We start from the raw sequence: 227487 nt of genomic DNA, 5'->3' as shown, positions 1-227487 counted from the left end.
TGCATAGGCCGCCATGCCGGGCAGACCCAGGGTATGGCCGACGAAGGTGGAGGTAAAGATAAGCGAGCCGCCGCCACGCACCTGCATGGCAGGGATCTGGTACTTGGCCCCCACAAAGGCGCTGGTGAGGTTGGTATCCAGAGTCTCCTGCCACTGCGCCAGCTCAAGCTCCTGTACGTTGCCCGGCGTTCCCGTGCTGCCGGCGTTGTTGAAGGCGATATCGAGCCCGCCGAAACGGGTCAGCGCGAGATCCACCAGATCGCGGGCGTAAGTCTCGCTTTTCACATCTCCCGCCAGACTTACCGCCTGACCACCCTCATGGCGGATCTCCTCCACCAGCAGATCCAGCTCTGGCTGGCGGCGGGCACCAACGACGACGCTGGCTCCTTCGCGGGCAAACAGGATGGCACTGGCGCGGCCGATGCCGGAGCTGGCTCCGGTGATGATGGCGACCTTGTTGGACAGTAATGACATGGCAGTTCCCTCGCTGAGGGTGTTGTGCGCCGGATTGAGTGGCGCTCAGGGTTGGCAGTGGGTTGGAACCTCAACGGGTTCGAACCACTCTGGTTTGACCCTACTATGGCAACCGGCCCTCGCTGACACGACCCGGATCTTGCTCTCTTTGCCCCCATATCACTGCACCGTGGGTCGATGCAGGCTCTTGCGGCAACAAAACAGGGGATCTTCGGCCGTCATTCTCTATAATGCCCCCTCTTTTTTGACTGCCGGTTTGACTGCTGGGCCAACCACCGGCGGCGCCGTTGGCCGCGAGCCGGCCACCCCGATAGAGACGATGTCATGCATACCCTGGAACAGCTGCGCGCGGGTGAACTGTGCGGCGCCCGCCATCTGAAGCTTTGTGAAAACCTGACGGAGTTCCCGCCCGAGATCCTCAGCCTTAAAGAGACGTTGGAGGTGCTGGATCTCACCGGCAACCAGTTAAGCATGCTGCCGGACGAGCTAGCCGGGTTCACCAAGCTGCGCATCATCTTCTGCTCCGAGAATCGCTTTACCGAGTTGCCCGAGGTGCTGGGGCGCTGTCCGGCACTCACCATGGTGGGCTTCAAGGCCAACAAGATCGCCACGGTTTCCGCCGCGTCGCTGCCGGCGGGGCTGCGCTGGCTGATCCTGACCGACAACCTTATCGAGCAGTTGCCCGATGAGTTGGGTCAGTGCGCCGCCCTGCAAAAGCTGATGCTGGCGGGCAATCGCCTGCGCGAACTGCCGGCCAGCCTTGCCAACTGCCGTAATCTGGAGCTGCTGCGCATCGCCGCCAACCGGCTCGAGGCATTCCCCGACTGGCTGCTCACGTTGCCACGCCTTTCCTGGCTTGCCTATTCCGGCAACCCCTTTAGCGAGGGGGAGGAGGCACGGGCCATCGATGTGGAGCATGTGGCTCATATCGCCACTGTGCCGTGGCTGGCGCTTGAGTTGGGTGAGCTGCTGGGGCAGGGGGCCTCTGGCGTGATCCACAGTGCCACCCGCATCACTTGCGACGGATTGCAGGGTGATGAACCGCAGGCGGTGGCGGTCAAGCTGTTCAAGGGGGCCGTGACCAGCGATGGCTTGCCTCACTGCGAGATGGCGGCGTCGCTGGCGGCTGGCACCCATCCCAACCTGATCAGGGTGTTGGGGCGGGTGGTGGATCACCCCTCCGGCATGCCGGCGCTGGTGATGGCGCTGATAGACCCAACGTTTGCCAATCTGGCGGGGCCGCCGAGCCTGGACTCCTGCACCCGAGACGTCTATCCGGCAGGGTTGTCGTTCACTCCGACCACCCTGATTGCCATGGCGCAGGGCATAGCGGCTGCCGCGGGGCATCTGCATGAGCGGGGCATCATGCACGGCGATCTCTATGGCCATAACATACTGCACTCCTTGCAAGGGAAGAGCCGGGTGCTGCTCGGCGATTTTGGCGCGGCCTCTTGTTACGACCGCACGGAATGTGTGCTGGCCGAGGGGCTGGAGCGGATAGAGGTGAGGGCCTTTGGCTGCCTGCTGGACGAGTTGCTGGCACGCTGCCAGCCACAGAGCGAGGCGCTGCAGGATCTTGCCCTGCTGGCCCGGGCGTGCCTCTGCGAGCAGGTGTCGCAGCGTCCCTCGTTCGCGCAGATCTCGGCCAGGATAATGGCGGTGGCGGCCATGATGGCGGTCGAGCCCGTCTGTGCCTGAGCCTGTGCGATGAGCGGGCATCTGACTGACGGCGAGCAGGGGCTGCACAGCACGCAGCACATCCTCATGACACAAAGATGTCAAAAAGACGCCTTGGCGCGTCTTTTCATGTTGCAATCGTTTTTCTGGCAAAAATCACCCATAGGCCCGGTGCAAGGCTTGCGTGCGCCGGGTTAAGTTGTGATATTGAGGCATCTTCAGATAACAGGGGTATTAGGATGGAAGCTGCGTTTTGGCATCAGCGTTGGGAAGAGAACCGGATTGGCTTTCATCAGGCAGACTTCAATCGCTGGCTGCAATCCTGGTGGTCTGCCCAGCAACAGGATGAACCCGTGCTGGTGCCCCTGTGCGGCAAATCCCGCGATATGCTCTGGCTCAATGGCCTGGGCCACCCCATCGATGGCTTCGAGCTCTCGGCGCTCGCCATCGAGCAGTTTTTCAGTGAAAACCAGCTCACCGATACTCTCAGCGAGCTGGGCCCCTATCAGTGTCATCAGCACGGCTCCCTGCGCATCCATCAGGGGGACTTTTTTGCCGCCCCCGAGCTGGGGCGTCGCTATCGGCTGGCCTATGACAGGGCCGCCCTGATCGCCTTGCCGACGCAGATGCGCCGCCAGTATGCGGAGCTGATGAGCCGTCTGATGGAAACCGGTGGCCAGATCCTGCTGGTGACCCTGGAATATCAGCCGGAGCAGCAGAAACAGCCGCCCTTCTCGGTGGGGGAGATGGAAGTGCGCACCCTGTTTGAGCGCGATTTTCGGGTGGAGGTGCTGGGCAGGGCGGCAGAGGTGGATCACCCCAGGGTGCTCTCCGGTCAGCTCTCCTATTTCGATGAAGTGGCCTATCGCCTGATCCGCCGGGGCTGAGGGGCGGCTGAAAGTGTGATCCCGCGCGACAAAGCCGCAGGTCACGGACTCTTTGCTACCTCCTTTGACATAGATCAACGTGGCAAGGGAGGCTAATCCCTAAGATGAGCCTGTTTCTCAATCACTGTTGGCATCGGCAGATGAGCTCTGGTTTGAACCATATGGCCGATCATCAACTCAGTGTCTGATTTTCACGCTCATGTTCACTTTTGGCGGCTTAGGTCGCAATTGATTATGGTTTTTCCAGCCGACCCCCAGGGGTCGGCTTTTTATTGGGCGGGATAGGCCGATGGGCAAGCTGCCTGCTCAGGCCTCGAAGGTGCTGGCGTTGAGCCGAAACGCTCTGGGATCATCGATAAACTGGCCCGTGATGCGCTCGTCGTGTTCGTGACCCTGGCCATAGCTGCAGAGGATCAGCCGATCCGAGGTGCGTGAGCGCAGCTGTATGATGAAGCGCACCAGATCGGCGCGACTCAGCATGCCTACCTCCTCGCACACCCTTTCGCGCTGATCGAAGCCCAGATCCTTGTTGCCTATGCTGACCCAGAGCCGCTGGCCGCGACTGCGCAGGTTGGCATCCCGCTCGCTCAGCTGGGCCTGCAGGCCCACCTTGCTGTCTTGCCATTGCTGCTCGGTGAGCTCCAGCATGGCCAGCGGGAAGAGGTCGATGAACTCTTCCACCGCATCCAGCAGGTGTTGGGGACCTGCCACCGGCGACTGGATATAGAAGATGAGGCCGGGGTGGCGGTTGAGGGGCAGGTTGCCGGCTCCCACCACGTAGCCGAGCTGCTGGCGGGTGCGCAGCTCGTGAAAGAAGGTGGATGACATTATGTGGTTGGCCAGGGTGAAGCAGGCGAGATCCCGTGCCCGGGTGGTGCGGGACTGGTAGTAGACCAGCAGCGCCGAGTCTTCGTGTTCACAACCCTGCTCGCGAATGAGCGTCCCCCTGTCCTGGATGGCGATGAGCGGGCGGCGGGTTTCGGCACTGGGCTGGCTGTTGGCACCGAGATGGCGTTCCAGCAGGGCGGCCAGTTCGAGCGCCTCGGCGGCGTCCCAGTCACCGTGTACCAGAGCTTCTATGTGCACCTCGCCAAACAGCTGGGCGACAAACGCCGGCATCTCGCCAAGCTCCACTGTGCGCAGATGGCGCAGCAACTGCTCGAACGGCGGGTTGTTCGGCTGCAACAGGCTGGTGAGCTGGTTGAACAGCTGGGAGATGGGCCGCGCCTTGGACTGGTTGTCCCAGTTGCGGATGAGCTGCTCTTTTATCTCGGCGAAGCGGCCCGGATCCGGATAACCCAGGGTGCGGTTGCCGAGGATCATGTCCAGCAGCAGCGGCTGCTTGTCGGCAAAACCGCTCAGGTTGATGGTAAAACCGCCCTGGTGGGCATAGATCTGGTAGCCGAGCCCCGCCAGCTCAGCCGGGTAGGTGAGGGCGTTGAGGTGATCGGTAAGCAGCTCCACCGCGAGCCGTGCCATGGCGATGTGGCGCGGGCTTTTGACCGCGTGCTCGCTGTCGATGGAGATGTAGAGGTTGCCCTTGGGCACGCTGAACTGATGCTCGTGCAGATGCCAGAGCCGAAAACCAGGCCTGTCGATGATGCAGGCGGGCATGTCGGCCTGCAGTGCTGGCTGGCGCGGATCGAGCCGGTTGCTGATAAAAGGGTTCGGCAAGGGCAGGGTGAGGGCCGGTTCAGGTTCGCTCTGCTGCCAGTGGATCTTTTCCGCCTCCGTGATGATGTCGACGCCATAGGGGGTCTGATACCAGCGGGCCAGGCGATCCGTGGCCAGCTCCGGCGCCGTGATGGTCATGCGCAGGTTGTGTGGCGTGAGTTTGGCGAGCAGGCGGCGGATCAGCGCCTCGTCGTATTCGCGCATCATGTAATCGCCGTAGAGCAGATCCTCGGGCGTGTAGCTGAACAGGTTCAACACCAGACCGGAAACGGTGTCGAGGGCCCGGCCCCGCTCCTGAAAGCGGAATGCCGACTCAAGCACGGTACGCTTCTCTTCGTAGCGCCAGCTTTCTACCCCGCCACGCTCGATGAGTTTCAGATAGCCGAACAGGGCGGCTACTATCTCGTTGACGTGTTCAAGCCCGAGCGGCGTGAGGCCAAAGCTCACCCCGAAATCCTTGAAGTTGGCACCGCTGATTCCGCCTCCGGCGGAGAGCTGGTTGACCCAGCCTTTCGCTTTCAGCAGGGAGAGCAGGCTGCCATCCCCTTCATAGCCGATGAGGTGGCTCAGGAAGGTGAGGGGTTTTTTGTCATAAAACTCGTCGACGTTGGGCAGCGGAAAGGTGAGCGCCAGCTTGCGGGTCTCCTTGACCGGATTGATGCGGATGCGGATGCCGAGATCGTCGAGGCGATAGAGGGGGGGCGTCAGGGTCGGTATTCCCAAATTGCGATTCAAAATGGGAGCGAAAAAGCGATCGCACCAAGCCATCTGGGTCTTTATGGATTCAGGCGAGATCATCACCAGCGCCATGCGATCCGCGCTGTAGTGAGATTCGTAGAACCGGATGAGATCGGCGCGCAGATCCCGACCGGGCAGATCCGCCAGGGTATCCAGGTTGCCGACCGAGAATTTGGAGAAGGGGTGGGCCGGGTTGACCGTCTCTTTATGTACCTGGTAGCTGCGGCGCACATCGTCCTGCAGCTTGAGGCGGTACTCGGAGTCGACCGCGTTGCGCTCCTTGTCCACCCACTCGGGGGTGAAGGTGGGGCAGATGAAGAACTGGGAAAAACGGTCGAGCCCCGCCTCGAAGAAGCCGTTGTCTATCTCGAAAAAGAAGTTGGTGAACTCGGTGCCTGTCCAGGCGTTGTTGCTGCCGCCATGACGGCTCATAAATTGCTGGTACTCACCAGGCTTGGGATAAGTACGAGTGCCAAGGAACAGCATATGCTCAAGGAAATGAGCCATCCCCTGCCGATCGGCCGGATCGTCGAAATGACCTGTGTTGACGGCCAGGGAAGCGGCAGACTTGTCGGTATCGGGATCGCAGATCAACAAGACCCTGAGCCGGTTTGCCAGCTCCAGATAGTGGTACTGCCGATGGTCATTAGGACTGGCATATGGGCTCATTGGGGCGTGACTCATGTTGGATTTATTTGAATTTAAACATGATTATCGACCCCGCTATCCAGTGAGGCAAACCCTTTTCTGAGAGGTAGCGCAATTGTTTCCCCCGGCATGGCGGGGTAAGATCCCCCCGCTATCAAAACAGGCCCCTTGGGCGAGGTTGTAATGAAAATCTACATAATGCGTCATGGCCAGGCTGGCATGAATGCGAAAACAGATGAACAGCGTCCACTGACCGAGCAGGGCATCGAAGAGTCCATTCACATGGCCAGTTGGCTGGCCCCTCAGCTGGATGGCGAACTGGATTTGGTGGTTCACAGCAATTACCTGCGTGCCAGACAAACCTGGCAGAGCATATGCAGTGAATTACCCAAGGCTGCCAGGGTCGAGGAGAGCAGCGAGATCACCCCCTATGGCGACCCGGCGTTTGTCGCGAGTTATCTCACTGCATTGGCGGCAACACATGACAATATTTTGATGGTCAGCCACCTGCCGCTGGTGGGTTATCTGGTGCAGAGCCTCTGTCCGGCGGCGGGTGCGCCCATGTTTGCCACCTCGGGTCTGGCCTGCATCGAGTGGCAAGATGACAAGGGGGTATTGCTCTGGCTGGAAGGACCACATACAATACGCTAAAAGTTAATAAAAAGTTATAAATTGGTTTTTTGGGGAAGAGAGTCGCGATTTTTCCGGATTTTTATATAGAATTTACGGAATTATTTCGCAGAAGCTGCTGTCATACGGATACAACTGCAAGAGGTTGCAAACGATGAGAGTGTTCAAGAAGTACCTGCCACTGATGGTGGCAAAACATGTCAAAACCTTCTTCAAGGGACGGATCTATATCCACGGCAGGGGGCGTTTTGATTTCCAGTCAGGCTTGCTGATGATGCCAACGCCAGCTGACATTCCCCACCGCCAGACCGTGGTCGAGGTCAACGCCATGATCTCCAGACTGCACATGGATGCGGCGTGATACTTTCACTATCCCATCCAGACGCTTCATGCCCGCCACCGTGCGGGCATGATTGTTTTTGGCCCTGATCTGCCCGAATTGGCTCTGTTCGATTCCGTTTCAAACCCGCCTGCATCGGCAAGGCCGGCAAGCACTTGCTAATCCTGTTTGCCTCTCTATACTTCCCGCCGGAAATACCCGCTGCTTTCTTCTGGATATAGTGATGCCCCTTGCCTTCTTGTTTCCCTTCTCCTGCATGGCCATCTGGGCCGGCAACGCCATCGTCAGCAAGTTGGCGGTCGGGGTGCTCTCACCCGCGGCGCTGGCCTGGTCACGCTGGATGGTGGCCGCCATCATATTGACGCCTTTCCTCGCGCACCGCGCCTGGCGGGATCGCGCCAAGCTGCGGGCCGGCTTCTACCAGCTGGCGGCGCTGGCCCTGCTCGGCATGGTGTTGAACCAGACCTTCGGTTACTACGCGGCGCAAACCCTGGGGGCGACTGAAATCGGCCTGATGATGGGGCTGACCCCGCTGATGACTGTGGTGCTCAGCATCTGGCTGCTGCGCGAGCGCCCAACCTGGGGCGCCCTGCTCGGCGGCGTCATCTCCATTCTGGGGCTGGCCATCTTGCTGGGGCAGGGGGATCCCTCCCGCCTGATCACCCAGGGCATTCACATCGGCTCCGTCTATATGCTGCTGTCGGCGGGCACTTATGCGCTCTACAGCGTGCTGCTCAAGAAGTGGGATCTGGGGCTGGACAACTGGTCCATGCTCTATGGCCAGGTGCTGTGCAGCCTGCTGTTTCTCACCCCGTTTTACCTGCTGGTGGACGGGCAGTGGCCAGATGGCCGCGCGCTCTGGCTCATCCTCTACGCCGGTATCCCTACCTCGGCCTTGTCACCCTGGCTCTGGATGCAGGGCATAGCCCTGCTGGGGGCGAGCCGTACCGCTATCTTCATGAACCTGTTGCCTGTGATGACGGCGGCGCTGGCCATCAGCTGGCTCGGGGAAAAGCTGACCAGCTATCACCTGATAGGGGGCGGCATGACACTGCTAGGGGTCTTGCTGGCGCAACTGCTGGTACAGCCTGTGGTGCTGCGCCGGCGCCGGGTGGCGCTGGCCGCCTGCCGGGATGATTGAAAAAAAGACCGCCTTCGAGGCGGTCTTTCTATTCAGGGGCTCAGGGCGTCACTGCGCGATGAGATAGAGGTCTTTGGAGTAGACCACGTCTTGCGGGTTCTGATAGGGATAGCCCTTGATGTTGGGCTTGAGCAGCCGCGACTTGACGTAGAAATAGACGGGGGCAATGGGGGCCTCGTCATCGATCAGTGCCTCGGCCTGCTGATAGAGCTGGTTGCGCTCGGCCGGGTCCTTGGAGTCATGGGCCTTGGCCAGCAGGGCATCATACTGCTTGTTGAACCACTTGCCGCTGTTGGCGCTGCTGCTGGAGGTCATGATGTCGAGGAAGGTCGACGCATCGTTGTAATCCCCGTTCCAGGAGTAGCGGCTGACGCCGAAATCCCCCTCGTTGAGCACTGACACCATGGTTTTCCACTCCATGTTGTTGAGCCTGGCGCTGACCCCCAGGTTGTGCTTCCACATGGAGGAGATGGCCAGGGCTATCTTCTTGTGCCCCTCGCTGGTGTTGTAGAGGATGTCCACATCCAGCGGCTTGCCCGGGCCGTAGCCCGCCTCGCTCAGCAACGCTTTCGCCTGCTTGATCCTCTCTTCCTTGCTCAGCAACTGGCTGGCAGGGCGCTTGAGTTCGAAGCCGTCGACGCTCGGCGGGGTCAGGCTGAAGGCAGAGATCTGACCTTGTCCCAGGATCTTCTCGGTGATGGTGTCTCTGTCGATGGCAAGGGACAGCGCCTTGCGCACCTTGGGATTGTCGAACGGTTTGCGCTGGGTGTTGAACACATAGTAATAGGTGGCGAGCAGGGGGGCATTGATCAGCTCCTCCGGGCTCTGGCTCTTGAGCTGCTTGTACTGCTCCAGCGGATAGGTGGTGTAGTGCAGCTCACCGGCGCGATAGCGGTTGTAGGCGGCGGTGTCCGAGACTATCTCCAGATAGAGCACCTTGTTCAGCACTGTATGCTGGTTGTCCCAGTAATAGGGGTTGCGCTCGGAGATGAGCCGCTCGTTGGGGGTCCACTCCTTGAGCACGAAGGCGCCGTTGGAGACTATGTTGCCCGGCTTGACCCACTCATGACCGAACTTCTCTATGGTCGCCTTCGGCGCCGGGAAGGTGGTGTAGTGAGAGAGGGTTTTGAGGAAGAAGGGCACAGGGTTCTTTAAGGTGATCTGCAGGGTATGGGCATCGAGTGCCTTGATGCCGAGGGTATCCGGACTCTTCTTGCCCTGCACCACGTCACTGGCGTTGGTGACGCCGGTCAGCTCGATGAACCAGGCATAGTTGGAGGCGTTTCTGGGATCCGCCGCCCGCTGCCAGCCATAGACATAATCTGCCGCCGTGACCGGCTCGCCGTTGGACCATTTGGCCTCGGGTCTGAGCTTGAAGGTGTAGACGGTGCCCGTGCCGTCGAGCTCGTAGCCAAGGGCGCCGGCGGCTTGCAGCTTGCCGTCGCCATCCAGGGTGTAGAGCCCCTCGAACAGATCGTTGACTATATCGCTGCCCGCGCTCTCTTCCACCATCTGGGGATCGATGGAGGCGGGTTCAGTGCCTATATTGCGCACGAAGGTTTGTTGATCGGCGGCTAGCAGCTTGGTGCCGGGCGGTACCTGGGCGGCCAGGGCGGGTAATGCGAACAGGGCGGCAACCGTGCCGGCAATGAGTGTCCTTTTCATTGAATATCCTTATGTTTTTTTGCTTCCAAAGCCTGGCCAGTGTGCTGGATTGATCTGGAGATCTCAAGAGGGGGACGCTGACCTTGCCGTCCGCTACCCAGATAGGGGGCCAAGTGGGCTGTTGCACCCACCATGGCGGCCTGTTCGTGACTTTTCACCACGAATTAACATGGTGAAAGTCACCGATTGGCACCGATTAAAGGGGGTTTTGACAGGGGCTCGACGGCCAGGGTGCGCATTTATCCAGCGGCTTAATTCGCTGCAAAAACAAAAAACAGGCGTTACATTAGGTTACAAAACAAGGCTGCCGAGGATCGGCACTTTTTTTGTTGACGCGTGCAAACGTTTTCAAAGCCAACGGAAACGATCTTAAAGGAACAATAATGCGAAACATGATCACCATGGGCGAGTTCATCGTCAAAAAGCAGGCGGATTATCCCACCGCGACCGGGGAGCTGACCTCATTGCTCAGTTCCATCCGCCTGGCCGCCAAGGTGGTGAACCGGGAGATCAACAAGGCGGGGCTGGCAGACATCATCGGCTCCATGGGCGCTGAAAACGTGCAGGGCGAGGTGCAGCAGAAGCTGGATGTGTACGCCAACGAGCGCTTCAAGGCGGCGCTGGAGGCCCGCGGCGAAGTGTGCGGCATGGCCTCCGAAGAGGAGGAGGATTTTGTCTCCTTCGATTCCGAGCTCTCCCGTCACTCCAAATACGTGGTGCTGATCGACCCGCTCGACGGCTCCTCCAACATAGATGTCAACGTCTCGGTCGGTACCATCTTCTCCATCTACCGCCGCGTCAGCACGCCCGGTGCCGGTGTTACCCTGGAAGACTTCCTGCAGCCGGGCAACCGCCAGGTCGCCGCCGGTTACGTGGTCTACGGCTCCTCCACCATGCTGGTCTACACCACCGGCTTTGGTGTCAACGGCTTCACCTACGACCCCTCCATCGGCTGCTTCTGCCTTTCCCACGAGAACATCCGCATCCCGGAGGAGGGCAAGATCTACTCCATCAACGAGGGCAACTACATCAAGTTCCCGGACGGGGTGAAGAAATACCTCAAATATTGCCAGGAGCGGGACGAGGCGACCCACAGACCCTACACCTCCCGCTACATCGGCTCACTGGTCTCCGATTTCCATCGCAACCTGCTCAAGGGCGGCATCTACATCTATCCGTCCGGCACCAATTCTCCGAACGGCAAGCTGCGCCTGCTCTACGAGTGCAACCCCATGGCGTTTCTGGTGGAGCAGGCCGGTGGCAAGGCGTCCGACGGTTTCGGCCGGATCATGGATGTGCAGCCCACAGCACTGCACCAGCGCACCCCTTACTTCGTCGGTTCCACCAAGATGGTGGAGCGGGCCGAGGCCTTCATGCGGGAGTTCTCCGCCCATGAGGATCCTGCCAGTCAGGGGTGATGCCAGGATGTCGTGCCTGCGATGAGCAGATAAAAAACGGGAGCCAATTTGGCTCCCGTTTTGTTTGGGTGAGGTCGCTTGCCTCAGTGACTGGTATGGCTGGCAAGATCCGCCAGCAAGCCATCCACCAGTTTCAGGCGCATGGCGCGGTCTTGGGTCGGCACCTGGAAGCGCAAGCGGGTCGGCCCATCCATCTTGTAGATGCGCGGCTGCTCGGAGAGCAGCTTGACCAGATAGCCAGGGTTGACCCGGGTCTCCTGGGTGAAGTCCAGGTAACCGCCGCGCTCGCTCATCTCCACCCGGCGAATGCCAAGGGCGGTGGCACGCTGGCGGAAGGCGGCCAGCTCCATCAGGGTTTTGGTTGCCTCCGGCAGCAGGCCGAAGCGATCGATGAGCTCCACCTTCAACTCGCGCAGCTCCTGCTCGTCCGCCGCGCTGGCGATGCGCTTGTACATGGAGAGGCGCATGTTGACGTCCGGTATGTAGTCGTCCGGCAAGAGCGCGGGCAGGCGCAGCTCCACTTCGGTGTGCTGGCTCATCAGCTGCTCCAGCGACGGCTCCTTGCCATTTTTCAGCGCCTCGACCGCCTGCTCCAGCATCTCCATGTAGAGGGTGAAGCCGACCGATTCGATCTGGCCGCTCTGATCGTCGCCCAGCAGTTCGCCGGCGCCGCGGATCTCCAGATCGTGGGTCGCCAGCGCAAAGCCGGCACCGAGATCTTCGAGCGAGGCGATGGCCTCGAGCCGTTTGACCGCATCCTTGCTCATCAGCTTGGGATGGGGGGTGAGCAGGTAGGCATAGGCCTGGTGGTGGGAGCGGCCAACCCGGCCCCGCAACTGATGCAGCTGGGCCAGCCCCAGATGATCGGCGCGGTCCATAATGATGGTGTTGGCACTCGGCACGTCTATGCCGGTCTCTATGATGGTGGTGCAGACCAGCAGGCTGAAGCGCTGGTGGTAGAAGTCCGACATGACTCGCTCGAGATCGCGCTCGCGCATCTGGCCGTGGGCGATGCCGATGCGCGCCTCGGGCACCAGTTCGGCGAGATCGCTGGCGCATTTTTCGATGCTCTCCACGTCGTTGTGCAGGTAGTAGACCTGGCCGCCGCGCTTGAGTTCACGCAGCACGGCCTCGCGGGTGACCGCGGGCTCCTGCTGGCGTACGAAGGTCTTGATGGCGAGCCGCTTGGCGGGCGGGGTAGCTATGATGGAGAGATCCCGCATGCCGGCCATCGCCATGTTGAGGGTACGCGGGATCGGCGTCGCCGTGAGGGTGAGAATATCCACGTCGGCCCGCAGCGCCTTGATCTTCTCCTTCTGGCGCACCCCGAATCTGTGCTCCTCATCGACGACCAGCAGCCCCAGATCCTTGAAGGTGAGCTCTGAACCCAAGAGTTTGTGGGTGCCTATGATGATGTCGACCTTGCCCTCGCGCAGCTCTTTCATGACGGCATTCTGCTCCTTGGCGGAGCGGAAGCGGCTCAACACATCGACCCGCACCGGCCAGTTGGCGAAGCGATCGCGGAAGTTGTCGTAGTGCTGCTGGGCCAGCAGGGTGGTCGGCACCAGCACGGCCACCTGCTTGCCGCCATGGACCGCCACGAAGGCCGCTCGCATCGCCACTTCCGTCTTGCCAAAGCCCACGTCGCCGCATACCAGCCGGTCCATGCTCTTGGCCTGACACATGTCCCCCAGCACAGCGTTGATGGCGTTGAGCTGATCTTCTGTCTCCTCGAACGGGAAACCGGCGGCAAACTGGCGGTAGGCCTCCCTGTCGTGCTGGAAGGCAAAACCGTGACGGGCCGCCCGCAGGGCGTACACATCCAGCAGCTCGGCCGCCACGTCGCGCACTTTCTCCGCCGCCTTGCGCCGCGCCTTGACCCAGGCCTCGCCGCCGAGCTTGTGGCTGGGCGGGTTGTCAGAACCCGTATAGCGGCTGATAAGATGCAGACTGGTCACCGGCACGAACAGCTTGTCGCCACCGGCGTATTCCAGGGTCAGGAACTCGGTGGGCAGACCGCCGGCATCTATGGTCTCGAGTCCGAGATAGCGGCCGACCCCGTGATCCAGGTGCACCACAGGCTGGCCCTGGGTCAGCTCGCCGAGGTTGCGGATCACGGCGTCCGAGCTCAGGTTCTTGCTCTTCTCCCGCGCGCGTTTGCTGCGGACCTTGCCCCCCAGCAGCTCGGTCTCTGTGATGAGGGCGAGCGCGTCCTTGCCGCTCTCCTGCAGCAGGAAGCCTCGCTCCAGTGGCGCCACCAGCAGGCCGTGGCGCGCCTTGCTCGCCATGAAGGACTCGAGGGAGGCGAACTCCTTGGGTTGCAAGGATATTCGTGCCAGCAGATCGCCGAGCACTTCCCGGCGTCCTTCGGATTCCACCGCAAACAGTGTGCGGCCCGTGAAGCTGTCCAGGAACTGGCCCAGCGCCAGCATGGGCTGCTCCTTGCTGTGATCGAGCTGCAGGTCGGGCAGGGGGGCTATGGGGAGATCCCGTTGGCCGGCCCCGCCGTCGGTGGCTACCTCCTGCAACCGCACGGCGCCATAGTGGCCCAGCGCCGCAAACAGCTGCTCCACCGGCAGGTAGATTTGTTGAGGGGGCAGCAGCGGGCGGGTGTTGTCCCAGCGTCTGTCCTCATAGCGCTGGCCTATGTCGTTCCAGAACCGCTGGGCCGCGGGATAGATATCCCCTACTGTGAGTAGCAGGGTGTTGTCCGGCAGATAATCGAACAGGCTGGCGGTCTGACTGAAGAAGAGCGGTAGATAGTATTCGATGCCGGCGGGCCAGCGCCCCTTGCTCACCTCCTGATAGACGGAGCCCTCGGCGCGCGACAGCTCGAACTGTTCGCGAAATTGGCCGCGAAACAGCTCAATGGCGGCCTCGTCGGTGGGAAACTCCCGGGCCGGCAGCAGGCTGACCGTCTTGACCGGTTCGCTGGAGCGCTGGGTCTCGGGATCGAACGGGCGTATGGAGTCCACCTCGTCATCGAAAAAGTCGATGCGATAGGGGCTGTTGCTGCCCATGGGGAAGAGATCGAGCAGTGAGCCACGGGCGGCAAATTCCCCGTGCTCCAGCACCTGTTCCACCGCCACGTAGCCGGCTTCGGCCAGGCGCCCCCGCAACTGTTGCAGGTTGAGACGCTGGCCGGCCTTCACCATCAGGCTGTACTTGTCGAGATAGACCCGGGGGGCGCAGCGCAGCATCAGGGTGGAGATGGGCACGATCAGCACGCCGGCGCTCATCTGCGGCAGCTTGTAGAGGGTCTCGAGGCGCTGGGAGATGATGTCCTGATGGGGAGAGAAGGTGTCGTAGGGCAGGGTCTCCCAGTCCGGGAACATCAGCACAGGCAAGCCCTGATCTGCCAGCAGGAACTGCAGCTCCTGCTCGAGGCGCAGGGCACTCGGGGTATCGGCGGTCACCAGCAGGACGGGGCGGTCGGCCTCCTGGGTGAGGCGGGCGGCAACCAGCGAGAGGCTGCTGCCTGTCAACTGGCCGAGCGTTAACTTTTGGCCCGCCTTGGCGGGCAAGGCGGGAAGCTTCATTGGCATCATTCGATTCTTTTAACGTTGGCGGTCTTGCGCACGAAGTTTGAGTTGCTTGGATTGCACATGCAGGCTGGCACGCACCAGCAGTTCGCGGTCATCCTCGCGGATCCGCACATAGTCGAGCACCACGTGCATGCCGTGCTCGCTCGGTTCCAGCTGCTTGACCTGGCCGTAGCAGTAGATGGCGGAAGCCTCTTCCCGCAGGAAGATCTTGAGCCGCACTATCTGGTGCAGGTGCGGCGGTTCACCATGGCCCTGGCGCGGATGCAGGTAAGTGAGCTGGCCGGCGCCAAAGCGCAGGGTGTGGAAGCGATGTTCGGGGTGATCCTGCACCGACAGCACATAGCCCATGATCATGTCGATCTTGCGGGACTGCTGATTGACTATCTCCACCAGGTCGTGCATCGACTCGTTCTGGTTGCGCATCAGGCGACTGGTCACCATGTCGATGGAGGTGATGGAGGAGGCGATGCGAAAGGGTTCGGGCAGTTCGGCTTCCAGTGCCTCCAGCGTCGGCAGATGAAAGTCACCGGGCATGGGGATCACATTGACCGGGGTGGCATGGGTGACGCTGAAGAACTGTTCCTGCATGGAGGCTATCCCTTGTTGTCATGGACGGTTTCCCTTTATTATCCGGTATCTTATTTTGTTGGCAACGTAGATATCCTTGAAGACTGGACTTTTTCAGCCGCTGTCGCTGGCCATAGGCCTTCGCTACGCAGGCTCACGACGCAGTAACCGCTTCGTTTCATTCATCTCCCTGTTCTCCACCTTTGGTATCGCCATCGGGGTCGCGGCCTTGATGGTGGTCATCTCCGTGATGAACGGCTTCGAGGGGCAGCTCAAGGGGCGCATCCTGGGAGTGATCCCCCATGTGGTGGTGACCAATCAGGCTGGCCGCATCGACGCCCAGCCCGCAGGCTTGCCCGATCTGGCCAAATTGCCCCATGTGATCGCCAGCGCCCCCATGCTCGACAGCGAAGGCATGCTGCAGAGCCCGGGTCAGCTCACCGGCGTCAGCGTGCAGGGCATAGATCCGGCCCGCTGGCCAAAGGATGACATACTGCATGCCCAGATGCAGATGGGACGCCTCGACAGCCTGCAGCGCGGTGAATACCACATAGTGCTGGGGCAGGGGGTGGCCAATCGCCTCAAGGTCTCCATGGGCGATCAGGTTCGTCTGATCCTGACCGAAGGCACCCGTTTCACCCCCTTTGGCCGGGTGCCGGCCCAGCGGCTGTTTACCGTCTCCGGGATCTTCGGGGTTGGTGCCGACGTGGACAGCCAGGTCGCGCTGATCGCGCTGGGGGATGCCCAGCGTCTGCTGCGCCTGCCGACAGAAACCGTCGGCGGCATTCGGCTCTGGCTGGACGATCCCTTCGCCGCCGATCAGGTGATAAAGACGGCGCTGCCGGACGGACTGGAGTGGCAGGACTGGCGCCGCGAGCGTGGCGAGCTGTTCCAGGCCGTCGCCATGGAGAAGCGCATGATGGGGCTGATGCTGGTGCTGATCATCGCGGTCGCCACCTTCAACATCCTCTCCGCGCTGGTGATGGTGGTCACCGACAAGGAAGGGGAGGTGGCCATCTTGCGCACCATGGGCATGAGCGAGGCAGGGATAGTCAAGATCTTCATGGTACTCGGCGCCTCCAGCGGTGTGATCGGCGCCCTGCTCGGCGGTATGGCCGGGCTCGGCCTCTCGCTCGGCCTCAACCCCCTGCTCGATGCGGTGGGGCTCAACCTCTACATGACGGCCGGTGGCAGCGGTCTGCCGGTGATAGTGGAGCCGGCTCAGGTCATCACCATCTTGCTGGGGGCCGTGCTGCTCAGCTTCAGCGCCACCCTCTACCCTGCGGCCCGTGCGGCCCGGGTGAAACCGGCCGAGGCACTGCGTTATGAATAAGTCATCTTCTCTTGTTACATCCGGCGTTAGTGGAGCCCCGTTTATGAATGAACCCTTCTCCTGTGAACCTCTGCTGCGTTGCCAGGCTCTGAATCATGTCTATAAAGAGGGCGAGCTGGAGACCCAGGTGCTCAAGGGGATCGACTTGTCCGTCGCCCCCGGCGAAATGCTGGCGGTGGTGGGCAGCTCGGGCTCGGGCAAGACCACGCTGCTGCACCTGATGGGGGCGCTGGACAACCCGTCGAGCGGCGCCGTGCTGTTCAAGGGGCAGGACATCCACCACTGGGACAGTCGCACCCAGGCCAGATTCCGCAATCAGGAGCTGGGTTTTGTTTACCAGTTCCACCACCTGCTCGCCGAGTTCACCGCCCTGGAGAACACCGCCATGCCGCTGCTGATCGCCGGCGAGTCTGTGGCCAGCGCCACCGACAAGGCGACGCGCATGCTGGGGCGGGTGGGGCTCTCCCATCGCCTGAATCACAGGCCCTCCGAGCTCTCGGGTGGCGAACGCCAGCGGGTGGCCATCGCTCGCGCCCTGGTCAATGAGCCGAGCCTGGTGCTGGCGGACGAGCCCACCGGCAACCTGGATCACGCCAGCGCCACCGCCGTCTACGAGCTCTTGTGCGAGCTCAACCGCGAGCTGGGCACGGCATTTGTGGTGGTCACCCATGATCTCAGCCTGGCTGCCAAGCTCCATCGGCGGGTGACCCTGGTGAGCGGCATCATGGCGGAGGTCGCCTGATGTTCAAACCGCTGCCCCTCTTTCTGGGCCTGCGTTACAGCCGCTCCCGTCGTCGCAACGGCTTCATCGCCTTTATTTCCGCCTCTTCCCTCATCGGTATCGCCCTCGGGGTGATGGCGCTCATTCTGGGCTTGTCTGCCATGAACGGGTTCGAGCGGGAGCTCAAAGACAGGGTGCTCTCAGTGGTGCCTCATGGTGAGCTGATGGGGATGGAGGCGCCGCTGCCCGACTGGCCAAAACTGCGGGACTACCTGCTGGCCCAGCCCGGCGTGGAAGCCGCCGCGCCCGTCATCCGGCTCGATGGGCTGCTGGAGCACGGCAATGCCCTCAAGGGATTGCAGGTGCGCGCCGTGCTGCCCGAGCTCGAAGCCAATCTGTCCGATGCGGGCAAGTACATGACGGGGCGCGGTCTGCGCGAGCTGCAGGCCGGTGAGCACGGGCTCATTCTCGGCAAGACCATAGCAGACAAGCTGGGGGTCACCATCGGGGATACGGTCGCTCTCTTGCTGCCCCAGGCGGGCGATGCGTCCGCCATCAAGAACCCGAAACGGGAATCCCTCAAGGTGGTGGGACTGCTGGAGATCGGCGGCCAATTAGATGGCGTGTTGGGCTTTATGCACCTGGCCGATGCCCAGGCCATTACCGGCATGGGCAGTGCGGTGGAGGGCTTCAGCCTCAAGGTGAACGACGTGCTCAAGGCGCAGTCCATCACTGTGGCCGCCGCCCAGAAATTCCCGCACTACGTCTATATCAGCAGCTGGATGAGCCGCCAGGGCTATCTCTATCAGGACATCCAGATGGTGCGTACCGTCATGTACGTGGTGATGCTGATGGTGGTGGCGGTGGCCTGCTTCAACATAGTCTCCACCCTGGTGATGGCGGTGAACGAGAAGCGCAGCGAGATCGCCATCTTGAAGACCATGGGGGCGAGCCCGGGTCAGATCCGGCTCACCTTCGTCATTCAGGGCATGGTGAACGGGGTGCTCGGCGCCTTGCTCGGGGCCCTGCTCGGCGGCCTGCTCTCCAGCAAGCTGACCCAGATCCTGAGCTTCATCGAGGGGCTGATAGGCCACAGGTTCCTCAACCCCGACATCTACTTCATCGACTTCCTGCCGACCGAACTGCACATGCAGGATCTGCTGATCGTGACCGGCGCGGCCATGCTGATGAGTCTGCTGGCGACGCTTTACCCTGCCTGGCGGGCGAGCGGTCTGGTGCCGTCCCGGGAGCTGGGACACTGATGCACGGCATCTGATCTGCTGATAAAGAACGAAGGGCCCACCGGTGCAAACCGGCGGGCCCTTCTGTTTTCAGGCCGTTTGGACTGGCTTAGTGGGCGTTGAGCTCATCCAGCGGCAGCGAGAAGCTGGCCACGAAGACGTCGATGAAGTAGCGCATCTGCGGGCTCATCCTCGCCTCCAGCATGGCTTCGAGGCGCTTGCGCGCCGGCTCGAACTCCCGGTTGCCGGCATTGATCTCCTCCAGACACTTGGTGTAGGCGCAGAGGGTATCGGCATCCTTCACCAGCCGGGCCAGCTCGGCATCCTGCGCGCCCGAGTCCAGCAGGGGGCGAAAATCCTCCACCAGTTCCGGCGGCAGCATGGCCAGCAGGCGCTGCTCGGCGGCCAGCTCTATCTTCTTGTACTCCCGGGCAATTTCTGGATTGAAGTACTTGACCGGGGTAGGCAGATCGCCGGTCAGCACCTCGCTGCTGTCGTGATAGAGCGCCATCACGGCGGCGCGATCCGCATCGACCTTGCCCCCAAACAGCCGATTGTGGATGAGCCCGAGGGCGTGGGCCACCATGGCCACCTGCAGACTGTGCTCGGCGATGTTTTCGGGTTGTATGTTGCGCATCAGCGGCCAGCGATAGATGAGTTTCATGCGGGCGAGATTGGCGAAAAAGTGGCTGGGAAGCATGGTTGGCCTCGGACGGTGGCAATGAAAAAGGGCAGACTCTAGTCTGCCCTTTTTTTGCGGCGCAGGCAGCTTGCCTGTGCGATTTTCGTGGTGTTCAGCGAATGTAGCGACCGGATTCGGCTTCGTGGTTGGTCACCACCATCTGACCTATGGGGGCCAGGGCAATCAGCGCCAGCTTGAGGTGCTGGATGCCAAACGGGATGCCTATGATGGTCACGAAGCAGGCCAGCGCCGAGGCGATGTGGCCGATGGCCAGCCAGATCCCGATCACCAGGAACCAGAGGATGTTGCCAATCAGCCCCAGGGTGCCTGTGCCTATGTCACTCTGCCCCGTCATGCTCTTGCGGCTCACCGCCTGCTTGCCAAACGGGAAGAAGGTGAAGGTGCCGATGACGAAGCAGGCGCGACCCCAGGGGATCCCGATCAGCGAGACAAAGCAGAGCAGCCCGGCCAGCCACCAGGCCAGCCCCATGAAGACGCCCCCCAGTACAAACCAGAGCAGGTTAAACAAGAAGCGGAAAAAGGCCATGTTGGTCACTCCAGACTCATAAATTTGGCTGTCACCATAGCGAGCAGCAGCCATGGACGCAATGGTTGATGTGATGGGGTGGACAATTTGGGTCGCAGCCCGCGAACCGGGTGGCTTTTTAGCGGGAAATGAGGTGAAAAAGTAGGCCTTTGCGCGAAAAAAGGTGAGCAAGTGCAAATTCTTGTGCATTGCGCGCTTGAAGTCGGGCCTGGGCTTCCCCATATAAGAGTCAGATTTGCGCGAATTGTGCCATCTGCACCCCCGTTGGGGGATGTGTGGCTCGACTCGACCAAAGTGCGCCGCTATAATGTCGCGTCATATTTTCTCATCACAAAGACAGTCGTTGTCTTTATAAACAGGAAGACTCCGGGCTTTGCCCAGGGGCAATAAGGGTCAGCACACAGTGCTGAGTTGAACGAGGTAAAAGAATGCAAGTTTCTGTAGAGACAACCCAGGGTCTGGAACGCCGTCTTACCATCACTGTACCGGCTGCTACCGTTGACGCTGCCGTGCGTAAAGAATTGAATGGCCTGGCCAAAACCCGTCGCATCGACGGTTTCCGTCCTGGCAAGGCTCCGGTGACCATCATCAAGAAGATGTTCGGTGCCATGGCTCACGCTCGCGTTGCTGATGAAATGATGCAGAGCAACTTCATCAAGGCCATCATCGAAAACAAACTGAGCCCGGCCGGTGCCCCGACCATGGATCCGAAAGAGATCCAGGAAGGTCAGGACTTCGTATTCAGCGCCACTTTCGAAGTGTACCCCGAGTTTGAAGTGGCTGGCCTCGAGACCATCAAGGTCGAGAAGCCGGTTGCGACCGTCAAGGATGAAGATCTGGCCAACATGATCGACACCCTGCGCAAGCAGCACGCCACCTGGGCTGATGTTGATGCCGCCGCTGCCGATGGCATGCGTGTGACCATGGACTTCATCGGTTCCATCGACGGTGAAGAGTTCGACGGCGGCAAAGCCGAAGGCTTCAACCTGGTACTGGGTGCCGGCCGCATGATCCCGGGCTTCGAAGACGCCATCATGGGCAAGAAAGCAGGCGACGAGTTCACCATCGACGTGACCTTCCCGGCTGACTACCACGCCGAAAACCTGAAAGGCAAAGCCGCCAAGTTCGCTTCCAAGCTGAACAAGGTTGAAGAGCAGATCCTGCCTGAGCTGACCGAAGAGTTCGTCAAGCGTTTCGGCATCGAGAGCGGCAACGTTGAAGAGCTGAAAGCCGAAGTGCGCAAGAACATGGAGCGCGAACTGGCTCAAGCCCTGAAAAACAGCGTGAAAGAGCAAGTGCTGAACGGCTTGGTTGAAGCCAACCAGATCGATCTGCCGAAGGCTGCCGTTGCTCAGGAAATCGACACCCTGCGTCAACAGGCCCTGCAGCGTTTCGGTGGTTTCCAGGGCGGCAACGCACCTGAGCTGCCGGCCGAGCTGTTCCAGGCCCAGGCCGAGCGTCGTGTTCGCGTAGGTCTGCTGCTGGGTGACGTCATCCGCACCAACGAGATCAAGGCTGACGATGCCCGCGTGACCAGCATCATCGAGTCCATGGCCACTGCCTACGAAGATCCGAAGGAAGTGATCGAGTACTACCAGAAGAATGAGCAAATGCTGAATGGCGTGCGCAATCTGGCGGTTGAAGATCAAGCCATCGACCTGATCCTGTCCAAGGCGCAAGTGAGCGAGAAAGAAGTTGCCTTTGACGAAGTGATCAACAAGTCCGGTGCCGCTGCCTAAGAACATTTGACTTAAGGTCAAGACTGTTAAGTATAATGGCTCGTGTGATCTCCACTCGGGCCATTTTATTTTAGGGACAATGCCTTATGTACAAGAACTATAACGATGTGACTGAATCCCCACGCAATGCGCTCATCCCCATGGTGGTAGAGCAGACTGCAAAAGGGGAGCGTTCCTACGACATCTATTCTCGTCTGCTGAAGGAGCGGGTGATCTTCCTGACCGGTCAGGTCGAGGATCACATGGCGAATCTGGTGGTAGCCCAGCTGCTGTTCCTGGAGTCAGAGAACCCTGATCAGGACATCAGCATCTACATCAACTCTCCGGGTGGTGCCGTCACGGCCGGCATGTCCATTTATGACACCATGCAGTTCATCAAGCCGGATGTCAGCACAGTTTGCATGGGGCAGGCCTGCTCCATGGGCGCCTTCCTGCTGGCCGGTGGTGCCAAGGGCAAGCGCTTCTGCCTGCCCAATGCCCGCGTGATGATCCATCAGCCGTTGGGCGGTTTCCAGGGCCAGGCATCTGACATCCAGATCCATGCCCAGGAGATCCTGAAGATCAAGAATACCCTGAACGATCGTCTGGCCTTCCACACCGGACAGGACATGGCCACCATAGAGCGTGATACCGACCGTGACAATTTCATGTCGGCCGATCAAGCCGTGGCCTATGGCCTGGTAGACGGTATCCTGAGCCAGCGCGGCTGAGCAGGGTGTCCCGGACTGTTGTAAACTCAACAGGACGATCCATCCTCTATTGATAAAACGAGGTTGCTGAATGACAGAAAAACGCAAGGGTGAGGGTGATAAGCTGCTCTACTGCTCTTTTTGCGGCAAAAGCCAGCATGAAGTGCGCAAGCTGATCGCTGGCCCTTCCGTCTACATATGTGATGAGTGTGTCGAGCTGTGCAACGACATCATCCGCGAAGAGATCCGCGAGATCTCTCCCAAGCGCGATGGTAGCGAGCTGCCGACCCCTCATGAAATCCGTGCTCACCTGGATGACTATGTGATCGGGCAGGAATATGCCAAGAAGGTGTTGGCCGTGGCCGTCTACAACCACTACAAGCGTCTGCGCAACAGCAGCGAAGCCGGTGGTGTGGAGCTGGGCAAGTCCAACATTCTGCTGATTGGCCCGACCGGTAGCGGCAAGACGCTGCTGGCCGAGACACTCGCTCGTCTGCTGGATGTGCCCTTCACCATGGCCGACGCCACCACCCTGACCGAAGCCGGTTATGTGGGCGAAGACGTGGAGAACATCATCCAGAAGCTGCTGCAAAAGTGTGACTACGACGTAGAGAAGGCCCAGCGTGGCATCGTCTACATCGACGAGATCGACAAGATCTCCCGCAAGTCAGACAACCCCTCCATTACCCGCGATGTGTCCGGGGAAGGGGTGCAGCAGGCCCTGCTCAAGCTGATCGAAGGCACCATAGCTTCCGTCCCGCCGCAAGGTGGACGCAAGCACCCGCAGCAGGAGTTCTTGCAGGTCGATACCTCCAAGATCCTCTTTATCTGTGGTGGCGCCTTTGCCGGTCTGGACAAGGTCATCGAGCAGCGCTCGGTCAAGGGCACCGGCATAGGGTTTGGCGCTGACGTCAAATCCAAGAATGCCAGAGCGACCCTGAGCGAGAACTTCGCCAAGGTGGAGCCGGAAGATCTGATCAAATACGGTCTGATCCCCGAGTTCATCGGTCGTCTGCCAGTAGTGGCGACCCTGACTGAGCTGGACGAGGCTGCCCTCATCCAGATCCTGAAAGAGCCGAAAAACGCGCTGACCAAGCAATATGCCGCGTTGTTCGATCTGGAAGGGGTGGAGCTGGAGTTCCGTGACGACGCCCTGAACGCCATTGCGCGCAAGGCGATGGAGCGGAAAACCGGTGCCCGTGGTCTGAGATCCATAGTGGAAGCCGTGCTGCTCGATACCATGTATGACCTGCCGTCCCTGGACGGTGTCAGCAAGGTGGTGATCGACGAGACGGTGATCAAAGGGGACTCCGCGCCCTTGATGATCTACGAAAATCCCGAGACCCAGGCCGCCGCATCAGAGTAACAGTCTGATTTTTAATCAAATGAAAGGGGCTTTTTGCCCCTTTCATGCTTTTTACGGTTTCGGCGATTGAATCTCATCTCTGCGCCCCCATATACTCAGCCAAGCGCTTTGCCAACGGTATAACAAGCCGAGAGGACATATATGAACCTAGAGCGTTCAGAACGCATCGAGATTCCCGTCCTGCCTCTTCGTGACGTGGTGGTTTACCCCCACATGGTCATTCCACTCTTTGTGGGGCGGGAAAAATCCATTCGCTGTCTGGAAGCGGCCATGGAGCAGGACAAGAAAGTTCTGCTGGTGGCCCAGAAGGATGCGTCAACCGATGAGCCGACGGTCGAGGAGATCTTCTCCGTCGGGACAGTGGCCAATATTCTACAGATGCTCAAGCTGCCTGATGGCACCGTCAAGGTGCTGGTGGAGGGTGGCCAGCGTGCCCGTCTTGAGCGGATGATCGATGACAAGGACTTCTTCGTCGGTGAGGCGCAGTACATCGCCTCCACCGCCATCGACGAGAAGGACCAGGATGTGCTGGTACGCTCCGCCATCGGTCAGTTTGAAGGCTATATCAAGCTCAACAAGAAGATCCCGCCCGAGGTACTGACCTCGATTTCGGCGATCGACGACGCTGCGCGTCTGGCCGATACCATGGCCGCGCACATGCCGCTCAAGCTCGAAGACAAGCAGAAGGTGCTGGAAATCGCCTCTGTGTCCGAGCGCATCGAGTTTCTGATGGCGATGATGGAGTCGGAGATTGACCTGCTGCAGGTCGAAAAACGCATCCGCACTCGCGTCAAGAAGCAGATGGAGAAGAGCCAGCGTGAGTACTACCTCAACGAGCAGATGAAGGCCATCCAGAAAGAGCTGGGTGAGCTGGAAGACAGCCCGGATGAATTCGAAGCCCTCAATCGCAAGATTGAAGAGGCGGGGATGCCGGAGGAGGCCCGTGACAAGGCCCAGGCCGAGCTCTCCAAGCTGAAGATGATGTCCCCCATGTCTGCCGAAGCCACTGTAGTACGCAGCTACGTCGACTGGATGGTGCAGGTGCCGTGGAAGGCGCGTTCCAAGGTCAAGAAAGACCTTGGCAAGGCGCAAGAGGTGCTGGACGCGGATCACTTTGGCCTGGAGAAGGTCAAGGATCGCATCCTCGAGTACCTGGCGGTGCAGGCGCGGGTGAACAAGCTCAAGGGCCCCATCCTCTGTCTGGTCGGGCCTCCCGGTGTGGGCAAGACCTCGCTGGGCCAGTCTATCGCCAAGGCGACCGGTCGCAAGTACGTGCGCATGGCGCTCGGCGGCGTGCGTGACGAGGCGGAGATCCGCGGTCACCGTCGTACCTACATCGGCTCCATGCCCGGCAAGCTCATCCAGAAGATGGCGAAGGTTGGCGTGAAGAACCCGCTGTTCCTGCTCGATGAAATCGACAAGATGAGCTCGGACATGCGTGGCGATCCCGCATCCGCCTTGCTGGAAGTGCTGGATCCGGAACAGAACAACAGCTTCAACGATCACTACCTGGAAGTGGATTATGACCTGTCGGACGTGATGTTCGTGGCCACCTCCAACTCCATGAACATCCCGGGTCCGCTGCTGGACCGGATGGAAGTGATCCGTCTCTCCGGTTACACCGAAGACGAGAAGCTCAACATTGCCAAGCAGCATCTGGTTGCCAAGCAGATCCAGCGCAACGGCCTGAAAGAGTCCGAGATCACCATCGAAGATTCTGCCCTGGTCGGGGTGATCCGCTACTACACCCGCGAGGCGGGGGTGCGGAATCTGGAGCGCGAGATCTCCAAGATTTGTCGCAAGGCGGTCAAGCGCATCCTGCTGGACAAGAGCATCAAGCATGTTCAGGTCAATCAGGCCAACCTCAAGGAGTTCCTCGGGGTACAGCGTTTCGATTACGGCAAGGCCACCGACCAGAACCAGGTGGGTCAGGTATGTGGTCTGGCGTGGACCGAAGTGGGGGGCGATCTGCTCACCATCGAGACCACCAACATGCCGGGCAAGGGCAAGCTCACCTACACCGGTTCGCTCGGTGACGTGATGCAGGAGTCCATCCAGGCCGCCATGACGGTGGTGCGGGCCCGTGCCGAGAAGCTGCGCATCAATGCGGACTTCTACGAGAAGCGCGATATCCACGTGCACGTGCCGGAAGGGGCGACCCCGAAAGACGGTCCGAGTGCCGGTATCGCCATGTGTACCGCCCTGGTCTCCAGCTTGACCGGCAATCCGGTCCGTGCTGATGTGGCCATGACGGGGGAAATCACCTTGCGCGGCGAAGTGCTGCCCATCGGCGGTCTCAAAGAGAAGCTGCTGGCGGCGCATCGCGGTGGCATCAAGCGTGTGCTGATCCCGAAAGAGAACGAGCGGGACCTCGAGGAGATCCCGGACAACGTCAAACAAGACCTTGAAATCTATCCGGTTCGCTGGATTGACGAGGTGCTGGAACTGGCGTTGCAGGACAATCCGCAGGGGTTTGAGCGCGTTTCTGTCGTGTAAATGTTGATGCGCCGCAAATTTGGCGCATTCGGGGGGTGGTTAAGGCTTGCATGCGCCGGGTAACGGAAGTAGCCTTGACCACCGATCGGGTACTCATGATGAGTCGCAATGCGTGATGTGGCGCGGGTTTGCGCTAGATTGTCACTTGCAACTGATCAGGAGGCTTGCTATAAAACCTCCACTTGTTGTGGCCAGGGAAATCGGCGCCGCAGCGATGTTCGATAAAAGGGGAATATAAGAGTGAATAAATCTCAACTGATTGACAAGATTGCAGACGGTGCTGATATCTCCAAAGCCGCTGCTGGCCGTGCGCTGGATGCTTTCATTGACGCCGTTGGTGAAGCCCTGAAAGAGGGTGACCAGGTTGCTCTGGTGGGTTTCGGTACTTTCGCCGTGCGCGAGCGTGCTGCCCGTTCTGGCCGTAACCCGCAAACTGGCGCGACCATCGAAATCGCCGCTGGTAAAGTTCCTGCCTTCAAAGCCGGTAAGGCCCTGAAAGACGCTGTCAACTAAGTCCGGGCGCTGATATCACATCGGCCACCGTCCTTGGTCGCAGACCAGACAAGTGAGAGGGCTCTCCCTCATACTGATTGACCAAGGCGCATCGCAATCGGTGCGCCTTTTCATTATTTACGCCCATCGAGTTCGGGAGCATAAGTACAAACATGATGTTGGATAAACTACGCGAAGGGGCGCAGGGCAAGGTAGCCAAGGTTATCTTGGGCCTGATCATCCTCTCCTTTGCCTTGGCCGGTGTAGGTAGCTACCTCAATGGCCCGGCACGTACCGCCCCCGCCACCGTCAACGGCAATGAGATCAGCTCGGCTGCGCTGGAAAATGCCTATCGCAACGAGCGGGCCCGCATGGAATCCCAAATGGGGGAGTCTTTCAGCCAGTTGGCCGCCAATCCCGATTACATGAAGCAGTTCCGCCGCGGTGTGCTGGACCGGCTGATCGATCAGGCCCTGTTTGACAGCAAGGCCCGCGAGCTGGGTCTGCGCGTCAGCGACGAGCAGATCAAGCAGGCCATCGTCGCCATGCCGGAGTTTGCCGAAGATGGCAAATTCAACAATGACCGCTACCTGCAGCTCATTCGTCGTGCCGGCATGACCCCCGAGATGTTCCGTGACTCCCTGCGCCAGGACATGGTGCGTCAGCAGCTGATGGGCGCCTTGCTGGGCTCCGAATTTGCACTCAAGGGTGAAGCCGAGCAGCTCGACCGGATCTACAACCAGACCCGGGATCTGCGCCTGGTGCGTCTGGCTGCCGCTGCCTACATGGGGGATGTTCAAGTTTCCGATGAGGAAGTGGATCAGTACTACAAGACCAACAGCGCCCGTTTCATGAACGACGAGAAGGTCAAGGTCGACTATCTGCTGCTGGATGCCGCCACCCTCGGCAAGGATATCAAGGTCACCGAGCAGGATGCCCAGGATTACTACGATCAGCACCAGGACCTGTTCCAGCGTGCCGAGCGTCGTCACGTGGCGCATATCCTGATCCCGTTTGGCAAGGACGAGAAGGCGGCCGAGCAGAAGGCTGACGCCCTGCTGGCACAGGCCAAGGGGGGCGATGATTTTGCCGCGCTGGCCAAGGCCAACTCTTCCGACACCTTCTCCGCCAAGAAGGGCGGCGAGCTCGACTGGTTCGAGAAAGGGGTGATGGATCCGGCATTCGAGAAGGCGGCCTTCGCGCTGGCCAAGGCGGGCGATCTCTCCACCGTGGTGAAGAGCCCGTTCGGCTTCCACGTCATCAAGCTGCTGGGGGTTGAACCGGCCCAGACCAAGCCGTTTGCCGATGTGAAAGCGGAGACCATCAGCCGTCTGCAAGCTGACAAGGCCAAGGAGCTGTTCTTTGCCGAGCAGCAGAAGATGGCTGACAGCAGCTTCGAGAACCCGGATTCGCTGGATTTGACCGCCGATGCCATGGGCCTGAAGGTCATCTCCTCTGACTACTTCAGTCAGGCTGATGCGCCGGCACCGCTCAATGATCCCAAGGCGCTGTCCACTGCCTTCTCCGAGCAGCTGCGCGATGACAACACCAACTCCGACGTGATCGAGCTGGCGGATGGCAAGGCCCTGGTCATGCACATCACCGGCCATCAACCGAAAGCGGCCAAACCGCTGGCGGAGATCAAGGAGCAGGTGATTGCTGCCATCAAGCACGACAAGGCCAGTGAAGTGGCCCGTGGCAAGGCGCAGGGTCTGCTGGACAAGCTGAAGGCTGGTGAGAACATCCAGGCCGATCTGACTGCACTGGGTCTGAAGGTGGAGACGCACAAGGGCGTTGCCCGCTTCACTCAGGAGATGGATCAGAACCTGTTGGCCCAGGCGTTCCGCATGCCTCATCCGCAGGATGGCAAGCCGAGCGTCGAGCTGGTGACCGAAGCCAATGGCGATCGCGTCGTGGTGGCCCTGGACAAGGTCAACGTGACCAAGGAGCCATCCCAGATGGTCAGCTTGCTGCAAGGCCAGCTTGGCCAGGGCAAGGCTCAGGTGAGCTACAAGTCGCTGATCGACGAGCTGCGCAAAGCTGCCAAGATCGAGTACTTCACCGATGTGGAAGCCACAGTCGAATAAACCCGACCGGTTGCAACCCATTGAAAACGGCCCCGTGATGGGGCCGTTTTTTTATCTGCAGGAGTCTGACTGCGTTGACTGCGTTGCAGTGCAGAGCAGGTTGATCGTCAGCAGGGGACTATCCCGGCCATAAAAAAACCGGCAATCACTTGCCGGTTTTTTCTATTCAAGCGCCTTGGCTGGCGAGGCTTATACCACGCCCTGAGTGCGCAGGTAATCCTCGTAGGTACCGCCGAAGTCGCGGATGCCGTTCTCGGTCAGCTCCATGATGCGGGTCGCCAGGGACGACACGAACTCACGGTCGTGGGAGACGAAGATCAGGGTCCCCTGATACATCTCCAGCGCCAGGTTCAAGGATTCGATGGATTCCATGTCCAGGTGGTTGGTCGGCTCATCCATGATCAGGATGTTGGGACGCTGCATCATCAGCTTGCCGAACAGCATGCGACCCTGCTCGCCACCGGAGAGTACCTTGACCGGCTTCTTGATGTCGTCCTGGGTGAACAGCAGACGACCCAGCACGGAGCGTACCGCCTGCTCGTCTTCGTTGGCCTGTTTCCACTGGGCCATCCAGTCGAACACGTTGAGATCTGTGTCGAAGTCCTCGGCGTGATCCTGGGCGTAGTAGCCGATCTGGGCGTTTTCGGACCACTTGATGGTGCCGCTGTCCGGTGCCAGCTCGCCCATGAGGGTCTTGATCAGGGTGGATTTACCTATGCCGTTGGTACCCAGAATGGCGACCTTCTCGCCCACTTCCAGCATCATGCTCAGGCCCTTGAACAGGGGCGCTTCACCGTAGCCCTTGGCAACGCCTTCCACTTCCAGGATGTTGCGGTAGAGCTTCTTCTCCTGCTCGAAGCGGATGAAGGGGTTCTGACGGCTGGAGACCTTCACTTCCTCGATCTTGATCTTGTCGATCTGCTTGAGGCGGGAGGTGGCCTGGCTCGACTTGGAGGCGTTGGCGCTGAAACGGGAGACGAAGGATTGCAGATCGGCGATCTGGGCCTTCTTCTTGGCGTTGTCGGAGATCAGACGCTCGCGGGCCTGGGTGGCCGCCGTCATGTAGTCGTCGTAGTTGCCCGGGTAGACGCGCAGCTCGCCGTAGTCCAGATCCGCCATGTGGGTGCAGACGGAGTTCAGGAAGTGACGGTCGTGAGAGATGATGATCATGGTACTTTCACGATCGTTGAGCACCTGTTCCAGCCAGCGAATGGTGTTGATGTCCAGGTTGTTGGTCGGTTCGTCCAGCAGCAGGATGTCGGGGTTGGAGAACAGCGCCTGTGCCAGCAGCACCCGCAGCTTCCAGCCCGGAGCCACTTCGCTCATGGGGCCGTTGTGCAGCTCGATGGGAATGCCGGCACCCAGCAGCAGCTCGCCTGCGCGGGCCTCGGCGGTGTAACCGTCATACTCGGCGACCAGACCTTCCAGCTCGGCGGCCTTCATGTAGTCGTCGTCGGTGGCTTCCAGGTTGGCGTAGATGGCATCGCGCTCGGCGATGGCGGCCCACAGCTCGTTGTGGCCCATCATGACCACGTCCAGCACGCGCATCTCTTCGTAGGCGAACTGATCCTGGCGCAGCTTACCGATGCGCTCATTGACGTCCAGGCTCACATTACCGCCAGTGGGCTCAAGGTCGCCACCGAGGATCTTCATGAAGGTGGACTTGCCACAGCCGTTGGCGCCAATCAGGCCATAGCGGTTGCCGCCGCCAAACTTGACGTTGATGTTCTCGAACAGCGGCTTGGCGCCGAATTGCATGGTGATATTGTTGCTGCTTAACAAAGGATGTGTCCCGGGTTGTCTGCCAAATGGCGCGCATTATGGCACAGATCCCCCGAAAGTTTTAGCAAGAACTGTGATCCGCCCCCATTGCGCATGGCTTGCCGCTCATGATGGGCGACCATGAAAAAAGCCGGCACAGGGCCGGCTTGCAAAAGGGGATCCGCGCTTAGTGGGCGGTGGCGCTGGAGGCGCCCAGCCCGGTTTGTGAGCGGACGAACTGGGGCAGGAACTTGGCGTGCTCGTCGGCCGCATTCTGCGACTTGTCGGTGACCGAGAACAGCCAGATCCCGATGAAGGCCACTGCCATGGAGAAGAGGGCAGGGTACTCGTAGGGGAAGATGGCCTGGGCATGGCCCAGCACCTTCACCCACACGGTCGGGCCCAGGATCATCAGGCTGACCGCACTGACCAGCCCGAGCCAGCCACCGTAGACGGCGCCGCGGGTGGTCAGACGGGACCAGAACATGGAGAGGAAGAGCACCGGGAAGTTGCAGCTGGCCGCGATGGAGAAGGCCAGACCCACCATGAAGGCGATGTTCTGCTTCTCGAACAGGATCCCCAGACCGATGGCGACCACTCCCAGCACCACAGTGGTGTACTTGGAGACGCGCAGCTCGTCGGTTTCGTTGGCCTTGCCCTTCTTGATGACGCTGGCGTAGAGGTCGTGGGAAACCGCCGAGGCGCCCGCCAGGGTCAGGCCCGAGACCACCGCCAGTATGGTGGCGAAGGCGACGGCCGAGATGAAGCCGAGGAACAGGCTGCCGCCGACCGCATCGGCCAGGTGAATGGCCGCCATGTTGGTGCCGCCCAGCAGGGCGCCGGTGGCATCCTTGAAGGCCGGGTTGGTGCTGACCAGCAGGATGGCGCCAAAGCCGATGATGAAGGTCAGTATGTAGAAATAACCGATGAAGCCGGTAGCGTAGAACACGCTCTTGCGCGCTTCCTTGGCATCGCTCACGGTGAAGAAGCGCATCAGTATGTGGGGCAGGCCGGCGGTGCCGAACATCAGGGCCAGACCGAGCGAGATAGCGGAGATGGGATCGGCCACCAGACCTCCCGGGCTCATGATGGCGATGCCCTTCTCATGCACCTTGACCGCCTCGCTGAACAGGGCGCCTATGTCGAAGTTGACGGACTTCATCACCATGATGGCCATGAAGCTGGCACCGGAGAGCAGCATCACCGCCTTGATGATCTGCACCCAGGTGGTGGCGAGCATGCCGCCAAACAGCACGTAGAGCACCATCAGTATGCCGACCAGCACCACGGCGACGTGGTATTGCAGGCCGAACAGCAGCTCGATGAGCTTGCCGGCCCCCACCATCTGGGCGATCAGGTAGAGCGCTACCACCACCAGGGAGCCGCTGGCGGAGAGGGTGCGGACCTCGGTCTGCTTGAGACGGTAGGAAGCCACGTCGGCAAAGGTATATTTGCCGAGGTTGCGCAGCCGCTCCGCGATCAGGAACAGTATGATGGGCCAACCCACCAGGAAGCCGATGGAGTAGATGAGGCCATCGTAGCCCGAGGTGTAGACCAGGGCCGAGATGCCGAGGAAGGAGGCGGCGGACATGTAGTCGCCGGCGATGGCCAGCCCGTTCTGGAAGCCGGTGATGCGGCCGCCGGCGGCATAGTAGTCGGAGGCCGAGCGGTTGCGCTTGGAGGCCCAGTAGGTGATGAACAGGGTGCCCGCCACGAAGATCACGAACATGACGATGGCCGAGATGTTGAGGGGTTGGCGATGGACTTCACCGGTCAGCGCGTCGGCCGCCAGCAGGGGGGAAGAGGCCAGCGAGGCCAGCAACAGCAGAGACTTGCCTTTCATGATTGCACTCCCTTGAGGATCTTCTGGTTCAACTCGTCAAACTCGCCGTTGGCACGGAACACGTAGATGCCGGTCAGCACGAAGGAGGCGAGGATCAGCCCCACCCCGACCGGGATGCCACGGGTGATGGTGGAGCCCTGGCTCAAGGGGGTGCCGAGCCAGCCGGGGGCAAAGGCGATGAGCATGATGAAGGCCAGGTAGAGCCCCAACATCAGGATGGAGAGGGTCCAGGCGAAGCGCTGACGCTTGGCGATCAGCTCCTGGAAGTTGGGATCTTGCTGGATCCGAAGATAAGGTTGCTGTTCCATTGCAGTTCTCCATGACATTGAGTGTCAGCGGTGGATGAAGGGAGGTCCCTACCGAGCAGCAGACCTGCTCATGTAAGTGAAATGTGAATTAAATGTTATTTATGGGCAATTAGACTTTGGGATAAGCCAATGGCCCGCCTTGGGTCAGGCGCAGGTAGATGAGGGCGGCCGTGATGGCGTCACTCAGGGCGTCGTGGACGGGCAGGGGAGGCAATGCCAGGTGCTGGCAGATGGCGGCCAGATGCAAGTCGATGGCGGCGTCGGGATAGCGCCGGTAGAGGCTGTCGTGATAGAGGCGGCTCACCTCTATGCCTCGCTGGGGCAGGGTCAACCCCCACAGTCTCTGGCAGGCCAGGTTGAGAATGCGCAGGTCGTAGGCGATGTGATAGCCCACCAGTTCACGGGGGCCGATAAAGTCGAGCAGCAGGTGCAGCGCGGCTTCCAGCGTCAATCCCTGTTGCAGATCCTGATGGCGCAGGCCGTGGATCACCACGGATTGCGCGCTCAGACTGGCGGGTGGCTGCACCTTGAGGGTGAGCGCCTCTCCGGTCAGCAGCCGGTTGCCCTGGATGCGCACGGCGCCGATGGAGACTATCTCCGCCCGCTCGGGATCCAGGCTGGTGGTCTCGAAATCGAGGGCGATCCGCTCATCGCCCGGCGGTGGGGCGAAGAGCGGGGCGAACTCTCCCTCACGGAAGGCACGACCAAACCAACGGCGTCGCCAGTGGTTCCACATGCCTATTGTCTCAGACGAAAGTGCAAGGTGAGCCACTGCTGGAATTTCTTCACCTGATGCAGCGCCTGGCGCAGCAGATCCCGCTCGCCGTGGCTGAGTTCGCTTACCAGCACCCGGCTGTCGCCCCCCTTGAGCTGGCTGCGCAAGCGCAAGCGGATAAAGAGCCGGAACGCCTCAGCCAGGTTGGCGCCATAGCTGGCGCTGAGCCGATCGCACGCCACCAGCGCCTCGATGCGCCCCAGGGTCGAGGTCTCCAGAATGGTCGCCTCCAGCGCCAGCATGCGGATACCGTGCACCAGCGGGAAGAGGCCGCCGCGCTTGAGATCCAGCCCGTCCGGCGCCCGCTCCAGCCGGCCAAACAGAGTCAGCGGCGCATGAAAGGCCACCGCCGGCCGCACCATCTCCGCCAGCAGATCCTGCCGATCGGCCAGTTGCTCCCGCAGCTTGCGGGCGACGGGAGGCAGCAGACCGCGATCCCCGGCGATAGGGTGGGCATCGGCCAGGGTGGCGAGCCAGAGCAGATCCTCTTCACTGGCCTCGATGCAGGCTCGCTCGATCTCCTGTTGCCAGAGCGCCAGGGGCTTCACCCAGGCCGGATTGTTGACCATCACCCGGCCGGGGCAGGGCGGGTAGCCGAGCCGGGCCAGCAGATCGCTGAAGGCGGCCAAGTCGGCCTGCTGATTCGGCCAGTGCAGGCCGGCGGGCAGGATCAGGGCATTGTCCTGATCGGTTTTCTGGATCTGCTCGCCGCGCCCCTCCGAGCCCAGCATCAGCAGACACACCTTGTCCTGCACCTCGGGCGGGATCACCAGGACAAAGGCCTTGGCGATCAGCTGTTCGTTGATGGTGGCGATGAGCCGCATCAGGAAGGCGGTGTGGATCCCCTGGCCGAACAGGGAGCGGGTCAGCTGTTGCTGCTCCCGGGCCACCGCTTCCAGCACCGGCTGGGAGTCTGCCCGGGCGATGCGCAGGGTCAGCACGTGGGAGTGGGTGGAAAAGAGCCCCAGCACCTGGGTCAGCTGCAATATGCCCGCCACCTCGCCTTGTTGCCAGATGACCAGCCGCTTGATGCGATGACGGGTCATCAATAACAGGGCATCGAACAGGTAACTGCCCAGCGGCAGGCCAATCAGCGGTGTCGGGGTCAGCACGGCGAGTGGCGCCGTCAGCGGCAGTCCCTTCAGGGTGAGGGCGTGCAGCAGTGTCTTGCGGGTCGCCAGGGTCAGGCTGCCATCCGGCGCCGGGTAGAGCAGGCAATCCGTGCCCTTGGCCACCATGGCCTCGGTGGCCGCCAGCAGGCTGAGGCGGTTTTCGACGACGAGCGGCGCCTGCAGATGGCCGGGTTCGATGCGGGTCAGGATAAATTCCGCCAGATTCTTCTGGCCCAGCTGTTCCCGTTGCTCCTGCTGCTGTTGCCGCTCGACCAGATTGGCGGTGAAGTAGCTGGCCAGCGCCGGCGCCTGCTCGCAGAGGGCCAGAAAGGTGTGGCGGGGGATCAGCTGGCAGAGGGTATCTTCCAGCGCCGTGAAGCTGTGGCGACAGCGGCCGTCAAACTGGGCGCGCACGTCGAACAGATCATCGACCCCGTAGTCACCGAAGTGGTGGTGAGGCGCCGACTCCTCCACCGCCCCCTTGATGACGAGGTAGAGGCCGGGCGGAATATCACCGGCGTTGAGCACCACCTGGCCCGCGCGGAAATAGCAGATGGAGAGGCTCTGCGCGAGCCGCTGGCGCTCCTCGGCGCTCAGGCTGTCAAACGGCGGGCGGGCAAAGTTGAACAGGGTGGTCATGGCAATCCTTGGCCGGTGGCGTCTGGTCAGTCTGACAAAGCGGTAGCATCTGAGCCAGCCGACTTTAGTCGCACGCGGCATCTGCAACGGGAAACATATGCCCTCGCTGTACCTGGCGATAACACTCTGATAACGTGGTGGTATGACCAGTGAGTCAATAACAGGGATCAAGGAGAGGACAAGGGAGATGGAAAAACCAAGGGTCAAGTGCGAGATCCGGGACGGCATCGCCGAAGTGATGCTGGCGCGGGGGGACAAGCTCAATGCGCTGGATAGAAGCATGTTCGGCGCCATCGACGAGACGCTGACGCAGCTCGCGCAGCACAAGGGGTTGCGGGCCGTGATCCTGCACGGTGAAGGGCGTGCCTTCTGCGCCGGACTGGATGTGAAATCCATGCTCAAGCAGCCGGTGGCGGCGCTCGATATCCTCAAGCGCGAGGCGGATGAGGCGACCAACCTGGCCCAGCGGGTGGCTTACGGCTGGCATCAGCTGCCGGTGCCCGTGATTGCGGTGACCCAGGGGGTCTGTTTTGGTGGCGGCCTGCAAATTGCGCTGGGGGCCGATTTTAGGTTCAGCACCCCGGATTGCCGCTTCTCGGTGATGGAGATCAAGTGGGGCATCATTCCCGACATGAGCGGCAGCGTCACCCTGCGCAACCTGATGGGGGTGGACACGGCCATGGAGCTGGCCATGAGCGGGCGTGAATGCGATGCGCTGGAGGCGAGATCCCTCGGGCTGGTGAGCCGGGTCTGCGAAGATCCGCTGGCCCAGGCGCGGGAGTTCGCGAAGACCCTCATCACCAAGTCGCCGGACGCGCTGGCGGGGATCAAGCAGCTCTACCATCAGGCCTGGGCCCGCAGCGATGAGGTGATGCTCAAGGAAGAGACCCGTTTGCAGAGACAGATCCTGGGGCGCCCCAACCAGTGGCGCGCCACCCTCAACAGCCTGTTTCGCTGGCGCTTGCCATTCGGGCCCAGGCGCAACGCGCTCTGAGCGGCCCGTACCCCAGACTGATGCAGAACAAATGAAAATGGCAGCCGAGGCTGCCATTTATGAATTCATAATGTGTTGTTTTGTAAGTTTTTTTAGTTTTTAGTGTCCGCAATGTGTCCACGGCTCTGATAAACTGACCACGCTTATAGGGCCAACCACATCTCACAGGCTTCTATTTTCCGTGAGATAAGCCAACAAGTACATCAGGGTCACATTCCCCCTTCAAAATTTCAGTTCTCAGAGGACCCCTTCTTGCACCTAAGCGTCTGAAACAAAACGCCTTCCAGCCAGCTCCAAGCAACCTCGCAGATCCTCCCCGATCATTCAAATCCCCACGGAAAGTACGACCATCCCAATACATTCAACGAGTTACGTTTTCACCTTCGTTATCCAGAGCCCCGCCGAACTGTAAAACCCTACAATTTCTTTCGATCCTTTCAGATCCTCAATGGGCCGCAGATCCTTTATCTGGCGCGGTCTGGGCCTATGGTTTTGCGGTAATCCACTTTTGCAAAAAATTTTATTGATGCGGCGCGCAGGCGGGAGCGGAAGAGCGCGGATTCCGTGGCGCAGACGCGGCGGTGGGCGTCGCCGCCGTGTGCTCGGAGGCTGTGAGCGTGCTCAGGCTTCACGTATGATGCAGCCCTGCCCGATGGTGCCTCTTCATGCGGCGCCATTCCCTGGCCATGCTCAGGCGCTGTCAGGCAGATAGAAGAAGGCCCCACGGTGTGGGGCTTTCTTCGCTTGGTGGGTTACTCGATGATGGGGGAGAGGGTGCTTGCCAGTTGGCCGGCCTGCTCGCTCTGGCCGATGAATGTATCGGCACTGGTTGGCGGTGGGCCGCCGTGGTTATGGCTGGCGGCGGTGGCGGCCAGTTGCTCCACCACGTTCATCAGCTGGTTGAGCAGGCGGAAGATGTTCACCCCATCGCTACCCATCCACGACTTGGGCGATTCGAAGTGCTGCAGCTCGCCGGCCAGTGCCCGACGAACCAGGGCGATATCTTCATCCAGGTTGCCGCCGGCTGTCTGGCTCATGTTACCGGCGCTGCCCAGGATCATGTCTTCGGCGGTCAGCATTTCGATATCCCCGAGCGCCTCGATGCACTTCATGCCCCCGATCTCTTCCACGCTACTGGCCAAGGCGCTCATCCGGTGCTTACCGAACTCGCCCAGGTACTCGTCTGCCTCGCGGATCATCTGCATAGCCTTGTCGTGCTGGCGGCGGTCAGTATGGCGTGACTGGTTGCCCACGGTATCGGTACGGCTGAACACCTCGGCCCGTTGCTGCTGTAGCTGCTCGCCCGGGGCGATATCCGGCAGAGGCCAGCCAGTGCCCAGGATGGTACGGATGAACGGCCGGTCTGCCCGACCAAAGGCAAACCCCAGCTCGACCATGGTCCCCTCGATGGGGAACTGCATCAGCCCCTGCTCAGGCCCGCCAAACATGACCGGTAGTGGCACAGCTCGATAGAGCGGTGTCCCTTCATCTGGCTCGCCATTCTCACCATACAGCTGAACATCGACCGCATAGCGAGGACGAAACGGGTCATTGAGCTGACCGGCGGCGGCCTGGTCGCTGATGGCCTCAACCCGCCCGAACTTTGGCAGGTGCATGTTGTCGGCCAGCTCTGGGAACTCCCCCTCCATCTTGCGCCGCTCCGCCGACTTCACCGGTTTACCTGGTGTGGCCGTGGTCAGGGTCATTTCGTCACCCTTGAGTCGTACCCGCTCCACCCGCTTGCCGTTGACGATGGCCCCCGGGCGCATGGCCGGGATCAGGGCCAGAGTGATGGCGTTACCGGCTTGGCGGGCCGAGAAGGCCGAGTCCAGCTCCACCGCCTTATCTGCCCAGCGGCTATGGGCATGACTGCCCACGAAGATGGCGCCATCTGGTTGTTGATGCCAGATGAAATCCGGCACCGAGAAGGCGCGGCCCGCATTATCGAGCAGCTGATAGCCGGTGCCGGCGCTGGTGAAGTTGGGGATCGGGGTGTCGGTGTAGTCTGCCCCGTCCGGCAGCAAGAAGGTGAGCTGGGTCTGGTCAGTCAGCCAGGCCAGCAGGCTGCGCAGGGTGGCATGCTGGATACTGACAGGGAACTTACTGCCCAGGATCCCGGCCAACTCACGACAGAGTAGCTTGCTGGTACCGTTGGCGGCGGGTTGTACGTCATAGACATAACCGGTGAACCAGCGGCGCAGTTCCCCGTTGTAGCCGGTATCCAGAGTCAGGGTCTGCCCCTTGGTCGCAGTCCCGTCGATGGTCAGGGAGGCGCGGCCACCGGCAGAGAGGTCGAGCACAATATCATGGTCAACCAGGTGGGCTGGTTTACCCCCCAAAGTCAGATTGGTCGATAATTTCACGCCATTACGTCTCCCAGCTTGTCATCCAGTCCCTTCATCACCTTCTCCCAGGAACTGAGCTGCTCCTGCTCAGACGCTGCCGCGCTGCTGTCTGTTTTCGCCGGCGTGGCATTGGCGGTGCCTTGCCCTACGGTGGCAGCAGCCTTGGGGAGGCGCTGCTCGCGCTTCTCCGGTACCGAGTTATGTTCGCGCAGGGTGAACTGCACCTGCCACGCCAGCAGGCCTTCCTGCTCGCTGGCGGTGATGCGGCCGGCAAACTTGGCCTGGCGCACCTTCACCGATTTGGCGAGCAGTGACCCGACCCGGTAGATATGGCGTTTGCCGCCGTCACCCTTGGCATCAGCCAACTCAAACAGGCGGCTCAGGGTCTTCTCGTCTTTGAACGGTACCAGCCCGGACACATCCAGCTCCTTGGCCTTCTCGCCCTGCTCCGAGCGGCTGGTTGAGCTGGTTTGGCCGCTGTTGTCCTTGTCCTGAAACTGCATCGATGCAGAGATCCGCATCGACTTCATCACAATGGGCTCACCGTCCAGGGTGAGCATGGCCGTTCTACTCATTGGGTTAACTCCTGCCAGTAGGTGAGGGGGGAAGGGGAGAGCAGCAGGGCGCCGACCGTCATGCTGTGGCTGTGGTCAGGGTGCCCGCTGTCGAGCAGCTGTGCAGCGAGGCTGGCCGGATCGCCATAGCCGTGCCAGTTCCACAGCATTCCGGCAAGACTTGGCTTGTGGGCCAGTGCCTCATCCAGTTCAGCAACCCGGGCTGCACGCTTGGCGGTCAGCACGGCCAGCTTGGCGCGGGTGGCAGCCGGTGCCGGCGAGTTCCCCTCGCTTTCCTGCAAGGCATCTTTGGCAGCCGTCAGCACCAAGCGGCGGCGCAGCGGATCCCAGATCAGCGGTTCGTCAGCCTTCCAGCGCGACACCATGGCCGCTGTTGGCTTGGCCATGGTGTCGTTGCTGGCAGTCAGGCGGCGCAGGGTGGCGCACCATTCCGGCAGCGGCAGCACGGCGCACACCTGCGCCAGTTTGGTGGCCAGTTCAGTCTCGCTGGTACCGGCAATCAGCCAGGCTACCGCATGGAGCGGACCAGCCGGAAGATGGGGATCAGCACCATCCTGCAGTTTGGCGGCCATGGCCTTGATGGCGTTGGGGGCGGCCAGGATGTATCGGCCCCCTTGCTGTTGGCCAATGCTGTGTTGATGTAGGGTAAATGCGAGGCAACAACCTGATATCAGTAATTCCATCAAATAGCCCTCTTTTATCAGCGAGGCTTATTTCGACTCAATTGCATCGAGCCTAGCGGCTAAGCCACGCATGATGAATCTGTTTAACTCATTATCTCGGAATGAGTACCGGCTACCAGCAGGAGTAACCAGCGCGCCTTTGTCATCAAACTCATCAATCCACTCGTCATAACAGATAAATGAGTATGCAAAAGGGTCTAATTCCTGTTCTTTCATTATTTGCATAGTTTTCTGCACAGTTAATCCGCAGTGGAGTCTGTCACCCCGGGTGTCTAGCCATTCCCATATACCCAGCTCTCGTGAAAGGTTGGATGCAGCAGCTATTTCAGCCGTAGTAAACGGACGAACAGGAGTTTTTAGCGTGGCGTCTGAGGTAGTCTGAGTGCCGTTGGAAAAAAAGCCGGTTTTGTAACGATTAGCCGAACGCCCGAAGTCAACTGCGGCATCAGCCATAGGGTACGTCACACCGTCTAACTTAGTGGTTGTTTTAGCTACATAATTTCCAGTGCCAGCACTATCAAATGAAAGCACCATGTCACCAATGGATGTCACATCCATTTTTATCGATGCACTAGAAGCAGCATTGGTGATAGGAATGGAGTCTACCGCGACGACTTTGCCATTAGGGAGTACTACCGTACATCCGGCAGAGGAGTTTGCTTTTATAACGCCTAAGGTTGCTGCTCCCTTGCCATCTATCGTGCCCCCTTCATCACACACTGTATCAGTCAGCGTGTTTGACTCACACACAGCACCGTTCCCAAAAACAATATTAGAGTTTGTAGAGTTCAGGCCATACTCCCCGTTGAGACGTACAACCGCACTATCTGCAACGATGCCTGAAATGTTACGAGCATCCATTCCACTGCCTTTATTGCAAATTGACTGTCCACTATTGAAGGTAATAAACCCGCCACCAATTGTAAAAGCACCCTGCTGACCATTGCCTGCTGCAATGCTACCATTGGCGACAATATCTCCACTCGCCTCAGATTCATAGCCGGTTGCTCCATTCCCAATTGATGCTGTATATTTTGATGTAATAGAACCACAACTAGCAGCCTGGAATCCGCGCCATCCATTTGAGCAAATAGCTCCTTGGTATAACACAAAGCTTCCACCAGCTACTTGCAGGCCATTATTGGTCCATTCAACAATACCAAAGTTACGACACCACACTGCGCCACGTTGTAAGTTATTACTTTCTGTGCTGTCTGTATTTAATTGGTCTGATGAGGCTCCAATCTGCAATCCATCGGAGTAACCGTCAGCGGCAACTCCGCTTGATATATCGAACCGACTGGCCAGTATTAGATTCTGCATAGAGCGCAGCGTAGTGCCTGCGATAGCTATACCGCGTTGAGTCACTGGCCAGCGCAATATTGTTTTAATAGGGATGCAGCGTGCTCCAGTGACAGTCAGCGCAGGCCAAGTGGCATTCAAAGTGTGCTTTACCGTGACGTTGTTACCGGACACCGCAGTGACTTTCCAGACCCCCTCTGCGACTCTGCAGTCTCCTGTTCCGACGACATAGCCAACATACAGATAGTTACCCACCGCTACATCTGCGGCAGTGGTCAGCGTATAAGTGACGGTATAGTTCTTGGCAGAACCTGTAACCGCGAAAATACCTGAGCACGATACCTGTGCGGACTCTGGCCCGACTAGGTCGATGTTAATCGCAGAATGGCTATTTATTTCGACCTGTAATGGGATCGAAATATCTCCAGCAGGGAGGTGAATGGTTATTGGAGAGTCAGGGATCACATTGTTGATGTGATTCATAAATACTGGCACTTGAGCGGTAGACAAAGAAATGAGCGTGCAACCAGGTAGGCTCACCTTCTTCTCAGTGGCCAATGCTAGCAGTAGTGCCGCCGCATCGTTTGCCACCCCATTACAAAGTCCACCAAAATCTTTTATGTGTATTGTATCTGTGTTTTTATCATGCTGCGTTCGCTTGGTTGCACCAGTAAATGGCTGGATAACTCCAATGAGAGCATCCCCATTATCTGTATTTACAAGATCACATCTGAAAGTTTTATCAGTTATCGGTTCCCATGTATCTGCAACAGTGCCACTCGAACTTTCTAGCGTCTCGTCAGCAGACACATCCTTCGGTAGTGCTCCTAACCATGCATAAACCTCGGTTCCATTTTTACTCAGTAGAACCTGATTTACATTCTGGATTCTGATCTTGGTTCCGAACTGGCCGATCAGGTCATATCCAGCTTCGGCCATCGAGCGCTTCCAGAGGGCGAAGGTGTCAGGGATGGCACCTGAACCGCCGATGCCACCCTGCCCACGGCCATCAATAACAGTGTTGTCAGCTTGCACGGTACCCAACTTGGCCACGTAGTGCGGATAGCCATTGCTGTCCACATGGTCGGTCAAGTCCGCCACGCTGGTGATGATGGTGAAGTGGTTCTGATGCTCAGAGAGCAGCGAACCGGACCGGTGCACATCCACCCAGACGCCGATCGGTTTGGTGCCCGGGTGAATGACCTCCGGCTGTTTCATCTCGATGCGCAGGCCTCCAACGATGGCCACGCCCTGGGTAACCTGATGGCCGCCATCCTGTTGCACGACCTTGAAACCATCACCAATGAAGGTGTGATGGCCATAGAGCTGGCTGGCCAGCTGGCGCAGATCTTCATCCTGCCCGCGCAGGCGGGCTGCATAGTCAATCTGCCAAGTGCCGGCATCCACGTTGGTGAGGGTGGCCTCGGCGGCCTGGTCGTATCCCATCAGCATGGACTTGACCAAGGAGTTACCGGTCTGGCCAGTGGTCTGGTCGGTCTTGAGCTTGGTCTCTCGCCCCTTGTAGACAATCATCCCGATCACGCCGTTCTGCTTGTTGCGCAGGTACATGGCGTTGAACGAGAAGTCGCCGATCGTGGTATCCATCACGATGGTGTAGGCCACCGCGTTGTTGTTGATGCGGCCGCGCTGGTCAACGTTCTGGCGGTGCACGATCTGACTCTCCAGCGGTAGGCCGGTGGCCGGGTCAATGGGGGAGGTGATATCCAGATTCGGGATATCAGCCAGGATGAATTCATCCAGTACGACCGGTTGTTCTGCGGCTAGGCTGGACTGCCAATATTGTTCGAATGCGTTGGTAATGACCTGGCTCATCAGGACTCCTTGCGGGGCAGGGTAGCCCCGTAAACGTGTTGAATGAAATGGATTTGACCGGCGCGCAAGTACCCCTTGCAGGCGGGTTTATTGAGGGTTGCGGCAAATACCTGGTGCCCCATGTCAATGTGGCCAGCATGCAGGTAGCCCACGGCGGGATAGAGCACCTGGAAGCGGTAACGGCGGCAGGTGCGGCCATAGTGCTGGATCAGGGTCTCCATCAGTTGCTGATTGGCGGCCAAGGCGCTGTCGGCCACCTCGATGGTGATGACGTCCCAGGGGGTAGCGTCTTGGCGTTCATGAAGCTCACACCAGCCGATGCCCAGACGCTCAAAGATGCGCTTGAAACCGGCCACTTCGCCCGAGTCCTGGGCATTGATGAAGGCGTACTTCACCCTCTTGCGGAACAGGTCAAGCGGTTCCCCCTTGAAGCGGGTGATGTCCCGCTCCCAGGCGATCAGCGCCAGCATGGCCTCCGAGCAGGTCATCGGGTCTTGCTGGGTCAGCGGTTGCAGCAGCCAGCCGCGCAGGCGACGCCAGAAGGCCATGATGCCTTTGGCCAGGAATGCCGGCTCTTGCACTCCCTCGGCGATGGTCTTGCCGTCTTCCCACCAGGGGGCCGTGCTGTCTGGCAACTGCGGGGCCTTGTCCTGGTGGTTGAGTTCGGAGGTCTTAGTCATGGAGGAACACCTCCAGCGCACTCAGGCGCGGGATGGCGAGGCCAGAGACGATATCCAGCTCGGTGAAGTGCAGGCTCTTTATCTCGGTGAATGCCTGATGAAGCTCGCGGCCAAGCTGGCTCAGTGAAAAGCGAGACTGCGGCCACGCCCGGGTCACGGAGGGATAGTCCGCTGACTGGCGAAAGGCCGCCTTCACCATCAGTTCCACCTCACGTTTGAGCGTCAGCCGCTGTTCGGCTGTCATGTTCTCGGCCGGCCACAGCTCCAGGTGCAGCGAGTGCTCTGTTTCCGGCATGGCCATCACCTGCAGGTCATCGCCGTGACCGTGGTTGCCCTGGTTGTTCACGTAGTCATTGAGCTTTTCGATCAAGCTGGCGGGGGTGGACCCCACTTCCAGCAGGATGAAGGCATTGGCGGTACCCGGGCCCCGCGGTGCGTCGTGCTCGAAGAAGATGTGATCGGCGCGGATCCCCGCCACGCTGGCGAGCATGGAGCGATAGATGGCGTCGATGTGATAGCGACCCACCGCCGAGAACTGGTTCTGAATGCGCAGGCCAAGGGCGTCATTGCTCTCGGCATCGGCACCCTGGGTGGTGATCCAATCCCGGTCAGCGTTGCGAGCGGACAGGATGCCGGTCACCGGTTTGCTCAGCAGGTTGTAATAGCCGGGGGCCAGATTCCAGGCGCCGCCGGCGAACTCAGCCTCACAGACTACTTTGGCCACGGCTTCACCGGCGGGGCTCACCATCTCTTGCAGCGGTTTCAGGCGGTAGATGGTGCCGTTGATGCGCTCGGTGGTGATCCAGACATCGGCCGGGATGGTGACGGCCTCGCTCGGGTTGACCTTGATGAAGTTGACCAGGCCCCGGGTCTTCTGGGCAGCCTTGCGGGTGAGATCCACATCCCACGCCTTGAGGTCGAGATAGGCATCATTGGCGGTGGCTGCAAAGCTGGCTGGCAGCACATGGCCCGCCAGCAGGGTGCGGATCAGCCACAGCGCCGGGGTGATGACCACGCCGCGCACCAGACGCCAGAACGGTGACACGTCGCTGTCGTTGGTGATGAGGGAGCCGGCGGCCTCCACCTCCTTCTTGAGCTCGACCTCCATGGCCTGCTCGGTTGTCGGTACCCCGCTTTTCGCCAGCAGGGCCACAAAATCCACGGTTGGGCGCAGGTTCACAGGGTTACCTCCAGGGAGCCAAATTCATAGGTGCGAGCGGTGACCAGGATCCGGTCTGGTGCCTCTTCGCTGATAACGATGGTGCCCGGGATCAGGCGCTCGTCGTTCTCGACCAGCAGCTCTATCTCGGTCATCACGTCGGCGCGCAGGGTAGGGCTGCGCTCGCCGATGAGCTTGCGGGCCAGCCCCGACTCCATGATGCGGTGCTTGATGTCCTGGCCGATGCTGTGGCGGTCTTGCGTCATGCGCGGCTGGCCGCCGGCATCGAGCTGCCATGCACCGTCTATGACCAGGATGTCGATGTATTTGGGATCGCTCATCACGGCGTCTCCAACCAAGCGTTCTCGGCCATCTGCTCCGGCGTCATCGGGTTCTGGCTGGTCATGTGCACTTCGCCGATGTGAATGGCCTTGGTTGGCTTCTGGTTGGCTGTCGTCGCGGCCACATTGGCCTGGATCAGCTGCTGGCCAAGGCCACCGGATGGGATGCTGCTTTGGCCGCCCTGGCGATAACGGGCGAGCGGGGCATTGATGTTCTCGGGGTTCGGCAGGTTGAGGTCAGGCATGGAGCCTCCCTCGATATTGACGCCCGGGATCATGTTGAGCTTGTCGATCAGCCAGTCGATAGACTTGCCGAGCAACTGGAACACGCCCCAATCGGAGAAGGTTTTTTTCAGGTCATCCCAGTAGTAGATGACAGCGGCGACAGCACCGAGCAGCAGCACTATCCCGGCGATGATCAGGCCGATAGGGTTGGCATACATGGCAATATTGACGGCAAGCATGATGGCCCGGAACGATGCCATCCCCGCCTTGAGCAGGTTGAGCGGGGCCATGATGACGGTCCAGGCGATGCCGAGCCCCAGGGTGGCCAACTTGGCGAGCCCGGCGACCAGCATCCACGCCCCGGTGACCATGCTCAGGCCAACGATGGTCAACATGGCATAGCTCACCACCTTGGTCAGGTTCGGGAAAAGGTGAGTCCAGCGCAGCACATCATTGGCACCATCGGCAAAGACGCCGACCACCGCATTGATGGCAGGCAGCACCACGCCGAAGGCGGCGGCACGGATGGCAAACCATGCTTGCGTCACCCGTTCCCACTGGTCGGTCATGGCGGCGGCCATCTGCTCGGCCTTGCCCATGCCGTGGGTGTTGGCCAGCGCGTTGATGTTGGTGGCCAGCCCCTTGGTGTTGGTCATCAGCAGCTTGATCATGGCCACCGCTTCATCCGAGCCGAACGCCTTCTTGAGCTCGTCCCCCTCGGCCACGCTCATGGTCTCGCCGTAACGCATCTTGAGCTTGTCCAGGATGGTCAGCACCGGCAGCATGTTGCCTGCCGAATCGGTGAACTGCATGCCGAGCGCCTTCTGAGCGCCACCGACACCAGCCAGGAACGACTTGAACTTGGTACCAGCCTCGCCGCCACTCATGGTGGCTTGCAGTTGGCCGATCACGGCGAACTGCTCATCCATCGAGATGCCGGCGGCGGTGGCGTTGGCACCGATAGCTCCAAAGGCATCGGCCATGCCCTGGCCGGTGGTCTTGAACAACTGCACCGCGAGCGCGGTTTTGCCGGCCACGTCCTCCACCCAGTTGGCCTTGCCCATCTGTTTGGCCTGCTGCTCGAAGATGCCGTACATGGTGCCCATGTAGTTGGTGATGGTGGCGGTATCGGCCTTGGTGGCCTTGGCCAGGGTGGTGGAGGCTCGGGTAAAAGCGGGCAGCTCGTTCCCTTCCAGTCCGGCGATCGCAGACTGGATATCGTAAGAAGAACGGACGATCTCGGTTGCAGATTCGCCGTATTGCACTGACAGCTTGAGGGCTTCACGGCCCAGCGCTCCGAGCACATCCTTTTGCACATCGAGGGAGGCCACTTCCGCCAGCGCCCGATCCATCTCAATGGCGGGACCGAGGGCCCCCTGGATCGCCATGACGCCGCCGGCGACAGTAGTCGCCCCCATGGCCATGTTGCTCCAGCCCTGGCGGCCAGCCTTGCTGACCTTGTCCATCTGGGCATTGATGCCAGCAAGGGGCTTGGTGACCTGGTCAACCAAGGCCACCTGCATCATCAACTTTTCCATCCAGGCCATCGTTCTCTATCCGTTCAGTGCTTTGGCAATGCCCTCGGCCACGGCGGCGGCGTTGGACTCTTGGTTGTGTTTGTCTAACCAGATGGCGCGAGCCAGGTTGTCGAGGTCGTCATCCTCATGGGGCAAGTAGTGGCGCCTCAGTGCCAGTACCTGCTCCAGTTGGTTGCGCTCGATGGCCTCGGCACGCGCGGTCAGTTTTTTACGGTGATTTCCAGATCAGGGGCGAACTCTTTGTTGATCGCGCCCGCCAGCTGCAGCGCGGCACTGGGACGCTTGAGCAGGTCATCGAGGGCCTCTTTGCTCTCGGTGCAGACGATCTTCTTGAGGTAGTTGTGAGCTGGCGCCACCTTGTCGTTGGGCATCATGTCGTTGATGAAGCCGTTGTAGGCGGTCATGGTCGGTTCAAAGCTGATGTCGGTACCGGCGATGGTCAGGGTGATCTTCTTGCTCATGGGGTGGTTTCCTCTTGGGTTATCCAGTCGTTCAGGGTGTTGAGTTGGGTCTGGCAGCGGCGCAGCGTCGTCTGCAGGGTGGGGATAAACCGCACGGCGTCGCCGTAGGTGGTCCCCGTAAAGTCAGGCTCCGGGCAGTGGGGCACCAGCCCCGGCGGTGGTAGCCGCTTCACTACCTGGGTTTTCACCACGGTGGTGGGCTGGCTGGAGCAGGCGCAAAGCGCTACCAGGCAGAGGCTCGCGAGCGCAATCCGGGCGGCCTTCCGGTGGCGTGGCCAAGGCTTGTTGCAGTTCATCGGCGGTTTTCCTGTTCTGGTTGTCGAGCTCGGTCAATACCGCGTTCTGGTTGTCGAGCAGCAGACGCAACCCCTTTGCTTGCAGTTGCAGAGCTAGGAGCTCGGTCGCTTGCTGGCCGTTGGCTGTCTGCAAGGTGCCGATGGTCTCGTTGGCCGATGCCAGCGCTTTGCCACGGCTATCCAGCATGCGACTGCCCAGGAACAGGGCTGCGCCCATGACCAGAACCAGGACAAACAACAGGTTGGAAAACAGTTCCTTGAAAATGCTCATGCCAGCACCCCGCCGAACTCGGTGAACTTGGTCAGCAGGTCAGCCAGCTTGTGTTCGCGCTGGCCGTAGCCGGCGCCGGGCAGGCTGGCCCAGATGTTGGCGCACTTGGCGATCGCCTGGGGGATGCGACCATCGATCACATCGGCCAGCGCTTTGCGCTCGCGGATCAACTGGATTGCCCAGGCATCTTGTGATTCAGGGCCAAAGTCCGGCAGGCCGAGCTGGTCACGGTAGTGGGCCCAGTGTTTCGACAGGTGCTGATAGCGCCCGGCGGCGGTGCTGCTCAGGGTCTTGTTGACCTGCACCAGCACGTTCGGGTGGGTGCGGTAGTCGGTGAAGACCCCCGCCGGATTGACCAGCTTGTCGTATCCGTCATCGCCCCGGCCCTTGGTGCCCTCGGAAAAGGCGAGCATGTCGAGAAAGGCGGCCACTTGCGGGTGGCATTTACTGCGCGGCATTGTTGTCCTCCTTCTTGCGCAGCATCAGGGCTGCACGGTCGCGGATGATGTCGATCCCAAGCAGTCCCACCATGCCACCCAGCAACGGGGTGGCCTCCTGGGGGATCCCGAGCAAGTGGGTCCCGGTGGCGGCCGCCAAGGTGATGAGGCCACACAACAGGGATTCGATCAGTCGGCGGCGACCCCGCCCACCGGCATAGGTGATGCGCAGGAAGGCGATGGCAAGTGCCAGCAGTGCCCCATAGACGGCGGGCCAGTTGTCCATCAGCCAGGCCAGCAGGGCGGCCCAGAGGGTGGGGTCTTTGTTTGGCATAGGGTTCATATCCCGTTCTCGATGCTTATTGGCCGCGACGCTCTGCGCGGCTCTGGCAGGGCACACACTTGCGTACCCCTGGTACTCGCTGGCAGCGTTCCTCCGGGATCGGGTCGTCGCACGCTTCGCAAAGGTGCAAGCTCTCGCCCTGGTAGTGGCTGCGGCCAAGCTGGTTATCCAACTGGGCCGCCAGCATCCGTTCGGCGTGTTGGGTGGCGCGGTCGATCAGATCCATCCGTTAGCCCTTGAGGTGACGGGTGTCGTCAGCCGACAGGTACGGCATGCCGTTGATGTGCACGAAGTCGGGGGAGGTGACGAACCCCTTGATTTTGTGCACCCCCTTGCTGCCGCCCTTAGGATCGACATCGAGCAGGTCAGAGATCGTCAGCTTCACGCCGAAGGCTTCCACCTTCATGGTCTCGTCGCCGGTGTCGGCGTAGAACAGCACATCGTCCGGCTTCATGCCGCGCCAGCTGCCCTGGCTCTTGGCGCTTTCACACAGAAGCTTGAAGTTCTTGGCATCGAGCTCGAACTCCAGCTCTGCGGCCACATCCCCATCGACATAGCCATCAGGGATGCCACGGGTTTGCGCCACGGCGCTGTTGTCGGTGATAGAGAGGCTGGCCTTCTCGATGTGCACCATGGTGCCCATCAGGGTGGTGTCGAAGGACTGGCCTGAAATACGGCGGGTCATGGGTTAGCCCTCCCCATTGTTGAGGCTCAAATCGAGCATGATGTTGACGGTGATCCCCTTGGGGCAGTCCACGGTGCGCACCACCACATAGATGGAGACCAGGTTCTTGGCGGTCCACGTGATGGTGATGTCGCCATCCTTGGGGGAGGCGATGTCGCCCGGGAACGGCTGGCCGTTGATGGTGGTGGCGCTGGCCATCTGACGCAGGTCCTTGCCGAAGAACATGACGGCGGCGGCGGTGCTGCCTGGGGTGGAGTTGAACGAGCGGTCACCGATGCGGGCGATGGCGCGCAGGCGCATCCGGCGGGCGACCTTGTAGGCCACTCGCAGGTTTTCGATCACCTGGTAGTCGCCGCCCTCGGCGTCCAGGGTGCGGCCATCGGCCCAATAGACACCGTCATAGTCCGGGTACCACATCGGCACCGAGTAGCGGCTTTGTTCCAGGGTCTGCAGGGTGGCCAGCGGCAGTTCGGTGCCGTCCTTGTCCTTGGGGGTAGCGCCAAGGCTGACCACTGCGCCGGTTTTCACCCGGCAAGGGCTATCAGCGATGCTCACTGCCCGGTTGCACAGGCGGCCGGCGTAAGCCCCGATAAGGTTGGGCCACAGCTGCGGGACCAGGGAGACCGATTCAGCCGCGATGCCATTCTGCAGGGCGGCCAGCTCTGCCTCATATTCGCTCCAGTCCTGACCGCCCTCGGTGGTGGAGACAATGCCCGGTACCGCCAGCAGCATGGCTTGCCAGCGCCCCCACTTGGCGATCATCTCCTGGTTGAGGGCGTGGGCGGCGTTGATTTTGGTCGCGTCCCACTCCTGCCCCAGCACCACGACTGCCTCGAATGACTGGGTTTTCTGGGCGGTGCGAACGGCATCCTTCCAATCCATGTCGGTCGGCAGCACAAAGGCGGCGGCCGTCCAGTTCTGGCCGGCGTTGTCGCGGGCGGCCAGTAGGTTGGTTTTCAGTTCGCTGTCAGCCTCGCCCAGCAGCGTGTCAAAGTCAGACTGGGTATTGAGCGAGAGCAGCTTGTTGGTGTTGGTCGGCGCACTGCCGATGAACAGCAGGTGACGCTCGACTTCCGTCACTGGCCCCTGCATCTGGTTCAAGTTGTTGATCTGTACATAAGGCCACATGGCGTTATTTCCCCTTCATGCCTTGCTTGTTGACGTCCCAGCCGTAGTTGATGCTTTGCAGCGCTCGGGCAAAGGCCTGTTCGCGTTGCTTGGTGTTGGCGCCCAGGAACGGGCGGGCTGGCAGCTGGATCTCCCAGCTCTCTTTGACCGGTTCATCCTTGAGCTTCTTGATCAGCAACCCTGCCTGGGCGTAGTTGAGGTTGCCCGTTATCCAGCCCAGCGAGGCCGAGCGGTATGCCCGTTTGCGTTTGCCCGGGCGCTTGAACCCCAGCTCGCGCAGCTTGCGGGCTTGTGCCTTGCTGGCCTGCTTGTTCTTGCCGCCATCGCTGGGGGCAATACGGCGCCGGCTGATTGCCGTCACCTTGTAGGTGTGCCCCTTCTGGTGGGTGTTGGCGATGACCCCGGCGTGGGCGCTCATGGTGCCCTTGGTGAACCCCAGCTCTGCCACGTCCTGGCGGGGCTCGCGGATCTGCAACAGCTTGGGCAGGCCACGCAACATCTTGCGTTTGCCCCGCTTGCGCGGCGCCCACGGCTGGCCGTTTGGGTCTTGTTGCTGGCGCACGTTACGGGCTGCCAGCTTCTTCATCTCGTTGGCTGCTCGCCACACCAGGCGCTTGCGCTGCTTGGGCGGCAGGGCCAGCAGGTTGAGCTGGTCTTTGCCGCGGCGAGTGTCCAGGGTGATGGTGATCATGACTGGCCACCGATCTGGTGATGGCCGGTATCACCTACGTTCAGGTTGATATGGTCGGCCACCCAGATGTCGTAGGGGGCCACGTTCCAGCGTTTGCTGTCCCAGTTGATGGGGCCCAGCTCGTGCTCAACTAGGCGCAGCGGCTCGGTGAAGGGGAGCTGGATCTCAAGGTCAGCCGTCCTTTCATCGTTCGGGGTGACGGCGTACTCGGGGTCGTCCAGCTCGAACCGCTCGCGGAATTCGTCATGTTCCTGCACCCAGGCAGCGACAGCGGCCAGCACGATGGCGGGATCCAGCTCGCGAAACGGCAGCTGCTCGATGGTGAACACCGCCTGATAGGTGAGCCATGCCACATCCACTCCTGTGGGGCCCATGTTCTTGGGCTCCAGCCGGATGGTGCCGTTCTCCATCCAGCTATCCAGCGTCTTGTGGCACTTGGCCGGCAATACCCGCAACAGCTCGGCGTGGAGCGCCTGCAGGAAGTAGCCCTGGGCCTGCTGCTCGTTCATGTCGTTGCTCATATCAGCGAGACTCCCGCCCGGCGCTTGCCCTTGATGCTGCGCACCAGCTGCTGACTCTCTGCCAGCAGTTGGGCGCGTTGGTCTGGCGAACGCTCTACCTGGTTGTTGGCGGTGGCTCGTTCGGTGACGCTGGCGAACTCGGGCAGCAGGGCGGCCTTGGCGCGGGCAAAGACGGCGGCCAGATACTGCTCTGTCAGCGCATTGGTGCCACCTTCCAGGCTGGGCCCGGGTACCTCGGCGGCGGTGGTGTAGCCCTTGCCCAGCAGCGTGGCCTGATGGCTCGCAAGCTGCAGGTTGATTTCAGAGACGGCGGCGAGCAGGGCGGCGCCGGTGGTCTGGGTATCCAGATCGGCAGGCACGGCGCGGCGGCGCTCGAAGTCAGCGACGGCCACGTCCGGCCAGAACCCGTCATTGCGGATAGTGGCGGCGCTGTAGTCGATGTCCTTGCCTGCAAACATGGCGTGCCTCGCTGGTTGGTTGAAATGGGGCACCCCTGTAGCCACGCAATTGCCGCTGGGTTAGCCAGAGGCTGCCCATGGCATTCGCGCCGGGGTGCGGTGGCGCGGAGAGTCTTATTGCTCCGGATTGAGCGCCCGCAGGCGCATGGCAATCTTTTGGCGCAAGGTGCCGACGCCCACCTTGCCGTGCAGCTTGTCGGCCTGGGCCAGCCAGTGATCGGCTTGCTCCAGGGTGGTGCTGTCGCCCACGGCGCTGGGGCGGGGCTGGCCGTCGTGGTCACGTAGCAGCAGGCAACCGGCCGCCTTGAACCACTTGGCGGTCAACCGCTCGTTGAGGCGCCAGTCATTGCGCACCTTGTCGAACACCCGGGAGAACCAGGGCTCGACGGCATGACCCTCGGCGGACTGCTTCTCGGCCCACTCCAGCACGGTGTCGGCCACGAAGTGGGCCCAGTCCCGCTTGATGTTGTTCGGGGTGCGCTGCCCCTGAGCAATGGCGAGCTCTGCCCAGGCAATGCCTGCGTCGAAATCGCCAACGTCAAAGGCCCAGATGATGAGGCGCTGAAACAGCTCGTTCTGGTAGGGCTGGCCGGACTCACTGACGGCGGCCAGATAGCGCTCCACATAGGGGCGGTACTTGGGCATCAGCTCATCGCGTTTCATGTTCACCCGATCCCCAATGCGAGCCAGTTTGCGCAGCCGGACAATGTCCTGTTCCAGGGCAATCAGTTGCAGGTGCAGGCTGTCCGCCACCGCGCCGGTGGCCATGCCAGAGCAGGCGGCCTGCTCGGCCCCCTGCATGGCTTGAACGCGCTGCTTGTGACGTTGACCGGGTGAGCTCATGTCTTAGGCCTCGGGCGCTGCTGGTGCGGCGCCGATCTCGATGTCGGCCTCTTCAAAGCCGCCATAGGCCAGGTGCTCGCCCAGGGCATAGCCTTCCATGCGCCAGTACTGGTTATCGAAGCACTTGCGATCCTGGTTATCCTCGGCCTTGCGGTTGCGCGTACCGCGCTGGGTGTAGCAGTGCAGGTTGTCCAGGGTGGTGACCACCATCCGCTTGCCCGGGAAGAAGGGCGGGATGTAGGCCTTGCGCCCGGCGATGGACTCTGCCAGCTTCTGGGCGGCGATCTGCTCGCTCGGCTTGGTGGCTTCGCTGTAGAGCTTGGCTTGGGCCGCCGCCACCAGTTCGGTACCGACCAGCACCACCAAGCGCGGGTCTTGGCGGAACAGGGGATCGATGGTGGTGTTGATAAGATCGGAGGCCATCTCGTCCAGGGTCTTGTAATCGCCCTTACCGTCCGGGTCGAAGTGGATTTTCTTGCCGGCCCCGGCCTTGATGATCTGGCTGCCGCCGTTCCACTCGCGGGCGATCTGATGCCAACCCTTGTTGACATCTTCACCCAGCGGATGAGCCTCGGGGTCGGTCGTCTCTTCGGCAGAGACGCCGTTCCAGCCGACCCGCAGGATGTCGAGGGCGAATGCGGTGTTGATGAACTCACCGACCAGGCGGATGAACTCACCCTCGCTACCGGCGTTGGCCCAGACGCACAGGGTCGCCCAGTCGAGGGAGGCACACGAATCGGTCTCGGTCAGCTCGTAGGTGTTGCCAGCTACGCCGATCTTGCCGTTGAAACGGCCATTTTTCTTGCGGCCGGTGAACAGCTTGCCGATGCCGACTTGCACCACCTGGCCCTTGATCTGGTCCACATCCATACAGGTGATGAGACCGAGGAACTCGACCGAGGCGAGCAGGCCCGCGCGCAGGCCGGTTTCCACCGGGCCACTGATGACGCTGAACTGTTTGTCCAGCACGTTAACGGGGATGCCATAGGTCTTGGCCAGGGCAGCGCTGTATTTTTCGAGGCGCTGACGGGCCTGGACGGTTAGGGTCTGACTCACGGTCGCTCCTTAATATGCGGTGGGGGTATCGTCACCGCCGAGCTCACCTGGGCGCTGGCCCGGCACTTCAACGGAGAACTTGTCGATCTTGGCGGTCAGTTCACTGAGCTGGGTTTGCAGCTGGTTGAACTGCTCGGTGGTGACGCCGGGTTTGTCTTCTTTTGCCGGGTCGATGACCGGGGCCGGTTCGGTCTCCGGTTTGGTTTCCAGCTTGGCGCTGAAGGCATCGATCTTGGTGCCAAGGCCTGTCAGGGCCCCCAGCATCTGATCGAACTGTTCTGGTTTCATTTCCTCATCCTCGGATTGGCTGGGGGTGGGTTGGGGGTCGTGCTCGCCATGGCTGGACAGCAGGTTGAACAGCTTTGAGAGCAGGCTGTCGGGCTTCTCGTGCTTGGGCAGCTTGAACATGGAGAGATCCAGCGGTTCGCTGGTGCCGATGGTTTGGCCCTTGCTGCTCTTGCTGAACTTGAGATGGGTGGTGCCGGTGCTGGCTGGCTGGTCGGTGACGCCCAGGCCAATCAAGTAGGTTCGGCCCAGATCGGCGAACTGCTCGAACGGTTCGATGGAGCAGAACTGGTACTGGCCGCTTTGGTTCCAGTAGACGAGATCCCGGTTGGGGCAGAGGACGGCGAACAGTTTGAGCTTGCCGTCTACCTCTTCGGTCTTGAGGGCCTGCACGGTGCCATAGCTGGACCAGCGATCATGCTCCGGCCAGATGACGGCGGTGTAATAGGTCGGGTCGTAGGTCTCGGCCATGTCGACCAGCCATTCGCGGGTGATGTCTCGGCCGTCCACCGCTTTGCCTTCGGTAGCGATACAGACAAAGCCAGTTCTCAAGGTTGATTCGTTCATGCCTGCTCCCAATTGATACGGGCTCAGGCTATCGGGTCGGGAAGGGGTATTCATCCGGTTGTGTTCGGGGGGATTCGGATCCAGCGGAATATCCGAATTGCTCAGAACATCAGTGGGATAAGTCGGGGGAGGGGGCTGGCTATGATGGCGCCATCATTCACCTGATGGAGGCGCTGTGGCGTATCCCGAAGAGATCCGCAATGCCGCGCGGGGACTCTACCTTAAACGATGGACACCCCAGGAGATCAAGGACGAACTGGGTCTGAACTCCTGCCGCATCATCTACTACTGGGCCGAGAAGCTCGGCTGGCGTGACCTGCTGACCGATGAGGCGGTGGAGGATGCCATCGCCCGCCGGGTGCAGGTGTTGCTGCATCGGGAGAAGAAAAGCCCGGGCGAGCAGGAGGAGCTCGATCGGCTTATCGGCCACCATGTCAGCCTCAAAGAGAAGGCGCTCAAGTGGGCCGAGCGGGAGCAGGCAATCAAGGCCCAGAGCGAGGAAGGCCGCGAGCCTTCGCCCGAACGTGGCAGGCGGGGCCGAGGTGGTCAGGAGGGTGGCAGCCTCAAGGGCGGCAAGAAGGGCAAAAATGAAGTCGGTCACCTGACCGAGGCCGATTTCGCCGAGTGGTTGGGTACCCTGTTTGGCTACCAGCTGCGCTGCCGCGAGGCCAAGAACGACCCGGCCTTGCCGCGTACCCGTAACATCTTGAAGTCGCGCCAGATCGGCATGACCTACTACTTCGCCGGCGAGGCGCTGGAAGATGCGGTGCTGACAGGTGGCAACCAAATATTCCTGTCCGCCACCCGAGCCCAGGCGGAGGTGTTCCGCTCTTATATCTGCAAGATTGCCCAGACCTTCCTTGGCGTCACTCTGACCGGCAACCCCATTGTGCTGTCGAACGGGGCCGAGCTGCACTTCTGCTCTACCAACTCCAACAGCGCCCAGTCCCGTTCCGGCAACGTCTACATCGATGAGTACTTCTGGATCCCCAACTTCGAGAAGCTGTCGGACGTGGCCAGCGCCATGGCGACCCAGAGCCGCTGGCGCAAAACCTACTTCTCGACCCCATCGAGCAAGGTTCACGAAGCGTACCGGTTCTGGACCGGGGATCGCTGGAAGGGTCAGCGCCCGAGCCGTGTGGCCATCGACTTCCCTGGTGAAGATGAGATGCGCGATGGCGGTCGGGTCTGCCCCGATCGCCAGTGGCGCTACGTCATCACCATCGAGGATGCCCTACGCCTTGGCTGCAACCTCATCGACATTGAGGAGCTCAAGGACGAGTACCCGGAGGAGGTGTTCGATCGCCTCTACATGTGCCGGTTTATCGATGATGCCCTGTCGGTGTTCAAGTTCCAGGACATGGAGCGGGCAGGGGTGGACCCGACCAGGTGGGAGGACTACAAGCCCGGGCGGCCTGACCCATTCGGTCGGCGAGAGGTATGGATGGGCTATGACCCGAGCCGCACCCGCGACAACGCCACCCTGGTGGTGGTTGCCCCGCCCACTGTTGCCGGCGAGCGATTCCGGGTGCTGGAAAAGCACTACTGGCGTGGGCTCAACTTCCAATATCAGGCGCAGGAGATCGAGCGGATCGCCAAGAAGTTTCGGGTCACGTATCTGGGGGTCGATGTGTCCGGCATTGGCTCAGGGGTCTATGACCTGCTTAAGCCGGTATTCAAAGGGGTGTGCCACCCCATCAACTACAGCATCGAGAGTAAGTCGCGGCTGGTACTCAAGATGATCGACGTGGTGGAGGCCAACCGCATCGAGTGGGACAGCTCGGATCGGGATATCCCGCTGGCGTTCCTTGCCATCAAGCGCAGCACCACCGGCGGCGGCCAGATGACGTTTCGGGCCGCCCGCGACAATGTGACCGGACACGCTGACGTGTTTTTTGCCATCGCCCACGCCGTGGCCAACGAGCCACTCGATACCAACCGCAAACGCAGATCCACCTGGACAACCAGCGAAGTTAAGAAGGCAGCATGACCAAACAACAGCAGCAACCGGCCGAGGTGGCCACTCCAACCAAGAGCGGAACGGTAGCGTTCAGCATGCCGGAGGCCATCGACCCCACGGCATGGATGACCGATTACACCGGGGTGTTTTACAACCCCTATGGCGAGTATTACCAGCCGCCCATCGACCGAAAGGGGCTGGCCAAGGTGGCGCGGGCCAATGCTCACCACGGGGCCATTCTGATGGCGCGGCGCAATATGGTGGCGGGCCGCTTTACCAATCAGCGCAGCACCGTCACCGCTTTTGCTCACAACTACCTGCAGTTCGGGGATGCGGGCCTGCTCAAGCTGCGCAACGCCTTCGGCCAGGTGGTCGGGCTGCACCCGCTCTCGAGCGTCTATCTGCGCCGGCGCGAAGATGGCTGCTTTGTTTACCTGCAGCAGCAGGGCAAGCCGAACCTGATTTACCGGCCGGAGGATGTGATCTGGCTTGCCCAGTACGACCCGGAGCAGCAGGTCTATGGCATGCCTGATTACCTGGGTGGCTTGCAGTCTGCCCTGCTCAACCAAGACGCCACCCTGTTCCGCCGCAAATACTTCCTCAATGGCGCCCACATGGGGTTCATCTTCTATGCCACTGACCCGAACATGGACGATGACACTGAAAAAGAGATGAAGGAGATGATCGCCAACAGCAAGGGAGTGGGTAACTTCCGTTCCATGTTCGTCAATATCCCGGAAGGCAAGCCCGATGGCATCAAGCTGATCCCGGTGGGGGACATTGCGACCAAGGACGAGTTCGCAGCCATCAAGGGGATCACCGCCCAGGATGTACTAACCAGCCACCGCTTTCCGGCGGCGCTGGCCGGCATCATCCCGACCAATGGCGGGGGAGGACTGGGGGATCCCGAGAAGTACGATGCCACCTACGCCCGCAATGAGGTGCTGCCTTTATGTGAGCTGCTGCGGGATTCCATCAATGGGGCTGGACTCCCTCGATCCCTTTGGGTCGATTTTCGGGAAACTGTTGGCGCCACTGTATAAACAAACAGTGTCTGATGTGGCAAAATAGTGCGTTGATTTATATGAGAATGGGGGGCGTGATGCGGGTTTATTGCAAAGTGTGTGGCCAGCGTGGCCGCATAACCAAGACCAATCGACTGAGCGATGATGTCTCTGATCTCTATTGCCAGTGCACGGACGCCGAGTGTGGCCATTCTTGGGTGGCCTGTCTGTCGTTTGCTCATACCCTGAGCCCGTCAGCCAAGACGACAAACCAGCTGGTGCTAAGCTTGATGGGGTCGCTGACGCCAGAGGGACGGCAGTTGGTTCTGGAAGGACTGGGGGCGCAATAGCGCCCCCAGTTGTTTTTCCCTATTCATTCGACACAGTCATACATTACTCGTGTGACCTTGTCGCGACCTAACGCCCGTAAGAATGGTTTGGGTGTGATGGTGGCATTTTACAAAAATGGTGACCGCTCGCCCAAGTCCGATTAATTATCGTTTATTATATTTCACTTCAATAGCGTCGTAACCATTTGGAGTGTTTGAGGATTGGTTGCGATACTTATGAGGTTTGAAATCAGCGTAGATGTATTCAAAGCCCCCACCCCAAATTTACCCCATAAATTGCTGTCCTTTATTACACTCTCTTTTTTATTTTCTGGAACTGATCGAATAGCAATTAACAAATTGGCCAACTCTTTTGGATCAGTATCTATAGGAAGGCCAAACCGCTGCATAATACTGCCATGTTGAATGATGTTTATGCCTTGACCGCCATTACCTTCTGCAGTTACGTGACTTATTTCTATGTCGCCAGCACCTTCGACCCGAATCCCATCCCTGCCATTTCCTGAAAAATTTCCACCTATAATTTTTATCGACATAGCTTGTTCCTATTTAAAACATAAGTGTGATTAGATGGAAACCGGTATTAATCCGATAACAGAGTCTTTCGTATAACACCGCTCCATCCTCATAACTGACACTGAAAATTTATTTTTAGATCATGATATTGCCAGCCTATCTCTGCTGTCTAGCGGTATTCGCTTGACCCCCCAGTATTTTGGCTCTACTTGTGCTGCTGTGCAGAAACAGCCAAAGAGTGGCAATGGAAAGCTCCACCAAGCCTCGTCTTTGTGAACAAGTCAGGACTGTGATCGAGGCGACCCGTATCACATGGTGTAGATGGCCAAGATGTAGGGCGGCGGAACGAGAGGGAAAGGAGATGAGGGGCCTTCTGGTAAGCATACCAGCAGGCCCTGAGCGATGTTCACGGAAAGTTGCTGGTCTAGCATGACGGGACAAAACGCGCAGCGGCGCTCTTTCTTCAGGTCACGCTGTGGTTACAGAGCCAGGGTTTTGTGGCCCTGGGTGTGTCAGCAAGTGTATTAGCCGTCGAAGGCGCCACCACACCCTCCGGCAGTGGGCGGTGGCAAGTCTAGCCGGCAAGCACCCTCAGTTGCTCCTAATATCTCTCCCAGTCGCTGCGGATCAGGGTACTGATGTACTCGTCGGCGGTGTAGGGATCGCCACCTTGTTCCCGCAGCCGACATGGGTGGCCAGGGGCTTCCGCTCCCTGCCGAGAGTTTGGGCTCGGCCCGCTGGATACACAGTGCGGCCTGACGCTGGCGTTCTTTCTGTTTGCGCTTGGTGGCTGGGTTCAGGCTTCCCCCTGCTTGGCCACCACGGCATCGGCCTTTGCTCATATGCGCCAGCAACCGATCGATACAGTCACCTGGGCATAGTTGATTGTCGGGTAGTGATAGACCACATGCATCACCGTCCCTCCTGATTTTGCACCAGATCCAATACTTCCCTGGTGGTGCCCAATCTATTGATCTCGTCACCTAGTACCGGATTTTTGCGAGGGTTTCTCATGATTGTGCTCCTGCCTCAATTTTACGTTGGTCAGCCACTACCTGGTGCAGTGCTGGCTGGTACCTTGGGTTGAGCTGCTCGGCGGCGCCGGGGTTGGTGCGATCGATTATGCTGCCCAGTGCGATGAAGAGAGTGCGGCCGGTGATGGCGCACCGGATGGTGCCACTCTGATCGATGGCCACGGGGGTGAGCCCTTCAACGATATGGTGGCGGCCAACAGTGCGGCCATCGGCTGTTGGCACTGGCACGGTGGGGCGGTTCACTCTGGTCTGATACGGGGTCGGCACCTCGGGGGCGATGGCCAGCAGGGCCAGCGATTCGGGGCGAGGATGGCGCAGGCCACGGCCTGCTGTTTGCCCTGCAGCATCCCCACCCACTGGCTGATTTCCTTGGCTGGCCAGCGCTGCTGCAGGATGCAGGTCACCCGATTATCCAGGCTGCGGTACTCTTCCCGGCTGACGCTCTGTTTGCTGTTCATGTTCATACCCACTCCTCGTTGTAGTTGTTCTGTTCCTGCATCCACTCCGGGGTGTCCAGCCCCTCCAGCACCCGCCACATCTCTGACTGATAGGGCTGCGGCAGCATCTCGATCCAGCGGTGTGCCCCGGCGTGGCCTTGTGCTAGGTACACCTTGCCGCAAAGCTCAACCAGCATTGGCCACTCCTGGTCATCAGCCGGGATCGCGTATTCATCCGCTTCGGCCTGTTCGGCTTGCTGCTGGCTATCGGGTATCCAATCCGGCTCGCTTGGTAGCGATCGACACGACTGCAGCTGACCGTTCTCAAGCCAGAGGGTGAAACCGTCAGCGGTGACGTTGGCACCTGCCCACAAACGTCCAATAGAGAAGGGTGATAAACCCCATTGCTCTGCCATCAACTGATCCGCGAACGCCGCAGGATCCGGCCGCGTACAGTTATTGTCAGAGCTCCAAGGAGCCGGGCTGTCGCCCGACTGAACTTCAACACCCCGGCCCGACGCTCCGGCGGCCTTGGTGGCCTCATGGGTGCCTGCGGGCACCACTTCCCACCCTTGCAGGCGGGTCTTGATCCCTAAGCGTGCAGTGTGCAGTCCCATCAGGCGCTTGATGTCTTCGCCGTAGCAGTTGGCCTGCTCCTCGATGAGGTGGGCCAGTTTGATGGGGTGCTCGGCCCGGGTGGCCAGAGCGCCACCCATGGCGTGGAGGTAACAGCGAAAAATGCCGTTATCCGCGGCGTAGCGGGCCGCCTCAAAACGCGGGTCTTGCAGCACTGGCTTGGGTGGTCCCACCAGATCGCCGTGCTTCTTGGCATTGCTGATGCGGCGCAGCTCGCGCCATACCCCGACCGGGGCACCGCCTATTTGCTGGAAGGTACGGATCCCCCACCAACTGGCCCAGGCAACCGCATGCATGGCCGCTTCATTTGCGGGGGCATCAGCTTCTTCATCGTCATCCAAATAGGCACCATCAATGTTTTTGGCGATGTACTTGGCGATATAGCCTGCCGCATCGCCTTTGGTTGGATCGATCTCCTCCCAGTCAAAGCGCGGAGTGAAGTCGGTATGAGAGGGGAGCCCCTTTGGATCACGGATCAACTCTGCACGGTCATGGCTCAAGGCATACCGCTGCAGAGTACTGATCACCCGCCATTTGTCGGCAGGGCGCATAAACAGCAGCAAGTGCCAGTGTGGGGTGCCGTCGTGGTGAGCTTCGCAAACGCGAAAGCCATAAACAGGTGCATCGCCCCGTTTGAGGGCCGCGCGGGTCAGGCTCCACAGCTTGGCTAGATAGGCGCAGGTTTCGCGCGGTGTGGCACCCTCGTATTTCTCATTTTCGACTGTCTTGCCATTGCGGCCAGTCTTCCAGGCATGGAAGCGGGAAGGGGCTGTCCAGGTAAAGAAGACGCCCACATGGCCCTGCTCCTCGGCGTAGTCGCTGAAACCCCGGGCACGCACCATCATCTCGTTGCGGCGGTTGACTGGGTTGGCGTTGCTGGCCTCCCAGCAATCCTTCATCGAGATCACCAGATCATGCTTGGTGTTCATCACCTCCGATTCGGCCAGCCAGCGCATCATGGCCCGTTTACGCTCGCGCACCACCTTCATGGTGGCGTTCGACACATAAGCGGACACTCCTTTGCGCACCTTGCCGAGTAAGATATTGATGTGCTCTTGCAGACGGTCCCAGGTGCGGTTGATCCGCTTCTCCCACCACTTGGCCGAGAGCAGGCGCACCATCACGCTCAAGATCCAGTTATCGCGCACCTCCTCGGTTTTGAACTCAGGCAGATCTCCAATGAACCCCCACTGGTCGGCCGGTTGGCGAATAGCTTCCCAGGTCAGCAGCAGATCCGGCTCCTCGCCGGCTTTGATGCCTTGCTCGATGTGGCGCCAGATCGCGGCTGTCTGGTTGGCGAACAGGTGGGCGACACGCTTGCGCCCCTCTTCATCGCGCATGGTATGCGGGTCGACCGGGATCGCCTGGATAAGGCCTCGCACCCACTTGGTACGCTCACGCAGCCAGATATTGGCGTTGCGGCAATTGCGGCTGGTGCCATCTTTGCGACGGCGCACGTACTGCTTGAACAGGGTCAGAGTGAGCTGTTGTGACAGGCCATCAAGCAGCTGGATTGCCCAGACCAGATCGCTCTGGCCCGGGGTACCGATAAAGACGGGGCCAAGGGCACTGAGGTCGAGGTGGGGCAGGGCGTTGGCAAGGGTATCGATGCGCTGCCGCAGTGTCCGTTTGGACAGCGGCAGCTTGGTGGTGTTACGGGTCATTGGGCAGTAGTACCTAGCAGCGAGTTGAGGGCGCAGCGGTGGCCCTTGATCACGAAGGAGGAGTGAGCGCAGATGCGACGGGCCGCCGCGCACTGGCGCAGGGTCAGCGCTATGGTGGCCCTTGGCCGTGGCGAGAGTTGGCGGCACTCAATGAGCAGACGCTGGTAGCCCTGCAGGCGCGCACTGGCGCCCCGCAGGTCTTCCCACCACCACCCCAAGTCCCGCTCCATCATTGATATCAGGCGGTAGTTCATTTGATGGTTTCCCCTAGGCCGTGCATGGGCGATACATCCGCCCACCAGTTCGCAATGGTGGTCGCTAGCGTGGCTTCACCACTGCCCAGCGCCAGCCAGTACAAGGAGCGGATTGCGCCCAGTGCCAGCAGCTCCGCCACCTCGCCGTTCTCCGGGGCGATGAGGTATTCGCCCATCGCCGCTTGCCAGTGCTTGGTCAGCTGGCTTACCGGTGCCGGTGGCTGCATATGGACTGGGCCTGCTTCACCGCAGCCCGCATTATCAGCAGAGGCCTCCAGCTCAAACAGGTCAGCTGTCATGCCTCGTCCCCCATCACGGAATCGTCATCCAGCAGATCTTCCTGCTTGCTGGTCACGATCAATTGCACCTGGATGTATTGGTCGCCCGAATAGAGCTCCCCCAGGGCGATGCGGTTCTCCTGTTCGCCGCTGGCCAACAGCTCGGTCAACAGCGGCAACACGGCCAGTTCGGCCCGTTGGGCGATATGAATGGCGTCAATGCTCATGCCGGCTCCCTCCGGTTCATTGCGCAAAACAGCTGATGCCAGCGCAGGTTTTGTTGGGCTTGAGCTCGAAGGGAATTCCCCTCCGAGCCACGGTAGAGATCAGAATGCCGGGTATGGCCCTGCAGCCGGGTCGACAGCTCATGCAGGGCGGCGATGGCCGCCTGCGGATGGATGTGGTTAAACAGACCTTTCATGCGATCCCCTCCACGATGCGGATAGAGCCAGACGTCAGACGCTCCATGTGGGCGTATCCGTGCTGGCCGCGCAGCCAGGTGGTGCCGCAGTTGATGCAACCGCGGCTGGCAAGGTAGGCACTGGCGGCCCTGATGGTGGGTTCGGTGTGGGGAGTGATAACGGCGGCCATGGTCAGGCCTCTGCTATCTGGTTGGGGGCTTGCCCGGTCAGCAGCCAGTCGATGTGCTGTTTCAGGTCTGCATGGTTGGCAATGAGCAGGAACAGGCCACCACCAATCTCGCGGTAGCCCAGCTCGTAGTTCTTGAGCGTGGTCGGGGGAATATCCAGCATCGCGGCAAACTTGGGGCGGCTCAGAGCCAACCGCTCCCGCAACTGGCGCAGGCGCTTGGCGGCATGATGGTTGAGCAGGTTGATTTGGGTCGGTTGTGCGGTCATGGTCAGGCTCCTTGTTGAGCGGTGCAGGGGTTGATGCGGTGAAACAGAGAGGCCCAAGCCAGGGCGGTGGAGCGCTCGATAAGCGCCACTCCGTCCGGGTGTTGGCTAAGACGGGTGCCATACCGGCCCGTCAGCTTGCGTTGCTGGATGCGAAGGTTGCGCAGGGCGCAGGGGATCGCTAAAGTTGTCATGTCGACTTCCTGTGGAGGTTGTTGATAAGGGCCCGCTTGGAGTTACAGCTCCGTAATGCGGGCTTTTTATTGCCCGATGGGTCGCGGGCCCTGTTGTGTCATCTGGTTTGCGGCCAGAACGGCTTGTTTCAGTTCCAGTCTTTTCGTTCTCTCCCTCTTCAATCTCTCGATATCGCTAACCGGTTTTCTCACCGGTGCCGGGTGCCATACTTTGCTGTCACAGCCGCCACGAAATTCCCCTTGATAATCCAGCGCCAGTACCGCCAAGCGGATTGCCTCGCGCTGCGAATGTGGCAGGGTGGAAAGAGTCGCAGTCATCAGCTGGCCGCGTGACTGACGGGCGATGGTGCAGATGGCGGCCTTCTTGGCTGAGCTGATAGCCAGCCAGTCGGTATCCAGACTGGAGCGGGTCTTGCCGAAAATTTCACGCAGCAGCATGCAGCCCGCGGTGTTCATGGCGACCTGTTCCGCTGGCGTCAGCCCGGCGAGGTTGCGTTGTTCTGAATCAATGTGTTTTTGCATGGGATCCCCCTTACATGGTCGCGGCTTGCACCAGGATGTCTGATGCGCAGGCCAGGGCCGGTATCGCTTGAAAGCGGGCTTCTACGTCATGGATCAAGATGGCCAGTGACCCCATGGCTGACGTGGCCACGCTCACCAGGGTGTTGCGTTCAGAGCGGGTGATCCGGCCGCGGTCGGTCAGTTCCAGCGCCCGTTGGCCAATGCTGGCGATCTTGGCGTTCAGATCGATGGCTTGATGGGGCAGGGAAGGGGCCCGTTCTGCCTGGGGGATGGCAACGGCCGTCAAGCCACAGCCAAACAGGGCGCCATCGAACAGGGTTTCATCGCCGTCACTCGCTTGGGTGATGGCAATCAGCTCGGCTACCGTCAGTTCATGGGGCTGATCGGGGTTTAACTTGTTGCGCAGGAGCTGCGGGTTCATGCCGACCCGTTGGGCGATCTCGGCCATGTTGTGACTGGCCGCAAAGCGTTGGCAGGCGCTGATCCAGTGCGGATGTTTGCTGACGTATTCGGTAAACATGCGAGGTTCTCCTTGACCCGTTATGGTGTTTGCAGGTTCACGCGAGTGTCATGGTGACGTAGCGCTCGGCCTGATAACGGGCCTGCAGAAACAGGGCGTAAAGGTTGACCTCGCGAGGTGCTCCCGGGCCGTCTTGCAAGATGGGTAACTGGCCGCGGTCGGCGCGTTTCTTGATGGCCCCAATGCTCATGCCCTGGCGTTTGGCGTACTCCTCCAGGCTTTCGCTGACGCGATTGCCAAAGGGGTAATCAAGCGGCAACTGGCTTACGTCGCTGGGGATACGGATGGGTTTGATTCGAGTCGTCATGGTGAATCCTTCTCAGGGGGTTCAAACACAAGGAGTGGGTGGTTGCGGGGCGCTGCGCGTATTGGCTTTCAATTTGCCGTCGGTCAGCACCTCGATCTGGTAGGCACGGCCTTGGGGGATGGTTTCGTCCCACTTGCTGACCGCGGCGTGAGAGACCCCAATAGCCTTGGCTATGGCAGTGATGCTGCCGAAGTGTTCTAAGACGTCATGTTTCTGCATTTCCGGCCTCACAAATATAACTTAAGGATCATTTGTGACTGGAGCGTAACTTATGTAATAAGCGGGAGTCAAGAGAGTTTGATACTTAAGTGTGATTTCGGAATGGTAACTTAGGTTTCATGGAAACGATTAATGACCGCATAACTGCCAGCCGGCAGGCACAGAAAATGAGTAAGGCTGAACTTGCCAGGCGTGTTGGTATTTCCCATGCGTCTGTTAGCAAGTGGGAGTCGGGACTTAACCAGCCAAAAGGGCGCTATCTCAATGATTTAGCGGCAGCGCTGGGGGTCACTGTTGACTGGCTTCTGACTGGTGAGGGGGAGGCGAGGGGACAGCCTACACCGGAAGCTATGCCCGGATATCACAACGTCGAACCGGCCGTTATCCCGCAAGGAACGCGCGTGCCTGTGTTGAGTTATGTCCAGGCCGGCCACTGGCACGAGATGTGCGAGCAGGCCACTGCTTTTGATGGAAACGTCGAGTATGTGACGGCGGGGGTCGATGTCGGCCCTTGTGGTTTCGGCCTCTGGTTGCGTGGCAAGTCGATGGAACCCTTCTTCAAGGAAGGTGATCTCATCATCGTTGACCCTGACGAAGCGCCCCAACCAGGGGATTTCGTCGTGGCCAAGAACGGAAGCGAAGAGGCCACCTTCAAGAAGTACCGGCCCCGCGGCATCGACGAGAGCGGACAAGAGGTGTTTGAACTGGTCCCCCTCAACGATGATTTCCCCACCATGCATTCCGACCGGCAGCACATCCAGATCATCGGCGTTATGGTAGAACATAGGTCATATAGGAAAAGATAGGTTAAGCAGATAACAGCATAATCTATATAATTAATTTAATATTATAACCATTTTTGTGTGAGGGTATTAAATGAAGTGTTTAAGCATTATTCGAGATAATAGAATAGATGCGACATCTGTTTTAATGGAGATGTCAACAGGTGACTATCTTAAACTAGTAAGTGGTGCTGAAAGTAATTTAGATATACAACGAAAAGTCGTCAAAGGATTTAAGCCGTATGAGAGATTGAGGGACGACCTCGCTGTTGGTTGTATTATTCCTCCTATAGTAATAGGTGTTAAGAGTGAAAATGTAAAAACTCCTAACAATGATAATGAGGAGAGTATTGCGGCATTTACTATGGCGATTGGTGAGTTGTCACCTGCAGATGTATATATTATCGATGGTTTGCAAAGAACTAGAGCTATTCAGGATGTTTCAGCGAAATTATCAGCACAGCCTGATGAACATCGACTATTTCTGGAAAATACGCTAAGAGTTGAGATCTGGCCTGATATCTCACTGTCTGCCTTGACATATCGTATGATATTATTGAATGCAGGGCAAAAACCAATGAGTTTAAAGCATCAACTCGAAGTTGTTAGTGCTCCGCTTTGTAAATCCCTCAGGGAGACGTTAGGGCAGGAAATTGATATTTATACAGAGAAAGACACTGCAAGAAGAGCTGGCAATGGTCAATATCAGTTTTCTTTGATCGCAACATCCTTCCAAGCATTTGTGCAGAAAAAACCACATATCGATGTAAGAAATGATGTTATCGCTGAATTAAATCAAATAGATGTATTAGATAAGTACGGTGAGTCTATCGGTGGCAGTTCTAGCAAACCTGATTTGACACAAGCTTTTGAAGACTACGTGCGTTATTTACTAGTGTTTGATGCTGCATTGTGCAGAAAATATTCAGAGTCAAAGGATGTTGATGGTGTTGCTGTTCCGACTGGCGTAAGTCTTTTGGCTAGAGATACGTTTCATTTAGGATTCTCTGCTGCATATGGTTTCTGTCTTGAATATTATCCTGAAGAATTGGTTGCATCTAAGGATAAGTTAATTGAGTTGTTATCTTCTGAAGCGGAGGACCCTTTAGCTATCTTCAGATTTGAAAAAATTCAGAGTGGTTTTAGTCGAAGAGACAACACCGGTGAAAAGACAAGAGATTTTATTTTCAAAGGATTTAAAGAATACTTCAGATCTGCAGGTCGTATAAGTATTGAGGAATGCTGGAGCCAGGCTAGTTAAACAGAGAAATTACAATGCTTAATAGAATTAAAGGATCGATTGCTTCTGGTCTCGGGATTCCAGAGGGTGATGTGCAATGTGATGATGCTGTGTTAGTTATTGCTAGCCATGAATTAAAGCTTAGAGATGTTTTTTTTGAACAAGACAAGGTAGAGCAGGATATATTAAACTATATAGATTCCTTCTCGGTTGTAAATAATAATGATGGTGTTTTGTTTATAGCTAATGGTAGTGGTGAGGAATATTGTTTTTATTGTGTTGATAATAGCCACACTAACACCGCACTTATGGAAGGGATTTATACTATCCCTGGAGATGGAGCTGCTATATATACTGTTTTTTCGGGCAAGTTCAGCCCCATCTCTACACCTGATATGTCTTCATCACCATATCTAATATTTGGTCTTTTGTTAATTGAACCAGGAATGCTAAATGGGGGGTTGCCAGATTGGTCTGATATTTATGAGGCTATCGGGCCATTTGTTTGTGTAAATACAAGTAATCATCATTGTGATGATTTAATAGAGTTTGGCTTTTTTAAGCGGTCTACAGTAGCGACATCATCATCATATATACATTCATTTAAAGATAGTGGTTTACTATCTAATTCAGCAATAGCTAGAAAGATAAATGATGAAATACCTGAAGCTGCTAGGAAAGCATATAAATACGCATTAAAAACAAAGGCAAATCCAGATGTTACATATATTAATAATCATCGTGTCTTTGAGGTTTTATATGCGTGGGGATTGAAGAACTATATTGCATCACTTTCTCTTGATGCAATATACTCAACTTTGCAAAAATCAAAGTCAATATCCAGTGAGGCTGAAATGATGAAACAGGTTGTTTCTCTATCACGCATCACATTCCCCAGTTCTTTAACGCCGCAAGTTATACTTGACTTATTTGATGGGGCTTCTGTTAATGATATAACTGAGTCCGGACCAATAAAGCAATGGTTGAATGGGCAAAACCATCGCCCAGATCTAAATTTATTGTCAGATATACTTTATTTGATTAGAAATGCATTGGTTCATTCAAAGATTGATTCATCAAGAAATTATTTGATGGGACCATATACGGCTGTTCAAAATTCATCGTTGTCAGTACTTATTGAGGCACAAAAAGAGGTTGTTGATGCAGTTGTATATAATTGATAAAGAGGCATCATAAAAATCTAAGTATCATTATATTTTTTGATGGAGGGTAATGTGCATGTTTGATTTGCGGTTCATGTCACTGTATGGGTTCAGAAGTGTGGAGTCCCCCTTCCTATTATAATTATAAGGGGGGTGATATGAGCATTAAGAGCACGCCCGAGGGCTATTTAGTCGATATCCGCCCACAAGGGAGGGACGGCAAGCGGATCCGCAAGCGCTTCAAGACCAAGTCCGAGGCCCAGCAGTTCGAGCGTTGGGTGATCGCCACCGAACACAATAAAGAGTGGGTGGAGCGGCCAGCAGATAATCGGACGCTCTCCGAGCTCATCGAACTCTGGTGGCGCTACCATGGCCAGACGCTGAAGTCGGGGGAAAATGCCATTACCCGACTGCGCAAACTGGATGCGGCGTTGGGCTATCCCCAGGCTCGGCAAATAAACCGCCTGTTGTTTGCTGAGTATCGGGCGCAGCGCCTGCAAGCCGGTTGCCAGCCCAGTACGCTCAACTGGGAGCAGGATAGGCTTAGCGGCGTCTTTTCGGTGTTGATCGCATTGGGGCACTACCACAACGAGCACCCGCTCAAGGGGCTAAAAAAGGTCAAACAGGTAGACCGCGCTATGGGGTATCTGACCCATGAGGAAATTGGCCGCCTGCTGGCCGCACTGACAGGTGACAACCTGAAGGTGGTCAAGTTGTGTTTGGCTACCGGGGCTCGCTGGAGCGAGGCGACAGGGCTGCGACGAGATGATGTGATTGCCAGCCGGGTGACCTACATCAACACCAAGAACGGCAAGAACCGGACAGTACCTATCTCGGCCGCACTAGCGAAGGAGATTACCCTGGGCATTCATCGTGGCCAGTTATTCAAAGACGTTGACTATCTGCTGGTGCGTGACGTGATCAAGCAAGTTGCACCAGATCTGCCAGCAGGGCAGGCGGTTCATGTGCTGCGCCATACGTTCGCTTCTCACTTCATGATGGCAGGTGGAAATATCCTTGCACTGCAAAAAATTCTTGGGCATCAGAATATTCATCAGACGATGACTTATGCCCACTTTGCACCGGATTATCTTAATGATGCAGTCCGCTTTAACCCGCTGGAAAACCATCTTCAACCAGCTTGAGCTTCCCCGAGAATGGGCAGAAAAAAGTGTCCACATTTTGCCAATTTTGGTGTCTTTTCACGTCCCAACGTGTCCCCTTGTGTGGCACTTAACTCCTTGATTTAAATGTAAGTTGTTGAAATTAAAGAAATAAAAATGGCAGCCGAGGCTGCCATTTTTACTGGGCATTGCGTTCAGGATACTTTGCGATCCGGCTCGAACGGGTGACCGGCCTTCTCCTGTTCCAGGTTGTCTTCGGAGCGGTGGCCCATCCAGTAATCGGCGTTCTTGATACCGAGTTTTTCCGGGTGGAACACGGGATCCAGCCCCTTGGCCTGCTGGGCTTCATAATCCCGCAGGCAGGCGAAGGCGGTTTTTTGCAGCAGCAGGATGGCGATGATGTTGAGCCAGGCCATCAGGCCGACCCCGATATCACCCAGACCCCAGGCCAGATCGGCGGTCTTGACGGTGCCGTAGACGGTGGAGGCCATCAGCGTCAACTTGAGCATGAAGGTCAGCCAGGGACGGTTCACCTTGCGATTGATGTAGGCGATGTTGGTCTCGGCTATGTAGTAGTAAGCGACGATTGTGGTGAACGCGAAGAAGAACAGCGCTATGGCCACGAACATGCTGCCAAAGCCGGGCATCATGCTCTCCATGGCGGTCTGCACATAACCAGGCCCTGCGGCTATGCCGGCGATCCCCGTGTAGAGGGCGGCACCATCCGGTCCCTGCACGTTATAAAGCCCGGTAATGAGCAGCATGAAGCCGGTGGCGGAGCAGACGAACAGGGTATCGATATAGACGGAGAACGCCTGTACCAGACCCTGCTTGGCCGGGTGGCTCACCGCAGCGGCGGAGGAGGCGTGCGGTCCGGTACCTTGACCCGCTTCGTTGGAGTAAACCCCGCGCTTGACCCCCCACATGATGGCCAGACCCAAAATGGCGCCAAAGCCGGCGTCAAAGCCGAAGGCACTCTTCCAGATCAGCAGGATCACGCCCGGCAGGGCCGTGATGTTGAGGGCTATGATGACGCAGGCCACTATGATGTAGCCCAGCGCCATGAAGGGCACCACGGTACTGGCGAAGCTGGCGATCCGCTTCACTCCGCCGAAGATGATGAAGCCGAGCAGCAGCGCCAGACCGGCGGCGGTAACGTTCGGATCGATATCAAAGGCGGTCTGCAGGCTGGAGCCGATGGAGTTGGCCTGCACCCCCGGCATCAGCACGCCGCAGGCGAAGATGGTGGAGATGGCGAAGGTCCAGGCATACCACTTCATGCCGAGCCCTTTCTCTATGTAGAAGGCCGGGCCACCGCGGTATTCGCCGTTGATCTTCTCTTTATAGACCTGACCCAGGGTGGACTCCACGAAGGCGGAGCTGGCGCCGAGGAAAGCGACCATCCACATCCAGAACAGGGCGCCCGGGCCACCGAAGGTGATGGCGGTGGCGACCCCGGCGATGTTGCCGGTACCGACCCGGCCGGCCAGCGTCATGGCCAGCGCCTGGAAGGAGGAGACGCCGGCATCCGTGCTCTTGCCATCAAACATCAGCCGGATCATCTCCTTGATGTGACGCAGTTGCAGGAAGCGGCTGCGCAGGGAGAAGTAGAGGCCTACCCCCAGACACAGAAAGATGAGCGCTGGGCTCCAAATCACCCCATTGATGGCATTGACGATCTCATTCATGTACAACAACTCCTTTGTCGTGCTGTCTTGGCGGGGTCTGCGCCCCGCTCCCTTAAAATAGTGAGTGACCAAGGGGGTCACTCAATGGTGTGCGGAATGTTCAACTGCCAAGTCCGCGGGTTTTAACATATCCATTTGTTCATGGGCTTCCCAGTGAAATATGTTGTCGGCTTGTTAATTTGTGAATTGACATTAACAAATGGTCGATTTGACTGGACACGATACGGCGCAACCCCTTTATCATCGCCATTTGCTCCTGGATGGATTGGGGTGGCTGAGACAGAGCAAAATGGAGGCCAAAGATGAAGATGGAAAGAGACGGGTGGCAGATCCGGCCCGCCAGGCAGGCGGATGCCGATGCCATGGCGCAGCTGTTCGGGCAGCTCGGCTATCCGGCCAGCCCGGCCGAGGTGGGAGAGCGCTGGGGCAGGCAGGATCCGGCTAGCGAGGTGCTGCTTGCCTGTGATGGGGATGCGGTGGCAGGCGTGCTGGTGTGGCACCGCCTGCGGCCCTTGCATGTTGCCCCAGACTGGGGCCTGATCTCGGCGCTGGTCGTCGATGAAGGTGCAAGGGGAGCTGGTGTGGGGGCCGCCTTGCTGGCGGCGGCAGAAGCCAGCGCTTTGGCGCAGGGTTGCAGCCAGCTGGAGCTCTCCAGCAGTCTCAAGCGTGAGGGGGCCCATCGCTTCTATCTGGCGCAGGGCTATCTTGAACGCCCGAAACGGTTCGTGAAATCATTCTGATCAGCAAGAGGAGTCCATGTGTTCTGGTCCAGGTTATGGAGTCTGTTTGGTGGTGCATCCCGGCAGGAAGAGAATGCCCCGGGTGCGTTGGAGTGGCAGCAGGCGCTGGCTGCCGTGCCCATTTTGCAAGGATTTACCCACAGCGATCAGCTGCGGCTGGTTGCGCTGGCGCAGCAGTTTCTGGCTCGCAAGACGCTCACCCAGATTGGTGTCGAGCTCACTCCTCGCCAGCAGGCGGTGCTGGCCCTGCAGGCCGTGCTGCCCATTTTGCATCTGGGGCTCGACTGGTATCGCGGTTTTCACGAAATCATCCTGATCCCCGAGCCGGTGACCCGTCGTCAGGAGGTGCAGGATGAATTCGGCCTGGTGAGCGAGTGGGAAGAGGAGAACGCCGGGGAGTCCTGGCCGCAGGGGCCGCTGGTGCTGGCCTGGAGCGAGCTGCAGCAGGATGGGGACTGGGACGGCTTCAACCTGGTGATCCACGAACTGGCCCACAAGCTCGACATGCTGGGGGGGGAGGCCGACGGTGCGCCGCCACTGCCGGCAGGCATGGATCCGCGCCAGTGGACCCAGGCGTTGCAGGGGGCATTCGATGCCATGAATGCCCAGCTGGCCCGCCATGAGGTGACCGCCATCGACCCTTATGCCGCCGAGCACCCGGCCGAGTTCTTTGCGGTGTGCAGCGAGAGTTTCTTTACCGATCCGCTGCGCCTGCGTGACACCTATCCCGCCGTGTATGAGCAGTTCGTGCTCTTCTTCGGCCAGCAGCCGGCGACGCGTTTCCCGGCCACCCGGCTGCTGGCAGGGGAGCCTGAACGCGCCCAGGCTTGCCAACGACAGATAAACAAAAGGCACCCCTGAGGGTGCCTTTTGCATGGGCGCGAGGGCCTGGGGCTGCGCTTACGCGGCGGCCTTGAGCTGCACGGCGGCGGCTTTCTTGTGATCGCCAATCGGCAGCACGGTACGGCCAAATTGCTCGTTGATCACTGTGGCCATGGCCAGGTAGATGGCGCTGGCGCCGCAGATGATGCCTTCGAAACCGGCGATGGTGCCGATCAGGGTGCTGCCGGTGAAGTCACGGGCGGCCAGCAGGAAGAACAGCACTGTCAGGGAGGCGAACACGAACTGCTTCACGCGCGGGTAGTTGACGGTGCCAACCAGCATGAACAGGGTGAACATGCCCCACATCAGCAGGTACCAGCCCATGTAGGCGTGGGGAGTGGCTTCGGCCAGACCCATGGTCGGCATCACCAGCAGGAACACCAGGCTCCACCAGAAGGTGCCGTAGGAGATGAAGGCGGTGACACCGAAGGTGTTGCCACGCTTGAACTCCATGATACCGGCGATGATCTGGGCCAGACCGCCATAGCACAGGCCCATGGCCAGGATCATGGCGCTGATGGGGAAGAAACCTGCGTTATGTATGTTCAGCAGAATGGTGGTCATACCGAAACCCATCAGACCCAGAGGGGCAGGGTTGGCCAATTTTTCGCTCACGTGGCGTTCTCCAAAAATAGAGGTGGGGGGTTGATAAAAGACGCGCGATTTTAGGCAGGCTCTTGGCCCCGAGCAAGAGGGGGAACCGCAGAAATGGTAAAAAAACTACACGAAATTTTACCCCATGGACCATTCGTGCCATTCAGGTAGATGGCAAGTGAATGAATCGCGCCGACAAGGTTGATTTTTTGTATTAAAAGCGCGCTTTGTGAAAGTAAGCAACATTAGGACATGGGCATGTTTGACTGCCGCGCCTTGTCCCTCTTTTTATTGCCTGAGCAGTGCCCTGCCGTTCGAAAAACAGTCTCATATGCCATCAGACAAGAGTGTGTCACTACCATATGAGGCTGGGACAGATCTCGGCTTATGTTGGGTGCAAGCCGGTTTGGCAGGGACGCGGAGAAGGGAGAGCATGATGGCTAACGGGCTAACGGGCTAACGGGCTAACGGGCTAACGGGCTAACGGGCTAACGGGCTAACGGGCTAACGGGCTAACGGGCTAACGGGCTAACGGGCTAACGGGCTAACGGGCTAACGGGAGCGGGGCATTCGGGGAAGGGGGTACGGATCGTCGCACCGGCGCCAGCAGCCTGGCCCTTCATAGCACCGCCATATGGCGGTGCTATGGGGAAAATGGTCGCCGTGGACAAGGCGGGGCGATGCAAAAATACAACGGGAACAGGCATGGTGAGCAAGGGGGGAACCCTCTCGGCCCCCCGCTGTTGGTCAATCATCCAGGGTCAGGACGACCTTGGCATCCTTGTCTGTTTCCTTGACCTGGCTGTCGAGCACGAACAGCCGCTCCGGCACTATCCCCTGGGTATCCACCAGATACTCCTTGGTGTTCTGGGCACGGCGCATGGCGAGGTTGCGCAGGGACTTGGCGGTGATCAGCTGCTGATCCCGCAGCAGGATCTCCGCCTGGGTGCGCAGGGCCGGGCTCGACTCATCCAGTTTCAGCCGATCGGCCAGATCCCCAAGATCCTCGTTGAATCGCGCCTCATAGGCTTCGGCCAGCGCCGCTTGCAGGGCGGGATCCTGCTCCAGCAGGGCGAGATCGACCGGTGCACCCGTGATCTTGGCCAGCGCCCGCTCCAGCTTCTGGCGCTGCAAGATGGGGCGCTCCTCGTTGAAGTTGACCTTGCCGCGAATGTTCATGCTGAGCTTGGGCCTCTCCTTGAGGGCCTGCGCCAGCTTGGCCAGCTTCTCCTGCTGGGTGGGGGTGAGATCCGGCTCACCGGGCAGGAAGGGCAGTTCGTCCAGATCTTCGGTGCCGCCCGCCAGGGAGGCCAGCAGGGAGAAGGGGGAAGTGATGGCTTTGCTGAGCGTGTTGCTCAGCACATCCCAGAAGATGTTGCCCAGGCTGAAGTCCGGCTGATCCAGATTGCCCTTCACCTTGAGGTTCATCTGGATGACGCCGTTGGCGTCGCTGAGCAGGGCGATGGCCAGCCCCAGCGGCAGATCCTTGGCCTGCTCGCTCTTGATCTTCTCCCCCAGTTGCAGCTTCTTGATGGTGATGTCGTTGTCCCCCTCCAGCCGGTTGCCCTGCAGCTTGTAGTTCAGCTTCATGGAGAGCTGCCCCTTGTCGATGGCATAGCCCGCATAGGTGCTGGAGTAGGGGGTGAAGGTGGTGAGCTCCAGGTTGCTGAAGGTGACGGCCACGTCCAGCACCGGCTGCTCGATCAGCAGGTTGGTGCCGCCGCGAATGGTCACGGGGGCATAGCGGTCAACCTTGCCGTTGAAGGCGAGATCCGAACGCTGGCCGGGAATGTTGCTGATATGGCGGCTCTGGCCGCTAAGGGAGGCGATGTCCACCACGAACTCCGGGCTCAGGCTGCGATCGGCAAAGCGCAGATTGCCCTGTTCGGTGCGGACCTGATCTATGGTGATGCGGGGGGCGGGCCCGCTGGCCGGCTTGTTACTGGCGGCTTGCGGCAGCAGCAGTTGCTGGACGTTGGTCACCCTGTCCTCGTCGATCTCGATGCGGGCAAAGGGCTTGCGCAGCAAGATGTCGCCAATCTTCACCTGCTGGCTGATGCCGTCATAGTGCAGCCCGCTCAATTGCAGGTGATCTATCTGCAGCAGACGCTGATTGTCGGCCCGATCCAGCACATTGAGACGCTCGATGTCGAGCCCGCCCGTGACGTCGAGCCGGCTCAGTGCCCCCTTGGCATCGGTGGCGATGGCCAGCTTGGTGCGACTGGCGAGCAGACCATCGCGCACGCTGATGCGCAGCAGATCTTGCAGGTAGGGCTGGGCCCACTTGAGGGGCAGCCCTGCCTGCTTGATATCCCCGTCGAGGGTGAAGGGGGTGAGGGTGAGGGCGCCGTCAAACCCCAGCGTACTCTGGGCGTTGAGGGTGGCATTGAGGGTGAGCGGGCTGCGCTGGCCTGCCTGGCTGCTCAGGGTGCCCAGGGTGAGGTTCAGCCCGGAGAGTTCCCGCAGTTGCGGCTTGCCGCTGCTTGACTCGGTCAGCTTGAGCTCGCCCTGGCTGATGCGGGTCTGCTTGAGGCTCCAGCGCCAGGGTTTGCCCGGTGCGGCCGGTTTTGCGCCCTTACTCGTTTTGACCGGTGGCTGGGGGATCAGCAGGGTCGCCAGATCCAGCTGCTGGTTGGCATCGAGTACCGCGCTGACGGCCGGGGCCTTGAGCGCTATCTTGTCGATCTGGATCGACTGCTTGCCGCCATCCATGGCAATGCCTGCCAGCGCCAGTTGCTTGAAGCGGGCAAACTCGGCCCCCTTGCTCTGCCGGAGCTGCCAGTCGTTCAGGGTCAGCTTGCCCTTGGCGAGCTGCCAATCCAGCCCCTGCTTGCCCGGCGTGAGCCGGTAATCCAGCTCGGCACTGGCCTCGCCCTTCACCAGATTGACCCTGAGATAGGGGGCCCAGAGCGGTGCGAAGGGCGAGAGCGCCAGTTTGCCCAGGCTGATCCGGCCCTTGCCTGCCCCCGTCATGATATCGAGCTGGCCATTGGCCTTGAGCGGGCTGCGCTGGTTGAGGCTGGCGCTCAACTGAAACTGGTTGGCGTGGGCCGGCGCCGTGGTGAAATCCGGCAGCTGCAGTTCTAGCCCGCTCAGGGTGAGTGGCGGTACCCAGCCCGGGCTGCTGCTCTTGCGACTGTCCTGATAGCGGAGATGGCCCCCGGTGGCGGCCAGCCTGGTTATCTGTACCAGGGGCGGTTCGCTGCCGGCCGGTTCGGGCGTCTGCGTGGGGGCCAGCAAACGGGCCAGGGCCTCGGTCAGGTTGAAGCGGATGGCCCCCTTGTCGTTCGGCAGCCGAACAAGCTGCACCGCCGGCCGGGTGAGGCTGGCGTCGCTCAGTATGATGGTCTTCTGGCGCCAGCTTTCGCCAAGTGCGGGGATAACCTGCAACTGCTCGAAGGCGATGATGGGTTGCTGTTTTTCATCGAGCAGTACCGAGGGACCTATGGTGAGGGAGGGGTGACGCAGGCCGACGCTTATCTCCCCCAGGGTCAGGTTCAGACCATAATGCTTGGCCAGCCAGCCCGGCAGGTGGCGCTGGGTGAGGGTGGGGGCTTGCCATAACAGGATGAACAGGGAGATGAGCAATACGGCGCAAGAGTAAAGGACGTAGCGCAGCAGGCGGGCACGCAGGGGCTTGGGCATGAAGGTCTCCAATTGATGCGCATAGGGTACCAAAATCTCAGGCGATGATCATGGTGCCGCTTGATGCTGTACGCCGTACTTTGTCCAAAGGCGTGTCAGTCTTCCACTGCTCTGCAACGCGGCCAGCCAGGCTTCCAGCTGGCTGGCCGAGACGCTGGCCGTCGGACTGAGCAGCGCCCTGAGTTCGTATTGCTGATCCCATTTGTCCGATCGCAGCAGGCGGGCGGCCTGCTGCGGATACTGTTTGCTGAACTGGTTCAGGTAGGAGAGGTTGAGCATGGCTACCTCGCCGCGCCCCTTGAACACTCCCTGCAGGGCACTGATGTTGTCCTTGACCAGGGTGATGTCAAAACGCTGCTTCAGCTCCGCCGGGGTGGCATTGAAATCGGCGACCCCGTAGTGATAGCCGGTGACGCCGATCAGCCGACGCTGCTCCAGGTGCTCGAAGAAGGATTGATCCCGGCCCGGTGCCTTGAGCGCAACATAGATCTCGCCGCCCAGCAGCAGGGGCCGGGTCATGCGTACCTGATCCGCGTTCCAGTCCCAGCGGATGTCCTCGAACAGCATGAGGGAGAAGCGACCGAGCGCCAGCGCCTGGTAGCGATGGGAGGCCGAGGTGGGCACGAACACGAAGCGCACGTCCCGTTGGATCTCGTTGAGTTCGGCGATGAGATCCAGGGTCAGCCCGTGATAGCTGTTGTCACCCTCCTTGACCACGAAGGGGGCATAAGGGTAGCCCCCGACCTTGATCAGGGGGTGGCTCCATGCCGTGGAGCAGAGCAATAACAACCAGCAGCACCAGCGTTTCATGGGGGGCACCAAGGCGGTGAGATGATCCCAGATTCGGTTAATCTGCGCTGGTTTTCAAGCTGTTGAGGGAATTTGCACAGCGCTGCTCGGCGGCTTCCAGCTCCGCCATCACCATCTGGATGTCTTCCAGCTGCTGGCGCAGGGATTGGCGCTTGGCGTCGATGAGCTGGATCATGGAGTGCAGCTGGGTCTTGCTCGATCTGTCAGTGTCATACATGTCGAACAGCTCGCGGATCTCCGCCAGGCTGAAGCCGAGCCGCTTGCCGCGCAGGGTCAACTTGAGCCGGATCTTGTCCTTGTGGCTGTAGATGCGGGTCTGGCCCTCCCGGGTCGGGGTGATCAAGCCTTCATCCTCGTAGTAGCGGATGGTGCGCGGCGTGATATCAAACTCGTGGGCCAGCTCGGAGATGCTGTAGGTGATCTCCTTGCCGGGCAGGGGATCAGGCATCATGGTGCGCTCCTGTGGCAAATCGGGTCTGCAGTCGCTTGGGCCCTGGGAGGCCGGGCCCGCCTGGCGGATCAGAGATCATGATGTGCTTCCGTTGACAGCGCGGCGCGAAGCCGCAGGGCGTTGGCGTGCAGGGCCTGGCCGACCCGGGAGCCGTTGGGGCGACCGAGCTGCTCGCTCACCCACTGGCCGGTGGCGGCCAATTTATCGAGACTCACCCCCGTGCTCATGCCAAGGCCGTGCAGCAGATAGACCACCTCTTCCGAGGCGACGTTGCCGGAGGCCCCCGGCGCATAGGGGCAGCCGCCCAGGCCGGCCACAGAGCAGTCTATGGTGCGGATGCCGCGCTCCAGTGCCGGCAGCAGGTTGGCCAGCCCCTGGCCATAGGTGTCGTGAAAGTGCACCGCGAGCCGGCCCGCCGGGATCTCGTGCAGCACAGCATCCAGCATGGGTGCAACCGTGCCCGGGGTGCCGACCCCTATGGTGTCGCCCAGGGAGATCTCGTGACAGCCGAGATCCAGCAGTCGCTCGGCCATGGCCGCGACCCGTTTCGGGCGGGTAGGGCCGTCGAACGGGCAGGCGATGACGGTGGAGAGATAACCGCGCACCTTGATGCCGAGGCGGCGCGCCTCCAGCACCAAAGGGGCGAAGCGTATCAGGGACTCCTCCACGCCGATGCCGATGTTGGCGCGGGTAAAGCCATCGGAGCAGGCGGTGAAGAGGCCAATTTCGTCGGCCCGGGCGGCAATGGCTGCCTGCAAGCCCTGCAGGTTGGGCACCAGGGCGCCATAGCGGGTCGGCCCCTTGCGCGGCAGGACCTTGAAAAGTTCGGCGGAGTCCGCCATCTGCGGCACTTTTTTGGGGGAGACGAAGGCCCCCACCTCGATGCGCTGCAGGCCGCTCTCGGCGAGGCGCTGAACAAGCTCCAGCCGCTGGACGAGCGGCAGGGTACTGGCCTCGTTTTGCAGGCCGTCGCGCGGGCCCATCTCCACCAGGCTCACCTTGTCATCCTGCATTTCTGATTCTCTCTTCATGACCCGCTCTCTTGTTGATCCACGGCATCGGCAAAGCGCACCAGTATGGCCCCCTGGCTCACCTGTTCCCCCTGTTTGCATTGCAGGGTCTCGATCACCCCATCCCGGTCGGCTTTCAGGACGTGCTCCATCTTCATCGCCTCCAGCACCAGCAGGGGTTGGCCCTTGCTGACGCGCTGGCCGGTCTCGACCTGCAGCGCCACGACTATGCCGTGCATGGGGGCCGTTGCGCCCTGTGCGGCGCCACTGTCCTGATCATGATGCAGCTGATGGTGCTGATCATCGGCGCAGAAGCGAATGCGCTGGCCATCGAGCAGCAACACGCACTCGGTGGCGGTCAGCGTCTTGACGGGGTAGCGCTGCCAGCGCCCTGCCTGCTGCAGGCGGATATGATCGGCGCCCAGCTCGCAGGGGAGTGATCCCCCCTGCCACGTCAGCGTGCCGGTGCGCTCGGACAGGGTCAGCACCCGGGCCTCCTCGCCGATGCGCACAGCCGCCGTCCAGTGCCTGCTGGCCCCCAAGCGAAAGCCGCGCGCCTGTTGCCAGGGGGAGTCGTCGGCACTGCGGCTGGCGAGCCAGAGGGTGGCCAGCGGCCAGGCCAGCTCAGGGATGGCTTGCGGTTCGGTGGGGATGGGCCACTGGGTGTGATGGCGCATGGCCAGCACGTCCGGCTCCTGGCACAGGCGCAGCAGCAGCGCCCCGTTGTGTACCAGGGGGCCCAGCTCCAGCGCCGCCAGCGCATCGGCCAGGCTGGCAAAGGCCTCGGCGCGGCTCTGGCCGTGGGCGATCAGCTTGGCGATCATGGGATCGTAATAGGGGCTCACCTCATCACAGGCGGCGACGCCGGTATCGACGCGCACCCCCTTGGGCCAGCTGAGCCAGGCGATGGGGCCGCTGGCGGGCAGGAAACCGGCCCCCACGTCCTCGGCGTAGAGGCGCGCCTCCACCGCATGGCCGCGCAGCACCGCCTCATCCTGGGTGATCGGCAGCGGCTTGCCTTCGGCCACCGCCAACTGCCAGGCCACCAGATCCTGGCCGGTGACGGCCTCGGTGACCGGGTGCTCCACCTGCAGGCGGGTGTTCATCTCCATGAAGAAGAACTCATCCCCGCACAGCAGAAACTCTATGGTGCCGGCCCCCCGATAGTCGATGGCCCTGGCCGCCGCGACGGCCGCCTCGCCCATGGTGCGGCGCAGCGCCGGTGCGATGTCGGGGGCGGGGGCCTCTTCGATCACCTTCTGGTGGCGGCGCTGCAAGGAGCAGTCCCTGTCCCCCAGGTAGATGGCGTTGCCCAGGGTATCGGCAAACACCTGCACCTCCACGTGGCGGGCGCGGGCCAGATAGCGCTCAAGCAGCACATGATCATCCCCGAAGGCGGCCAGTGCCTCGCGTTTTACCGCCGCCAGCGCAGCATCGAATTCATCTATCCGATCGACCCGGCGCATCCCCTTGCCACCGCCGCCGCTGGCGGCCTTGATAAGGAGCGGGAAGCCGGTCAGCAAGGCCTGCTCGCGCAGCCACTCGGGGCGTTGATCTGCGTCGTGATAGCCGGGCAGCACGGGCACGCCGGCCGCCAGCATCAACGCCTTGGCCCCCGACTTGTCGCCCATGGCGAGAATGGCGGCGCCGCTCGGGCCTATGAAGCGCAGGCCACGCTGTTCGCAGGCGGTGGCAAAGTCGCTGTTCTCCGACAAGAAGCCGTAACCGGGATGGATGGCGTCGGCCTTGGCCTGCTGGGCGATGCGCAGCACCTTGGCGGCGTCGAGGTAGCTCTCCCGTGCGGGAGCCGGCCCCAGATGCCAGGCTTCGTCGGCTTCCCGCACATGCATGGCGCAGGCGTCGGCGTCCGAGTAGAGGGCGATAGTGTGGATGCCGAGGCGCCGGGCCGTCTTGATGATGCGCACGGCGATTTCGCCTCTATTGGCAATCAGCAGGCGCTTGATGGGAGCCTGATGGGTCATTTTTGCGCCTCGCTCATAAAGGTACACAGGGGCCTGATGTGTTGATCCGCACCGCGGCTATCCTCGCCACTGTGGGCGATCAGCCGGTGCTTGATGGGGTGATTTTGGGTCATGCTTCATCCTTGAAACGGGGGCGCCAGGCGGGGGGGCGTTTATCGAAGAAGGCCTGCATGCCCTCCTGGGCCTCGAGTCCGACCCGCACCCTGGCTATGGTCTCGACGGTTTTCTCTTCGTGCAGGCTGGCGGTGTGGCTCTCGATGGCGGCCAGCAGCCGCTTGGTCTCCTTCATCGCCTCCGGGCCGTTGCGACACAGGCGCAGGGCCAGCGCGCGCCCTTCGGCCAGCAACTGCTCCGGCCTGGCCAGCTGGTGCGCCACATTGAGTCGACAGGCGGTGATGGCATCGAAGGGCTCGGCGCTCAGCATGTAGCGGCGCGCCTGGCGCATGCCCATGGCGCGTACCACATAGGGGCTGATCACCGCAGGCACCAGCCCCAGGCTCACCTCGGAGAGGCAGAAGCGGGCATCCTCGCTCGCCAGCACCAGATCGCAGGCGCAGACAAGGCCGAGTGCCCCGCCATAGGCCGCGCCCTGCACCAGCGCCACAGTGGGGAAGGGCAGCTCGTCCAGGGTCTGCATCAGCCGCGCCAGCACCCGGGCATCTTCCCGGTTGTGCTCGAAGTCGGCGTGGGCCAGGTTGCGCATCCAGTTGAGATCGGCGCCGGCGCAAAAGTGCCTGCCCTCAGCCCGCAGCAAGAGGGCATGAGGCCGCTCGGCGAGGGCGTGACCGTGGAGATGGGCCAGATCGTCGAGGCAATCGAGCAGCCCCAGCATGAGGTCGGCATCGAAGGCGTTGTGGCAGGCGGGGCGCGAGAGCACCAGCTCGGCCAGCGGACCGTGACGCTCCAGGCGAAATCCTTGCTGGGCGCCGCTGAAAAGTGGATCGGACATGTCGAACTCCTTACATCCGGAAGATGCCGTACTGTTCCGGGCCTGTCTCGGCCCCCTGACAAGCGGCCAGTGCCAGCGCCAGTACGGTGCGGCTCTGGGCTGGATCTATGACGCCATCATCCCACAGCCTGGCGCTGGCGTAGTAGGGATGACCCTGCCGTTCGTACTGGGCGATCACGGGCGCGCGGATAGCGTCGGCTTCCTGCTCGCTCAATGGCTTGCCCTCGGCGGCCAGCTTGTCGCGGCGCACCTGCACCAGCACGCCGGCGGCCTGCTCGCCCCCCATCACAGAGATGCGGCTGTTGGGCCAGCTGAACAGAAAGTCGGGCTCATAGGCGCGGCCGCACATGCCGTAGTTGCCGGCACCGAAGCTGCCGCCGACGATGAGGGTGATTTTGGGCACCCGGCTGCAGGCCACGGCGGTGACCAGCTTGGCGCCATGCTTGGCAATGCCTTCTCGCTCGGCGGCACTGCCTACCATAAAGCCGGTGATGTTTTGCAGGAACAGCAGGGGAATGGAGCGCCTGTTGCAGAGCTGGATGAAGTGGGCGCCTTTCTGGGCGCTGTCGCTGTGCAGCACGCCATTGTTGGCGAGGATCCCCACCTGCATGCCCTCGATCCGGGCGAAGCCGGTGACCAGCGTAGTGCCAAACAGTGCCTTGAATTCGTCAAACGCGGAGCCGTCCACCAAGCGGGCGATGAGCTCGCGGGCGTCATAGGCGCGCTTGAGGCTGGTGCCCACCAGACCGTAGAGATCTTCTATCGGATAACAGGGGGCGTCGTAGGCTGAAGCGGATGAAGTGGTGTGGTCTCCCAGGTTGCCAACTAACGTGCGGGCTATGGCCAGCGCATGGGCATCGTCTCTGGCCAGGTGATCCGCCACGCCTGAATGGGCGCAGTGCACCTCGGCGCCGCCGAGGGCCTCGGCGCTGATCTCCTCACCGGTGGCTGCCTTGACCAGCGGCGGCCCCGCCAGAAAGATGGTGGCCTGGTTCTTGACCATGATGGACTCGTCCGCCATGGCGGGCACGTAGGCGCCGCCTGCGGTGCAGAGCCCCATCACCACCGCCAGCTGGGGGATGTTCCGGGCCGACATGCGGGCCTGGTTGTAGAAGATGCGACCGAAGTGCTCCCGGTCGGGAAACACCTCATCCTGCATGGGCAGGAAGGCGCCGCCGGAATCCACCAGATAGAGGCAGGGCAGGCGCAGCCGCTCGGCGATGGCCTGGGCGCGCAGGTGCTTTTTCACCGTGAGCGGGTAGTAGGTGCCTCCCTTGACGGTGGCATCGTTCACCACCAGCAGGCAGAGCCGGCCCGCAATCTGGCCGAGCCCTGTGATGATGCCGGCGGCGGGCACAGGCTCGTCATAGACCTGCCAGGCGGCCAGTGCAGAGAGTTCGAGAAAGGGGGATCCCGGGTCCAGCAGCTGGTTGATGCGCTCGCGGGGCAGCAGCTTGCCACGGGCCTGATGGCGGGCGTTGTTGGCCTCGCCGCCGCCCTGGGCTATCTCGTCGAGACGGGCATTGAGATCCTCGACCAGTGCCAGCATGGCCGAGCGGCTCTCGGCAAATTCGGGGCTCGCCGTGTCGAGGCGGGAGTGGATCCGGCTCATGCGTCTTCCCCCATCAGAGTGTTGCTGCCGATATCAGGGAGTAACAGGAGAGGCTTCATGCATTCTCTCCCATCAGCTCGCGGCCGATGAGCCAGCGACGGATTTCCGAGGTGCCTGCGCCTATCTCGTAGAGCTTGGCGTCCCGCAGCAGGCGGCCTGTGGGGTATTCGTTGATGTAGCCGTTGCCCCCCAACAGCTGAATGGCATCCAGCGCCATCTGGGTGGCATTCTCGGCGGCAAACAGGATGGCGGCGGCGCAATCCTTGCGAATTAGGTGACTGTCATGACCCTGATCGCAGGCCGCGGCCACCGAGTAGACCAGGGCGCGGCTGCTGGCCAGACGGGTGTACATGTCCGCCAGCTTGCCCTGCACCAGCTGGAACTCGCCGATGGCCTGACCGAACTGTTTGCGCTCGCGCACATAGGGCAGCACCACGTCCATGCAGGCCTGCATGATGCCGAGGGGGCCCGCCGCCAGCACCACCCGCTCGTAATCGAGGCCGCTCATCAGCACCTTGACGCCGCCGTGCAGGGTGCCGAGCAGGTTCTGTTGCGGGACGCGGCAGTTGTCGAACACCAGCTCGCAGGTGCTGGAGCCGCGCATGCCGAGCTTGTCGAGCTTCTGGGCCGTGGTGAAACCGGGGGTGCCCGCCTCGACGATAAAGGCCGATATCCCCTTAGGCCCGGCCTTGGCATCCGTCTTGGCATAGATGACGAAGGTGTCGGCGTCAGGGCCATTGGTGATCCACATCTTGGTGCCGTTCAGCACGAAGTGATCGCCCTCTTTATCTGCGGTCAGCCGCATGCTGACCACGTCTGACCCGGCGCCCGGCTCGCTCATGGCCAGGGCACCCACGTGTTTGCCGCTGACGAGGGCGGGCAGATAGCGCGCCTTCTGATCAGGGGTGCCGTGGCGGTGGATCTGGTTGATGCAGAGGTTGGAGTGGGCGCCGTAGGAGAGGCCGACCGAGGCGCTGGCGCGGCTCACCTGCTCCATCACCAGCACGTGGGCCAGATAGCCGAGGCTCACGCCGTCATACTCTTCCGCCACCGTAATGCCGTGCAGCCCGAGTTCGCCCATTTGCGGCCAGAGATCGCGCGGGAAGGCGTTGCTCTGATCGATCTCGGCGGCGCGCGGCGCTATCACTTTCTGGCAGAAGGCCTCGACCTGCTCGGTCAGGGCGCGGAGGGTCTCATCCATCACTGCGTGCATCCTTGCTCTCCTTTGAATGACGGGTGCTCACCTGTCTGACTGCCCCGACGAGCCGAAATAGGGGGGCAAACTGGTCAGTCCATTTGTGTGTTAAGTTTACGTTAGCGTAAACGTAAATTGATTGTTAGTCTAAGGTAAATTTGTCGGGTGACGGCTGCAAGGTGGCTCGTCTCCCCCCACCAATCGAACTCAAGGAGTGAGCGGCATGACCAGCCAGTACCCATTGCAGTCTGCCAGCAAGGAGAGCAGGGCATGAGCAATCATCAGACCCAGTACGGCGATGTGCCGCTTTATATCGGTGGCGAGGCCTGCGCTTCCACGAGCGAGGCATGGATCGAGGTGACCAACCCGGCGGATCAGAGCCTGCTGGCACGCGTGCCCAAAGCTACCCCGGCCGAGGTGGCGCGCGCGGTGCGCAGCGCCCACGACGCCTATCTGTTGTGGCGGGATGTGCCGGCCCCCGAGCGGGCACGGGTCATGTTCAACTACCAGCATCTGCTCAAGGCCCATCACGATGAGCTGGCCTCCCTGCTGGCCCGGGAGACCGGCAAGAATCTGGCGGATGCCAGGGGGGATGTGTGGCGCGGCATCGAGGTGGTGGAGCAGGCCTGCGGCATCGCCAGCCAGACCATGGGGGAGACCATGGGCAACGTGGCACGGCGGGTCGATGGCCACTCCTGGGTGCAGCCGCTGGGGGTCTGTGTCGGCATCACGCCGTTCAACTTCCCCGCCATGATACCCCTGTGGATGTTCCCGCTGGCGGTGGCCTGCGGCAACGGCTTCGTGCTCAAGCCTTCCGAGCAGGATCCGCTCACCCCCATGCGGCTGGCCGAGCTGTTCACCGAGGCGGGGGCCCCCAAGGGCATACTCTCCGTTGTACACGGCGGCGCCGAGCAGGTGGATGCGCTGTTGTGTCATCCGGATGTGAAGGCGGTCAGCTTCGTTGGCTCGGCCCGGGTCGGGGCTCACGTCTATCGCACCGCCACCGAACACCTCAAGCGGGCCCAGTGTTTCGTCGGTGCCAAGAATCACATGGTGATCATGCCGGACGCCAACAAGGGGCAGGTGCTGAGCAACCTGGTGGGGGCCGGCGTCGGCGCGGCAGGGCAACGCTGCATGGCCATCAGCGTGGCTGTGTTTGTGGGCTCCGCCCGCGACTGGATCCCCGAGCTTGCCGCCGAGTTTGCCAAGGTGAAACCCGGGGTCTGGCACGATCCCGAGGCAGCCTATGGTCCCCTCATCAGTCCGGAGGCGAAAGTCAGGGTAGAGGGCCTCATCGAGGCGGGGATCAAGGAGGGGGCCGAGTGCCTGCTCGATGGCCGCTTCTGCGATGTGCCCGGCTATCCGGTCGGCAACTGGGTGGGGCCGACCCTGTTTCGCGGTGTGACCCCAGAGATGCGGATTTATAAAGAGGAGATCTTCGGCCCCGTGCTCGCCTGTCTGGAGGTGGAAAGCCTGGACGAGGCGCTGACCCTCATCAACAACAACCCCTATGGCAATGGCACCTCCATCTTCACCGGCTGCGGCGCGGCGGCCCGCAAGTTTCGCCACGAGGTGGCCGTGGGTCAGGTGGGGATCAACGTGCCCATTCCGGTGCCGCTGCCATTTTTCTCCTTCACCGGTTGGCGTGGTTCCTTCTACGGGGATCTGCACGCCTACGGCAAGCAGGCGGTGCGCTTCTACACCGAGACCAAGACGGTGACCGAACGCTGGTTCGACGAGGATATCCCGACCGGCCCCAATATGACCATCAGCCTGCGTTGAAGAGACTGGACCGGGCTATGTCGACCGGTGCGAACGTCAGCCTGCGTTGAGCGTGGGCCAAAGAGACAACAGACAAAGGACACAAGGAAGCGGACAAGATGGATTTTACCCTGACCGAGGATCAACAGGCTTATGTCGAGGCGGCCACCGCCTTTGCCAATGAGGCGCTCAAACCCCATGCCGCCCGCTGGGACAGAGATCACGAGTTTCCCATCCCCACCATCAAGCAGGCGGCGGCGCTCGGCTTTTGCGGCCTCTATACCCCGGAGCAGTATGGCGGGCTCGGCCTGCCCCGGCTCGATGCTAGCCTGATTTTTGAGCGCCTCGCCATGGGCTGCACCTCCACCACGGCTTATCTGACCATCCACAACATGGTGAGCTGGATGCTGGGCAGCTGGCTGCCTGGCGATGTCGCCGAGCAGTGGGTGCCCAGGCTCGCCAGCGGCGAACTGCTGGGCTCTTATTGCCTTACCGAGCCCGGTGCTGGCTCAGATGCAGCGGCCCTCAAGACCCGTGCTGTGCGTGACGGCGAGGACTACCTCATCGACGGCAGCAAGGTGTTCATCTCGGGGGCGGGCAGCACGGACGTGCTGGTGGTGATGGCCCGCACCGGGGGCGACGGGGCCAAGGGGATCTCCGCCTTTATGGTGCCGGCCGACAGTGAAGGAATTGTCTACGGCAAGGCGGAAGAGAAGATGGGCTGGAACAGCCAGCCGACCCGTGAGGTGGCCTTCAACGGGGTGCGCATTCCCGCCAGCTATCGGCTGGGGCAGGAGGGGGAGGGATTCAAGTTCGCCATGCAGGCGCTGGATGGCGGGCGCATCAATATCGCCACCTGCTCTGTGGGCACCGCCCAGCAGGCGCTGGATGATGCGCTGGCCCATGTGCAGCAGCGCCAGCAGTTTGGCCACCCCATCAGCGAATTTCAGAGCGTGCAGTTTCGCCTCGCCGACATGGCCACCGAGCTGGCGGCGGCTCGGCTGATGGTACGCCAGGCCGCCGACAAGCTGGACAGGGGCAGCCCGGACAAGAGCGCCTGGTGCGCCATGGCCAAGCGTTTTGCCACCGACGTGGGTTATCGCGTCTGTGACGAGGCTCTGCAACTCTTTGGCGGCTATGGTTATATCCGCGAGTATCCGCTGGAGCGCTACCTGCGCGACACCCGGGTCCACCGCATCCTGGAAGGCACCAACGAGGTGATGCGATTGATCATAGCCCGCCGCCTGTTGGCGGAGCCCGGTCTGTCGCTGGAGTAGCGGGATGGGGCCGCCATCCACGGTAGCCCGCCCTGACGATGCGGCCGGCGCGACTCGTCGCAGGCTTTGTGAGCCGGCCGAAGGTTGGCTCCATTCAACCCTGTCATTATGGGGCAGTCTCATTCACAAGGACAATGCAATGACAAGGATCAGGCTCGAATATCACGGTCACGTGGCCTATATCACCCTCGACCATCCGCCCGCCAACACCTGGACCCTGGCCAGCCTGCAAGCCTTCTTGCAGATGATGGTGGAGCTAGACAGCCGCCCCGATGTGGTGGCCCTGGTGATCCGCGGGGCGGGGGACAAGTTTTTCTGCGCCGGCGCCGATCTCAAGATGTTTGCCGACGGCGATCTGGACCATGCTCGCGAGGTGGCCGAGGCCTTCGGTCGCGCCTTCGAGGCGCTGGCCGGTTTCCACGGCGTCAGCATAGCCGCCATCAATGGTTACGCCATGGGTGGCGGGCTGGAGGTGGCGCTGGCCTGCGACATCCGCATCGCCGAGCAGCAGGCCAAGCTGGGGTTGCCGGAGGCCTCCGTGGGCTTGCTGCCCTGCGCTGGTGGTACCCAGCGCCTCACCGAGCTGGTGGGACCGGGCTGGGCCAAGCGGATGATCCTCTGTGGCGAGAAGGTGAGCGCCACCCTGGCCTACGAGATGGGGCTGGTGGAGGAAGTGGTGAAGGAGGGGCACGCCTGGGATGCGGCGCACCAGATGGCCCAGCTGGTGGAGCGTCAGAGCCCGAGCGCCCTGCGCGCCTGCAAGACCCTTATCAATCAGGGGCGCAGTGGCCATCGTGATGCCGCCTTGCCGCTGGAGCGCAGCCTGTTCCTTGAGCTGTTTGCAGACGCCAACCAGCGTGAAGGGGTGGCGGCCTTCCTGGAGAAGCGCCCGCCCCGCTGGCAATACGAGACATCTGCCAGGCAGGGGGACGAGGCATGAGTGAACCGGTACGTGTAACAACCCACCCCACGGCGGACGGCCACCATATCGGTGTGCTGACTCTGGACAGCCCCGCCTCCCTCAACGCCCTGAGCCTTGAGATGATCCAGCTGTTGCAGGCGGCGTTGACCCGCTGGGAGCAGGACCCGGTCATCGTCTGCGTCCTGTTGCAAGGGGCCGGCGAGAAGGCATTTTGCGCCGGTGGTGACATTCGCTCCTTCTATTACCGCCAGCAGGAGGAGAGCGAGCAGGCGCTGTTTGGTTATGCGCGGGATTTCTTTGAGCAGGAGTATCGGCTCGACCACCATATCCACAGCTACGGCAAGCCCCTCATCTGCGTGGCGGATGGCATCTGCATGGGGGGCGGCATAGGCCTGTTCGCCGGCGCCGACTTTCGGGTGGTGACCGAGAAGAGCCTGTTCGCCATGCCGGAGGTGACCATAGGCCTCTACCCGGACGTGGGGGCCAGCTGGTTTTTAAGCCGCATGCCGGGGCGACTCGGGCTCTGGCTCGGGCTGACCGGCGCCCGTTTCAACGGTGCGGATGCCATCGGCCTGGGGCTGGCGGATCACGCCATCGCCAGCAGTGAGCGTGCTGCCTTGTTGCCGCGACTGGCCGCGCAGGAGTGGGGGGCAAAGGCCGCGCCGCGCGAGCAGATCGAACGGTTGCTGAGCGACTTGCAGGCAGAGGCGGACCAGCCGCTGCCAGCGCCTGTGATCTTGCCCCATCAGGTCAAGATCGATGCCCTGCTGGCCGGGCGTACCCTGCAAGGGGTACTGGATCGGCTATACGATGCCGCCTTCGATCCCGAGCTTGGCGAAGGGAGCCTGGCGCCGGCTCGCGACACATGCCGCAGCGGCAGCCCCATCAGCCGCGCCATTCTGTGGCGCCAGTACTGGCAGGCGCGCCGCCAGTCGCTGGCCGAGGTGTTTGCCGATGAGCTGGCACTCTCGGTCAACTGCGTGCTGAGGGGGGATTTTGTGGAAGGGGTGCGGGCGCTGCTCATCGACAAGGACAAGTCCCCGCGCTGGCAGGCGCCTCAGCCCGGCACTGACTGGCTGGATGCCTTCTATCGCTGGCCCGAGGGGAAAAATCCCCTGGCGCCTTGAGCCTTCGAGAGGGCGTCAGGGCGGATCAACAGACACAGGTTGCTGGATAGCCAGCACCAGCACGGCAAGGAGCAGACGAGATGACAAGCATTGGGTTTATCGGGCTGGGCAACATGGGGGGGCCCATGGCCGCCAACCTGGCCAGAGCGGGGCACGGGGTTCGGGTGTTTGACTTGATGCCGGAGAGTGTCGCCAAGGCGATCGCCGCCGGTTGTATCGCCGCCGGGGATGCCCGCGAAACGGTGGCCGATTGCGATGTGGTCATCAGCATGCTGCCCGCCGGCGAGCACGTGCGCGGGCTCTGGCTCGGCGAGAGTGCTGGAGAGCGGGGAGGACAGGATCTGCTGGCAGCCTTGCCCGCGGGGGCCCTGGTGATCGATTGCTCCACCATAGACGTGGCCTCGGCCCGCCAGGTGGGGGAGGCGGCACGAGCCCGGGGGATCCGCTTTATCGATGCCCCCGTCTCGGGTGGCGTCGCCGGGGCGGCGGCGGGGACCCTCACCTTTATCGTCGGCGGCGAACTGGCGGATTTCGAGGCAGCCAAACCCGTGCTCGCCTGCATGGGGCAGAACCTGTTTCATGCCGGGGCGCTCGGGGCGGGCCAGATCGCCAAGATGTGCAACAACATGCTGCTCGCCATCCACATGGCGGGCACCGCCGAGGCGCTGGCGCTCGGGGTGAAGGAGGGGCTGGACCCGAGCGTGCTCTCCACCATCATGGGCAAGAGCTCGGGCAACAACTGGAGCCTGGAGCGTTACAACCCCTGGCCTGGCGTGATGGAGAACGTACCGGCCTCCCGCCACTATCAGGGGGGCTTTATGACCCGGCTGATGGTCAAAGACTTGGGGCTGGCCATGGCCCTGGCCGAACATGCCCACAGCGCCGTACCCATGGGGGCCCTGGCCCGCAACCTGTTCAACCTGCACGCAAGTCAGGGCCAGGAGAGCAAGGATTTTTCCAGTATCGTCGAGCTCTATCTGGATAAAACGCGGGACCCGTCACAGGCCGGTTAGTCTGCGGCAGTTTGCTCATCACCTCATCAAGCGGGCGGCAACTCAGTTAACAACAAGGAGTACCCATGGATATCAAGCAGAAAGTCATCGCCATCACGGGGGCGGGCAGGGGGCTCGGTCGCGCCATCGCCCTGAGCCTGGCCAGTCAAGGCGCCGTGCTGGCGTTGATCGATGTCAATCGCACCGATCTGGAGGTGACCGAAGCCGAGCTGCGCAGTCGCGATGGCCAGTGCGTCCTGTTCGTCTGCAACGTGGCGAGTGAAGCCGAGGTGGAGGCGACCTTTGCCGCGATTAAAGAGCAATGTGGCGCCCTGCATGGCCTCGTCAACTGCGCCGGCATACTGCGGGACGGCATGCTCATCAAGGTGAAAGAGGGCGAGCTGGTGGAGAAGATGAGTCTGGCCCAGTGGCAGGCCGTCATCGACGTCAACCTCACCGGCACCTTCCTCTGTGGTCGCGAAGGGGCGGCCCTGATGGCCAAAGGCGGGCAGGGGGGCGTCATCGTCAACATCTCCTCCATCGCCCGTGCGGGCAATATCGGCCAGAGCAACTATGCCGCCAGCAAGGCGGGGGTGGCCTCCCTGGTGGTGACCTGGGCGCGGGAGCTGGCCCGCCACGGCATTCGGGTCATGGGCATAGCCCCCGGGGTGTTTGCCACCGACATGACGGCGGCGATGAAACCGGAGGCGATGGCGCGCATGCAGCAGGCCATTCCGGTCGGCAGCCTGGGGCAGGCGCACCAGCTGGCCGAAACCGTGCATTTTATTCTCGCCAATGACTATCTGTCCGGGCGCATGATAGAGCTCGACGGCGGCTTGCGACTCTAAATTCCGGCTGCCTTTTGCAGATGCCCCTGGCCCCTGGTACAGGGGCATTTTTATTGAAACGTTTGTCAGCAGTCGATGCTGCCGACCCAGGCTGCAAGCTGCATGCTCATGCAGGTCTGCTCCGAAAAACGGGGGCGAAGTCATGGAAAAATGTGAAATATCAACGGGTCTTTCTTAATTTGAGCCAGCTCACAGGCGCTTGAGGTCAGTGCTGTAGAATTGCGCGCGGTCAAGACGGTGCATGATTGACGGTACGAGGGATTGCGGTCGGAATAGTCATGCAATATAGTTGCCGCCTTTTTCACGGGGTACGGATTTTTCGCCCCTCCCATATTGCGCGCAGTATGAATACGGATGCTCTACCGCCGCCTAATCAAACAGGATTGAGATGGACAAGAAACTAGGGCTTGGCGCCCTCATCTCGCTGGTGATCGGCTCCATGGTCGGCGCCGGGGTCTTCAGTCTGCCACAAAATATTGCCGCTCATGCCAGCGCCGGGGCCGTCGCCCTGGGGTGGGCCATCACAGGTCTTGGCATGATCTGTCTCGCGCTGGTTTACCAGAATCTCTCCATGCGCCGCCCGGATCTCGATGGCGGTATCTTCAGTTATGCCAAGGCCGGTTTCGGCGATTTCATCGGCTTCAACGCCGCCTGGGGTTACTGGCTCTGTCAGCTGCTGGCCAACGTCTCCTACGCCATCGTGGTGTTCAGCGCCCTGAGCTACTTCTTCGACACGCCGGACAATGTCATCTTCGGCGACGGCAACACGCCCGTGGCCATCACGCTCGCCTCCCTGCTCATCTGGTCGGTGCACGCCCTGGTGCTGCGCGGGATCCAGGTCGCGGCCCTGGTGAACATAGTTACCACCATCGCCAAGATGGTGCCGCTCATCGTGTTCTGCGTGGCCATACTGCTTGCCTTCAACATGCAGACCTTCACTCTGGATATCTGGGGCCACGACAACGTGGAGCTGGGTTCCGTGATGGATCAGGTCAAGTCCACCATGAAGGTGACGCTCTGGGTCTTCATCGGCATCGAAGGGGCCGTGGTGGTCTCCGCCCGCGCCCGTCATCGCAAGGACGTGGGGCGTGCCACCGTGCTGGCGCTGCTCGGTGCGCTGGCGCTCTACGTCATGGTGACCCTGTTCTCCCTCGGCGTCATGAGTCAGCCGCAGCTGGCCGCCCTCAAGAACCCGTCCACCGCCATGATCCTGGAAGCCGTCGTGGGCCCCTGGGGCGCCTGGCTCATCAACATAGGTCTGGTGATCTCAGTGATGGGGGCCCTGCTGAGCTGGACGGTACTGGCGGCGGAAGTGCCCTATATCGCGGGCAAGACAGGGGTCTTCCCGGGCTGGTTTGCCAAGGAGAACAAGAACGGCTCGCCCAAGGTGTCGCTCTGGTGCTCCACCTGCCTGGTGCAGATCTTCCTCATCATCATCTACTTCCAGAGCAGCACCTATCTGGCGCTGGTCAACATCGCCACCTCGGCGGCGCTGGTGCCCTATGTCTTCTCCGGTGCCTATGGTCTCAAGCTGGCGCTGAAAGGGGAGACCTACGAGGGTCAGCCTCATCAGCGCAAGCGTGATCTGCTGCTGGCGCTGGTGGCCACCCTCTATGGCTGCTGGCTGGTCTATGCCGCCGGGGTGGAATACCTGCTGCTGGTGGCGCTGCTCTACAGCCCCGGCATCTTCATCTACTGGAAGGCGCGCCAGCACCACGGGCTGCGCGGCCTCAACCGGCTGGAGCAGGGGATGACGGCGGCCCTGCTCGGTTGCGCCGTGCTGGCCTTCTACAAGGTGATGGACGGTACCATTCCCTTGAGTTAACCGGCACAATGAAGAGATGGCCCAAGGGCCATCTCTTTTTTTATGCGCGCTCTGGCCTGGATGGTCAGGCGCCGCCTCGGAAGGAATTTTTATGCTGTTTATGGGTTATCTACTGCTGGGTGCTTTTGCGGGCATGCTGGCGGGGCTGTTTGGGATCGGTGGCGGTCTCATCATAGTGCCCGTGCTGGTTCTCAGCTTCCACGCTCAGGGGGTGGCCCCCGATATCATTACCCATCTGGCTCTTGGTACTTCGTTGCCCACCATGATCTTCACCGGTTTCAGCTCATTGCGGGCACATCAGGAGGCCGGCGCGGTCGACTGGGTGGTGATCCGCCGTCTCGGCGCCGGCATGCTGATCGGCGCCTGGCTTGGCGGCATGACAGCCAACCTGCTCAGCGCCAGCACCCTCAACATCATCATCGGCTGCTTCGCCTGGACCATGGCGCTGCAGATGGGGCTCAACCTCAAGCCCAAGGCGGAGCGGCACCTGCCGGGACCTGTCGGCACCGGCATCGCGGGCACCGTCATCGGCTGGATGTCGGCGCTGTTTGGCATAGGCGGCGGCTCGCTCACTGTGCCTTATCTCAGCTGGAACAGCGTGCCGATGCGCAACGCCGTGGCGGCCTCCGCCGCCTGCAGCATGCCCATCGCGCTGGCGGGCAGCCTGAGCTACCTCTACGCCGGCTGGGGCAATGCCTCCCTGCCAGAATGGAGCCTGGGCTTCATCTACCTGCCCGCCCTGCTCGGCATAGTGCTCACCAGCACCCAGTTCGCCCGGGTGGGGGCAAAGCTGGCCCATAAACTTTCCCCGCAACGGCTCAAGCAGGCGTTCGCCCTGCTGATGCTGCTGGTGGGGGCCAAGTTCATGCTGTTTAGCTGATTCATTCGGCAGATTGTTGAAAAATAAGGCGAACGGTTCGTCCCTCGGCAGAAAGCCATTGCAATGAAACGGGACTTTGCTATTCTCCTCGCCGGTGGTCCCATTGGTCCTCTCGCATTGATAACTCGTCAACCTGGTCAGGACCGGAAGGTAGCAGCCAAGGCGGGGGACTCGAGTGCCGGGATGTGGCTGGTGGGGCCACCACCTGTTTCTGCAGATCAATAAGTTAGCCTCCTCAAGCCCTTGGTCATCCACTTTGTGTGGACGATGAGGAGCTCATCGATGAATCTCTGGCTCAGTCCCCACGGCATCTGGTATTACCGGAAAGTGACCACGCTCCCCTGTGGTCGTCGTAAAGAGATCAAAAAATCCCTGCATACCCGCGACAAGCTGACCGCCCGTGCGGCTGTTGCGAAGCTGCTTGCCTGTGTGCGATCCAAAGCTCAGCCAGTTGTGCAACCCACAAGCGAGCCAGAGAACCCGCAACCTCAGTCGTACATCAAGCCTGCTGTTCCGGCGGCCAAACCGCTTGCTCCGCTCTTGTCAGTCTTGAGTGACCGCTATCTGAAAGAGAAGGCCCTCTCCTGGGCACCGAAAGAGCTCAGCAACCAGAAGAACTACATCGGCTGCTTCATCAAGGCGCTGGGTGATAGACCGGCTGCTGACTATGGGAAAGCGGATGTGGTCAAGTTCAAGGAGGGCCTGCTGAACTCTGGTAAGAGCCCGGCCACCATCAACAAGTATCTGCAGAAGCTATCCCTGTTATTTAGCTGGCTGGCTAACCATCAGGAGAGGATCGTCAACCACTTTGCTGGGCTCAAGTTGCAGCGGGTCAAAGAGACCAAAGCCAGAAGTGGTTACACGATGGAGGAGAGGCAGAGGTTCGTCCAATGGGCGAAAAGGCAGGAGCCCTATCGCCGCTGGATAGCCCTGTTGGGGCTCTACACGGGGGCTCGAGCCAACGAAATCTGTCAGCTCTATGAACATACGCAGCGGACGGCCAGATCAGAAGCTCAAGACGGCCAACAGTGCACGCCTCGTTCCCCTTCACCGGCATCTGCTCCAGAGCGGTTTCATCGAGTTTGTGAAGGGGAGGGCAGGGGGACGCCTCTTCCCTGAACTGCCTCATCGGCAGGATGGATACAGCCACCTGTGGGGGCAGTGGTTTAGCCGCCATCGCCCTATAAATAAGGACATCCACAGCCTGCGGCATACCGTGGGAACAGCCCTCAAAGATCACGGAGTGCCATTGCAGTATGCGGCAGCGATCTTGGGTCACACCAACGGGGCGATCAGCTATGACCGATACGGTGGGGATGTCTCGCTGGAGAAGCTCAGCGAGGTGATAGAAGCGGCCCTTTCCCCCTTTGCGGATGCTGCCTAAAGCGAAGGATAGGTCTGTCGAACTGCTGAAATTTTGGCATTTTTAAGAACTTTTCCTACGAAGTCTCATACAGAAAAAGTTCTATAACTAGCTGAAATTTCAGCATATTGACTGTTTGGTTTGGGCCGTTTGCCTTTGTTGGCGGGCAAAGCGGGAAAATCAAAAACGGCAGAGGGGCCCGCAGGCCCCCCATTCGTCATACTGTGTAGTTCGCTCCTGTTTCCAGCTGCTCCCGACGGACTGAGACGGCCATGTCAGCCATCTCGCTATCGAGCAGGATCAACCCGATGACGGTTGCCTTGCTGTTGTAGCGGGGGACAGCAAAGCCCTTCTCCATCAGCTTCTTCTTGAGGGCCAGCTGTTTCATGGCCCATTCACCGTTCTGCTGTGCCCAGCGGTTGTAGACTGCGTAGACCTCGCTCATGGGCACTTTGGCCCCCTCTTTGGCCTGCGTGCACTCTTCCAGGAAGCAGCCGACCATATCCGACTCGGCACGGTAGGTCTCGACATCCTGCTTGAGGCGAGCAGGAATCGATGCCTTGAGTCTCTGCTCTTGCCACATCTGGCAGCCCTGGATGGCCCAGTTCAGAATGCCGGGCATCTCGGCTCGCAGCTTCTCCATCAGCATTGGGTCCAGCTGTGCCTTCGTGAAGGAGGCATTGAAGGGCAGCATCAGCATCCGACGCCACATGCCATTGCTGGTATCGCGGATCTCGGGCTTGTGGTTGCCCACCATCACCAGTGAGAAGGTCGGGCGGAACTCCATCTCCTTCTTGGCGTAGGGAGCACGAGCGACAATCACGTCGTCCCCCGTCATGGCTTTCACCAGGTTCTCATCCATGCGAGACCCCTCTGGCAGTTCGTTGGCAACCACGAGGCGTGCATCCACCAGCTTGGTCAGGGACGGGTTCGGACCGGTATTGCCGTTGCGGTTGAACAGCAAGACGCTACTGCTGATCTGCCGACTGAACTCTCCCAACAACTGCTGAATGACCGACATGAAGGTACTCTTACCGTTGCAGCCGCCTCCGTGGAGGAAGAACAGCAGCTGTTCGTCAGTTCGACCGGTGATCCAGTAGCCGACACAGCGTTGCAGGTAGGTGGCGTACTCGCTATCCCCGCAGGTGATTTCACTGATGAACTGCTCCCATCGCGGGCAGGTAGCCGCCGGGTCATACACCACTGGGCTATGGTGGGTCATCATGAATGCCCGTCTCGGTGCCAACAGGCGACCCGTCTTCAGGTCGATGACCCCATTCGCCGTGCCCAAAAGCATTGGATTGGCATTCAGCTCGTGCAGTCTTGCCGTCATCATCGGTTTAGCCAGCTCCAACATGTTCTGGATACCTGCCCGGTTAAGGCTGCTAGATCCATGTCTGAGAACCGTATACGCCCAAGAGAGCTCTTCTTTCTTGCACGCCTGCTTGATCAGAGCCTGTCCGATTTCCTGGGTCTCTTTGCCCACGGTTTGAGCAAGGGTCATGGGCGTCAAGTCATTCTGGGTCCAGTGCGTCCCATCAAAGTGGATAAAGCCACCTAACTCAGGGACGAATTTCAGGTTATGCCCGTGCATCTGCACAAACCGTTCGGCGTTGGCCGAATCGTTGAGCTCGTTTTCAAAGATGGCAGTACGTGGTATGACCTTGACGACTTCCGGCTGCTGATCATTGTCCTGAACGGCTTCGGCTTCGGCTTCGGCTTCGGCTTCGGCTTCGGCTTCGGCCTCGGCCTCAGCCACAGGCGCAACCAGGGTGAATGCCGCCACCAGCTCGGTCAGAGGCAAGGGGTTGTCGCCATGCAAGTATTCGTCGATGTCCTTGACGCTATCCGGCAGCTTGACTTGGGTCAGCTTAAGACCGAGTTGGGCCACCTTGGAACGGTACTTGTTGCCAGCATCGTCGGTATCGAAGAAGGTGACGACATCACAGTCAGCCAGCTCACGCCCCAGCCACTCCAACTGGGTCTGTGATAGTGTCCCGATGGTTGCCAGCACAGGGCCTGGCCAACCGGCATCCACCAGCGACAGGCGGTCATTCTCTCCCTCTACCAGGGCGACGGGGCCAGGGGCATTCAGACTCTCTTCTCCGTAGAACTGCACCCCGTTAAGCCAGTGCTGGCTCGGCAACTGGAACTGATACTGCTTGTTTGGGTCCTTGAAAGTGAAGCGGCTGACTTGTCCGTTGCGGTCGAAGTGCGGGAACACATAGACACCACTCGGGAAGAAGTCACGCAGGAGGTCAGGGCTCTCCTGGCTGGTCTTGACCAGACCGGAGGCCAGCCGCTCCTCTTGGCTGAACCCGGCATCCTTCAGTGCCTTGTTCAGGCCACCGGAGAAGCCGATATCTAGCCCCACCAGCACCTCCTCAGAGTGGCCACGCAACTCCATCAGTTCGTCTAAATCCAGGCGAGCCTGATAGTGGTTGGCGGCCAGCTTGAAGAGCTCTTGCAGGCGAGCAGGTGGGGCCGTGTAGATCGGCTGCTCCAGCTTCACCACTTTGCGAACGGTCGGGGCGACTGACAGCTCGCCCAGCAGAAGCAAACGGGCTGCATCGTAGGCGTTACTAGCCAGATCGTTCTTGACGATAAGCTCGAACACATCTCCGTTCTCCTCACAACTGAAGCAGTGGAAGCTATCGTCGTCAGGGTAGAGGGTGAAGCAGTCGTTATGACCGCACAGTGGGCAACTGGCATCATCCAGTCGATAGGTGTTGGAGCCGACTTTCTTGACGTCTTGCCCAGTCAGAGCCGAAGCGACATCCATGATGGGGAACAGCTCTTTGATGGCAGCAAAGTCGATAGTCAGGGAGTGGCCAGCATCGGCCAGGGCAAATTCAAGGTCAACTTGTTGGGTTTGAGACATGGTGTCTCTCCTTCGATGACCGCTACTGTGGAACTAAAATTAGGTTGTGTGTGTTCCAAGCGGCGGTAATCAGGTCGGGTAATTGGGGCCCCCCGAGGGCTTATGGCGTGAGCCAAGGTGCGATGTGCGGGGGTGTCTACCCGCCGACAACCCCGACTATACGGATCGGCAGAAGCAATACAACCCCCCCTTTTTTCATCCCCAAGACCCCATTTCGCGTTTTCGTTGTGAACAACGCAAAATCCACGATCAAGGTTTTTTCTCGAGATCTTGATAATGAGATCAAAATCACAGAATCACTGTTTTCCTCATCCTTTCACGGACTGGATGCACTCATCAACAGGCCCAAACTTAACCGCATTGAAAATGCGATATGTACGTCTATCCTGGGGGCTAAGTGCTACCTATATCACCCCCCATGGATGGCTTCCCGTGGTAGAATCCCCGTCATTTCGTCTGTCTCAGACCGCAAGGCGGTCCCACGGGGTTTCCATGACTACCAATATTTCCTCCCTTGCCAATCTGATCTGGTCGGTGGCTGACCTCCTGCGAGGTGATTTCAAGCAGTCCCAGTATGGTCGCATCATTCTGCCGTTCACCGTCCTGCGTCGTCTTGAGTGCGTGCTGGCCCCTACCCGTGACAAGGTGCTGGCCACCGCCGAAAGCACCAAGGCGCTGCCAGAGTTGGCCCGCCATAAGCTGCTGCTCAGTGCCGCCGGGCAGAGCTTCTACAACACCGCCAAGCTCACCCTAGACAACCTGGGTGAGAAGCAGATCGGTGACAACCTGGATGCCTATGTGCGGGGCTTTTCCCGTGAGGCGTTTGAGGTGTTTGAGCACTTCAACTTCGCTGCCAGCATCGATCTGCTGGAGGATGCCGACCTGCTCTACAAGGTGGTTCGCAACTTCGTCAACGTCGATCTATCCCCCGAGACTGTCGACAACTACCACATGGGTCTGGTGTTTGAGGAGCTGATCCGCAAGTTTGCCGAGAGCTCCAACGAGACCGCTGGTGAGCACTTTACCCCCCGTGACATCGTGAGGCTCACCACCTCCCTGGTGTTTGCTGCCGATGACGAGGCCCTGACCACCGCTGGCGTGGTGCGAACCATCTATGACCCCACGGCAGGCACCGGCGGCTTTCTCTCATGCGGTATGGAGTACCTGCACGAGCTGAACCCGGCGGCACGTCTCGCCACCTTTGGTCAGGAGCTCAACCCCGAGTCGTTTGCCATCTGCAAGGCCGACATGCTGATCAAGGGGCAGGACATCAGCAACATCAAGCTCGGCAACACTCTCTCCGACGACCAGTTGCCGACCGATCGGTTCGATTACTGCCTCTCCAACCCGCCATTCGGGGTGGACTGGAAGAAGGTCGAGAAGCAAGTCCGGGATGAACACTTGCTAAAGGGCCACAGCGGCCGCTTTGGGGCGGGTTTGCCCCGCGTCTCCGATGGATCGCTGTTGTTCCTGCAACACTTGATCGCCAAGATGAAGCCAGAGGGCGCCCGTATCGGCATCATCCTCAACGGCTCTCCGCTCTTTACCGGTGGGGCAGGTAGCGGCGAGAGCGAGATCCGCCGCTACATCCTCGAGCACGACCTGCTCGATACCCTGGTGGCCTTGCCCACCGACATGTTCTACAACACCGGCATCGCCACCTATATCTGGGTACTATCGAACCACAAACCGGCGGAGCGTAAGGGCAAGGTGCTGCTCATTAACGCCAGCGACATGCACAGCCCAATGCGAAAATCCTTGGGCTCCAAGCGTAAGCAATTGAGCGACGAGGCCATTGAGCAAATCGTCCGCCTCGCCAGCCGTTTCGAGGCGAGCCCGATCGCCAAGATATTCCCCACCACCGCCTTCGGTTATCGCCGTATCACGGTGGATCGGCCGCTGAAACTGGCGTTCTACCCGCAGGATGCCGAGCGGCTCGCTAGCCTTAACTCCGACAAGGGTTGGGCCAAGCTCGATGCAGAGTTGCAGCAAGCCATCCTCAAGGCACTGCCAACGCTGCCCGAGCGGCTGCTCTGCCGTGAGCAGTTCAAAAAGCAGCTCACCAAGGCGTTAGGCACAGTTAAGCTGCCAGTCCCCGCCTTTAAGCTGCTGGTGAGCACCTTTGGTGAGCAGTGTGATGAGGCCGAACCTTGCAAGAGCAAGGGGGAAGTGGAGGCCAGCTCCGATCTGCGGGACTACGAGAACGTGCCGCTCGGGGAAGACATCCATGACTATCTCAAGCGGGAGGTACTGCCCCATGTGCCGGATGCCTGGATAGACACCAGCAAGACCGATCCGCTCGATGGTCAGGTGGGCATCGTGGGCTACGAGATCCCCTTTAACCGCCACTTCTACCAGTACCAGCCGCCCCGCGATTTGGCAGCTATCGATGCCGATCTCGATGCGGTCGCCAAGGAGATCATGCAACTGCTGGCACAGGTGCATTCATGATAGCAATGCATACTGGCTACTCAGGCATTGCCGACTGGGTTGGACGCAATAGCACGCAATATGACGCAAAGAGATTGACTATCGGATGTCCGATACCTAATATTGCGGGCAACACACCCGCCATGCCTATGACGTTGGTTTCATACCAGGTTATGCACAAATTGGCGGGTTTTTTTATGCTCGTTCGTCAACCTCGCCAGCACAGGGGGGAGGTGACATGACCCGCTTTAACAAACCGGCCAAGAGTGCCGCTGAGCATCTACAGCAGTGGCGTGAACGGGGTCTGATCATCGACGATGAGGAGCGTGCGACTCGCTACCTTTCGCACATCAGTTATTATCGGCTCTCGGCCTATGCCATCCCCTATACACAGCCAGGTTCGACGGAGCATCGTTTCCTGCCTGGCACCCGCTTTGATGATCTGCTGTCACTTTATGTGTTCGATAGGGAGCTTCGCCTGCTGGTGCTCGATGCTATCGAACGTGTCGAGGTGGCGGTGCGAGCACAGCTGTGCAACCACATGTCACTTGCCTATGGCAATGATCCCTTCTGGTATCTGGATGAGGGCCACTTTAAGCGTGAGTACGGCCATAAACGCTTGCTGGCGGGCCTTGAGCGACAGCTCGATGATGAGCGAAAGCGGTTGGAGAGCGATCTACGGCAGTTGGAAAAACGTCGCAACCTGAGTCACGAGCAGCGGCAGGCGTTGGGCCAGAAGGTGCGACAAGAGACCTTCCTTCGTCACTATCTATGTAGTTACGAGCATCCACGCTTGCCCCCTTGCTGGATGATGGTAGAGATGCTGACCTGGGGGGATCTCTCCTACCTCTATGCAGGCTTGCTGCGAGCGGCTGATCAAAAGGCTATCGCTCGGGGCTTGGGCTCTCATGCCGAGCTGCTCCTCTCCTGGCTTAAAGGCATAAATCTGATCCGCAATATCTGTGCTCACCATGCAAGGCTCTGGAATCGTGAGCTGGGGGTCAGTATCAAGCTACCCACCTCTGATGCGGTCAACTGGCTAAAACAAGAGGTTGAGCTTGCTGATCCCCATATCCGCTGGGAGAAGCGTCTTTACCCCGTGCTGGTGGCCTTGCAGAGTATGCTTGGCACCATCAGCCCCGCTTCTCGCTGGGGTGAGCGGTTGGCTGCTCTGCTAGCCAAATACCCCCATATTTCCCTGGCCCATATGGGGATGCCAGTGAGCTGGCATCAAGATCCCTTTTGGCAACATGCCCAACAACAAGGAGAGCAGAAATGATAGCTGCCGAACCGAAAACCACAGGTCAATATCAACCCTATCCGGAATATAAGGATTCGGGGGTAATTTGGTCAGGTTTTATACCGTCACATTGGGAGCCGATTCGTTTCAAGCATGTGTTTGTTGAAAAGCCTAAAACATCGAACATTGAATTACCTGCTGGCTCAATCAGTTTTGGGCAAGTTGTATTCAAAGATGAAGAGAAGCTAGCGGAAGAAACAAAGGCTTCATATCAAGAGGTTAAGGCCGGTGAATTTTTAGTCAACCCTCTTAACTTGAACTTTGACTTAAAAAGCTTGCGAACAGCGTTATCAGAAATTGATGTAGTGGTAAGCACTGGCTACATCGTTTTGCAATGCTACAGAAAACTAGAAGCTAGATATGCCCGCTGGCTTTTACATGAATTTGATGTTGCTCATATGAAATCACTTGGGGCAGGGGTGAGGCAGACTATTGGTTTTAACGATATCGGTAACAGCTACTTCTGCATGCCTCGGGTGGAGGAACAACTTACTATCGGCGCCTTCCTCGACCACGAAACGGCCCGGATTGATCGGCTGATTGCCCAGCAGCAGCGGTTGATCGAGCTGCTTAAAGAGAAGCGGCAAGCGGTGATCTCCCACGCCGTCACCAAGGGCCTCAACCCCAATGCCCCCATGAAAGACTCCGGCGTCGAGTGGCTCGGCCAAGTTCCGGAGCATTGGGAAGTAACGCGATCAAAATTTGTGTCAGAAATTTTTGTCCCTCAGCGAAATAAGCCAGAGCTGAATGATATCGGTGATGGTATATTCTGGGCGACAATGGAAGATATGAAAAATGATGAAATAAATGAAACTAGACGTTTTGTCTCAAGTGATGCTGCAACCATTTCTGGCTCTAAAGTGCTTCAGAAAGGAGCTGTTGTTGCTAGTTGTGTCGGAAATTTTGGTGTGGCTGCATTACTCAATGTCGATGTCATAATAAATCAGCAGTTACAGGCATATATTCCTAAAACGATATCTGGTCAATATCTTCGCGATCTTATATTAATATCAAAAACATATTTCGAACTTGTCGGTACAGCTGCAACTCTTATATATGTCAATCAAGAGGGATTTGGAAACATGCCGGTAACTCGGCCTCCAATTGAAGAGCAGTTAGAAATTGAAAAGTACAATAATAAGATTAAAGAAAAATTCGAGCATGCTATAGCAAAAGGAGAATTGCAGGTCTCTTTGTTACAAGAACGTCGTACTGCCCTTATTTCCGCTGCCGTTACCGGCAAGATCGATCTGCGTGGTTGGACGCCGCCTGTCGAAGAGGTGGCGGCATGAGCGATATCAAGCTGTTCCGTTATGGTCAGCACGGGGTGAGCGAGCTGGAAGGCAAGGTTGCCGTGGTGGAAAAGCAGTTGCAGACCCTGATCGAGCAACAGATGTCCGCCTTTCTTGGGGTTCGCTTCTTGGCCAGCGAATACACTACCGGCAAGACTCACAAGGGGCGGGTCGATTCTCTCGGAATCGATGAGAATAGCTGCCCGGTGATCATCGAGTACAAGCGTTACAGTAACGAAAATGTCATCAATCAGGGCCTTTTCTATCTGGATTGGTTGCTCGACCATCAGGCCGAGTACCGCTGGCTGGTGATGGAGACGCTGGGGAAAGAGGTGGCCGATAGCATCGAGTGGTCCGGCACCCGCCTGCTCTGCATAGCCGGTGACTTCACCCGCTATGACCTGCACGCCGTGCAGCAGATCAACCGCAATGTCGAGCTGATCCGCTACAAGTTGTTTGGCGATGATCTGCTGATGCTGGAGTTGGTCAATGCGGTGACCAGCCAGATCAATAAACCCTCCACCCCGACTGAGCTTGGCCTGCCGCCATCGATACCTGCGAGTGAACCAGTCCAAGCCTCCAATGGCCATGTCCGTACCAATGCTGAACGTCTGGCTGCTGCCAGTCCTTCGCTGCGTACCCTCTATGAGTCAGTGTGCGATTTTATTGAGGGGCTGGGTGACGAGGTGCAACGCAAGGAGCTCAAGCTCTACACGGCCTTTAAGAAGATCCGCAACTTTGTCTGCGTGGTGATTGCCTCCACCCAGCAGAACCCTCACCTCAAGCTCTACCTCAATCTCGACCCCGATACCGTCGAGCTAGTGGAGGGGAGGATTGTCGATGCCCGCAACAAGGGCCACTGGGGAACCGGTGATCTGGAGCTGACCATTCGTCATCAGCAGGACTGGGAAAAGGTGATCGCCCTGATTGAGCGTTCTTACCAAGAGAACTGAGGAATGGAGGGGGGTATGCTTCGGAAAATTGTTTGCGGTCAGTGCCAGGAAGAAATTCGCGAGGACCAGTTGTTTATGCATCTGGTCAAGCTGCACCAATGGAAAATTGCACCCAAAGTGACTGAGCCTGCCGTAGTTACCGTAAACACACGGAAATTGGCCACTACTGCACATTCCCTATCTATACCTAAAGCCAGTGACCAACGTAATGTGACAGGGACAAAGAAGCCAAAAGCAGAGCTAGTGACTCTACGGGGCACGAAGATTATGGGGTCAGGAAAATGCGACCAATGTAAGGTGAACCATTTGGAACACTGGGTTTACCATTTTTCTGACGGTAGCAGTAAGAAATTGTGCCGGTTTTGTAAAGAACGGCTGTTGGATAAAGCCAAAAAGAGGAAGACGGACGCACTAGACCATCGTGTTCCTGGCAGTGCAATGAGTGGCAAGAGAAGTCGTTGAAGGTCAAAGTTGATTACATAGTCTTAAGTTACACCCACCACCGGCAGGAAAAGCAAATTTGGGGAATCAGATTATCACTCTTCATTTTTATGTTGCAGATGACATCAAACAATGCGTTTTTCCATTGAGTTAGTATGACAAGCCTGATGACTTCAAGCCTATACCCAGTGGTTATCTGCCCATGGAGACGATGATGAGCAAAAAGGGTTTTCCCCGATTAGGTTCCCTCGCTACTTCTCTTGATGCGTCTGTTATTGAACAGTTGAGGGTGATGCGGGAACTTTTGGTCGGAGAGTCTGACAATCAGGAACAGAACCCTCCCAAGCCAGTGGTTTCGGTGTCAGATCTTCGGTCTGATTCCACACAGAAAAAAGACAGGAAAAAATCCGCTCAGGTGGAGAAGACTGCAAAGAAGCCAACTAAGCGTCCAGCTACTTTGGTTAAGGTCGAGGGAGACGGAAAGGTCGATATTTATCTCAAGGTGACTGACAAAACCGATTTGCAATGTTCAGCCTTAAACCAGAAGGCTCACCTGAGAGGTAAAGTATTGAAAGACAGAGAAATACTGTCTCGAGCCGGTAAGGGGCGGGTAGAACGAGCCACCTCCTTTTCTCTTCGCCATACCCAATCACCACTGACAGAGGGATTGACCGCTGGCATCGTGCTGTCTCTGGAGTTGCACAAGGCCAATTTGGTCACAGGGTCGGAAGGGCTGCTAGTGCTGAAAGCCCATCGAGGATCAATGCTAAAAAGTGCAGCCTATTGCAGTGTGTGCCATTCCTCCACAGCTCCTCTTTATCGCTATGCCGATAGCAACTATGGCCCCGTCATTCTCTGTTCTGTGTGTAAAACCCAAGCATTTGAACGCAGCTTTGGCTACGCAGACGCGATGCCGCTGGCGGTAGATCATGCCCATGCCCACAAGGGTAAGTGGTGACAGCATTTCTTTGGATGAACAATGGATAACAAAGCACGGGAAAAAGCCTTCCAGGATCATATCATCGAGCAATTGGCCGCATCAGGTTGGCTGGTGGGCGAGTCGGCACACTATGACAAAGAGCGAGCCCTCTACCCGGAAGATTTGATCGCCTATGTGCAGGAGAGCCAGCCAGAGGGATGGCAGAAATACTGCAAGACCTACGGTGAGGAGCCAGAGCGTCATCTGCTCAACGCCGTGGCTCGATCCCTTGAGAGCGATGAGCGGGGCACCTTGTGGTTACTCCGTCATCAAGTAGAGGACCGAGGGCACCGGCTGGCGGTGGCCACCTTTAAGCCTGACCATGACCTTAACCCTGAGCTGGTCGAGCGGTATGCCAAGAACCGGCTGCGGGTGGTGCCGGAGTTGGTTTACAGCCCTCACGGCTATGAGGGCCGACTCGATCTCACTCTGTTTCTCAACGGCATTCCGGTTGCGACCTTAGAGCTCAAATCGTGCTTCAAACAGAGCCTGGAGAACGCCAAGCAGCAGTACCGCTTCGACCGCCCACTGGTGACGGCGGGCAAGCGTGAGCCCTTGCTGGCCTTCAGGCGGGGGGCGCTGGTGCACTTTGCCGTCAATCAGTTTGAGGTGGCGATGACCACCCGGCTGGCCGGAGCAGATACCTTCTTCTTGCCGTTCAACCGGGGTACCGCCAAGGGTGGAGCAGGGAACGATCAGCCTGAGACAGGCTATGCCAGCGAGTACCTATGGCAGGAGATTTTCTCGCCCGAGACCTTCCTCAATATTCTGGGTCGCTATCTGCATCTGCAGGTGAAGCACGAAGAGGACGCACTGGGCCGCCTTAAGAAGAAAGAGACGATGATTTTCCCCCGCTATCACCAGTGGAAGGTGGTTGAGACGCTGCTGGCGACGCTCCAGCAGGAAGGGAGCGGCCAGAAGTACCTTATTCAGCACTCGGCGGGTTCTGGCAAATCGAACTCTATCGCCTGGTTGACCCATCAGCTCGCATCGCTACGGCGTGACGGGGATAAGCTTTTCAATTCCGTCATCGTAGTCACCGACCGTACCGTGCTCGATAGCCAGTTGCAGGAGACCATCGCTCAGTTCGATCACGCATCCGGGGTGATCTCCCGCATTAATCGGGAAGAGGGGGATGGCAGCAAATCTGCTCAGTTGGCCGAGGCGTTAACCTCGGGCACGCCGATCATTATCGTCACCATTCAGACCTTCCCCCATGTGCTCAAGGCCATTCAGGAGAGTACCAGCCTGAAATCCAGCCGCTTTGCGGTGGTGGCCGACGAGGCTCACTCCAGTCAGACCGGCAAGACTGCCCGTCAGTTGCGTGAGGTGTTGATGGCCGAGCAGCTGAATGATGAGGAAGAGCTCTCGGCCGAGGATGTGATGAATCTGACCTTGGCTGCCCGTGGTGGCAGTCAGAACATCAGCTACTTCGCCTTCACTGCCACTCCGAAGGCCAAGACCCTGGAGCTGTTCGGTCGCCCACCCAAACCCCATCTGCCCATTTCGGATGAAAACAAACCCGAGCCGTTCCACGTTTACACCATGCGCCAGGCGATCGAGGAAGGTTTTATTCTCGATGTGTTGCGGAACTACACCAACTACCAGTTGGCGTTCAAGTTGGCGATGGATAGCGAAGCGGCCGATGCAGAAGTGGACAGCAAGAAGGCCAAACGCAAGCTCTCCCAGTGGGTGCGGCTGCACCCACACAACATTGGTCAGAAAGTGCAGGTGATTGTCGAGCACTTCCGCCAGCATGTCGGCAAGCTCTTGGGCGGACAAGCCAAAGCGATGGTGGTAACCAGCAGCCGGATGGAGGCGGTCCGCTACAAGCTGGCGTTCGATAAATACGTCAAGGACCAGGGTTATCAAGCCATTCGGGCCATGGTGGCCTTCTCGGGCGACATCGAGGACGAGGGGCTGACGTGGAACGAGCGGAACATGAACCCGGAGCTGAAGGGGCGGGACATGCGTAAGGCGTTCGATACGGCTGACTATCAGGTGATGCTGGTGGCCAACAAATTCCAGACAGGTTTCGATCAGCCCAAGCTGTGTGCCATGTATGTGGACAAACGCTTAACCGGGGTGGACTGCATCCAGACCCTCTCGCGGCTCAATCGCACCTATCCGGGTAAGGAGAGTACCTATGTACTCGACTTCGTGAACGACCCACAGGATGTACTGGAAGAGTTCCAGAAGTATTACGAAACCGCCACGCTGGACTCGGTATCGGACCCCAACCTGATCTATGACCTGTTCCACAAGCTTAAGGGGGAGGGGATCTTCACCTGGCCCGAGGTGGTGGCGTTTACCGATGCCTACTTCGATCCCAAACGGGGTGCCGATGCCTTCTTGCGGCACGCCGTACCGGCCAGAGATCGCTTCGCCAAGCGTTACCGGTTGGCCATCGATGCTATTCGGGAGTGCCGGACCCAGCTCAAGTGGCTGATGGAACAGGGCGGTTCAGGTAGCGACCAGGTCAATGCCGAGCGTCGCCTGAAGGAGGCCGGGGAAGCCCGTTCGGTGCTGGAACTGTTCAAGAAGAACCTCAACGGCTATGTGCGGTTCTACGAGTTTGTCTCCCAGATCACTCCTTTCGACGATTACGACATGGAGCGGCTGTGTGTCTTTGCACGCCACCTGCTGCCTCTGCTGCGGGAAGAGGTGCTGGATGAAGAGCAAGTAGACCTTTCCTCGGTGATGCTGAGCCACTACCACCTTAAGGCCAAGCGGACCCAGGATCTGCAACTTAAAGAGAATGCTGCCGGTTATGGGCTGGAGGGGATTGCCTCCCTCGGCAGTGCCAAGCCAAAAGAGGAAAAGAAGGATTTCCTCTCCGAACTGCTGGCTCGGATGAACGATCTGTTTGGCCTGGAAGTGACTGATGGGGACAAGCTCGACTGGGTGCAGGGAATGGTGACCAAGCTGAGTGAAAACGGGCCCCTGATGGAGCAGGTCCGCAATAACCCACGGGAATCGATTCTGCATGGCGATTTCCCAAATGCGGTGGATGAAGCCGTCATCGGACGAATGGAAACCCAGCAGGGCATGTCGCTGACGTACCTCTCTCACCCCGATAAGGCCAGGGCATTGCAGAATATGCTGCTGGACTTGTTGCTTGAGGGGTTGGCTGGCCATCAGTCATTACGGACACAGAGCCAGTAGGCGTGATGACTCTCGCTGGAGAAGCATGTCAGGGCTGACGTGCTCCTTAAGCCTTTACAGGCAGGGGCAACGAGATCAAGCAAAAGAGGTGGGAACCTGTACGGGAAAGCCATCTGGGGCAGGTAGAGTAGGTCTGCCGATCTGCTGAAATTTTGGCATTTTTAAGAACTTTTTCTACGAGATTTCATACAGAGAAAGTTCTATAACTAGCTGAAATTTCAGCAGATTGAACATCCAAAATGGCCCCTTTGCCTTTGATGGCGGGCAAAAGGGCCCGATCCAAAATCAGCAGATGTTAGCTTTGTGGGTTCCGTAGAGGCCGCCATACATACTTGGATAGCTCCTTAGCATTTGCCGGGGGCAGAGTATGCATCTTATCTGCTTCGAAACCGAAGAGATTCATCATCTCTGACAGGGAGTGACAGAGGTACTCGCCATCAGCTCGGCTGAAGGTGCCGTCATAGCGCTGGATGAAGTTCGGGGTGAAGCTCTCACCTGTTGTGCAGACAGGCAGTGTCTGTATCTTGAGGTCTTCTGACCCACCTTCTGTAATTTTGATGGCGTACCCGATCAATGGGTAACGCTCAAGGGTTGTTTCTCCGTTGTCATTTGGTTCGACAATGATGTAACCATGCTCATCTGGCTGAGCGGGGATAAAATGAGTTGTTGCCACTGGTGTTCTCCTTCACACAAAACGAGACGATATTGCGAACAATTGGTCTCAAGTGGGTTTTTACCCCTCTTTTTTGACCAGAGATGGAAACATATCGCGTCATAAAAGGAAAAACCGTGAAATCCGTCTAAAAATTTCTAAGAGGGCTCATAGGTGAATGTGGGCCCCTGCACCCCTTATACCAGTCCCGTTCGGATTCAATAACAACCAGACCCCCTGGCATAAGTAACTCGTGTACCCAAACGACGCGAGGTTACTGCTATGTCACACAACTACGGCGATCATCCTGGACAGGACGATCACATCATCAATCAAGCTTTGGCCATTCTGGAGAGCCGACAGCGGCATCTGGGCCAAGCCTTCACTCAGCCCAAAGCGGCAGCAGACTTCCTTCGGCTCAAGATGGGGGAATATGAGCGGGAAGTGTTCGCCGTCATGCTGCTCGACAATCAGCATCGATTACTCGATTACCAGGAGCTGTTCTTCGGTACCATCAATGCGGGCACTATTCATCCCCGTGAGGTGGTCAAGGCGGCCCTCAACAGAAACGCCGCAGCGGTCATACTGGCCCACAACCATCCCTCCGGTATGGTCGACCCTTCAGATGCAGACAAAGCGATTACCACTCGTCTCAAGGATCTGCTTGAGATGGTAGACGTGCGAGTGCTCGACCATTTTGTGGTGGGACAGCACGACGTCGTCTCGTTTGCCGACAGGGGGCTGCTATGACTCCATCCAAACCGCTACAGGCTCTGTTCACCAAGATCATTGGCAGCTACCCCGATGCCACTGCCCTGACCCTCAACTTCCGCAGTCCCGATTATTCCGCCGACACCGGTGGTTACCGTCCGGTCGAAATCCGTCTGGAAAAACGGGCTGGTAGCTGGGGGATGGCCTACGTCACCGAATTCACTTACCTCGGTGGCGAGCTGGTCAAGGATCTCGATTTTGACTTCAACGCCGGGCTGGCATCACAGCTCTGGTGTGGAGAGCGGCCGCTGGCCACCACCATGGACCTCTACCGGCTCTGGGAGAGGAACTTTCTCGACTATCACCGGATGGAGGTCTACCGCCTGAAGATAACCCCTGAGTAATCGCTATGAATGACTTCATGAAAACCTTGCTGCTGGACGCCTTGAAGGCAGCCCTGACGGCGTTCGCGTCTGTAATCGTCAACGCGATGATGGCCCGCTACATGCCGCCACACTTCTACAACATGAACGAAGAGGAGTACCCATGAACAAAATGATCCTGACCTCGGTGACGCTGGTTGCCATTGCAGGGGGAACCCTGATGATCCGCCTCATCGCCCGTGACAAGGCTCATGCCGAGGAGCTGGCCAAGGTATTGCGGATGCCGGGCGGGGCGACGCGTCATTGAGATCCCCCGGTCGGCACCCTGCATGACCAATAGATAGAGCAGCCAGAGCATCTGGTTGACTACCCCTGCGGGCCCTCCATCACGGAGCGGCCCGTTTTCATTTGTATCACTGGCACAGGTCAATAGACCAAGGCCATGTGACGCGAGCGAAAGCAGGACTTTTTGCCGGTCACATGGGTTCCTTTGGACCTTTTGACAGGTCGCGTCAGTGTACCTTGCCCTATTGACCAGGAGGAGACCATGGCACTGGTGGGATATGCACGTGTCAGCACTGTGGGGCAGAGCCTGGATGCCCAGCTTCAGGCACTGGCCGAGTGCAGCAAGATATTCAGGGAGAAGGTGAGCGGGGCCAAGGATGACCGCCCGCAGCTCGCGTTGATGCTGGCTTTTGTTCGTGAGGGAGACGTGGTGATGGTGACCAAGCTGGATCGCTTGGCTCGCAACACTCGCCACCTGTTGGAAATCTCGGAGTACCTGCACGCTAAGCGGGTTGCGCTGAGGATTTTGAATCTGGGTATCGATACCTCGACACCTACCGGAAAACTGATGCTGACCATGATCGGTGCCATCGCCACGTTTGAGCGGGAGCTGATGCTGGAGCGTCAGGCTGAAGGGATTGCAATGGCAAAACAGCGTGGGGTCTACAAAGGTCGCAAGCCGACTGCCATGGCTAAAGGGGAGGAGGTGCTGTCACTCGCTGAACGGGGAATAGCCAAGGCCGAAATCGCACGTAGGACGGGGATCAGCCTCTCTAGCGTGCAGCGGATCTTGCGAGGACTCTCTGGCGAATAAATGGTTTTGACAACAAGGATAACGACATGGAACAAGAGAAGACGAAACAAGAGTCCGGCCGGTTCTTCGAGCAGCGGGAAACTGCATCGGCACAGGTCGCGGGCAAGTGGGCCCGCTATCGTAATTGGCTAAAGCAATCTGTGCGACTAGAACTTCCAGCAAATTCAACCGAGGTCAACAATAACCCTTACCTGCGGGGCGGGATCTGCAGTTATAACGCCTATCTCTCGGGTATGCTGAGGGCCCACTTGTGGGGGTTGTGGCTGACGGCATTCCTCGTGCTTGTCTGGCAGTTTCTATTGCCTCGGATGGACCTTGTTATTAACCACGATGCGGGGCTCTGGATCATCATGGGCACGGTTGTAGTTGGGACATTGCACTGGGCCATTCTGGTCTTTATTGGCTATGAGAAACGCCTCCAGGCAGCCGCACTCACAGACCCATTGAGCCGCATGATCTGCGTTGCTATCGTAACGATTACTGCGGCAGGAGTGATTCTTGGCTGGTATCTCAGTATCGAACGGTCGGCATGGTTCGCTCGCTTTGCCGAACATTCGAGAATTAATGCTGAGGTCTATGGGCGGGGCTTTGATGTTACGGCCAAGACAGCAGAGCAGTTGTCTTCAATGGGTTACGATTCATGGATATTGGCAGGCCAAGTGATGGTCTACGTTGGCTTGGCTCTGCTCTTCTTGATCCCAAGTTACCGCAACAGCGATAACCTTACAGAGGAGACGAAAGAGGAGATTGGGAAGGTGCAGGGATATCCTACCCAGATCTTGTTATTGTTCCATTTGCTTCTGCTGTTTCCGGCAGTGGCGATTCTGGCCTAGTAGACTTGAAGGAGCTCACATCAGAGCTCCTTTTCTTTAGCAGGTATGCAAGGCATCAAGCCGGTAGCGGTGCTTGGCTCGGCAACCACGGCACCATGATTGTATCCTGGTTACACCAGCCATCCGCCTGAATCCGAACTCTCCTGCTCGATAGAACACATGAACGCCAGCCTGTTCTGAACAGTTCGGGCAGCTTTTGAGTTTCTGCCCATTTTGATGGAACACAACAGAATGATTGAGGGGCTGGCCACAAGAGCACTGGTCGGTCATCGATGAACTCACTTACGGCGGTTGTCGGTTTCTTTGGCTACCCCTTTGAAGGGCTCCCCACCTTGTTTCTGCTCGATAAACTTGCCGCTATCCGTATCGCGTTTCGTCCAGTTCCCGTTAACCGGGTTCTGAACTTGGGTACGGTCGTTGACGGAACCTTGTCGATAGCCTTTGCCTGTGTTCGTAGCCATATGTCACCTCGGGTTTAAGTGAGACCCAAAGTTACCATTAGATTTTATTTTGCTCAATATTGGGTTGATTGTTGAGCTGCTGAGGGAGGGGATGGGGTCTGTAATGAGGTGCTTGCAGTGTACGGGGGAGGGCGGGTAGGATTAGCCTGTTTGTTACCAATTTAAGCATGTCCACTTGATGTGGATGACCGTACTTCCGGCGGATTCTCGCTTGTTGAGGTTTCAGAACACTGTGATGGCAATCAGTTCCATCCCCAAGTGCCTGATTTATTTGGGCTCGCATTGATAACTCGTCAACCTGGTCAGGACCGGAAGGTAGCAGCCAAGGCGGGGGACTCGAGTGCCGGGATGTGGCTGGTGGGGCCACCACCTGTTTCTGAACTTCAATAAGTTACCTTCCAATTCCCCTCAGACCTCTTGGTCATCCACTTTGTGTGGATGACTGATAGCATCTGCAATGCGTTTCTGGCTCAGTTCCCGATACATCAGTCCCTAAGACATTTGCGACTCTCGGAAGGTCGGCACCCCTGCTGTCGTTGCCGACGGACATCCATAAACCGCTCGGCACACGGGATAGGCTGGCAGTCCAAAACAAGCTCGCCCAGTTATTTGTCTGTGCGCGTGCTCGCGTAAAACCCAGCCGTCATCTCTGCCATGGTTCCAGCCTCCGCCCCCTATGATGGGAGCGTTTGGATTGTTGTGAGCAAGCGGCCGATCCTCTCTGGTATCTGCCGGTTCGGTGACATGCGTATCCCGGCCCAAGCGACTATGCAGGAGCAACAAGGGCGAACGAGCGCTGTTGAGCACCTTCAGCAACAGCTGAAAGCAGGCTTGCTCAGATGACAGCCCGCCGCGCGTACTCGATGAATGCCTTCAACTTGGACGGTTGATCATGCCGGCTGGGGTAGTACAGAGAGAAGCCTGGAAAGGTCGGCGAGAACGGTGCAAGGACTCGCGTCAGGCGCTTTGCCTTGATGTGTGGCAGGGCCAGCTGCTCAAAGGTGTAGGCGATCCCGACGCCTTCCAGTGCCGCCTCCGTACTGAACAGGGTGTCCGTAATGGTCAGGTTGCCCTTGACCTCGTACTCGACGATTTCCTCATTCACCTTGAACTCCCATTTGTGGATCGCGCCTGTTCCGGCGAAGCGGAAGCGGATGCAGTTGTGCTGCACGAGGTCGTCCGGATGGCTGGGCGTGGGGAAGCGCGCGAGATAATCAGGAGAGGCGACGATGGCGACTGTGATGGGGCCGCCAAGGGGAAGGGCGACCATGTCCTTGTGCAGATCTTCTCCCATGCGAATGCCCGCATCGAAACCCCGCTCGACGATGTCGACGAAGCCTTCGTCATTCGTCAGTTCAAGTTTCACGTTCGGATGCTCACGAAGGAAACCTGCCAACAGCGGTTGCAACACCATTGAGGTCGAAATGCGTGCGGCATTGATGCGTAATGTGCCGGTGGGCCCACCTTGCAGGACGTTCAGCTCTTCACCCGCCACAATGACCTGACCGAGTGCCGGGCCGATGCGGGCAAGGTAGTCCTCCCCAGCTTCCGTCAGGCTCACGCTGCGTGTAGTGCGATTGAGCAGGCGTACGCCGAGACGCGCTTCCAGCTGCCTGATCGCCTGGCTCAGCGCAGAAGGCGATACCTCCAGTTCGGCAGACGCGGCAGTGAAGCCGCGATGCTCCGCGACTTTCCAAAAGGCCATCAGGCCGTCGAGTTGATTGAGTTTCATATCTTGAAGCATAACTTCATATGGTGTGCAGGATTAAGCTATTTTTCTGCGCTAATGCGGCGCCTATAGTTGCCTTCACCGTGAAGGAGGAACCCATGAAAACCAATCCGCAAGATTGCCATGCCCTCGGGCCTCTTTCCCTCAGGTGTCGTGACGTCCTGGTCAGCGTGATGGACCCCACGACGCCGAAACCAACAGGCAAGTGAGAAGGCTCATCAGACCATTGATTATTGAGGAAAAGAAGACGATGAAAAACGTATTGATCATCAACGCACATCAGTTTTTTGAAGGCATCTCCGGCGGCAAACTGAACAGCACCCTGGCAGGCGTCATCAAGCAAGAGATGGCAGCGCACGGCTATGCGGTGAAGGAGACATACATAGAGCAGGGCTACGACGTTCAGGGCGAGGTCGACAAGCATCTGTGGGCAGACATCATCATCCTGCAATCGCCGGTCTTCTGGTTCGGCATGCCGTGGATCTACAAGAAGTATGTCGATGAGGTATTTACCGCGGGCATGTTCCAGCAGCGCTTTCTGTCGGGTGATGGCAGGACGCGCGAGGATCCGCGCAAGCAATATGGCTCTGGCGGCAAGATGCATGGCAAGCAGTACATGCTGTCGCTGACTTGGAATGCACCGAGGGCGGCATTTGGCGATGCTGGGCAGATGTTGTTCGAGGGCAAAACGGTGGATGACGTCTTCGTCAGCAACACGGCCAACTACAGGTTCTGTGGCGTAGAGGTGTTGCCCTCCTTCTCGTGCTTCGATGTGATGAAGCAGCCGGATGTTGCAGGCGCTATTGAAGAATTGCGTGGCCATCTGGATGCCATCTTTGATCCCGTTGCGAGCCCCCTGCCTCAGGTGGAGAGTAAGATGGACGAGGCACTCACATCCCCTTGACGACGTCTGAATCGCCCCTACTTTCCTAGGCACCTCACAGCCTTAAAATGAGGCAACTATTGGAGGTGTTATGACCCGTCAGCGTTATCCAGAAACATTCAAAATCGAAGCGGTTAAGCAAATCACCGAGCGCGGGCGACCGGTGGCTGACGTTGCACGAGTCCTCGGGGTATCCAGCCACAGTCTGTATGCCTGGCTCAAGCAGTACGGTAAGCCTGCTGACCAGCAGCTCGAAGAGTCTGTCTTGCAAGCCGAGATCCGCTGCCTGAAAGCCGAACTGCGCCAGGTCACCGAGGAGCGCAATATCCTAAAGGAGGCCGCCGCGTACTTTGCCAGCGAGTCAAGGAAAGGTACGCGTTCATAACCTCCCGACTCGACCGGTACAGTGTCGTTACCCTGTGCCAGCCCCAGGGGGTTCACCGAAGTGGCTTCTACGTGTGGCTGAAACAGCCTACATCGCCACGACAGCAGGAGGACGAACGACTAACGGGGCTGGTCAAGCAATCCTGGCTGGAAAGTGGTGCTGTATACGGTTATCGCAAGATCCATCGCGACCTTCGTGACTTGGGGGAAGCCTGCGGCAAGCACCGAGTGGCCAAATTAATGAGGCGGGAAGGACTGTGTTCGCAAACGGGCTATCAACGCCGCAAGGGCATTATGGGGGCAAGAGCCCACAGGCAGCCCCAAACACGCTGGCACGTCAGTTTAAGGTGCCAGCCCCCAACATCTCCTGGGTGACTGACATTACCTACATCCGCACTCAAGAAGGGTGGCTGTACCTGGCGGTGGTGCTCGACCTGTTCTCTCGCCAGATCGTCGGCTGGGCGATGAAATCACGCATGACGGCAGACTTGGCGGTTGATGCGTTATTGATGGCCGTCTGGCGGCGCAAGCCCAAGCAGCCGGTACTGGTGCATTCGGATCAGGGCAGCCAGTTTACCGGTGGTGAATGGCAGGACTTTCTGAAGGCTCACAACCTGAGTTGCAGCATGAGCCGACGTGGCAACTGTCACGACAATGCTGTCGCCGAGAGCTTCTTCCAGTTGCTCAAACGGGAGCGGATCAAGCGCAGGATTTACGCGACAAGAGACGAAGCCCGCAGCGACGTATTTGATTATATCGAGATGTTTTACAACCCAATCAGGCGCCATGGTTCCAATGATGGGCTGTCGCCGGTAGAGTTTGAAAGGCAATTCAATGTTCAACAACAGAGTGTCTAGAAAATCAGGGGCGATTCAAGTAGCTGCCCAGCCAGAACCTCAGTCAAACTCCCTATCGTAACCTCAGCAGCCACAACAACAGATGCAATCTGCGGCCAATCCTGCCCCTCAGTCAGCCCTGATGGCTCCTTCTGCTATTTCATCCCCTGTACTCTCAGAATTCAGTGAGCGCACCCTGAAAGAGAGGGCACTTTCCTGGGCACCAAAAGCGCTCAGCAACCAGAAGAACTAGAGCGGTTACTTCATCACGGTGAATGCTCAACACTCCGCCGGAGTATGGCGGAGTGTTGTTTTGTTGCTATCTCCCAGACCTGGGTTCAGAACCTGCCATTTAAGCCCACTCGGAAAGTGTCGTTGCGTTCATTTGATCCAAGATTGATTTTGTATGAAACCCCTAGCTGCCAGGCGTGTCCCAGGTTGAAGTCGATACCCATATCCAGGCCGGCTAAATCGCTGTCCTGAGCATCGGGCTTGAGGCTGTAAAGCATGCCTTCGTCGCCCTGATCGGTATAGCGCATCTTGTAGTCGCTACTACGACTGAAGTTGTGGCCCCAAGCCAGGCCAACCTTGGGTGTCACCACACCAAGCGGAGCCATCAGGTCATAGCTAGTACGCACACCGAGGTAGGATGTGAAATTCTCTTGGCGTTGCTCTTCATAGGACAGACCGTAAATGCCGCCACCACTTTCACGGTAAGCCTCCATGAGGGTTGTGCTGGCGTTCAAGCGGCCGTAAGGCGCCAGCGACAACGGCCCCTTGCGGTATTCATAGCTGGCAGTCAGGGATGCGAACAATTGATCTGCATCCCGCGAGCCACTGGCATAGTCATCTGCGCTGTCGGTGATGTAACGGCGTGAATCAAAACTGATACGGTTGTAGCCCAGCAGGCCGTCGACATATACCTGCGGCGCCTGGTTCAGGCTTAGATAAGTGGCGATACCGATGGCCTTCCCATCACTGCGAGTGTTGTTCTTGCCGATATCACTGCGGTCGTTGCCGTAGCCGATACCGACACCGACGATGGCAGTTGGTGATAGGCGATAGTCTGCACCGGCGCTCAGGCCCAGCGTAGTGAAGCTGTTGTCTTGCGCGCCCTGCGCATGGGTAGAGCCGATGTTGACGAAGCCGTCGCTCCAGAATGCCAAGGCGTCCTGTTTGCAGCCGTTCTGCACCGAGGTTGCGGCCTTGCCTTTTTCCAGTTGTGCCTGGTTGGCGGAATCTCCTTGCTGACTCTGGATAGCTTTGGCGATCTCGCCCAGAGGCATGGCACTGTCATCCTTGCGTAAACTGGCATTGAACGAATTACGGTCGCAATTTGTTTGATGCAACTGCTCAAGACGTCGGTTGAAGTTGTCCATCTGAGTGCCGGCGAAGCGCTCTGCTGTTCGGGTTTGAGCGTTAAGCAGGCCGATAACTTCGGCATCCTTGGTCGGGTCTGGACGTTCCTTAATGATGAAGCTGACGGTGCTGGCTGAGCTGGCACCGCTACCGTTCCGCAGGCTGAAGCTGACGATTGCCGTCCCAGCGAAGGCGACCGACGGTACGAAACGCATCGAGAAGCGGCCCATCATCGTTACTCGCCCGGCGGAGGCAGGGGTGACCGAACCCAGAGTTGCCTGGGTGAACGGACCACCGGTGGCACCTTGGGTCAGGTCGACTGTGGCAGACTGCCCCACGGCCAGGATCTGGCTGGATGCTGGCACGGAGATCTCCATGGCAGAGATGGTGATCGAGAAGTTTTGCAAGCTGCTGGCACCTTTGGCATCAGTGACTGTGATGGTCAGGTCGGTAGTGCTGGCGGTGCTTGGCGTACCGCTGATGAGGCCTCTGGTGGCATTCAGGCTCAGGCCCTCAGGCAGGGCGCCGTCGGTGATCGCATAGGTGTAGGGCGCGGTGCCGCCGGAGGCGGTGAGCGTCGCGCTATAGCTGGTGCCGACAGTGCCGTTGCTCAACGTTGTGGTGATCAGGCTGATGCTCGGCGGGCTGACGGTGATGGCCACCGTAGCCGGGCCGGAGGTGCCGCTGGCGTTGGTGGCTGTGTAGGTGAAGCTGTCGGCACCGGAGAACCCGGCGGTCGGGGTGTAGGTGATGCTGGTGCCGCTGGCGGTGGCAGTGCCATGGCTGGCGGCGCTGGCCACGGCGACGCTGGTGGCAGCGCCGCCACTGAGGGCCAGGCTGATCGGGTTGGCACTGCTGTTGGCGGCGACAGTGGCGCTGACGGCACCGGCGACTGGGGCCTGGGCATCGATGGTGAGGGTGTAGGCCTGGGAGCCGGTCGCGCTGTTGGCATCGGTGGCGGTCACGGTCAGGTTGCTTGCGCCGCTGGCGCTCGGCGTGCCACTGATGGCACCTGTGCCGGTATTCAGGCTGAGGCCGGCCGGCAGACTACCGGCGGTGATCGCATAGGTATAGGGCGCTGTGCCGCCGGAGGCGGTGAGCGTCGCGCTATAGCTGGTGCCGATAGTGCCGTTGCTCAACGTGGTGGGGCTCAGGCTAATGCTCGGCGGACTGACGGTGATGGTCACCGTGGCCGGACTGGAGGTGCCGCTGGCGTTGGTGGCGGTGTAGGTGAAGCTGTCGGCACCGGAGAACCCGGCGGTCGGGGTGTAGGTGATGCTGGTGCCGCTGGCGGTGGCAGTGCCATGACTGGCGGCGCTGGCCACGGTGACACTGGTGGCAGCGCCGCCACTGAGGGCCAGGGTGATCGGGTTGGCACTGCTGTTGGCGGCGACAGTGGCGCTGACGGCACCGGCGACTGGGGCCTGGGCATCGATGGTGAGGGTATAGGCCTGGGAGCCGGTCGCGCTGTTGGCATCGGTGGCGGTCACGGTCAGGTTGCTTGTGCCGCTGGCGCTTGGCGTGCCACTGATGGCACCTGTGCCGGTATTCAGGCTGAGGCCGGCCGGCAGACTACCGGCGGTGATCGCATAGGTGTAGGGCGCGGTGCCGCCGGAGGCGGGGAGCGTCGCACTGTAGCTGGTGCCGACAGTGCCGTTGCTCAACGTGGTGGGGCTCAGGCTGATGCTCGGCGGGCTGACGGTGATGGTCACCGTAGCCGGGCTGGAGGTGCCGCTGGCGTTGGTGGCGGTGTAGGTGAAGCTGTCTGAACCGGAGAACCCGGCGGTCGGGGTGTAGGTGATGCTGGTGCCGCTGGCGGTGGCAGTGCCATGGCTGGCGGCGCTGGCCACGGCGACACTGGTAGCAGCGCCGCCACTGAGGGCCAGGGTGATCGGGTTGGCACTGCTGTTGGCGGCGACAGTGGCGCTGACGGCACCGGCGACTGGGGCTTGAGCATCGATGGTGAGAGTGTAGGCCTGGGAGCCGGTCGCGCTGTTGGCATCGGTGGCGGTCACGGTCAGGTTGCTTGCGCCGCTGGCGCTTGGCGTGCCACTGATGGCACCTGTGCCGGTATTCAGGCTGAGGCCGGCCGGCAGACTACCGGCGGTGATCGCATAGGTGTAGGGCGCGGTGCCGCCGGAGGCGGTGAGCGTCGCGCTATAGCTGGTGCCGACAGTTCCGTTGCTCAACGTGGTGGGGCTCAGGCTGATGCTCGGCGGGCTGACGGTGATGGTCACCGTAGCCGGGCTGGAGGTGCCGCCGGCGTTGGTGGCGGTGTAGGTGAAACTGTCTGAACCGGAGAACCCGGCGGTCGGGGTGTAGGTGATGCTGGTGCCGCTGGCGGTGGCAGTGCCATGGCTGGCGGCGCTGGCCACGGCGACGCTGGTGGCAGCGCCGCCACTGAGGGCCAGGGTGATCGGGTTGGCACTGCTGTTGGCTGCAACCGTAGCGCTGACCGGGCCTGCGATCGGTGCCGGTACTGTGTATGTATAACCGTTGGTCAGGGTTGCGCTGCCACCAGGTGTGGTGACTACCACGTTCACCGCGCCGGCGGCGTGGGCCGGGGTGGTCGCGGTGATGGTGGTGGCATTGTTGACTGTGTAGCCGGTGGCCGCTGTTCCGCCAAAGCTTACGGCGGTAGCGCCAGTCAGATTGGTGCCGGTCAGGGTGACTGAGGTGGCGCCAGCGGTGGAACCACTGTTCGGTGCAGCGGAAGTCAGGGTCGGTACTGCGGAGCTGGTGACCACCAGGGTATAGGTGGCGACACCACCCTGATTCAGGCCGTCATTCAGGGTGATGCTGAATGTGTAGGTGCCGGCCGTAGTTGGCGCGCCGTGGAGCGTGGTGGTCGGGCTGCCCGGCGACGGGTCTAGGATCAGGCCGGGAGGCAGGCAGGGCGTCACGCCATCGTAGTCCGGGTCGTTGGCATCGCACTCCACCCATTGGTCCAGCGGCAAGGCGCCGCCGGTCGAGCTGATGGGGATACTCATGGACTGACCTACCGCCACGCTGGGCAAGGTACTGCCCGAAGCTGGACTGGTGATCACGGGAGCTGCGGCCATTGCCTGGGTGGGCAGTGCCAACATGACCAGCAACATAAAAAGTGAAATCAGCGGGCGTTTTACTCTGGTACCTGGCGCGGTAAGTAGTGTTCTCATGATGGCTTCCTGCCTTGCGACCGGTTCGTGGCTCGTATCCAACGTGAATGTTGATAAAGGTCCTACGGTTACGGCATGGTTACAGCTAGTCCAATCCACTGCTCTTGCATGGTGTTCAAGGGTTGTCGAGGTTCTGTTTGACAGCAGGCTTGGCAGGTCGCTGCATCTGGGTATAAAGGCCGCTATCAGCACAGGGCTGGAAGCCAAGTCGTTCATAGAGTCTGCGGGCCGGGCTGCCTTGTTCGACGCTCAGGCTGCAGGACTGACGATCGGCATCCGCCTCGGCGAGCAGGGTGCGCAGCAACTGAGTACCTATGCCCCGGCCTTGCCAGGCGGGGAGCAGGGCAATATCGACGATGCGCATATCATGGGCCTCGCGATTCACGCACAAACGCCCGATCGGGCTGCCGGCCTGCTCAACGATCAAAAAGTCCGCGGCGGGAAAGTGATTTTCATAATGCTGGCGTTGCAGTTCGGCCTGTGAATACAGGAACGCCCGGCGCTGGGCATCGTTCCAGCCCGGTACCGCGCGGACCTCGACCCAACGGCGTGACAGATACAGCTCACACAGAAAGGTCCGATCGTGGTCGTTCTGCTTGCGCAGTACGACCACCTGGTTCGTCGACAGTTGGAGGTGGACGGAATGAATCATTGGGATCTTATCGGGTACTCGCCATCAAGGCAGATGCAATAGGACAGCGTCAGGAAGGGTTGCATGGTGTTACGCATCGTTGGCGGTGGTGCAGCGTTTCCGACTGGCGCCACTGTGCCGGCGGCCAGTTTGGGGTCGGTCGCCGACGGAACGGTAGCGTTGTACAGACGGATATTGCGGGGCTGTGCCAAATAGGCGGTGTTGTTGGGGGTGTCCACGGCTGCGGCTGTTTCGCTGCCATCCTTGGCCAAGACCATGTGGCTATGGGACGAGATGTTATCTGGCTTCAGTTCTATACGATCGGCGCCCAACGGGGTTCCGACGTTCGTTCCTATGGTACCACCTGAACCCATGGCAACCCGTCCGTTGAGATTGGGCAGCCTGAAATTCTGCCCTGATGTGCCGCCATAAAGCGTGCCAATCACCGAATAGAGCGCGGGATTCTGCTGAACAGTCATGAGCGATCCATCGCAATAGGCCCAGTTTTGTGGGGCAAAGTTGTAGGGAAACAGTCTGATTTCACCGGTAAAAGCGTCCATGAGCGGTCGTCCCAGATTGAGTGGTTAACGTTACTGGCTGCGAGTCGGATACAAGCCGACCAGACAAATGATGTAGCTGACCGTCAATGACCCCATCAGGTTGTCATGCGCGGTTGCGTTGACACCGGGTGGAACCAGTGCCGTGTCGAGAAAATTCGGGTGCAGGGCGTGGGGAGTGGAGGTGCCGGTTCCCGCGCTGTACAGACCGGTGATGATGCCCGCCCCCGGGAACTTGCCGAAGGTCATTTTGTTGGGATCAGTCGAGGGGGACGGCACTGAGGACGTGGCGTCGCTGGTGCTCACCATAAAGGAGTGGGTATGGTTTGGCGTGTTTTCCGGGCGCATGGTGACGGAGGCTTGGCCCATGGTGTTCGCCAGCACTCTTGGGGTCAGGCCCGGACCACTTCCCGAGCCTACGGGCAGGCGGCCGCGGTAGTCCGGCAGGCCGAACGTGGTGGCACCGTTGCCGCCATATAGGGTTCCCAGTAATGAATACAGAGCTTGATAGTCGTTGATCGACAGGGTTCTACCGTCACACAACGCCCAACCTTCAGGCGCATAGTTGCCGGCAAACATGCGAATTTCTCCGACGAAGGCTTCAGACATGTCAGTTTCCTTGCTTGAGAGTCTGTAAACAGCGATTACTGGCGCGGTGGGTAGATACCCGTTGTAGCAATGCAAAAATACCCGACGATGGAGGGCTGCATGTTTGGCATGGGCAAGCCCTGGGTCGGCACAACGGTGGCACTGTTGAGGGACACCAGATTGGTCGCCGCCGGGGCATAAGTCGGTTTTGCAACCGCCCCCACGGAGTTCGAACTGATGGCGGGAATATTGCCGGAGGGGCCAGCGGTGCCGGGAGCGTTCGAGACATGGGTGGCATGGGTGTGCGCGAGCAGTGACGTCAGGGGCAAGGCCACTGTTTCGCTCCCCCCTTGGCTGCCCAGCGCATGGGTATCCATGATCGGAGGGAGAGTCGAAGCCTGAAAGTTCTGCCCCAGGGCAACCCGGCCGCGCAGATCCGGCAGGCCGAAGGTGGTGGTGCCGTTGCCGCCAAAGTTTTTGCCCAGTAGGGAGGCCAGTGCGACATTGCTGTTGAATGGCAGAACCTGCCCCTCACAGGGAAGCCAGCCTTCAGGTGCCCAGCCCCAGGGGAACAGGCGAATTTCACCAAGAAAGGGATCCATGTTCTTTTCTCCTTGAACAAGATAATGGCGCCAAATCCATTTACCGCAGGAGAGTAGCAAGCGCTTGTAGACAATAGACAGGTTTGGATTCATTTGGCAAGTGCATTTTTTAATGTTTAATTGCGCTTGCTACGAACCTCGAATAGTTGATGTATTTACTCAACATCTATTGCCATAAAAAGCACTGAAGTGACTTAGCGTAAAATTGTAGAAAAATACCATGCTGTAACCAGCATCTATCCTTCAACCTATATCACATTCGCACGCTATACCGTCGAATGTATGCGTTGAAATGCTGCGTGCACGCTGCACTATCAAAGTGAACTGGCCAACTGAAAGGATGGGTGCTTGCGTCACTTTTCTTCTCTATCTACTGCAATGATTGACATCAATGCTATCTAACTCGATATCGAACAATGGATAGTTATGCCGGCATCACAGGCCAGGAGCGTATAAAGCTGATTTATCATGCCTAATCAAAATATATGGCTGATCGTAGTAAAATCTCTAGCAGGCTAGCTAAGGTATAAACTCGAATATGAGATACATGAGATACATGAGATACATGAGATACATGAGATACATGAGATACATGAGATGTCGTTGTCGAATCCTCCCGGCTATCTTTTTTAGGTGATACCATGTCCAGCGGTGCTCAATAATAAGATTGCGTTGTTTATTGACTGCTGAGCCAAAACTGGAAGACATGCTCGCTAAATAGCGAATCCGAATAGTGTGCTACACCTTGACTCTTCCATAACCACTCTTGGGAAAGGATATACTGTTGCAACCCACTATGTGGCAGCTTGGTAAAGGCGACCAATCCAATTAATCAGTCTCTAATACTCTTTCCGTCCTCTCGGTCAGCCACTTTATGTGGATGACCAAGACCTCTTTCAAGTAAATCAATAACCTTCTTCGCACGTTTTCCGATCCTGCTGCAAGGTGGTCCACCGTTTTCTCTATTCTGGTATGACATCCTTGATGCCATCGGCGGTGGGCAAGGTGCGGCTGCCGTAATAGATAGCAGGCTGTGCATGCCCTCATGTGTTCGGGTAGCAGGGGAACCAGACGACTGGCCTGGATGTGCGCCGCCGTCTCGTCATTGGTGGAGATGGTGGCGCTGACAAGATGCCCCTACAGACTGTTCCCGATTTTGACATGTCAGGGGATCAGGCGACCGAAACCTGCTGCTCTCACCGTGGCCCCGCCATGGTGGAGTGGCTGACCCAGCGCAGGCTCGACGTCTGACGAGGGCAATGAGCCATAGAATCGGGACATGCTCCGGCTGACGGTGAATGGCGTATCGCATCAAGCCGCTTGCCGCAGCCTGACTCCCATGATCGGGTCTGCGCACCTTGCTCCAATCTGGCTGCCCAGATGACACAGGCCTAGTCGGGATGCCCGCGCTTTTGGGGATCCTCGGGCGGTGACAGGGGTTGCGATCCATCGTCATGGACAGGTTGCTGATCGCGACTGGCCAGCACGGTGCGATTGCGGCCCCGTCGCTTGGCTTCATAAAGTGCCTTGTCGGCCTGTTTCAACACGGCGTTGAGATCGTCATCGCTGCCGGGCCAATGGGCGACCCCGAGCGAGATGGTGATGTGGCCGGCGCCGGGCATCGGATGTGCGGCGACCCGCTGGCGCAACCGCTCGGCGATTTCGAAGGCGAGGGGGAGCGGCAGGCCGGGCAGCAAGACCAGAAACTCTTCACCGCCGCTACGACACACGGCATCCGCCTGTCTGGCGCCTTGCTGCATCAAGGCCGCGAGGGCGGCCAGCACCTGGTCCCCGACATCGTGGCCGAAGCCGTCATTGATCTGCTTGAAGTGATCTATATCCAGCGCTATCACGGCGAGTGGCTGGCCCAGCGCCTGATAGCTGTCGAGCACCTGCTGCATGCCCCGGCGGTTGAACAGGCCCGTCATGGCATCGGTATGGCTGTCATTGTGCAGCTGGGTGATCCTGGTATTGAGCAGCCCCAGCCCCTTGAGCATGGCCTGCTTGAGCTGGGCGGCCTCGAAGTACCAGACCCGGATCCTGGCGATGTTCTTCAGCGACTCTTGCTGATCCATCAGCTTGGCCTTGTGGGCCAGCTGCCACAGCGGCCTGGAGATGAAGATGGCGGAAATCCAGATGAACAGCAGGATCAGCAGGTTGATGGGAATGATCTTGAGCAGCACGTGCATCATCTGCTGATCCAGCCCGGCCAGAGTGGCGGCGCGGGGACGCTGTGCCACCACCCCCCAGTGGGTCTGCGGGATGGGGGCGAAGCCGGCCAGCATCTCTGTGCCCGTCTCGTCAGTCAGTGCGAGCGCTCCCTCTTCGCCGCTTAGCACCTTGTCGACCACCCCGTTGTCACGGATTTTTTCACCAACCCTGGTACTGTCCGGGTGATAGATGCGGGTTCTGTTGCGATCCACCACATAGAGGGAGGAGCCATCCTGATAGTAGTGCTGGCCCAGTATGCCGGAGAGCATGTTGTGTGACTGGAGGTAGATGGTGCCCGCCACATAGCCCAGATAGACCTGCTCCTTGTCGAAGATGGGGTAGGAGATGCTGATGAGATAGTTGCCCGAGAGCGAAACGAACGGATCCGTGATCACCGGCTGGCGGGTCGTGATGGAGAGCTTGGCGCTCTGGGACGTGAGTCTGGCCCCCTTTACCTGCAGCGTATCGGGATAGACGGCCACGACCACGGCATCGGCATTCACGACGGCCACCGAGTTGAAGGTCGCCGTCTGCTGTTGCAGCCGCCGTACTTCACTCAAGAGGGTGCTGTCATCCTTCATGGCGGGGGCGAGCAGGGTGGCGCTGTAGGCCAGCTGGCTCTGACCGGACTGGAGCATGGTGCTGGTCATCTCGGCCAGCTTGGCCGCATAGACGCGATTGGCATCCAGGGTGTTGCTGATCAGCAGTGCCCGCTGCGCTTCGTAAGTGGCATAAAAACTGTTGCTCAGGGTCGCCATGACGCTGATGACGGCCAGTGCGAGTATGAGGCTGCGCAGGTCAATTTTCAGGAACCGAGGAAGTAACATGAGCAGGCAGGCGTCCGGTATCAAGGTGCGGTAGTGGAAATGAGCCTGTTGATTCTAATGGAGCCAACTGTCGAAAAGCTACTACTATCCGGCCTGGCCTACCCACCTTAATGCCTTGATCGAAAAGATGATCTTCTCTGTTCCATCCTTGGTCGGCGCGGATCACTCAATAAAGGCCGCCATCCCAGACAGGGACCTCTCCCTGGGTGGGCGAGGCGGCGAGTGTGCGTTGCAGAGGTCAATCCGGCTCGCCCGTTGGCGCGACCATGGCCGCGACAATCTGCCAGAAGGCATCGATGAGCGGGCCCTTGCTGTGGGGCGGGCGAATGAGGCCTATGGTCCAGCTTGCCTCGGCTTCGCGCAGGGGCAGGGTGAGCACATCCGGGTGCTCTATGGTGGTGGAGGAGGGCACCAGGGTCCAGGCGATATCCGCCGCCGCCGTGGCGACCCCGGCGGCGAAGTCGTTGACGTACTGGATATCGCGAAAGCGCACGCCGCTCTGGGCCAGGTAGTGCATCAGGTTGTCGTAAAACGAGGGTGCCTTGTCCCGGCGCAGTATGGCCAGCGGCTTGTCCACCAGATCCGCGAGTTCATTTATGCCGCTGTAGCTGGCTGGCAGTACGGCGACAAAGTGCGCCTGCACCACAGGCAGGCAGTGCCACCCCTTGGGGGCGGGCAGGCGGCAAAAGCCGAGATCCAGCCTGCCTTCGCTCAGGGCCAGCAATTGGTGATGGGTGGAGAGGTCGTTGAGCTCTATGGTCACCTGCGGCCGCTCGGCGCGAAAGCGGGCGATGGCGGCGGGCACCAGTATCTTGGTGGCAACGCCGAAGCCGATGCGCAGGGTGCCGCTGTTGCCTGCCAGCACGTCGCGGGCGGTGCGCCCTAGCTGTTCGCTCTGGGCCACCAGGGCGCTGGCATCCGCATAGAGCGCCCGTCCCAGCACGGTCAGGCGGGTGCTGCTGGCGTTGCGTTCAAACAGTTCGCCGCCGAACTCCTCCTCCAGCCGCCTTATCTGCTTGCTCAGGGCCGACTGGGTGACATGCTGGCGCACCGCCGCCTGACCGAAGTGCAGCACCTCCCCCAGGGTCACGAAGGCTTTCAGATCCCGTAGCTCCACCACAGCTCCTTTCATTCCTGTTAGGAATGTTGAATGGCCATATTTGTCATTGGACGGAATTTTAGAACTGTTCGATGCTTATGCCAATTTATTTGGGGCGCCTTGACTGGGGCGCCGACTTATCAGAGATGGCTGACACCATACGCGCAGAGGGAGCAACACCAGATGCATCACCATATGTTCAACGACTTCCCGAAAGACTTTCTGTGGGGCGCCGCCTCCGCCGCCTATCAGGTGGAAGGGGCCTGGAATGCCGACGGCAAGGGCCCCTCTGTGTGGGATCTGTTCACCAAGCTGCCGGGCAAGACCTTTGAGGGCAGCAACGGCGATGTGGCGGTCGATCACTATCACCGCATGGAAGAAGATGTGGCGTTGATGGCCGAGATGGGGCTCAAGGCCTACCGTTTCTCGGTGAGCTGGCCGCGTATCTATCCGACCGGCCGGGGCGAGGTGAACGAGGCGGGTCTCGCCTTCTACGAAAAACTCATCGACACCCTGCTGGCCCATCAGATCGAGCCCGTGCTGACCCTCTATCACTGGGACTTGCCCCAGGCGCTGCAGGATGAGTACAGCGGCTGGGAAGACAGACGCATCATCGACGACTTCGAGCGCTACTGTGTGACCCTGTATCAGCGCTTCGCCGGCAAGGTGAAGTACTGGGTGTCGCTCAACGAGCAGAACTACAACCTGACCAACGCCTATCAGCTCGGCACCCATCCCCCCGCAGTGCAGGACCGCAAGCGCTTCTTCGCCGCCAACCACATCGCCTTCCTGGCCAACGCCCGGGTGATCAAGGCGTTTCGCCAGCACGTGCCGAACGGCCTGATAGGCCCGAGCTTTGCTTATTCGCCCGCCTATCCGGCGTCATGTGACCCCAAAGACATGCTGGCGTTCGAAAATGCCGAGGAGTTCACCAACTACTGGTGGCTGGACGCTTACTGCTTCGGCCGCTACCCTCAGGCGGCGCTCGCCTATCTGAAAGAAAATGGCGAGGCTCCGGAAATACTGCCGGGGGATCTTGAGCTGCTGCGTGAAGGCACGCCGGATTACATAGGCGTCAACTACTACTACACCCTGACCTTCACCGACAACCCCCTCGGCGGCCAGACCCTGCAGCGCATCAACACCACGGGGCAGAAGGGCACCACCCCCTCGAGCGGCATTCCCGGCCTCTACAAGACGGCGCCCAACCCGCACCTTGAGACCAGCAACTGGGACTGGGCCATAGACCCGACCGGAATGCGCATCGCCCTGCGCCGCCTCTCCTCCCGCTACGGTCTGCCGCTGATGATCACCGAGAACGGTCTCGGCGAGTTTGACCAGCTGGGGGCGGATGACAAGGTGCACGATGATTACCGCATCGCCTACCTCAAGAGCCATCTCGTTGCCTGTCAGGAGGCGCTGCAAGACGGGGTCGAGCTGATTGGTTACTGCGCCTGGTCCTTCACCGATATCCTGAGCTGGCTCAACGGCTACCAGAAGCGTTACGGCTTCGTCTATGTGGATCGCGATGAGCAGGGCGGCTCCTTGCGTCGCATCAAGAAAGAGAGCTTCCACTGGTATCAATCGGTGATCGCAAGCGGCGGCAAGATGCTGTAAATCACTCGGTTCGGATTGCATTGGAATAACAGGCTCTGCTACGGAAAAGGCCCCCTCGTGTGAGGGGGCCTTTCGTTTTGCCGCCGACCTCTTGTGCGATGCAGTGGCATGCTGCGATGGGCGCTAGATAAACATGCCGCCCGAGGCCTCGATGCGCTGGGCATTGACCCAGCGATTGTTATCCGAGAGCAGGGCTGCTATCACGCCGCCTATGTCGTCGGGCTGGCCGACTCGTCCGAGCGCGGTCTGGCTGGCGATGAAGTCGTTGACGGCCTGGTTGTCCCGCACCACACCCCCGCCAAAATCCGTCTCGATGGCACCGGGCGCCACCACGTTGACGGCGATCCCGCGCGGGCCCAGCTCCTTGGCCAGATAGCGGGTCAACACCTCTATTCCCCCCTTCATGGCGGCGTAGGCAGCGTAACCGGGCAGCGCGAAACGGGTGAGGCCGGTCGAGAGGTTGATGATGCGCCCGCCATCGTGGATCAGGGGCAGCAACTGCTGGGTCAGAAAAAAGGTCCCCTTGAGGTGAATGTTCATGAGGGTATCGAACTGCTGCTCAGTGGTTTGCTCGAAGCTGGCGTGGATGCCGATGCCGGCATTGTTGACCAGAAAGTCGAACCGCTCGCGTTGCCACTCCCGCTGCAGTAACTGGCGCACCTCAGCCGCGAAGGTGGCGAAGGAGGCGCTGTCGGCCACATCGAGTGGCAAAGCATGGGCCTTGACGCCGAGCGCATTGGCCTGCGCCACCACGGTGGCCGCCTCTTCGGCCTGGCTGCGATAGGTGATGATGAGATCGACGCCTTTGGCGGCGAGGGCCAGGGCCGAGTGTTTGCCGAGGCCGCGGCTGGCGCCTGTGATGAGGGCGATGGAACGGGTCATGGTACGACTCCTGTCAATGGGGTGGAGGCGGGCTCGGGACGAGCCGCTAGTGCCACTCTATTGGTGCGTGCACCATGGATAAAGATGGTAATAATAGATGCACTGTTCCGTTCAAAGTGACAATGATGCCATGGATCAACTGGATGCGATGAGAATGTTCATGCGGGTGGCCGAGCTTGAGAGCTTCACCCGCAGCGCCGAGCAGCTGGGCATGCCCAAGGCAACGCTCTCCGCGGCCATACGCCGGCTGGAAGAACAGCTGGGCACCCGCTTGCTCCATCGCACCACCAGGCGGGTGCAGCTGACCACGGATGGTCAGCTCTGCTATGCCCGCAGCCAGGAGCTGCTGGCCGACATGGAGGAGTTCAACGGGCTGTTTCGGCAGGGGGGACAACTCAGCGGCCAGCTGCGGGTGGACATGCCAAGCCGGATGGCGCGCCATATGGTCATCCCGGCGCTGCCCGCCTTTCTGGCGGCCCATCCTGATCTGCAACTGATGCTGAGCAGTACGGATCGGCGGGTCGATCTGGTGCGTGAGGGGTTCGACTGCGTGGTGCGGGTGGGGGCGCTGGAGTCCTCCAGCCTGGTAGCGCGCCCCCTGGGTCACTACCGCCAGATCAACTGCGCCAGCGCCGCCTATCTGGCTCGCCATGGCACACCGCAGACGCTGGTGGATCTGGCGCAGCACAGGCTGGTGCACTATGGCGCCGGGCCCGGGAGTCGCGAGGCCGGTTTCGAGTACGTGCAGGCCGATGGCACTCGCACCGTACTGGCGATGGCGGGGACCCTCACGGTGAGCGACAGCGAAGCTTATCTGGCGGCGGCGCAGGCGGGGCTGGGGATCATCCAGCTGCCAGGAGTCGGGGTCGAGCCGCTGCTCGCCAGTGGGGAGCTGGTGGCCATACTGCCCCAGTGGCAGGCGCCGCCCTTGCCGATCCATGCCCTCTATGCCCATCGTCGCCAGCTCTCGCCCCGGGTGCGGGCCTTCATCCACTGGCTGAGCGAGGTGCTGGATGAGGCGCTGGCTGCTGACTCGGCGGTTGTCACCTGATGCGGGGTCGGTAACGGATGGCCTACATCCGTCATGCGGGGCGCCTGTGATCAGAGTCTCTATGACGGCCATCGAGGATCCCGGTTTGGCGTGGGCGGGGGAGATCGGCATAATGGCGCTCTCACAGAGCAGAGGAGATCTCATGAAATATATCGGAGCCCACGTCAGTGCCGCCGGCGGGGTGGAGAACACCATAGCCCGCGCAGAAGCCATCGGCGCCAACGCCTTCGCCCTGTTTACCAAGAATCAGCGCCAGTGGCAGGCGGCGCCGCTCTCCGAGGCCAGCATCCGCGCCTTCAAGCAGGCCTGCGAGAAAGCCGGTTTTCGCCCCGAGCAGATCCTGCCTCACGATAGCTACCTCATCAATCTGGGCCATCCGGATCCCGACGGCCTCGCCAAATCCCGCGATGCCTTCCTCGATGAGCTCAAGCGCTGCGAGCAGCTGGGGCTTTGCTACCTCAACTTCCACCCCGGCAGCCACCTGAAACAGATCCCGGAAGCGGCCAGCCTGAAACTGGTGAGCGAATCCATCAACTGGGCGCTGGAGCGCAGCCAGGGGGTGACGGCGGTGATCGAGAACACAGCCGGGCAGGGCAGCAACCTCGGCTGGTCGTTCGAACATCTGGCCACCCTCATCGACGGCGTGGAAGACAAAAGCCGGGTCGGCGTCTGTTTCGATACCTGCCACGCCTTCGCCGCCGGTTACGATCTGCGCACGGCCGAGTCCTGTGCCCAGGTGTTCGCCGACTTCGACCGCATCGTCGGTTTCCAGTATCTCAAGGGGATGCACATCAACGGTGCCAAGTGCACCTTCGGCAGCCGGGTCGATCGCCACCACAGCCTGCAGCAGGGCAATCTGGGGGAGGCTGTATTCCACCACATCATGAATGACGAGCGTTTCGACGGCATTCCGCTGATCCTGGAGACCATAGACGAGTCCATCTGGGGCGACGAGATCCGCTGGCTGCGCAGTCTGGCCAAGGCATAACCCGTGCAGGAGAAAGAACGGATGCAAACAGAGGAACTGAGCGCGGCGCCACTGCGCTGGGGCATTGCCGGGGCGGGGGCCATCGCCCGTCGTTTCTGCCGGGACGTGAATGATCACGCCCACCTGGGCCGGGTGGTGGCGATCGCCGCCCGTGATCAGACGCGGGCCCGGGCTTTTGCCGATGAACAGGGGCTGCCCCTTGCCTATGACAGCTATCAGGCGCTGGCGGCCAGCGCCGAGGTGGAGGCCGTCTACGTGGCGGTGATCCACCCTGAGCACGCCGGCCTGATCAGGCAGATGTTGCTGGCGGGCAAGCACGTGCTGGTGGAAAAGCCGGCGGTGACTCAGGTCGCAGACTGGGATGCGCTGGTGCAGCTCGCCCGGACGCGCGGCCTGCTGCTGATGGAGGCGATGAAGGTGATGTGCTTCCCCGCCATGCGCGAATTGATGCGGCGGCTCGGCGCCTTGCCTGCCCCCAACCGGTTGCGGGCGGCCTTCGGCTCGGTGCAGGAGCGAGACGGCAAGCTGTTTGATCCCGCATTGGCCGGCGGCGCCGCCTGGGATGTGGGTGTCTATCCGCTCTGGCTCTACGCCGCCATCTGTCACCAGCTGGGGCTGGCTGCGGGTGAGCCGCAGGTCGCTCTTTCCCGCCAGGCTGGCGAGGTGGATGAGGCCGCCAGCTTCCGCTTTGCCGGCCCCCTCGTGGCCGAGCTGGATGCCTCCATCGTCCAGGATCTCGACAAGGCGGCGTATCTGGGCGGCGAGGGCTGGGCCTTGCAACTGGTCGGCAAGTGGTGGAACCCTCAGCAGGTACGCTGGGTCACGGGCGATCCCTTGCCTGCCTGGCCGCACGACATCGCGCTGCCGGTGGCGGGCGGTGGCATGCAGCACGAGGCGGATCATTTCGCCGCCTGTGTCAGGCAGGGATTGAGCGATTCCCCCTGGGTGCCGCAGGCCCTGACCAGACAAGTGCTGGGGTGGGTCGAGCGCGGCTTGCAAGCCGGCTCGTGATCATGATGTGCAGAGAGGGCGCCGAGGCGCCCTCCCTTTTTGTCTGATCTCTTGCCGGCTTGAGCGGCAAGCGGCGAGCCGTCATGCCTCAGACGCTCACCCTATCTGCTCGTTGGCGACCCGGCTGTGGTCACCTGAGGCTGAGGCAGGGCTCCCTCCTGTGCGCGGCAAAACTGCAGGAAGCGGCGCAGGGTGGCCGAGTGGTATTTCTGCCGATGCCAGATGAGGGAGAGCTGGCGGGGGAAGCGCCGGGCAAGGGAGAAGGCCACCAGCCGACCGGCCTGCAACCGATCCGACACCGCCAGGCGGGAGATGAAGGAGATCCCCAGCCCTTTTTCAACCGCCAGCATCACGGCCTCCAGGGTGTTGAGCTCGAGCCCCGCCTGCCAGCGGGGCAACTCGGGCTGGATCTGCAGCTCGAACTGCTCGCGACTGCCCGACTGGGGTTCGCGCAGCACCCAGGTCTCATCGCTCAGCTGGCTGAGCGACAGGCGATTGCGCCGGGCGAGGGGGTGGTCGGGGTGCGCCACGATCAGCATCTCGTCATTGAGCCAGGGCTCGCTGACCAGATCCGGGTGGTGGTTCTGCCCCTCTATCAATGCCAGATCCAGCTCGAAGTTGGCCAGCAGATGGCAGAGCTTGTGGGTGTTGGTGATGGTGACCCTGGGGGGCAGACCCAGCTCCTGCTTGCTGCTGGCCAGCAGAGTAGGGAGCAGGTAGTTGCCTATGGTCTGGCTGGCACCGAGGCGCAGCTGGCCGCTCGGCTCCGCATCCGGGCTGAACAGGGTCTCGATATCCTGCATCCGGGTCAGCAGCTCTTCGGCGGCCGGTTGCAGCAGGCGTCCCTCGTTGTTGAGCTGCAATCTGGGGTGGATGCGGTCGAACAAGGGGGTGGCGAGCTGGCGCTCCAGCTCCTGCAACGACTGGGAGACGGCGCCCTTGCTCAGGCAGAGCTCGTTGGCGGCCAGTCCCAGATTGCCGTAGCGGGCTATGGTGGCGAACACCTTGAGTTGTTGCAGGGTCAGTTTCATGTTTGGTTAACCTGAACGATTGATTCAATTCATTTAGATATCGTAAACGATAGTCGCTCTTTATCCTATGCACATCGTCTCTCACAAGAGGTTTCAGACATGATCGCAAGAACCCGTCAATCCTTGGGCAAAGCCCCGACCCCCATGGCGGGCCTGGCCCTCGGGATCGCCAGTCTTGGTTGGTGCTGGGAAAATGCCGGTCAGTTCGATGGCCGCCTGCAGCTGCTGGGTGCCGCCGTCGCCGCCGTGCTGCTGGTGATCCTCACCTTCAAGTTTCTGCTCCATCCGCGCCTGCTGTGGCAGGATCTGGCTCACCCCGTGGTGGGCAGCGTGGTCCCCACCTATGCCATGGGCACCATGGTGGTCTCCAAGGCGATCGGCATGCTGAGCCCGGGCCTTGGCGAGGGGCTCTGGTTGTTTGCCGTGGTGCTGCACCTTCTCTTCCTGGCGACCTTCCTCTGGCACAGGGCCAGGCAGTTCGAGATCCATCACATGGTGCCGAGCTGGTTCGTACCGCCTGTGGGCATTATCGTGGCTGACGTCGCCTTTCCCGGCGGTCAGTTTGCCGCGCTGGCCGACGGTCTGCTCTGGTTCGGCATGCTCTGCTACGCTCTGATGCTGCCGCTGATGCTCTACCGTCTCATCTTCAGCCATGAGGTGCCGGATGCTGCCAAGCCGACCATCGCCATTCTGGCGGCCCCTGCCAGCCTGTCACTGGCCGGCTACCTGACGGTGACCGAGGATCCTTCCCTGCTGCTGGTGGCCGTGCTGCTGGGGATCGCCATCCTGATGACCGGCATCATCTACCTGGCCTTCATCAAGCTGCTGCGTCTGCCGTTCTCACCGGGCTATGCCGCCTTCACCTTCCCGCTGGTGATAGGTGCAACCGCCCTGTTCAAGGTAGGGCACCTGCTGGAGCAGTGGCCGCAAGCGGCTCACTATGTGGAACAGATCAACCTGCTTGCCCACTTCGAGCTGGGCGCCGCCACCCTGATTGTCGGCTACGTGGCCCTGCGTTATCTGATGTTCTTCTTGCCGCTGGGTGATAGCGGCATGGCGCCCGGCATGGCTCGGCACGGTGCCCGCCGCTAGGCAAAGACTCTGCTGGAGAGCAAGGGGATAAGGGGTCAGTCAACGAGAAGGGCATGCGTGATGACATGCTCCGCTGACCAGACAGCAGCGACAGCGCTCCACCATGGGTGGAGCGCTTTTTTGTCTCTTCTCGCGGGTCGAACGCGGGGGGGGGTCAGTCCCTGGCGGATCCATTTTTTGAACCAGCGCTCACCGTGGGGGGCTCACGATGAATTTCACTGGTATTACCTGTCAGGACGAATACAATGCAACCCCATTTTCTTCGTTTGACCTCATTCATGTCTGCCCAAGATCCTGTGTTTGACTCCTCTTTTCAGACCCGTTTGCTGCGCCCGCGTTACTGGCCGAGCTGGCTGGCGCTCGGAGCGCTTTGTCTGCTCGCCTTCGTGCCGCCCCGCTGGCGTGACAAGCTGGCAGAATGGCTGGCGCCGCTGATCGTCAAGGTGTCCAAGAAGCAGATTTATATCGCCAGGACCAACCTGGATATCTGCTTTGCCGACAAGAGCGACGCCGAGCGCGATGCCATTCTGATGACCTCCATTCGCATCGGTCTCAAGACCCTGCTCGGCTTCGGTGAGTTCACTGTGCGCAGCCCCGCCTACCTGATGAGCCGCATCCAGGTGAGCGGTTGGGAACATATCGAGGCCGAACAGGCCGCTGGCCGCCCCGTGATCCTGGTGGTGCCCCACAGCTGGCCGGTCGATGCCGCCGGCTACTACTTCACCCAGCGTGGTGTGCCCATGTGCACCATGATGAAGAGCTCCCGCAATCCGGTCTTTGACTGGCACCTCAACCGGGCCCGGGCCAAGAACGGTTGCCGCGTCTACGAGCGCAGCGCCGGCATCAAGGCGGTGATCCGGACCATCAAGGGGGGACACAGCTTCTTCTATCTGCCGGATCAGGATCATGGCCGCGAGAAGAGCATTTTTGCCCCCTTCTTCGGCTACCCCAAGGCGACCCTGCCGGCCCTGCCACGTCTGGTGCAGGTCAGCGGTGCCCGGGCCGTGCCCCTGCTGGCCTGCTATGACGAGGCGCACTACTGCTACCGTCTGGAGATAGAGGCGCCGTTTACGGATTATCCCAGCACCGATCTGATGGCGGACACCTGCCGCATGAATGACATGGTGCAGCAGCAGCTGACCCGTCATCCCGGCCAGTACATGTGGTTCCTCAAGATCTTCGATACCCGCGAGGATCAGGAGGGGCCGGATGGCCTCTACGAGGAGGGCATTAAACGGATCCGGGGAGATCTTCCCCCTCGCCCCTGAGGGGGTGTCAGCGCTGTTTGTCATGGCCCTTCGGGGCCATTTTTGTGGGCGCCGCACCCGGGATGGCGCACTCCCTTGCACCCCAAAGTGGAAAAAAATATCAGGATAATTAAAATAACCGTTTCTTTTCTATGACTTGATGGCGGCCATGTCCTCACACGATCCGGTTTTTGACACCTCATTTCATGCCCATCTGCTTCACCCGCGCTGGTGGGGCAGCTGGCTGGCGCTCGGTCTGTTGTGCCTGCTGGCGCTGGTTCCCCACGGGCTGCGCGATCGTTTTGCCAATGTCATGGCACCTGCCTTGCTGCGCTTTTCCAGAAAACAGGCCTATATCGCCGAGACCAACCTCAAGATCTGCTTTCCCGAGCTGGATGCGGCCGGGCGCCGCACCCTGCTGCTCAAGGCGATCCGCACCGGCCTCAAGACCTTCATGGGCTTTGGCGAGCTGACCCTGCGCAGCGCCGCCCACCTCAAGCGCCGCATCAAGGTGCGGGGCTGGGAACATATAGCGGCGGAGCAGGCCGCCGGGCGTCCCATGATACTGGTGGTGCCCCACACCTGGGCGGTGGACATGATAGGCCGCTACCTGACCGATGAGGGGCTTGTCCTGTGCACCATGATGAAGAGCCCGAAAGATCAGGTATTTGACTGGTACATCAACCGCGAGCGGGCCAAGGGGGGCAAGGTGTACGAGCGCAGCGTCGGCATCAAGCCGGCCATCAAGGCCATTCGCAGCGGCGCCAGCTTCTTCTACTTGCCGGATCAGGATCATGGCCGCGAGGCCAGCCTGTTCATCCCCTTCTTCGGCCACCCCAAGGCGACCCTGCCGGCGCTGCCCAAGCTGGTGAAGCTGACCGGTGCCAGGGCCGTGCCCATCCTCGCCTGCTACGACGAGGAGGAGGGCTGCTACCGGCTGGAGATTGAACCGCCGTTCGATCCTTATCCCAGCGGGGACCTGAACGCCGATGTCAACGCCATGAACCGCATGGTGGAGCGGCAGCTGCGCCGTCATCCCGAGCAGTACATGTGGTTTCTCAAGATCTTCGAAACCCAGGAGCATCAGGCGGGGCAGGATGGTCTCTACGAAGAGGGCATTAAGCGGATCCGCAGCGGTCTGCCCCCCGAACCCTGAAGGGAAATACACCGGCTGGCGTGTTGAGCAGAGGCGGGTGACAACTGCTTGTCCTTCAGGCAGTTTGGTGGGCAAAAAGTCGGCAATCAGGGCGCCGCGGGGCGCCAGATAACAGGGATATGCAAGCTGGCCCCGCAGGGGCTATCTTCTGATGCGCAAATAGGGTAAAAGGGCGGCCATGAAAATTCCAAATCGAATCCAACCTCTGGTTGATGACGGCCTGGTCGATGACGTCATCAGCCGGCTGATGAGCGGCAAAGAGGCCGACGTCTATGTGGTGCGCTGCGGTGACGAGATCCGCTGCGCCAAGGTCTATAAAGAGGCGTCCAAGCGCAGCTTCAAGCAGGCCGTGGTCTATCAGGAAGGGCGCAAGGTACGCAACAGCCGCAGCGCCCGCGCCATGGAGAAGGGCTCCAAGTACGGTCGCAAGCAGCACGAAGAGGTGTGGCAGAACACAGAAGTCGACGCCCTGTTCAAGTTGGCGGCGGCCGGGGTGCGGGTGCCGCAGCCCTATGTCTGCCTCGACGGCGTTCTGCTGATGGAGCTCATCACCGACGAGGAGGGCAACGTGGCCCCCCGTCTCAACGACGTGGCGCTCTCGCCCGAGCAGGCCATCGCCGATCACGCCAAGGTGATCCGCTACGTGGTGCGCATGCTCTGTGCCGGCCTCATCCACGGCGACCTTTCCGAATTTAACGTGCTGGTGGATGCCGAGGGGCCCGTCATCATAGACCTGCCCCAGGTGGTGGATGCTGCCGCCAACAACCAGGCCAAGGCCATGCTGGAGCGGGACGTCAACAACATGCGCAACTACTACGGCATGTATGCCCCCGAGCTGCTCAAGACCCGCTACGCCAAGGAGATGTGGGCGCTGTTCGAAGATGGCAAACTCACCCCCGAGAGCGAGCTGACCGGCCTGTTCGAGGAGAGCACCGAGGCCATCGACATCGATGCCGTGCTGCACGAGATCGAGAGCGCCGAAGAGGAGGCGCTGGCTCGTCAGGCGCGGATGAAGGCCGAGCAGGAAGACAGCTACTGATCCCCGCCATCATCACCTCATCAGTCACACCATGAGCGCCCTGGAGGCGCTCTTTTTATGGCCGCGACCTGCACCCGTGCCGAGTCAGGCAGGTGGCCATAGTGCGGGAGAGAGCCGGTAAAACCGCACCCAGCAGCCATCCCCTGCATGGTAGCGGCGATCCAGACATTGTCCGTTGGCGGCCGCGATAACCCTGAGGGAGGCGCCGTTGGCTTCGTCGCAGCTGATGAGCAGTGGCTCGGTCAGCACAGCTTGCTGCAACCAGCGTAGCAGGGTGCGGGCCACCCCTTCACCACGGCGGGAGGGGCGGGTCTCGTAGCCTATGTGGCCAAGCCAGGCCAGGGTGGCCGGATTGTCGCCGTGGCGCAGGCGCAGGGCTCCGAGGATCTCCCCCCTCTCAAGGGCAAAGTAGGTGGTGGTGGGCGGGTAGTCCGGCGGCAGATGCCGTCCATCGGCATGGGCGAGCAGATCCAGCAGCCACTGATCCGGGTCAAATTGCGCCACCTGATAGAGCGGCAACCCGGCGGCGCCACATTCGGCCACATAACGGCGATAGGCGGGCGCATCACAAAGCTGTGCGGCCCGGCACTCTATGGCGGCCGTCATGAGCGCTGATCTGCCGTCTGCAGTGGCTGGGGCGCGCTGTGGTGGGGCTCCTGCACGCAGGCCCGCTGCCGTCCCGTCTGCTTGGCGGCGTAGAGTGCCTGATCCGCCCGCAGATAGGCCTGTTCGAAGCTCTCTCCCGGCTGCAGCGAGGTGAGGCCCATGCTGAGGCTGATGGGGCCGCCCGCCAGCCAGCGGGTCGCCTCCGTGACCTCTTGCTGCAGGGCGTGGCAGTAGCCGGGAAGCGTCTGCGGCGTCTCCATCACCAGCAAGGCCAGTTCGTCGCCACCGAGGCGCCCGGCCAGCCCCGCCGGGGGCAGGTTCTCCCGGATCACCCGGCCCACCACCCGCAGCATGGCATCACCGGCGGGATGACCGTGCCGGTCGTTGATCAGCTTGAAGTTGTCCAGATCGATCAGCAGCAGCTGGCATGGACGGGCGTGTCGGCATGCGCGCGCCGCCAGCTGCAGCTCGAAATGGTGGCGGCTGTCCAGTCCGGTCAGGGCGTCCAGATTGGCGCGCCGTTCCAGCTCGCGCTGGGTCGCCAGCAGCGCCTGCTGCTGGCGAGTGTGCACCAGGCTGAGCAACAGATAGCTGCGGGCTATGGTGAAGAGCAGGCTGAGCAGGATCACGGGCCCAAGCAGGGGATCGGTAAAGGTGGTGGCCGCGAACTCGGGCAGCCAGAGGTGCTTGGCGATCCGCAGCAGTTGCAACAGCAGTTGCAGGCCGAGCAGCAGGACGGCAAAGCGCAGCACCCGATAGCCGGGGGCCAGCCGTTGATAACGCCAGAGCTGCCAGATCAGCACAGCCATCTGCAGCGAGAGCACGGCGGAGAGCACTATGATCCGGCTGTGCACATCGGACAGCGGCCGCAGGCTGGCGGTCAGGGCAAACAGCGCGAAGCCGGTGAGGGCGATGGCGGGACAGAGCCAGCCCAGCCGGTCCGCCTCACGTCGAAAGAAATGACGCAGGCCCCGCTCATAGAGCAAGGGGGTGGCGATCAGCAGCAGGTTGGTCAGCAGAATATTGGCGAGGGAGGTCTCCCCTGCGAGCGGGCGGATCAGCAGGCAGCCGAAGGCGGCGGCGATGGCCAGCTCGCTGGCCGACCAGTAGAGCAGGGCCCGGATGCGGCGCTGGGTATGCCACACATAGGCGAAAATGGCCGCGACCCCGACGTGCGACAGCGTGACGAACAGCACCAGGCTCAACAATTGCGCTGAGGAAAACAGATTTTGCATCTAGGGGTCTCTCTGGGCTCGTCCTGCCGGTCACTGTGTCTCGACCCTGAGGGTCGCCATGACAGTGCCGGATCACAACATGAATCCGACCCATTATCAATGGCTTGAGCGGCTGGATCCCGATCCTGGCCACAATCGGATCGATGGCGGCAGCTGACGCGATTCATCAAGGGCACGAGACGGGGTTTGTCGATCGCGCCACCCGTCTGGGAAGTGTCAGGTTGGCTGCACCGGCAGCGCCATGACGGTGGCCTCCCGGCCGAGATGGGCCAGCAGGCGGCGCACATCGTCCAGCGTAATGATGAGGGTGGCTGTGTTGACCAGCGGGTGGCACTGCACCCGTTCGGCTTGCCAGATGGTGTGGTCCACCACCAGGGTCACCGCCCGCTCTGTGTCGCGCACCATGGCGAGCAGGGTCACGGCGCCCGGGGTGAGGCCGAGCACGGCAGCCAGCCGTTCGGGGGAGCCAAAGCTCAGCCGCTTGACCCCGAGCGCCCTGGCCAGCGCCTTGAGATCGACCCGGCTTTCTTCAGGTGTCACCACCAGAAACAGCCGCTCGCTTTTGGGGTCGCGCAAAAACAGGTTCTTGGTCCTGGCGGCGGGCAGGTCTGGCAGCAGCTTGCTCGCCTCCTCACAGGTGAAGACGGGGGCATGGTCGATGCGCTGATAGGAAATGGCCAGCCGGTCCAGCAGGGAATAGAGTGTCACCAGGGCTCCTCGTGTTGGGTGAACAGGCGCAGGGAATGGGCGGCGATAACTGGGCTCCCGGCGCATGGGCAGAGGGTCGAGCTTAGCAGCTTGGCCCCGGCCGCGCAGCCTGGCGTGGCAATTGCGGCCAGGCACTGTATGAACGTACAATAGTCTCATCCCAAGGCCGACCCCTTTATCCTGAATGACTGCGACCCAGCCCACAGTGACGACCACTTCTCCTGCCACGCCGCCTCGCGACGGTTTCATCCTGACCCGTCATGGCCGGGATGTGCGCGGCCGGGCCGGGCAAGGGGGATGCACCGAGATAGTGATGTGGCTCTGGAGCGAGCAGGGGCCGGTGCGGCTGGTGGTGCCGGGGCAGGAGCCCGTGTTCTTCCTGCCGCAAAGCCACATGCAGGAGGCGGCCGAGCTGTTCAAGGGGGCCGGCGTGAGCGGGCGATTTCGCCGTCTGCCCATGCACACCTTCGACGGGCGTGCCGTGGTGGGCTGCTATTTCTCCACCCTGAGCGCCTTTCACCGCGCCATAGAGTTGCTGCTGATCCGCGGGCTGGAGCACTTCGAGGCGGATATCCGGCTGCCGGAGCGTTTCCTGATGGAGCGCTTCATCACGGCCGGGGTCCGTTTCGGCGGCCATGCACGGCAGAAGGGGGGCAAGCGTGGCTACTGGGAGGTGAACGAGGCGCGCTGCGCCCCGCAGGCGGTGACGCCGAGCCTCTCCTGGGTGTCGCTGGACGTGGAGTGTGCCATGGACGGGGCCCTCTTCTCCGTGGGGCTCTATAGCCGTGAGGATGCGCGCGTCATCATGATAGGCGCCCCCGAAGCCGGTGCCGAGGCGTGGGAGACCCGCATCGAGTGGGTGGCGGATGAAAATGCCCTGCTGAGCGCACTGGAAACCTGGTTCAGCCAGCACGATCCCGATCTGGTGATCGGCTGGAACGTGGTCAATTTCGACTTTCGCCTGCTGCTGCGCCGCGCCGAACTCAACAAGCGGCGGCTGCGCCTAGGGCGGGGGCGCGAACTCTGCTTCTGGCGCTCGTCACGCAACGATCCCCAGACCGGCAACGTCATCATCCCGGGTCGCATGGTGCTCGACGGCATCGACACCCTGAAAAGCGCCACCTGGCAGTTTGCCAGCTACAGCCTGGATGCGGTGGCAAGCGAGCTGCTCGGTCGCGGCAAGGATATCGAGGATGTGGCGAACCGGGGGGAGAAGATCACCGAGCTGTTCCACTCCGACAAGGAGGCGCTCGCCCGCTACAACCTGGAAGATTGCAGGCTGGTGTGGGAGATCTTCGACTACTGCCACCTCATTCCCTTTGCCATCGAACGCGCCTCCCTCACCGGTCTCGAACTCGATCGGGTGGGGGGCTCGGTGGCGGCCTTCACCAACCTCTACCTGCCGCGGCTCCATCGCGGCGGCTATGTGGCGCCCAATCTGCCTGCCGATGGTGGGCTGGCGAGCCCGGGCGGCTATGTGATGGACTCCAAACCCGGTCTCTATCGCCACGTGCTGGTGCTCGATTTCAAGAGCCTCTATCCCAGCATCATCCGCACCTTCTGCATCGATCCCATGGGGCTGGTGGAGGGGTTGCAGCACCCGGACGAGGCCATTCCCGGCTTTCGCGGCGCCCTGTTCTCCCGTACTCGCCACTTTTTGCCGGATCTCATCGCCACCCTGTGGGCGGCGCGAGACAGGGCCAAGGCGGCCAGCAACAAGGCGCTTTCCCAGGCCATCAAGATCATCATGAACTCCTTCTACGGGGTGCTGGGCTCGGGGGGCTGTCGCTTCTACGATCCCAGGCTTGCCTCTTCCATCACCTTGCGTGGCCACAGCATCATGCAGCAGACCCGGGAGTGGATAGAGGCGCAGGGGTTCGAGGTGATCTACGGCGACACCGACTCCACCTTCGTCCACCTTAATCGGGACACCAGCCCCGAGGCGGCGGACGAGATTGGCCATGAGCTGGCCCGGATGATCAACGACAACTGGAGTGCGCTGATCAGGCGCGAGTTCGACCTGCCGAGCCATCTGGAGATCCAGTACGAGACCCATTACCGCCGCTTCCTGATGCCCACCATTCGCGGGCTGGAAAAGGGCAGCAAGAAGCGTTACGCCGGCCTGGTTGGAAACCAGGAAGAGGGGCGAGGGGAGGAAGAGCATCTGGTGTTCAAGGGTCTGGAATCGGTGCGTACCGACTGGACCATGCTGGCCAAGCAGTTTCAGACCCGGCTCTACGAGCTGGTGTTTCACGACCAGGATCCCAGCGGCTACGTGCGCACCATAGTGGATGAGACCCGGGCTGGTCTGCACGATGACTTGCTCATCTATCGCAAGCGGCTGCGCCAGAAACTGGAGGAGTACCAGAAGAACGTGCCACCCCACGTGCGGGCGGCGCGTCTGGCCGACGAGGAGAATCTGCGCCGCGGTCAACCCCAGCGCTATCAGCACAGGGGGACCATCGCCTATCTGATGACGCTGGGTGGCCCGGAACCGCTGGAATACAGGCGCAGCGCCATCGATTACGAGCACTACATCGACAAGCAGCTGAGGCCCATCGCCGACGCCATACTGCCCTTCATCGGCGAGTCATTCGACCGGATCTGCGGCCAGCAGCTGGATCTCTTCTAGCCCGAAGGCGTGCAAGGCGTGGAGGGAAAGGACGCGGGGAGGTGAGCTCAGGCGGGTGCAAGCTGACCTCTGTTCCCGATTGGCAAGAAGCCGAAATGCAAAAAGCCCGCTGTTAAGCGGGCTTCTTTAATCTGGTGCGTCCTAGTGGATTCGAACCACCGACCCCCACCATGTCAAGGTGATGCTCTAACCAGCTGAGCTAAGGACGCAGGGTGCGCATGGCGACTTTGTGTTGCAGGGGAGTGGTGGGTTTAATTGGATTCGAACCAACGACCCCTACCATGTCAAGGTAGTGCTCTAACCAACTGAGCTATAAACCCACATCTGCAATATATTCAATTTATTCAATTTATTCAAACTGTTATGGTGCGTCCTAGTGGATTCGAACCACCGACCCCCACCATGTCAAGGTGATGCTCTAACCAGCTGAGCTAAGGACGCATAACAGTGTCGTGATGGTGCGTCCTAGTGGATTCGAACCACCGACCCCCACCATGTCAAGGTGGTGCTCTAACCAGCTGAGCTAAGGACGCATCACGAAAAGTGGTGGGTTTAATTGGATTCGAACCAACGACCCCTACCATGTCAAGGTAGTGCTCTAACCAACTGAGCTATAAACCCGCTTTTCAGCACGCAAGCGAACACGACGTCGCTGGCGTGGTCGGCATACTACCCATGCCCCCCAAGGCTGTCAACAGGCCGCACACACAAAGGAGACTGTTTGCCCAGTTCTTGCGCAGCCTGTTGATTTTGCAGGCGAGCCACTCTCGTGAGCGGCTCGCCGAGCACACATTTACTGGGCCCGGGAGAGGGCGGTACAGGCCTCTGGACTGGCGAAGCGGCCATAGATGAGGCGCAGGCGGGCGCCCAGCATCAGGGCGGCGCCGGTCAGGCCGACGATGAAGCCGACCCAGAAGCCCTGCGGCCCCATGCGTGGCACCAGCCAGTTGGTCAGCCCCAGGATCATGCCGGTGGGCAGCCCGAGACCCCAGTAGGCGATTATGGTGACGTAGAAGATAGCCTTGGTGTCCTTGTAACCGCGCAGGGCCGCGGCCGCGACCACCTGTACCGAATCGGAGATCTGGTAGATGGCGGCAAAGAACAACAGGGTGGCAGCCAGCGTGATCACCTGCATGTCGTCGGTGTAGATCCCCGCGATATGCTCGCGCAGCAGCACCGTCAGGGCGGCGGTGCCGGCGGCGACCGCCATGCCCAGCATCAGGCCGGTACGGGCGGCGACCCTGGCGTGAGCAGGCTGGCCTTCGCCTATGCTGTGGCCGACCCGGATGGTCACGCCCACCCCGATGGAGAGCGGCAGCATGAACACCAGGCTGGAGAAATTCAGGGCTATCTGGTGACTCGCCACCGTCTCGGCGCCGAAGGGGGCCAGCATCAGGGCCACCACGGTAAACAGGGTCACCTCGCAGAAGATGGCCATGGCGATGGGAAAGCCGAGCCGGAACAGGCGCCAGATCCGGCTGCCATTGGGGCGGGCGAGTTGAGCGAACAGGTCAATCTTCTTGAAGTGGGAGGATAACTTCACGTAGAGGATCATCGCCAGCAGCATGGCCCAGAGCACTATGGCGGTGGCGACGCCGCAGCCGACACCGCCGAGCTTGGGCATGCCGAAGTGACCGTGGATGAAAACGTAGTTCGCGGGAATATTGACCGCCAGCCCCACGAAACCTATCACCATGGTCGGCATGGTATGGGAGAGTCCCTCACTGAAGTTGCGCAGCACCTGGAACAGCACGAAGGCGGGCAGGCCCCACATGATGGCGTGCAGGAAGCCGGTGGTCTTGTCCGCCATGACAGGATCCACGTCCATCAGATGCAGTGCCAGCGGGCTGAAATAGAGCGCCAGCATGGCGAAGGGGATCACCATCAGCGCCAGCCAGAAGCCCTGGTGCACGGCCGGGCGAACCTCATCCCGTTTGCGAGCGCCATTGAGCTGGGAAACTATGGGGGTGAGCGCCATTATGATGCCCTGGGTCAGCAAGATGATCGGCAGCCAGAAGCTGGAGGCGACCGACACTGCCGCGAGATCCACGGCGCTGACCTGGCCCGCCATCACGGTATCGACGAAGCTCATGGCGACCTGGGCGACCTGGGCCACCAGAATGGGGCTGGCTAAACGAACGAGCTGCCTCGCCTCGGACCAATAACGTTGCACTGACACCTCCGAGTGGATCAGATAAATGAGAAAGAACGGATAACGGATGGGCTTTTGTCTCCCCACTGTGGGGAGACAACATGCGGGGGTGTCATTCTAGCCTGAAAATCAACCATCATGAAACGGTTGAGGCGCGGCTTTGTGGCGGGATCAGGCGTCTTCGTGATCGCTGATCAGCAGATTGGCGGCGGCATAGGCGGCCTGCTCGCGCAGATCGGCCGGCACCCGCTCGTCAGAGGCCACGGCGTTGAGCGCCCGTATGGCCGCGGCTATGGCCTGCGGCACATAGCCCTGATCACCTGAGCCTATCTGGTTATAGGCGATGCGAATGGCCTCACAACATTGATATACCTGCATTTCTTTTTCCTCGTTAACCCGAATGTGAACGCCGTCACTATAGCGATCGAGGGCTGGCTTGTCAGCTGGCGCGCTTGTCAGTGCCGCGGCGCGGGGTTAACCTGCCTTTTTTCGTAGCAGGAGACGAGACATGTTCACCGGCATAGTGCAGGGGACCGCCGAACTGGTGGCCATCGAAGAGCAGCCCAACTTTCGCACCCACCTGATCCGCATGCCCAGCCAGGCCTGGGGCGAGGGGCTGGCGCTTGGCGCCTCCGTGGCCCACAACGGCTGCTGCCTGACCGTCACCCGGGTGGAAGGGGATCTGGTCAGCTTCGATCTGATGCAGGAGACACTGCGTCTGACCAACCTGGGCCAGCTGCAGCCGGGGGACAAGGTCAACGTGGAGCGGGCGGCCCGTTTTGGCGACGAGATCGGCGGTCATGCCATGTCCGGCCACATCATGGGCACGGCTGAGGTGATCTCCGTCATCGACACCCCCAACAATCGCCAGGTGTGGTATCGCCTCGCCCCCGAGCTGATGAAATATGTGCTGACCAAAGGCTACATCGGCATCGACGGCATCAGCCTGACCGTGGGGGAAGTGCGTGAGAACACCTTTTGCGTCAACCTGATCCCGGAGACCCTGGCCCGCACCAACCTGGGCTGGGTCAAAGTCGGCTGGCACACCAATATCGAGATAGATCCCCAGACCCAGGCCATCGTCGATACGGTGGAGCGGGTGCTGGCGGCGCGCCAGCCGGGGTGATCTGCCTGGCTCAACTCCTCCCTGGCGATTTGCCATAGAAAAGGGCCTGCATCATGCAGGCCCTTTGTGATCTCTTGATCGCTTTCGCTCGCCGTCACAACAGCGGCTCGGCTTTTTGTAACTCGCAGTTTGTAACTCGCAGTCAAAACATCTGCTCGTCGTCTGCATCCACAAACAGCTGCAGGCAGTCGCGGGCTTCGTCCCGGTGCAGCCGCAGGTGGATGGGGTTGCAGCAGGCCATGCAATCCTCGTAGAACTCCTGATCCCCCTGGCTGGCATCCAGCTCGACCCGGGTGTGATGGCCACAGTGGGGGCAGACGATACGCTTGCTGGTGTACTCGATCATGGTGACCTCCTCGGGCCCGTGGGCCGCCTATCTTCCCTGATTCTAGTCGGCCGGGAGGGGGTTGACCGCGAGCAAGCGCACGTTTATGACAGAGATCAAGGGCGCCGCCGTGTCAGGTTTTCTGGCCCTATGCGCCCCTGGCTCCCGCGCGCGTTCACGCCACCCAGCTGGCCAGCATGTCGGCATCCAGTTCGGCCAGCGAGCCGAGCTGGTGATCGGCGATGGCCAGACGCGGATCGCCCACCAGGGCGGGATCCGGCACTATGAGCGCCTTCATGGAGGCCGCCTTGGCCGCCAGCAGGCCGGTAAAACTGTCCTCTATGGCCAGACAATGCACCGGCAGGATGCCGAGCTTCTCGGCGGCGTGGATATAGACATCCGGGTGCGGCTTGCCGAAGCGCTCCACCTCGGCGGAATGCACCGCCAGGAAGCGATCGCGGATACCGAGCTTGCCGAGCACAGCCTCCACCATGGCGAAGGGGGAGGAAGTCGCCAGACCTATTTTAAGCCCCTGTGCTTCCATCAGGGTCAGCGCGTCCAGCACGCCGGCCTTGGCCTCGCCTTCGCTCAGGATGAGGGCGTTGACCCGATCCAGAATGCGCTGCACCACCTCTTCCTGGCTGGGGCCCACCCAGGGGCGCAGCCGATACCAGTGCGCCACCAGCTGATCGATGCGCACGCCTATGGTGGAGTTGCAATCTTCCTCGCTGTGGGGGTGACCCAGCTCGGAGAAGACAGCCATCTGGGCCAGTTGCCAAAAGGGTTCCGAGTCGATCAGAACACCATCCATATCGAAGATCACGGCAGCTAACATCTTGTACTCCTGACAAATTTGAAGGGGGATTATAAGCCCGACGGGCAAATGCAAAAGGGGCATTGCCATGCCCCTTGCGCCCGATCACATCGGCAAACGTTTGTTTTGCTGTGGCAAAAAATGAGGGTTAGAAAATCACTTCTACCTTGGCGGCGACCGCCTTGGCCTTTTCCACCGCATCCGGGCAATCCAGGGCGCGGGCCAGCGCCACGCCGAGACGGCGGCGACCGGCTATCTCCGGCTTGCCAAACAGCCGCAGCTGGGCACCCGGCACCAGGGCCAGCGCCTCGCCAATCCCCTGATAACGGATGTCCTGACTGTGCCCCTCGCGCAGCACCACGGCGGAGGCGCTCGGCCCGTACTGGGTGATGGTGCCGACCGGCAGCCCCAGGATGGCGCGCACGTGCAGCGCAAACTCGGAGAGATCCTGAGAGATCAGGGTCACCATGCCGGTGTCGTGCGGGCGGGGCGAGACTTCGCTGAACCACACCTCGTCGCCCTTGATGAAGAGCTCGACCCCGAACAAGCCATAACCGCCCAGCGCCTCGACCACCTTGGCCGCCACGGCTTTGGAGCGGGCCAGTGCCAGCTCGCTCATGGCTTGCGGCTGCCAGGATTCGCGGTAGTCGCCCTCTTCCTGACGATGGCCTATGGGCTCGCAGAAGTGGATGCCATCCACGGCGCGTACCGTGAGCAGGGTGATCTCGTATTCAAAGGGGACCAAGCCCTCGACGATCACCTTGCCGCGACCGGCGCGGCCACCCTCCTGGGCATAGGTCCAGCTGTCGTCCAGTTTGGCGAGATCGCGCAGCACGCTCTGCCCCTTGCCTGACGAGCTCATCACGGGTTTCACCACGCAGGGCAGGCCGATCGCCTCGACGGCGGCGATGAACTCCTCCTTGCTCTGGGCGAAGCGATAGGGGGAGGTGGGCAAGCCCAACTCTTCGGCGGCGAGCCGGCGGATCCCCTCCCGGTTCATGGTGAGCTGGGTGGCGCGGGCGTTCGGCACCACCTTGACCCCCTCCTGCTCAAGAAAGGCCAGGGTATCGGTGGCGATGGCCTCGATTTCGGGGATGATGAGGTCCGGCTTGACCTCGGCCACCAGGGCACGCAGGGCGTTACCGTCGAGCATGTCCAGCACGTGGGCTTTGTGCGCCACCTGCATGGCGGGGGCATTGGGGTAGCGGTCGGCGGCGATCACCTCGATCCCGAGCCGTTGCAACTCGATGGCGACTTCCTTGCCGAGTTCCCCCGAGCCAAGCAGCAGGGCGCGGGTGGCGCCGGGGCGGGTGGCGGTTCCAAACATGTGATCTCTCCTGATGTCGTTGGTCACAGTTGATGGCCGCTATTGCACGAATAGCGGGCAAAAAAAGAGGCACGCATGGCGTGCCTCAGGAAACGGATTTGTGGGCGCGCTGCTCCAGATGGGTGAGCAGCGTGATGGCGCCAATGATGATGGCAGCGCCGAGCCACAATCGGCCGGGCGGTGCCCAGCCAAACACCAGCCAGCCTGCCAGCACGTTCATCGGCAGCTTGGCAAAGTCAAAAGGCTGGACGAAGGAGGCCTCGGCCACGCTGTAGGCGCGGGCGATGGACATCTGGGCCAGCGCAGACAGCACCCCTGACACGGCCACCAGCAGCCACTGGGTTTCGCTCGGCCATTGCCACTCAGGCAGGGCCAGCATGGCGTTGAACGGGGTGCTGAAGATGAGCAGGTAGACCACTATGGTGTGGGACGATTCGCTCGCCGCCTGATAGCGCACCAGCAGGGAGTAACCGGCCCAGAACAGGGCGGCCGCCACTGGCAGCAGGGAGGCCCAGCTGAAATCATCGGTCCAGGGGGCCAGGATCACCATGGCGCCGACAAAGCCCGCCAGGGTTGCCAGGATGCGCGCCCGGCTCACCTGCTCCTTGAGCAGCAGGGCCGATCCCAGGGTGGCAAACAGCGGGGAGGTCATCAAGAGGGCTATCCCCTGCCAGATGGGCACAGGCACCGCCAGCGCCCACAGCCAGAACTGGATGCCGATCACGGCCAGCAGCACCCGCAGCAGGTGCAGCCTCAGCTGATTGGTCATCAGGGACTGGCGCAAGCCGTGGCGGACAAGCCAGGGCAGCAGACAGATCAGGGCGATCAGGTATTGATGAAAGGCGACCTGGGTCGAGGGGAGGCCAAGTTTGAAGCTGACGTACTGGCTCAGGCTGTTGACGGCGGCGAAGCAGAGGCCTGCCACCATCATCCAGACTGCACCGGCAAAAGGAGAGTGCCTGCGCGAGTGTGCCATGGGATCCGGGTCACTGAAAAAAGTGCGGCGGATCATAACGGCAATCGTTTGTTCTGCCAAGCCTTGGGCGGCTGGCTGCGGTCCGTTGGCGAGAGAATGAACTAAGGTCAAAATTTTTGAACAAGTTGAGCATCTATTTTCGCTATCCGCATATAAGCTCAGCGTTTAGAGTGACCTCCATCGACAGCACCGCTGTTCAACCGACCACCTAATGGAGTTTCACCATGGCTAACATCCTCGTTCTCAAGTCCAGCATCCTGGGCCAGTATTCCCAATCCAACGCCCTGATCGACGGTTTCCTGGCCGACCATCAGTCCGATACCGTCACAGTGCGTGATCTGGCGGCCCTCAACCTGCCGGTACTGGATGGCGAGCTGGCCTCGGGTTTGCGCGGTGGTGACAACCTCAATGAACGTCAGCTGGCCGTCATGGCCCAGTCCGACGAGCTGGTCGCCGAATTGAAGGCGAGCGACCTGGTGGTGATTGCCGCCCCCATGTACAACTTCAACATCCCGACCCAGCTGAAAAACTGGATCGATCTGGTGGCCCGTGCCGGCGTGACCTTCCGTTACACCGAAACCGGTCCGGTCGGTCTGGTGGAGAACACCCGCGCCCTGGTGATCAGCCCCCGTGGCGGCATGCACGTCGGCAGCGCCACCGATCTGGTGACCCCCTACATGCGTACCGTGCTGGGCTTCATCGGCATCAAGGACGTGGACTTCATCTACGCCGAGGGCATGGGCATGGGCCCGGACGCCCAGGCCAAGGGCATAGAGCAGGCCAAAGGCCAGCTGGAAACCCTGGCTCTCTGATCAAGAGACAGGCCATGGCGGGCGCGGCATAACGCAGAGCCGTGTCGTACCAAACGAAACAACGCAGCCCAAGGGCTGCGTTGTTGTTTCTGTGCGGGCAAAGATGAGGTCAACAGGGGCAGAGGGCGCGAGTCAATCCCGAATGAAGCGGCGACAGCCGCTGCCCACCATCAGGCACACGGCGACCAGAGAGCCCAGCAACAGGGTGCTGAGCCACTGTTCGGCACTGTCGGGCAGGCGGGGGGAAAACAGGCTGATCATGAGAAGGGCACAGAGGGTGATCAGGCTGGTCTGTCGGGTCAGGAACATCATGGGTCATCCTTGGCTGCGGTGGTGAGTGAAAGGCTAACCGCGGTCTGTGACAGCAAGATGTATCCATACTTCTTGCCGAAGGTCAGTCGACTGGGGTAGCCATCACCATAGCAGCTTTTGCGGCCGGAGCCAGCGACATGGGTCGGGTTGTGATCCGGATCCCTATCTGAACTGTTTCTGATCCGGCCGGTAGTGGAAGTCGCCGCTGGCAAGCCTGGCGATCAGGGCCGCCTGGTCGAGATCCTGCGCCTTGCAGAGATCATCCAGATCATCGTAACGATCACGCAGCTGCATGTTGATCAGGCTCAGCAGCATGTTGACGTCCATGGTGGCGAAGTTGTTCAGGTTCATGAGGTGTGCTCGTTATCCAGCAGATGCAGCTGTTCGATGGCGTCGCTGACACTTTGCAGGTGCAGACGAATGGTCTGGCGCGCCTCGCTGGGCAGATAGTCGGTGAGGGTATGCTGCCAGCTGCCCGCTTCGCTCTTGAGTTGCTGGAACAGGGTGAGCCCGGCCTGGGTGAGTGACACCAGACTGACCCGCTTGTCCTGTTCGCTGCTCTCGGTAAACAGGATCCCCTTCTCCACCAGGCGGTGGATTTCGCGGGAGATCCGCACCTTGTCCATCCCGCTCGCCTCTACCAGCTCTTTCTGGCTGATGGGGTAGTTGGGGCCGAGCACCATCATCAGGCGCCACTGGGGCACCGTCAGCTGATAGCGCTGCTGGTAAAACTGTTCAAAAGTGTCGCGCACCATCTCGGCGGCGTGAACCAGCTGATAGGGGGGATAGTGCGCAAGCAGCTCTATGATCTTTGACATATGACATCCTGCTGTGACGGCTGCATCGGGTGCAGTTTCTCTTGATACTTTGACCTTGATGATACGTAACACAAGGACATTTGTCTGAACATGCACCAGAGAAATGTGCGGTTGCGCACGTCATCCGCCGCAACCGGGTCTGTTTGACGCTGATTTTTGCCTCGGGTTGCTCAGCCTTTACGCAGCCAGATCAAGGCGTTGTGCTTGAGCCAGGCTTCGCGGCTCTGCAATGTGTAGAGCGCCGCTTCATCGCGACTGCCCGCCTGCCAGCTCTGTGGCTCCTGTTTGGGCAGCTTGCGCTGACCCAGCAGACAGGCCGGCACATGGGCATTGGCCTTGATGGCCGCATCCAGCCGTGGCTGCGCCACTTCGGGGCCGTCACAGACAAACGCCATCAGCGCCCTGTTGTAGAGCAGCCAGCTGGAGGCCTCGTCGAAGCGGACCAGCAAGGCGCGCAGGGCGGCCCAATCCCCTTGCAGGGCATAGAGGCTGGAGAGGGGATAACGGCAACCCAGCTCATCGGCGATGCACAGGTCGAGCAGCGCCAGATATTCGCTGCGCGCCTGTTCGAGCTGGCCGAGGCGCAGCAGGCAATCGGCCCGGCCGGCTCTGGCGGCGAGCAGGGGGCGGGCCTCGTGGGCACTCCAGCCGTGGCCGGCCATCTGCTGCCAGAAGGCGGCATCGAACAGGGGCTCGGCATCGTCAATCACCTTGTCAAACCAGCCGAGGCGAGCCTGGGGATCGCGGCAGGCATCGGCCAGTTCGAACCACTGCTGCCACTGCTCGGCCTGCTCGCTATCGAGGGCTGCCTGAGCGCCGGGCACTGCCTGATACTCATCCAGCTGCAGCAGCTGGTTGAGCGCCGTCTTCATGTTCTGACGCTGGCGTTTGCAAAATTCCATGAAGGGCAGCTCGCTGCCGGCGGCCGCGTGCAGCATCTGGGCCATGGGCTTGTCGCGAAACAGGCTGAGCTCGGCGGCCAGACTGAAGCGGTACTGGGTGGTGGGATCGTTCAGATCCTTCGGCTTGGGCCAGCTGGCAAACCCCTGGCTGAAGCCGTAACACCACTGGCCGAGGGGGTGGCTCTGCGCGAACACCTGCTCCGGGGTCTCGGTGGAGAGACGGCACTGACTCGGCAAGGCGAGCTGGGCCTCGTCCGCCTGGGCTTCCAGTTCAGCGATCAGATGGTGCAGCGCGTCGCTGCTCTTCTCATCCAGCTCGGCGTCATGTGGCAACAGACCGGCCAGCGGGGCCTGCCAGTCAGGGGCATCCGGTCCCACCAGACGGGCGCACAGAAAACCGTGCAGCGCCGGGTAGGTCATGTCCTGCCCACTGTGGGTCTGGATCCATTGATTGAGATGACGGGTACGAGTGGATGGATTCATCGACAGTTCCTCTGGATTTGAACAGCGGCGCAGTCTACCCAAAAGTGGGGTTATTTGCAGCAAAGCCCTGGCTGACTGACGATTATATCGCCACCAACCGGGCTGGCCGCCCCGAAAATCGTGTGAGAGAAGGGCAAGGGACTAGGCCCGGTTACCGCTCTTGAGGTAACATGCGCGCCCATACGGGCAATGAAAAATTGGCCATCCGGATAATGAAAGAAGAGATCACCATGTTACAGATTGGCAAGATGAACACCCTCACCGTAATCGAGCTCGAAGAGAGGGGCGCCTGGCTTGCGGCCGACGAATATGGCGAGCTGTTGCTGCCCAAGCGTCAGCTGCCGGAAGGCGTGGCCGAGGATGACGGTGTGGAAGTCTTTCTCTATCTGGATGCCGACTGCGAGCCGGTGATCACCACCGACAAGCCGTTCGCCATGGTGGGTGACATAGTCGGCCTCAAGGTGGTCAATGCCAACAAGATCGGGGCCTTCCTCGACTGGGGCATGAAAAAGGATCTGTTCGTGCCGACCCGCGAGCAGAACAAACCCATGCAGGTGGGCCACGTCTATCTGGTGCACCTGATGCTCGACAACGAGGGGCGCATGGTGGGCACCAGCCGGCTGGAACGTTTCCTGCGCACCGACAAGCCTCCCTTCAAGGCCGGTGACGAGGTGACGGCGCTGCCGGGCGAACACACGCCGCTTGGCATCAAGGCGATTGTCAACGGTGAATACTCTGGCATGCTGTTCAAGAACGAGGTATTTGGCCGGGTGATGACGGGTCGACCGCTGACCGCCTGGGTCAAGCAGGTGCGCGACGACGGCAAGCTGGACTTGACCCTGCAAAAGCCGGGCATGGATCGGATGGACGACGCCGGTGGCCGGATCCTGATCCGGCTGATGAAGCAGGGTGGCAGTCTGGCGGTGGGCGACAAGAGCGAACCCGAGCTCATCTACAAGATGTTCAACATGAGCAAGGGTACCTTCAAGAAGGCCATCGGCGGCCTCTACAAGCAGGGCAAGATTGTCATCGAAGACAACTGCATCACGCTCGTTGCTGCCGATAGCACGCCGGACGGCGAATAAGTGCCGAGTCCCTGTGTCGGCCTGTGTCAGGCCCGGGATGGGCTCTGCCTCGGCTGTGGCCGTACCCTGACCGAGATCGGGCACTGGTCGGCCATGGAGAGCGATGCCCAGCTGGCTGTGATGGCCGAGCTGGATGGGTCAACAAGCACCCATGCGTGCCCTGGCTGTGGCGAGCCGGCGTTTTGCGCCGTCTCCGCCGGTCAGACCATAGATCAGTGCTGGTGCAGCCAGCTGCCCGTCTTGCCCATGAGCGAGGCGAGCGCCTGCTGGTGTCGTCGCTGTCTGGCCAAGGCCATAGCGGCGCAGGCTTAGCAGAGAACAAAAACAAGAAAGGCGCCAATGGCGCCTTTTTTATGCCTGTTGCTGGCGGTGCCAGCGCACATGGACATTGTGCTCGTTCAGATAACGGGGCAGCAGGAAGGTGGCATAGATCACCTCAAACTCATCCTGATGGTCCAGCAAGCCGACCCACACTTCGACCCAGCGCTCCATGTCGACCGGCACACCGAGTTCGGTTGACCAGTCTCCGTTGGGCAGGGTCGCCTCGACGGCGCCACGCTGTTCAAATTCCAGGGTGATGTCGACGATTTGTTCGGGGGCCAGCATGTCTGCGGCCTGCTCAAGAAACTGATCATAGGCCCATTCGACCAGCTGATCCGGGGTACGCTGTTCCATGAAATCACTCCAGATACATCGAGGTTCGCTACTGTAGCAAGTATTGACGGTGGCGGCCAGACCAGTGCGGATGGCCATTTGCTGCCTGTCCAACGAAGCGGGCAGGAGGTATGGTTGAAGAGGCGGTTAACCCGGGCTGGCTGAGCCCGGGCCCTGTTCACAGGAGTGAGGCCATGAAGCGGCGGGTGCGGCGACAGCAGATCAAGCGACGGCGGGAGACCTGGTGGTGGCACTATCTGCCGCTGCACCAGGGCACGGTAGGCGGTCATCTTGGCCCGCCGGCCGAGGCTTCCCCGCCGGGCTCTGATTGATCTTCTGGGCCTGCCGGCCGAGGCTTCCCCGCCGGGCTCTGATTGATCTTCTGGGCCTGCCGGCCGAGACATCTCCACCGGACTCTGATTGATCTGCTGTGGTCTGGGAGAGCGATGGCTTCGTGCCCACCGGCTTGAGCATCGCCCACCGAGCCCGAATGCCTTAGTCGGCCTGATGCACCCTGTTGAGGGTGACCTGACCCAGCTGCCCCATCTGGCGGCGGATCCAGGCCGAGCGCTGCTGCACATAAGGGGAGGGCGGCTTGACCCGATAGCGCCAGGGATTGGGCAGGGCGGCGGCGAGCAGAGAAGCCTCATAGCGGGTCAGGCGGGCGGCCGGTTTGCCAAAATAGTGCCTGGCGGCGGCTTCGGCGCCATAGATGCCGGGACCGAACTCCACGATATTGAGATAGACCTCGAGGATGCGGGACTTGTCCCAGCCCAGCTCCATCAGCAGGGTGAACCAGGCCTCGATCCCCTTGCGCAAGAAGCTGCGATCGCTCCACATGAAGAGGTTCTTGGCCGTCTGCTGGCTGAGGGTGCTGGCACCCCGCACCCGCTCGCTGCGCTGGTTGTGCTTGAGCGCCGAGCTGATGGCATTCATGTCGAAGCCGTTATGATCGGGGAAGCGCTGATCCTCGGCGGCGATCACCGCCAGCTGCAGCTCCCGCGAAATGCGCTCGAGCGGCACCCAGTCATGCTTGACCTCGGTCACCTTGGCGGGCGGAAACAGGGCCCGCTCGATGCGCCAGGTCCACATGGGGGGATCGATAAAGCGCAGCAGCGCCACCGAGACGATGGAGCTGACCAGCGCTGCCAGCAGCAGCTTGCCGAGCCAGCCCAGCAGGCGGCGTTTCAGCGCCGGTCGCACGGGGTCGGGCTCGGGTTCCCAGACATACTGGCCAGGATCATCGGGATCCGGAATTATTGGGGCAGCCATTCGATGTGGCAGAACTTCTCGTCAACACGGCGGGAGAGCAGCATGCGGGCAAACAGGTGCTCATACTCTTGCTCGGCATTGCCAAGCCCGACCCAGATCTCGGCGTACTCGGCATCGCTCACGGCAAAACCCACGTCCGCTTCCCAGTCATCGGCCGGATCGGTTTCCGCCAGCAGACCCCGATCGTTGAACGCCTGGTTGAACAGGGCTATCTCCTGCTCCGGCAGGTTGTCGGAGGCCAGCTCCATGAAGAGTTCGAGGGCTGTGTCGAGCAGTTCCTCGACGCTGTGCATTTCGTCGTTCAAAGACATTGGTCTGTTCCAGATAATAAAAAGAGAAGCCCCGCCGGCGATGCCGGACGGTGGCGCGCGGTATTCTAGCTGGCCCCCGCTCCCTTGGCGAGATCCGGCTCCGCGAGTCGGCCCCGTTTGTGACAATAAAAAACCGGATCCTGCTACAGGATCCGGTCTTCATTGAGGGAAAGGGTCACGCATGGGGCGTCAGCTCATCCCTTCTTGTCGTCGGCGAAGGTGATATTGAGCTCCAGCACCGACAGCTCATCACTCTTCTTGTCCAGCTGGACCGTGATCTTGTCAGGGTCTATCTGCACATATTTGCGGATCACGTCGAGCAGGTCCTGTTTGAGCTGGGGCAGGTAATCCGGCCCCCCTCTGGATGAACGCTCGTGTGCGACTATGATCTGCAACCGCTCTTTGGCCAGTTGTGCGGTGTTTTGTTTCTTGTTGGAACGAAAATAATCCAATAATGACATGTTTAACTCCCGAACAGTCGGCTAAAGAAGCCCTTCTTTTCTTCTTCCAGAAAACGAAAATCCTTGGTGTCGCCCAGCAGACGGGCAACGGCATCCTCATAGGCCTGACCGGCATCGGACTCCTTGTCCAGAATGACCGGCTCCCCCGAGTTGGAGGCGCGCAGCACAGCCTGGGACTCCGGGATCACCCCGAGCAGTTTGATGGCCAGGATCTCCTGCACATCCTGCACGCTCAGCATGTCGCCACGGCTGACACGGGTCGGGCAGTAGCGAGTGAGCAGCAGGTGCTCCTTGATCGGGTCTTCGCCGCGCTCGGCACGACGGGACTTGGAGGCCAGGATGCCGAGGATGCGATCCGAGTCACGCACGGAAGAGACTTCCGGGTTGGTGGTGACGATGGCCTCGTCGGCAAAGTAGAGCGCCATCAGGGCACCCGCTTCGATCCCGGCCGGCGAGTCGCAGACGATGTAATCGAACTTCATCTCCGCCAGCTGATCCAGGATCTTCTCGACCCCTTCACGGGTCAGGGCATCTTTGTCCCGGGTCTGGGAGGCCGGCAGGATGAACAGATTCTCGCTGCGCTTGTCCTTGATGAGGGCCTGATTGAGGTTGGCCTCACCGTTGATCACATTGACGAAGTCATACACCACGCGCCGCTCGCAGCCCATGATGAGATCCAGATTCCTCAGGCCAATGTCAAAATCGATGACCACAGTCTTGTGGCCACGCTGAGCCAAACCTGTGCTCAGGGCCGCGCTGGTTGTGGTCTTGCCAACGCCACCTTTACCCGATGTAACGACTATGATTCGCGCCATTCTCGCTTCCTTGTAACTCTATTTGATATGGTCTATTCGGAGTTGTTCGTTATCCAGCCGGACATGTACCGGCTGTTGTATCAGGCCGGCCGGCAGCGCATCGCTCAGTTGGAACGTGCCTGCGATGGATAGCAGCTCGGCCTGTAATTGCTGGCAATAGATCCGTGCCTGGGTGTTGCCCTTGGCACCGGCTATGGCCCTGCCGCGCAGGGTGCCATAGATATGAATGCTGTCGTCGGCGATGACTTCGGCGCCCGGGCTCACCGAGCCCAGTATCACCAGCGAGGTGCCGGCGGCATAGAGCTGCTGACCGGAGCGCACCGGGCCCACGTGTACCTTGCTCGGCACCAGAGGCGCCGGGGCGGCTTTGACCTCGACCACGGGCGCCGGGATTGGCGCTTTTTCCGGCGGAAGTTCGGCCTTGCGGCTCTTGCCGGACGCCATCACCGCCAGACCCGCCGCCTTGGCGGCCGTCTTCATCGCCTCGTTTTGTGTCCCCGTGATCCCGACCAGCACGAAATCCTCCGACTCCACCAGCTCCTTGAGCTGTTCGAAGTCAGGGATATCCGTCAGTCGTTCCACATTGATGACGAGGGGGGCACAATTAAAAAACTGGGGTGCCTGGGCGACCTTTGCCGCCAGCAACTGGCGGATCCGCTCAGGCTTGCCATCGCTGATATGCAACACAGAAATAGTGAAGGTGGTCCCTTTCAATTCGTTATCGCGCTCAACCATGAATCTTCCCCGAGACAGAGACGGTAATCCGTTATTGTTATTCAATTCCTGATGTTATAGTTTGCCACCATCAGAGGCAATAAACCCGTCGGATTATATCAATTTCCATGTTATGTGCAGTCTATAAAAGTCGCAAAAAAGCCGAGACCTATCTTTTTGTTGAAAGAAGAGAGGATTTTTCCCGTGTACCCGAGGTGCTGATGAGTACATTTGGTCGCCCCGAGCTGGTATTGATGACCAAGCTGGACCCAGCCAGGCCCTTGGGGATCGCCTCGACCAGCCGGGTGATGGAGGCACTGAAAAGCCAGGGCTTCTATCTGCAGGTGCCACCGCCGCCGGAAAATCTGCTGGAGCAGCACAAGGCACAATTAAAGGCCTCGGGCTGATGAAGGGTCGGCTGGCACTGTTATTATTGAGCGGGCTGTTAAGTGCCCCCTTGCAGGCCAGCCCCGATTTTGACACCTATGTCACTGGACTCAAACAGCAGGCTCTGGCCGCCGGGATCAAGCCCGAAACCGTGGCGGCCGCCTTTGCCGATATTAGGGTCATAGAGCCCGCCATCAAGCACGATAAAAACCAGCCGGAATTTAAACTGACGCTGGACAGCTATATTCCCCGCGCGGTTCCGCAATGGAAAGTCAATCAGGCCAAGGCCTTATATCGTCAGCATTTGCCGCTGCTCACAAAAATAGGGGCGGAATATGACGTGCAACCCCGATTTATTGTCGCCTTGTGGGGCATAGAAACCAATTTCGGTAAATTGACCGGCACATATCCGCTGATCTCTTCGCTGGCGACCCTGGCCTGGGATGGTCGGCGGGAGGACTTTTTCAAGGGTCAACTGCTGGATGCGCTGCGCATCATAGAGCAGGGGCATGTGACCCCCGCCGCCTTCAAGGGCTCCTGGGCCGGCGCCATGGGGCAGGTGCAGTTCATGCCCTCTTCCTTTCTCAAATACGCGGTCGATCAGGATGGGGACGGCAAGAAGGACTTGTGGGGCAATCTGGCGGATGTGTTTGGTTCGGCAGCCAATTATCTGCAGCAGAATGGCTGGCACGGGGATGAAACCTGGGGACGCCAGGTCAAGGTGCCCGAGGGGCTGGATCCCGCCCTGCTCGGACTGGAGCAGACCCGACCGCTGTCGGCGTGGCAGGCTCTCGGCGTACGTCAGCTCGACGGTTCACCCTTGCCCAGGGTCGAGGTGCGGGCCTCCCTGGTGCGCCCCGATGATGCCAAGGGCCGCGCCTACCTGGCTTATCCCAACTATCTGGTATTGCGCCACTGGAATCGCTCCCACTATTTCGTGGTGGCGGTGGGCACCCTGGCCGATCGCATCGTGGAATAACCGGCGCAGCGCCGGGCGACTCGGGTGACGTGTTGAACGCTGTGTTTATCTGGAGAGGTGCATGGGGCACGGGAATATGGGATGAGCAGGGGTGATGAGTCAGGCGGGACAATCGAAATAACGGGCAAAAAAAAGGCGGGAATTCCCGCCTTTTTGTATTTCTTGCAAATGCTGCTTATTCGCAGGCAACCTGCATCACCTTGATGGCCAGGCCACCACGGGAGGTTTCACGGTACTTGGAGTCCATGTCCTTGCCGGTGATGTACATGGTTTCGATGACCTTGTCCAGGGAGACGCGCGGCTTGGAGGTGCGACGCAGGGCCATGCGGGAGGCGTTGACCGCCTTCATGGCCGCGATGGCGTTGCGCTCGATGCAGGGCACCTGCACCTGGCCGGCAACCGGATCACAGGTCAGACCCAGGTTGTGCTCCATGCCGATTTCGGCGGCTTCACACACGTGCTCCGGGCTGCCGCCCATCAGTTCGGTCAGACCCGCGGCGGCCATGGAGCAGGAGACACCCACTTCACCCTGGCAACCCACTTCGGCACCCGAGATGGAGGCATTCATCTTGTAGAGCATGCCCACGGCACCGGCGGCCAGATAGAAACGGGTGTACTCGTCGCGACCCACTGGCTGGATGAACTTGTCGTAGTAGGCCAGCACGGCCGGGATGATGCCGGCGGCGCCGTTGGTCGGGGCGGTTACCACGCGGCCACCGGCGGCGTTCTCTTCACTCACCGCCAGGGCAAACATGTTCACCCAGTCGATGATGTTCATCGGATCGTTGGAGAGATTCTCGTTGGTGGTCAGCTGACGGTAGAGGGGCGCCGCACGACGGGGCACACGCAGCGGGCCGGCCAGCACACCTTCGGTGCGGCAACCACGCTCGATCCCTTCGCGCATTGTGTTCCAGATCTTGCCGAGCTTCTTGTAGATCTCTTCCGGGGTGTTGAAGCACTTCTCGTTCTCCAGCATCAGGGTGGAGATGGAGAGGCCGGTCTGGCTGCAGTGGGCGATCAGCTCAGCCGCGCTCTTGAACGGGTAGCTGACGGACATGTCGCCGCTGTCGGCCTTGCCGAAGTTCTCTTCGTCGACGATGAAACCACCACCGATGGAGTAGTAGGTCTTGCTGTAGACGGCCTGATCTTCGACCAGCGCGGTCAGTTTCATGCCGTTCTCGTGCAGCGGCAGGGCTTCGTCATGGAATACCATGGCATCGCGCGGGAAGCTGACGGTGTGGCAGTGCAGGCCGATCGGCAGGCGGCCGGTCTGCTCTACGCGGGAGATGAATTCAGGGATGGCGTCGATGTCGACGTTTTCCGGCAGGTTACCCGCCAGACCCATGATGATAGCGGTATCGGTGTGATGACCTTTGCCGGTCCAGGAGAGTGAGCCATAGACATCGACCTGGATCCGGGTGATGTCACGGATCTTGCCGCCTGCACGCAGTTCATCCACGAACTGTTTGGCAGCCTTCATCGGGCCGACAGTGTGGGAAGAGGAGGGGCCAACACCGATTTTGAAGATATCAAAAACGCTGATCATGTAACAATTACCTCAGGATAGAAGGGGGCGCCATGCCCACTCGCAGAAACGGGGTGATCCATGGGACGAGGGCGTCGTCGCCGAGGTCAATGAACCAGATAACCGCAGTGTAACGGTTCAAAGCCTAAAAAAAGTTGAAATAGATCTATTTTTGTTGAATCAGAGGCGCGAGTATAAAATTTATTTTGATGCTTATCCATTTTGTTAAGCGTTTGCCCATAAAAATACCCGGCCAGGCCGGGTATAGGGGGACAAAGTGGAGTCAATTGGCTGTTTTTAACATTCTGTAATGTTAACCGCCAGGCCGCCGCGGGCGGTTTCCTTGTACTTGGTCTTCATGTCGTTGCCGGTTTCCCACATGGTCTTGATCACCTTGTCCAGCGACACCTTGTGCTCGCCCGTGCCGCGCAGGGCCAGGCGGGCGGCATTGATGGCCTTGACCGCGCCCATGGCGTTGCGCTCTATGCAGGGCACCTGCACCAGCCCGCCCACAGGATCGCAGGTGAGGCCCAGGTTGTGCTCCATGCCTATCTCGGCGGCATTCTCGACGATGGCGGGACTGCCACCCAGGATCTCGGTCAGGGCGCCGGCGGCCATGGAGCAGGCGACACCCACTTCCCCCTGGCAGCCCACTTCGGCCCCCGACAGCGAGGCGTTCTTCTTATATAGGATGCCGATGGCGGCGGCGGTGAGGAAGTAACTCAGCAGCAGCTCATCATCCACCTTGCGCACGAAGCGATCATAGTAGTGCAGCACGGCGGGAATGATGCCGGCGGCGCCGTTGGTGGGGGCGGTCACCACCCGGCCTCCGGCGGCGTTCTCTTCGTTGACGGCCAGCGCAAACAGGTCCACCCACTCGATCACCATCAGGGGATCCTTGTTGAAGTTGGTCTCGCAACTGAGCTGACGGTGGAGGGCCGGGGCCCGGCGTTTCACCTTGAGGCCGCCGGGCAGCACACCCTCACTGCGACAGCCGCGCTCGACACAGGCCTGCATCGCCTGCCAGATCTTGCGCAGTCCCGCTTTTATCTCCTGTTCGCTGCGAAACACCTTCTCGTTGGCCAGCATCAGCCCCGAGATGGAGAGACCGCTCTCCTGGCAGTGAGCCAGCAACTGGGCGCCGCTCTCGAACGGGTAGGGGATGGGGTGGGCGGCATCGAAGCGGGCCGCCTCTTCCTTGGCGTTGGCAAAATGGCTCTCTTCTATGATGAAGCCGCCGCCGACCGAGTAGTAGGTCTGCTCGAACAGCAGGGCGCTGCTGGCGAAGGCCCGCAGCGTCATGCCGTTGGAGTGGGCGGGCAGTGTCTTGCGGCGATTGAAGATGATGGCGCCGATCCGGGCGAACTGGCATGGCTGCTCGCCAGCCAGCAGCAGCGACTGGTTGCGATCCACCTCGCCGAGGAAGGCGGGAATGGCCTCTATGTCTACCGATTCCGGTTCAAAACCGGCCAGCCCCAGAATGATGGCCTTGCCGGTGCCGTGGCCCTTGCCGGTCTGACCGAGGGAGCCGTAGCACTCCACTTCTATCCGTTCGATCCTGGGTAGCAGATCCTGCCGCTTGAGCTCTTTGACAAAGGCGCAGGAGGCCCGCATCGGCCCCACCGTATGGGAAGAAGAAGGGCCGATCCCGATGGAAAACAGGTCGAAGACACTGATCATGACACCACTCCGATTATGGGTTTTGTCTAAACATTGTAATTTTTTTGTAGTCGATGGAAAGCGGGGAAGCTGAGACGTGTGATGGCGGCATACAAATGAGTGGCTGGCAGCGGGCATAAAGGTTGGAATTGGCGCGCGGCATCAAAGGGAAGGAGCGAGACTTGGGCTCGCTCCCTGGCACTGTTCAGCCATTCATCTGCGTTCGGTCACTCAGTCGAGGAATTCGCACAGATAGGCGGTGGGGGTTTTCACCTCCAGCTTGAAGGAGGAGTTGCCCGCCACGTCGAAGGATTGGCCCTGGCTGTAGGTGTGCCATTCATCTTCATCGGCCAGCTGGATGGTGAGGGCTCCCTTGACCACCGTCATCCGCTCTGGGGCGGCGGTATTGAACTGGTAGTCGCCCGCATCCATCACTCCGACTGTGGCTTTGTCGCCTTTTTGCTCGAAAGCGATAGATTTTACATTTCCGTCAAAATACTCGTTAACTTTCAGCATGTTTTCATCCCTGTATGCACGTTTGCCCAGCAAAAGTAGCACAATGTTTTGTCAGTTGTCATGAACAAAGCGGCAAAAATCGCCATGTCCCTTTTGAATCTTCACTTTGTTGCAAACTTATCAATAACTCCCGTTAACGATCAGGCGATTTAAAACAGCAGATAAATATGAGATAAAGCGCGCGCTCAGGGGAATGAACAGAGGTTCTTCCCCTGTTTGGTTAATTGCACTGGGAAAGTGTGAATATTTGCTAATTAAAGGAACATTCTGTGTTAACAAAAGGACTCATCAAGAACGTTGGCTTCCAGGTAGTGGTAGCCATGGTGCTGGGGGCACTGGTGGGGGCGTTCATGGGTGAACAAGCCACCGTCTTTGCGCCGCTCGGCACCCTTTTTATCCAGCTGATCAAGATGCTGGTGATCCCGCTGGTGGCCGTCGCCATACTGTCGGGTGCGGCCAACCTGGGCGCCAGCCCGGCGGCGGGCAAGATAGGGGTCACCACCCTGATCTTCTTCCTCGGTACCTCTGCGCTGGCCGTGCTGCTGGCGCTGGTCATGGGGCAAATCTTCAAACCGGGCGTCGGGGTCGAGTTTGGCTCCATGGCCTCCATGTTCTCCGGTGACTACGCCGACAAGGGCGCCTTGCCGGATGCGGTGTCGACCCTGCTCGGCATGATCCCGACCAACGTGTTCCAGGCACTGAACGAGGCCAATATTTTGCAGATCCTGGTGTTCTGCATGTTCCTCGGCATCGCGCTGGCCAAGCAGCCTCGCGAGCGCGCCAAGCCGCTGGTGGACGGGCTCAACACCCTGGTGGATGCCTTCGTCTGGATGATCAACAAGGTGATGTTGATAGCACCGCTCGGGGTGTTCGGTCTGATGGCCGAGGCCATAGGTACCTACGGCTTCGACGTGCTGACCCTGGTGCTCAAGCTGTTCCTGGTCTATCTGGCCGCCATCCTGATCTTCGCCTTCGTGGTCTATCCGCTGCTGATCGCGATCTTCTCCAACACCCCGGTGCGCAAGTACCTGTCGGCGATGAAGAAACCGCAGATCGTCGCCTTCTCTACCGCTTCTTCCATGGCGACCCTGCCGGTCAACATGGAAACCTGCGAGCAGGATTTGAAGGTGACCAACGCCACGGCCTCCTTCGTGCTGCCGCTTGGCGCCACCATCAACATGAGCGGCAACGCCATCTATTACGGTCTGGTCGCCATCTTCTTCGCCCAGGTCTACAACATAGATCTCTCCATGGGTGCCTGGGCCGCCATCATAGTGACCGCGACCCTGGGGGCCATTGGTCAGGCCGGTGTGCCGGGCCCGAGCTTCCTGGTGGTGGCCGTGCTGCTGGCTGCCGGGATCCCAATCGAGGGCTTGCCGCTGCTGTTTGCACTGGATCGCCTGTTCGACATGATCCGTACCGCCCTGAACATCACGGGAGATGCGGCCTGCGCCATTATCGTCGACCGCTACAGCCCGGATTACGATCCGGATCGCTGGAGCAAGGAAGCCTGAGAGCAGGCTCACTGCCATGAATGACAAGAGGGAGGCGCAAGCCTCCCTCTTTTTATTTTCATCGGGCCGGGATTGTCGCCCCTCCCTTGCCGACTCAGGGGGTCAGCTGGCCCAGCGCCTGCTGGCAACGCTGCTCGGCGGCATCGAGTTCCAGCGGGGCCTGCGGGCCCCTCTCTTTATGACGGCTGACAGGGACTCATCGCAGTTGGGTCAGTGCCTGCTGGCAACGCTGCTCGGCGGCGTCGAGTTCCAGCAGCACCATCTTGATGTCTTCCAGCTGCTGCTCCAGCATCTCCCGCTTGTCGGCCACCAGTCCCAGCATGGTCTGCAGCTGGGTTCGGCTGCTCTTGTCCGCATCGTAGAGATCGAACAGATCACGGATATCCGCCAAGCTGAAGCCCAGACGCTTGCCGCGCAGGGTCAGCTTGAGCCGCACTCTGTCCTGACGACTGTAGATCCGGGTCTGTCCCTGACGGGCCGGATTCAAAAGTCCCTGATCTTCATAAAAACGAATACTTCGGGTCGTAACATCAAATTCACGGGCCAGTTCGCTGATGCTGTAGGTCCGCGTGTCATCCTTGGATTTGGTCATACGGCTGTCTTGGCTGCCATCTTGGTTGTCAATGCAGGCTGGCACCTTACCCAAACGTCAACTGCCCCGCAAGTCTTGTTCCTGCTGCGGTGGCAGCATATGTTATGTCTATGTAACAAGGAGAGTGCAATTGATGGATATAGTGATTGTTGCGGCCAAACGTACCCCCATGGGGGCCTTTCAGGGGGCCCTGGCCAACCAGACTGCCCCCGAGCTGGGTGCTTGTGCCATCGCCGCCGCCATGGCGCAGGCCGGGCTCAGAGGCGATCAAGTCGATGAAGCCTATCTGGGCAATGTGCTCAGCGCCGGGGTGGGGCAGGCGCCCGCCCGTCAAGCCGTGCTGAAGGCCGGCTTGCCGGACAGCGTGCCCTGCACCACGGTCAACAAGGTGTGTGGCTCCGGCATGAAGGCGGTGATGCTGGCGGCAGACGGCTTGCGCCTCGGTGACACTAACATAGTGATCGCCGGAGGGATGGAGAGCATGAGTCGCGCGCCCTATCTGCTCGACAAGGCGCGCAGCGGTTTTCGGATGGGGCATCAGAGCGTGCTCGATCACATGTTCCTCGATGGCTTGCAGGATGCCTATGAAGGCCAGCTGATGGGCCACTATGCCCAGCTGAGCGCCGATCGCGCCGGACTGACCCGCGCCGACATGGACGCTTTTGCCATCGCCTCGCTCGAGCGGGCCCTGGCGGCGCAGCAGAGTGGCGCCTTCAAGGTCGAGCTGGCGCCCGTGATGGCCGGGGATACCCTGCTGCTCGCCGAGGATGAACAGCCTGCCAAGGCCAGGCCCGAGAAGATCCCCCATCTGAAACCGGCATTCAGCAAGACCGGCACCATCACGGCGGCCAACGCCAGCTCCATCTCGGATGGGGCGGCGGCGTTGATCCTGATGCGGGCCGAGACGGCGGCGCAACTGGGCCTGCCGGTGCTGGCCCATCTGGTGGGTTATCAGAGCCATGCCGCAGCGCCTGCCGAGTTTACCAGTGCACCGGTCGGTGCCATCCACTGCCTGCTGGACAAGGTGGGCTGGCGAGTGGAAGAGGTGGACCTGTTCGAGATCAATGAGGCGTTTGCCATGGTCAGCCTGCTGGCGATGGCGGGCTGCAAGCTGCCCCATGACAAGGTGAACGTGAACGGCGGGGCCTGCGCGCTGGGTCATCCCCTGGGGGCGAGCGGTGCCCGGATCCTGGTCACCCTCATTCATGCGTTGCGCGCGCGCGGCCTGAAACGGGGAGTGGCTAGCCTGTGTATCGGTGGGGGAGAGGCGACGGCGGTTGCCCTCGAGCTGGGTTAATCCGTGTCCGCCATGGCCTGGAGTTGCTGGTTGACCCAGGCCGTGGCGGCCAGATAGAGCTGACTGACCTTCTCTTCATTGAGCCCGAGCCGGGCCGTTCTGGCGGTGATGCGCTGCCAGTTCGCACTCTCATAATCCTCACAGAACGAGAGATAAAACCCCAGGTTGCCCTTGCGTTCCAGCAGGGCGACCCGGATCTCCTCGATCAGGGGAATGGTGCCGAGCAGCTTGTCCATCGGCTGTTCCATCAGCACATCCAGCAGCGAGAACAAGCCTGTGATGAAGGCTTGCTGTGCCTGCTGGGTAGGGGCATGGGCGTGGGCCAGCAGCTCGCAGAAACGGGCCCGGATCATGGACATCTGATAGAGCTCGGCGCTCTTGCCATGGCCCGCACTGGTGGCGGCAACCAGGGTCACGAAGCGTTTGAGCTGGGCGTGGCCAAGATAGACGGCGGCCTGGCGAAAGGAGGAGATGGGGTTGGCGTGGCTCTTCAGGTGGTTGACGTAACGCAGCAGCTTGAGCGACAGGGAGATGTCCTGACTCAGCAGTTGCTCGATGCGATTGAGGTCGGGTTCCTCCTGATTGACCACGTTGAGCAGTTGCATCACCACCACCTGGGCGGGCTCCATGGTGGCCTGTTTCACCATCTCGGGCCGGCTGAAGAAGAAGCCCTGGAACAGATCGATACCGAGCCGTTTTGCCCGCTCGAACTCCGCCTTGTCTTCCACCTTCTCCGCCAGATAGGTGAGCTTCAGATGTTTATGCTGCTGGATGAACATCTTGATCCGCAACAGTGAGGTGGCGCGCAGATCGAACTTGATGATGTGGATATAGGGCAGGAAGCGCTCCCACTCGTCCGACATGGTGAAGTCGTCCAGCGCCAGCTGATAACCCAGCTCATGCAACTGCTGCACCTTGGCCAGCAGGGCATCATCGGGATCGGCATCCTCTAGGATCTCGATCACCACCTTTTCTTGTGGCAGGCACTCGGCCAGCCCCTCCAGCAACAGGGAGTGGGGGAAGTTGATGAAGCAGGGACGGCCACCGAGCAGCTGATCTATGTTCTGTTGCAGGAACTGCTCGACCACCAGTCTGGCTGTGGCTTGTTGAGAGGAGATCACCGGAAAGACATTATTCAGACTGTCGCGAAACAGCAGCTCATAGGCGTGGGTATTCAACTCCCGATCCAGGATGGGCTGCCTTGCTACGTATGAATACATGCATCTCTCCAGTGTGGGTACTGGATTGATTTTATTGTGAAGATGCGCACTATGCCAGTGCTGCCGGGCCGGAAACGGTCAATAACTGGCATAGTGCTTGTATGGGAGGAGGATCTGCCCCGGCTTGGACTAGAAGAGGTAATTCAACTGCAGGCCAGCCAGCCAGGCATCCCCTTCCGAGGTACCCTGGAAGGTGGAAGTAGTCTGCGGGATCCCGGGTTTCAGCTGCATGGTTTCGGTCACATCCACCTTCTTGCCATCGATCAGGGTCAGGCCCAGATCCAGCGAGAGGTTGCGGTCGATCTGGTAACCCACCCCGGCGCTGTACCAGACCCGATCAGAGTCAGGGATGGAGATGGTGCGGCGATCCGCCGGCACCGGACTGCGGTCATAGGCCAGGCCGGAGCGCAGTTGCCATTGCGGCGCCAGCTGATAGGTCAGGCCCAGGGCGTAGCGCCAGCTGTCTTCCCAGTGCTCGTCCTTGATATGCATGACACCGTGGTGGTCGAGCTCGGATTCGAGCTGCACGAACTTGCTCCAGTTGGTCCAGTTGATGCTTGAATGCAGCGCCAGGCTGGGTGTCAGCTGGTGAAACAGCGCCAGTTCGGCGGTGGCGGGCAGGGGCAGTTCCAGGCTGCCGGTATCGGTAAAGGGCTGACCATTTTGATCGATGCCGATGGCATCGCCAGAAAGCTTCAGGGTCACGTCGTGGCGGTAGGAGAGGCCGATACGCGTCGCATCAGACAGCTCCAGCAGGGTGCCCAGGTTCCAGCCCATGGCCCAGCCATCTCCCTTCAGGTGCTTGGCGATCTTGTTGTTGGAGGGGAAGGTACCGCCCACTTCTCCTTCCCCCTGAATGGCGGAGAGGCCGGCACCGACGGACCAGGCACGGTTGATGCGATAGGCCAGCGAGGCCCCCAGATCCAGGGTCTTGATGTCGGAGACATTGCCGAAGTGACCGGCATTGTAATTGTCCGGCATCTCGACGCCGAGGCCGTAGTAGGAGGTTGCCGCCAGCCCCAGTCGCCACTGGTCGTTGAGCGGCACTATCAGATAGGCATTCGGTACCCAGGCATCATCGGCAATGTCGTGGGCACTCGCATCCAGCGTGACGGGTCCCATGGCGGTGGGCACCCGGGTGATCCCTTCGATGTTGACATCGGGGCGCACATAGATGAAGCCGCCGGAGAAGGCCATGCGATCGAAACGGGTCATGGCGGCGGCGTTGCGGGAGAGCACGCTGGCATTGTCGGCGATGGCGGCCTCGCCTGCGAAGGCGCGGCCCATGCCGGTGGCGGATTGTTCAGCCAGCTGGAAACCTGCCGCCTGGGCCTGGCTTGACAGCACCAGCAGGGCGATGAGAGACGGCTTCATGATGGAGTGCATTGAATGGTCCTTGAAAGTGAACTCGGCGTTCAATCTGTCTTATGGTTGGGTGCAGGATTTTATATGGTATGACCAGTAAGGCAACGGCAGGGGAGCCGTGGGGAGAAAAACAAGATTAAATGCTGAGAGATAGGGCGCTAATAGCTTGATAAAAAAGGAAAAGCGTACAACTGTTTGCTACATCTGTACGCTGAAAATGGAATTTTGCATAAAAAAAGAGCGCCCGCAGGCGCTCTTGTCGATAGGCAGATGATCAGAATTTCATGTTGAACTGAGCGGAGGCGAGGAAGGCGTTGCCGTGGGAGGTACCCTTCCAGCGCAGCGCTTCATTGCTTTCGACCAGCTTCTCGTTGACGTCAACTTTCTTGCCGTCCAGATAGGCCATGCCGAAATCGACGCTCATGTCCTTGTCGATGTGGTAGGTGGCACCGGCGCTGTACCATACGCGGTCGGAATCCGGGATGCTCAGGCTGCGATATTCCGGCTCGATCGGGGTCTTGTCGTAGGCGAAGCCGATACGCGCTTCCCATGATGGGTTGACGTACCAGGTACCGCCCAGAGAGTAACGGGTGGAGTCCTTGAACTTCTCCGGCTTGTACAGGCAGACGCCAGCACCGTCGGTGCTCTTGCACTGGTCACTGGTGGCCTTGAGCTCCTGGAAGGCGCTCCAGTCGGTCCAGTTGACGGAGTAGTGAACGGCAAATTGCTGGTTCAGACGGTGGTAACCGGCGAACTCGGCCTGGGCTGGCAGATCCAGCGGCAGTTCGCCACTGACGGTCTTGAAGCCGGAGGAGGTGCCCTGATAGTCACCCTTGAACTTCAGATCTACCTGGGAGCGATAGGTCAGGGCGAAACGGTTGTTCTCGTTCACCTCATACATGGTGCCCACGTTCCAGCCGTAACCCCAGTCATCTCCTTTCAGGTGGCTGACGATGGTGTCCTTGCCGATACCCGGCACGCCACTCAGCGGCGGTACGGCGGCCAGTACACCGGCGCGGCGGTTCAATTCAGCCTTGGCATACACCAGGTTCAGACCGGCACCGACGCTGAAGTGCTGGTTGACGCGGTAGGCGATGTTCGGGTTGATGTTGAAGGTCAGCAGTTCTGTGTTGCCGGCAACTGAGCCCCCGTTGAAGTTGTCGGAGTACTCGGTGGCCAGACCGTAGTTGGAGAACATGCCGATGCCCCAGGCCCACTGGTCGTTCAGCGGCTGGATGAAGTAGGTAGCAGGCACGAAGGCGCTCGGTGCGATACCGCTTTCGCTGGCGCTTGCCAACTTGGTGGAGCCGGCATAGATATCACCATTTACATCCACGTCCGGCTTGATATAGGTGCCGGAGACGGAGAGTGCCATCTTGTCAAAGCGGGTCATGGCTGCCGGGTTGCGGGACAACACGGAGGCGTTGTCCGCCACGGCGGCTTCCCCTGCATACGCGCGACCCAGACCGGAGGCTGAGTGTTCGTTCAACTGGAACGCGGCGGCGAAGGTTTGGGTACTGGCCAGGGTGACGGCGGCAGCGATCAGGCTCTTTTTGAAAAAGGCAGTTGTCATAGTGTTCTCTCTTGTAGGCAGATTTTCTGTCAGCATCAGGGCTTTTTTGCCACCGTATACGACAAGATCTGTTGTTATTTCAGCTTCTTCCCATTCAATTCTGGCGTGATTCTATGGATCTGGTAGGAGGTAAGAAATCAGACCAGTGACAGCAGAATACATAAAAGTGTCTATTGTGTTAATCATTTGTTTTAACTTGGCGTTTAAATAGTCTCTTTTGCCACTTATTGAGTGAAATCTGAGCGTTAAGGATGATCTGCGTCACAAAAATAATTTTGACCATTTGCGGTGATTGGGCGGCAAATGAGTGAGGATTGTGGTGGGAATGGAGAGGAACGGGCAGACAACCGGATTGTCTGCCCGTGTAGTTGACTCTATGCGGTGCGAGTCAGGATTGGGTTAACCCCTGTTAAATCGACCAGTGCAGACGGGATTCCAGCGCCTGCGCCACCGGATCCAGCGGCTCCTGCATGTCGCCGATCAACACCATGTTGGCCCCCTTGAGTTGCACTATCTCCCCTTTGAGCTGGCCATCTTCGAAAGTGGGCTGCAGGGTGAGCGGCACATGCTTGGGCACCAGGAACAGGGTCACGGGCCCCATCTTGCCCTGGAACACCATGTGCAGCGCCGGTCCCTGGTAGAAGGCACAGTGATTGACGTAGGTGACCTTAAGGCCCTGCATGCCCATCAGGGTGGCGCCGTATTTCTCCATCTTGGCGTTGATGGTGCGCAGGCTCACCTTCTCATCTACATCCTTGATGAAGGGTTCCTCACCGTAGACGTGGGCCATGGCGACCTGGGCGAGGGAGAGTTCAGCGGGCGGTGTCAGCGGCCAGCTGAGCCAGCGGGTGCTCATGCCGAGCAGGAAGGCGACCGAAGCGGCCATGGCCAGCGGACGCCATTGGCTGCGCGGGCGCACCGGCAGGGGAACCCGGCTTTCCTGTTCGGCCTCCAGCGCCTGTCTGAGCAGGATGCGCTCGGCCAGCCCGGCCGGTACCTCGACCTCCAGCGCCTGATGCAGGCGACGATCCAGTTGCTTCATCTCGTCCAGATGCTTGCGATTGGCGGGGGAGGCCTGCGCCGCGTCGACAAAAGCGGGATCATGCTCCAGCGGATGGGCGATGGCCCGACGGCGAAATTCCAGCTCATCCATTGGTGTGTCCTCTCTGTTGTGTCGCTGACTCCATGGCCTCTTTGATCTGGTTGCGGGCCCGAAACAGGCGAGTCATGACGGTGTTCTTGTTCAATCCCAGTTGCGCCGCTATCTCGTCGCCGCTGAAGCCCCCCAGCACCTGTAGCAGCAGGGGCTCCTGATACTCGGCGGGCAGGCGGGCTATGTGGCGTCTGAGCCACTCGTTCTCCATCTCCTGCTCGTTGTGCAAGGCATCCGGATCGCTTTGGGGATGCTCGTCGAGATCGATGAGATCGAACTGCTTGCGCTCGAACCTGCGCGCATTTTCCCGTCTCAATATGGTGATGAGCCAGGCCTTGGCGGCCTTGTCATCGAGCAGCGAGTCTATGCCCTTCCAGGCGCGCAGAAAGGTCTCCTGCACCAGATCCTCCGCCACCTGCGGATCCCGGCACAGCCAGTAGGCGTAGCGATAAATGTCCCCGTGCAGGGCATGCACCAGGGCTTCGTATTTGGTCTGTTTGTCTGCCATGTCTCCATAGACCGGGGAAGCCGTGGGATCCTTTCCGACCGTGGCACCTTTTTTTCTGAAAAAACCTAACGCCATCGCTGGGCTTCCTTTTTATATGAGGGTCCTCAAGGGTCAGTGACCCAGGCGGGCCAGTTGCCTGAGGCCAGAGGCTATCGCAAAAGTTTCATACGCGCATAGCGGGCCGGCGAGCCCTTGCCATGGGCGCTGACGGTCGGCGGGGGTGGCCTGGGTGGCAAAACAGGCGCGATCCAGCGCGGCGAGTTCGGCGGCAAGCGCGGGGGCATGGCGACAGGGCAAGCCGCTGAGGTGCGCATGGCGCCGTGGCCAGCGCAGACTGGCCCATGCCAGCAGGGCCGCTCTGGCGTGGTTTGCATCCTCGCGCCGCAATGCCCGCTGCAAGCGATAGAAGGTGTGCCAGCGTGGCCACCCTTGCCAGAGGGCCCGCAGCAGCAGGGCCCAGATCACCCAGTGAAGGCTCTCATGGCTTGGGTCGGTGAAGGCTTCCTGTGCCTGTGCGCCCGCCTCTATGCGCAGCGGGGTGGCGGGCAGGCGGGCATATTCGATGCGCCCGCTCCGGGTGTTGAACCAGGGCAGGGTGATGGCCGGCAGCAGGTAGTCGCCTGGCGCCGTGGCCGTCAGGGCCTGACGCCATTGGCGCTCGAAGCGCAGCGCCCCCTTGGCGAGAAAGCGCTCCTGCTGCTGTTCCCCATCCGGTCTTGCCTGCATGCCGGCGGGCAGGGCCGCGGGCCCGGTGAGCCCGGGCAGGGTGAGCCGGTTGCCATCACCGCCCTCCATCACCAGCGTCAGGGTGCGGATCACAGGCTCGCCCTCCCTGGCGCCCGAGGTCGGGCTCAATTGCTGGCTCAGAGTCAGCTGGCTGGCCACGGGTTGCTGCGGCGCCTGGTCGATTTTCACAAACAGGGTGGCCGCTCTGGCCGAGAGGGGGTCACTGGTGCCGTTATCCTGGGGCAGGCGGCCCTGAAAGCGCGGCGACACCAGCGGATGCAGCCCGGGCTCCCTGGCCTGCAGCAGCCAGTTGCGGGTCAGCCGACCCGGCAATCCCGCCCCCGCCGGAGCCTGCCACTGATCGTTTCCCAGGCGGCGGATGGTGAAAGCGTCGCTGGCCGGCTCTGTGAGATTGGGGGCCTCCATGTTGGCGGGCAGCCAGAGGCTGAGCTGATAGATGAAGGGCTGGCCCGGATAGAGCGGCCCCTGATGCAGCACCCTGGCCTGCAGCTCTATGGGGGAGATGGGCTGGCTGGGTTGGGCTGCCAGCGTGCCCGCCTGGCTGCGCTTTGGCAGGGGCAAGGCCGGGGTCTGCTCCGGCCCAAGTGACAGGGAGGGCACGACCCCGGGGCCCGTATCCAGGGTGTGCAGCGGGATCTGCCAGCGGGTCAGGCTGTGCACGGGAGTGGTGACCCGGCTCATGGTCACCTTGCCCACCGCGAACTGGCGCAGCAGGGGAGCAATGGCGAGTTCGTTGCTCTGGCGCTCCCCGTCCGCCTCTATGATCAGCAGCCAGTCACGGCTGTCGGCCCCCGGCAACAGCTCGGCCCTGGGCGGCGCGGCCAGGGCCGGGGTTGACAGCAGGCAGAGCAGCAGCCAGCAACGCAGCCAAGGCCACAGAGGATTGATCTTCACCAGGTGTCATCCCCTTTCAGCGCTGAAGGCCAGGTGCCTTTTACCTCTTCCTTGAGCTGCTGGCGACGCTGGGCCTCCTTGCGCAGCCGCTGCTCCAGCAGTACCACAGGGGGGGCTGGTGGCAGCGGCGCGTCCGGGGTGGCGGCCTGCTCGGGGGCGTCGATGGGCTTGGGATCCTGCGCTGCCGGGCTGGCCTGGGGCGGCTGGGCCCGCAGCAGGGCGAGGTTGTAGAGCGCATCCTGGTGGCCCGGCTCCAACGCCAGCGCCGCCAGATAGGCTTGCTCGGCGGCGACCAGATCCCCGAGCTGCACCAGCGCGTTGCCCCGGTTGTAGTGGGCGGTGGCACTGCTCGCACTGGCGTAGGCGGTGACGGCCCGGGCGTAGTCACCGGCTCTGTACCAGGCATTCCCCTGCCAGACGGGGTCCTGGAAGCGGCGAGCCGCCGCCAGATAGTGCCCCTGCTGGAATGCTTGCCAGGCCTGGCTCTCCTGTGCAGATAGCGCTGCGGCTGGGCTGGCCTGCGAGGGAGGCGGGGTGAAAAGACCCGCGCCTGCGACCAGCAGAAGCAGCCAGAGCGTGCCGACACGGGCCAGCAGGGCCAGCGGCAGCAGGGGCAGCAGCAACCAGGGGCCGAGATCCCGCGACTGATGGGCCGTCAGCGTCTGGCTCATGGGCAGGGGCGCAAAGCGTGGCAGCCCGGCCTGCAGCCATTGCAACTGACCGCCAAGCTCGCTGGCAAGTTGCTGCATGGTCGCCACATCGGGGGCGGGCAGCTCGCGGCCGAAGGGGGTGCCAACGCCTTGCACCTCGCTGGTGGCGGGCGGCAGCCTGCTGCTCTTGCCACCGTTGGCGAGCAATATGTCGAGGCGGGGCGCCGCCCGCTCATGGCAAAACAGGCTGCCCTGACAGGGCCAGAGCGCTCGGATCCGGTCCGCCTGCCTCGCCGAGAGACCGTCGGTGACCAGCAGCAGGCGTGCCTGCTGGCCCGGGGGGATCTGGCCGAGTGCCAGCGCCACGGCGCGCTCGGGCGCACTCCCTTGTTTGGGCATGATGGCCGGGCGCAGGTCGGGCAACAGCAGCGCCATGGCCTGGTGATCCCGGGTGGCGGGCATGGCGAGGTAGGCATCGCCGGCAAACAGTATGAGGGCGATGGGGCGTCCCTCCTGGCTCGAGCGGGCCTCGGCCAGCATATCCTGCAGCAGCACCCGCACCCGGGTGGCCCTGTCCGGCAGCAGATCGGTGGCCAGCATGGAGCGGGAGAGATCCAGCAACCAGATGTCGAGGGCCGGCGTCGGTATGGCCTGGCTCTGCTGGCGCAGGGCGGGGCCGCTGAGGGCCAGCATGACGGGCAGGCCCGCCAGCCAGAGCCAGGGCAGGGTATGTCGGCGGCCCGGCAGCAGGTATGCCTGCATGGCGGGGGCGAGCAGCTGTGGCTGGCGGCGGCGACGCCAGCCCTGCCACAGCCAGGGCAGCAGGGCCAGCAGCCAGAGCGGGCGCAACAGGATCAGCTCCATGACGGCCATGCCTGGCAGAGGGGCTTAATCATGAGCCTGCTCCCGTGGCGGTCGCAAGCGCAGACGCAAGGAACGGGGCCAGCGCAGCCGGGCGGGCCAGCTCAGCAGCAGCCAGGCCAGTGCCAGCGGCCAGGGGTAGAGCTCCACGTTTGGCCGATAGCGGGTGTGGGGCGTGGCGATGGGCTCCAGGGTATCCAGGGTCTGGTTGATGGCAGCGAGATCGCTTTGGGTGCGGGCGCGGAAATAGCGGCCATGGCCCACCTTGGCCAGCTGTTGCAGCAGGGCCTCGTCCAGCTCGGCGCTGGGATCGCTCTGCGCCGGAGCCAGTGCCGGGGCCAGTGCCTCGGCAAAGGTATCGGGATCGGCCCCCACCCCCAGGGTATAGAGGGTCATGCCGCTGGCGGCGGCCCGTTTGGCCTCGCTCAGGGGATCGGCGCTGCCCGCGGTGTTGCGACCGTCGGTGACCAGCAGCAGGGCGGTAGGACGCTTGGGGTCGGCATGCTGGCGGGCCAGCAGTATGGCTTCCCCCAGTGCCGTGGTGCGGCCCACCAGATCGAAGTCCAGCTCGCGGGCCAGGGTGAGCAGGGCCTGGGTCTCCTGGGTCAGGGGCGAGAGCAGGTAGGCGTGATCGGCGAAGACGATGAGGGCGATGCGATCGCCGGGGCGCGCCTGGATCAGCTGACTTATCTGCTGGCGCACCGCACTGAGCCTGTCCCGCTGCTCCCCCTCATCCAGCATGTCCTGGGTGCGCATGCTGTCGGAGAGATCCACCGCCAGGATCAGATCCCGGCTGCTCTGGTAACTGACGAGGGGCGGCTCCTGCCATTGGGGGCGGCACAGCGCCAGCACCAGGGCGCACCAGCACAGGGCCATGCGCCACAGTGGCTGGCCGGCGTGGGCACGCAATAGAGGAAAGCCGTCGTGTGCCAGCGCAGTGCCGCTGTGCGGGTCGGTTGAATGTGGTGGCAGGCCGAAGCGCACCAGGAGTGGCAGCGCCAGGGCCAGCGCAAACCAGGGCCAGGCGAGGATCATGACGAGCTCCTGATGCGCAGGCGCGTCAGGCTCTGTTGCCAGCGGCGTCTGAGAGCGATCACCCCAGGTGGCAGGCAGCAGCAGGCTCGCCCCCAGCTGAGGTAGGCACGGCGCAGCGCCTCGCACTGGCGGGCATCCGGTATCCCCTGACCGTAGAGCCAGTGTGGCCAGAGGGCGGCAAATTCACGAAACTGGCTGCTGCCCTGCCTGTCCAGGAACACGAGCCAGGTTTCTCCTTGCAAGGTGCGCGCCTCGGGCCAGCGGCCAAGGGCGGCCTCGCGCAGCACTGCCTGCAATCTGGGTACCAGCTCGGGCGCCTCCCAGTCGATTTGTCGCTGCCAGCGGCGATAGCGCAGCAGGCTGAGCAGGGCTGCGCCGATCAGCGCCCCCATCAGCAGCATGATCAGCAGCGCCCACCAGCCCTGAAGGCGGGGATCCGCTGCCTGGGTCAACATGGGGCCAGGATGGATATCGCGCAGCTGCGCCGCCAGCGCAGACATGGGTGGCGCGCTTGAGACGGCGGCGAGCAGGCTCAGAACTGGCGACATGCACCCTCCTGCCACTGACGCTGCAGCGGCTGGCCGTTGTCGAGCCGGTAGAGACGCTGCACCAGCGGCAGCAGTTGCTGATGGCACTGCCTGGCCAGCCGCTCGGCCGCCCGTTGGTAGCGGTGGGCAAAGCCGGGCTGAGTGGCATCGAGCCAGCCGTGCTGTCTGCCCGCCTGCACCGCCAGCCGTCCCTGCGCGGGCAGGCTTGCCTCCAGCGGATCCCGGATCTGCCAGCAGTGGATGTCGTGGCGGCGACCGAGCAGTTGCAACTGCTGGCGGAGGGCCTCATCGCAGGGCTGGTGATCCGTGATGATCGTCAATCTGGCGCCGTGGGGCAGGGTGAGCCGAGCCAGAGTCCGCGCCAGCGAATGCGGCAGGGGCGCGCGATCCAGCCCCAGGTCGTAGTGGTGGCAAAGGGTCTCCAGCAAGGGTACCAGGGAGCCGCGCTGGGGCTGGACATGGCACTCAACGCCGTGGCAGATCAGGGTGTTGGCCTGTTTCTCACCCTGCCACAAGAGGGCTGCTGCCAGCTCGCAGCCCAGGCGGGCCTTGAGTTGCAGCTGTGAGCCGAAGTACATGGCGGGGGAGAGATCGAGCAGCAGCCAGTGGGCCTGATCCTGCTCCTCGCTGTAGAGCCTGGTGTAGGGGCGACCGAGCCGGGCTGTGACCCGCCAGTCGATGTGGCGCACCTCATCCCCCGCCTGATAGGCGCGCAGCTCGCGAAAGGTGAGCCCCGGCATGCGGCCAAGCCTGCCCTGCTGGGCTGGTTGGACCCGCGCCCTCGGCCCCTGTCTCGCCCACAGCCGGATGGCCAGCAACTGGGCCAGGGTGAGGGCAATAGCGGGATGCGCGCGGGGATCCGGCTGGGGAGTCAAGGGCACGGTATTGCGTCCAGCAGCCGGGCGATCAGGGTGTCGTTGTCCAGGTTGTCTGCCAGCGCCTGATAGCTGGGAATGAGGCGGTGGCGCAGTATGGCCGGCGCCAGCTGTTGTATGTCCTCCGGCAGAACGAAGTCCCGTCCGGCGAGCCAGGCCTGGGCGCGGGCTGCGCGGGCCAGACCTATGCTGGCTCTGGGGCTGGCACCCACGGCGATGAGGGGCTCAAGCTCGGGGCACAGGCCGCTGCCCGGGCGGGTGGCGTACACCAGTTGCACCAGATAGTGTTCGAGCCGCCCCTGCATCTGGACTGCCTGTACTGCCGAGCGGGCCGCCAGCAGGTCGGCCTGGCTCAGGGTGACCGGCGGTGGCGTCAGCTGTTCGCCCCGGGCGTTGAGCTGGAGGATGGCCAGCTCCATGGCGGGGCTGGGGTAATCCACCAGCAGCTTGAGCAGGAAGCGGTCGAGTTGGGCCTCCGGCAACGGGTAGGTCCCCTCCTGTTCTATCGGATTTTGCGTGGCTGCCACCATAAACAGCGGTGGCAGGCGCCAGCTCTTCTTGCCCACCGTGATCTGGTGCTCGGCCATGGCCTCCAGCAGCGCGGATTGCACCTTGGCGGGGGCCCGGTTGATCTCGTCCGCCAGCACCAGGTGGTTGAACAATGGGCCGGGCTGGAACACGAAGCTCGCATCCTGGGGATGGAACACCTCGCTGCCGGTGAGATCGGCAGGCAGCAGGTCGGGGGTAAACTGGATGCGGGCGAAGCGCCCCTCCACGGCACCGGCCAGCGCCTTGACGGCGCGGGTTTTGGCAAGGCCGGGGGCCCCTTCGATTAACACATGTCCTTCACATAGCAGGGCGATCAGCAGCCCCTCTATCAGTGCTCCCTGTCCCAGAATTTGACTGCCAAGATAGTCCTCAAGCGCTCTGAACTCGGCCGCTGCCATGTGATGAACCCGTTGTTTTTATGGAGGTTGATCTTTTTATACTCCAGTTGGCCCCCGAGGGCGAGGGAGGGGGCAAAGATGGGGGCAATTTAGTTTCAATCAGCCGTATGAAATTTGTGAGTGGATTGTTAAGATGTGGCCCAATGAGGTCAGACCTCTGCCTTTTAACCCAAGGAGCCAGGATGAAACAGCCATTGAAACTGACGACTCGCCAGGGCGAACGGATTGCCGTCGTGGCGGGTCTGCGTACCCCTTTTGCCAAGCAGGCCACCGCCTTTCACGGCGTGCCCGCAGTGGATCTCGGCAAGCTGGTGGTGAGTGAACTGCTCGCCCGTACCGATCTCGATCCCGCACTCATCGACCAGCTGGTGTTCGGCCAGGTGGTACAGATGCCGGAAGCGCCCAACATAGCCCGTGAAATCGTGCTCGGCACCGGCATGAGCGTCACCACGGATGCCTATAGCGTGTCGCGCGCCTGCGCCACCAGTTTCCAGGCGGTGGCCAACGTCACCGAATCCATCATGGCCGGCACGGTCGACATCGCCATCGCCGGCGGGGCCGATTCCTCCTCAGTGCTGCCCATCGGCGTCAGCAAGACGCTGGCCCGCGCCCTGGTGGATCTCAACAAGGCTCGCAACCTGCAGCAGCGCTTCAATATTCTGCGGGCATTGAGGATCAAGGATCTGATGCCGGTGCCGCCCGCCGTGGCCGAGTATTCCACCGGTCTCTCCATGGGGCAGACCGCCGAGCAGATGGCCAAGAGCCACCAGATCAGCCGCGAGGCGCAAGATGCGCTGGCTCACCGCTCCCACAGCCTGGCGGCGCAAGCCTGGGCCGATGGCAAGCTGAGCGGCGAGGTGTTCACCGCCCACGTGCCCCCCTACAAGTCGCCGCTGGAGCGGGACAACAACATCCGCGAAAGCTCCGATCTGGCGAGCTACGCCAAGCTCAAACCCGTGTTTGACCGGGTGCATGGCACTGTCACCGCCGCCAACGCCACCCCGCTCACCGACGGCGCCGCCGCCGTGCTGCTGATGCGCGAAGGGCGAGCCAAAGAGCTGGGACTCGAGCCGCTTGGCTATATCCGCAGCTTCGCCTTCTCTGCCATCGATGTCTGGCAAGACATGCTGATGGGCCCCTCCTATGCCACGCCGCTGGCGCTGGACCGCGCCGGCATCACGCTCAGCGATCTCACCCTGATCGACATGCACGAGGCCTTTGCCGCCCAGACCCTGGCCAACCTCAAGATGTTTTCAAGTCTGGAGTTTGCCCGCAGCAAATTGGGTCGGGATCAGGCCATCGGCGAGGTGGACATGGACAAGTTCAACGTGCTCGGCGGCTCCCTGGCTTATGGCCATCCCTTTGCTGCGACCGGTGCGCGCATGATCACCCAGACGCTGCACGAGCTGCGTCGTCGGGGTGGGGGATTGGGGCTTAACACCGCCTGTGCGGCGGGTGGGCTCGGTGTGGCCATGGTGTTGGAGGTAGAGTGATGAGCGAGAAGACTTTTTCCCTGGCGGTGCGCCAGGATGGCATCGGTATCCTCACCATGGATGTGCCGGGCGAGAGCATGAATACCCTGAAGGCCGCCTTCGTGGACGAGATCCGCACAGTGCTGGCCGAGGTGAAGGCCAACAAGGAGCTGATCGGTCTGGTGGTGGCCTCCGGCAAGAAGGACTCCTTCATCGCAGGCGCCGATATCAGCATGCTGGCGGCCTGCACCAGTGCCCAGGATGCCCAGACGCTGTCGCGGGAAGGGCAGGTGATTTTTGCCGAGATCGAGTCGCTGGCCATCCCGGTGATCGCCGCCATTCACGGCCCCTGCCTCGGCGGCGGGCTGGAGCTGGCGCTGGCCTGTCATGGCCGGGTGGTGACAGATCACGGCAAAACCGTGCTGGGGCTGCCGGAAGTACAACTGGGTTTGCTGCCGGGCTCCGGCGGGACCCAGCGGCTGCCGCGTCTCATCGGGGTGGCCAAGGCGCTGGATCTGATGCTGACCGGCAAGCAGGTGCGGGCCAAACAGGCCAAAAAACTGGGGCTGGTGGACGATGTGGTGCCGCCCTCCATTCTGCTGGAAGCAGCCATCAAGCTGGCCAAGAAGGGCAAACCCCGCCACGAGCTGAAGCGGGATCTGCAGGGCAAGCTGCTGGAGACCAATGCGCTGGGCCGCAAGGTGCTGTTCGACCAGGCCCGCAAGGGGGTCAAAGCCAAGACCCGCGGCAACTACCCGGCGCCGGAGCGGATCCTCGAGGTGGTACGCATCGGGGTGGAAGAGGGGATGCAGGCCGGCCTCGCCGCCGAGTCCCGCCACTTTGGCGAGCTGGTGATGACGGCGGAATCCGCCGCCCTGCGCTCCATTTTCTTCGCCACCACAGAGATGAAGAAGGAGGTCACCTATCAGGGGGCTGAACCGCGCAAGGTCACCCATGCCGCCGTGCTGGGCGGGGGCCTGATGGGGGGCGGTATCGCCTTCGTCACCGCCACCAAGGCGGGGGTGCCGGTGCGGATCAAGGACGTGGCGAGTGCCGGCATCGGCAATGCCATGCGCTACAGCTACGAGATCCTGGCCAAGAAGCTCAAGCGTCGCCACATTCTGCGCAGCGAGCTGGAGAAGCAGATGAGCCTGCTGTCAGGCACGCTGGACTATTCGGGTTTCCACCGGGTGGACATGGTGGTGGAGGCGGTGTTTGAAGATCTCGCCCTCAAGCATCAGATGGTGAAGGAGGTGGAGCGCGAGTGCGGTGAGCACACAGTGTTTGCCTCCAACACCTCCTCCCTGCCCATCCACCAGATAGCGGCCGGGGCGGCGCACCCGGAGCGGATCGTGGGCCTGCACTACTTCAGCCCGGTGGACAAGATGCCGCTGGCCGAAATCATTCCCCACGCCGGCACCAGTGCCGAGACGGTGGCCACCACGCTGGCGTTTGCCCGTGCCCAGGGCAAGACCCCGATCGTGGTGAAAGACGAGGCCGGTTTCTACGTCAACCGCATCCTGGCGCCCTACATGAACGAGGCGGCGCGGCTGGTACTGGAAGGGGAGCCGGTGGAGGTGCTGGACGGCGCCCTGCTCGATTTCGGCTTCCCGGTCGGTCCCATCACCCTGCTCGACGAGGTGGGGATAGACGTGGGCGCCAAGATCTCGCCCATCCTGGAGAAAGAGCTGGGTGGTGAGCGCTTCCAGGCGCCGGCGGCGTTTGACAAGCTGCTGCAAAACGATCGCAAGGGGCGCAAGAACGGCAAGGGCTTCTACCTCTATGGCAAGGCGGCCAAAGGCAAGAAGAAGGTGGACGAGAGTGTCTACGCCGTGCTGGGCGTCAAGCCTGTGCCCAAGCAATCCCGGATGGAGATTGCCGAACGCTGCGTGCTGATGATGCTCAACGAAGCGGCCATGGCGCTGGACAGCGGCGTGGTGGCCTCGGCTCGTGACGGCGACATAGGCGCCATCTTCGGCATCGGCTTCCCGCCCTTCCTCGGCGGCCCCTTCCGCTACATGGACAGCCTCGGCATAGAGCACTTGGTGGGACGCCTCGAGCACTACCAGAAACGCTACGGTGACCGATTCGCCCCCTGCGAGCGCCTCAAGGCGATGGCGGCGGAGCAGCTGAGCTTCTACTAAGCAACGCACCTTGCCGGTGACGGCAGGGCTGATGTCAAGGAGGCGACCCCAGGGTCGCCTCCTGTGTTTTGCGCGATCCATGCCGTGGGCGGCAGGCACAGTCGGCTGACAACTGGCTGAATTGCGTCCATATTTGTCCTGGCCAAGGGCTAAATTGTTGATCCAGCGCAAAGTCGCCCCCTATTTATTACTTTGGTGGCATAGGACTCAGGCGCTGGTTGGGGTCAAATAGCATCATCAGGAACGGGGGGATAACCCCGTCACGAAAGGGACACCCATTTCACTGGATGAAGGACACATAATGAGTCTGCTTGAACAAACCATCTGGACTGTATTGGGATACGGGGCCATGCCCTTTATCTTCCTGAGCGGGTTTGTGGCGGTGGCAGTGACCTGCTGCCTGCTGCTCAATGCCTTCGGGGTCAAGTCCGCCGAGAAGTGATCCGCTTCTTTCGTTCATACCGCCAAATGCCAGTCTTCGGACTGGCATTTGTTTTTTGAGCCTGTGTAGGGAATTGATTACTCCGCGATGACGCGTGAGATTGATATGGTGAACCGTGTAACCCCTGTGAGGGTTGTTCAGATGCAAAGCAGCTCGCTGCTAGCTTCTGCGGGTGCTGGCGTGGGGCTTCCCAAGCTTTACCAGCATTGACCAGAGCAAGCACAACAATCCACGGAGATGTAGCCCCTGCTTTTACATGGGTGAGACATGGAATCTAGGGGCTATGCATTGTTCGTAGGGAAAAAGTAAGGCTCCTTGGGGTGTCTTTTCTATTGCTTGGGGATGGTGTCTTCAATAAGTTTTAGGAGTGATTCAATATTGGAGAACGCTTCTTTTTGACGCATTATTATTCTGTCTGTATGTGCATCTATAATGTCATGTAGTTTATTTTCGAATGCATTCTTTTCTAATGAAAATGGTTGTAATGATATATCGAAGGCTTCTTTGGATAGTCGGAAATGCTCCTGTAAAGCATCGAACAATGACTTTATATTGATATGTGTTTCTATAGTTTTGGAGCGAACTCTGATGTTGTCTATCCTGATAATTAATGATGGGCTTGAATTGTATAACAAGAGGCAGTTTTCAAAGTTCCATTTTTTAAAACTGTGAAAAGATATGGTTTTATCTACTCTTTCAATTTCATTTCCTATGGATGACATATAGTGCTCATGTAGGAATGCCAGCTCATCATGGATAGACCATAGAAATTTATTAACTAGATTTTCTTCATCCGCCCGCGCAGCTTGGATCTGAAGCCTATGGGCTTGCCTAGCTCCTTCTATAGTAGCCTTTCTTGTCATGTATCCACCAATGAGAGCACCAACTAAAGCAGATAAAAGGCTAAATGCAGGGTCAATGAACGAGGTGAGCTCTTCCATTTTGTGTTTCCTTTGAATATATTTTGTTCAGCGTAGAGGTATTTCTTTTTCTATTCTGTTAAGAAGTTTTACTGCCTCGCTCTTAAAAGATTTATGACCTGCTCTGATAGAGTTCCCATAGTCAGATAGCTGGTCGTAATAATTCTTTGAGTTAGCTTCATACACTTCTTGTGCCTGAAGTTGAGGGTTGTTCCTAAACTCCTCGAAGCGTCTTGTGAAATCAGAGTTCTGTCTAAAGGTATCAACCATGCCTTTAGAAAGAGTATACAGGGTTATCATCTCCATTCTTAAACTAGGGTCTTTTATTCTTCCTATAAGCTCTGAGTTGTTGTTAAATATAGTAAAGTAATCTTCTTGAATTAGATAATGAAAGAAAAGAGGGGTATTTTCTTGGCTTTCTTCGACATGGGCTCCAAGTGTTGCCATGTAACGATTGTATGCAGCTAATATTTCTGTATGAATAGACCAGATAAAGCCATTTATAAGGTTTTCCTCTGCTTTCTCGGCTGCTTTGCTTTGAAGGTAGTGGGAAAGCATGATAGCAAGCAAGCTTAGTAATCCACCGATTAAAGCGCCCACCAGAGCAGCTTGTAGTTCTGAACTCATGTTGTGCCCTCACTTAGTGACAATGCTAATGCGGATAAGCTGCATCCAAAACGTGGAGAATGCTAGAGGGGCTCGTTCTGTAAGGATGAAATTCCTTGTGTACTGATTGCATCACGCTTAGGGGAAGCAGGAGCAGCCCTCTACACAGCCTTCTACACGGTTTCATATAGAGAACTTAATGGGTATACTCGCAACCCCAGTAACTACGTGGCTTACAGCAAAATTAGGTTCCCCCTCTATGGCTCTCAAGGCAACCGTATTCAAGGCTCAACTCAGCCTGTCCGACATGGACCGCCACCAATATCAGGACGTCTCACTGACCCTGGCTCGTCACCCTTCCGAGACCGATGAGCGCATGATGATCCGGCTGGCGGCCTTCGCCTGGCACGCCGCCGAGCGGCTGGAGTTCACCAAGGGGCTCTCCGCCGACGACGAGCCCGAGCTGTGGCGCAAGAACTATTCCGATGAAATCGAGCTCTGGATCGAGCTGGGCCAGCCCGACGAGCGCCGTCTGAAGAAGGCGTGCAACCGCTCCCGTCATGTGGTGCTCTACCTCTACGGTGGCCGTGGCACCAACGTCTGGTGGAAGCAGAATCAGGGCAAGCTCAGCCAGCACGACAACCTCACAGTGATCGAGCTTTCCGACAGCCAGACCCTGCCGCTGACCGCCATGGTGGCGCGCACCATGCACCTCACCTGCACCATCTCCGACGGTCAGCTCTGGGTCAGCAACGGCACGCTGGAAGTGACGCTGGATCCCGTCTTGCTGATGGGGCCAGCCGCCCGCGAACTGTAAAGAGGCTCGCCCATGTTCAGCGCACTGCTCAATATCGTCATACCGGTGTTTGCCGTGGTGGGCCTGGGTGCCCTCTATGGCCGGCTGCGACCGGGCGGGGCGCTGGGCTATGTCAACCGGGCCAATATCGAGCTGTTCACCCCGGCGCTGGTGTTCTCGGCGCTGGTCAAATATCCGCTGGCGCTGATGGCCCATTTGCCGCTCATCGCGGCGGGGGCCCTGGTGATCCTGTTGCCGGGTCTGCTGCTCTCCCTGCTCAGGCTGAAAAGCATCAGTAGACCTGCGCTGATCCTGCCCGCCATGTTTCGCAACACGGGCAACCTCGGCATTCCGCTGATGGTGCTGGCCTTTGGCGAGCAGCAGCTGGGCGCCATCGTCATACTGTTCGTGCTCTCCAACCTGCTCCACTTCTCGGTGGGCATGTTCATCCTCTCGGCCAACACCTCCCGCTGGCTCTGGCTGCGCAGCCCTGTGCTGTGGGCCGCCTTCGCCGGCTTGCTGGTGGCCAACCTGCACATTGCGCTGCCGGAATACCTGGTGACCAGCGCCTCCCTGCTCGGCCAGATCTCGGTGCCCTTGATGCTGTTTGCCCTCGGCATCCGGCTGATGGAAGGGGAGCTTGACCACCTGGGGCTCGCCCTCAAGTGCAACCTGCTCTACCTGCTGGCGGGCGGGATCTCCCTTGGACTCGCGGTCTGGCTGCTGCCGCTGCAGGCGGAGTGGATCCCGCTGTTGATGTTGTCGGTGGCACTGCCCCCGGCGGTGTTGAATTACATGCTCTGTGAGCAATATCAGTGCCAGCCGGAAAAAGTGGCCAGCATAGTGCTTGGCGGCAATGCGCTTTCGGTCGTGGTGATCCCGCTTGCAGTCTGGCTGGCCTTGCACATCAACGGTTGAGCCGTTTTTCCGCAGTTTTCGTGGACGCCTGCTGGCGTCCGCGGCTTGCTCCCTCGCTCTCATCTTCCCCAGTCTGCGCCAGCTCCCACTCCCGGCAGCGGGGTGGATGCAAGTTCCCTTTTCGTGATCCTCGGCGAAGTCGCTGCCGTCGAATTGGCATAGTATCTGGCCAGCATGAATCCCACCCAGGGTGGGAGCCAAGGGATTAACAACATGATGTCCGTCAGTAACCAATGTTTGTTGATGCAGATCCAGCCCACCATCTTGCGCTTTGCCAAGATGCTGGCCAGCGTGCTGCAACTGGAAGTGGAAATCGTCGACGCCAACATGGTGCGGGTGGCGGGAACCGGCCCTTACGGCAAGTTTTTCGGCCGCCAGCTGGAGGGAGACTCCCGCCTGTTGCGCTACGTGATCGAACACCAGAGCGAGAAGATAGTCACCCACACCAGCGAGGATCCCGTCTGTGAGGGGTGCAGCTGCAAGGAGAGCTGCCGGGAGCGCGCCTTTCTCGGGGTGCCCATCATGGTGGAGGATACCTGCATCGGGGTCATCAGCCTGGTGGCCTTCAACGCCGAGCAGCAGGCGCGCCTCAACAACAATCTGCAGGAGGTGTGCGACTATGTGCAGCACATCTCCAGCATCTTCGTGGCCAAGCTGCTCGATTCCCGCGGCTTGTCGGACGGGGTCAACAAGGTGTTCCTGAACCTGATGAGCCACATGGATCAGGGCTGCCTGCTGCTCGACGAGAAGAGCCAGGTGCGCTATGCCAACGAGGTGGCGCTCAAGCAGCTCAACTGCCAGCAGGAGCAGTTGCTGGGGCGCGAGATTGGGGTGCGTCCGCTCACCTTCGCCCAGCAGGGGCTGACCGGGCACATGCAGCACATCATCACACTGGCGGATCGCCAGGAGCTCATCATAGGCCAGCTGCACCATGTGCAGGGCCAGCAGCTGTTCCTGATGGCGTTTCACCAGTCCCACTCTGCCCTGAGCCAGCCACTGGAGCCGGACGAGGGCATGGCGCTGCTGATCGGCGAAAGCAAGCCGATGCGGGCGCTGAAAAAACTGCTCCATCGCATCGCTCTGAGCCCTTCCAGCGTGCTGGTCTGCGGCGAGAGCGGCACCGGCAAGGAGGTGGTGGCACGCGCCATTCACCGCCTCAGCCCGCGTCATGACAAGCCCTTCATCGCCATCAACTGCGCCGCCATTCCGGAGCAGTTGCTGGAGAGCGAGCTGTTTGGCTACGTGAAGGGGGCCTTTACCGGCGCCTCCAGCGGCGGCAAGCAGGGGCTGATCCAGGCCGCCCATCAGGGCACCCTGTTTCTCGACGAGATAGGAGACATGCCGCTTACCATGCAGGCCAAGCTGCTGCGGGTGCTGGAGCTGCGGGAAGTAACGCCCATAGGTGCCAGCCGGCCCGTGCCGGTGGACATTCGCATCATAGCCGCGACCCACCAGCATCTGGAGCAGTACATTGCCGAGGGCAAGTTTCGCGAAGACCTCTTCTATCGCCTCAACGTCATCCCCATTCACCTGCCGCCGCTGCGCGAGCGGGAAGGGGACGTGGCGCTGCTGACCCACTACTTCCTCAACCTGCACACCAGCCGCATCGGCCTCATCTATCCAGGACTGAGCCCTGAGGTGATGGGCCTGCTCGAGGGGTATCGCTGGCCCGGCAACGTGCGCGAGCTCAGCAACCTCATCGAATACCTGGTCAACGTGGTGCAGGCGGGGGAGGTGATCGAAAGCATACTCCTGCCCCCCAATATCCTGCGCAACCAGCGAAGCGCGGCGGACGAGCAACCTGGCAGCGCGGCGCACATCGCGCGGATACCGCTCGCGCCCGAGCCCTACGCCCATGCAGCGGCTTCCGATCCCTCCTTTGGCCATAATGCAGCTGTCAGCCCTGCACCTGGTACGCAGGGTGCGGCCGGGGTTCCCTGGCCCCTGCCGGGAGAAGGGAGCCTGCAAGGCCACGCAGCGGCGCGGGGAGCAGGCCAGGCCGAGCGAAGCCTGGAGCTGCCCCTCGGGGAAAACGGGCTGGAGAGCATGGAGAAGCAGGTGATAGAGGAAACCTTGCAGCGTCTTGGCAACAAGAAGCTGGCCGCCCAAGCGTTGGGGATTGGGATTGCGACCCTCTATCGCAAGATAAAGAAGTACGAGATCGCCGTGCAGGCCTGATCCTCACACCGCCGCTGGTCGCAAGCGGCGACCTGCTCGCAGATAATGGCTGCGCCTGGGGCAAGGCCATTATCATTATGATAATTCCCCCGCATCGCCTATCAATTAACGGGCCGTATCTGATAGCCAGGGTGATAATTATCAGCGCGCATACTGTCACTATTTTAAATACGGCTTTGGCGTGTCGGCATTTATCGTAAAAGTGCCACCTTGTATCTCTATATAGCGTTGTCATGTGCGCTGGCTCACATCTATTTTCCTGTTTCTCGTTATTCCCCCTTAAATACCGCATTGGCATGCTTATTGATTGCTCTTGTTTGACGCTGACCGATGAACTCACCCAATGGCCCTATTTTCGGTGACCTTGTGAGTGGAAGGGGAGCAATCCATATCTCATCAACAGATTGGGGCTAACGATGAAAGCAGTGAACCAGTTAATCAAAGAGATCAATGAGCTCAAATCCAACCTGCATGAAAAGGACTTTCTGCTGACCTGGGAGCAAACCCCCCAGGAGCTGGCGCTGGTCCTCAAGCTGGCTGAGGCCCTCAAGGGGCTGCGGGCCGAGAACATAGCCACCAGGCTGTTCAATACCGGCCTTGGCATCTCGGTGTTTCGTGACAACTCCACCCGCACCCGTTTCTCCTATGCCTCCGCCCTCAACCTGCTCGGCCTCACCCAGCAGGATCTGGACGAGGGCAAATCCCAGATTGCCCACGGCGAGACGGTGCGTGAAACCGCCAACATGATCTCGTTTTGCGCCGATGCCATCGGCATTCGCGATGACATGTATCTGGGGGCGGGCAACGCCTACATGCGTGAAGTGGGCGCGGCACTGGACGAAGGGTTCGAGAAGGGGGTGCTGCCCCAGCGTCCGGCCCTGGTCAACCTGCAGTGCGACATTGATCACCCGACCCAGTCCATGGCTGATCTCGCTTGGCTGCAGGAGCACTTCGGCAGCCTGGAAAGCCTCAAGGGCAAGAAGATTGCCATGACCTGGGCCTATTCCCCGAGCTACGGCAAGCCGCTCTCCGTGCCGCAGGGCATCATAGGGCTGATGACCCGCTTCGGCATGGAAGTGACCCTGGCCCATCCCGAAGGGTATGACCTGATCCCGGACGTGATCGCGGTGGCCCATGAGAACGCCAAGGCCTCCGGCGGGAGCTTTCGTCAGGTCACCTCCATGGAAGAGGCCTTCAAGGATGCAGACATCGTCTATCCCAAGTCCTGGGCTCCCTATCAGGTGATGGAGCAGCGCACCGAGCTGCTGCGGGCCAACGATCACGCCGGCCTCAAGGAGCTGGAAAAGCAGTGCCTGGCGCAGAACGCCAAGCATCAGGATTGGCACTGCACCGAGGAGATGATGGCCCTCACCAAAAGGGGCGAGGCGCTCTATATGCACTGCCTGCCGGCCGATATTACCGGCGTCTCCTGTCAGGCGGGCGAGGTGAGCGAAGGGGTATTCGAGAAATACCGCATCGCCACTTATAAAGAGGCGAGTTGGAAGCCCTATATTATCGCCGCCATGATAGTTGCCCGTAAATTCTCGGCGCCAGGCGCCGCGCTTGAGGGCTTGATAAAAGAGGCGCAAAAACGCGTAAAATAATGGTTGGGCCGGGTCGGGATTATTTCCCCGCCCGGCCATCATGGCGCAATCATTGTCACGGGTTCTCTCCCCGGGGCTCTTTTTAATCAATGATCCCCGGCGAGATGACTCTCTGTGAGGTATTCATGTCCCAATTCTCCCTGAAGATGGATATTGCCGATAACCGTTTTTTTACCGGTGAATCCCTGCCCCTGTTTTCTCGCGCCGAGGCGCAGAAGGCTCGTGCCTTTCATAAAAAACTGGCCGGTTATGAGCCGACCCCCCTGTGCGACCTGAAAGCGCTGGCCGCCTATATCGGGGTGAAAAATATATTGGTCAAGGACGAGTCAAAGCGCTTTGGCCTCAATGCCTTCAAGATGCTGGGTGGCGTCTACGCCATCGCCAACCTGCTCTGTGAAAAATATGGGGTGGCAATCGAGGATTTCTCCTTCGATCTCATCAAACGCACCATCAAGGAGCCGATGACCTTTGCCACCACCACAGATGGTAACCACGGTCGCGGCGTCGCCTGGGCCGCCAAGCAGGTGGGCCAGCATGCGGTGGTCTACATGCCCAAGGGCTCGGCCCAGGAGCGGGTGGATCACATCCTCAATCTCGGTGCCGAGTGCATAGTCACCGACATGAACTATGACGACACCGTGCGCCTGACCATGAAGATGGCCGAAGAGCGCGGCTGGCACATAGTGCAAGACACCGCCTGGGAGGGCTACACCAAGATCCCGACCTGGATCATGCAGGGTTACTCCACCTTGGCCGACGAAGCGGTCGAACAGATGCAGGGAAGGGGCATCAAGCAGCCCACCCACGTGCTGCTGCAGGCTGGCGTAGGTGCGCTGGCGGGGGGGGTGCTCGGCTATCTGGTGGACTGCTTCGGGGCGAAAAACCTGCACAGCATAGTTGTCGAGCCAGATCAGGCCGACTGCATCTACCGCTCCGGCATAGCGGGGGAGATGGTCAACGTGGGGGGCGATATGCGCACCATCATGGCCGGTCTCGCCTGTGGCGAACCCAACCCTCTCGGCTGGCCGCTGCTCAAAAGCTGCACCACCCAGTTCATCTCCTGCCACGACAAGGTATCGGCGCTGGGCATGCGGGTGCTGGGCAACCCCCTTGGCAATGATCCCCGCATCATCTCCGGTGAGTCCGGCTCGGTCGGCACCGGCGTGCTGGCGGCAGTGCGTCACCACCCGGATCGCGCGGCGCTGATGGCTCGCCTCGGGCTGGATAGCAACTCGGTGGTGCTCATCATCAACACCGAAGGGGATACCGATGTGACCCACTACCGGGAAGTGGTGTGGGAAGGCAAACATCCAGCCTGCGAGTAACTCCCTGCAAGAGCAGAGACACGAATTGAAGAACTGATCGCGCCTCGCCAACGGGGCGCGGTAACGGGCACAGGGCGCTGCCGATGAACAGGCAGCACACTCTCGAATGTTTGGAGAAATCACAATGAGCAAGCAAATTCCGTTTGAAATGGTGTTGGAGAAGGCCCATCAGTACAAGGCCGAGATGAGTCAGTTCCTGCGCGACATGATAGCCATCCCGAGCGAAAGCTGTGATGAGAAGCGGGTGGTGCTGCGTATCAAGCAGGAGATGGAGAAGGTCGGTTTCGACAGGGTCGAGATAGATCCCATGGGCAACGTGCTGGGCTATATCGGCCAGGGCCCGCACCTGATCGCCATGGATGCCCACATAGATACCGTCGGGGTCGGCAACCGCGCCAACTGGACCTTCGATCCCTATGAGGGAATGGAGGATCACGAGATCATCGGTGGCCGCGGTGCCTCCGATCAGGAAGGGGGCATGGCTTCCATGGTCTATGCCGGCAAGCTCATCAAGGAGATGGGGCTGGAAGATCAATATACCCTGCTGGTGACAGGCACAGTGCAGGAGGAGGACTGCGACGGCCTCTGCTGGCAGTACATCATAGAGCAGAGCAAGATCCGCCCCGAGTTCGTGGTCAGTACCGAGCCAACCGACTGCCAGATCTACCGTGGCCACCGCGGCCGCATGGAGATCCGCGTCGAGGTGCAGGGGGTGAGCTGTCACGGCTCGGCGCCGGAGCGCGGTGACAACGCCATCTTCAAGATGGGCCCCATCCTCGGTGAGCTGCAGGCGCTCAGCCACAACCTCGGCCATGACGACTTCCTCGGCAAGGGGACCCTGACCGTCTCCGAGATCTTCTTCACTTCGCCAAGCCGCTGCGCCGTGGCGGACAGCTGCGCCGTCTCCATCGACCGCCGTCTGACCTGGGGTGAAACCTGGCAAGGTGCGCTGGACGAGATCCGCGCCCTGCCTGCGGTGAAAGCCGCCGGGGCCGAGGTCTCCATGTACCAGTACGATCGCCCGGCCTACACAGGGCTGGTCTACCCGACCGAGTGCTACTTCCCGACCTGGAAGGTGGAAGAGGATCACATCACGGTCCGGACCCTCTCCAAGGCTTACACCCAGCTGTTCAACAAGGCGCCGGTGGTGGACAAGTGGACCTTCTCCACCAACGGCGTCTCCATCATGGGTCGCCACGGCATTCCTGTCATCGGCTTTGGTCCGGGCAAGGAGCCGGAAGCCCACGCGCCGAACGAGAAGACCTGGAAGGAGCATCTGGTCAAGTGCGCCGCCATGTACGCCGTGATCCCCATGCTCTATCTGGCCGAGCTGGACGAATGAGGGGGCTGCCGGGCGGCGAGCGTTATCGCCGCCCCTCTGTTGCCAGAGCCCCGTCTCCATTGAGGCGGGGCCTTGCTGTTTGAAGCGATGCGATATTCGAGGTGGTGGGGATGAAGCGGCTGATCAAAAACGGTGTGCTGGTCGATGCACAAGGGGAATATCGTCAGGATCTGCTGATCGAAAAAGGGGTGATCCGTGAGCGCGCCGCCGATATCCAGCCCGATGGCGAGACCGAGGTGATCGATGCCAACGGCTGCTACGTGATGCCGGGCGGCATCGACGTCCACACCCACTTCAACATAGATGTCGGCATTGCCCGCAGTTGCGATGACTTTTTCAGCGGTACCCGTGCCGCCGCCTGTGGTGGCACCACCACAGTTGTCGATCACATGGGATTTGGCCCGGCGGGGTGCAAGCTGCATCACCAGCTGGCCCGCTATCACGACTACGCCGCCACACAGGCGGTGATCGACTACGGCTTTCACGGCGTGATCCAGCATGTGGATGACGCCATCCTCCACGAGATGGCCGCCATGGTGCAGGAGGAGGGGATCAGCAGCTTCAAGCTCTATCTCACCTACCAGTACAAGCTGGGGGACCACGACGTGCTGCGCGCCCTGGCTCGCCTCAAAGAGGTGGGGGCGCTCGCCACCGTCCATCCCGAGAACGATGCCGCCATAGCGGCGCGCCGGGCTGCCCTGCTGGCCGCGGGCCACCATGAACCCTGGTATCACCCCCAGAGCCGCCCGCTGGAGTGCGAAGCCGAGGCGGTGGCCCGGATGATCAATCTGGCGGCGCTGGCGGGCAATGCGCCGCTTTATATCGTCCACCTTTCCAACGGGCTGGGGCTCGAGTACCTGAAACTGGCGCGCCGCCAGGGGCAGCCGGTCTGGGTGGAAACCTGCCCGCAATATCTGCTGCTCGATGACAGCTGCTACTACAAGGAAAACGGGGTCGACTTCTTGTTGAGCCCGCCACTGCGCGGTCGCAGCGAGCAGGACAAGTTGTGGGTCGGCGTCGCTGCCGGCGACATAGACACTGTGGCAACAGATCACTGCAACTTCTCCCACGCCCAGCGCATGACCCTGTCAGGGGGCGATTTCAGCCTCTGCCCCAACGGGCTGCCAGGGGTCGAAAACCGGATGCTGTTGCTGTTTGCCCACGGGGTGCTCGGTGGGCGCATTTCGCCGTCGCGCTTCGTGGCGCTCACCAGCGCCAACCCGGCGCGCCTCTTTGGCCTCTGGCCGCGCAAGGGCAACCTGCAACTTGGGTCTGATGCCGATCTGGTGATCATGGATCCCAGCGGTGAGACCCTGATCCGTCACGCCGCGCTGCACGACAACGGTGACTACAGCCCCTACGAGGGGATGCGCTGCCCCGGCCAGATCAGGATGGTGCTGAGCCGCGGCGAGACAGTGGCCCGCGACGGCGAGTTTCTGGGGCGACGTGGTCACGGCCGCTTTCTGGCCAGAGCGCCCTTTGACCCGGCCTTGGCGCCGGATCTGCACTCGCCTTGCCCCGCGGTGGCAGGCTGACAAGCAGTTCGCATCCCGCAAAGTCATGAGATTTTTTGAACAACGAAAGGTGGGCCGGTATCGCGCCGGCTTGTCCCCTCATTGGAGATAACAAGATGAAACAGCGAATCGTACTGGCTCTGGGTGGCAATGCCCTTGGCAACAACCTGCCCGAGCAGATGAAGGCGGTGCAGAGCACGGCGCACACCATTGCCGACCTGATAGCCCAGGGGCATGAGGTGGTGGTGACCCACGGCAACGGCCCCCAGGTGGGGATGATCCAGCAGGCGTTCGAGGTGGCGGCCCGCCACGACCCCAAAGCCCCCCATCTGCCCATGTCGGTCTGCGTGGCCCTGAGCCAGGGTTACATCGGGTATGACCTGCAAAACGCCTTGCGCGAGGCCTTGCTGGCGCGTGGCATTCACAAACCGGTCGCCACTCTGGTGACGCAAGTTGAGGTGGATAAAAACGATCCCGCCTTTCTCGACCCAAGCAAACCCATCGGCGGCTTCTTCAGCAAGGAGGAGGCCGAGGCGCTGATGGCCAAGGGCGAGCGGCTCAAAGAGGACGCAGGTCGCGGCTATCGCCGGGTGGTGGCATCCCCCAAACCCGTCGACATCATAGAGAAAGAGACAGTCTCCGCCATGCTGGCCGCCGGCCAGGTGGTGATCACAGTTGGTGGTGGCGGCATCCCTGTGCTGCGCGAAGGCAATCATCTGCGCGGTGCCAGCGCGGTGATCGACAAGGATTGGGCCAGCGCCAAACTGGCGGAGCTGATCGATGCCGACATGCTGATCATCCTCACCGCGGTAGAGAAAGTGGCCATCAACTTCGGCAAGCCCGATGTGCAGTGGCTCGATACCCTGAGCGTGGCCGATGCCAACGGCTTTATCGCCCAGGGGCAGTTTGCCAAGGGCTCCATGCTGCCCAAGGTGGAGGCGGCGCTCTCGTTCGCCACATCCTTGCCGGGGCGCAAATCCCTGATCACCTTGCTGGAGAAGGCCGCCGAGGGGATCGCCGGCAAAACCGGCACCCTGATCAGCCTGTAGCCTCGCCTTTGATGGTTGCAAACAGGGGGCCCAAGGCCCCCTTTGTGTTGGCAGACAGACCCGTTACCCGACGATGGGCAGGGCGAAAGGAGAGGCGTAAGATGGCCCCCCTTGGCATAAGATGGGCCAGCAGCAGAGGCGACAAGGCAGAGCAATGAGCACAAAGATCAATATGGCGGCGCTGGGGGGCTTGGTCCTGCTCACCGCCATCTGGAGTTACAGCTGGATAGTGATGAAGCAGGTGATGCTCTACGCGGGGGCCTTCGAGTTCACCGCCCTGCGCTGCCTGTGCGGATCCCTAGTGCTGCTGCTGGTGCAGTGTCTGCGTGGTCGCCAATACCTCACACCCACCCCGTTTCGCTACACCCTGGCCATAGCCCTGTTTCAGACCTGCGGCATGGTGGGGCTGGCCCAGTGGGCGCTCATCAGCGGCGGGGCGGGCAAGGTGGCCATTCTGAGTTACACCATGCCGTTCTGGGTGGTGATCTTCGCGGCGCTCTTCCTGGGGGAGCGGATGCGCAAGCTGCACTATGTGGCGGTCGGGGTGGCGGCTTGCGGACTGCTGTTGGTGATCGAGCCCTGGCAACTGCATCTGGATTCCATGAAGAGCGCGCTGCTGGGGATCGCCTCCGGCATCTGCTGGGGGATCAGCGCCATCATCGCCAAGCGGATGTATGCCCGCCACCCCGGGGTGGATCTCATGTCCCTCACCACCTGGCAGATGATTTACGCCACCCTGGTGATGGCACTGGTGGCGGCCCTGGTGCCGGAGCGGCCCATCGACTGGCAGCCCTATGTGTTTGGGGCGCTCGCCTACAGCGCCATCTTCGCCACCGCGCTGGCCTGGAGCCTCTGGCTCTTCGTACTGAAAAAATTGCCGGCGGGGATTGCCGGGCTCAGCACACTGGCGGTACCGGTAACAGGCGTGCTGCTCTCCTGGTGGCTGCTCGGCGAAAACCCGGGGCCGGTGGAGGGGAGCGGCATCCTGCTTATCGTGCTGGCGCTTGTCGTCATCAGCCGCAAGGGCAAGCGTTCCGTGGTGTCGGTGGCGGGGGAGACCCGGATCAAGCAGGGTTGAGCCCATCGCAGGTAAAGGAATAGCAAAGGGCCCGCCATCATGGCGGGCCCTTTTTTGCTTCTGTGCTGGCTTATCTGCGCTGGGCCAGATGCATCATGGCTTCCAATACCGCGCCACCGATCGATAACGCGGGCCTTGCCGATAGGGCAATGGCGTTTGCCCTTATCTGCGCTGAGCCAGGTGCATCATGGCCTCCAATACCGCGCCACCGATCGCCCGGGCCTTGTCCGATACCGTAGTGGGATCGGCCCGCTCGCCTCTGGGGTCTATGTCACCGATCTTGAAGCCGACGGTCACCTCAATGCCATCGCTCAGCAGACCCCGCACCATGCCAGAGAGCGGCGCGATAATAGGGGCGTCCCCCACGTGGGCGATCACATCGCCCTCCTGCACCAGATCACCGAGCTTGATCAGGCTCTTCATCATCCCGGCGGCGGGGGCACGCACCACCCGGCGGGCCGAGTGCCCCTCGATCACCCCGGGAATGCCGGTGTTGGGCTGGGCGGGGCCCTGATAGATGACTCTCCCCAGATGGTGGCCGCGGTTGGTCTCGATCACCGCATCGCAGTCGCGCCCCGCCTCGAAGCCCGGGCCGAGGGCGACCGTGATGGGGGCCATCTCCCTGTGGGTGCCGAGGTTCTGCTTGGCCAAAATGGCATCCACCAGATAGCGGGGCTTGAGATCACTCAGAGTCGTGCAATCGGGGTCGACCAGCAGCGGGATTATGCCAAGATCCAGCTGCTCGAACGCCTGCTCGACGCTCTCGACCCGCTTGGCACACACCCCTTCGACGCTGGTTTCGCCGTCAAACATCCCCTGGGCGAAGGCCACTGTGCGGCGGATCACGGTGGGCTTGTCGAGATCCAGCATCACCACCTTGAAGCCGGCATTGTAGAGCCGCAGCGCCACCCCGGTGGCGATGTCGCCGGAGCCGCGCATCACCACCAGCCGATCCCGCTTGAGGCGCACGTCATCCTGCATCAGGCCGCCCGATTTGCCGTTTTTTACCTGCAGCAGCTCGGCGAGGATGCTGATGGCGATCTCCTCCGGGGTCTCGGCGCCTATGTTGTAGCCGATGGGGGCGTGCAGCCGTTGCAACTGCTCCTGGCTGATGCCTTGCTGGCGCAGGGCCTGGGTGAAGGTCTGCACCTTGCGCTTGCTGGCGAGCAGCCCCAGGTAGGCGAGGGGACGGGAGATGAGCCGCTCCAGCGCCTCCTTGTCCTGGTGGTTGGTGGCTATGATGACGAAGTTGGCGGGCTCTATGGCCAGCGCCTCGATCACGGCGCTCATGCTCTCGGCCTGCTTGAGATGGGTACCGGCGGGGAAGAGCTCGGGGTTGAGGCTCCCTTCAAAACAGTCGCCGACATGGATATCAAAGCCCAAGGGGGCCGCGGCCTGGGCCAGCGCCCGGTTGACATGACCGGCGCCGATCAATACCAGACGGGGGCGCAGGCCGTAGACATCGATATAGACCGACATGGCGCCGCCGCAATCCGAGCCCACCGCATGCTCGCCGTTGCGGGCCATGCGGCCGTGGAATATGCGCGGCTTGCGCTCACCAATGGCCGCGACGGCTTCCTCTATCACCAGCCGCTCTATCATGCCGCCGCCTATGGTGCCGAGGATCTGGCCGTCGGCCATCACCAGCATCTGGGCCTGATGGCGCGGGGTAGAGCCGCGGCTCTCGATGATCTGGGCCATCGCGAACGGGGTGTTGGCCTGTTCCAGTTGGGCTGCGTGTGAAAAAAGATTCATAAGGTACCTCATTTCATCCTTAACGGGTCATGCGCGCGGTGAAGCCACCAGTTCGCCATCCAGAGGGGCCTGGCTCACCACATGACGAATGGCGATGGGCTCGCGTACCGCTCCCTGCCAGATGGCGTGGAGCTCGGGGTGACGGGCCAGCAGCGTTATCAACTGCGGCTGCCATGACGCCTCATTTTGATAATCGCCATTGATAAACCAGATCCGGCGGGCCCTGGCCGGGGTGCCCTTGAACACCCCCTGGGGGTGGGCGAGCAGCCGGTCAAACAGCGCCCAATCCAGCGGCTCACCGGCCTCTATCCCGTACAGGGACTGGAGTTCGGCCCAGCGGTGGATCTGCTGGGGGTCGGCCTTGGCCCCCACCATGGCGCCGCCCACCAGGGCGATTACCCAGTCACTCTGGTGTGGAATGCAAGGTTCGTGCAAAGCGGGCACTTTCAATAACTTGTGATGGGCGCCGTCCGCCTCCACCAGGATGAGATCGAAGCGCTGCTGCCCCTTGATGAGATCGATCTGTTGGGGCGTGGGCCCCACGGCCTTGCCGCTGGTCCGATCGAGATGGCTGAACAGGGCGACCAGGGTGGGGCCATCGGGCAGGTGCTGGCAGCGGGTGAGCTGGCGGACGGGATCGGCTTCCAGGATCAATTCCCGATAGTGTGACTGGGCTGGCAGAAACATCCGGGTGCTGGTGGTAATCAGCACTCTTTTGCCCTGTTTATAAAAATATTCCGCCAGCCAGAACAGGGTGCTGGTTTTGCCGCCGGCGCCGCAGAGGCTAATTAAGGTGGTACGGCTATCTATATTTTCGGTGAGCGGGTTTAATAGTGTCTCAATATCGGGAAAGGCACGCTGGACAGATGAGGGGATGGGCATGGCAACGACCGATTCAAATAAGGGCGCAGGCAGTGAACAGCACTGTCATTCCAGAACGAGATGCGACTGCATAATAACGGCGGCCGGCCTCTCGTCGCGAATGGGCGCGTGGAAACTGATGCTACCGTATCGCCAGAGCACGATTCTTGATGAGAGTCTCAAAAATGCCCTCGCTTTCTGTGACCGTATTATTCTGGTGGTGGGACATCGCGGTGACGAGCTGATGGCGCGCTATGCAGAGAGACCCGAGATCCTGCTGGTGGAAAACCATGATTATGCACAGGGGCTCGGCAGCTCCATCCGGCTGGCACTGGCGGCCAGCAGCAGCGACTACCTCTTCATCTCCCACGGCGATCTGCCCTGCATTCCCCCCGATGTCTACCAGACGCTCTGGCAGGCACGGGGCCCCCACACACTTTTCCCCCGTTATCTGGGCGAGTCAGGGCATCCTGTGTTGCTGCCATCATCCCTTGGCAAAGCGCTGGCCGAAGCGCCGGTACAAGGCTCGATCCGCCGCTGGTTGATGGCACATCCCCATCGCTTCGTCGAGGTGCACAGTGACGCCATCCTGCTGGATGTGGACACCCCTGAGCGTTATCAGGCGCTGCTGCGGGCAGACGACGCTGGCTGAGCCTGACTATTATCAAATGCATGTCAGTGCATAATTATGAAAATCGGAACCAGGACAAACACGGCATTGTGGCCGCTGTGGTGGCCGACATTATCACCCTGCGTGGCCTGATAAAGGCAGGCGCAATGAGATTATCAAACTGATATTCGACCCCGCCGACGTGAGACTTTCTCAGCATCTATCGCTATTTCAACGTGATTAATGTGCGTTATTGATAGCCGCTCTCATCCCCGAAACAGGTATTTCCTGTCGATATTTCATTAATTCGAAGCGCCTCACGCTTTTACGCTCACATAATTAAATTTTCCAGCACTGGCCTGATTGTTGCTTTTGTCTGTTTCAAGGGGCTGTCTCGTGAATGCGCCCCATTTATTCACCCAGTCAATGAGCAGAGCCGCTGCAAGGAGATCATCATGGGCGATATTATGCGACCCCTTCCGTTCAAGAACCTGCTGACCCGCATGTTTGCGGAATATAAAGAGAGTCAGAGCATTTTCAGTATTCCCGCCGCGCAATTTTATCGCAAGCAGGACGAGCGCAAGATCAAGGTGTTCGGTGAAACCTGCGAAACCCCAATCGGTCCGGCGGCCGGTCCCCATACCCAGCTGGCCCAGAATATCGTCACCTCCTGGCTGACCGGCGGGCGCTTTATCGAGCTCAAGACGGTGCAGATCCTGGACCGTCTCGAACTGGCAAAGCCCTGCATCGATGCCGAGGATGAGTGCTTCAACACCGAGTGGTCCACCGAGTTCACCCTGCCCAAGGCGTTCGACGAGTACCTCAAAGCCTGGTTCGCCCTCTATCTGCTGGAAGAGGTGTTCGACCCACGTCTCGACGGGGAGGCCAAGTCCTTCATCTTCAACATGAGCGTGGGGTACAACCTAGATGGCATCAAACAGCCGCCGATGCAGCAGTTCATCCACAGCCTGATGGATGCCGGCAGCAATTCAAAATTTGCCGAATACCAGCAGGTGGTACGTGACCTCGTGGCCGACGAGCAGTTTATCGCCGAGCTGGGACTGGGAGATCGCCGCGATCGCCTGCAACAGCTGGCGGACTGCATCCCGGCCAATCTGGTGCACGGCGTCACCCTCTCCACCATGCACGGTTGCCCGCCCAACGAGATTGAGGCCATCTGCCGCTACATGCTGGAAGAGAAGGGGCTCAACACCTTCGTCAAACTGAACCCGACCCTGCTGGGCTACCCGCGGGTGCGCGAGATCCTCGACACCTGCGGCTTTGATTACATAGGTCTGAGCGAAGCGTCGTTCGATCACGACCTCAAGCTGGATCAGGCCAAGGCGATGCTGACCCGATTGATGGCGCTGGGGGCCGAGAAGGGGCTCACCTTCGGGGTCAAGCTCACCAACACCCTCGGCACCATCAACCGCAAGGGGGCGCTGCCCGGCGATGAGATGTACATGTCCGGCCGGGCGCTGTTCCCGCTCTCCATCAACGTGGCCGCCGTGCTGTCCCGCGCCTTCGATGGCAAGCTGCCCATCTCCTACTCGGGTGGCGCCAGCAAGTTCAACATCGCCGAAATCTTCGAGACCGGCATCCGTCCCATTACCATGGCGACCGACCTGCTCAAGCCCGGTGGCTACCTGCGCCAGCTCGAGTGCCTCAAAGAGATAGACGCCTCCGATAGCTGGGCCATGAGTCAGGTGGATGTGGCCAAGTTGGAAGCCCTTGCCGCCAAGGCCCTCACCATGGATTACACCCAGAAGGAGTGGAAGTCCGGGGATCGTATCGAAGTGGGTGGCGGTCTGCCGCTGACCGACTGCTACGTGGCCCCCTGCGTCACCGCCTGCGCCGTGCATCAGGATATCCCCGAGTACATTCGCCTGATGGGCGAGGGGGAGTATGTGGCTGCGCTGGAACTCATCTATCAGCGCAACGCCTTGCCCGCCATCACAGGCCATATCTGTGATCACCAGTGCCAGTACAACTGCACTCGTCTGGATTACGACAGCCCGCTCAATATCCGCGAACTCAAGAAGGTCGCGCTGGAGCGCGGCTGGGAAGGGTACAAGGCGCGCTGGCACAAACCGGCAGGCAGCGGTGACAAGCACCCGGTTGCCGTGATTGGCGCAGGCCCGGCCGGTCTCTCCGCCGGTTACTTCCTGGCCCGTGCCGGTCATCCGGTCACCATCTTCGAACGCGAAGCCGATGCCGGTGGCGTGGTCAAACACATCATCCCCGAGTTCCGCATCCCGGCCGAGCTTATCGCGCACGACATCGACTTTGTCGCCGCCCACGGGGTCAAGTTCGAGTTTGGCTGCGATATGGCCCTGACTGTCGACAAGCTGCATGCCCAGGGCTTTGCCTATGTCTTCGTCGGCATAGGTGCCGACAAGAATGGCGGCATGCGCCTCGATGGGGGACACGAGCGGATTTACAAATCCTTCCATTTCCTGCGCAGCTTCAATCAGGGCAAACCCCTGCCGCTCGGCCGCCATGTGGCTGTGATCGGCGCCGGCAACACCGCCATGGATTGCGCCCGCGCGGCCCTCAAGGTGCCCGGTGTCAGCGATGTGACCGTTATCTACCGTCGCAGCGAGAAAGAGATGCCAGCTTACCGTGAGGAGGTTCTGGAAGCGGTGGAGGATGGGGTGCGTTTTTGCTTCCTCACCAATCCGGAGCGCTTTGACAAAGATGGCAAGCTTGTCGTGCGGATGATGGCGCTGGGGGAACCTGACGAGCAGGGCCGCCGCCGTCCGGTACCCACAGATCAGACCGAAGTGATGCAGATGGATGCCCTGATCACCGCCATCGGCGAGCAGCCCGATTGTGACGTGCTCGAGGCGATGGGGATTCCCCTTGGCAGCGATGGCTGGCCCGAGGTGGATAGCCAGGGCGAGACCAGCCGTCGCAACGTCTTCCTGATTGGTGACGTGCAGAGCGGCCCATCCTCCATAGTCGCGGCCATCGGTGGCGCTCGCCGCGCCGCGGATCTGGTGCTGGCCCGCGAGCATATCGCCGGAAGCCAGACCGAGGTGTCAATCCAGCCGTCGGGCAAGGATGAGATCTACCGCCGCAAAGGGAACATAGCCGTCACCCTGGTCGACAAGGGCGAGCGGGATGCCTTCGTGGCGCAGGAGGCGCACCGCTGCCTCGAGTGCAACTACCTCTGCAGCAAGTGCGTGGATGTCTGCCCCAACCGGGCCAACGTCGCCATCGCCGTACCGGGCTTCAAGGATCAGTTCCAGACCCTGCACCTGGATGCCTACTGCAACGAGTGCGGCAACTGCGCCCAGTTCTGCCCCTGGCAGGGCAAGCCCTATCAGGACAAGGTCACCATCTTCAGCCTGCCCGAGGACTTCGACAACAGCCGCAACCCCGGTTTCTATCTGGCGGATGGTGGTGAACTGAGGATCCGTCAGGGTGGCGAGACCTATCGCCTGACCATAGACGAACAGAGCCGGATCAAGGATGCCCCCGAGGCGCTCGCTGACATGTGCCGCATCATCAGCCATGTCCACGCCCATCACCACTACCTGCTGGGGGCCGTCGCGGCCTGAGCGAACAACGAATAAGCGAAGGAGCAAACCATGTTTATTCTGAAAAACGTCACCGCCGTCCAGCTGGAGCCGACCCGGGTGCTGGAAGGGGTGGATATCGCCATCGAAGGGACACTTATCAAGGCGGTGGGGCCCAATCTGCGGGCCCTCTACCCGGAGGCCAACTATCGGGAGATGGGGGGCAAGCTGGTGATGCCGGGCATCGTCTGCGCCCACAACCACTTCTACTCCGGCCTGTCGCGGGGGATCATGGCCAACATAGCCCCCAGCCCGGACTTTATCTCCACCCTGAAAAACCTCTGGTGGCGGCTCGATCGGGCGCTTGATGAGGAGTCCCTCTACTACAGCGGCCTCATCTGCTCGCTGGAAGCGATCAAGAGCGGTTGCAGCGCTGTGATCGACCACCACGCCTCGCCCAACTTCATCAAGGGTTCCCTGAATGTGCTGCGCAAAGGGTTTGTGGAGGCGGGTCTGCGCGGCATGACCTGCTTCGAGACCACGGATCGCAACGGCGGCCTCGCCGAGCTGCAGGCCGGGGTGGAGGAGAACATCCTGTTCGCGCAGGCCATTGATGCCGCCAAGGCCAAGGGGAGCGAACCCTATCTGGTGGAGGCGCACATCGGTGCCCACGCACCTTTCACTGTGCCGGACGAGGGGCTGGCCATGCTGCGCGAAGCTGTGCAGGTGACCGGTCGCGGTCTGCATATCCATGTGGCGGAAGATAGATACGACATGGCCCACGGCCACCACCACCATGGCAAGGAGCCCATCGCCCGGTTGGACGAATTTGGTCTTATCGACAGCAAGTCGCTTGTTGCCCACGGCATCTACCTGAGCCCCTCCGACATCGAGCTGCTCAACAGCCGCGATGCCTTCCTGGTGCACAACGCCCGCTCCAACATGAACAACCACGTGGGCTACAACCTGCACCTGCCACAGTTTCGCAATCTGGCGCTCGGTACCGACGGCATCGGCTCCGACATGCTCGAAGAGCTCAAGTTCGCCTACTTCAAGCACAAGGATGCCGGCGGGGCGCTTTGGCCAGACAGCTTTGCCCGCTTCCTGTGGAACGGCAACACATTGCTGGAGCGCAACTTCGGCGCCAAGTTTGGCCGCCTGGAGGCGGGCTACAAGGCCGACCTCACCATCTGCGACTACGACGCACCGACCCCGCTGGCACCGCGCAACCTCGGCGGCCATCTCGCCTTCGGCATGGGATCAAACAGCGTCAACAGCGTGATGGTGGAGGGGCGCATGGTCTATCAGGACCGCGAGTTCCCGTTCGATGTCGCGCCCCTTTATGAGCAGGCCAGCAAGGTGGCGAGCCGCCTGTGGCAACGGATGGATCAGCTGGCCTAAGGCCACTTTCCATGGTTTTGGACCGGATTGCCCGCCCAGTGGATTGCCCCGGCGGCGGGCAGCAAGAGTGAGGACGACACATGATTGAGCAATTCTTCCGACCCGAGCAACTGGGTCAGGCGTTGGAACTCAAGGCCCGCTTTGGCAGCGACGCCGTCTACATGGGGGGCGGCAGCAAGCTCAACGCCGCCCCGACCCGCACCGACAAAAAGGTCGCCATCTCGCTGGCCCGGCTGGGACTTGGCCAGATTGAGCAGCAGCACGGTCAGCTCCATATCGGCGCCACCGTCACCCTGCAGACCTTGAAAGATGACCCCCGTACTCCGGCCGCCCTGTGCGAGGCGCTGGGCTTTGTCTACTCCCGCCATCTGCGCAATCAGGCCACCGTCGGTGGCGAAATTGCCTGCCAGCAGCAGGACTCCCCAGTGTTGGCGGTGCTGCTGGTGCTTGAAGCCGTGGTGGTGCTGGAGAACAACCAGCTGCAACCCATAGACGCCTATCTGGCGGGGCAGCGCAATGCGCTCATTCTGGGGATTGTGCTGCCGGAGCCTGAACTGCGCTGCGCCACCCGCCGCATCAGCCGCAACGCCGACGGGCTGGCGGTGATGACCGCCGCCGTGGCCCTCGACAGCATTGGCGAGATGCGGGTGGCCCTGGCAGGCGTCACGCCGCAGCCGATGCGATTGCGAGACGTGGAGCGCCACGATCTCCATGACGGGGCGCTGGAAGCGGCCGTCAGCAAGATATTGATCCCGCGCGCCGATCTGACGGGCAGCGTGGCCTACAAACGCTATATCAGCGGCGTGGTAGTGGCGGATCTGCTGGTGGACTGCCAGCAGCAGGAGGTGCAAGCATGATGGAACTCAACTTCACACTGAACGGTGCCCAGCGCACCGTCATCGCCCCGGCTGGCGAGAATGCCCAGCGGGTGCTGTTCAACCAGTGCCGGATGCACTCGGTGCGCAACAGTGACGATGGTTTCGGCTTTGCCGGCTCCGACGCCATCCTGTTCAACGGCAAGGTGATCAACGCTTCTCTGCTGATCGCCGCCCAGCTGGAGGGGGCCCAGGTGCGCACCGCCGAGTCGCTGGGCAGCTGGAACCAGCTCAGTCTGGTACAGCAGGCCATGGTGGATGTCGGCGTGGTGCAGTCCGGCTACAACGATCCGGCCGCCGCGCTCATCGTCACCGACCTGCTTGATCGCCACCCCGATCCCAGCCGTGATCAAATCGACGACGCGCTCTCGGGCCTGTTTCACCGCGATGGCGGTTACCAGCAGTTCTATCAGGCCATAGATCTTGCCTGCTCGCGGATGAAGGATCCGGATTATTTGTGCCAGATAGCCCCGGAGTTTCGGGGTGATCTGCGCCATATCGGCAAGAGCTGCCCGAAAGTGGACGCGGCCAAGATGGTGCAGGCCAAGCCCTGCTACGTGGAAGACAGAGTTACCGAGGATGCGCTGATCATCAAGATGCTGCGCAGCCCCCATCCCCATGCAGTGATCACCCGACTCGACGTGAGCCGCGCGCAAGCGCTGCCGGGCGTGGTGCACGTCATCACCCACCTCAACTGCCCGGATGTGTTTTACACCCCGGGTGGCCAGAGCGCCCCCGAGCCGTCACCGCTGGATCGCCGCATGTTCAGCCGCAAGGTGCGCCACGTGGGGGACAGGGTCGCCGCCGTGGTGGCCGAGAGTGAAGAAGCCGCACTGGCTGCGCTGAAGCTCATCGAGGTGGAGTATCAGGTGCTGCCTGCGGTCATGAATATCGATGAGGCGATGGCCCCCAATGCACCCCTGGTGCACGACGAGCCCATCATCTACATGGCCGGGGCACCTGCGGATCTGGAGCAGCAGAACGCCTGCTCGGTGCGTCGCGGCGACGAGCACATGATCATCAACTTCCCCATCGGCTCACGCCCGCACGAGAACCTGGCAGCCAGCGTCCATGGCCAGATCGGTGACGTGGCCAAGGGCTTTGCCGAGGCGGACGAGATTGTCGAGCGCACCTACGAATCGACCCAGGCCCAGCAGTGCCCGACCGAGCCGCACATCTGCTTTACCTACATGGATGGGGATCGGCTGGTGATCCACGCCTCCACTCAGGTGCCCTGGCACGTGCGCCGTCAGGTGGCGCGCATCGTCGGCATGAAGCAGCACCAGGTGCATGTGATCAAGGAGCGGGTAGGGGGCGGCTTTGGCTCCAAGCAGGATATCCTGCTGGAAGAGGTGTGCGCCTGGGCGACCAGGGTCACCGGCCGTCCGGTCACCTTCCGCTACACCCGTGAAGAGGAGTTCATCAGCAACACCTCCCGCCACGTGGCCAAAGTGAAGGTGAAAGTGGGGGCCAAAAAAGATGGCACCATCACCGCCATCGACATGGATTTTCGTGCCAATACAGGCCCTTACGGCAACCACTCGTTGACGGTGCCAAGCAATGGCCCGGCGCTCTCCCTGCCGCTCTACCCGTGCGACAACGTGCGCTTTACCGTCAACACCTACTACAGCAACATCTGCCCGACCGGGGCCTATCAGGGTTATGGTGCGCCCAAGGGCAACTTCGCGCTGACCATGGCCATCGCCGAACTGGCTGAGAAACTGGGGATTGACCAGCTCGACATGGTGGAGCACAACCGGGTCCATGAGGGGGACATCCTCAAGGTGCTGGGGGCCATCGGCGAGGGCAAGATGCCCACCTCTGTGCCCCACGCCGCCAGCTGCGCCCTCGAGCCCATCCTCAAACAGGGCCGCGAGCTGATCGCCTGGGACAGCCCCAAACCCGCCGACGGGGATTGGCGCATCGGCCGTGGTGTCGCCATCATCATGCAAAAATCGGGGATCCCGGATATCGATCAGGCCAACTGCATGGTCAAGCTGGAATCGGACGGCACCTTTATCGTCCACTCAGGTGGCGCCGATATCGGCACCGGTCTGGATACGGTCGTGGCCAAGCTGACCGCCGAGGTGCTGGGTTGCCCGCTCGGGGATGTGCATGTGATCTCTGGCGACACGGATCACGCCCTGTTCGACAAGGGGGCCTATGCCTCGTCCGGTACCTGCTTCTCCGGCAACGCGGCCAAGATGGCGGCCGAGAACCTCAAGGCGAAGATCCTGTACCACGGCGCCGCCATGCTGGGGGAACCGGTGGAGGAGGTGGCGCTGGAGTTCCCCGGCATGGTGCGTGGCAAGCTGGGAGAGGTCTCCTTTGCCAAGATCGCCCACAAGTCGGAGACAGGTACCGGCTTCGGTATTCTGGTGGGCACCGCCAGCTACATCACCTCCGAGCTCGCCTTCCCGTACGGGGCCAACTTCGCCGAGGTGGCGGTCAACGTCAGGACCGGTCAGATCCGGCTCGACAAGTTCTACGCCCTGCTCGACTGCGGCACCCCCATCAACCCGGAACTGGCGCTCGGCCAGATCTATGGCGCCACCATGCGGGCCATAGGCCACACCATGACGGAGGAGATCTGCTACGACGGCAGGGGCATTCCGCTCACCCGGGATCTCAAGAGCTATGGCGCCCCCAAGATTGGCGACATTCCGCGCGATTTTCGGGCCTTTCTGGTGCCGAGTGACGACAAGGTCGGCCCCTACGGCGCCAAGTCCATCTCGGAGATCGGGGTCAACGGCGCCGCGCCCGCCATCGCCACCGCCATCCATGACGCCTGCGGTGTCTGGCTGCGCAAGTGGCACTTCACGCCGGAGCAGATCCTGCGCGAACTGGGCAAGCTGGAGCAACAAGCGTCGGCATAACAAAAGAAAAGGTGAGGGGCGGGCACAGGCTTGCCCCCAGCACCTGACGGCGGAATGAGTACTCCGCCCACATTCTGTGTGATGGGACAAACATGATGTCTAAAACAACACGCAAGCACTCGGATCTGATTTACGCGCTCGAAGACAAGCCCCCCTTCTATCAAACCCTGATGGGCGCCGTGACCCACCTGCTGGCCATTTTTGTGCCCATGGTGACCCCGGCGCTGATCGTCGGCGGGGCCCTCGGGCTCTCCACCGAAACCACCGCCTATCTGGTCTCCATGGCGATGATCGCCTCCGGCATCGGCACCTGGCTGCAGGTGAACCGCTACGGCCCCATAGGATCGGGCCTGCTCTCCATCCAGTCGGTCAATTTCTCCTTCGTTACCGTGATGATTGCGCTCGGCAGCGCCATGAAAAAGGATGGCCTGCACGAGGAGCTGATCGTCTCGACCCTGCTGGGGGTCTCCTTCGTCGGGGCCTTCCTGGTGGTGGGCTCCTCCTTCGTGCTGCCTTACCTCAAGCGGGTGATCACCCCGACCGTGAGCGGGGTCGTGGTGCTGATGATTGGCCTCAGCCTCATCAAGGTCGGCATCATAGATTTTGGTGGCGGCTTCTCCGCCATGAGCAGCGGCACCTTCGGCAAATACGAGAACATAGGGCTGGGGCTGCTGGTGCTCTGCGTCATCGTCGCTTTCAACTGCAGCAGGAGCCCGCTGCTTCGCATGAGCGGCATCGCCATCGGTCTGATGGTGGGCTATGTGGTGGCCCTGATGCTCGGCATGGTGGACTTCTCCGCGCTGGAGAACCTGCCGCTCATCACGGTTCCCATTCCGTTCAAATACGGCTTTTCCTTCGATTTTCACGCCTTCGTGCTGGCCGGCACCATCTATCTGTTGAGCGTGCTGGAGGCGGTGGGGGACATCACGGCCACCGCCATGGTTTCCCACCGGGATATCCAGGGCCCCGAGTTTCAAAAACGCCTCAGTGGCGGCGTGCTGGCGGACGGCCTGGTGTCGGTGATCGCCTCGGCGCTCGGCTCCCTGCCGCTCACCACCTTCGCCCAGAACAATGGCGTCATCCAGATGACGGGGGTGGCGTCGCGCCACGTGGGCAAGTTCATCGCCGTCATCCTGGTGCTGCTGGGTCTCTTCCCCGTGGTGGGACGCTTCTTCACCACCATTCCTTCGCCGGTGATGGGGGGCGCCATGACCATCATGTTCTCCATGATCGCCATCGCCGGCGGGCGCATCATCATCAGCCACGGCTTCGACCGGCGCGAGACCCTGATAGTCGCCACCTCGCTGGGCTTGGGTCTCGGCGTATCTTACGACCCGAACGTCTTCAAGGTGCTGCCGGCCGGGCTCTACATGCTGGTGGAGAACCCCATCTGCGCTGGCGGCATCACCGCCATCATCATGAACCTGGTACTGCCCCAGAGCCGCAGACGCAAGGCGGTCGCCAATGCCGCCGAGACGGTGGAGCTGATCCAGCTCAGCGACAAGCCGGATGTGATCTTCACCGCCCGCAACGCGGGCCAGCCGGGTTCGCGCAAAGAGCAGAGGCCGGCTGAGCCCGAGTCGGGGGGCGCGCCTCAAGCCGAGCGCATCTGATTGTCAATGCAACAAGAACGTCAACAGAACAAGAGAAACAGGGACACTGTTATGAAAAACGACAACTCCGTCAAAGCGGTGCGCGGCAGTTTCTTCGACATCAGCCGGGTGGTGGACCAGCCCGAGGAGATAGAGCCCAATGCCCGTCTGGTCGAGGATGGCCTGCTGATCATTCGCAACGGCTGCATCGACTGGTTCGGTCAGTGGGAGGGGGGCAAGGATCGCATTCCGGCCGAGGTGCGGGTGCGGGACTATCGCGGCAAGATGATAGTGCCGGGCTTCGTCGACACCCACATTCACTACCCGCAAAGCGAGATGGTGGGGGCCTATGGTGAGCAGTTGCTGGAGTGGCTCAACCGCCACACCTTTCCGGCCGAGCGGCGCTACAACGACCTCGAATACGCCCGTGAAATGTCCACCTTCTTCATCAAGCAGCTGCTGCGAAACGGCACCACAACGGCGCTGGTGTTCGGCACAGTGCACCCCGAGTCGGTGGATGCCCTGTTCGAGGCGGCGAGCCGCATCAACATGCGGATGATCGCCGGCAAGGTGATGATGGATCGCAACGCGCCCGATTATCTGCTCGATACCGCGCAGAGCAGTTATGAACAGAGCAAGGCGCTTATCGAGCGCTGGCACGGCAATGGCCGTTTGCTTTACGCCATCACGCCGCGCTTTGCCCCCACCTCGACCCCCGAGCAGCTGGCCATGGCGAGACGGCTGCGCGAAGAGTACCCGACCACCTATCTGCACACCCATCTGTGCGAGAACAAGGAGGAGATCGCCTGGGTGAAATCCCTCTTCCCGGCGCACCAGGGCTATCTCGATGTCTATCACCAGCACGGGCTGACCGGCCACAACTGCGTGTTTGCCCACTGCGTCCATCTGGAAGAGCAGGAGTGGGATTGCCTGAAAGAGACCGGCTCCACCATCGCCTTCTGCCCTACCTCCAACCTCTATCTGGGCAGCGGGCTCTTCAAGCTGCACAAGGCGTGGCGCAAGCAGGTGAAGGTGGGGATGGGCACCGATATCGGCGCCGGTACCACCTTCAACATGCTGCAGACCCTCAACGAGGCTTACAAGGTGATGCAGCTGCAGGGGGAGCGGCTCTCGGCCTATCAGGCCTTCTATCTCGCCACCCTGGGCGGTGCCCATGCGCTGGGGCTGGACGAGAAGATCGGCAGCTTTGCCATCGGCAAGGAGGCGGACTTTGTGGTGCTCGACCCGGTCGCCACCCCGTTGCAGCAGCTGCGCTACGACAACTCCACCACCTTGCGGGACAAGCTGTTTGTGCTGTTGACCCTGGGGGATGACAGATCCATCTACCGCACCTATGTGGATGGCCAGCTGGTACACGAACGGGGCTAAGGATGGAGGGGGGCTGCCTGGGCGTGGCCCCATAGAATACGGTGGCTGGCGGGCCCACAGGGAGGCCGGCACCCAAGCAAGCGAGCAAGCAAGCGCGGGGAAGGTTTCCCCGCAACAGAAGGTGAAATGGCCCGGTTTTTTTGATCAGCAAAGCAAACGTTTGTCGATCTTCCGAACACCATATCGCCTGCGATCGTGGCATGACAGAGCCACGGCACGGGCTGCCATTTCGTCACACATATTCAGGGATGCTGGAAGGAGTGGGTTATGACCCAGGCAAGCAGGACAAACAGTGTGAAAGAGGCGGTCAGTGGCCAGGGTGAGACATCGGGGCGACAGCCGTCCTCAATCGGTGCGCTGGATCGCTACTTCATGATCAGCGAACGGGGCAGCAATGTGCGCCAGGAGGTGCTGGCGGGGCTCACCACCTTCCTCGCCATGGTCTACTCGGTCATAGTCGTGCCAGGCATGCTCGGCAAGGCGGGCTTTCCCCCCGGCGCCGTGTTCGTGGCCACCTGTCTGGTGGCGGGCTTTGGTTCGCTCCTGATGGGGCTCTGGGCCAAGCTGCCCATGGCCATCGGCTGCGCCATTTCGCTCACCGCCTTTACCGCTTTCAGCCTGGTGCTGGGGCAGCACATCTCCATTCCGGTGGCGCTCGGCGCCGTCTTCCTGATGGGGGTGCTGTTTACCGCCATCTCGGTGACCGGGGTGCGCAGCTGGATCCTCGACAACCTGCCGATGGGGATAGCTCACGGTACCGGCATCGGCATAGGGCTCTTCCTGCTGCTGATCGCCGCCAACGGGGTGGGGCTGGTGATCAAGAATCCGCTGGAGGGGCTGCCGGTGGCGCTGGGGGCCTTTACCTCCATGCCGGTCATCATGTCCCTCATCGGCCTGGCGGTGATCGTCGGGCTGGAGAAGCTCAAGGTGCCGGGCGGGATCCTCTTGGTGATCATCGCCATCTCCCTCTTCGGCCTTATCTTCGATCCGGCGGTGACCTATCAGGGGCTGTTTGCCATGCCGAGTCTGGCCGATGAGCAGGGCAAGTCCCTCATCTTCAGTCTGGACATCATGGGGGCCCTCTCGCCGCTGGTGCTGCCAAGCGTGCTGGCGCTGGTGATGACGGCCGTGTTCGATGCCACCGGCACCATCAGGGCTGTGGCGGGGCAGGCCAACCTGCTGGACAAGGATGGCCACATCATCAACAGCGGCAAGGCGCTCAGCGCCGACTCCATCAGCAGCATCTTCTCCGGTCTGGTGGGGGCGGCGCCGGCCGCCGTTTATATCGAATCGGCGGCAGGCACGGCCGCGGGCGGCAAGACCGGCCTCACCGCCACCGTAGTGGGAGCCTTGTTCCTCTTGATGCTGTTCCTCTCGCCGCTCTCCTACCTGGTGCCGGCCTATGCCACGGCACCGGCCCTGATGTACGTGGGACTCCTGATGCTGAGCAACGTCGCCCGGCTCGACTTCGATGACTTCGTCGGCGCCATGTCCGGCCTGCTGTGCGCCGTCTTCATCGTGCTCACCTGCAACATAGTCACCGGCATCATGCTGGGCTTCAGCGCCCTGGTGATAGGCCGCATCTGCTCCAACGAGTGGCGCAAGCTCAACGTCGGCACCGTCATCATCGCCCTGGCGCTGGTGCTCTTCTACGCCGGTGGCTGGGCCATCTAGTCCAGGGGCCTGTGTCATTGCGAGCGTCTCATCGGGGGCCACCGGCAGGTGGCCCCCGATGCTTTTCAGCCGCGGCAGGTACCATTTTGATAATGGGGATTACCAGATTGATAACGGGGCGCATGCCAGCGGCTTGATGAGCATGAAAAATCGGCAATCCGGCTGCGCCCCGAGCCCGGCTTTAGTGCCGGATGGGATCTTCTTCACACTTATCCCCATCGCTGGCCTGCCTGCGGGAAACAGGCGCATATTTTGCTGTTTTTTATCCTGGTTCTGGATTTTCTTACCTGAAGCAAGGACTTGCATATGTCCATAGGATTACCGCTCAAGCGGGTGGATGCCGAGGCCAAGGTGACCGGCAGCGCCCGCTATACCGATGACAACATCATGCTCGGGATGCGCCACGCCAAGTACGTGCGAAGCCATATCGCCCACGGCAAGGTGCTCACCATCGACGCCAGCGAGGCGCTGGCCCTGCACGGGGTCGAAGCCGTGTTCACCCATGAGGATGTGCCCACCACCTGTTTTCGTACCGCTGGTCACGCCTGGTCCCTCGATGAGACCAAACGGGATGTGAAAGACAGGCGCCTGCTCACCGACCATGTGCGCCACTTTGGCGACGGTGTGGCCATCGTCGTGGCCCGCGATCCCCTGGTCGCCGAGAAGGCGGCAGCCCTGGTCAAGGTCACCTACGAGCCGCTGCCGGTGATGACGGATGCGGCTAGTGCGCTGGCCGAGGGCGCCTACCCCATACACCCGACCGGCAATCTGCTGCGCCAAAGCCAGATCCGCGCGGGTGAGCCCGATCAGGCCATCGCGGCGGCAGACCTGCAATTTCAGGCGCACTACCAGACCCCTGTGGTGCAGCACTGCCATCTGGAGACGGTGACCTGTTACGCCTACATGGATCAGCCGGACCACATCATAGTGGTCTCCAGTACCCAGATCCCCCAGATAGTGCGCAGCCGGGTGGCCAAATCCCTCGGCCTGCCCTGGTCCAGCGTGCGGGTGATCAAGCCCTACATGGGCGGCGGTTTTGGCAACAAGCAGGATGTGCTGGAAGAGCCGATGGCGGCGTTTCTGAGCCACCAGCTCGGCGGTGTACCGGTCAAGGTGACGCTCAGTCGTGAGGAGTGTTTCTTTGCCTCCCGCACCCGCCACGGCTTTGCCATCGACGGCAAGATAGGGCTCAACCGCGACGGCACCCTCAAGGGCTATCAGCTGGACGTGCTCTCCAACACAGGCGGTTATGCCTCCCACGGCCACTCCATCGCCAGCGCCGGTGGCAACAAGATAAGTTACCTCTATCCGCGCAGTGCCTTCGGTTACAACGCCAAGACGTTTTACAGCAACCTGCCCACCGCCGGTGCCATGCGCGGTTACGGCGCGCCCCAGGTAATTTTTGCCCTCGAGTGCATGCTGGATGACGCCTGCGCCGAGCTGGGTCTGGATCCGCTCGCCGTGCGTATCGCCAACGTGGCGCGCGAAGGCGACGTCAATCAGGTCAACCAGAAGACCATCTACAGCGCCGGCTTGCCCGAGTGCCTGCGCCGGGGCGGCGAGCAGTTCGAGTGGGAACGGCTGCGGGCCGAGTGTCTGGGGCAGGATCCGGCGAGCCGGGTGCGACGCGGAGTGGGCGTGGCTTGCTTCAGCTATGGCTCCAATACCTATCCGGTGGGGGTCGAAATTGCCGGTGCCCGCATGCTGCTCAATCAGGATGGCACAGTGAATCTGCAGATAGGTGCCACCGAGATAGGGCAGGGGTCGGACACCGTCTTTGCCCAGATGGCGGCCCAGACCTTAGGGATTCCGTTTGAACAGATCCGGGTCATCTCGACCCAGGATACCGACATCACAGCCTACGATCCTGGCTCGTTCGCCTCGCGCCAGAGCTATGTGGCTGCCCCCGCCATCCATCAGGCGGCGCTGCAACTGAGAGCCCGCATCCTGTCGCTGGCGGCCCAGCTCTGCCATCAGGATGTAGGGTCGCTGACCCTGATCGACGGTTACGTGGTGCTGACCGGTGCGCCGGACAAGGTGCTGATAAGCGTCGCCGAGGTGTCGGTCAATGCCTACTACCACCTCACCATAGGCGGCCAGATCACTGCCGAGGTTTCCCACAAGACCACCACCAACCCGCCGAGTTTCGGCTGCACCTTTGTCGATCTCAGCGTCGATATCGATCTCTGCAAGGTGACCATCAACCGCATCATCAACCTGCACGATGCGGGCAAGATCCTCAATCCGCAGCTGGCAGAGGGGCAGGTGCACGGCGGCATGGGGATGGGGATCGGCTGGTCCCTGTTCGAGGAGATGATCATAGACGCCAAGACCGGCGTGGTGCGCAACCCCAACCTGCTGGACTACAAGTTCCCCACCATGCTGGATTTGCCGGAGCTTGAATGCGACTTCGTGCAGACCTACGAGCCCCAGTCTGTCTATGGCCACAAATCCCTGGGGGAACCGCCCATCATCTCCCCCGGCCCGGCGATTCGTAACGCCATTCGCATGGCGACCGGGGTGGCCATCAACGAGCTGCCCATCACCCCCAAGACCCTGTTTCGGGAGTTTGTGCAGGCGGGTCTTATCACCGAGGGGTCAAGTGAGGAGCAACGCCATGTTTGATATTGCCCGTTATTACAAGGCCCGCAGTGTGGCCGAGGCCGTGGCCCTGCGCCAGGCCGACCCGCAAGCGCGCCTCTTGGCCGGTGGCACAGATGTGATGATCCAGCTGCATCATCTCAACGCCGCCTATCGCCATATCGTCGATATTCACGACTTGCCCGAATTGAAGGGGGTGAGCGAGTTGACTGATGGGTCAGTTCGCATCGGTTCTGGCACCACCTTTACCGAGCTTATCGAAAACGAACTGGTGCAGCGCCGCCTGCCCATGCTGGCCGAGGCGGCCGCCACCATAGCCGGTCCGCAGATCCGCAATGTCGCCACCTATGGCGGCAACATCTGCAACGGCGCCACCAGTGCCGACTCGGCGGCGCCGACGGTGGCGCTGGAGGCGGAGCTGGAAATTGCGGGGCCGGGCGGCACGCGCCGCATCCCCATCGCAGGTTTTCACACAGGACCGGGCAAGGTGGCGTTGCAACCGGCGGAGATCCTGGTGGCGTTTCACTTTGCCCCCGACCCCCATCCCCAGGTGGGCTCCCACTACTTCAAATACGCCATGCGGGGCGCCATGGACATAGCCACCATAGGCTGCGCCGCCTACTGCCAGATTGAGGATGGCCGCTTCAAGCGCCTGCGGCTGGCCTATGGGGTGGCGGCCCCGACGCCGGTGCGCACCCCGCATGCCGAAGCCGCGGCTGAGGGGCAACCGCTAACGCGGGCGACGCTGGCAGCGATTGCCGAGGCTGTGGTGGCCGATGTGGCGCCGCGCTCCTCCTGGCGGGCGGAGAAAGCCTTTCGCCTGCACCTGATCAAGACCCTGGCGCAGCGGGTGATCACCTGCGCCGTCGAACGTGCCGGAGGCAAAATTTTATGATGCAACCGCAAACCTGTCCTGCCGTGGAGATCCAGTGCGAGATCAACGGCAAGCTTTACTGCTACGCGGTGTCCCCCAATATGTCGCTGCTCCACTTCCTGCGTGGCCAGGGGCTGATCAGCGTGAAAGAGGGGTGCAGCGTCGGCGAATGCGGCGCCTGTACCGTGCGGGTGGATGGCACAGCCATCGACAGCTGCCTCTATCTGGCGGTCTGGGCCGATGGCAAGTCCATTCGCACCGTGGAGGGGGAGCGGCAGGGCAACCAGCTCTCCGACGTGCAGCAGGCCTTCATCGACGAGGGGGCTGTGCAGTGCGGTTTTTGTACCCCCGGCCTTGTGATGGCGAGCGCCGCCCTGCTCGACAAGACAGATCGCCGCCCGCTGACAAACGAGGAGATCCGCCGTGGCCTCTCCGGCAATCTCTGCCGCTGCACCGGCTACCAGAACGTGGTGCGGGCGGTGAAAAAATGCTGCAAGGGCTAGGGTGAGGCTGCCGCCCCGAACGTCATGTGCGGGGCGGCTATGTTGGGGGCATGCCTGCTTCCAATATCACCGCCGGCAAGACGGTATCTGACGGCCATGCAAACAACAGGCGGGGCCTGGAAAACCTTATTTTGGTCGTCTCATATTAATGGCGTGATATTTATCCATGGGGGGTGAGCGATATTTTCGCCCGGTAACACAGTGGTGCCATATGGTCGGGTATCCTCTGCCGTCGTCGCTATTTCCAGCTAATTGTCCCGTGAATGGCCGATCGCGATTCGCCCTGGGTATCGCTGGCGGGATCCTTTCTCAAGCTGCTGTTTTTTCTCCCTATGTCAGTGTGTGTCGCCATCTTGTGCGCCGTTGCCGGATATTGGCGGCAGCAAATGCCAATGGTGGTGCGCCGCTCATCCTGTGGCAGAGATGTCAGCTGAAAAACATTATTTTTCGTCACCTGCTCGCAACAATTTTCTGTAATTGTTAGCCAGCTCGCGGCGGCCCCGGGGCCAAACGGGCAGAGTAGGCGCGATATTTGGCCATGGGCCCGTATCGACGGTTTTGATAGCTGTAACAAGGTGCTGCGGCCCGCCTAACGCGGGGCGCCAATAACATATCTGCTAATAAGAAAAGGAACATTGGCTATGTCAGGAAGACACTCTCTGGTGGCGCTCGCGGTCGGGTTGGCGCTGTCAGGACAGGCACAGGCACAACTGCTGATCAGCGAATACCTGGAAGGATCCAGCAACAACAAGGCGGTGGAGCTGAGCAATCTGGGCGCGACGCCCGTCGATCTCTCCCAATACCGGCTGGCGCTCTACGCCAACGGCAAACCTCTTACCGATACCCCCACCAACAGCCTGGCGCTGCAAGGCACCCTGGCCCCGGGCGCCAGCCTGGTGCTGGCCAACCCCTCCGCCAACGCCGAGATCCTGGCCAAGGCCAATCAGACCAGTGGCAACCTGGTGTTCAACGGTGACGACGCCCTGGTGCTCTATCGCGGCAGCGAGATAATCGACAGCTTCGGCCAGGTGGGGGTGGATCCGGGCACGGCCTGGGTGTCCGGCAGCGTCTCGACCCTGGACATGACGCTGCGCCGCAAGGCCACAATCACCGCGGGTCGGACTGATGCGACCGGCCCCTTCGATCCGGCGCTTGAATACGTGGCCGCCGCCAGGGATGACGCCAGCGGCCTGGGTTGCAGTGGCGATGGCCCCTGCGATGGCACTCTGCCACCGGCCTTCGTCTGCCCGGTTGATCAGCTGGTGCCCGTGCCCGCCATTCAGGGGCCCGGCAGCAGCAGCCCGCTGGTGCCGGCCGGCAAGTTTGAATCCGAGCAGGCCTATGCCACCCGTGGCGTCGTCACCCAGGTGGTGAACGGTCTCTACAAGGGCTTCTTCATCCAGGATCCGCAAGGGGACGGGGATCCGGCCAGCTCGGACGGTTTGTTCGTCTACAGCACCCAGGCCAACGGCGCCATAGTGCCGGGAGCCGAGGTGTGCGTCTCGGGCAAGGTGAAGGAGTACTTCAACCAGACCCAGCTCAATGCCGATCAACTGGTGGTGACCCAGCCCATGGTAGCCTTGCTGACGGCGGTGGATCTGGTGCCGGTGGCGGGCGAGACCCTGAACCAGTTGCTGGAGCGTCATGAGGGGATGCGGGTGCGGCTGGTGTCCGAGTCCAGCCTGGTGGTGACCCGCAACTTCAGCTTCGATTACGACGGCAAGCGCAACAACCTGGTGCTGGCTTATGGCGCGCCCCTCATCAAGTCGACCCAGAAGTTTGCCGCCATGAGCGAGGAGGCGAGCCAGTGGGCCCTGCGCAACCAGCAAAATCAGCTGGTGGTGGAGACGGACGCCAAGACGCCGGATGGGGTGCTGCCCTGGTATCCCGCCTTCAATGCCGAAGATGGCTACCTGCGCATCGGCGACAAACTCAATGGCCTGGAGGGGGCGCTCGGCTACTCCTACAACCTGTTCCGGCTGGTGGCCAGCAACCGCATCGACAGCAGCGACATAGATCACAGCGGCTGGGACAGGGTAGAGACCCCAGAACTCGCCGAGGCGGGGGATCTGCGGGTCGCCAGCTTCAACGTGCTCAACTTCTTCACCACTGTGGTGGGCGGGGATGCCAACCCCACCGGCAGCAACCGTGGCGCCCTGACAGTGGCGGAGTTCGAGAAGCAGCGCACCAAGATCGTCAGCGCCATCACCCGCCTCAACGCCGATGTGGTGGGGCTGATGGAGATAGAGAACAACGGCTACGGCGACAACTCCGCCATCGCCAACCTGGTGGCGGCCCTCAACGCCGCCCAGCCGGATGAGGCGGATCACTACCGCTGGATTGCCTCGCCGGATGGCCAGCCCATAGGCACAGATGCCATTACCGTGGGCCTCATCTACCGACCCGCCAGCGTGACGCCGCAAGGGGCAGCCAGCCTCATAGTGCTGCCGGTGCAGCAGGCCGAGGCTCTGGATGCCAGTGGCAAGCCGGTTGCCATCAAGCAGGGCATGCGCGAATCGCTGTTGCAGCAGTTCAGCTCACCCAAGGGGGATGCGCCTCTGACCCTGGTGGTCAACCACCTCAAGTCCAAGGGCTCCGCCTGCTTCGAGGATTACCCCGACTATGCAAGCGCCGATCCACTGGATGGCCAGGGTCACTGCAACGCGCTGCGGGTCTCCGCCGCCAAGGTGCTGGGGGAGAGTCTCAAGGCGCTGGGCGGGGATCTGCTGCTCATCGGTGACATGAACGCCTATGGCATGGAGGATCCCATCCGGGTGCTGACCAGCTATGATCCGGCGGCCCAGCCGCGCCAGATCATGAGCGCCTCCTTCACCACGCTGGCGGGCCAGCCCTATGAGGAGAGCGGCAGCGCCCTTGGCAAGGGGTATGGTTTTGTGAACCTCAACACCCGCTTCCACGGCACCGACACCTACTCCTACAGCTATGAAGGTGAGCTCGGCAACCTGGATCACGCCCTGGCGAGCCCGAGCCTTGCGGCCAAGGTGATCGGCATAGAGGATTGGCACATCAACTCCGCCGAGAGCAACTTCTTCGAATACGGCAGCAAGTACACAGGCCAGCTGGCCAAATCGGACGGCCCCTTCAGCGCCTCGGATCACGATCCCGTGCTGGTGGCGATCCAGTATCCGTTGCCGCCTGCCGGGATGATCAGTCTGGAGAGCGCGGTCGCCAGCGTGGAGGAGGGCAGCACCCTCACGCTGAACGTTGCGCGTCGCGACGGCACTCATGGGGAGGCCAGCGTCAGCTATCGCATTTCCTACGGCAGCGCGGATGCCAATGACGTGGCGCCGCTCACCGGCACCCTGAACTGGGCGGCCGGCCAGAGCGACAGCCAGACCATCAGCATCCCGGTGAAGAGCGACACCCTGCACGAGGGGGATGAGACCTTCACTCTGGAGTTGTTCGATGCCAGCGGCGCCACTCTGGGTGAGCAGCGTCAGACTCTGGTGACCATCAAGGACAAGCTGGCGCCGTCCACCATTGCGCTGGCTCGCGCCAGCATGACGGTGAACGAGGGGCAGTGGTTTGCCGAGATCCCCGTGGTGCGCAGCGGCGATCTGAGCAAGCCGGCCCGTGCCCAGTTGGGCCTTGAGGGGATCACGGCGCGCTGGGGGCTGGATTTCCTGCCCTGGTTCAGCCAGTCGGTGAGCTGGGCCGCCGGTGAGGGGGGCAGCAAGTCGGTCAAGGTGCTGATCATCGATGACTGGTTTGTGGAGCCCACCGAGCAGTTCAAGATAAGCCTGCGCCAGTTGCAGGGGGGCCAGCCCGGCAACCTGCAGGAGACCCGGGTCGACATAGTGGACAACGACAAGCCCTGGTGGCCGTTTGGCCGCCGCTGATAGGCGTCATGAACATGCGTGATACAAGGGGCCTGCGGGCCCCTTTTTGCTGGGCATGATGGGGTTGGATTGGGCGGGCAGCCATGTCAGACGAGGTGACTGGCGCGCAACAAAAAGGCCCATCGGTGTGATGGGCCTTGGGGTGCTCATAGAACGTGGTCTGTCAGGATTGACTCTGGGCGCTGTCGATCACCAGCTTGCCGTCCTTGACCGGTATGGTGGCACCGGGGGCCTTCTCCATGCGGATGACCCCTTCCTGACCGGCGAGGCGGTAGGTGACGTCATAGCCCAGGGTGCGGGTGCTGCTCTCCTGCACCGTCTTGCAGCGCTGCTGGGTGCTGGTGTAGGTGTCGCCCGCCTGCATGTTGCCCTGCACCTGGTTACCGGCATAGCCACCGGCCACGGCGCCCGCGGCTGTGGCCACCTTCTTGCCGTTGCCGCCGCCAAACTGGTTGCCGAGCACGCCGCCCAGCGCGGCGCCAACCACGGTCCCCAGGATCTTGTTCTCATCCTGCACGGGTTTGCGGTGGGTCACTGTGACGTTGTGGCACTCCTGACGGGGCGTCTTGATGGTCTCGGTCACCGGCTTGCTGGCCAGCACCTCGGCAAACTGAGGCTGGGCTGAAAACAGGGATCCGCTGGCGGCGGCCGACAATGCCAGCGCAGAGGCCACACCGATCCCGACACCTGCCAACATGGATTTGTTCATTTTGCGTTCTCCTGAAATGCATCACCTGATGCGGCTGTTGCTTGCCGCGATCTTGGCACAACCAGGAGGATGAACAAGGCGACCAGCGCGCGGGCACGACAAGCCCTGACTTCACCAAAAAGCCCCTCGTCAAAAAGGTGTCGGGCTTTGGCGACAAAGGCCGTGGAGCTGGGGCTGGAAAATGGGCATGTCACTCTGGATCGGGTGGATGCGTCGCAATTTGCGATTCATATGGGGTCTTTTTATCCATTTTGCGTCAAACCACTGCCGCGCCACCGCCATAGAGCGGCACTCTGCCGCGTTTGTCCTCCGACGCGGGCTTTAAGGAATTGCCCGAGTGCACCGACTGGTGCGCAAGTGCTTGATAAATCGCTGGACTGACGGAGACCTGCTGCCGATAACAGATCACGGCAAGCATTATGCTTGGTCTTTTGGCAGAGAGTGAGACGGGCCCATGAGCGACAGTGGCTCACCCCGACAGGCGCGATGCAGTGCCGGTGAGCCAGGTAACGCCGTCATCATCTCGGGGCCAGTGAAAGTGACAACGGCAATACCGGGGCAATCCCGATGCGGCACGCGTTGGGACTGTGGTGGTCAAGCAAGAATCGGCAAGGGGGACTTATGTCGATGCTGCCAAGATGGATACAGCCGGCCGTACAGGCCGAGATCATTACCCAGCAGCAGGCACAGCGACTGCTGGCATCCCTTTATCAACCCCTCTCCGAAGTGGCGCAGGAGCTGCCCGCCGACATAGTCGACATCAGCCTCAAGCTCTACTGCTTTCGCCAGCAAGGCCGGGTGCGTCATTGATGCATGAGTGAGTGGGCGTTTCCCTGGAGCCGTGGACCGCACAGAGAGCGCCCGGCACTGTGGGCCGGGCGCTCTCTGGCAGTGAGGCCCGCCTCAGATCATCATCACCTGCACCACCAGCATCAGGGCGCCAAAGCCCAGCACGAAGCCCACCATGGGCAGCACGAACCTGACCCACTGGTTGAACTGGATGCCGAGCATCTGCAGGGTGACCAGCACCAGCCCGGTGGGGGCCAGGAACAGCATGGCGTATTGCCCCCAGTTGTAGGCCGACACCACTATGTAGCGCGGGATCATCACGGTATCGGCGAGCGGCGCCATGATGGGCATGGAGAGTACGGCCAGCCCGGAGGAGGAGGGCACCACCAGCCCCAGCAGGGTGAACACCAGCATCTGTGCCACCGCGAACACGGCGCCGTGCATGCCAGAGACCAGATCGGAGGCGTAAGCCAGTATGGTGTCCGAGATCATCCCCTGGTCCAGCACCAGATTGACCCCGCGCGCCAGCCCTATGATCAGCGACACCGCCACCAGTTCGGAGGCGCCCTGGGTGAAGGCCTCGACCGCCTCTTTCTCCTTCAGCCCCGAGATGAACATGATGATGATGGCGACGGCGAGGAAGGAGGCTGCCATCTGCGGGAACCACCAGCCGGCCATGGAGACGCCCCACACCATGAGCGGGAAGGCGAGGATGAACAGGGTCAGGATGATCTTGCGGCGCAGGGTGAAGGGGACTCCTTCATCGAGGGATCCCTCTTTGAGGAAACGAGCCCGGAAGCTCTCTCTGTCCTCATAGGTGTAGGAGAAGGCCGGGTTGGCCTTGATCTTCTTGCAGTACCAGTGGAGATAGCCAATGACCACCAGGGTGCCCACCAGACAGCCGACGGCGCGAAAGATCAGCCCCTCGGTGAAGGGAATGCCGGCGGCGTTGGAGGCGATCACCACCGAGAAGGGATTGATGGTGGAGAAGGTGGTGCCCATGGAGGCGGCGAGGAAGATGGCTCCCACGCAGACGATGGCGTCATAGCCGAGCGCCAGGAAGATGGGTACCAGTATGGGGTAGAAGGCGACCGCCTCTTCTTCCAGCCCGCAGGTGGTGCCCCCCAGCGCCATCACGAAGCAGACCAGCGCCACGAACATGAATTCGTTGCCCCGGGTCCTGCGCGACAGCGCCACCAGGCCGGCGCTGAAGGCCCCCGTCTTGTTGATGACGCCGATGAGCCCGCCCAGCACCAGGATGAAGACTATGATGTCAGCCCCCTCTATGGTGCCCTTGACCATGCTGACCGCCACGTCGGCGAGCCCCTTGGGGGCCTGCGCCAGTCGCTCATAGGTGCCGGGGATGGCGATGGGCTTGCGGATGGTGCCGCTGGTGAACTGTTCCACCCCGATATTGATATTGAGTTTTTCAAGCTCGCTCTGGGTGGCGGGCACCCGGCTTATTTCTCCCTGCGGGCTATTGACCATCAGGGTGTGGTTGGCCGAGTTATAGGAGAGCTTGGAATAGGCCCCCGCCGGAATGATCCAGGTCAGGGCTATGGCCAGCAACATAATAAGAAACAAAATGGTAAAAGCAGTGGGAAATTGTCTGCGTGGCTTGGTATTCGGCTCGGCACACATAAAATGCTCCTCGATAAAGCAGGTTCGGGCTCGGCGGAATATCGGGTCGACAGGGTTCCTTCGTCATGGGGCTGGAGTGCGCAGATCTACTGGTAATGGCGTACTCGTTGGCGAGAAGTCTGGCCTGATATTGGGCATGAGGTAGATTGTTTCACCATGTAACCATAACCTGCTGGTGTTGGGATGAATACGAAGCGCGGCCCGCTTTATGGGTTGGCTCACAAAATATATTTGCTGATGGAGTTGTCGTTAATTTCAATGCCGTACCCATGCGGGGTCATTATATTCAATAATTATCCAAGTTCATTTGGTGAATATAATTGGCAACAACGCCTCGGCTGCAAATAAAGATGTAAAGGATGCATGGCAACCCATGCCGGTTTGATAATGGATACATATTATTCAAGGTTGGCAATGCCCGGCATCATGACCGGCCTGACCAAGTGAAAACCCAAGCAGCGCCATCGCCTAAGACGTTTTGCTAATACCTGCCGCCATGGCCCTGCTGTTAGGCTGTCAGCCCCATAAGAGATCGGCGCAGGGCATGATGCCGGCGAGATCTCCTGCCCAATCCGATCCAGCCGCTTTGTGCCACCTGCGAGGAAGGAACCCGATGACAGAGCAGAACATCTATGAGGCCGGCCTTGATAAAAGCCCCGCCAATTTCGAGGCGCTGACCCCCATCAGCTTCCTGGCCCGGGCGGCGCGGGTCTATCCCGACTATCCGGCGCTGATCCATGGGGCCTTGCGTCAAAACTGGGCCCAGACCGAGCGACGCTGCCGCCAGCTCGCCTCGGCCCTGCGTCGGCACGGCATAGGCGAGGGGGATACAGTCTCCATCGTCGCCCCCAATACCCCGGCCATGTTCGAAGCCCACTTCGGGGTGCCCATGAGCGGCGCCGTGCTCAACACCCTCAACACCCGGCTCGATGCCGAGTCCATGGCCTTCATCTTCCAGCATGCCCAGAGCAAGGTGGTGCTGGTGGACAGGGAGTTCGGCGCCGTGGTGCGCAAGGCGCTGGCATTGATTGAACACTCGCCGTTGGTCATCGCCATCGACGA

Annotated in this window: 202 protein-coding genes, 5 tRNA genes, 2 other RNA genes and 2 pseudogenes (2 of these 211 only partly in view); 94 read left to right on the top strand and 117 right to left on the bottom strand. The window is 60.6% G+C overall.

What is annotated here, in order from left to right; genetic code table 11:
* On the bottom strand, nucleotides 1-474 hold the 5' portion of the coding sequence (locus ACM3N8_RS02025) for an SDR family oxidoreductase (protein ID WP_241324820.1). 291 nt of this gene lie to the left of the window's left edge; only the first 474 of its 765 coding nucleotides appear in the window; its start codon is at nucleotides 472-474; the stop codon falls past the left edge of the window.
* 324 nt (nucleotides 475-798) lie between these two features.
* On the opposite strand from ACM3N8_RS02025, the gene ACM3N8_RS02020 reads away from it, so the two are divergent.
* Together ACM3N8_RS02020 and ACM3N8_RS02015 are read left to right on the top strand one after the other, a co-directional pair.
* Nucleotides 799-2172, top strand: a complete 1374-nt coding sequence (locus ACM3N8_RS02020; protein WP_416015379.1) for a leucine-rich repeat-containing protein kinase family protein — start codon at nucleotides 799-801, stop codon at nucleotides 2170-2172.
* 218 nt (nucleotides 2173-2390) lie between these two features.
* On the top strand, nucleotides 2391-3038 hold the full coding sequence (locus tag ACM3N8_RS02015; protein WP_290016733.1) for a thiopurine S-methyltransferase: 648 nt from the start codon (nucleotides 2391-2393) through the stop codon (nucleotides 3036-3038).
* 306 nt (nucleotides 3039-3344) lie between these two features.
* Here ACM3N8_RS02015 and ACM3N8_RS02010 read toward each other — a convergent pair whose 3' ends face one another.
* Entirely contained in the window at nucleotides 3345-6119 is a 2775-nt protein-coding gene (locus ACM3N8_RS02010; protein ID WP_290016732.1) for an insulinase family protein, read from the bottom strand.
* Between the two features lie 162 nt (nucleotides 6120-6281).
* Here ACM3N8_RS02010 and sixA point away from each other — a divergent pair, with 162 nt between their 5' ends.
* The 3 genes from sixA to ACM3N8_RS01995 all read left to right on the top strand — a co-directional run bounded on the left by sixA (nucleotide 6282) and on the right by ACM3N8_RS01995 (nucleotide 8209).
* Nucleotides 6282-6749 carry a phosphohistidine phosphatase SixA gene (gene sixA / locus ACM3N8_RS02005; RefSeq protein ID WP_043136349.1) on the top strand — a complete coding sequence of 156 codons (468 nt, stop codon included), beginning with the start codon at nucleotides 6282-6284 and terminating at the stop codon, nucleotides 6747-6749.
* Between the two features lie 133 nt (nucleotides 6750-6882).
* Nucleotides 6883-7089 (top strand): DUF1107 domain-containing protein, encoded by a 207-nt coding sequence (locus ACM3N8_RS02000; RefSeq protein WP_042037401.1) that lies wholly within the window; start codon nucleotides 6883-6885, stop codon nucleotides 7087-7089.
* A gap of 202 nt (nucleotides 7090-7291) precedes the next feature.
* Nucleotides 7292-8209: a DMT family transporter gene (locus ACM3N8_RS01995; RefSeq protein WP_290016730.1), complete on the top strand. Its 918-nt coding sequence runs from the start codon at nucleotides 7292-7294 to the stop codon at nucleotides 8207-8209.
* A gap of 48 nt (nucleotides 8210-8257) precedes the next feature.
* Here ACM3N8_RS01995 and ACM3N8_RS01990 read toward each other — a convergent pair whose 3' ends face one another.
* On the bottom strand, nucleotides 8258-9874 hold the full coding sequence (locus ACM3N8_RS01990; RefSeq protein WP_290016729.1) for a peptide ABC transporter substrate-binding protein: 1617 nt from the start codon (nucleotides 9872-9874) through the stop codon (nucleotides 8258-8260).
* A 383-nt stretch (nucleotides 9875-10257) separates the two neighbouring features.
* On the opposite strand from ACM3N8_RS01990, the gene fbp reads away from it, so the two are divergent.
* Entirely contained in the window at nucleotides 10258-11292 is a 1035-nt protein-coding gene (gene fbp / locus ACM3N8_RS01985; RefSeq protein ID WP_043555489.1) for a class 1 fructose-bisphosphatase, read from the top strand.
* 83 nt (nucleotides 11293-11375) lie between these two features.
* Here the strand turns inward: fbp and mfd are convergent, their stop codons facing one another.
* Together mfd and ACM3N8_RS01975 are read right to left on the bottom strand one after the other, a co-directional pair.
* Nucleotides 11376-14840 (bottom strand): transcription-repair coupling factor, encoded by a 3465-nt coding sequence (gene mfd, locus ACM3N8_RS01980; protein ID WP_290016728.1) that lies wholly within the window; start codon nucleotides 14838-14840, stop codon nucleotides 11376-11378.
* A 9-nt stretch (nucleotides 14841-14849) separates the two neighbouring features.
* Nucleotides 14850-15425, bottom strand: coding sequence for a PilZ domain-containing protein (locus ACM3N8_RS01975; RefSeq protein ID WP_042871557.1), 576 nt, complete (start codon nucleotides 15423-15425; stop codon nucleotides 14850-14852).
* Nucleotides 15426-15501: 76 nt separating this feature from the next.
* Here ACM3N8_RS01975 and ACM3N8_RS01970 point away from each other — a divergent pair, with 76 nt between their 5' ends.
* The 3 genes from ACM3N8_RS01970 to lolE are packed head-to-tail and all read left to right on the top strand — an operon-like array spanning nucleotide 15502 to nucleotide 18720.
* Nucleotides 15502-16737, top strand: coding sequence for a lipoprotein-releasing ABC transporter permease subunit (locus ACM3N8_RS01970; RefSeq protein ID WP_290016726.1), 1236 nt, complete (start codon nucleotides 15502-15504; stop codon nucleotides 16735-16737).
* A 43-nt stretch (nucleotides 16738-16780) separates the two neighbouring features.
* A complete protein-coding gene (gene lolD / locus ACM3N8_RS01965; protein ID WP_043555492.1) occupies nucleotides 16781-17479 on the top strand; it encodes a lipoprotein-releasing ABC transporter ATP-binding protein LolD in 699 nt (232 codons plus the stop codon).
* On the top strand, nucleotides 17479-18720 hold the full coding sequence (gene lolE / locus ACM3N8_RS01960; protein ID WP_098984204.1) for a lipoprotein-releasing ABC transporter permease subunit LolE: 1242 nt from the start codon (nucleotides 17479-17481) through the stop codon (nucleotides 18718-18720). Before lolD ends, lolE begins: the two co-directional genes overlap by 1 nt.
* Nucleotides 18721-18808: 88 nt before the next feature.
* Here lolE and yfbR read toward each other — a convergent pair whose 3' ends face one another.
* Together yfbR and ACM3N8_RS01950 are read right to left on the bottom strand one after the other, a co-directional pair.
* Nucleotides 18809-19399, bottom strand: a complete 591-nt coding sequence (gene yfbR, locus ACM3N8_RS01955) for a 5'-deoxynucleotidase (protein WP_098984203.1) — start codon at nucleotides 19397-19399, stop codon at nucleotides 18809-18811.
* A gap of 94 nt (nucleotides 19400-19493) precedes the next feature.
* Nucleotides 19494-19928, bottom strand: a complete 435-nt coding sequence (locus ACM3N8_RS01950; protein ID WP_011898663.1) for a YccF domain-containing protein — start codon at nucleotides 19926-19928, stop codon at nucleotides 19494-19496.
* A gap of 428 nt (nucleotides 19929-20356) precedes the next feature.
* On the opposite strand from ACM3N8_RS01950, the gene tig reads away from it, so the two are divergent.
* From tig to ppiD, 6 genes are all read left to right on the top strand, one after another.
* Nucleotides 20357-21667 carry a trigger factor gene (gene tig / locus ACM3N8_RS01945; RefSeq protein ID WP_043555496.1) on the top strand — a complete coding sequence of 437 codons (1311 nt, stop codon included), beginning with the start codon at nucleotides 20357-20359 and terminating at the stop codon, nucleotides 21665-21667.
* Nucleotides 21668-21753: 86 nt separating this feature from the next.
* Nucleotides 21754-22377: an ATP-dependent Clp endopeptidase proteolytic subunit ClpP gene (gene clpP, locus ACM3N8_RS01940; RefSeq protein WP_042871569.1), complete on the top strand. Its 624-nt coding sequence runs from the start codon at nucleotides 21754-21756 to the stop codon at nucleotides 22375-22377.
* Between the two features lie 70 nt (nucleotides 22378-22447).
* Nucleotides 22448-23722: an ATP-dependent protease ATP-binding subunit ClpX gene (clpX, locus tag ACM3N8_RS01935; protein WP_042037414.1), complete on the top strand. Its 1275-nt coding sequence runs from the start codon at nucleotides 22448-22450 to the stop codon at nucleotides 23720-23722.
* 141 nt (nucleotides 23723-23863) lie between these two features.
* Complete coding sequence (gene lon, locus ACM3N8_RS01930; protein WP_043136319.1) at nucleotides 23864-26218, top strand: endopeptidase La; 2355 nt, start codon at nucleotides 23864-23866, stop codon at nucleotides 26216-26218.
* A gap of 240 nt (nucleotides 26219-26458) precedes the next feature.
* Nucleotides 26459-26731, top strand: coding sequence for a nucleoid-associated protein HU-beta (gene hupB, locus ACM3N8_RS01925; RefSeq protein WP_005315375.1), 273 nt, complete (start codon nucleotides 26459-26461; stop codon nucleotides 26729-26731).
* Nucleotides 26732-26883: 152 nt separating this feature from the next.
* The gene (gene ppiD, locus ACM3N8_RS01920) at nucleotides 26884-28797 is read left to right on the top strand and encodes a peptidylprolyl isomerase (RefSeq protein WP_043555497.1); all 1914 of its coding nucleotides are present in this window, start codon (nucleotides 26884-26886) and stop codon (nucleotides 28795-28797) included.
* 189 nt (nucleotides 28798-28986) lie between these two features.
* Here ppiD and ACM3N8_RS01915 read toward each other — a convergent pair whose 3' ends face one another.
* The 5 genes from ACM3N8_RS01915 to ACM3N8_RS01895 form a co-directional block, all read right to left on the bottom strand.
* The gene (locus ACM3N8_RS01915; RefSeq protein ID WP_043555498.1) at nucleotides 28987-30579 is read right to left on the bottom strand and encodes an ABC-F family ATPase; all 1593 of its coding nucleotides are present in this window, start codon (nucleotides 30577-30579) and stop codon (nucleotides 28987-28989) included.
* A gap of 166 nt (nucleotides 30580-30745) precedes the next feature.
* Nucleotides 30746-32401 carry a cation acetate symporter gene (locus tag ACM3N8_RS01910; RefSeq protein ID WP_043136313.1) on the bottom strand — a complete coding sequence of 552 codons (1656 nt, stop codon included), beginning with the start codon at nucleotides 32399-32401 and terminating at the stop codon, nucleotides 30746-30748.
* Nucleotides 32398-32709: a DUF485 domain-containing protein gene (locus ACM3N8_RS01905; protein WP_043136310.1), complete on the bottom strand. Its 312-nt coding sequence runs from the start codon at nucleotides 32707-32709 to the stop codon at nucleotides 32398-32400. The genes ACM3N8_RS01910 and ACM3N8_RS01905 overlap by 4 nt, the downstream gene beginning before the upstream one ends.
* A gap of 109 nt (nucleotides 32710-32818) precedes the next feature.
* Nucleotides 32819-33445, bottom strand: a complete 627-nt coding sequence (locus tag ACM3N8_RS01900) for a 3'-5' exonuclease (RefSeq protein ID WP_290064481.1) — start codon at nucleotides 33443-33445, stop codon at nucleotides 32819-32821.
* Nucleotides 33446-33447: 2 nt separating this feature from the next.
* The gene (locus ACM3N8_RS01895) at nucleotides 33448-35235 is read right to left on the bottom strand and encodes a putative nucleotidyltransferase substrate binding domain-containing protein (RefSeq protein ID WP_290064483.1); all 1788 of its coding nucleotides are present in this window, start codon (nucleotides 35233-35235) and stop codon (nucleotides 33448-33450) included.
* A 187-nt stretch (nucleotides 35236-35422) separates the two neighbouring features.
* Here ACM3N8_RS01895 and ACM3N8_RS01890 point away from each other — a divergent pair, with 187 nt between their 5' ends.
* Nucleotides 35423-36229, top strand: a complete 807-nt coding sequence (locus tag ACM3N8_RS01890; RefSeq protein ID WP_098984198.1) for a crotonase/enoyl-CoA hydratase family protein — start codon at nucleotides 35423-35425, stop codon at nucleotides 36227-36229.
* A 752-nt stretch (nucleotides 36230-36981) separates the two neighbouring features.
* Here ACM3N8_RS01890 and ACM3N8_RS01885 read toward each other — a convergent pair.
* The 23 genes from ACM3N8_RS01885 to ACM3N8_RS01775 form a co-directional block, all read right to left on the bottom strand.
* Nucleotides 36982-38592: a hypothetical protein gene (locus tag ACM3N8_RS01885; protein ID WP_416015378.1), complete on the bottom strand. Its 1611-nt coding sequence runs from the start codon at nucleotides 38590-38592 to the stop codon at nucleotides 36982-36984.
* Nucleotides 38589-39149, bottom strand: a complete 561-nt coding sequence (locus tag ACM3N8_RS01880; protein ID WP_416015377.1) for a hypothetical protein — start codon at nucleotides 39147-39149, stop codon at nucleotides 38589-38591. The genes ACM3N8_RS01885 and ACM3N8_RS01880 overlap by 4 nt, the downstream gene beginning before the upstream one ends.
* Nucleotides 39146-39832 (bottom strand): hypothetical protein, encoded by a 687-nt coding sequence (locus tag ACM3N8_RS01875; RefSeq protein WP_416015376.1) that lies wholly within the window; start codon nucleotides 39830-39832, stop codon nucleotides 39146-39148. The genes ACM3N8_RS01880 and ACM3N8_RS01875 overlap by 4 nt, the downstream gene beginning before the upstream one ends.
* Nucleotides 39833-39859: 27 nt before the next feature.
* Nucleotides 39860-42967 (bottom strand): phage tail protein, encoded by a 3108-nt coding sequence (locus ACM3N8_RS01870; protein WP_416015375.1) that lies wholly within the window; start codon nucleotides 42965-42967, stop codon nucleotides 39860-39862.
* Nucleotides 42967-43647, bottom strand: coding sequence for a phage tail protein (locus ACM3N8_RS01865; protein ID WP_416015374.1), 681 nt, complete (start codon nucleotides 43645-43647; stop codon nucleotides 42967-42969). The genes ACM3N8_RS01870 and ACM3N8_RS01865 overlap by 1 nt, the downstream gene beginning before the upstream one ends.
* Nucleotides 43640-44827, bottom strand: coding sequence for a baseplate J/gp47 family protein (locus ACM3N8_RS01860; RefSeq protein ID WP_416015373.1), 1188 nt, complete (start codon nucleotides 44825-44827; stop codon nucleotides 43640-43642). Before ACM3N8_RS01860 ends, ACM3N8_RS01865 begins: the two co-directional genes overlap by 8 nt.
* The gene (locus ACM3N8_RS01855; RefSeq protein ID WP_411597657.1) at nucleotides 44824-45147 is read right to left on the bottom strand and encodes a DUF2590 family protein; all 324 of its coding nucleotides are present in this window, start codon (nucleotides 45145-45147) and stop codon (nucleotides 44824-44826) included. Before ACM3N8_RS01855 ends, ACM3N8_RS01860 begins: the two co-directional genes overlap by 4 nt.
* Nucleotides 45147-46919, bottom strand: coding sequence for a phage tail tape measure protein (locus ACM3N8_RS01850; RefSeq protein WP_416015372.1), 1773 nt, complete (start codon nucleotides 46917-46919; stop codon nucleotides 45147-45149). Before ACM3N8_RS01850 ends, ACM3N8_RS01855 begins: the two co-directional genes overlap by 1 nt.
* A 6-nt stretch (nucleotides 46920-46925) precedes the next feature.
* On the bottom strand, nucleotides 46926-47060 hold the full coding sequence (locus ACM3N8_RS01845; protein WP_416015880.1) for a DUF6890 family protein: 135 nt from the start codon (nucleotides 47058-47060) through the stop codon (nucleotides 46926-46928).
* A gap of 50 nt (nucleotides 47061-47110) precedes the next feature.
* Complete coding sequence (locus tag ACM3N8_RS01840; RefSeq protein WP_226169276.1) at nucleotides 47111-47371, bottom strand: putative phage tail assembly chaperone; 261 nt, start codon at nucleotides 47369-47371, stop codon at nucleotides 47111-47113.
* Complete coding sequence (locus ACM3N8_RS01835) at nucleotides 47368-47601, bottom strand: hypothetical protein (RefSeq protein ID WP_416015878.1); 234 nt, start codon at nucleotides 47599-47601, stop codon at nucleotides 47368-47370. The genes ACM3N8_RS01840 and ACM3N8_RS01835 overlap by 4 nt, the downstream gene beginning before the upstream one ends.
* Entirely contained in the window at nucleotides 47495-47938 is a 444-nt protein-coding gene (locus tag ACM3N8_RS01830; protein ID WP_416015371.1) for a hypothetical protein, read from the bottom strand. Before ACM3N8_RS01830 ends, ACM3N8_RS01835 begins: the two co-directional genes overlap by 107 nt.
* A complete protein-coding gene (locus ACM3N8_RS01825) occupies nucleotides 47935-48396 on the bottom strand; it encodes a glycoside hydrolase family 104 protein (RefSeq protein WP_416015370.1) in 462 nt (153 codons plus the stop codon). The genes ACM3N8_RS01830 and ACM3N8_RS01825 overlap by 4 nt, the downstream gene beginning before the upstream one ends.
* On the bottom strand, nucleotides 48383-48709 hold the full coding sequence (locus tag ACM3N8_RS01820) for a phage holin, lambda family (RefSeq protein WP_005892368.1): 327 nt from the start codon (nucleotides 48707-48709) through the stop codon (nucleotides 48383-48385). The genes ACM3N8_RS01825 and ACM3N8_RS01820 overlap by 14 nt, the downstream gene beginning before the upstream one ends.
* A 25-nt stretch (nucleotides 48710-48734) precedes the next feature.
* Complete coding sequence (locus ACM3N8_RS01815; RefSeq protein WP_416015369.1) at nucleotides 48735-48944, bottom strand: TraR/DksA family transcriptional regulator; 210 nt, start codon at nucleotides 48942-48944, stop codon at nucleotides 48735-48737.
* 3 nt (nucleotides 48945-48947) lie between these two features.
* A complete protein-coding gene (locus tag ACM3N8_RS01810; protein WP_010636107.1) occupies nucleotides 48948-49403 on the bottom strand; it encodes a phage protein in 456 nt (151 codons plus the stop codon).
* 3 nt (nucleotides 49404-49406) lie between these two features.
* Entirely contained in the window at nucleotides 49407-50531 is a 1125-nt protein-coding gene (locus tag ACM3N8_RS01805) for a DUF2586 domain-containing protein (RefSeq protein WP_416015368.1), read from the bottom strand.
* A gap of 4 nt (nucleotides 50532-50535) precedes the next feature.
* Nucleotides 50536-51222 carry a phage virion morphogenesis protein gene (locus tag ACM3N8_RS01800; RefSeq protein WP_348684975.1) on the bottom strand — a complete coding sequence of 229 codons (687 nt, stop codon included), beginning with the start codon at nucleotides 51220-51222 and terminating at the stop codon, nucleotides 50536-50538.
* Nucleotides 51219-51743 (bottom strand): phage tail protein, encoded by a 525-nt coding sequence (locus ACM3N8_RS01795; RefSeq protein WP_416015367.1) that lies wholly within the window; start codon nucleotides 51741-51743, stop codon nucleotides 51219-51221. The genes ACM3N8_RS01800 and ACM3N8_RS01795 overlap by 4 nt, the downstream gene beginning before the upstream one ends.
* Nucleotides 51740-52201: a head completion/stabilization protein gene (locus tag ACM3N8_RS01790; RefSeq protein WP_335845031.1), complete on the bottom strand. Its 462-nt coding sequence runs from the start codon at nucleotides 52199-52201 to the stop codon at nucleotides 51740-51742. Before ACM3N8_RS01790 ends, ACM3N8_RS01795 begins: the two co-directional genes overlap by 4 nt.
* A gap of 114 nt (nucleotides 52202-52315) precedes the next feature.
* A complete protein-coding gene (locus tag ACM3N8_RS01785) occupies nucleotides 52316-53044 on the bottom strand; it encodes a terminase endonuclease subunit (RefSeq protein ID WP_416015366.1) in 729 nt (242 codons plus the stop codon).
* A 3-nt stretch (nucleotides 53045-53047) separates the two neighbouring features.
* The gene (locus tag ACM3N8_RS01780; protein WP_416015365.1) at nucleotides 53048-54100 is read right to left on the bottom strand and encodes a phage major capsid protein, P2 family; all 1053 of its coding nucleotides are present in this window, start codon (nucleotides 54098-54100) and stop codon (nucleotides 53048-53050) included.
* 9 nt (nucleotides 54101-54109) lie between these two features.
* Nucleotides 54110-54952: a GPO family capsid scaffolding protein gene (locus ACM3N8_RS01775; RefSeq protein WP_416015364.1), complete on the bottom strand. Its 843-nt coding sequence runs from the start codon at nucleotides 54950-54952 to the stop codon at nucleotides 54110-54112.
* 175 nt (nucleotides 54953-55127) lie between these two features.
* Here ACM3N8_RS01775 and ACM3N8_RS01770 point away from each other — a divergent pair, with 175 nt between their 5' ends.
* From ACM3N8_RS01770 to ACM3N8_RS01760, 3 genes are read left to right on the top strand one after another with little or no spacing between them, the layout of a single operon-like run.
* Nucleotides 55128-56942 carry a terminase large subunit domain-containing protein gene (locus tag ACM3N8_RS01770; RefSeq protein WP_416015363.1) on the top strand — a complete coding sequence of 605 codons (1815 nt, stop codon included), beginning with the start codon at nucleotides 55128-55130 and terminating at the stop codon, nucleotides 56940-56942.
* Nucleotides 56939-57955 (top strand): phage portal protein, encoded by a 1017-nt coding sequence (locus ACM3N8_RS01765; RefSeq protein ID WP_416015362.1) that lies wholly within the window; start codon nucleotides 56939-56941, stop codon nucleotides 57953-57955. Before ACM3N8_RS01770 ends, ACM3N8_RS01765 begins: the two co-directional genes overlap by 4 nt.
* A 59-nt stretch (nucleotides 57956-58014) precedes the next feature.
* Nucleotides 58015-58266 (top strand): ogr/Delta-like zinc finger family protein, encoded by a 252-nt coding sequence (locus ACM3N8_RS01760; protein WP_098982207.1) that lies wholly within the window; start codon nucleotides 58015-58017, stop codon nucleotides 58264-58266.
* 161 nt (nucleotides 58267-58427) lie between these two features.
* Here ACM3N8_RS01760 and ACM3N8_RS01755 read toward each other — a convergent pair whose 3' ends face one another.
* The 14 genes and pseudogenes from ACM3N8_RS01755 to ACM3N8_RS01690 all read right to left on the bottom strand — a co-directional run bounded on the left by ACM3N8_RS01755 (nucleotide 58428) and on the right by ACM3N8_RS01690 (nucleotide 65701).
* Nucleotides 58428-58802 (bottom strand): hypothetical protein, encoded by a 375-nt coding sequence (locus ACM3N8_RS01755; RefSeq protein WP_416015361.1) that lies wholly within the window; start codon nucleotides 58800-58802, stop codon nucleotides 58428-58430.
* Between the two features lie 990 nt (nucleotides 58803-59792).
* Nucleotides 59793-60274, bottom strand: a pseudogene (locus tag ACM3N8_RS01750) (hypothetical protein).
* A 2-nt stretch (nucleotides 60275-60276) separates the two neighbouring features.
* Nucleotides 60277-62553 (bottom strand): replication endonuclease, encoded by a 2277-nt coding sequence (locus ACM3N8_RS01745; protein ID WP_416015360.1) that lies wholly within the window; start codon nucleotides 62551-62553, stop codon nucleotides 60277-60279.
* The gene (locus ACM3N8_RS01740; protein ID WP_042871646.1) at nucleotides 62550-62807 is read right to left on the bottom strand and encodes a hypothetical protein; all 258 of its coding nucleotides are present in this window, start codon (nucleotides 62805-62807) and stop codon (nucleotides 62550-62552) included. The genes ACM3N8_RS01745 and ACM3N8_RS01740 overlap by 4 nt, the downstream gene beginning before the upstream one ends.
* Nucleotides 62804-63106, bottom strand: coding sequence for a hypothetical protein (locus ACM3N8_RS01735; protein WP_290042512.1), 303 nt, complete (start codon nucleotides 63104-63106; stop codon nucleotides 62804-62806). Before ACM3N8_RS01735 ends, ACM3N8_RS01740 begins: the two co-directional genes overlap by 4 nt.
* Complete coding sequence (locus tag ACM3N8_RS01730) at nucleotides 63103-63312, bottom strand: hypothetical protein (RefSeq protein WP_042871650.1); 210 nt, start codon at nucleotides 63310-63312, stop codon at nucleotides 63103-63105. Before ACM3N8_RS01730 ends, ACM3N8_RS01735 begins: the two co-directional genes overlap by 4 nt.
* The gene (locus ACM3N8_RS01725) at nucleotides 63309-63506 is read right to left on the bottom strand and encodes a hypothetical protein (protein WP_290042511.1); all 198 of its coding nucleotides are present in this window, start codon (nucleotides 63504-63506) and stop codon (nucleotides 63309-63311) included. The genes ACM3N8_RS01730 and ACM3N8_RS01725 overlap by 4 nt, the downstream gene beginning before the upstream one ends.
* Nucleotides 63503-63676, bottom strand: coding sequence for a hypothetical protein (locus ACM3N8_RS01720; protein WP_290042510.1), 174 nt, complete (start codon nucleotides 63674-63676; stop codon nucleotides 63503-63505). The genes ACM3N8_RS01725 and ACM3N8_RS01720 overlap by 4 nt, the downstream gene beginning before the upstream one ends.
* Nucleotides 63677-63678: 2 nt before the next feature.
* Nucleotides 63679-63942, bottom strand: coding sequence for a helix-turn-helix domain-containing protein (locus ACM3N8_RS01715; RefSeq protein ID WP_290042509.1), 264 nt, complete (start codon nucleotides 63940-63942; stop codon nucleotides 63679-63681).
* A gap of 2 nt (nucleotides 63943-63944) precedes the next feature.
* Nucleotides 63945-64133: a hypothetical protein gene (locus tag ACM3N8_RS01710; protein ID WP_226172936.1), complete on the bottom strand. Its 189-nt coding sequence runs from the start codon at nucleotides 64131-64133 to the stop codon at nucleotides 63945-63947.
* Between the two features lie 66 nt (nucleotides 64134-64199).
* Nucleotides 64200-64655, bottom strand: coding sequence for a hypothetical protein (locus ACM3N8_RS01705; RefSeq protein ID WP_290042508.1), 456 nt, complete (start codon nucleotides 64653-64655; stop codon nucleotides 64200-64202).
* A gap of 10 nt (nucleotides 64656-64665) precedes the next feature.
* On the bottom strand, nucleotides 64666-65175 hold the full coding sequence (locus ACM3N8_RS01700; protein ID WP_290041987.1) for a phage regulatory CII family protein: 510 nt from the start codon (nucleotides 65173-65175) through the stop codon (nucleotides 64666-64668).
* Between the two features lie 37 nt (nucleotides 65176-65212).
* The gene (locus ACM3N8_RS01695) at nucleotides 65213-65482 is read right to left on the bottom strand and encodes a hypothetical protein (RefSeq protein ID WP_042023315.1); all 270 of its coding nucleotides are present in this window, start codon (nucleotides 65480-65482) and stop codon (nucleotides 65213-65215) included.
* 21 nt (nucleotides 65483-65503) lie between these two features.
* The gene (locus ACM3N8_RS01690; protein WP_290041985.1) at nucleotides 65504-65701 is read right to left on the bottom strand and encodes a Cro/CI family transcriptional regulator; all 198 of its coding nucleotides are present in this window, start codon (nucleotides 65699-65701) and stop codon (nucleotides 65504-65506) included.
* A gap of 119 nt (nucleotides 65702-65820) precedes the next feature.
* On the opposite strand from ACM3N8_RS01690, the gene ACM3N8_RS01685 reads away from it, so the two are divergent.
* The 4 genes from ACM3N8_RS01685 to ACM3N8_RS01670 all read left to right on the top strand — a co-directional run bounded on the left by ACM3N8_RS01685 (nucleotide 65821) and on the right by ACM3N8_RS01670 (nucleotide 70031).
* Nucleotides 65821-66507, top strand: a complete 687-nt coding sequence (locus ACM3N8_RS01685) for a LexA family protein (protein WP_416015359.1) — start codon at nucleotides 65821-65823, stop codon at nucleotides 66505-66507.
* Nucleotides 66508-66577: 70 nt separating this feature from the next.
* Nucleotides 66578-67744: a hypothetical protein gene (locus ACM3N8_RS01680; protein ID WP_416015358.1), complete on the top strand. Its 1167-nt coding sequence runs from the start codon at nucleotides 66578-66580 to the stop codon at nucleotides 67742-67744.
* A 14-nt stretch (nucleotides 67745-67758) separates the two neighbouring features.
* Nucleotides 67759-68904, top strand: coding sequence for a hypothetical protein (locus ACM3N8_RS01675; RefSeq protein WP_416015357.1), 1146 nt, complete (start codon nucleotides 67759-67761; stop codon nucleotides 68902-68904).
* Nucleotides 68905-69044: 140 nt separating this feature from the next.
* On the top strand, nucleotides 69045-70031 hold the full coding sequence (locus ACM3N8_RS01670; protein ID WP_416015356.1) for a tyrosine-type recombinase/integrase: 987 nt from the start codon (nucleotides 69045-69047) through the stop codon (nucleotides 70029-70031).
* 173 nt (nucleotides 70032-70204) lie between these two features.
* Here ACM3N8_RS01670 and ACM3N8_RS01665 read toward each other — a convergent pair whose 3' ends face one another.
* Nucleotides 70205-71698, bottom strand: a complete 1494-nt coding sequence (locus tag ACM3N8_RS01665) for an alanine/glycine:cation symporter family protein (RefSeq protein WP_043136299.1) — start codon at nucleotides 71696-71698, stop codon at nucleotides 70205-70207.
* 302 nt (nucleotides 71699-72000) lie between these two features.
* Between ACM3N8_RS01665 and ACM3N8_RS01660 the strand changes: the two genes are divergently transcribed.
* Nucleotides 72001-72438, top strand: a complete 438-nt coding sequence (locus ACM3N8_RS01660) for a GNAT family N-acetyltransferase (protein WP_416015355.1) — start codon at nucleotides 72001-72003, stop codon at nucleotides 72436-72438.
* A gap of 18 nt (nucleotides 72439-72456) precedes the next feature.
* A complete protein-coding gene (locus tag ACM3N8_RS01655) occupies nucleotides 72457-73299 on the top strand; it encodes a zinc-dependent peptidase (RefSeq protein ID WP_416015354.1) in 843 nt (280 codons plus the stop codon).
* A 39-nt stretch (nucleotides 73300-73338) separates the two neighbouring features.
* On the opposite strand, the gene ACM3N8_RS01650 is transcribed toward ACM3N8_RS01655, so the two are convergent.
* The 9 genes from ACM3N8_RS01650 to ACM3N8_RS01610 all read right to left on the bottom strand — a co-directional run bounded on the left by ACM3N8_RS01650 (nucleotide 73339) and on the right by ACM3N8_RS01610 (nucleotide 85586).
* Nucleotides 73339-73935 (bottom strand): acetate uptake transporter, encoded by a 597-nt coding sequence (locus ACM3N8_RS01650; protein ID WP_043136288.1) that lies wholly within the window; start codon nucleotides 73933-73935, stop codon nucleotides 73339-73341.
* Nucleotides 73936-74661: 726 nt separating this feature from the next.
* Nucleotides 74662-77559 carry a DUF748 domain-containing protein gene (locus ACM3N8_RS01645; protein WP_290016713.1) on the bottom strand — a complete coding sequence of 966 codons (2898 nt, stop codon included), beginning with the start codon at nucleotides 77557-77559 and terminating at the stop codon, nucleotides 74662-74664.
* 48 nt (nucleotides 77560-77607) lie between these two features.
* Complete coding sequence (locus ACM3N8_RS01640) at nucleotides 77608-78369, bottom strand: substrate-binding periplasmic protein (RefSeq protein ID WP_290016712.1); 762 nt, start codon at nucleotides 78367-78369, stop codon at nucleotides 77608-77610.
* 37 nt (nucleotides 78370-78406) lie between these two features.
* A complete protein-coding gene (locus ACM3N8_RS01635; protein WP_043555852.1) occupies nucleotides 78407-78817 on the bottom strand; it encodes a MerR family transcriptional regulator in 411 nt (136 codons plus the stop codon).
* A 71-nt stretch (nucleotides 78818-78888) separates the two neighbouring features.
* Nucleotides 78889-79851 (bottom strand): hydroxymethylglutaryl-CoA lyase, encoded by a 963-nt coding sequence (locus ACM3N8_RS01630; RefSeq protein ID WP_290016711.1) that lies wholly within the window; start codon nucleotides 79849-79851, stop codon nucleotides 78889-78891.
* On the bottom strand, nucleotides 79848-81812 hold the full coding sequence (locus ACM3N8_RS01625; protein WP_290016710.1) for an acetyl/propionyl/methylcrotonyl-CoA carboxylase subunit alpha: 1965 nt from the start codon (nucleotides 81810-81812) through the stop codon (nucleotides 79848-79850). Before ACM3N8_RS01625 ends, ACM3N8_RS01630 begins: the two co-directional genes overlap by 4 nt.
* A 109-nt stretch (nucleotides 81813-81921) precedes the next feature.
* Nucleotides 81922-82761: an enoyl-CoA hydratase-related protein gene (locus ACM3N8_RS01620; RefSeq protein ID WP_290016709.1), complete on the bottom strand. Its 840-nt coding sequence runs from the start codon at nucleotides 82759-82761 to the stop codon at nucleotides 81922-81924.
* A 10-nt stretch (nucleotides 82762-82771) separates the two neighbouring features.
* Complete coding sequence (locus ACM3N8_RS01615) at nucleotides 82772-84373, bottom strand: carboxyl transferase domain-containing protein (RefSeq protein ID WP_290016708.1); 1602 nt, start codon at nucleotides 84371-84373, stop codon at nucleotides 82772-82774.
* A 55-nt stretch (nucleotides 84374-84428) separates the two neighbouring features.
* Nucleotides 84429-85586, bottom strand: coding sequence for an isovaleryl-CoA dehydrogenase (locus ACM3N8_RS01610; RefSeq protein WP_290016707.1), 1158 nt, complete (start codon nucleotides 85584-85586; stop codon nucleotides 84429-84431).
* A 252-nt stretch (nucleotides 85587-85838) separates the two neighbouring features.
* Between ACM3N8_RS01610 and ACM3N8_RS01605 the strand changes: the two genes are divergently transcribed.
* The 11 genes from ACM3N8_RS01605 to ACM3N8_RS01555 all read left to right on the top strand — a co-directional run bounded on the left by ACM3N8_RS01605 (nucleotide 85839) and on the right by ACM3N8_RS01555 (nucleotide 96584).
* A complete protein-coding gene (locus ACM3N8_RS01605) occupies nucleotides 85839-87350 on the top strand; it encodes a CoA-acylating methylmalonate-semialdehyde dehydrogenase (RefSeq protein WP_378080187.1) in 1512 nt (503 codons plus the stop codon).
* A gap of 98 nt (nucleotides 87351-87448) precedes the next feature.
* Nucleotides 87449-88606: an acyl-CoA dehydrogenase family protein gene (locus tag ACM3N8_RS01600; RefSeq protein WP_378080186.1), complete on the top strand. Its 1158-nt coding sequence runs from the start codon at nucleotides 87449-87451 to the stop codon at nucleotides 88604-88606.
* A 139-nt stretch (nucleotides 88607-88745) separates the two neighbouring features.
* Nucleotides 88746-89546 (top strand): enoyl-CoA hydratase, encoded by an 801-nt coding sequence (locus ACM3N8_RS01595; RefSeq protein WP_416015353.1) that lies wholly within the window; start codon nucleotides 88746-88748, stop codon nucleotides 89544-89546.
* Entirely contained in the window at nucleotides 89543-90655 is a 1113-nt protein-coding gene (locus tag ACM3N8_RS01590) for an enoyl-CoA hydratase/isomerase family protein (protein WP_416015352.1), read from the top strand. Before ACM3N8_RS01595 ends, ACM3N8_RS01590 begins: the two co-directional genes overlap by 4 nt.
* 80 nt (nucleotides 90656-90735) lie before the next feature.
* Nucleotides 90736-91668, top strand: a complete 933-nt coding sequence (gene mmsB / locus ACM3N8_RS01585; RefSeq protein WP_348685070.1) for a 3-hydroxyisobutyrate dehydrogenase — start codon at nucleotides 90736-90738, stop codon at nucleotides 91666-91668.
* Nucleotides 91669-91733: 65 nt separating this feature from the next.
* Entirely contained in the window at nucleotides 91734-92495 is a 762-nt protein-coding gene (locus ACM3N8_RS01580; RefSeq protein WP_241324846.1) for an SDR family oxidoreductase, read from the top strand.
* A 388-nt stretch (nucleotides 92496-92883) separates the two neighbouring features.
* Nucleotides 92884-94320, top strand: a complete 1437-nt coding sequence (gene arcD, locus ACM3N8_RS01575) for an arginine-ornithine antiporter (RefSeq protein WP_042871706.1) — start codon at nucleotides 92884-92886, stop codon at nucleotides 94318-94320.
* Between the two features lie 91 nt (nucleotides 94321-94411).
* Nucleotides 94412-95200 (top strand): sulfite exporter TauE/SafE family protein, encoded by a 789-nt coding sequence (locus tag ACM3N8_RS01570; RefSeq protein WP_043136249.1) that lies wholly within the window; start codon nucleotides 94412-94414, stop codon nucleotides 95198-95200.
* Between the two features lie 101 nt (nucleotides 95201-95301).
* Nucleotides 95302-95398, top strand: an RNA gene (ffs, locus tag ACM3N8_RS01565) — signal recognition particle sRNA small type.
* A gap of 84 nt (nucleotides 95399-95482) precedes the next feature.
* The gene (locus tag ACM3N8_RS01560; RefSeq protein WP_416015351.1) at nucleotides 95483-96319 is read left to right on the top strand and encodes a tyrosine-type recombinase/integrase; all 837 of its coding nucleotides are present in this window, start codon (nucleotides 95483-95485) and stop codon (nucleotides 96317-96319) included.
* Complete coding sequence (locus ACM3N8_RS01555) at nucleotides 96285-96584, top strand: tyrosine-type recombinase/integrase (RefSeq protein ID WP_416015350.1); 300 nt, start codon at nucleotides 96285-96287, stop codon at nucleotides 96582-96584. The genes ACM3N8_RS01560 and ACM3N8_RS01555 overlap by 35 nt, the downstream gene beginning before the upstream one ends.
* Nucleotides 96585-96780: 196 nt before the next feature.
* Here ACM3N8_RS01555 and ACM3N8_RS01550 read toward each other — a convergent pair whose 3' ends face one another.
* Nucleotides 96781-99444 (bottom strand): phage/plasmid primase, P4 family, encoded by a 2664-nt coding sequence (locus tag ACM3N8_RS01550; protein WP_416015349.1) that lies wholly within the window; start codon nucleotides 99442-99444, stop codon nucleotides 96781-96783.
* Nucleotides 99445-99936: 492 nt separating this feature from the next.
* On the opposite strand from ACM3N8_RS01550, the gene ACM3N8_RS01545 reads away from it, so the two are divergent.
* The 6 genes from ACM3N8_RS01545 (at nucleotide 99937) to ACM3N8_RS01520 (ending at nucleotide 110004) form a co-directional block, all read left to right on the top strand.
* Nucleotides 99937-101895 carry a type I restriction-modification system subunit M gene (locus tag ACM3N8_RS01545; RefSeq protein WP_416015348.1) on the top strand — a complete coding sequence of 653 codons (1959 nt, stop codon included), beginning with the start codon at nucleotides 99937-99939 and terminating at the stop codon, nucleotides 101893-101895.
* 217 nt (nucleotides 101896-102112) lie between these two features.
* On the top strand, nucleotides 102113-103153 hold the full coding sequence (locus ACM3N8_RS01540; RefSeq protein ID WP_416015347.1) for an Abi family protein: 1041 nt from the start codon (nucleotides 102113-102115) through the stop codon (nucleotides 103151-103153).
* Nucleotides 103150-104466 (top strand): restriction endonuclease subunit S, encoded by a 1317-nt coding sequence (locus tag ACM3N8_RS01535; RefSeq protein WP_416015346.1) that lies wholly within the window; start codon nucleotides 103150-103152, stop codon nucleotides 104464-104466. The genes ACM3N8_RS01540 and ACM3N8_RS01535 overlap by 4 nt, the downstream gene beginning before the upstream one ends.
* Nucleotides 104463-105419 (top strand): DUF5655 domain-containing protein, encoded by a 957-nt coding sequence (locus ACM3N8_RS01530; protein WP_416015345.1) that lies wholly within the window; start codon nucleotides 104463-104465, stop codon nucleotides 105417-105419. Before ACM3N8_RS01535 ends, ACM3N8_RS01530 begins: the two co-directional genes overlap by 4 nt.
* 655 nt (nucleotides 105420-106074) lie before the next feature.
* Complete coding sequence (locus tag ACM3N8_RS01525; RefSeq protein ID WP_416015344.1) at nucleotides 106075-106818, top strand: hypothetical protein; 744 nt, start codon at nucleotides 106075-106077, stop codon at nucleotides 106816-106818.
* A 21-nt stretch (nucleotides 106819-106839) separates the two neighbouring features.
* On the top strand, nucleotides 106840-110004 hold the full coding sequence (locus ACM3N8_RS01520; RefSeq protein WP_416015343.1) for a type I restriction endonuclease subunit R: 3165 nt from the start codon (nucleotides 106840-106842) through the stop codon (nucleotides 110002-110004).
* A gap of 295 nt (nucleotides 110005-110299) precedes the next feature.
* On the opposite strand, the gene ACM3N8_RS01515 is transcribed toward ACM3N8_RS01520, so the two are convergent.
* A complete protein-coding gene (locus ACM3N8_RS01515; RefSeq protein WP_323955488.1) occupies nucleotides 110300-110677 on the bottom strand; it encodes a hypothetical protein in 378 nt (125 codons plus the stop codon).
* Nucleotides 110678-110938: 261 nt separating this feature from the next.
* Here ACM3N8_RS01515 and radC point away from each other — a divergent pair, with 261 nt between their 5' ends.
* The 6 genes from radC to ACM3N8_RS01485 all read left to right on the top strand — a co-directional run bounded on the left by radC (nucleotide 110939) and on the right by ACM3N8_RS01485 (nucleotide 113682).
* Nucleotides 110939-111406: a RadC family protein gene (gene radC, locus ACM3N8_RS01510; RefSeq protein WP_416015342.1), complete on the top strand. Its 468-nt coding sequence runs from the start codon at nucleotides 110939-110941 to the stop codon at nucleotides 111404-111406.
* The gene (locus ACM3N8_RS01505; protein WP_128273158.1) at nucleotides 111403-111771 is read left to right on the top strand and encodes a DUF2787 family protein; all 369 of its coding nucleotides are present in this window, start codon (nucleotides 111403-111405) and stop codon (nucleotides 111769-111771) included. The genes radC and ACM3N8_RS01505 overlap by 4 nt, the downstream gene beginning before the upstream one ends.
* 17 nt (nucleotides 111772-111788) lie before the next feature.
* Complete coding sequence (locus ACM3N8_RS01500; protein ID WP_257621283.1) at nucleotides 111789-111917, top strand: hypothetical protein; 129 nt, start codon at nucleotides 111789-111791, stop codon at nucleotides 111915-111917.
* A complete protein-coding gene (locus tag ACM3N8_RS01495) occupies nucleotides 111914-112057 on the top strand; it encodes a hypothetical protein (RefSeq protein ID WP_005345168.1) in 144 nt (47 codons plus the stop codon). Before ACM3N8_RS01500 ends, ACM3N8_RS01495 begins: the two co-directional genes overlap by 4 nt.
* A 240-nt stretch (nucleotides 112058-112297) precedes the next feature.
* Nucleotides 112298-112849 (top strand): recombinase family protein, encoded by a 552-nt coding sequence (locus ACM3N8_RS01490; protein ID WP_416015341.1) that lies wholly within the window; start codon nucleotides 112298-112300, stop codon nucleotides 112847-112849.
* Nucleotides 112850-112875: 26 nt separating this feature from the next.
* The gene (locus ACM3N8_RS01485) at nucleotides 112876-113682 is read left to right on the top strand and encodes a hypothetical protein (protein WP_416015340.1); all 807 of its coding nucleotides are present in this window, start codon (nucleotides 112876-112878) and stop codon (nucleotides 113680-113682) included.
* Nucleotides 113683-113960: 278 nt separating this feature from the next.
* Here ACM3N8_RS01485 and ACM3N8_RS01480 read toward each other — a convergent pair whose 3' ends face one another.
* Nucleotides 113961-114143: a hypothetical protein gene (locus ACM3N8_RS01480; protein ID WP_021230269.1), complete on the bottom strand. Its 183-nt coding sequence runs from the start codon at nucleotides 114141-114143 to the stop codon at nucleotides 113961-113963.
* A gap of 269 nt (nucleotides 114144-114412) precedes the next feature.
* Here ACM3N8_RS01480 and ffs (ACM3N8_RS01475) point away from each other — a divergent pair.
* Nucleotides 114413-114506, top strand: an RNA gene (ffs, locus tag ACM3N8_RS01475) — signal recognition particle sRNA small type.
* 472 nt (nucleotides 114507-114978) lie between these two features.
* Here ffs (ACM3N8_RS01475) and ACM3N8_RS01470 read toward each other — a convergent pair.
* Nucleotides 114979-115875: a LysR family transcriptional regulator gene (locus tag ACM3N8_RS01470; protein ID WP_241324857.1), complete on the bottom strand. Its 897-nt coding sequence runs from the start codon at nucleotides 115873-115875 to the stop codon at nucleotides 114979-114981.
* Between the two features lie 247 nt (nucleotides 115876-116122).
* On the opposite strand from ACM3N8_RS01470, the gene ACM3N8_RS01465 reads away from it, so the two are divergent.
* Together ACM3N8_RS01465 and ACM3N8_RS01460 are read left to right on the top strand one after the other, a co-directional pair.
* Complete coding sequence (locus ACM3N8_RS01465; RefSeq protein WP_241324858.1) at nucleotides 116123-116776, top strand: NAD(P)H-dependent oxidoreductase; 654 nt, start codon at nucleotides 116123-116125, stop codon at nucleotides 116774-116776.
* A gap of 70 nt (nucleotides 116777-116846) precedes the next feature.
* A pseudogene (locus ACM3N8_RS01460) lies at nucleotides 116847-117996 on the top strand (IS3 family transposase).
* Nucleotides 117997-118313: 317 nt separating this feature from the next.
* Here the strand turns inward: ACM3N8_RS01460 and ACM3N8_RS01455 are convergent.
* The 7 genes from ACM3N8_RS01455 to ACM3N8_RS01425 all read right to left on the bottom strand — a co-directional run bounded on the left by ACM3N8_RS01455 (nucleotide 118314) and on the right by ACM3N8_RS01425 (nucleotide 129025).
* Complete coding sequence (locus tag ACM3N8_RS01455; RefSeq protein ID WP_416015875.1) at nucleotides 118314-122396, bottom strand: putative Ig domain-containing protein; 4083 nt, start codon at nucleotides 122394-122396, stop codon at nucleotides 118314-118316.
* 211 nt (nucleotides 122397-122607) lie between these two features.
* Nucleotides 122608-123144 (bottom strand): GNAT family N-acetyltransferase, encoded by a 537-nt coding sequence (locus ACM3N8_RS01450; protein WP_274451975.1) that lies wholly within the window; start codon nucleotides 123142-123144, stop codon nucleotides 122608-122610.
* Entirely contained in the window at nucleotides 123141-123683 is a 543-nt protein-coding gene (locus ACM3N8_RS01445; RefSeq protein WP_274451974.1) for a phage tail protein, read from the bottom strand. Before ACM3N8_RS01445 ends, ACM3N8_RS01450 begins: the two co-directional genes overlap by 4 nt.
* A gap of 30 nt (nucleotides 123684-123713) precedes the next feature.
* Nucleotides 123714-124289, bottom strand: a complete 576-nt coding sequence (locus ACM3N8_RS01440; RefSeq protein ID WP_274451973.1) for a phage tail protein — start codon at nucleotides 124287-124289, stop codon at nucleotides 123714-123716.
* A gap of 35 nt (nucleotides 124290-124324) precedes the next feature.
* Nucleotides 124325-124963 (bottom strand): phage tail protein, encoded by a 639-nt coding sequence (locus ACM3N8_RS01435; protein WP_274451972.1) that lies wholly within the window; start codon nucleotides 124961-124963, stop codon nucleotides 124325-124327.
* A gap of 1298 nt (nucleotides 124964-126261) precedes the next feature.
* On the bottom strand, nucleotides 126262-127908 hold the full coding sequence (locus ACM3N8_RS01430; RefSeq protein WP_416015339.1) for a diguanylate cyclase: 1647 nt from the start codon (nucleotides 127906-127908) through the stop codon (nucleotides 126262-126264).
* 238 nt (nucleotides 127909-128146) lie between these two features.
* Entirely contained in the window at nucleotides 128147-129025 is an 879-nt protein-coding gene (locus tag ACM3N8_RS01425) for a LysR substrate-binding domain-containing protein (protein ID WP_416015338.1), read from the bottom strand.
* A gap of 165 nt (nucleotides 129026-129190) precedes the next feature.
* On the opposite strand from ACM3N8_RS01425, the gene ACM3N8_RS01420 reads away from it, so the two are divergent.
* Nucleotides 129191-130624 (top strand): glycoside hydrolase family 1 protein, encoded by a 1434-nt coding sequence (locus ACM3N8_RS01420; RefSeq protein WP_416015337.1) that lies wholly within the window; start codon nucleotides 129191-129193, stop codon nucleotides 130622-130624.
* A 123-nt stretch (nucleotides 130625-130747) separates the two neighbouring features.
* On the opposite strand, the gene ACM3N8_RS01415 is transcribed toward ACM3N8_RS01420, so the two are convergent.
* A complete protein-coding gene (locus ACM3N8_RS01415) occupies nucleotides 130748-131506 on the bottom strand; it encodes an SDR family NAD(P)-dependent oxidoreductase (RefSeq protein WP_416015336.1) in 759 nt (252 codons plus the stop codon).
* 130 nt (nucleotides 131507-131636) lie between these two features.
* On the opposite strand from ACM3N8_RS01415, the gene ACM3N8_RS01410 reads away from it, so the two are divergent.
* The 3 genes from ACM3N8_RS01410 (at nucleotide 131637) to ACM3N8_RS01400 (ending at nucleotide 134556) form a co-directional block, all read left to right on the top strand.
* Nucleotides 131637-132557, top strand: coding sequence for a LysR family transcriptional regulator (locus ACM3N8_RS01410; protein WP_416015873.1), 921 nt, complete (start codon nucleotides 131637-131639; stop codon nucleotides 132555-132557).
* A 142-nt stretch (nucleotides 132558-132699) separates the two neighbouring features.
* Entirely contained in the window at nucleotides 132700-133545 is an 846-nt protein-coding gene (gene nfo / locus ACM3N8_RS01405) for a deoxyribonuclease IV (RefSeq protein WP_274451967.1), read from the top strand.
* Between the two features lie 21 nt (nucleotides 133546-133566).
* Complete coding sequence (locus tag ACM3N8_RS01400; RefSeq protein ID WP_416015335.1) at nucleotides 133567-134556, top strand: Gfo/Idh/MocA family protein; 990 nt, start codon at nucleotides 133567-133569, stop codon at nucleotides 134554-134556.
* Between the two features lie 101 nt (nucleotides 134557-134657).
* Here the strand turns inward: ACM3N8_RS01400 and ACM3N8_RS01395 are convergent, their stop codons facing one another.
* Nucleotides 134658-135587, bottom strand: a complete 930-nt coding sequence (locus tag ACM3N8_RS01395; RefSeq protein ID WP_043555550.1) for a LysR substrate-binding domain-containing protein — start codon at nucleotides 135585-135587, stop codon at nucleotides 134658-134660.
* A 99-nt stretch (nucleotides 135588-135686) separates the two neighbouring features.
* On the opposite strand from ACM3N8_RS01395, the gene ACM3N8_RS01390 reads away from it, so the two are divergent.
* The 4 genes from ACM3N8_RS01390 to ACM3N8_RS01375 all read left to right on the top strand — a co-directional run bounded on the left by ACM3N8_RS01390 (nucleotide 135687) and on the right by ACM3N8_RS01375 (nucleotide 140121).
* Nucleotides 135687-136679 carry a TDT family transporter gene (locus ACM3N8_RS01390; RefSeq protein ID WP_290018347.1) on the top strand — a complete coding sequence of 331 codons (993 nt, stop codon included), beginning with the start codon at nucleotides 135687-135689 and terminating at the stop codon, nucleotides 136677-136679.
* A 278-nt stretch (nucleotides 136680-136957) separates the two neighbouring features.
* Entirely contained in the window at nucleotides 136958-137947 is a 990-nt protein-coding gene (lpxM, locus tag ACM3N8_RS01385) for a lauroyl-Kdo(2)-lipid IV(A) myristoyltransferase (RefSeq protein WP_290018346.1), read from the top strand.
* A gap of 139 nt (nucleotides 137948-138086) precedes the next feature.
* Complete coding sequence (locus tag ACM3N8_RS01380) at nucleotides 138087-139082, top strand: lauroyl-Kdo(2)-lipid IV(A) myristoyltransferase (RefSeq protein WP_290018345.1); 996 nt, start codon at nucleotides 138087-138089, stop codon at nucleotides 139080-139082.
* 178 nt (nucleotides 139083-139260) lie between these two features.
* Nucleotides 139261-140121, top strand: a complete 861-nt coding sequence (locus ACM3N8_RS01375) for a PA4780 family RIO1-like protein kinase (RefSeq protein WP_043138855.1) — start codon at nucleotides 139261-139263, stop codon at nucleotides 140119-140121.
* Nucleotides 140122-140205: 84 nt separating this feature from the next.
* On the opposite strand, the gene ACM3N8_RS01370 is transcribed toward ACM3N8_RS01375, so the two are convergent.
* From ACM3N8_RS01370 to ACM3N8_RS01360, 3 genes are all read right to left on the bottom strand, one after another.
* The gene (locus ACM3N8_RS01370) at nucleotides 140206-140727 is read right to left on the bottom strand and encodes a GNAT family N-acetyltransferase (RefSeq protein WP_416015334.1); all 522 of its coding nucleotides are present in this window, start codon (nucleotides 140725-140727) and stop codon (nucleotides 140206-140208) included.
* The gene (locus tag ACM3N8_RS01365; RefSeq protein ID WP_290018342.1) at nucleotides 140724-141962 is read right to left on the bottom strand and encodes a GGDEF domain-containing protein; all 1239 of its coding nucleotides are present in this window, start codon (nucleotides 141960-141962) and stop codon (nucleotides 140724-140726) included. The genes ACM3N8_RS01370 and ACM3N8_RS01365 overlap by 4 nt, the downstream gene beginning before the upstream one ends.
* A gap of 216 nt (nucleotides 141963-142178) precedes the next feature.
* Nucleotides 142179-142670 carry a prolyl-tRNA synthetase associated domain-containing protein gene (locus tag ACM3N8_RS01360; RefSeq protein ID WP_098984147.1) on the bottom strand — a complete coding sequence of 164 codons (492 nt, stop codon included), beginning with the start codon at nucleotides 142668-142670 and terminating at the stop codon, nucleotides 142179-142181.
* Between the two features lie 184 nt (nucleotides 142671-142854).
* On the opposite strand from ACM3N8_RS01360, the gene ACM3N8_RS01355 reads away from it, so the two are divergent.
* Nucleotides 142855-145302 (top strand): DNA polymerase II, encoded by a 2448-nt coding sequence (locus ACM3N8_RS01355; protein WP_290018340.1) that lies wholly within the window; start codon nucleotides 142855-142857, stop codon nucleotides 145300-145302.
* 132 nt (nucleotides 145303-145434) lie between these two features.
* Here ACM3N8_RS01355 and ACM3N8_RS01350 read toward each other — a convergent pair.
* The 7 genes from ACM3N8_RS01350 to ACM3N8_RS01320 form a co-directional block, all read right to left on the bottom strand.
* Nucleotides 145435-145511, bottom strand: a tRNA-Val gene (locus ACM3N8_RS01350).
* Nucleotides 145512-145545: 34 nt separating this feature from the next.
* A tRNA-Val gene (locus tag ACM3N8_RS01345) sits at nucleotides 145546-145622 on the bottom strand.
* A 44-nt stretch (nucleotides 145623-145666) separates the two neighbouring features.
* Nucleotides 145667-145743 (bottom strand) — tRNA-Val (locus ACM3N8_RS01340).
* Between the two features lie 15 nt (nucleotides 145744-145758).
* Nucleotides 145759-145835: transfer RNA gene (locus tag ACM3N8_RS01335), tRNA-Val, on the bottom strand.
* A gap of 11 nt (nucleotides 145836-145846) precedes the next feature.
* Nucleotides 145847-145923: transfer RNA gene (locus ACM3N8_RS01330), tRNA-Val, on the bottom strand.
* A gap of 172 nt (nucleotides 145924-146095) precedes the next feature.
* Nucleotides 146096-147475, bottom strand: a complete 1380-nt coding sequence (locus ACM3N8_RS01325; protein ID WP_416015333.1) for an MATE family efflux transporter — start codon at nucleotides 147473-147475, stop codon at nucleotides 146096-146098.
* Nucleotides 147476-147625: 150 nt separating this feature from the next.
* Nucleotides 147626-147832 (bottom strand): YaeP family protein, encoded by a 207-nt coding sequence (locus ACM3N8_RS01320; RefSeq protein ID WP_043138843.1) that lies wholly within the window; start codon nucleotides 147830-147832, stop codon nucleotides 147626-147628.
* Between the two features lie 130 nt (nucleotides 147833-147962).
* Between ACM3N8_RS01320 and ACM3N8_RS01315 the strand changes: the two genes are divergently transcribed.
* The gene (locus ACM3N8_RS01315) at nucleotides 147963-148580 is read left to right on the top strand and encodes a riboflavin synthase subunit alpha (RefSeq protein ID WP_416015332.1); all 618 of its coding nucleotides are present in this window, start codon (nucleotides 147963-147965) and stop codon (nucleotides 148578-148580) included.
* A gap of 142 nt (nucleotides 148581-148722) precedes the next feature.
* Here the strand turns inward: ACM3N8_RS01315 and ACM3N8_RS01310 are convergent, their stop codons facing one another.
* From ACM3N8_RS01310 to ACM3N8_RS01295, 4 genes are all read right to left on the bottom strand, one after another.
* Nucleotides 148723-148926, bottom strand: a complete 204-nt coding sequence (locus ACM3N8_RS01310; protein WP_005301298.1) for a CPXCG motif-containing cysteine-rich protein — start codon at nucleotides 148924-148926, stop codon at nucleotides 148723-148725.
* A gap of 154 nt (nucleotides 148927-149080) precedes the next feature.
* Entirely contained in the window at nucleotides 149081-149740 is a 660-nt protein-coding gene (gene hxpB / locus ACM3N8_RS01305; RefSeq protein WP_416015331.1) for a hexitol phosphatase HxpB, read from the bottom strand.
* A gap of 127 nt (nucleotides 149741-149867) precedes the next feature.
* Nucleotides 149868-151046, bottom strand: a complete 1179-nt coding sequence (gene purT, locus ACM3N8_RS01300; protein WP_416015330.1) for a formate-dependent phosphoribosylglycinamide formyltransferase — start codon at nucleotides 151044-151046, stop codon at nucleotides 149868-149870.
* A gap of 85 nt (nucleotides 151047-151131) precedes the next feature.
* A complete protein-coding gene (locus ACM3N8_RS01295) occupies nucleotides 151132-152022 on the bottom strand; it encodes a DMT family transporter (protein WP_241325026.1) in 891 nt (296 codons plus the stop codon).
* 224 nt (nucleotides 152023-152246) lie between these two features.
* Between ACM3N8_RS01295 and ACM3N8_RS01290 the strand changes: the two genes are divergently transcribed.
* Complete coding sequence (locus ACM3N8_RS01290) at nucleotides 152247-152834, top strand: FMN-dependent NADH-azoreductase (RefSeq protein WP_098984141.1); 588 nt, start codon at nucleotides 152247-152249, stop codon at nucleotides 152832-152834.
* A 132-nt stretch (nucleotides 152835-152966) separates the two neighbouring features.
* On the opposite strand, the gene ACM3N8_RS01285 is transcribed toward ACM3N8_RS01290, so the two are convergent.
* The 4 genes from ACM3N8_RS01285 to ACM3N8_RS01270 all read right to left on the bottom strand — a co-directional run bounded on the left by ACM3N8_RS01285 (nucleotide 152967) and on the right by ACM3N8_RS01270 (nucleotide 155349).
* Nucleotides 152967-153146, bottom strand: coding sequence for a hypothetical protein (locus ACM3N8_RS01285; protein WP_043138817.1), 180 nt, complete (start codon nucleotides 153144-153146; stop codon nucleotides 152967-152969).
* 162 nt (nucleotides 153147-153308) lie between these two features.
* Nucleotides 153309-153497 carry a DUF4250 domain-containing protein gene (locus tag ACM3N8_RS01280; protein WP_043138815.1) on the bottom strand — a complete coding sequence of 63 codons (189 nt, stop codon included), beginning with the start codon at nucleotides 153495-153497 and terminating at the stop codon, nucleotides 153309-153311.
* Nucleotides 153494-153964 (bottom strand): MarR family winged helix-turn-helix transcriptional regulator, encoded by a 471-nt coding sequence (locus tag ACM3N8_RS01275; protein WP_043138813.1) that lies wholly within the window; start codon nucleotides 153962-153964, stop codon nucleotides 153494-153496. The genes ACM3N8_RS01280 and ACM3N8_RS01275 overlap by 4 nt, the downstream gene beginning before the upstream one ends.
* A gap of 170 nt (nucleotides 153965-154134) precedes the next feature.
* Nucleotides 154135-155349, bottom strand: a complete 1215-nt coding sequence (locus ACM3N8_RS01270) for a UPF0149 family protein (protein ID WP_290018332.1) — start codon at nucleotides 155347-155349, stop codon at nucleotides 154135-154137.
* 212 nt (nucleotides 155350-155561) lie between these two features.
* Between ACM3N8_RS01270 and ACM3N8_RS01265 the strand changes: the two genes are divergently transcribed.
* Both ACM3N8_RS01265 and ACM3N8_RS01260 read left to right on the top strand, forming a co-directional pair.
* On the top strand, nucleotides 155562-156434 hold the full coding sequence (locus tag ACM3N8_RS01265) for a S1 RNA-binding domain-containing protein (protein ID WP_098984138.1): 873 nt from the start codon (nucleotides 155562-155564) through the stop codon (nucleotides 156432-156434).
* A complete protein-coding gene (locus ACM3N8_RS01260; protein WP_098984137.1) occupies nucleotides 156435-156746 on the top strand; it encodes a DUF1289 domain-containing protein in 312 nt (103 codons plus the stop codon). It abuts the gene before it with no gap.
* Nucleotides 156747-156785: 39 nt separating this feature from the next.
* Here the strand turns inward: ACM3N8_RS01260 and ACM3N8_RS01255 are convergent, their stop codons facing one another.
* From ACM3N8_RS01255 to minC, 6 genes are all read right to left on the bottom strand, one after another.
* On the bottom strand, nucleotides 156786-157109 hold the full coding sequence (locus ACM3N8_RS01255) for an HI1450 family dsDNA-mimic protein (protein WP_098984136.1): 324 nt from the start codon (nucleotides 157107-157109) through the stop codon (nucleotides 156786-156788).
* Nucleotides 157110-157583: 474 nt separating this feature from the next.
* Nucleotides 157584-158291: a monofunctional biosynthetic peptidoglycan transglycosylase gene (gene mtgA, locus ACM3N8_RS01250; protein WP_098985143.1), complete on the bottom strand. Its 708-nt coding sequence runs from the start codon at nucleotides 158289-158291 to the stop codon at nucleotides 157584-157586.
* A 53-nt stretch (nucleotides 158292-158344) separates the two neighbouring features.
* Entirely contained in the window at nucleotides 158345-158671 is a 327-nt protein-coding gene (locus ACM3N8_RS01245) for an HI1450 family dsDNA-mimic protein (RefSeq protein WP_041205707.1), read from the bottom strand.
* A gap of 194 nt (nucleotides 158672-158865) precedes the next feature.
* On the bottom strand, nucleotides 158866-159132 hold the full coding sequence (minE, locus tag ACM3N8_RS01240; protein WP_005311265.1) for a cell division topological specificity factor MinE: 267 nt from the start codon (nucleotides 159130-159132) through the stop codon (nucleotides 158866-158868).
* Nucleotides 159133-159134: 2 nt separating this feature from the next.
* A complete protein-coding gene (gene minD, locus ACM3N8_RS01235; protein ID WP_098984135.1) occupies nucleotides 159135-159947 on the bottom strand; it encodes a septum site-determining protein MinD in 813 nt (270 codons plus the stop codon).
* 18 nt (nucleotides 159948-159965) lie between these two features.
* A complete protein-coding gene (minC, locus tag ACM3N8_RS01230; protein ID WP_043138799.1) occupies nucleotides 159966-160682 on the bottom strand; it encodes a septum site-determining protein MinC in 717 nt (238 codons plus the stop codon).
* 107 nt (nucleotides 160683-160789) lie between these two features.
* On the opposite strand from minC, the gene ACM3N8_RS01225 reads away from it, so the two are divergent.
* Complete coding sequence (locus ACM3N8_RS01225; protein ID WP_043138797.1) at nucleotides 160790-161068, top strand: YcgL domain-containing protein; 279 nt, start codon at nucleotides 160790-160792, stop codon at nucleotides 161066-161068.
* Entirely contained in the window at nucleotides 161068-162027 is a 960-nt protein-coding gene (locus ACM3N8_RS01220) for a lytic murein transglycosylase (RefSeq protein WP_290018329.1), read from the top strand. Before ACM3N8_RS01225 ends, ACM3N8_RS01220 begins: the two co-directional genes overlap by 1 nt.
* Nucleotides 162028-162202: 175 nt before the next feature.
* Here the strand turns inward: ACM3N8_RS01220 and ACM3N8_RS01215 are convergent, their stop codons facing one another.
* The 3 genes from ACM3N8_RS01215 to ACM3N8_RS01205 all read right to left on the bottom strand — a co-directional run bounded on the left by ACM3N8_RS01215 (nucleotide 162203) and on the right by ACM3N8_RS01205 (nucleotide 165727).
* The gene (locus ACM3N8_RS01215; RefSeq protein WP_043138795.1) at nucleotides 162203-163573 is read right to left on the bottom strand and encodes an L-serine ammonia-lyase; all 1371 of its coding nucleotides are present in this window, start codon (nucleotides 163571-163573) and stop codon (nucleotides 162203-162205) included.
* A gap of 276 nt (nucleotides 163574-163849) precedes the next feature.
* Nucleotides 163850-165232, bottom strand: a complete 1383-nt coding sequence (locus ACM3N8_RS01210; protein ID WP_290018328.1) for an L-serine ammonia-lyase — start codon at nucleotides 165230-165232, stop codon at nucleotides 163850-163852.
* A gap of 210 nt (nucleotides 165233-165442) precedes the next feature.
* Nucleotides 165443-165727: a pyrimidine/purine nucleoside phosphorylase gene (locus ACM3N8_RS01205; protein ID WP_288028817.1), complete on the bottom strand. Its 285-nt coding sequence runs from the start codon at nucleotides 165725-165727 to the stop codon at nucleotides 165443-165445.
* 269 nt (nucleotides 165728-165996) lie between these two features.
* Here ACM3N8_RS01205 and ACM3N8_RS01200 point away from each other — a divergent pair, with 269 nt between their 5' ends.
* Complete coding sequence (locus tag ACM3N8_RS01200) at nucleotides 165997-167241, top strand: dicarboxylate/amino acid:cation symporter (protein ID WP_098984132.1); 1245 nt, start codon at nucleotides 165997-165999, stop codon at nucleotides 167239-167241.
* Nucleotides 167242-167437: 196 nt separating this feature from the next.
* Here ACM3N8_RS01200 and ACM3N8_RS01195 read toward each other — a convergent pair whose 3' ends face one another.
* Nucleotides 167438-167833 carry a MerR family transcriptional regulator gene (locus tag ACM3N8_RS01195; protein WP_043137723.1) on the bottom strand — a complete coding sequence of 132 codons (396 nt, stop codon included), beginning with the start codon at nucleotides 167831-167833 and terminating at the stop codon, nucleotides 167438-167440.
* 133 nt (nucleotides 167834-167966) lie between these two features.
* On the opposite strand from ACM3N8_RS01195, the gene ACM3N8_RS01190 reads away from it, so the two are divergent.
* On the top strand, nucleotides 167967-169130 hold the full coding sequence (locus tag ACM3N8_RS01190; protein WP_416015329.1) for a thiolase family protein: 1164 nt from the start codon (nucleotides 167967-167969) through the stop codon (nucleotides 169128-169130).
* Here ACM3N8_RS01190 and ACM3N8_RS01185 read toward each other — a convergent pair.
* From ACM3N8_RS01185 to ACM3N8_RS01135, 11 genes are all read right to left on the bottom strand, one after another.
* On the bottom strand, nucleotides 169127-170350 hold the full coding sequence (locus ACM3N8_RS01185; RefSeq protein ID WP_098984130.1) for an EAL and HDOD domain-containing protein: 1224 nt from the start codon (nucleotides 170348-170350) through the stop codon (nucleotides 169127-169129). The two genes, ACM3N8_RS01190 and ACM3N8_RS01185, sit on opposite strands and share 4 nt — an antisense overlap.
* 129 nt (nucleotides 170351-170479) lie before the next feature.
* Complete coding sequence (locus tag ACM3N8_RS01180) at nucleotides 170480-171736, bottom strand: outer membrane protein transport protein (protein WP_098984129.1); 1257 nt, start codon at nucleotides 171734-171736, stop codon at nucleotides 170480-170482.
* 253 nt (nucleotides 171737-171989) lie between these two features.
* On the bottom strand, nucleotides 171990-173288 hold the full coding sequence (locus ACM3N8_RS01175; protein WP_098984128.1) for an outer membrane protein transport protein: 1299 nt from the start codon (nucleotides 173286-173288) through the stop codon (nucleotides 171990-171992).
* Nucleotides 173289-173697: 409 nt separating this feature from the next.
* The gene (locus ACM3N8_RS01170; RefSeq protein WP_043555599.1) at nucleotides 173698-174441 is read right to left on the bottom strand and encodes a DUF3379 domain-containing protein; all 744 of its coding nucleotides are present in this window, start codon (nucleotides 174439-174441) and stop codon (nucleotides 173698-173700) included.
* Complete coding sequence (locus ACM3N8_RS01165) at nucleotides 174434-175024, bottom strand: sigma-70 family RNA polymerase sigma factor (protein ID WP_084214051.1); 591 nt, start codon at nucleotides 175022-175024, stop codon at nucleotides 174434-174436. Before ACM3N8_RS01165 ends, ACM3N8_RS01170 begins: the two co-directional genes overlap by 8 nt.
* A gap of 36 nt (nucleotides 175025-175060) precedes the next feature.
* Nucleotides 175061-176590 (bottom strand): hypothetical protein, encoded by a 1530-nt coding sequence (locus ACM3N8_RS01160; protein ID WP_416015328.1) that lies wholly within the window; start codon nucleotides 176588-176590, stop codon nucleotides 175061-175063.
* Nucleotides 176587-178104 (bottom strand): VWA domain-containing protein, encoded by a 1518-nt coding sequence (locus tag ACM3N8_RS01155; protein WP_416015327.1) that lies wholly within the window; start codon nucleotides 178102-178104, stop codon nucleotides 176587-176589. Before ACM3N8_RS01155 ends, ACM3N8_RS01160 begins: the two co-directional genes overlap by 4 nt.
* A gap of 24 nt (nucleotides 178105-178128) precedes the next feature.
* On the bottom strand, nucleotides 178129-179136 hold the full coding sequence (locus ACM3N8_RS01150) for a VWA domain-containing protein (protein WP_416015326.1): 1008 nt from the start codon (nucleotides 179134-179136) through the stop codon (nucleotides 178129-178131).
* Entirely contained in the window at nucleotides 179133-179684 is a 552-nt protein-coding gene (locus ACM3N8_RS01145) for a DUF4381 domain-containing protein (RefSeq protein ID WP_416015325.1), read from the bottom strand. The genes ACM3N8_RS01150 and ACM3N8_RS01145 overlap by 4 nt, the downstream gene beginning before the upstream one ends.
* The gene (locus ACM3N8_RS01140; protein WP_416015871.1) at nucleotides 179669-180559 is read right to left on the bottom strand and encodes a DUF58 domain-containing protein; all 891 of its coding nucleotides are present in this window, start codon (nucleotides 180557-180559) and stop codon (nucleotides 179669-179671) included. The genes ACM3N8_RS01145 and ACM3N8_RS01140 overlap by 16 nt, the downstream gene beginning before the upstream one ends.
* Nucleotides 180556-181506, bottom strand: coding sequence for an AAA family ATPase (locus ACM3N8_RS01135; protein WP_416015324.1), 951 nt, complete (start codon nucleotides 181504-181506; stop codon nucleotides 180556-180558). The genes ACM3N8_RS01140 and ACM3N8_RS01135 overlap by 4 nt, the downstream gene beginning before the upstream one ends.
* A gap of 182 nt (nucleotides 181507-181688) precedes the next feature.
* Between ACM3N8_RS01135 and fadI the strand changes: the two genes are divergently transcribed.
* From fadI to ACM3N8_RS01120, 3 genes are all read left to right on the top strand, one after another.
* Nucleotides 181689-182999: an acetyl-CoA C-acyltransferase FadI gene (gene fadI, locus ACM3N8_RS01130; RefSeq protein WP_416015323.1), complete on the top strand. Its 1311-nt coding sequence runs from the start codon at nucleotides 181689-181691 to the stop codon at nucleotides 182997-182999.
* Nucleotides 182999-185122: a fatty acid oxidation complex subunit alpha FadJ gene (gene fadJ / locus ACM3N8_RS01125; protein ID WP_241324888.1), complete on the top strand. Its 2124-nt coding sequence runs from the start codon at nucleotides 182999-183001 to the stop codon at nucleotides 185120-185122. The genes fadI and fadJ overlap by 1 nt, the downstream gene beginning before the upstream one ends.
* Nucleotides 185123-185423: 301 nt before the next feature.
* The gene (locus tag ACM3N8_RS01120; protein WP_005301193.1) at nucleotides 185424-185564 is read left to right on the top strand and encodes a TIGR02808 family protein; all 141 of its coding nucleotides are present in this window, start codon (nucleotides 185424-185426) and stop codon (nucleotides 185562-185564) included.
* 329 nt (nucleotides 185565-185893) lie between these two features.
* On the opposite strand, the gene ACM3N8_RS01115 is transcribed toward ACM3N8_RS01120, so the two are convergent.
* Entirely contained in the window at nucleotides 185894-186505 is a 612-nt protein-coding gene (locus ACM3N8_RS01115) for a hypothetical protein (protein WP_416015322.1), read from the bottom strand.
* 27 nt (nucleotides 186506-186532) lie between these two features.
* Complete coding sequence (locus tag ACM3N8_RS01110; protein WP_416015321.1) at nucleotides 186533-187111, bottom strand: hypothetical protein; 579 nt, start codon at nucleotides 187109-187111, stop codon at nucleotides 186533-186535.
* Between the two features lie 238 nt (nucleotides 187112-187349).
* On the opposite strand from ACM3N8_RS01110, the gene ACM3N8_RS01105 reads away from it, so the two are divergent.
* The 9 genes from ACM3N8_RS01105 (at nucleotide 187350) to ACM3N8_RS01065 (ending at nucleotide 198894) form a co-directional block, all read left to right on the top strand.
* A complete protein-coding gene (locus ACM3N8_RS01105; protein ID WP_103470832.1) occupies nucleotides 187350-187907 on the top strand; it encodes a YaeQ family protein in 558 nt (185 codons plus the stop codon).
* A 12-nt stretch (nucleotides 187908-187919) separates the two neighbouring features.
* Nucleotides 187920-188804, top strand: coding sequence for an AEC family transporter (locus ACM3N8_RS01100; protein ID WP_416015320.1), 885 nt, complete (start codon nucleotides 187920-187922; stop codon nucleotides 188802-188804).
* Nucleotides 188805-189017: 213 nt separating this feature from the next.
* Entirely contained in the window at nucleotides 189018-190982 is a 1965-nt protein-coding gene (locus ACM3N8_RS01095) for a sigma 54-interacting transcriptional regulator (RefSeq protein ID WP_416015319.1), read from the top strand.
* Nucleotides 190983-191398: 416 nt separating this feature from the next.
* Nucleotides 191399-192586 carry a knotted carbamoyltransferase YgeW gene (gene ygeW, locus ACM3N8_RS01090; RefSeq protein WP_416015318.1) on the top strand — a complete coding sequence of 396 codons (1188 nt, stop codon included), beginning with the start codon at nucleotides 191399-191401 and terminating at the stop codon, nucleotides 192584-192586.
* A 125-nt stretch (nucleotides 192587-192711) separates the two neighbouring features.
* A complete protein-coding gene (gene dpaL, locus ACM3N8_RS01085; RefSeq protein WP_416015317.1) occupies nucleotides 192712-193911 on the top strand; it encodes a diaminopropionate ammonia-lyase in 1200 nt (399 codons plus the stop codon).
* Between the two features lie 124 nt (nucleotides 193912-194035).
* Nucleotides 194036-195253, top strand: coding sequence for a YgeY family selenium metabolism-linked hydrolase (locus ACM3N8_RS01080; RefSeq protein WP_416015316.1), 1218 nt, complete (start codon nucleotides 194036-194038; stop codon nucleotides 195251-195253).
* A gap of 110 nt (nucleotides 195254-195363) precedes the next feature.
* Nucleotides 195364-196788 (top strand): dihydropyrimidinase, encoded by a 1425-nt coding sequence (hydA, locus tag ACM3N8_RS01075; RefSeq protein ID WP_416015315.1) that lies wholly within the window; start codon nucleotides 195364-195366, stop codon nucleotides 196786-196788.
* Nucleotides 196789-196883: 95 nt separating this feature from the next.
* Complete coding sequence (gene arcC, locus ACM3N8_RS01070) at nucleotides 196884-197816, top strand: carbamate kinase (protein WP_416015314.1); 933 nt, start codon at nucleotides 196884-196886, stop codon at nucleotides 197814-197816.
* Nucleotides 197817-197970: 154 nt separating this feature from the next.
* On the top strand, nucleotides 197971-198894 hold the full coding sequence (locus ACM3N8_RS01065; RefSeq protein ID WP_103470826.1) for a DMT family transporter: 924 nt from the start codon (nucleotides 197971-197973) through the stop codon (nucleotides 198892-198894).
* Nucleotides 198895-199056: 162 nt separating this feature from the next.
* Here ACM3N8_RS01065 and yqeB read toward each other — a convergent pair whose 3' ends face one another.
* Nucleotides 199057-200649, bottom strand: a complete 1593-nt coding sequence (yqeB, locus tag ACM3N8_RS01060) for a selenium-dependent molybdenum cofactor biosynthesis protein YqeB (RefSeq protein ID WP_416015313.1) — start codon at nucleotides 200647-200649, stop codon at nucleotides 199057-199059.
* A gap of 27 nt (nucleotides 200650-200676) precedes the next feature.
* On the bottom strand, nucleotides 200677-201531 hold the full coding sequence (gene yqeC, locus ACM3N8_RS01055) for a selenium cofactor biosynthesis protein YqeC (protein WP_378080147.1): 855 nt from the start codon (nucleotides 201529-201531) through the stop codon (nucleotides 200677-200679).
* Here yqeC and mocA point away from each other — a divergent pair.
* From mocA to ACM3N8_RS00995, 12 genes are all read left to right on the top strand, one after another.
* Entirely contained in the window at nucleotides 201524-202162 is a 639-nt protein-coding gene (mocA, locus tag ACM3N8_RS01050; protein ID WP_378080146.1) for a molybdenum cofactor cytidylyltransferase, read from the top strand. The genes yqeC and mocA overlap by 8 nt on opposite strands.
* A gap of 413 nt (nucleotides 202163-202575) precedes the next feature.
* Nucleotides 202576-205683, top strand: coding sequence for a putative selenate reductase subunit YgfK (ygfK, locus tag ACM3N8_RS01045; protein WP_416015312.1), 3108 nt, complete (start codon nucleotides 202576-202578; stop codon nucleotides 205681-205683).
* A 30-nt stretch (nucleotides 205684-205713) separates the two neighbouring features.
* Nucleotides 205714-207042 carry a putative aminohydrolase SsnA gene (gene ssnA / locus ACM3N8_RS01040; protein ID WP_290018299.1) on the top strand — a complete coding sequence of 443 codons (1329 nt, stop codon included), beginning with the start codon at nucleotides 205714-205716 and terminating at the stop codon, nucleotides 207040-207042.
* An 80-nt stretch (nucleotides 207043-207122) separates the two neighbouring features.
* Entirely contained in the window at nucleotides 207123-207899 is a 777-nt protein-coding gene (gene ygfM / locus ACM3N8_RS01035) for a molybdopterin-dependent oxidoreductase FAD-binding subunit (protein ID WP_416015311.1), read from the top strand.
* On the top strand, nucleotides 207896-210793 hold the full coding sequence (locus ACM3N8_RS01030; protein WP_416015310.1) for a molybdopterin-dependent oxidoreductase Mo/Fe-S-binding subunit: 2898 nt from the start codon (nucleotides 207896-207898) through the stop codon (nucleotides 210791-210793). Before ygfM ends, ACM3N8_RS01030 begins: the two co-directional genes overlap by 4 nt.
* A gap of 95 nt (nucleotides 210794-210888) precedes the next feature.
* Entirely contained in the window at nucleotides 210889-212406 is a 1518-nt protein-coding gene (locus tag ACM3N8_RS01025; RefSeq protein WP_290018296.1) for a nucleobase:cation symporter-2 family protein, read from the top strand.
* Between the two features lie 51 nt (nucleotides 212407-212457).
* A complete protein-coding gene (guaD, locus tag ACM3N8_RS01020; protein WP_416015309.1) occupies nucleotides 212458-213774 on the top strand; it encodes a guanine deaminase in 1317 nt (438 codons plus the stop codon).
* A 372-nt stretch (nucleotides 213775-214146) separates the two neighbouring features.
* On the top strand, nucleotides 214147-215448 hold the full coding sequence (locus tag ACM3N8_RS01015) for an NCS2 family permease (RefSeq protein WP_172955440.1): 1302 nt from the start codon (nucleotides 214147-214149) through the stop codon (nucleotides 215446-215448).
* 306 nt (nucleotides 215449-215754) lie between these two features.
* Nucleotides 215755-218073, top strand: a complete 2319-nt coding sequence (gene xdhA / locus ACM3N8_RS01010) for a xanthine dehydrogenase molybdenum-binding subunit XdhA (RefSeq protein WP_416015308.1) — start codon at nucleotides 215755-215757, stop codon at nucleotides 218071-218073.
* The gene (gene xdhB / locus ACM3N8_RS01005; protein WP_416015307.1) at nucleotides 218066-218944 is read left to right on the top strand and encodes a xanthine dehydrogenase FAD-binding subunit XdhB; all 879 of its coding nucleotides are present in this window, start codon (nucleotides 218066-218068) and stop codon (nucleotides 218942-218944) included. The genes xdhA and xdhB overlap by 8 nt, the downstream gene beginning before the upstream one ends.
* Nucleotides 218941-219426, top strand: coding sequence for a xanthine dehydrogenase iron sulfur-binding subunit XdhC (gene xdhC, locus ACM3N8_RS01000; RefSeq protein ID WP_416015306.1), 486 nt, complete (start codon nucleotides 218941-218943; stop codon nucleotides 219424-219426). Before xdhB ends, xdhC begins: the two co-directional genes overlap by 4 nt.
* A 641-nt stretch (nucleotides 219427-220067) precedes the next feature.
* Nucleotides 220068-223286, top strand: a complete 3219-nt coding sequence (locus tag ACM3N8_RS00995) for an ExeM/NucH family extracellular endonuclease (RefSeq protein ID WP_416015305.1) — start codon at nucleotides 220068-220070, stop codon at nucleotides 223284-223286.
* 163 nt (nucleotides 223287-223449) lie between these two features.
* On the opposite strand, the gene ACM3N8_RS00990 is transcribed toward ACM3N8_RS00995, so the two are convergent.
* Nucleotides 223450-223995 (bottom strand): glycine zipper 2TM domain-containing protein, encoded by a 546-nt coding sequence (locus ACM3N8_RS00990; RefSeq protein ID WP_043134898.1) that lies wholly within the window; start codon nucleotides 223993-223995, stop codon nucleotides 223450-223452.
* Between the two features lie 621 nt (nucleotides 223996-224616).
* Here ACM3N8_RS00990 and ACM3N8_RS00985 point away from each other — a divergent pair.
* Entirely contained in the window at nucleotides 224617-224805 is a 189-nt protein-coding gene (locus ACM3N8_RS00985; RefSeq protein ID WP_043134896.1) for a hypothetical protein, read from the top strand.
* Nucleotides 224806-224898: 93 nt separating this feature from the next.
* Here ACM3N8_RS00985 and ACM3N8_RS00980 read toward each other — a convergent pair whose 3' ends face one another.
* Nucleotides 224899-226425 (bottom strand): YfcC family protein, encoded by a 1527-nt coding sequence (locus ACM3N8_RS00980; RefSeq protein ID WP_416015304.1) that lies wholly within the window; start codon nucleotides 226423-226425, stop codon nucleotides 224899-224901.
* A 613-nt stretch (nucleotides 226426-227038) separates the two neighbouring features.
* Between ACM3N8_RS00980 and ACM3N8_RS00975 the strand changes: the two genes are divergently transcribed.
* A protein-coding gene (locus tag ACM3N8_RS00975; RefSeq protein ID WP_290018286.1) for an acyl-CoA synthetase crosses the window boundary here: on the top strand, nucleotides 227039-227487 show its 5' portion. Its footprint extends 1174 nt past the window's final position; only the first 449 of its 1623 coding nucleotides appear in the window; the start codon lies at nucleotides 227039-227041; its stop codon lies off the right edge, out of view.

Source organism: Aeromonas sp. A04, from assembly GCF_047780465.1.
Lineage (GTDB): Bacteria > Pseudomonadota > Gammaproteobacteria > Enterobacterales > Aeromonadaceae > Aeromonas > Aeromonas bestiarum.
The sequence above is the reverse complement of the archived record's forward strand: the minus strand, read 5'-3'. Positions and strand labels throughout refer to the sequence as shown.

What these genes read in the sequence shown, in the direction of transcription:
- ACM3N8_RS02020 (WP_416015379.1), top strand. Translation starts at nt 799, where the DNA reads ATGCATACCCTGGAACAGCTGCGCGCGGGTGAACTGTGCGGCGCCCGC.
- ACM3N8_RS02015 (WP_290016733.1), top strand. Translation starts at nt 2,391, where the DNA reads ATGGAAGCTGCGTTTTGGCATCAGCGTTGGGAAGAGAACCGGATTGGC.
- ACM3N8_RS02010 (WP_290016732.1), bottom strand. Translation starts at nt 6,119, where the DNA reads ATGAGCCCATATGCCAGTCCTAATGACCATCGGCAGTACCACTATCTG.
- sixA (WP_043136349.1), top strand. Translation starts at nt 6,282, where the DNA reads ATGAAAATCTACATAATGCGTCATGGCCAGGCTGGCATGAATGCGAAA.
- ACM3N8_RS02000 (WP_042037401.1), top strand. Translation starts at nt 6,883, where the DNA reads ATGAGAGTGTTCAAGAAGTACCTGCCACTGATGGTGGCAAAACATGTC.
- ACM3N8_RS01995 (WP_290016730.1), top strand. Translation starts at nt 7,292, where the DNA reads ATGCCCCTTGCCTTCTTGTTTCCCTTCTCCTGCATGGCCATCTGGGCC.
- ACM3N8_RS01990 (WP_290016729.1), bottom strand. Translation starts at nt 9,874, where the DNA reads ATGAAAAGGACACTCATTGCCGGCACGGTTGCCGCCCTGTTCGCATTA.
- fbp (WP_043555489.1), top strand. Translation starts at nt 10,258, where the DNA reads ATGCGAAACATGATCACCATGGGCGAGTTCATCGTCAAAAAGCAGGCG.
- mfd (WP_290016728.1), bottom strand. Translation starts at nt 14,840, where the DNA reads ATGATGCCAATGAAGCTTCCCGCCTTGCCCGCCAAGGCGGGCCAAAAG.
- ACM3N8_RS01975 (WP_042871557.1), bottom strand. Translation starts at nt 15,425, where the DNA reads ATGCAGGAACAGTTCTTCAGCGTCACCCATGCCACCCCGGTCAATGTG.
- lolD (WP_043555492.1), top strand. Translation starts at nt 16,781, where the DNA reads ATGAATGAACCCTTCTCCTGTGAACCTCTGCTGCGTTGCCAGGCTCTG.
- lolE (WP_098984204.1), top strand. Translation starts at nt 17,479, where the DNA reads ATGTTCAAACCGCTGCCCCTCTTTCTGGGCCTGCGTTACAGCCGCTCC.
- yfbR (WP_098984203.1), bottom strand. Translation starts at nt 19,399, where the DNA reads ATGCTTCCCAGCCACTTTTTCGCCAATCTCGCCCGCATGAAACTCATC.
- ACM3N8_RS01950 (WP_011898663.1), bottom strand. Translation starts at nt 19,928, where the DNA reads ATGGCCTTTTTCCGCTTCTTGTTTAACCTGCTCTGGTTTGTACTGGGG.
- tig (WP_043555496.1), top strand. Translation starts at nt 20,357, where the DNA reads ATGCAAGTTTCTGTAGAGACAACCCAGGGTCTGGAACGCCGTCTTACC.
- clpP (WP_042871569.1), top strand. Translation starts at nt 21,754, where the DNA reads ATGTACAAGAACTATAACGATGTGACTGAATCCCCACGCAATGCGCTC.
- clpX (WP_042037414.1), top strand. Translation starts at nt 22,448, where the DNA reads ATGACAGAAAAACGCAAGGGTGAGGGTGATAAGCTGCTCTACTGCTCT.
- lon (WP_043136319.1), top strand. Translation starts at nt 23,864, where the DNA reads ATGAACCTAGAGCGTTCAGAACGCATCGAGATTCCCGTCCTGCCTCTT.
- ppiD (WP_043555497.1), top strand. Translation starts at nt 26,884, where the DNA reads ATGATGTTGGATAAACTACGCGAAGGGGCGCAGGGCAAGGTAGCCAAG.
- ACM3N8_RS01910 (WP_043136313.1), bottom strand. Translation starts at nt 32,401, where the DNA reads ATGAAAGGCAAGTCTCTGCTGTTGCTGGCCTCGCTGGCCTCTTCCCCC.
- ACM3N8_RS01905 (WP_043136310.1), bottom strand. Translation starts at nt 32,709, where the DNA reads ATGGAACAGCAACCTTATCTTCGGATCCAGCAAGATCCCAACTTCCAG.
- ACM3N8_RS01900 (WP_290064481.1), bottom strand. Translation starts at nt 33,445, where the DNA reads ATGTGGAACCACTGGCGACGCCGTTGGTTTGGTCGTGCCTTCCGTGAG.
- ACM3N8_RS01895 (WP_290064483.1), bottom strand. Translation starts at nt 35,235, where the DNA reads ATGACCACCCTGTTCAACTTTGCCCGCCCGCCGTTTGACAGCCTGAGC.
- ACM3N8_RS01890 (WP_098984198.1), top strand. Translation starts at nt 35,423, where the DNA reads ATGGAAAAACCAAGGGTCAAGTGCGAGATCCGGGACGGCATCGCCGAA.
- ACM3N8_RS01880 (WP_416015377.1), bottom strand. Translation starts at nt 39,149, where the DNA reads ATGAGTAGAACGGCCATGCTCACCCTGGACGGTGAGCCCATTGTGATG.
- ACM3N8_RS01875 (WP_416015376.1), bottom strand. Translation starts at nt 39,832, where the DNA reads ATGGAATTACTGATATCAGGTTGTTGCCTCGCATTTACCCTACATCAA.
- ACM3N8_RS01870 (WP_416015375.1), bottom strand. Translation starts at nt 42,967, where the DNA reads ATGAGCCAGGTCATTACCAACGCATTCGAACAATATTGGCAGTCCAGC.
- ACM3N8_RS01865 (WP_416015374.1), bottom strand. Translation starts at nt 43,647, where the DNA reads ATGACTAAGACCTCCGAACTCAACCACCAGGACAAGGCCCCGCAGTTG.
- ACM3N8_RS01855 (WP_411597657.1), bottom strand. Translation starts at nt 45,147, where the DNA reads ATGAGCGATCCCAAATACATCGACATCCTGGTCATAGACGGTGCATGG.
- ACM3N8_RS01850 (WP_416015372.1), bottom strand. Translation starts at nt 46,919, where the DNA reads ATGGCCTGGATGGAAAAGTTGATGATGCAGGTGGCCTTGGTTGACCAG.
- ACM3N8_RS01840 (WP_226169276.1), bottom strand. Translation starts at nt 47,371, where the DNA reads ATGAGCAAGAAGATCACCCTGACCATCGCCGGTACCGACATCAGCTTT.
- ACM3N8_RS01830 (WP_416015371.1), bottom strand. Translation starts at nt 47,938, where the DNA reads ATGAGCATTTTCAAGGAACTGTTTTCCAACCTGTTGTTTGTCCTGGTT.
- ACM3N8_RS01825 (WP_416015370.1), bottom strand. Translation starts at nt 48,396, where the DNA reads ATGCCGCGCAGTAAATGCCACCCGCAAGTGGCCGCCTTTCTCGACATG.
- ACM3N8_RS01820 (WP_005892368.1), bottom strand. Translation starts at nt 48,709, where the DNA reads ATGCCAAACAAAGACCCCACCCTCTGGGCCGCCCTGCTGGCCTGGCTG.
- ACM3N8_RS01815 (WP_416015369.1), bottom strand. Translation starts at nt 48,944, where the DNA reads ATGGATCTGATCGACCGCGCCACCCAACACGCCGAACGGATGCTGGCG.
- ACM3N8_RS01810 (WP_010636107.1), bottom strand. Translation starts at nt 49,403, where the DNA reads ATGACCCGCCGTATTTCAGGCCAGTCCTTCGACACCACCCTGATGGGC.
- ACM3N8_RS01805 (WP_416015368.1), bottom strand. Translation starts at nt 50,531, where the DNA reads ATGTGGCCTTATGTACAGATCAACAACTTGAACCAGATGCAGGGGCCA.
- ACM3N8_RS01800 (WP_348684975.1), bottom strand. Translation starts at nt 51,222, where the DNA reads ATGATCACCATCACCCTGGACACTCGCCGCGGCAAAGACCAGCTCAAC.
- ACM3N8_RS01795 (WP_416015367.1), bottom strand. Translation starts at nt 51,743, where the DNA reads ATGAGCAACGACATGAACGAGCAGCAGGCCCAGGGCTACTTCCTGCAG.
- ACM3N8_RS01790 (WP_335845031.1), bottom strand. Translation starts at nt 52,201, where the DNA reads ATGTTTGCAGGCAAGGACATCGACTACAGCGCCGCCACTATCCGCAAT.
- ACM3N8_RS01785 (WP_416015366.1), bottom strand. Translation starts at nt 53,044, where the DNA reads ATGAGCTCACCCGGTCAACGTCACAAGCAGCGCGTTCAAGCCATGCAG.
- ACM3N8_RS01775 (WP_416015364.1), bottom strand. Translation starts at nt 54,952, where the DNA reads ATGAACGAATCAACCTTGAGAACTGGCTTTGTCTGTATCGCTACCGAA.
- ACM3N8_RS01765 (WP_416015362.1), top strand. Translation starts at nt 56,939, where the DNA reads ATGACCAAACAACAGCAGCAACCGGCCGAGGTGGCCACTCCAACCAAG.
- ACM3N8_RS01760 (WP_098982207.1), top strand. Translation starts at nt 58,015, where the DNA reads ATGCGGGTTTATTGCAAAGTGTGTGGCCAGCGTGGCCGCATAACCAAG.
- ACM3N8_RS01755 (WP_416015361.1), bottom strand. Translation starts at nt 58,802, where the DNA reads ATGTCGATAAAAATTATAGGTGGAAATTTTTCAGGAAATGGCAGGGAT.
- ACM3N8_RS01745 (WP_416015360.1), bottom strand. Translation starts at nt 62,553, where the DNA reads ATGACCCGTAACACCACCAAGCTGCCGCTGTCCAAACGGACACTGCGG.
- ACM3N8_RS01740 (WP_042871646.1), bottom strand. Translation starts at nt 62,807, where the DNA reads ATGAACTACCGCCTGATATCAATGATGGAGCGGGACTTGGGGTGGTGG.
- ACM3N8_RS01735 (WP_290042512.1), bottom strand. Translation starts at nt 63,106, where the DNA reads ATGACAGCTGACCTGTTTGAGCTGGAGGCCTCTGCTGATAATGCGGGC.
- ACM3N8_RS01730 (WP_042871650.1), bottom strand. Translation starts at nt 63,312, where the DNA reads ATGAGCATTGACGCCATTCATATCGCCCAACGGGCCGAACTGGCCGTG.
- ACM3N8_RS01725 (WP_290042511.1), bottom strand. Translation starts at nt 63,506, where the DNA reads ATGAAAGGTCTGTTTAACCACATCCATCCGCAGGCGGCCATCGCCGCC.
- ACM3N8_RS01720 (WP_290042510.1), bottom strand. Translation starts at nt 63,676, where the DNA reads ATGGCCGCCGTTATCACTCCCCACACCGAACCCACCATCAGGGCCGCC.
- ACM3N8_RS01715 (WP_290042509.1), bottom strand. Translation starts at nt 63,942, where the DNA reads ATGACCGCACAACCGACCCAAATCAACCTGCTCAACCATCATGCCGCC.
- ACM3N8_RS01710 (WP_226172936.1), bottom strand. Translation starts at nt 64,133, where the DNA reads ATGACAACTTTAGCGATCCCCTGCGCCCTGCGCAACCTTCGCATCCAG.
- ACM3N8_RS01705 (WP_290042508.1), bottom strand. Translation starts at nt 64,655, where the DNA reads ATGCAAAAACACATTGATTCAGAACAACGCAACCTCGCCGGGCTGACG.
- ACM3N8_RS01700 (WP_290041987.1), bottom strand. Translation starts at nt 65,175, where the DNA reads ATGTTTACCGAATACGTCAGCAAACATCCGCACTGGATCAGCGCCTGC.
- ACM3N8_RS01695 (WP_042023315.1), bottom strand. Translation starts at nt 65,482, where the DNA reads ATGACGACTCGAATCAAACCCATCCGTATCCCCAGCGACGTAAGCCAG.
- ACM3N8_RS01690 (WP_290041985.1), bottom strand. Translation starts at nt 65,701, where the DNA reads ATGCAGAAACATGACGTCTTAGAACACTTCGGCAGCATCACTGCCATA.
- ACM3N8_RS01685 (WP_416015359.1), top strand. Translation starts at nt 65,821, where the DNA reads ATGGAAACGATTAATGACCGCATAACTGCCAGCCGGCAGGCACAGAAA.
- ACM3N8_RS01680 (WP_416015358.1), top strand. Translation starts at nt 66,578, where the DNA reads ATGAAGTGTTTAAGCATTATTCGAGATAATAGAATAGATGCGACATCT.
- ACM3N8_RS01675 (WP_416015357.1), top strand. Translation starts at nt 67,759, where the DNA reads ATGCTTAATAGAATTAAAGGATCGATTGCTTCTGGTCTCGGGATTCCA.
- ACM3N8_RS01670 (WP_416015356.1), top strand. Translation starts at nt 69,045, where the DNA reads ATGAGCATTAAGAGCACGCCCGAGGGCTATTTAGTCGATATCCGCCCA.
- ACM3N8_RS01665 (WP_043136299.1), bottom strand. Translation starts at nt 71,698, where the DNA reads ATGAATGAGATCGTCAATGCCATCAATGGGGTGATTTGGAGCCCAGCG.
- ACM3N8_RS01660 (WP_416015355.1), top strand. Translation starts at nt 72,001, where the DNA reads ATGAAGATGGAAAGAGACGGGTGGCAGATCCGGCCCGCCAGGCAGGCG.
- ACM3N8_RS01645 (WP_290016713.1), bottom strand. Translation starts at nt 77,559, where the DNA reads ATGCCCAAGCCCCTGCGTGCCCGCCTGCTGCGCTACGTCCTTTACTCT.
- ACM3N8_RS01640 (WP_290016712.1), bottom strand. Translation starts at nt 78,369, where the DNA reads ATGAAACGCTGGTGCTGCTGGTTGTTATTGCTCTGCTCCACGGCATGG.
- ACM3N8_RS01635 (WP_043555852.1), bottom strand. Translation starts at nt 78,817, where the DNA reads ATGCCTGATCCCCTGCCCGGCAAGGAGATCACCTACAGCATCTCCGAG.
- ACM3N8_RS01630 (WP_290016711.1), bottom strand. Translation starts at nt 79,851, where the DNA reads ATGAAGAGAGAATCAGAAATGCAGGATGACAAGGTGAGCCTGGTGGAG.
- ACM3N8_RS01625 (WP_290016710.1), bottom strand. Translation starts at nt 81,812, where the DNA reads ATGACCCATCAGGCTCCCATCAAGCGCCTGCTGATTGCCAATAGAGGC.
- ACM3N8_RS01620 (WP_290016709.1), bottom strand. Translation starts at nt 82,761, where the DNA reads ATGTCCGATCCACTTTTCAGCGGCGCCCAGCAAGGATTTCGCCTGGAG.
- ACM3N8_RS01615 (WP_290016708.1), bottom strand. Translation starts at nt 84,373, where the DNA reads ATGAGCCGGATCCACTCCCGCCTCGACACGGCGAGCCCCGAATTTGCC.
- ACM3N8_RS01610 (WP_290016707.1), bottom strand. Translation starts at nt 85,586, where the DNA reads ATGCACGCAGTGATGGATGAGACCCTCCGCGCCCTGACCGAGCAGGTC.
- ACM3N8_RS01605 (WP_378080187.1), top strand. Translation starts at nt 85,839, where the DNA reads ATGAGCAATCATCAGACCCAGTACGGCGATGTGCCGCTTTATATCGGT.
- ACM3N8_RS01600 (WP_378080186.1), top strand. Translation starts at nt 87,449, where the DNA reads ATGGATTTTACCCTGACCGAGGATCAACAGGCTTATGTCGAGGCGGCC.
- ACM3N8_RS01595 (WP_416015353.1), top strand. Translation starts at nt 88,746, where the DNA reads ATGACAAGGATCAGGCTCGAATATCACGGTCACGTGGCCTATATCACC.
- ACM3N8_RS01590 (WP_416015352.1), top strand. Translation starts at nt 89,543, where the DNA reads ATGAGTGAACCGGTACGTGTAACAACCCACCCCACGGCGGACGGCCAC.
- mmsB (WP_348685070.1), top strand. Translation starts at nt 90,736, where the DNA reads ATGACAAGCATTGGGTTTATCGGGCTGGGCAACATGGGGGGGCCCATG.
- ACM3N8_RS01580 (WP_241324846.1), top strand. Translation starts at nt 91,734, where the DNA reads ATGGATATCAAGCAGAAAGTCATCGCCATCACGGGGGCGGGCAGGGGG.
- arcD (WP_042871706.1), top strand. Translation starts at nt 92,884, where the DNA reads ATGGACAAGAAACTAGGGCTTGGCGCCCTCATCTCGCTGGTGATCGGC.
- ACM3N8_RS01570 (WP_043136249.1), top strand. Translation starts at nt 94,412, where the DNA reads ATGCTGTTTATGGGTTATCTACTGCTGGGTGCTTTTGCGGGCATGCTG.
- ACM3N8_RS01560 (WP_416015351.1), top strand. Translation starts at nt 95,483, where the DNA reads ATGAATCTCTGGCTCAGTCCCCACGGCATCTGGTATTACCGGAAAGTG.
- ACM3N8_RS01550 (WP_416015349.1), bottom strand. Translation starts at nt 99,444, where the DNA reads ATGTCTCAAACCCAACAAGTTGACCTTGAATTTGCCCTGGCCGATGCT.
- ACM3N8_RS01545 (WP_416015348.1), top strand. Translation starts at nt 99,937, where the DNA reads ATGACTACCAATATTTCCTCCCTTGCCAATCTGATCTGGTCGGTGGCT.
- ACM3N8_RS01540 (WP_416015347.1), top strand. Translation starts at nt 102,113, where the DNA reads ATGACCCGCTTTAACAAACCGGCCAAGAGTGCCGCTGAGCATCTACAG.
- ACM3N8_RS01535 (WP_416015346.1), top strand. Translation starts at nt 103,150, where the DNA reads ATGATAGCTGCCGAACCGAAAACCACAGGTCAATATCAACCCTATCCG.
- ACM3N8_RS01530 (WP_416015345.1), top strand. Translation starts at nt 104,463, where the DNA reads ATGAGCGATATCAAGCTGTTCCGTTATGGTCAGCACGGGGTGAGCGAG.
- ACM3N8_RS01525 (WP_416015344.1), top strand. Translation starts at nt 106,075, where the DNA reads ATGAGCAAAAAGGGTTTTCCCCGATTAGGTTCCCTCGCTACTTCTCTT.
- ACM3N8_RS01520 (WP_416015343.1), top strand. Translation starts at nt 106,840, where the DNA reads ATGGATAACAAAGCACGGGAAAAAGCCTTCCAGGATCATATCATCGAG.
- radC (WP_416015342.1), top strand. Translation starts at nt 110,939, where the DNA reads ATGTCACACAACTACGGCGATCATCCTGGACAGGACGATCACATCATC.
- ACM3N8_RS01505 (WP_128273158.1), top strand. Translation starts at nt 111,403, where the DNA reads ATGACTCCATCCAAACCGCTACAGGCTCTGTTCACCAAGATCATTGGC.
- ACM3N8_RS01500 (WP_257621283.1), top strand. Translation starts at nt 111,789, where the DNA reads ATGAAAACCTTGCTGCTGGACGCCTTGAAGGCAGCCCTGACGGCGTTC.
- ACM3N8_RS01495 (WP_005345168.1), top strand. Translation starts at nt 111,914, where the DNA reads ATGAACAAAATGATCCTGACCTCGGTGACGCTGGTTGCCATTGCAGGG.
- ACM3N8_RS01490 (WP_416015341.1), top strand. Translation starts at nt 112,298, where the DNA reads ATGGCACTGGTGGGATATGCACGTGTCAGCACTGTGGGGCAGAGCCTG.
- ACM3N8_RS01485 (WP_416015340.1), top strand. Translation starts at nt 112,876, where the DNA reads ATGGAACAAGAGAAGACGAAACAAGAGTCCGGCCGGTTCTTCGAGCAG.
- ACM3N8_RS01480 (WP_021230269.1), bottom strand. Translation starts at nt 114,143, where the DNA reads ATGGCTACGAACACAGGCAAAGGCTATCGACAAGGTTCCGTCAACGAC.
- ACM3N8_RS01470 (WP_241324857.1), bottom strand. Translation starts at nt 115,875, where the DNA reads ATGAAACTCAATCAACTCGACGGCCTGATGGCCTTTTGGAAAGTCGCG.
- ACM3N8_RS01465 (WP_241324858.1), top strand. Translation starts at nt 116,123, where the DNA reads ATGAAAAACGTATTGATCATCAACGCACATCAGTTTTTTGAAGGCATC.
- ACM3N8_RS01455 (WP_416015875.1), bottom strand. Translation starts at nt 122,396, where the DNA reads ATGGCCGCAGCTCCCGTGATCACCAGTCCAGCTTCGGGCAGTACCTTG.
- ACM3N8_RS01450 (WP_274451975.1), bottom strand. Translation starts at nt 123,144, where the DNA reads ATGATTCATTCCGTCCACCTCCAACTGTCGACGAACCAGGTGGTCGTA.
- ACM3N8_RS01445 (WP_274451974.1), bottom strand. Translation starts at nt 123,683, where the DNA reads ATGGACGCTTTTACCGGTGAAATCAGACTGTTTCCCTACAACTTTGCC.
- ACM3N8_RS01440 (WP_274451973.1), bottom strand. Translation starts at nt 124,289, where the DNA reads ATGTCTGAAGCCTTCGTCGGAGAAATTCGCATGTTTGCCGGCAACTAT.
- ACM3N8_RS01435 (WP_274451972.1), bottom strand. Translation starts at nt 124,963, where the DNA reads ATGAATCCAAACCTGTCTATTGTCTACAAGCGCTTGCTACTCTCCTGC.
- ACM3N8_RS01430 (WP_416015339.1), bottom strand. Translation starts at nt 127,908, where the DNA reads ATGTTACTTCCTCGGTTCCTGAAAATTGACCTGCGCAGCCTCATACTC.
- ACM3N8_RS01420 (WP_416015337.1), top strand. Translation starts at nt 129,191, where the DNA reads ATGCATCACCATATGTTCAACGACTTCCCGAAAGACTTTCTGTGGGGC.
- ACM3N8_RS01415 (WP_416015336.1), bottom strand. Translation starts at nt 131,506, where the DNA reads ATGACCCGTTCCATCGCCCTCATCACAGGCGCCAGCCGCGGCCTCGGC.
- ACM3N8_RS01410 (WP_416015873.1), top strand. Translation starts at nt 131,637, where the DNA reads ATGGATCAACTGGATGCGATGAGAATGTTCATGCGGGTGGCCGAGCTT.
- nfo (WP_274451967.1), top strand. Translation starts at nt 132,700, where the DNA reads ATGAAATATATCGGAGCCCACGTCAGTGCCGCCGGCGGGGTGGAGAAC.
- ACM3N8_RS01400 (WP_416015335.1), top strand. Translation starts at nt 133,567, where the DNA reads ATGCAAACAGAGGAACTGAGCGCGGCGCCACTGCGCTGGGGCATTGCC.
- ACM3N8_RS01395 (WP_043555550.1), bottom strand. Translation starts at nt 135,587, where the DNA reads ATGAAACTGACCCTGCAACAACTCAAGGTGTTCGCCACCATAGCCCGC.
- ACM3N8_RS01390 (WP_290018347.1), top strand. Translation starts at nt 135,687, where the DNA reads ATGATCGCAAGAACCCGTCAATCCTTGGGCAAAGCCCCGACCCCCATG.
- lpxM (WP_290018346.1), top strand. Translation starts at nt 136,958, where the DNA reads ATGTCTGCCCAAGATCCTGTGTTTGACTCCTCTTTTCAGACCCGTTTG.
- ACM3N8_RS01380 (WP_290018345.1), top strand. Translation starts at nt 138,087, where the DNA reads ATGGCGGCCATGTCCTCACACGATCCGGTTTTTGACACCTCATTTCAT.
- ACM3N8_RS01375 (WP_043138855.1), top strand. Translation starts at nt 139,261, where the DNA reads ATGAAAATTCCAAATCGAATCCAACCTCTGGTTGATGACGGCCTGGTC.
- ACM3N8_RS01370 (WP_416015334.1), bottom strand. Translation starts at nt 140,727, where the DNA reads ATGACGGCCGCCATAGAGTGCCGGGCCGCACAGCTTTGTGATGCGCCC.
- ACM3N8_RS01365 (WP_290018342.1), bottom strand. Translation starts at nt 141,962, where the DNA reads ATGCAAAATCTGTTTTCCTCAGCGCAATTGTTGAGCCTGGTGCTGTTC.
- ACM3N8_RS01355 (WP_290018340.1), top strand. Translation starts at nt 142,855, where the DNA reads ATGACTGCGACCCAGCCCACAGTGACGACCACTTCTCCTGCCACGCCG.
- ACM3N8_RS01320 (WP_043138843.1), bottom strand. Translation starts at nt 147,832, where the DNA reads ATGCAGGTATATCAATGTTGTGAGGCCATTCGCATCGCCTATAACCAG.
- ACM3N8_RS01315 (WP_416015332.1), top strand. Translation starts at nt 147,963, where the DNA reads ATGTTCACCGGCATAGTGCAGGGGACCGCCGAACTGGTGGCCATCGAA.
- ACM3N8_RS01310 (WP_005301298.1), bottom strand. Translation starts at nt 148,926, where the DNA reads ATGATCGAGTACACCAGCAAGCGTATCGTCTGCCCCCACTGTGGCCAT.
- hxpB (WP_416015331.1), bottom strand. Translation starts at nt 149,740, where the DNA reads ATGTTAGCTGCCGTGATCTTCGATATGGATGGTGTTCTGATCGACTCG.
- purT (WP_416015330.1), bottom strand. Translation starts at nt 151,046, where the DNA reads ATGTTTGGAACCGCCACCCGCCCCGGCGCCACCCGCGCCCTGCTGCTT.
- ACM3N8_RS01295 (WP_241325026.1), bottom strand. Translation starts at nt 152,022, where the DNA reads ATGGCACACTCGCGCAGGCACTCTCCTTTTGCCGGTGCAGTCTGGATG.
- ACM3N8_RS01290 (WP_098984141.1), top strand. Translation starts at nt 152,247, where the DNA reads ATGGCTAACATCCTCGTTCTCAAGTCCAGCATCCTGGGCCAGTATTCC.
- ACM3N8_RS01285 (WP_043138817.1), bottom strand. Translation starts at nt 153,146, where the DNA reads ATGATGTTCCTGACCCGACAGACCAGCCTGATCACCCTCTGTGCCCTT.
- ACM3N8_RS01280 (WP_043138815.1), bottom strand. Translation starts at nt 153,497, where the DNA reads ATGAACCTGAACAACTTCGCCACCATGGACGTCAACATGCTGCTGAGC.
- ACM3N8_RS01275 (WP_043138813.1), bottom strand. Translation starts at nt 153,964, where the DNA reads ATGTCAAAGATCATAGAGCTGCTTGCGCACTATCCCCCCTATCAGCTG.
- ACM3N8_RS01270 (WP_290018332.1), bottom strand. Translation starts at nt 155,349, where the DNA reads ATGAATCCATCCACTCGTACCCGTCATCTCAATCAATGGATCCAGACC.
- ACM3N8_RS01265 (WP_098984138.1), top strand. Translation starts at nt 155,562, where the DNA reads ATGAAAGAAGAGATCACCATGTTACAGATTGGCAAGATGAACACCCTC.
- ACM3N8_RS01255 (WP_098984136.1), bottom strand. Translation starts at nt 157,109, where the DNA reads ATGGAACAGCGTACCCCGGATCAGCTGGTCGAATGGGCCTATGATCAG.
- ACM3N8_RS01245 (WP_041205707.1), bottom strand. Translation starts at nt 158,671, where the DNA reads ATGTCTTTGAACGACGAAATGCACAGCGTCGAGGAACTGCTCGACACA.
- minE (WP_005311265.1), bottom strand. Translation starts at nt 159,132, where the DNA reads ATGTCATTATTGGATTATTTTCGTTCCAACAAGAAACAAAACACCGCA.
- minD (WP_098984135.1), bottom strand. Translation starts at nt 159,947, where the DNA reads ATGGCGCGAATCATAGTCGTTACATCGGGTAAAGGTGGCGTTGGCAAG.
- minC (WP_043138799.1), bottom strand. Translation starts at nt 160,682, where the DNA reads ATGGTTGAGCGCGATAACGAATTGAAAGGGACCACCTTCACTATTTCT.
- ACM3N8_RS01225 (WP_043138797.1), top strand. Translation starts at nt 160,790, where the DNA reads ATGTTATGTGCAGTCTATAAAAGTCGCAAAAAAGCCGAGACCTATCTT.
- ACM3N8_RS01220 (WP_290018329.1), top strand. Translation starts at nt 161,068, where the DNA reads ATGAAGGGTCGGCTGGCACTGTTATTATTGAGCGGGCTGTTAAGTGCC.
- ACM3N8_RS01215 (WP_043138795.1), bottom strand. Translation starts at nt 163,573, where the DNA reads ATGATCAGCGTTTTTGATATCTTCAAAATCGGTGTTGGCCCCTCCTCT.
- ACM3N8_RS01210 (WP_290018328.1), bottom strand. Translation starts at nt 165,232, where the DNA reads ATGATCAGTGTCTTCGACCTGTTTTCCATCGGGATCGGCCCTTCTTCT.
- ACM3N8_RS01205 (WP_288028817.1), bottom strand. Translation starts at nt 165,727, where the DNA reads ATGCTGAAAGTTAACGAGTATTTTGACGGAAATGTAAAATCTATCGCT.
- ACM3N8_RS01195 (WP_043137723.1), bottom strand. Translation starts at nt 167,833, where the DNA reads ATGACCAAATCCAAGGATGACACGCGGACCTACAGCATCAGCGAACTG.
- ACM3N8_RS01190 (WP_416015329.1), top strand. Translation starts at nt 167,967, where the DNA reads ATGGATATAGTGATTGTTGCGGCCAAACGTACCCCCATGGGGGCCTTT.
- ACM3N8_RS01185 (WP_098984130.1), bottom strand. Translation starts at nt 170,350, where the DNA reads ATGTATTCATACGTAGCAAGGCAGCCCATCCTGGATCGGGAGTTGAAT.
- ACM3N8_RS01180 (WP_098984129.1), bottom strand. Translation starts at nt 171,736, where the DNA reads ATGCACTCCATCATGAAGCCGTCTCTCATCGCCCTGCTGGTGCTGTCA.
- ACM3N8_RS01175 (WP_098984128.1), bottom strand. Translation starts at nt 173,288, where the DNA reads ATGACAACTGCCTTTTTCAAAAAGAGCCTGATCGCTGCCGCCGTCACC.
- ACM3N8_RS01170 (WP_043555599.1), bottom strand. Translation starts at nt 174,441, where the DNA reads ATGGATGAGCTGGAATTTCGCCGTCGGGCCATCGCCCATCCGCTGGAG.
- ACM3N8_RS01165 (WP_084214051.1), bottom strand. Translation starts at nt 175,024, where the DNA reads ATGGCGTTAGGTTTTTTCAGAAAAAAAGGTGCCACGGTCGGAAAGGAT.
- ACM3N8_RS01155 (WP_416015327.1), bottom strand. Translation starts at nt 178,104, where the DNA reads ATGGAGCTGATCCTGTTGCGCCCGCTCTGGCTGCTGGCCCTGCTGCCC.
- ACM3N8_RS01150 (WP_416015326.1), bottom strand. Translation starts at nt 179,136, where the DNA reads ATGATCCTCGCCTGGCCCTGGTTTGCGCTGGCCCTGGCGCTGCCACTC.
- ACM3N8_RS01145 (WP_416015325.1), bottom strand. Translation starts at nt 179,684, where the DNA reads ATGTCGCCAGTTCTGAGCCTGCTCGCCGCCGTCTCAAGCGCGCCACCC.
- ACM3N8_RS01135 (WP_416015324.1), bottom strand. Translation starts at nt 181,506, where the DNA reads ATGGCAGCGGCCGAGTTCAGAGCGCTTGAGGACTATCTTGGCAGTCAA.
- fadI (WP_416015323.1), top strand. Translation starts at nt 181,689, where the DNA reads ATGAAACAGCCATTGAAACTGACGACTCGCCAGGGCGAACGGATTGCC.
- fadJ (WP_241324888.1), top strand. Translation starts at nt 182,999, where the DNA reads ATGAGCGAGAAGACTTTTTCCCTGGCGGTGCGCCAGGATGGCATCGGT.
- ACM3N8_RS01120 (WP_005301193.1), top strand. Translation starts at nt 185,424, where the DNA reads ATGAGTCTGCTTGAACAAACCATCTGGACTGTATTGGGATACGGGGCC.
- ACM3N8_RS01115 (WP_416015322.1), bottom strand. Translation starts at nt 186,505, where the DNA reads ATGGAAGAGCTCACCTCGTTCATTGACCCTGCATTTAGCCTTTTATCT.
- ACM3N8_RS01110 (WP_416015321.1), bottom strand. Translation starts at nt 187,111, where the DNA reads ATGAGTTCAGAACTACAAGCTGCTCTGGTGGGCGCTTTAATCGGTGGA.
- ACM3N8_RS01105 (WP_103470832.1), top strand. Translation starts at nt 187,350, where the DNA reads ATGGCTCTCAAGGCAACCGTATTCAAGGCTCAACTCAGCCTGTCCGAC.
- ACM3N8_RS01100 (WP_416015320.1), top strand. Translation starts at nt 187,920, where the DNA reads ATGTTCAGCGCACTGCTCAATATCGTCATACCGGTGTTTGCCGTGGTG.
- ACM3N8_RS01095 (WP_416015319.1), top strand. Translation starts at nt 189,018, where the DNA reads ATGATGTCCGTCAGTAACCAATGTTTGTTGATGCAGATCCAGCCCACC.
- ygeW (WP_416015318.1), top strand. Translation starts at nt 191,399, where the DNA reads ATGAAAGCAGTGAACCAGTTAATCAAAGAGATCAATGAGCTCAAATCC.
- dpaL (WP_416015317.1), top strand. Translation starts at nt 192,712, where the DNA reads ATGTCCCAATTCTCCCTGAAGATGGATATTGCCGATAACCGTTTTTTT.
- ACM3N8_RS01080 (WP_416015316.1), top strand. Translation starts at nt 194,036, where the DNA reads ATGAGCAAGCAAATTCCGTTTGAAATGGTGTTGGAGAAGGCCCATCAG.
- hydA (WP_416015315.1), top strand. Translation starts at nt 195,364, where the DNA reads ATGAAGCGGCTGATCAAAAACGGTGTGCTGGTCGATGCACAAGGGGAA.
- arcC (WP_416015314.1), top strand. Translation starts at nt 196,884, where the DNA reads ATGAAACAGCGAATCGTACTGGCTCTGGGTGGCAATGCCCTTGGCAAC.
- ACM3N8_RS01065 (WP_103470826.1), top strand. Translation starts at nt 197,971, where the DNA reads ATGAGCACAAAGATCAATATGGCGGCGCTGGGGGGCTTGGTCCTGCTC.
- yqeB (WP_416015313.1), bottom strand. Translation starts at nt 200,649, where the DNA reads ATGAATCTTTTTTCACACGCAGCCCAACTGGAACAGGCCAACACCCCG.
- mocA (WP_378080146.1), top strand. Translation starts at nt 201,524, where the DNA reads ATGGGCATGGCAACGACCGATTCAAATAAGGGCGCAGGCAGTGAACAG.
- yqeC (WP_378080147.1), bottom strand. Translation starts at nt 201,531, where the DNA reads ATGCCCATCCCCTCATCTGTCCAGCGTGCCTTTCCCGATATTGAGACA.
- ygfK (WP_416015312.1), top strand. Translation starts at nt 202,576, where the DNA reads ATGGGCGATATTATGCGACCCCTTCCGTTCAAGAACCTGCTGACCCGC.
- ssnA (WP_290018299.1), top strand. Translation starts at nt 205,714, where the DNA reads ATGTTTATTCTGAAAAACGTCACCGCCGTCCAGCTGGAGCCGACCCGG.
- ygfM (WP_416015311.1), top strand. Translation starts at nt 207,123, where the DNA reads ATGATTGAGCAATTCTTCCGACCCGAGCAACTGGGTCAGGCGTTGGAA.
- ACM3N8_RS01030 (WP_416015310.1), top strand. Translation starts at nt 207,896, where the DNA reads ATGATGGAACTCAACTTCACACTGAACGGTGCCCAGCGCACCGTCATC.
- ACM3N8_RS01025 (WP_290018296.1), top strand. Translation starts at nt 210,889, where the DNA reads ATGTCTAAAACAACACGCAAGCACTCGGATCTGATTTACGCGCTCGAA.
- guaD (WP_416015309.1), top strand. Translation starts at nt 212,458, where the DNA reads ATGAAAAACGACAACTCCGTCAAAGCGGTGCGCGGCAGTTTCTTCGAC.
- ACM3N8_RS01015 (WP_172955440.1), top strand. Translation starts at nt 214,147, where the DNA reads ATGATCAGCGAACGGGGCAGCAATGTGCGCCAGGAGGTGCTGGCGGGG.
- xdhA (WP_416015308.1), top strand. Translation starts at nt 215,755, where the DNA reads ATGTCCATAGGATTACCGCTCAAGCGGGTGGATGCCGAGGCCAAGGTG.
- xdhB (WP_416015307.1), top strand. Translation starts at nt 218,066, where the DNA reads ATGTTTGATATTGCCCGTTATTACAAGGCCCGCAGTGTGGCCGAGGCC.
- xdhC (WP_416015306.1), top strand. Translation starts at nt 218,941, where the DNA reads ATGATGCAACCGCAAACCTGTCCTGCCGTGGAGATCCAGTGCGAGATC.
- ACM3N8_RS00995 (WP_416015305.1), top strand. Translation starts at nt 220,068, where the DNA reads ATGTCAGGAAGACACTCTCTGGTGGCGCTCGCGGTCGGGTTGGCGCTG.
- ACM3N8_RS00990 (WP_043134898.1), bottom strand. Translation starts at nt 223,995, where the DNA reads ATGAACAAATCCATGTTGGCAGGTGTCGGGATCGGTGTGGCCTCTGCG.
- ACM3N8_RS00985 (WP_043134896.1), top strand. Translation starts at nt 224,617, where the DNA reads ATGTCGATGCTGCCAAGATGGATACAGCCGGCCGTACAGGCCGAGATC.
- ACM3N8_RS00980 (WP_416015304.1), bottom strand. Translation starts at nt 226,425, where the DNA reads ATGTGTGCCGAGCCGAATACCAAGCCACGCAGACAATTTCCCACTGCT.